Origin of the sequence: Rhizobium sp. AAP43 (assembly GCF_001296045.1) — a bacterium.
In the GTDB taxonomy this organism is placed as follows: Bacteria; Pseudomonadota; Alphaproteobacteria; order Rhizobiales; family Rhizobiaceae; genus Allorhizobium.
This window is the reverse complement of the sequence record NZ_LJHS01000012.1, coordinates 1-228,280: the sequence shown is the minus strand read 5'-3', so window position 1 is coordinate 228,280 and position 228,280 is coordinate 1. Positions and strand designations below refer to the sequence as shown.

The 228,280-nt window shown below is 60.5% G+C and carries 210 protein-coding genes, 1 tRNA gene and 1 pseudogene (1 of these 212 cut by a window edge); 113 read left to right on the top strand and 99 right to left on the bottom strand.

Annotation, left to right across the window (positions count from 1 at the left end; all coding sequences use genetic code 11):
* From IP76_RS09650 to IP76_RS09610, 9 genes are all read right to left on the bottom strand, one after another.
* On the bottom strand, positions 1-206 hold the 5' portion of the coding sequence (locus IP76_RS09650) for a DUF1045 domain-containing protein (RefSeq protein ID WP_054157993.1). The gene continues 493 nt to the left of window position 1, outside the view; the window shows 206 of its 699 coding nt (coding positions 1-206); it begins with the start codon at positions 204-206; its stop codon lies off the left edge, out of view.
* A 49-nt stretch (positions 207-255) separates the two neighbouring features.
* Positions 256-1,782 (bottom strand): phosphonate ABC transporter, permease protein PhnE, encoded by a 1,527-nt coding sequence (gene phnE, locus IP76_RS09645; RefSeq protein WP_054157992.1) that lies wholly within the window; start codon positions 1,780-1,782, stop codon positions 256-258.
* An 8-nt stretch (positions 1,783-1,790) separates the two neighbouring features.
* The gene (gene phnE, locus IP76_RS09640) at positions 1,791-2,753 is read right to left on the bottom strand and encodes a phosphonate ABC transporter, permease protein PhnE (RefSeq protein WP_054157991.1); all 963 of its coding nucleotides are present in this window, start codon (positions 2,751-2,753) and stop codon (positions 1,791-1,793) included.
* An 84-nt stretch (positions 2,754-2,837) separates the two neighbouring features.
* The gene (phnD, locus tag IP76_RS09635; RefSeq protein WP_054157990.1) at positions 2,838-3,743 is read right to left on the bottom strand and encodes a phosphonate ABC transporter substrate-binding protein; all 906 of its coding nucleotides are present in this window, start codon (positions 3,741-3,743) and stop codon (positions 2,838-2,840) included.
* Between the two features lie 81 nt (positions 3,744-3,824).
* Complete coding sequence (gene phnC / locus IP76_RS09630; protein ID WP_054157989.1) at positions 3,825-4,682, bottom strand: phosphonate ABC transporter ATP-binding protein; 858 nt, start codon at positions 4,680-4,682, stop codon at positions 3,825-3,827.
* A 123-nt stretch (positions 4,683-4,805) separates the two neighbouring features.
* Positions 4,806-5,420 carry a DapH/DapD/GlmU-related protein gene (locus tag IP76_RS09625; protein ID WP_054157988.1) on the bottom strand — a complete coding sequence of 205 codons (615 nt, stop codon included), beginning with the start codon at positions 5,418-5,420 and terminating at the stop codon, positions 4,806-4,808.
* Positions 5,417-6,124: a phosphonate C-P lyase system protein PhnL gene (phnL, locus tag IP76_RS09620; protein ID WP_054157987.1), complete on the bottom strand. Its 708-nt coding sequence runs from the start codon at positions 6,122-6,124 to the stop codon at positions 5,417-5,419. The genes IP76_RS09625 and phnL overlap by 4 nt, the downstream gene beginning before the upstream one ends.
* 24 nt (positions 6,125-6,148) lie before the next feature.
* Positions 6,149-6,925, bottom strand: a complete 777-nt coding sequence (gene phnK, locus IP76_RS09615) for a phosphonate C-P lyase system protein PhnK (protein WP_054157986.1) — start codon at positions 6,923-6,925, stop codon at positions 6,149-6,151.
* Entirely contained in the window at positions 6,922-7,803 is an 882-nt protein-coding gene (locus IP76_RS09610; protein ID WP_054157985.1) for an alpha-D-ribose 1-methylphosphonate 5-phosphate C-P-lyase PhnJ, read from the bottom strand. The genes phnK and IP76_RS09610 overlap by 4 nt, the downstream gene beginning before the upstream one ends.
* Before the next feature lie 43 nt (positions 7,804-7,846).
* Here IP76_RS09610 and IP76_RS09605 point away from each other — a divergent pair, with 43 nt between their 5' ends.
* Entirely contained in the window at positions 7,847-8,071 is a 225-nt protein-coding gene (locus tag IP76_RS09605; protein WP_156318530.1) for a hypothetical protein, read from the top strand.
* A 4-nt stretch (positions 8,072-8,075) separates the two neighbouring features.
* Here IP76_RS09605 and IP76_RS09600 read toward each other — a convergent pair whose 3' ends face one another.
* The 3 genes from IP76_RS09600 to phnG are packed head-to-tail and all read right to left on the bottom strand — an operon-like array spanning position 8,076 to position 10,264.
* Positions 8,076-9,182 (bottom strand): carbon-phosphorus lyase complex subunit PhnI, encoded by a 1,107-nt coding sequence (locus IP76_RS09600; RefSeq protein ID WP_054157983.1) that lies wholly within the window; start codon positions 9,180-9,182, stop codon positions 8,076-8,078.
* Positions 9,183-9,185: 3 nt separating this feature from the next.
* Positions 9,186-9,794, bottom strand: a complete 609-nt coding sequence (phnH, locus tag IP76_RS09595) for a phosphonate C-P lyase system protein PhnH (RefSeq protein ID WP_054157982.1) — start codon at positions 9,792-9,794, stop codon at positions 9,186-9,188.
* Positions 9,794-10,264, bottom strand: coding sequence for a phosphonate C-P lyase system protein PhnG (gene phnG / locus IP76_RS09590; RefSeq protein WP_054157981.1), 471 nt, complete (start codon positions 10,262-10,264; stop codon positions 9,794-9,796). Before phnG ends, phnH begins: the two co-directional genes overlap by 1 nt.
* 109 nt (positions 10,265-10,373) lie before the next feature.
* Here phnG and phnF point away from each other — a divergent pair, with 109 nt between their 5' ends.
* The gene (gene phnF, locus IP76_RS09585; RefSeq protein WP_054157980.1) at positions 10,374-11,096 is read left to right on the top strand and encodes a phosphonate metabolism transcriptional regulator PhnF; all 723 of its coding nucleotides are present in this window, start codon (positions 10,374-10,376) and stop codon (positions 11,094-11,096) included.
* Between the two features lie 17 nt (positions 11,097-11,113).
* On the opposite strand, the gene IP76_RS09580 is transcribed toward phnF, so the two are convergent.
* Positions 11,114-15,361: a hypothetical protein gene (locus IP76_RS09580; protein WP_054157979.1), complete on the bottom strand. Its 4,248-nt coding sequence runs from the start codon at positions 15,359-15,361 to the stop codon at positions 11,114-11,116.
* A 332-nt stretch (positions 15,362-15,693) separates the two neighbouring features.
* Here IP76_RS09580 and IP76_RS09575 point away from each other — a divergent pair, with 332 nt between their 5' ends.
* Complete coding sequence (locus IP76_RS09575) at positions 15,694-18,393, top strand: cation-transporting P-type ATPase (protein ID WP_054157978.1); 2,700 nt, start codon at positions 15,694-15,696, stop codon at positions 18,391-18,393.
* Here the strand turns inward: IP76_RS09575 and IP76_RS09570 are convergent.
* Positions 18,377-19,105 carry a GntR family transcriptional regulator gene (locus IP76_RS09570; protein WP_082352478.1) on the bottom strand — a complete coding sequence of 243 codons (729 nt, stop codon included), beginning with the start codon at positions 19,103-19,105 and terminating at the stop codon, positions 18,377-18,379. The two genes, IP76_RS09575 and IP76_RS09570, sit on opposite strands and share 17 nt — an antisense overlap.
* Positions 19,106-19,276: 171 nt before the next feature.
* Here IP76_RS09570 and IP76_RS09565 point away from each other — a divergent pair, with 171 nt between their 5' ends.
* Positions 19,277-19,963, top strand: coding sequence for a type 1 glutamine amidotransferase (locus IP76_RS09565; RefSeq protein WP_054157977.1), 687 nt, complete (start codon positions 19,277-19,279; stop codon positions 19,961-19,963).
* Between the two features lie 6 nt (positions 19,964-19,969).
* Here the strand turns inward: IP76_RS09565 and IP76_RS09560 are convergent, their stop codons facing one another.
* On the bottom strand, positions 19,970-20,875 hold the full coding sequence (locus tag IP76_RS09560; RefSeq protein WP_054157976.1) for a LysR family transcriptional regulator: 906 nt from the start codon (positions 20,873-20,875) through the stop codon (positions 19,970-19,972).
* Positions 20,876-20,998: 123 nt separating this feature from the next.
* Between IP76_RS09560 and IP76_RS09555 the strand changes: the two genes are divergently transcribed.
* The 3 genes from IP76_RS09555 (at position 20,999) to IP76_RS09545 (ending at position 23,915) form a co-directional block, all read left to right on the top strand.
* Positions 20,999-21,931, top strand: coding sequence for a ring-cleaving dioxygenase (locus tag IP76_RS09555; RefSeq protein WP_054157975.1), 933 nt, complete (start codon positions 20,999-21,001; stop codon positions 21,929-21,931).
* 76 nt (positions 21,932-22,007) lie between these two features.
* The gene (locus tag IP76_RS09550) at positions 22,008-22,613 is read left to right on the top strand and encodes an alpha/beta hydrolase (RefSeq protein WP_054157974.1); all 606 of its coding nucleotides are present in this window, start codon (positions 22,008-22,010) and stop codon (positions 22,611-22,613) included.
* A 156-nt stretch (positions 22,614-22,769) separates the two neighbouring features.
* Entirely contained in the window at positions 22,770-23,915 is a 1,146-nt protein-coding gene (locus tag IP76_RS09545; RefSeq protein ID WP_054157973.1) for a hypothetical protein, read from the top strand.
* A gap of 25 nt (positions 23,916-23,940) precedes the next feature.
* On the opposite strand, the gene IP76_RS09540 is transcribed toward IP76_RS09545, so the two are convergent.
* The 11 genes from IP76_RS09540 to IP76_RS09490 form a co-directional block, all read right to left on the bottom strand.
* Positions 23,941-24,678 (bottom strand): SDR family oxidoreductase, encoded by a 738-nt coding sequence (locus IP76_RS09540; RefSeq protein WP_054157972.1) that lies wholly within the window; start codon positions 24,676-24,678, stop codon positions 23,941-23,943.
* The gene (locus IP76_RS09535; RefSeq protein ID WP_054157971.1) at positions 24,675-25,997 is read right to left on the bottom strand and encodes an FAD-binding oxidoreductase; all 1,323 of its coding nucleotides are present in this window, start codon (positions 25,995-25,997) and stop codon (positions 24,675-24,677) included. Before IP76_RS09535 ends, IP76_RS09540 begins: the two co-directional genes overlap by 4 nt.
* Entirely contained in the window at positions 25,994-26,416 is a 423-nt protein-coding gene (locus tag IP76_RS09530; protein ID WP_054157970.1) for a GtrA family protein, read from the bottom strand. The genes IP76_RS09535 and IP76_RS09530 overlap by 4 nt, the downstream gene beginning before the upstream one ends.
* Positions 26,413-27,861 (bottom strand): UbiA family prenyltransferase, encoded by a 1,449-nt coding sequence (locus IP76_RS09525; RefSeq protein WP_245281429.1) that lies wholly within the window; start codon positions 27,859-27,861, stop codon positions 26,413-26,415. The genes IP76_RS09530 and IP76_RS09525 overlap by 4 nt, the downstream gene beginning before the upstream one ends.
* A 144-nt stretch (positions 27,862-28,005) precedes the next feature.
* On the bottom strand, positions 28,006-29,025 hold the full coding sequence (locus IP76_RS09520) for a zinc-binding alcohol dehydrogenase family protein (RefSeq protein WP_054157968.1): 1,020 nt from the start codon (positions 29,023-29,025) through the stop codon (positions 28,006-28,008).
* 60 nt (positions 29,026-29,085) lie between these two features.
* Positions 29,086-30,057, bottom strand: coding sequence for an ABC transporter permease (locus IP76_RS09515; RefSeq protein ID WP_054157967.1), 972 nt, complete (start codon positions 30,055-30,057; stop codon positions 29,086-29,088).
* Positions 30,058-30,120: 63 nt separating this feature from the next.
* On the bottom strand, positions 30,121-31,674 hold the full coding sequence (locus IP76_RS09510) for a sugar ABC transporter ATP-binding protein (RefSeq protein ID WP_054157966.1): 1,554 nt from the start codon (positions 31,672-31,674) through the stop codon (positions 30,121-30,123).
* A 107-nt stretch (positions 31,675-31,781) separates the two neighbouring features.
* Complete coding sequence (locus IP76_RS09505) at positions 31,782-32,768, bottom strand: ABC transporter substrate-binding protein (protein ID WP_054157965.1); 987 nt, start codon at positions 32,766-32,768, stop codon at positions 31,782-31,784.
* A 192-nt stretch (positions 32,769-32,960) separates the two neighbouring features.
* Positions 32,961-33,407: an RbsD/FucU family protein gene (locus tag IP76_RS09500; RefSeq protein WP_054157964.1), complete on the bottom strand. Its 447-nt coding sequence runs from the start codon at positions 33,405-33,407 to the stop codon at positions 32,961-32,963.
* Between the two features lie 9 nt (positions 33,408-33,416).
* Positions 33,417-34,436, bottom strand: coding sequence for an aldo/keto reductase (locus IP76_RS09495; protein WP_054157963.1), 1,020 nt, complete (start codon positions 34,434-34,436; stop codon positions 33,417-33,419).
* Between the two features lie 28 nt (positions 34,437-34,464).
* Positions 34,465-35,970, bottom strand: a complete 1,506-nt coding sequence (locus IP76_RS09490; protein WP_054157962.1) for a UxaA family hydrolase — start codon at positions 35,968-35,970, stop codon at positions 34,465-34,467.
* A 251-nt stretch (positions 35,971-36,221) separates the two neighbouring features.
* Here IP76_RS09490 and IP76_RS09485 point away from each other — a divergent pair, with 251 nt between their 5' ends.
* Both IP76_RS09485 and IP76_RS09480 read left to right on the top strand, forming a co-directional pair.
* Positions 36,222-37,109, top strand: a complete 888-nt coding sequence (locus IP76_RS09485) for a GntR family transcriptional regulator (protein ID WP_054157961.1) — start codon at positions 36,222-36,224, stop codon at positions 37,107-37,109.
* 3 nt (positions 37,110-37,112) lie between these two features.
* A complete protein-coding gene (locus IP76_RS09480) occupies positions 37,113-38,201 on the top strand; it encodes a D-mannonate oxidoreductase (protein WP_054157960.1) in 1,089 nt (362 codons plus the stop codon).
* Between the two features lie 18 nt (positions 38,202-38,219).
* Here the strand turns inward: IP76_RS09480 and IP76_RS09475 are convergent, their stop codons facing one another.
* The gene (locus tag IP76_RS09475) at positions 38,220-39,143 is read right to left on the bottom strand and encodes a helix-turn-helix domain-containing protein (protein WP_082352477.1); all 924 of its coding nucleotides are present in this window, start codon (positions 39,141-39,143) and stop codon (positions 38,220-38,222) included.
* A 152-nt stretch (positions 39,144-39,295) separates the two neighbouring features.
* Here IP76_RS09475 and IP76_RS09470 point away from each other — a divergent pair, with 152 nt between their 5' ends.
* The 9 genes from IP76_RS09470 (at position 39,296) to IP76_RS09430 (ending at position 50,771) form a co-directional block, all read left to right on the top strand.
* A complete protein-coding gene (locus IP76_RS09470; RefSeq protein ID WP_054157959.1) occupies positions 39,296-40,528 on the top strand; it encodes an ABC transporter substrate-binding protein in 1,233 nt (410 codons plus the stop codon).
* Between the two features lie 88 nt (positions 40,529-40,616).
* Positions 40,617-41,525, top strand: coding sequence for a carbohydrate ABC transporter permease (locus tag IP76_RS09465; RefSeq protein WP_054157958.1), 909 nt, complete (start codon positions 40,617-40,619; stop codon positions 41,523-41,525).
* Positions 41,525-42,376: a carbohydrate ABC transporter permease gene (locus IP76_RS09460; RefSeq protein WP_054157957.1), complete on the top strand. Its 852-nt coding sequence runs from the start codon at positions 41,525-41,527 to the stop codon at positions 42,374-42,376. Before IP76_RS09465 ends, IP76_RS09460 begins: the two co-directional genes overlap by 1 nt.
* Positions 42,373-44,478: an alpha-galactosidase gene (locus IP76_RS09455; RefSeq protein ID WP_054157956.1), complete on the top strand. Its 2,106-nt coding sequence runs from the start codon at positions 42,373-42,375 to the stop codon at positions 44,476-44,478. The genes IP76_RS09460 and IP76_RS09455 overlap by 4 nt, the downstream gene beginning before the upstream one ends.
* Complete coding sequence (locus tag IP76_RS09450) at positions 44,471-45,562, top strand: ABC transporter ATP-binding protein (protein WP_054157955.1); 1,092 nt, start codon at positions 44,471-44,473, stop codon at positions 45,560-45,562. The genes IP76_RS09455 and IP76_RS09450 overlap by 8 nt, the downstream gene beginning before the upstream one ends.
* Complete coding sequence (locus IP76_RS09445) at positions 45,562-47,493, top strand: beta-galactosidase (protein ID WP_054157954.1); 1,932 nt, start codon at positions 45,562-45,564, stop codon at positions 47,491-47,493. The genes IP76_RS09450 and IP76_RS09445 overlap by 1 nt, the downstream gene beginning before the upstream one ends.
* A gap of 151 nt (positions 47,494-47,644) precedes the next feature.
* On the top strand, positions 47,645-48,451 hold the full coding sequence (locus IP76_RS09440) for an alkaline phosphatase family protein (protein ID WP_054158088.1): 807 nt from the start codon (positions 47,645-47,647) through the stop codon (positions 48,449-48,451).
* A 68-nt stretch (positions 48,452-48,519) separates the two neighbouring features.
* The gene (locus tag IP76_RS09435; RefSeq protein WP_082352476.1) at positions 48,520-49,236 is read left to right on the top strand and encodes an SDR family oxidoreductase; all 717 of its coding nucleotides are present in this window, start codon (positions 48,520-48,522) and stop codon (positions 49,234-49,236) included.
* On the top strand, positions 49,230-50,771 hold the full coding sequence (locus tag IP76_RS09430; protein ID WP_054157953.1) for a cryptochrome/photolyase family protein: 1,542 nt from the start codon (positions 49,230-49,232) through the stop codon (positions 50,769-50,771). The genes IP76_RS09435 and IP76_RS09430 overlap by 7 nt, the downstream gene beginning before the upstream one ends.
* Positions 50,772-50,785: 14 nt before the next feature.
* On the opposite strand, the gene IP76_RS09425 is transcribed toward IP76_RS09430, so the two are convergent.
* Entirely contained in the window at positions 50,786-52,531 is a 1,746-nt protein-coding gene (locus IP76_RS09425) for a glucan ABC transporter ATP-binding protein/ permease (RefSeq protein ID WP_054157952.1), read from the bottom strand.
* Positions 52,532-52,799: 268 nt separating this feature from the next.
* Here IP76_RS09425 and IP76_RS09420 point away from each other — a divergent pair, with 268 nt between their 5' ends.
* Entirely contained in the window at positions 52,800-53,537 is a 738-nt protein-coding gene (locus tag IP76_RS09420; RefSeq protein WP_054157951.1) for a LuxR family transcriptional regulator, read from the top strand.
* A 117-nt stretch (positions 53,538-53,654) separates the two neighbouring features.
* Positions 53,655-57,116, top strand: a complete 3,462-nt coding sequence (pyc, locus tag IP76_RS09415) for a pyruvate carboxylase (RefSeq protein WP_054158086.1) — start codon at positions 53,655-53,657, stop codon at positions 57,114-57,116.
* A gap of 74 nt (positions 57,117-57,190) precedes the next feature.
* On the opposite strand, the gene IP76_RS09410 is transcribed toward pyc, so the two are convergent.
* On the bottom strand, positions 57,191-65,683 hold the full coding sequence (locus IP76_RS09410) for a glucoamylase family protein (RefSeq protein ID WP_054157950.1): 8,493 nt from the start codon (positions 65,681-65,683) through the stop codon (positions 57,191-57,193).
* Positions 65,684-65,937: 254 nt separating this feature from the next.
* Positions 65,938-66,615, bottom strand: coding sequence for a TetR family transcriptional regulator C-terminal domain-containing protein (locus tag IP76_RS09405; RefSeq protein WP_054158085.1), 678 nt, complete (start codon positions 66,613-66,615; stop codon positions 65,938-65,940).
* A 146-nt stretch (positions 66,616-66,761) separates the two neighbouring features.
* On the opposite strand from IP76_RS09405, the gene IP76_RS09400 reads away from it, so the two are divergent.
* Entirely contained in the window at positions 66,762-67,925 is a 1,164-nt protein-coding gene (locus IP76_RS09400; protein WP_197278325.1) for a M20 aminoacylase family protein, read from the top strand.
* A gap of 43 nt (positions 67,926-67,968) precedes the next feature.
* On the opposite strand, the gene IP76_RS09395 is transcribed toward IP76_RS09400, so the two are convergent.
* The gene (locus IP76_RS09395; RefSeq protein ID WP_054157949.1) at positions 67,969-68,832 is read right to left on the bottom strand and encodes a DMT family transporter; all 864 of its coding nucleotides are present in this window, start codon (positions 68,830-68,832) and stop codon (positions 67,969-67,971) included.
* A gap of 203 nt (positions 68,833-69,035) precedes the next feature.
* Between IP76_RS09395 and IP76_RS09390 the strand changes: the two genes are divergently transcribed.
* The 3 genes from IP76_RS09390 to IP76_RS09380 all read left to right on the top strand — a co-directional run bounded on the left by IP76_RS09390 (position 69,036) and on the right by IP76_RS09380 (position 72,370).
* Positions 69,036-70,232, top strand: a complete 1,197-nt coding sequence (locus tag IP76_RS09390; protein WP_054157948.1) for an MFS transporter — start codon at positions 69,036-69,038, stop codon at positions 70,230-70,232.
* 130 nt (positions 70,233-70,362) lie between these two features.
* Positions 70,363-71,628: a flavodoxin-dependent (E)-4-hydroxy-3-methylbut-2-enyl-diphosphate synthase gene (gene ispG / locus IP76_RS09385; protein WP_054158083.1), complete on the top strand. Its 1,266-nt coding sequence runs from the start codon at positions 70,363-70,365 to the stop codon at positions 71,626-71,628.
* Between the two features lie 76 nt (positions 71,629-71,704).
* Complete coding sequence (locus IP76_RS09380; RefSeq protein WP_054157947.1) at positions 71,705-72,370, top strand: OmpA family protein; 666 nt, start codon at positions 71,705-71,707, stop codon at positions 72,368-72,370.
* A gap of 55 nt (positions 72,371-72,425) precedes the next feature.
* On the opposite strand, the gene IP76_RS09375 is transcribed toward IP76_RS09380, so the two are convergent.
* The 3 genes from IP76_RS09375 to IP76_RS09365 all read right to left on the bottom strand — a co-directional run bounded on the left by IP76_RS09375 (position 72,426) and on the right by IP76_RS09365 (position 74,640).
* Positions 72,426-72,605 carry a hypothetical protein gene (locus IP76_RS09375; RefSeq protein ID WP_054157946.1) on the bottom strand — a complete coding sequence of 60 codons (180 nt, stop codon included), beginning with the start codon at positions 72,603-72,605 and terminating at the stop codon, positions 72,426-72,428.
* A 63-nt stretch (positions 72,606-72,668) separates the two neighbouring features.
* Entirely contained in the window at positions 72,669-73,724 is a 1,056-nt protein-coding gene (hisC, locus tag IP76_RS09370) for a histidinol-phosphate transaminase (RefSeq protein ID WP_054157945.1), read from the bottom strand.
* A 1-nt stretch (position 73,725) separates the two neighbouring features.
* Entirely contained in the window at positions 73,726-74,640 is a 915-nt protein-coding gene (locus IP76_RS09365) for a polyprenyl synthetase family protein (RefSeq protein ID WP_054157944.1), read from the bottom strand.
* Between the two features lie 122 nt (positions 74,641-74,762).
* Here IP76_RS09365 and mtgA point away from each other — a divergent pair, with 122 nt between their 5' ends.
* From mtgA to IP76_RS09345, 4 genes are all read left to right on the top strand, one after another.
* A complete protein-coding gene (gene mtgA, locus IP76_RS09360) occupies positions 74,763-75,521 on the top strand; it encodes a monofunctional biosynthetic peptidoglycan transglycosylase (protein ID WP_082352475.1) in 759 nt (252 codons plus the stop codon).
* Between the two features lie 71 nt (positions 75,522-75,592).
* Positions 75,593-76,240 (top strand): glutathione S-transferase family protein, encoded by a 648-nt coding sequence (locus IP76_RS09355; RefSeq protein ID WP_054157943.1) that lies wholly within the window; start codon positions 75,593-75,595, stop codon positions 76,238-76,240.
* A 156-nt stretch (positions 76,241-76,396) separates the two neighbouring features.
* Positions 76,397-76,582, top strand: coding sequence for a 50S ribosomal protein L32 (gene rpmF / locus IP76_RS09350; RefSeq protein ID WP_054157942.1), 186 nt, complete (start codon positions 76,397-76,399; stop codon positions 76,580-76,582).
* 130 nt (positions 76,583-76,712) lie between these two features.
* The gene (locus tag IP76_RS09345; protein WP_054157941.1) at positions 76,713-77,108 is read left to right on the top strand and encodes a hypothetical protein; all 396 of its coding nucleotides are present in this window, start codon (positions 76,713-76,715) and stop codon (positions 77,106-77,108) included.
* A 56-nt stretch (positions 77,109-77,164) separates the two neighbouring features.
* Here IP76_RS09345 and phaR read toward each other — a convergent pair whose 3' ends face one another.
* Entirely contained in the window at positions 77,165-77,743 is a 579-nt protein-coding gene (phaR, locus tag IP76_RS09340; RefSeq protein ID WP_054157940.1) for a polyhydroxyalkanoate synthesis repressor PhaR, read from the bottom strand.
* Positions 77,744-77,969: 226 nt separating this feature from the next.
* Here phaR and IP76_RS09335 point away from each other — a divergent pair, with 226 nt between their 5' ends.
* A complete protein-coding gene (locus tag IP76_RS09335; protein WP_054158081.1) occupies positions 77,970-79,151 on the top strand; it encodes an acetyl-CoA C-acetyltransferase in 1,182 nt (393 codons plus the stop codon).
* 151 nt (positions 79,152-79,302) lie between these two features.
* Positions 79,303-80,028, top strand: a complete 726-nt coding sequence (locus IP76_RS09330; protein ID WP_054157939.1) for a beta-ketoacyl-ACP reductase — start codon at positions 79,303-79,305, stop codon at positions 80,026-80,028.
* Positions 80,029-80,307: 279 nt separating this feature from the next.
* On the opposite strand, the gene IP76_RS09325 is transcribed toward IP76_RS09330, so the two are convergent.
* The 3 genes from IP76_RS09325 to IP76_RS09320 are packed head-to-tail and all read right to left on the bottom strand — an operon-like array spanning position 80,308 to position 81,755.
* A complete protein-coding gene (locus tag IP76_RS09325) occupies positions 80,308-80,562 on the bottom strand; it encodes a glycine zipper domain-containing protein (RefSeq protein ID WP_054157938.1) in 255 nt (84 codons plus the stop codon).
* A gap of 25 nt (positions 80,563-80,587) precedes the next feature.
* Positions 80,588-80,740, bottom strand: coding sequence for a DUF3309 family protein (locus IP76_RS22780; protein WP_082352474.1), 153 nt, complete (start codon positions 80,738-80,740; stop codon positions 80,588-80,590).
* Entirely contained in the window at positions 80,673-81,755 is a 1,083-nt protein-coding gene (locus tag IP76_RS09320) for an alpha/beta fold hydrolase (protein ID WP_054157937.1), read from the bottom strand. The genes IP76_RS22780 and IP76_RS09320 overlap by 68 nt, the downstream gene beginning before the upstream one ends.
* Positions 81,756-82,087: 332 nt before the next feature.
* On the opposite strand from IP76_RS09320, the gene IP76_RS09315 reads away from it, so the two are divergent.
* The 4 genes from IP76_RS09315 to IP76_RS09295 all read left to right on the top strand — a co-directional run bounded on the left by IP76_RS09315 (position 82,088) and on the right by IP76_RS09295 (position 87,041).
* Positions 82,088-85,132 (top strand): helicase-related protein, encoded by a 3,045-nt coding sequence (locus tag IP76_RS09315; protein ID WP_054157936.1) that lies wholly within the window; start codon positions 82,088-82,090, stop codon positions 85,130-85,132.
* 2 nt (positions 85,133-85,134) lie between these two features.
* Complete coding sequence (locus IP76_RS09310) at positions 85,135-85,545, top strand: RNA-binding S4 domain-containing protein (RefSeq protein WP_054157935.1); 411 nt, start codon at positions 85,135-85,137, stop codon at positions 85,543-85,545.
* A 195-nt stretch (positions 85,546-85,740) separates the two neighbouring features.
* Positions 85,741-86,079, top strand: coding sequence for a ferredoxin FdxA (gene fdxA / locus IP76_RS09300; RefSeq protein WP_054157933.1), 339 nt, complete (start codon positions 85,741-85,743; stop codon positions 86,077-86,079).
* Between the two features lie 386 nt (positions 86,080-86,465).
* Positions 86,466-87,041: a CarD family transcriptional regulator gene (locus IP76_RS09295; RefSeq protein ID WP_054157932.1), complete on the top strand. Its 576-nt coding sequence runs from the start codon at positions 86,466-86,468 to the stop codon at positions 87,039-87,041.
* A 186-nt stretch (positions 87,042-87,227) separates the two neighbouring features.
* Here the strand turns inward: IP76_RS09295 and IP76_RS09290 are convergent, their stop codons facing one another.
* From IP76_RS09290 to IP76_RS09280, 3 genes are all read right to left on the bottom strand, one after another.
* Entirely contained in the window at positions 87,228-87,956 is a 729-nt protein-coding gene (locus IP76_RS09290; RefSeq protein WP_054157931.1) for a Bax inhibitor-1/YccA family protein, read from the bottom strand.
* A gap of 150 nt (positions 87,957-88,106) precedes the next feature.
* A complete protein-coding gene (locus IP76_RS09285) occupies positions 88,107-90,653 on the bottom strand; it encodes an ABC transporter permease (protein WP_054157930.1) in 2,547 nt (848 codons plus the stop codon).
* Entirely contained in the window at positions 90,650-91,363 is a 714-nt protein-coding gene (locus IP76_RS09280; RefSeq protein ID WP_054157929.1) for an ABC transporter ATP-binding protein, read from the bottom strand. The genes IP76_RS09285 and IP76_RS09280 overlap by 4 nt, the downstream gene beginning before the upstream one ends.
* An 86-nt stretch (positions 91,364-91,449) precedes the next feature.
* Here IP76_RS09280 and IP76_RS09275 point away from each other — a divergent pair, with 86 nt between their 5' ends.
* Both IP76_RS09275 and thpR read left to right on the top strand, forming a co-directional pair.
* The gene (locus IP76_RS09275; protein WP_054157928.1) at positions 91,450-92,097 is read left to right on the top strand and encodes an arylesterase; all 648 of its coding nucleotides are present in this window, start codon (positions 91,450-91,452) and stop codon (positions 92,095-92,097) included.
* A 66-nt stretch (positions 92,098-92,163) separates the two neighbouring features.
* Positions 92,164-92,757 carry an RNA 2',3'-cyclic phosphodiesterase gene (thpR, locus tag IP76_RS09270; RefSeq protein WP_054157927.1) on the top strand — a complete coding sequence of 198 codons (594 nt, stop codon included), beginning with the start codon at positions 92,164-92,166 and terminating at the stop codon, positions 92,755-92,757.
* On the opposite strand, the gene IP76_RS22775 is transcribed toward thpR, so the two are convergent.
* A complete protein-coding gene (locus IP76_RS22775; RefSeq protein WP_082352473.1) occupies positions 92,691-93,164 on the bottom strand; it encodes a low molecular weight protein-tyrosine-phosphatase in 474 nt (157 codons plus the stop codon). The two genes, thpR and IP76_RS22775, sit on opposite strands and share 67 nt — an antisense overlap.
* 29 nt (positions 93,165-93,193) lie before the next feature.
* Here IP76_RS22775 and IP76_RS09265 point away from each other — a divergent pair, with 29 nt between their 5' ends.
* The 4 genes from IP76_RS09265 to rlmN all read left to right on the top strand — a co-directional run bounded on the left by IP76_RS09265 (position 93,194) and on the right by rlmN (position 96,178).
* Entirely contained in the window at positions 93,194-93,502 is a 309-nt protein-coding gene (locus tag IP76_RS09265) for a 4a-hydroxytetrahydrobiopterin dehydratase (protein WP_054158080.1), read from the top strand.
* Positions 93,503-93,557: 55 nt separating this feature from the next.
* Positions 93,558-93,959 carry a YkvA family protein gene (locus IP76_RS09260; RefSeq protein ID WP_054158079.1) on the top strand — a complete coding sequence of 134 codons (402 nt, stop codon included), beginning with the start codon at positions 93,558-93,560 and terminating at the stop codon, positions 93,957-93,959.
* A 248-nt stretch (positions 93,960-94,207) separates the two neighbouring features.
* Positions 94,208-94,711, top strand: coding sequence for an invasion associated locus B family protein (locus IP76_RS09255; RefSeq protein ID WP_054158078.1), 504 nt, complete (start codon positions 94,208-94,210; stop codon positions 94,709-94,711).
* Between the two features lie 228 nt (positions 94,712-94,939).
* Positions 94,940-96,178, top strand: a complete 1,239-nt coding sequence (rlmN, locus tag IP76_RS09250) for a 23S rRNA (adenine(2503)-C(2))-methyltransferase RlmN (RefSeq protein WP_054157926.1) — start codon at positions 94,940-94,942, stop codon at positions 96,176-96,178.
* Positions 96,179-96,210: 32 nt separating this feature from the next.
* On the opposite strand, the gene IP76_RS09245 is transcribed toward rlmN, so the two are convergent.
* Positions 96,211-96,852: a LysE family translocator gene (locus IP76_RS09245; RefSeq protein ID WP_054157925.1), complete on the bottom strand. Its 642-nt coding sequence runs from the start codon at positions 96,850-96,852 to the stop codon at positions 96,211-96,213.
* A 74-nt stretch (positions 96,853-96,926) separates the two neighbouring features.
* Complete coding sequence (locus IP76_RS09240; RefSeq protein ID WP_054158077.1) at positions 96,927-97,790, bottom strand: SDR family NAD(P)-dependent oxidoreductase; 864 nt, start codon at positions 97,788-97,790, stop codon at positions 96,927-96,929.
* Between the two features lie 251 nt (positions 97,791-98,041).
* Between IP76_RS09240 and IP76_RS09235 the strand changes: the two genes are divergently transcribed.
* Positions 98,042-99,262: an argininosuccinate synthase gene (locus tag IP76_RS09235; RefSeq protein ID WP_054157924.1), complete on the top strand. Its 1,221-nt coding sequence runs from the start codon at positions 98,042-98,044 to the stop codon at positions 99,260-99,262.
* A gap of 59 nt (positions 99,263-99,321) precedes the next feature.
* Here the strand turns inward: IP76_RS09235 and IP76_RS09230 are convergent, their stop codons facing one another.
* Together IP76_RS09230 and IP76_RS09225 are read right to left on the bottom strand one after the other, a co-directional pair.
* The gene (locus IP76_RS09230; protein ID WP_054157923.1) at positions 99,322-100,497 is read right to left on the bottom strand and encodes a multidrug effflux MFS transporter; all 1,176 of its coding nucleotides are present in this window, start codon (positions 100,495-100,497) and stop codon (positions 99,322-99,324) included.
* A 135-nt stretch (positions 100,498-100,632) separates the two neighbouring features.
* Entirely contained in the window at positions 100,633-101,082 is a 450-nt protein-coding gene (locus tag IP76_RS09225; RefSeq protein ID WP_245281428.1) for a hypothetical protein, read from the bottom strand.
* Positions 101,083-101,253: 171 nt separating this feature from the next.
* Here IP76_RS09225 and IP76_RS09220 point away from each other — a divergent pair, with 171 nt between their 5' ends.
* From IP76_RS09220 to IP76_RS09210, 3 genes are all read left to right on the top strand, one after another.
* Positions 101,254-103,317 carry a M3 family metallopeptidase gene (locus tag IP76_RS09220; protein ID WP_054157921.1) on the top strand — a complete coding sequence of 688 codons (2,064 nt, stop codon included), beginning with the start codon at positions 101,254-101,256 and terminating at the stop codon, positions 103,315-103,317.
* Between the two features lie 159 nt (positions 103,318-103,476).
* Complete coding sequence (gene typA / locus IP76_RS09215; protein WP_054157920.1) at positions 103,477-105,297, top strand: translational GTPase TypA; 1,821 nt, start codon at positions 103,477-103,479, stop codon at positions 105,295-105,297.
* A 187-nt stretch (positions 105,298-105,484) separates the two neighbouring features.
* Complete coding sequence (locus tag IP76_RS09210; RefSeq protein ID WP_054157919.1) at positions 105,485-105,991, top strand: GNAT family N-acetyltransferase; 507 nt, start codon at positions 105,485-105,487, stop codon at positions 105,989-105,991.
* A gap of 16 nt (positions 105,992-106,007) precedes the next feature.
* On the opposite strand, the gene IP76_RS09205 is transcribed toward IP76_RS09210, so the two are convergent.
* Complete coding sequence (locus IP76_RS09205) at positions 106,008-106,637, bottom strand: hypothetical protein (protein WP_054157918.1); 630 nt, start codon at positions 106,635-106,637, stop codon at positions 106,008-106,010.
* A 126-nt stretch (positions 106,638-106,763) separates the two neighbouring features.
* Between IP76_RS09205 and ppa the strand changes: the two genes are divergently transcribed.
* Positions 106,764-107,297 (top strand): inorganic diphosphatase, encoded by a 534-nt coding sequence (gene ppa / locus IP76_RS09200; RefSeq protein ID WP_054157917.1) that lies wholly within the window; start codon positions 106,764-106,766, stop codon positions 107,295-107,297.
* Between the two features lie 3 nt (positions 107,298-107,300).
* On the opposite strand, the gene IP76_RS09195 is transcribed toward ppa, so the two are convergent.
* Positions 107,301-107,615, bottom strand: coding sequence for a DUF167 domain-containing protein (locus IP76_RS09195; RefSeq protein ID WP_054157916.1), 315 nt, complete (start codon positions 107,613-107,615; stop codon positions 107,301-107,303).
* 26 nt (positions 107,616-107,641) lie between these two features.
* On the bottom strand, positions 107,642-107,923 hold the full coding sequence (locus tag IP76_RS09190) for a YggT family protein (protein ID WP_054157915.1): 282 nt from the start codon (positions 107,921-107,923) through the stop codon (positions 107,642-107,644).
* 127 nt (positions 107,924-108,050) lie between these two features.
* On the opposite strand from IP76_RS09190, the gene IP76_RS09185 reads away from it, so the two are divergent.
* The gene (locus IP76_RS09185; RefSeq protein WP_054157914.1) at positions 108,051-109,298 is read left to right on the top strand and encodes an MFS transporter; all 1,248 of its coding nucleotides are present in this window, start codon (positions 108,051-108,053) and stop codon (positions 109,296-109,298) included.
* Here IP76_RS09185 and IP76_RS09180 read toward each other — a convergent pair.
* The 6 genes from IP76_RS09180 to hemC all read right to left on the bottom strand — a co-directional run bounded on the left by IP76_RS09180 (position 109,283) and on the right by hemC (position 115,186).
* Positions 109,283-110,011 (bottom strand): glutamine amidotransferase, encoded by a 729-nt coding sequence (locus IP76_RS09180; protein WP_054157913.1) that lies wholly within the window; start codon positions 110,009-110,011, stop codon positions 109,283-109,285. The two genes, IP76_RS09185 and IP76_RS09180, sit on opposite strands and share 16 nt — an antisense overlap.
* Positions 110,001-110,480 carry a TerB family tellurite resistance protein gene (locus IP76_RS09175; RefSeq protein ID WP_054157912.1) on the bottom strand — a complete coding sequence of 160 codons (480 nt, stop codon included), beginning with the start codon at positions 110,478-110,480 and terminating at the stop codon, positions 110,001-110,003. The genes IP76_RS09180 and IP76_RS09175 overlap by 11 nt, the downstream gene beginning before the upstream one ends.
* Positions 110,481-110,489: 9 nt before the next feature.
* Positions 110,490-112,127 carry a heme biosynthesis protein HemY gene (locus tag IP76_RS09170; RefSeq protein WP_054157911.1) on the bottom strand — a complete coding sequence of 546 codons (1,638 nt, stop codon included), beginning with the start codon at positions 112,125-112,127 and terminating at the stop codon, positions 110,490-110,492.
* Positions 112,128-112,131: 4 nt separating this feature from the next.
* Positions 112,132-113,445, bottom strand: a complete 1,314-nt coding sequence (locus IP76_RS09165; protein ID WP_054157910.1) for a COG4223 family protein — start codon at positions 113,443-113,445, stop codon at positions 112,132-112,134.
* Between the two features lie 73 nt (positions 113,446-113,518).
* A complete protein-coding gene (locus IP76_RS09160) occupies positions 113,519-114,253 on the bottom strand; it encodes a uroporphyrinogen-III synthase (RefSeq protein ID WP_054157909.1) in 735 nt (244 codons plus the stop codon).
* 3 nt (positions 114,254-114,256) lie between these two features.
* Positions 114,257-115,186, bottom strand: coding sequence for a hydroxymethylbilane synthase (hemC, locus tag IP76_RS09155; RefSeq protein ID WP_054157908.1), 930 nt, complete (start codon positions 115,184-115,186; stop codon positions 114,257-114,259).
* 73 nt (positions 115,187-115,259) lie between these two features.
* Here hemC and tsaD point away from each other — a divergent pair, with 73 nt between their 5' ends.
* Genes tsaD through IP76_RS09130 form a run of 5 tightly spaced genes read left to right on the top strand, consistent with a single transcriptional unit; the run spans position 115,260 to position 118,755 of the window.
* On the top strand, positions 115,260-116,354 hold the full coding sequence (gene tsaD, locus IP76_RS09150) for a tRNA (adenosine(37)-N6)-threonylcarbamoyltransferase complex transferase subunit TsaD (protein ID WP_054157907.1): 1,095 nt from the start codon (positions 115,260-115,262) through the stop codon (positions 116,352-116,354).
* Positions 116,351-117,340 carry an NAD(P)H-dependent glycerol-3-phosphate dehydrogenase gene (locus IP76_RS09145; protein ID WP_054157906.1) on the top strand — a complete coding sequence of 330 codons (990 nt, stop codon included), beginning with the start codon at positions 116,351-116,353 and terminating at the stop codon, positions 117,338-117,340. The genes tsaD and IP76_RS09145 overlap by 4 nt, the downstream gene beginning before the upstream one ends.
* A gap of 20 nt (positions 117,341-117,360) precedes the next feature.
* Complete coding sequence (locus IP76_RS09140; RefSeq protein ID WP_054157905.1) at positions 117,361-117,654, top strand: YciI-like protein; 294 nt, start codon at positions 117,361-117,363, stop codon at positions 117,652-117,654.
* Positions 117,655-117,659: 5 nt separating this feature from the next.
* On the top strand, positions 117,660-118,091 hold the full coding sequence (locus tag IP76_RS09135; protein ID WP_054157904.1) for an EVE domain-containing protein: 432 nt from the start codon (positions 117,660-117,662) through the stop codon (positions 118,089-118,091).
* A gap of 4 nt (positions 118,092-118,095) precedes the next feature.
* Positions 118,096-118,755 (top strand): methyltransferase, encoded by a 660-nt coding sequence (locus tag IP76_RS09130; RefSeq protein WP_054157903.1) that lies wholly within the window; start codon positions 118,096-118,098, stop codon positions 118,753-118,755.
* On the opposite strand, the gene IP76_RS09125 is transcribed toward IP76_RS09130, so the two are convergent.
* Complete coding sequence (locus tag IP76_RS09125; RefSeq protein WP_054157902.1) at positions 118,736-119,101, bottom strand: hypothetical protein; 366 nt, start codon at positions 119,099-119,101, stop codon at positions 118,736-118,738. The two genes, IP76_RS09130 and IP76_RS09125, sit on opposite strands and share 20 nt — an antisense overlap.
* A gap of 285 nt (positions 119,102-119,386) precedes the next feature.
* Here IP76_RS09125 and sdhC point away from each other — a divergent pair, with 285 nt between their 5' ends.
* The 17 genes from sdhC (at position 119,387) to IP76_RS09040 (ending at position 136,730) form a co-directional block, all read left to right on the top strand.
* Positions 119,387-119,782, top strand: a complete 396-nt coding sequence (gene sdhC / locus IP76_RS09120; protein ID WP_054157901.1) for a succinate dehydrogenase, cytochrome b556 subunit — start codon at positions 119,387-119,389, stop codon at positions 119,780-119,782.
* 11 nt (positions 119,783-119,793) lie between these two features.
* On the top strand, positions 119,794-120,174 hold the full coding sequence (gene sdhD, locus IP76_RS09115; RefSeq protein WP_054157900.1) for a succinate dehydrogenase, hydrophobic membrane anchor protein: 381 nt from the start codon (positions 119,794-119,796) through the stop codon (positions 120,172-120,174).
* 6 nt (positions 120,175-120,180) lie between these two features.
* A complete protein-coding gene (gene sdhA / locus IP76_RS09110) occupies positions 120,181-122,025 on the top strand; it encodes a succinate dehydrogenase flavoprotein subunit (protein WP_054157899.1) in 1,845 nt (614 codons plus the stop codon).
* Between the two features lie 17 nt (positions 122,026-122,042).
* On the top strand, positions 122,043-122,822 hold the full coding sequence (locus IP76_RS09105) for a succinate dehydrogenase iron-sulfur subunit (RefSeq protein ID WP_054157898.1): 780 nt from the start codon (positions 122,043-122,045) through the stop codon (positions 122,820-122,822).
* A 182-nt stretch (positions 122,823-123,004) separates the two neighbouring features.
* Positions 123,005-123,523, top strand: a complete 519-nt coding sequence (locus IP76_RS09100; RefSeq protein WP_054157897.1) for a protease inhibitor Inh/omp19 family protein — start codon at positions 123,005-123,007, stop codon at positions 123,521-123,523.
* A gap of 55 nt (positions 123,524-123,578) precedes the next feature.
* On the top strand, positions 123,579-124,757 hold the full coding sequence (gene zapE / locus IP76_RS09095; RefSeq protein WP_054157896.1) for a cell division protein ZapE: 1,179 nt from the start codon (positions 123,579-123,581) through the stop codon (positions 124,755-124,757).
* A 162-nt stretch (positions 124,758-124,919) separates the two neighbouring features.
* Positions 124,920-125,882, top strand: a complete 963-nt coding sequence (gene mdh / locus IP76_RS09090) for a malate dehydrogenase (RefSeq protein WP_054157895.1) — start codon at positions 124,920-124,922, stop codon at positions 125,880-125,882.
* 31 nt (positions 125,883-125,913) lie between these two features.
* A complete protein-coding gene (gene sucC, locus IP76_RS09085) occupies positions 125,914-127,107 on the top strand; it encodes an ADP-forming succinate--CoA ligase subunit beta (protein WP_054157894.1) in 1,194 nt (397 codons plus the stop codon).
* Between the two features lie 17 nt (positions 127,108-127,124).
* Entirely contained in the window at positions 127,125-128,027 is a 903-nt protein-coding gene (sucD, locus tag IP76_RS09080) for a succinate--CoA ligase subunit alpha (RefSeq protein WP_006724463.1), read from the top strand.
* A gap of 163 nt (positions 128,028-128,190) precedes the next feature.
* Positions 128,191-131,187 carry a 2-oxoglutarate dehydrogenase E1 component gene (locus tag IP76_RS09075; protein WP_054157893.1) on the top strand — a complete coding sequence of 999 codons (2,997 nt, stop codon included), beginning with the start codon at positions 128,191-128,193 and terminating at the stop codon, positions 131,185-131,187.
* A 58-nt stretch (positions 131,188-131,245) separates the two neighbouring features.
* On the top strand, positions 131,246-132,481 hold the full coding sequence (odhB, locus tag IP76_RS09070) for a 2-oxoglutarate dehydrogenase complex dihydrolipoyllysine-residue succinyltransferase (RefSeq protein WP_054157892.1): 1,236 nt from the start codon (positions 131,246-131,248) through the stop codon (positions 132,479-132,481).
* A 12-nt stretch (positions 132,482-132,493) separates the two neighbouring features.
* Positions 132,494-132,907 (top strand): MAPEG family protein, encoded by a 414-nt coding sequence (locus IP76_RS09065; protein WP_054157891.1) that lies wholly within the window; start codon positions 132,494-132,496, stop codon positions 132,905-132,907.
* 8 nt (positions 132,908-132,915) lie between these two features.
* Positions 132,916-133,410 (top strand): hypothetical protein, encoded by a 495-nt coding sequence (locus tag IP76_RS09060; RefSeq protein ID WP_054157890.1) that lies wholly within the window; start codon positions 132,916-132,918, stop codon positions 133,408-133,410.
* Positions 133,407-134,156: an SDR family oxidoreductase gene (locus IP76_RS09055; RefSeq protein WP_054158076.1), complete on the top strand. Its 750-nt coding sequence runs from the start codon at positions 133,407-133,409 to the stop codon at positions 134,154-134,156. Before IP76_RS09060 ends, IP76_RS09055 begins: the two co-directional genes overlap by 4 nt.
* A 25-nt stretch (positions 134,157-134,181) precedes the next feature.
* Positions 134,182-135,588 (top strand): dihydrolipoyl dehydrogenase, encoded by a 1,407-nt coding sequence (lpdA, locus tag IP76_RS09050; protein ID WP_054157889.1) that lies wholly within the window; start codon positions 134,182-134,184, stop codon positions 135,586-135,588.
* Positions 135,589-135,717: 129 nt separating this feature from the next.
* Positions 135,718-136,218, top strand: a complete 501-nt coding sequence (locus tag IP76_RS09045; RefSeq protein ID WP_054157888.1) for a cytochrome b — start codon at positions 135,718-135,720, stop codon at positions 136,216-136,218.
* A 41-nt stretch (positions 136,219-136,259) separates the two neighbouring features.
* Positions 136,260-136,730: a DUF2867 domain-containing protein gene (locus IP76_RS09040; RefSeq protein WP_054157887.1), complete on the top strand. Its 471-nt coding sequence runs from the start codon at positions 136,260-136,262 to the stop codon at positions 136,728-136,730.
* A 28-nt stretch (positions 136,731-136,758) separates the two neighbouring features.
* Here the strand turns inward: IP76_RS09040 and IP76_RS09035 are convergent, their stop codons facing one another.
* The 3 genes from IP76_RS09035 to IP76_RS09025 all read right to left on the bottom strand — a co-directional run bounded on the left by IP76_RS09035 (position 136,759) and on the right by IP76_RS09025 (position 139,948).
* Positions 136,759-137,745 carry a TraB/GumN family protein gene (locus IP76_RS09035; protein ID WP_156318528.1) on the bottom strand — a complete coding sequence of 329 codons (987 nt, stop codon included), beginning with the start codon at positions 137,743-137,745 and terminating at the stop codon, positions 136,759-136,761.
* A gap of 92 nt (positions 137,746-137,837) precedes the next feature.
* Positions 137,838-138,929: a TraB/GumN family protein gene (locus tag IP76_RS09030; RefSeq protein WP_054157885.1), complete on the bottom strand. Its 1,092-nt coding sequence runs from the start codon at positions 138,927-138,929 to the stop codon at positions 137,838-137,840.
* Positions 138,930-139,021: 92 nt separating this feature from the next.
* Positions 139,022-139,948 (bottom strand): tyrosine recombinase XerC, encoded by a 927-nt coding sequence (locus IP76_RS09025; RefSeq protein WP_054157884.1) that lies wholly within the window; start codon positions 139,946-139,948, stop codon positions 139,022-139,024.
* 146 nt (positions 139,949-140,094) lie between these two features.
* On the opposite strand from IP76_RS09025, the gene IP76_RS09020 reads away from it, so the two are divergent.
* The 8 genes from IP76_RS09020 to IP76_RS08985 all read left to right on the top strand — a co-directional run bounded on the left by IP76_RS09020 (position 140,095) and on the right by IP76_RS08985 (position 148,981).
* The gene (locus IP76_RS09020) at positions 140,095-140,988 is read left to right on the top strand and encodes a GNAT family N-acetyltransferase (RefSeq protein ID WP_156318527.1); all 894 of its coding nucleotides are present in this window, start codon (positions 140,095-140,097) and stop codon (positions 140,986-140,988) included.
* 63 nt (positions 140,989-141,051) lie between these two features.
* Complete coding sequence (locus IP76_RS09015; protein ID WP_054157883.1) at positions 141,052-143,265, top strand: primosomal protein N'; 2,214 nt, start codon at positions 141,052-141,054, stop codon at positions 143,263-143,265.
* A 99-nt stretch (positions 143,266-143,364) separates the two neighbouring features.
* Entirely contained in the window at positions 143,365-143,748 is a 384-nt protein-coding gene (locus IP76_RS09010; RefSeq protein ID WP_054157882.1) for a hypothetical protein, read from the top strand.
* Between the two features lie 263 nt (positions 143,749-144,011).
* Positions 144,012-144,578, top strand: a complete 567-nt coding sequence (locus IP76_RS09005) for a F0F1 ATP synthase subunit delta (RefSeq protein WP_054157881.1) — start codon at positions 144,012-144,014, stop codon at positions 144,576-144,578.
* Entirely contained in the window at positions 144,578-146,107 is a 1,530-nt protein-coding gene (gene atpA / locus IP76_RS09000) for a F0F1 ATP synthase subunit alpha (RefSeq protein ID WP_054157880.1), read from the top strand. Before IP76_RS09005 ends, atpA begins: the two co-directional genes overlap by 1 nt.
* Before the next feature lie 29 nt (positions 146,108-146,136).
* Positions 146,137-147,015 carry a F0F1 ATP synthase subunit gamma gene (locus IP76_RS08995; RefSeq protein ID WP_054157879.1) on the top strand — a complete coding sequence of 293 codons (879 nt, stop codon included), beginning with the start codon at positions 146,137-146,139 and terminating at the stop codon, positions 147,013-147,015.
* Positions 147,016-147,039: 24 nt separating this feature from the next.
* Positions 147,040-148,503 (top strand): F0F1 ATP synthase subunit beta, encoded by a 1,464-nt coding sequence (gene atpD, locus IP76_RS08990; RefSeq protein ID WP_054157878.1) that lies wholly within the window; start codon positions 147,040-147,042, stop codon positions 148,501-148,503.
* A 70-nt stretch (positions 148,504-148,573) separates the two neighbouring features.
* Positions 148,574-148,981 (top strand): F0F1 ATP synthase subunit epsilon, encoded by a 408-nt coding sequence (locus IP76_RS08985; protein WP_054157877.1) that lies wholly within the window; start codon positions 148,574-148,576, stop codon positions 148,979-148,981.
* Positions 148,982-149,047: 66 nt separating this feature from the next.
* Here the strand turns inward: IP76_RS08985 and IP76_RS08980 are convergent, their stop codons facing one another.
* From IP76_RS08980 to IP76_RS08965, 4 genes are all read right to left on the bottom strand, one after another.
* Positions 149,048-150,667, bottom strand: a complete 1,620-nt coding sequence (locus IP76_RS08980) for a GMC family oxidoreductase (protein WP_054157876.1) — start codon at positions 150,665-150,667, stop codon at positions 149,048-149,050.
* A gap of 12 nt (positions 150,668-150,679) precedes the next feature.
* A complete protein-coding gene (locus IP76_RS08975; protein WP_054157875.1) occupies positions 150,680-151,897 on the bottom strand; it encodes a mandelate racemase/muconate lactonizing enzyme family protein in 1,218 nt (405 codons plus the stop codon).
* A 27-nt stretch (positions 151,898-151,924) separates the two neighbouring features.
* On the bottom strand, positions 151,925-153,349 hold the full coding sequence (gene aldA, locus IP76_RS08970) for an aldehyde dehydrogenase (protein ID WP_054157874.1): 1,425 nt from the start codon (positions 153,347-153,349) through the stop codon (positions 151,925-151,927).
* Positions 153,350-153,449: 100 nt separating this feature from the next.
* Positions 153,450-154,373, bottom strand: a complete 924-nt coding sequence (locus tag IP76_RS08965) for a LysR substrate-binding domain-containing protein (protein ID WP_054157873.1) — start codon at positions 154,371-154,373, stop codon at positions 153,450-153,452.
* A 167-nt stretch (positions 154,374-154,540) separates the two neighbouring features.
* On the opposite strand from IP76_RS08965, the gene IP76_RS08960 reads away from it, so the two are divergent.
* From IP76_RS08960 to IP76_RS08925, 8 genes are all read left to right on the top strand, one after another.
* Positions 154,541-155,473, top strand: a complete 933-nt coding sequence (locus IP76_RS08960; protein ID WP_054157872.1) for an L-lactate dehydrogenase — start codon at positions 154,541-154,543, stop codon at positions 155,471-155,473.
* Between the two features lie 48 nt (positions 155,474-155,521).
* Positions 155,522-155,881, top strand: a complete 360-nt coding sequence (locus IP76_RS08955) for a helix-turn-helix transcriptional regulator (RefSeq protein ID WP_054158074.1) — start codon at positions 155,522-155,524, stop codon at positions 155,879-155,881.
* A gap of 54 nt (positions 155,882-155,935) precedes the next feature.
* Complete coding sequence (locus tag IP76_RS08950) at positions 155,936-156,871, top strand: LysR family transcriptional regulator (protein WP_054157871.1); 936 nt, start codon at positions 155,936-155,938, stop codon at positions 156,869-156,871.
* A 135-nt stretch (positions 156,872-157,006) separates the two neighbouring features.
* Positions 157,007-157,486, top strand: coding sequence for a formate dehydrogenase subunit gamma (locus tag IP76_RS08945; protein ID WP_054157870.1), 480 nt, complete (start codon positions 157,007-157,009; stop codon positions 157,484-157,486).
* The gene (locus IP76_RS08940) at positions 157,483-159,039 is read left to right on the top strand and encodes an NADH-quinone oxidoreductase subunit NuoF (RefSeq protein WP_054157869.1); all 1,557 of its coding nucleotides are present in this window, start codon (positions 157,483-157,485) and stop codon (positions 159,037-159,039) included. The genes IP76_RS08945 and IP76_RS08940 overlap by 4 nt, the downstream gene beginning before the upstream one ends.
* Positions 159,040-159,190: 151 nt before the next feature.
* Positions 159,191-162,073, top strand: coding sequence for a formate dehydrogenase subunit alpha (gene fdhF, locus IP76_RS08935; protein ID WP_054157868.1), 2,883 nt, complete (start codon positions 159,191-159,193; stop codon positions 162,071-162,073).
* Positions 162,074-162,122: 49 nt separating this feature from the next.
* The gene (gene fdhD / locus IP76_RS08930) at positions 162,123-162,914 is read left to right on the top strand and encodes a formate dehydrogenase accessory sulfurtransferase FdhD (protein WP_054157867.1); all 792 of its coding nucleotides are present in this window, start codon (positions 162,123-162,125) and stop codon (positions 162,912-162,914) included.
* Positions 162,904-163,242 (top strand): formate dehydrogenase subunit delta, encoded by a 339-nt coding sequence (locus IP76_RS08925; protein ID WP_054157866.1) that lies wholly within the window; start codon positions 162,904-162,906, stop codon positions 163,240-163,242. Before fdhD ends, IP76_RS08925 begins: the two co-directional genes overlap by 11 nt.
* A 42-nt stretch (positions 163,243-163,284) precedes the next feature.
* On the opposite strand, the gene IP76_RS08920 is transcribed toward IP76_RS08925, so the two are convergent.
* The 4 genes from IP76_RS08920 to rocF all read right to left on the bottom strand — a co-directional run bounded on the left by IP76_RS08920 (position 163,285) and on the right by rocF (position 167,689).
* Positions 163,285-164,130 (bottom strand): asparaginase domain-containing protein, encoded by an 846-nt coding sequence (locus IP76_RS08920; protein ID WP_054157865.1) that lies wholly within the window; start codon positions 164,128-164,130, stop codon positions 163,285-163,287.
* Between the two features lie 136 nt (positions 164,131-164,266).
* Positions 164,267-164,743, bottom strand: a complete 477-nt coding sequence (locus IP76_RS08915) for a chemotaxis protein CheW (RefSeq protein WP_054157864.1) — start codon at positions 164,741-164,743, stop codon at positions 164,267-164,269.
* Between the two features lie 47 nt (positions 164,744-164,790).
* Complete coding sequence (locus tag IP76_RS08910) at positions 164,791-166,521, bottom strand: PAS domain-containing methyl-accepting chemotaxis protein (RefSeq protein WP_054157863.1); 1,731 nt, start codon at positions 166,519-166,521, stop codon at positions 164,791-164,793.
* A gap of 235 nt (positions 166,522-166,756) precedes the next feature.
* Positions 166,757-167,689 carry an arginase gene (rocF, locus tag IP76_RS08905; RefSeq protein WP_054158073.1) on the bottom strand — a complete coding sequence of 311 codons (933 nt, stop codon included), beginning with the start codon at positions 167,687-167,689 and terminating at the stop codon, positions 166,757-166,759.
* Between the two features lie 124 nt (positions 167,690-167,813).
* Here rocF and IP76_RS08900 point away from each other — a divergent pair, with 124 nt between their 5' ends.
* A complete protein-coding gene (locus tag IP76_RS08900; RefSeq protein WP_054157862.1) occupies positions 167,814-168,239 on the top strand; it encodes an Lrp/AsnC family transcriptional regulator in 426 nt (141 codons plus the stop codon).
* Positions 168,240-168,242: 3 nt separating this feature from the next.
* Here IP76_RS08900 and IP76_RS08895 read toward each other — a convergent pair whose 3' ends face one another.
* From IP76_RS08895 to IP76_RS08885, 3 genes are all read right to left on the bottom strand, one after another.
* Positions 168,243-172,415 carry a translocation/assembly module TamB domain-containing protein gene (locus IP76_RS08895; protein ID WP_054157861.1) on the bottom strand — a complete coding sequence of 1,391 codons (4,173 nt, stop codon included), beginning with the start codon at positions 172,413-172,415 and terminating at the stop codon, positions 168,243-168,245.
* Positions 172,416-172,441: 26 nt separating this feature from the next.
* Positions 172,442-174,301, bottom strand: coding sequence for an autotransporter assembly complex family protein (locus IP76_RS08890; RefSeq protein WP_245281427.1), 1,860 nt, complete (start codon positions 174,299-174,301; stop codon positions 172,442-172,444).
* A gap of 214 nt (positions 174,302-174,515) precedes the next feature.
* A complete protein-coding gene (locus IP76_RS08885; protein ID WP_054157859.1) occupies positions 174,516-174,779 on the bottom strand; it encodes a glycine zipper domain-containing protein in 264 nt (87 codons plus the stop codon).
* 318 nt (positions 174,780-175,097) lie between these two features.
* On the opposite strand from IP76_RS08885, the gene IP76_RS08880 reads away from it, so the two are divergent.
* From IP76_RS08880 to hemA, 4 genes are all read left to right on the top strand, one after another.
* Positions 175,098-175,586, top strand: a complete 489-nt coding sequence (locus tag IP76_RS08880) for a (2Fe-2S)-binding protein (protein WP_054149870.1) — start codon at positions 175,098-175,100, stop codon at positions 175,584-175,586.
* A gap of 113 nt (positions 175,587-175,699) precedes the next feature.
* Positions 175,700-178,066: a xanthine dehydrogenase family protein molybdopterin-binding subunit gene (locus tag IP76_RS08875; RefSeq protein ID WP_054157858.1), complete on the top strand. Its 2,367-nt coding sequence runs from the start codon at positions 175,700-175,702 to the stop codon at positions 178,064-178,066.
* A 14-nt stretch (positions 178,067-178,080) separates the two neighbouring features.
* Complete coding sequence (locus tag IP76_RS08870) at positions 178,081-178,881, top strand: xanthine dehydrogenase family protein subunit M (protein ID WP_054157857.1); 801 nt, start codon at positions 178,081-178,083, stop codon at positions 178,879-178,881.
* A gap of 225 nt (positions 178,882-179,106) precedes the next feature.
* Positions 179,107-180,321 (top strand): 5-aminolevulinate synthase, encoded by a 1,215-nt coding sequence (gene hemA, locus IP76_RS08865; RefSeq protein WP_054157856.1) that lies wholly within the window; start codon positions 179,107-179,109, stop codon positions 180,319-180,321.
* 84 nt (positions 180,322-180,405) lie between these two features.
* Here the strand turns inward: hemA and dxr are convergent, their stop codons facing one another.
* Positions 180,406-181,590: a 1-deoxy-D-xylulose-5-phosphate reductoisomerase gene (gene dxr, locus IP76_RS08860; RefSeq protein ID WP_054157855.1), complete on the bottom strand. Its 1,185-nt coding sequence runs from the start codon at positions 181,588-181,590 to the stop codon at positions 180,406-180,408.
* Positions 181,591-181,694: 104 nt separating this feature from the next.
* Here dxr and IP76_RS08855 point away from each other — a divergent pair, with 104 nt between their 5' ends.
* Together IP76_RS08855 and IP76_RS08850 are read left to right on the top strand one after the other, a co-directional pair.
* A complete protein-coding gene (locus tag IP76_RS08855) occupies positions 181,695-183,548 on the top strand; it encodes a heavy metal translocating P-type ATPase (RefSeq protein ID WP_054157854.1) in 1,854 nt (617 codons plus the stop codon).
* Positions 183,549-183,722: 174 nt separating this feature from the next.
* Complete coding sequence (locus IP76_RS08850) at positions 183,723-184,223, top strand: ferritin-like domain-containing protein (RefSeq protein WP_054157853.1); 501 nt, start codon at positions 183,723-183,725, stop codon at positions 184,221-184,223.
* Positions 184,224-184,294: 71 nt separating this feature from the next.
* Here the strand turns inward: IP76_RS08850 and IP76_RS08845 are convergent, their stop codons facing one another.
* The gene (locus tag IP76_RS08845; protein WP_245281426.1) at positions 184,295-185,371 is read right to left on the bottom strand and encodes a DNA topoisomerase IB; all 1,077 of its coding nucleotides are present in this window, start codon (positions 185,369-185,371) and stop codon (positions 184,295-184,297) included.
* Positions 185,364-185,891, bottom strand: a complete 528-nt coding sequence (locus IP76_RS08840) for a sigma-70 family RNA polymerase sigma factor (RefSeq protein WP_054157852.1) — start codon at positions 185,889-185,891, stop codon at positions 185,364-185,366. Before IP76_RS08840 ends, IP76_RS08845 begins: the two co-directional genes overlap by 8 nt.
* A gap of 384 nt (positions 185,892-186,275) precedes the next feature.
* Here IP76_RS08840 and IP76_RS08835 point away from each other — a divergent pair, with 384 nt between their 5' ends.
* On the top strand, positions 186,276-186,680 hold the full coding sequence (locus IP76_RS08835) for a hypothetical protein (RefSeq protein ID WP_197278324.1): 405 nt from the start codon (positions 186,276-186,278) through the stop codon (positions 186,678-186,680).
* A gap of 69 nt (positions 186,681-186,749) precedes the next feature.
* Entirely contained in the window at positions 186,750-186,935 is a 186-nt protein-coding gene (locus tag IP76_RS08830; protein WP_054157851.1) for a hypothetical protein, read from the top strand.
* Between the two features lie 74 nt (positions 186,936-187,009).
* On the opposite strand, the gene IP76_RS08825 is transcribed toward IP76_RS08830, so the two are convergent.
* The 3 genes from IP76_RS08825 to IP76_RS08815 all read right to left on the bottom strand — a co-directional run bounded on the left by IP76_RS08825 (position 187,010) and on the right by IP76_RS08815 (position 188,748).
* Complete coding sequence (locus IP76_RS08825) at positions 187,010-187,237, bottom strand: hypothetical protein (RefSeq protein ID WP_054157850.1); 228 nt, start codon at positions 187,235-187,237, stop codon at positions 187,010-187,012.
* A gap of 203 nt (positions 187,238-187,440) precedes the next feature.
* Positions 187,441-187,517 (bottom strand) — tRNA-Arg (locus tag IP76_RS08820).
* Between the two features lie 70 nt (positions 187,518-187,587).
* Positions 187,588-188,748 (bottom strand): M20 aminoacylase family protein, encoded by a 1,161-nt coding sequence (locus IP76_RS08815; protein ID WP_054158071.1) that lies wholly within the window; start codon positions 188,746-188,748, stop codon positions 187,588-187,590.
* A 209-nt stretch (positions 188,749-188,957) separates the two neighbouring features.
* Between IP76_RS08815 and IP76_RS08810 the strand changes: the two genes are divergently transcribed.
* Both IP76_RS08810 and IP76_RS08805 read left to right on the top strand, forming a co-directional pair.
* Positions 188,958-190,013, top strand: a complete 1,056-nt coding sequence (locus IP76_RS08810) for a D-alanyl-D-alanine carboxypeptidase family protein (protein WP_245281433.1) — start codon at positions 188,958-188,960, stop codon at positions 190,011-190,013.
* Between the two features lie 8 nt (positions 190,014-190,021).
* Positions 190,022-191,179, top strand: a complete 1,158-nt coding sequence (locus tag IP76_RS08805) for a GTP-binding protein (protein ID WP_054157848.1) — start codon at positions 190,022-190,024, stop codon at positions 191,177-191,179.
* A gap of 18 nt (positions 191,180-191,197) precedes the next feature.
* Here IP76_RS08805 and IP76_RS08800 read toward each other — a convergent pair whose 3' ends face one another.
* The 5 genes from IP76_RS08800 to IP76_RS23285 all read right to left on the bottom strand — a co-directional run bounded on the left by IP76_RS08800 (position 191,198) and on the right by IP76_RS23285 (position 194,999).
* The gene (locus IP76_RS08800) at positions 191,198-191,428 is read right to left on the bottom strand and encodes a sulfurtransferase TusA family protein (RefSeq protein ID WP_054157847.1); all 231 of its coding nucleotides are present in this window, start codon (positions 191,426-191,428) and stop codon (positions 191,198-191,200) included.
* On the bottom strand, positions 191,425-192,708 hold the full coding sequence (locus IP76_RS08795) for a murein L,D-transpeptidase family protein (protein ID WP_054157846.1): 1,284 nt from the start codon (positions 192,706-192,708) through the stop codon (positions 191,425-191,427). Before IP76_RS08795 ends, IP76_RS08800 begins: the two co-directional genes overlap by 4 nt.
* A gap of 167 nt (positions 192,709-192,875) precedes the next feature.
* Complete coding sequence (locus tag IP76_RS08790; protein WP_054157845.1) at positions 192,876-193,829, bottom strand: acetyl-CoA carboxylase carboxyltransferase subunit alpha; 954 nt, start codon at positions 193,827-193,829, stop codon at positions 192,876-192,878.
* Between the two features lie 63 nt (positions 193,830-193,892).
* Entirely contained in the window at positions 193,893-194,834 is a 942-nt protein-coding gene (gene xerD / locus IP76_RS08785; protein WP_082352469.1) for a site-specific tyrosine recombinase XerD, read from the bottom strand.
* 15 nt (positions 194,835-194,849) lie between these two features.
* Positions 194,850-194,999: a hypothetical protein gene (locus IP76_RS23285; protein WP_197278323.1), complete on the bottom strand. Its 150-nt coding sequence runs from the start codon at positions 194,997-194,999 to the stop codon at positions 194,850-194,852.
* Between the two features lie 147 nt (positions 195,000-195,146).
* Here IP76_RS23285 and IP76_RS08780 point away from each other — a divergent pair, with 147 nt between their 5' ends.
* From IP76_RS08780 to IP76_RS08770, 3 genes and pseudogenes are all read left to right on the top strand, one after another.
* Positions 195,147-195,737, top strand: a complete 591-nt coding sequence (locus IP76_RS08780; protein WP_054157844.1) for a shikimate kinase — start codon at positions 195,147-195,149, stop codon at positions 195,735-195,737.
* On the top strand, positions 195,734-196,861 hold the full coding sequence (aroB, locus tag IP76_RS08775) for a 3-dehydroquinate synthase (RefSeq protein ID WP_054157843.1): 1,128 nt from the start codon (positions 195,734-195,736) through the stop codon (positions 196,859-196,861). The genes IP76_RS08780 and aroB overlap by 4 nt, the downstream gene beginning before the upstream one ends.
* An 8-nt stretch (positions 196,862-196,869) precedes the next feature.
* Positions 196,870-197,736: pseudogene (locus IP76_RS08770) on the top strand (transporter associated domain-containing protein); the annotation flags it as partial.
* Positions 197,737-197,768: 32 nt separating this feature from the next.
* Here the strand turns inward: IP76_RS08770 and IP76_RS08765 are convergent.
* A complete protein-coding gene (locus tag IP76_RS08765) occupies positions 197,769-198,050 on the bottom strand; it encodes a BolA family transcriptional regulator (RefSeq protein ID WP_054157841.1) in 282 nt (93 codons plus the stop codon).
* Between the two features lie 101 nt (positions 198,051-198,151).
* Between IP76_RS08765 and IP76_RS08760 the strand changes: the two genes are divergently transcribed.
* The 4 genes from IP76_RS08760 to IP76_RS08745 are packed head-to-tail and all read left to right on the top strand — an operon-like array spanning position 198,152 to position 202,757.
* Complete coding sequence (locus tag IP76_RS08760; RefSeq protein ID WP_054157840.1) at positions 198,152-198,778, top strand: J domain-containing protein; 627 nt, start codon at positions 198,152-198,154, stop codon at positions 198,776-198,778.
* A 58-nt stretch (positions 198,779-198,836) separates the two neighbouring features.
* Positions 198,837-199,829 carry a cobaltochelatase subunit CobS gene (gene cobS, locus IP76_RS08755; RefSeq protein ID WP_054157839.1) on the top strand — a complete coding sequence of 331 codons (993 nt, stop codon included), beginning with the start codon at positions 198,837-198,839 and terminating at the stop codon, positions 199,827-199,829.
* Between the two features lie 11 nt (positions 199,830-199,840).
* The gene (gene cobT, locus IP76_RS08750; protein WP_054157838.1) at positions 199,841-201,733 is read left to right on the top strand and encodes a cobaltochelatase subunit CobT; all 1,893 of its coding nucleotides are present in this window, start codon (positions 199,841-199,843) and stop codon (positions 201,731-201,733) included.
* Entirely contained in the window at positions 201,708-202,757 is a 1,050-nt protein-coding gene (locus tag IP76_RS08745; RefSeq protein WP_082352468.1) for an esterase-like activity of phytase family protein, read from the top strand. Before cobT ends, IP76_RS08745 begins: the two co-directional genes overlap by 26 nt.
* A gap of 77 nt (positions 202,758-202,834) precedes the next feature.
* Here the strand turns inward: IP76_RS08745 and IP76_RS08740 are convergent, their stop codons facing one another.
* Both IP76_RS08740 and rpmB read right to left on the bottom strand, forming a co-directional pair.
* Positions 202,835-203,473, bottom strand: coding sequence for a VUT family protein (locus IP76_RS08740; protein WP_054157837.1), 639 nt, complete (start codon positions 203,471-203,473; stop codon positions 202,835-202,837).
* A 148-nt stretch (positions 203,474-203,621) separates the two neighbouring features.
* Positions 203,622-203,912: a 50S ribosomal protein L28 gene (gene rpmB, locus IP76_RS08735; RefSeq protein WP_054157836.1), complete on the bottom strand. Its 291-nt coding sequence runs from the start codon at positions 203,910-203,912 to the stop codon at positions 203,622-203,624.
* A gap of 245 nt (positions 203,913-204,157) precedes the next feature.
* Here rpmB and IP76_RS08730 point away from each other — a divergent pair, with 245 nt between their 5' ends.
* From IP76_RS08730 to IP76_RS08720, 3 genes are read left to right on the top strand one after another with little or no spacing between them, the layout of a single operon-like run.
* Positions 204,158-204,940 carry a DUF3108 domain-containing protein gene (locus tag IP76_RS08730; protein ID WP_054158068.1) on the top strand — a complete coding sequence of 261 codons (783 nt, stop codon included), beginning with the start codon at positions 204,158-204,160 and terminating at the stop codon, positions 204,938-204,940.
* Positions 204,941-204,977: 37 nt separating this feature from the next.
* Positions 204,978-205,856 (top strand): DMT family transporter, encoded by an 879-nt coding sequence (locus IP76_RS08725; protein WP_054157835.1) that lies wholly within the window; start codon positions 204,978-204,980, stop codon positions 205,854-205,856.
* Between the two features lie 10 nt (positions 205,857-205,866).
* Positions 205,867-206,505: a lysoplasmalogenase gene (locus tag IP76_RS08720; RefSeq protein ID WP_054157834.1), complete on the top strand. Its 639-nt coding sequence runs from the start codon at positions 205,867-205,869 to the stop codon at positions 206,503-206,505.
* Here the strand turns inward: IP76_RS08720 and IP76_RS08715 are convergent.
* Both IP76_RS08715 and gloB read right to left on the bottom strand, forming a co-directional pair.
* On the bottom strand, positions 206,499-206,921 hold the full coding sequence (locus tag IP76_RS08715; protein ID WP_054157833.1) for a cupin domain-containing protein: 423 nt from the start codon (positions 206,919-206,921) through the stop codon (positions 206,499-206,501). The two genes, IP76_RS08720 and IP76_RS08715, sit on opposite strands and share 7 nt — an antisense overlap.
* Entirely contained in the window at positions 206,921-207,691 is a 771-nt protein-coding gene (gloB, locus tag IP76_RS08710; RefSeq protein ID WP_054157832.1) for a hydroxyacylglutathione hydrolase, read from the bottom strand. The genes IP76_RS08715 and gloB overlap by 1 nt, the downstream gene beginning before the upstream one ends.
* Positions 207,692-207,780: 89 nt before the next feature.
* Between gloB and IP76_RS08705 the strand changes: the two genes are divergently transcribed.
* The 3 genes from IP76_RS08705 to IP76_RS08695 all read left to right on the top strand — a co-directional run bounded on the left by IP76_RS08705 (position 207,781) and on the right by IP76_RS08695 (position 210,693).
* Positions 207,781-208,533: a class I SAM-dependent methyltransferase gene (locus IP76_RS08705; protein WP_054157831.1), complete on the top strand. Its 753-nt coding sequence runs from the start codon at positions 207,781-207,783 to the stop codon at positions 208,531-208,533.
* 133 nt (positions 208,534-208,666) lie between these two features.
* Positions 208,667-209,770, top strand: a complete 1,104-nt coding sequence (gene hisC / locus IP76_RS08700) for a histidinol-phosphate transaminase (protein WP_054157830.1) — start codon at positions 208,667-208,669, stop codon at positions 209,768-209,770.
* A complete protein-coding gene (locus tag IP76_RS08695) occupies positions 209,770-210,693 on the top strand; it encodes a prephenate/arogenate dehydrogenase family protein (protein WP_054157829.1) in 924 nt (307 codons plus the stop codon). Before hisC (IP76_RS08700) ends, IP76_RS08695 begins: the two co-directional genes overlap by 1 nt.
* A gap of 32 nt (positions 210,694-210,725) precedes the next feature.
* Here the strand turns inward: IP76_RS08695 and IP76_RS08690 are convergent, their stop codons facing one another.
* Positions 210,726-211,739, bottom strand: a complete 1,014-nt coding sequence (locus IP76_RS08690; protein ID WP_054157828.1) for a DUF2125 domain-containing protein — start codon at positions 211,737-211,739, stop codon at positions 210,726-210,728.
* Positions 211,740-211,775: 36 nt separating this feature from the next.
* Here IP76_RS08690 and IP76_RS08685 point away from each other — a divergent pair, with 36 nt between their 5' ends.
* A complete protein-coding gene (locus tag IP76_RS08685) occupies positions 211,776-212,327 on the top strand; it encodes a gamma-glutamylcyclotransferase (RefSeq protein ID WP_054157827.1) in 552 nt (183 codons plus the stop codon).
* Positions 212,328-212,355: 28 nt separating this feature from the next.
* Here the strand turns inward: IP76_RS08685 and IP76_RS08680 are convergent, their stop codons facing one another.
* From IP76_RS08680 to ftsE, 4 genes are all read right to left on the bottom strand, one after another.
* Positions 212,356-213,138, bottom strand: coding sequence for a 1-acyl-sn-glycerol-3-phosphate acyltransferase (locus IP76_RS08680; protein WP_054157826.1), 783 nt, complete (start codon positions 213,136-213,138; stop codon positions 212,356-212,358).
* Between the two features lie 78 nt (positions 213,139-213,216).
* The gene (locus IP76_RS08675) at positions 213,217-213,942 is read right to left on the bottom strand and encodes a YdcF family protein (protein ID WP_054157825.1); all 726 of its coding nucleotides are present in this window, start codon (positions 213,940-213,942) and stop codon (positions 213,217-213,219) included.
* Positions 213,943-214,017: 75 nt separating this feature from the next.
* On the bottom strand, positions 214,018-215,016 hold the full coding sequence (locus IP76_RS08670) for an ABC transporter permease (RefSeq protein WP_054157824.1): 999 nt from the start codon (positions 215,014-215,016) through the stop codon (positions 214,018-214,020).
* Positions 215,009-215,668 carry a cell division ATP-binding protein FtsE gene (ftsE, locus tag IP76_RS08665; RefSeq protein WP_054157823.1) on the bottom strand — a complete coding sequence of 220 codons (660 nt, stop codon included), beginning with the start codon at positions 215,666-215,668 and terminating at the stop codon, positions 215,009-215,011. The genes IP76_RS08670 and ftsE overlap by 8 nt, the downstream gene beginning before the upstream one ends.
* 203 nt (positions 215,669-215,871) lie before the next feature.
* Between ftsE and IP76_RS08660 the strand changes: the two genes are divergently transcribed.
* The 3 genes from IP76_RS08660 (at position 215,872) to IP76_RS08650 (ending at position 217,682) form a co-directional block, all read left to right on the top strand.
* Positions 215,872-216,552 carry a hypothetical protein gene (locus IP76_RS08660; protein WP_054157822.1) on the top strand — a complete coding sequence of 227 codons (681 nt, stop codon included), beginning with the start codon at positions 215,872-215,874 and terminating at the stop codon, positions 216,550-216,552.
* A 75-nt stretch (positions 216,553-216,627) separates the two neighbouring features.
* Positions 216,628-217,170, top strand: a complete 543-nt coding sequence (gene hpt, locus IP76_RS08655; protein WP_054157821.1) for a hypoxanthine phosphoribosyltransferase — start codon at positions 216,628-216,630, stop codon at positions 217,168-217,170.
* A gap of 152 nt (positions 217,171-217,322) precedes the next feature.
* On the top strand, positions 217,323-217,682 hold the full coding sequence (locus IP76_RS08650) for a response regulator (protein WP_054157820.1): 360 nt from the start codon (positions 217,323-217,325) through the stop codon (positions 217,680-217,682).
* Between the two features lie 175 nt (positions 217,683-217,857).
* On the opposite strand, the gene IP76_RS08645 is transcribed toward IP76_RS08650, so the two are convergent.
* The 4 genes from IP76_RS08645 to argH all read right to left on the bottom strand — a co-directional run bounded on the left by IP76_RS08645 (position 217,858) and on the right by argH (position 223,629).
* A complete protein-coding gene (locus tag IP76_RS08645) occupies positions 217,858-220,524 on the bottom strand; it encodes a TIGR02302 family protein (RefSeq protein ID WP_054157819.1) in 2,667 nt (888 codons plus the stop codon).
* Positions 220,525-220,658: 134 nt separating this feature from the next.
* A complete protein-coding gene (lysA, locus tag IP76_RS08640) occupies positions 220,659-221,927 on the bottom strand; it encodes a diaminopimelate decarboxylase (protein ID WP_054157818.1) in 1,269 nt (422 codons plus the stop codon).
* Positions 221,928-221,940: 13 nt separating this feature from the next.
* Complete coding sequence (locus IP76_RS08635; protein WP_054157817.1) at positions 221,941-222,129, bottom strand: lipoprotein; 189 nt, start codon at positions 222,127-222,129, stop codon at positions 221,941-221,943.
* 96 nt (positions 222,130-222,225) lie between these two features.
* The gene (gene argH / locus IP76_RS08630; protein WP_054157816.1) at positions 222,226-223,629 is read right to left on the bottom strand and encodes an argininosuccinate lyase; all 1,404 of its coding nucleotides are present in this window, start codon (positions 223,627-223,629) and stop codon (positions 222,226-222,228) included.
* Between the two features lie 24 nt (positions 223,630-223,653).
* Here argH and IP76_RS08625 point away from each other — a divergent pair, with 24 nt between their 5' ends.
* On the top strand, positions 223,654-224,316 hold the full coding sequence (locus IP76_RS08625; RefSeq protein WP_054158067.1) for a TlpA disulfide reductase family protein: 663 nt from the start codon (positions 223,654-223,656) through the stop codon (positions 224,314-224,316).
* A 68-nt stretch (positions 224,317-224,384) separates the two neighbouring features.
* Here the strand turns inward: IP76_RS08625 and IP76_RS08620 are convergent, their stop codons facing one another.
* From IP76_RS08620 to IP76_RS08605, 4 genes are all read right to left on the bottom strand, one after another.
* Positions 224,385-225,266: a 3-hydroxybutyryl-CoA dehydrogenase gene (locus tag IP76_RS08620; RefSeq protein ID WP_054157815.1), complete on the bottom strand. Its 882-nt coding sequence runs from the start codon at positions 225,264-225,266 to the stop codon at positions 224,385-224,387.
* Between the two features lie 127 nt (positions 225,267-225,393).
* The gene (locus tag IP76_RS08615; protein WP_054157814.1) at positions 225,394-226,323 is read right to left on the bottom strand and encodes an electron transfer flavoprotein subunit alpha/FixB family protein; all 930 of its coding nucleotides are present in this window, start codon (positions 226,321-226,323) and stop codon (positions 225,394-225,396) included.
* Positions 226,324-226,348: 25 nt separating this feature from the next.
* Positions 226,349-227,098, bottom strand: coding sequence for an electron transfer flavoprotein subunit beta/FixA family protein (locus IP76_RS08610; RefSeq protein WP_054157813.1), 750 nt, complete (start codon positions 227,096-227,098; stop codon positions 226,349-226,351).
* A gap of 182 nt (positions 227,099-227,280) precedes the next feature.
* Complete coding sequence (locus tag IP76_RS08605; RefSeq protein ID WP_082352467.1) at positions 227,281-228,114, bottom strand: rhomboid family intramembrane serine protease; 834 nt, start codon at positions 228,112-228,114, stop codon at positions 227,281-227,283.
* Positions 228,115-228,280 lie beyond the last annotated feature (166 nt).

Genomic DNA, 228,280 nt, shown 5'->3' with positions numbered 1-228,280 from the left:
TTGAGATGAAAAGGGGCCTTCAGGGTCGCATGAAAACCATACCGGCGCGGATCTGCGGTCAGTTCGGCGAGTTGCGGTCGCTCGAAGCCAGAGGCGAGCGTCTGTGGGAGCGCCTCACCGGAAAAGGCGTCGCGGCCAAGCCATTCCGCTGCAGCACAGGTCAGCGGATGGTCTTCGGACGGAGTGAAATAGATCGCGTAACGCAAGGTATTGCTTTCAGAGGGTGTGAACGGGTGGTGTCGCCGCCCGTTAGAATCAGTGCCTGTTCTTGCCGATCAGACGCGAGCGCAAGCTATTGGATATGGCGTCGAAAATGAACACCACGAGAAGAATGAGAAGGACCATGTAAGCAACGTTTTCCCAGTCGGAATTGGTGCGCATGGCTTCCCAGAGTTTCAGGCCGATGCCGCCGGCGCCGACGGCGCCGATGATCGTTGCCGAGCGGGTGTTGCTTTCCCAGAAATAGAGCGCCTGTGAGGCAAAGACCGGCATGACCTGCGGCATTACGCCGTAGCGCTGCACGGCGGCCGGCGGCGCACCGACCGATTTCACGCCCTCGCGCTGCTTGTCGTCGATGTTCTCCAGCGCCTCGGAATAAAGTTTCCCCAGCGTCCCGGTGTCGGTGAAGAAGATAGCCGAGATACCGGCAAGCGGTCCGGGGCCGAAGGCACGGGTGAAGAACAGGGCCCAGATCAGCATGTCGACCGAGCGCAGGAAGTCGAAGAAGCGCTTGGTAACCTGGTTTACCGGGCGGTTTTGCATGATGTTGCGCGCGGCGATGAAGGAGAGCGGAAATGCGACGAGCATGGCGAGCAGCGTGCCGACAAAGGCCATGACAATGGTCTGCAGCAACTTGGTCCAGACATCGAGATGCTGCCAGGACGCGTTGTAAAGAATGTTGTTCCAGGCGAGCGCAAGGTTGCTCATCTTCGGATCAATCCGGTCCGCAGACGTCACTTTCTGCCAGACTTCGCCGACCGAGAGATCGAAGAAGGGAGAATCGGTGTCGAAGACGAAATTCTCCCAGCCAAAGAAGCGCTTGCGGATGCGCACGCGTTCCGATGACACGTCGATCCATCCCGCCGTTCCGAAATAGGCGATGACGCGGCCACCCGGATTGCGCTGTTCGACCCAATCGGGGCTCGCGCCATCGATCGTGACTGTGTCTGCCTGAGGGGCAAGCGTGAGGGTGACGGTTTCTGTGCCGCGGATGAGGTTGACGGTGTTGTTGCCAATCTCGACACGTGCGCTTCCACCGAGCGTCACATCCGCTTCGGCGATTACTTCTTCCGTCACAGGCTGTGTCGACGGCATTTGCTCAGCCACGGCGGACGGAGCGGTCTGCTGTGCCGGGGATGGCATGAAGCTGAAGGCAGAACTCGGCTTGGGTGGGGCCGAAAGCGCGTCCGTCGGCTGTGCTGCGGCTGCGGGCGCAGCGCTTCGTGTGATGGTCTGGCGCTTTGTCTCGATCCAGTCGGGCTTGGGATTGGGGCCGATCGGGTCGAAACGGGGATAGGTGATCGTCAGGGCACCGTCACGATCGATGTGGAATTCGGGACGGATTTCATAAGAGACCCAGTCCGCCAGATAGTTGCCGGCGATGCCCCAATTCGCCTGAGAGAGCGTCTTGCCGATGGCAAAGAACCACCAGCAGAAGAGAAAGTAGAGCGCGAGGATACCGATCGTGATCGGGGCCCTGTATCTCTGCCACAAGGAACGCTCCAGGACATGCGGATAGCGTTCGGCGAGACGGTTCAGCTCGGCAGTGTTCATCATGGACATCCTGGATCTCATGTTACCGACTGGAAGGCCTGCTCGCCGACGAGCTTGCGGCGGAGGGATGCGGAAAGCTGGTCGATGGCGATGACAGTCGTCAGCAGGAGAAGGATGATCGCCAGCGTCTTGGCTTCATGCCCCTGGCCGATGGACAGGCGGAGCAACTCGCCGATGCCACCGCCGCCAACCGCGCCGATGATCGTCGAGGCACGAACGTTGATTTCGAAACGCAGCAGAGCGTAGCTGAGGAAATTCGGCATGACCTGCGGTGTGATGCCGAACCAGACGCGTTCGAACCAGTTGGCACCGACGGCGCGCAGGCCTTCGTCCGGTCGCATGTCGGCATTCTCGATCACCTCGAAGAAGAGCTTGCCAAGCGCGCCGACCGTATGAACCGTGACGGCGATGATGGCGGGGATTGGTCCGAGTGACAGGATGGCGAGGAAGAAGCCGGCAATAACGACTTCCGGAAAGGCGCGGAGGATTTCCATGTAGCGGCGAATCGGCCAGCGGATCCAGGCGGCCGGCATCATGTTCTTTGCGGCGAGGAAGGAGAGCGCAAAACCGATGATCGTTGCGACGACGGTGGACAGCAGCGCGATGTTGATCGTTTCGGCCATCTTGTGGAAATATTCCGGAATGTAGAGGCTCTCGGTGATGTAGAGCCGGCCCTCCGGATAGTTGAATTTCATGCTGCCATCGGCATGGGGCGAAGCGAGATCGAACAGCGCGCGCCAGATCTCCCAGCCGTCTTGTGGCACCAGATCGCCAATAAAATCGAAGAAATATGGCAGGCGGTCAAAGAACTTGCCGGAATTGGTTTCGTTGGCGAACCAGAGCGAGCCGGAGATGGCAAAGAACAGGATGAGCAGGCTGAGCCCGGTATACATCCGCCGCTTGGCCGCCAGTTCCTGCCAGTGGCGCTCGACGGTGGCGCCGCTTTCGCTCAAGGGTGGCTGTGTCGCCGTCATGGCCATTGCCGCTCGTCCTTCTGACCCTTTGTCATCAAAGCAAGGCCGCCGGTCGGGAACCGACCGACGGCCTTGTTTTCGAGGCTGCTATCAGCCGCCGATTGTTGCCTTGCGGGCGTCGATGATCGGCTTGTAGAAGTCGACGTTGACTTCGGTGAAGCCCTTGAAGTCACCGCCCTGGATGGCCGAGAAGCAGGCGGCATCCGTCTTTGGCAGGTCCAGCATGAACTGCTTGAACTTGGTCTTCATGTCGTCGTTCATCGACGTGCGGATAACGATCGGGCCGTTCGGGATCAGCGGCGACTTCCACAGTTCGACGAGGTCTTCCATGTTGAGGATGCCCTTGTCGACCATCTTTCTCAGGTTGCCGGAGGTGTAACCGTCCTTGAATTCACCAACGCCGGAGCCGAAGGTCGTGCCGGCATCGAAAGTGCCCTTCAGCACTTCGAGGACGAGGTTTTCGTGGCCGCCGCCGAAGCCGGTTTCGGCAACGAATTCCTTCACCGGGCCGCCAATGGCTTCCGGCAGGGTCACAGTCGGGATCAGGTAGCCAGAGGTCGAGTCCGGGTCTGCGAAGCCGAGCTTCTTGCCCTTGATGTCTTCGACCTTGGTCATGCCGCTGTCTTTGCGGGCAACCATGATCGAGTAGTAGCCCATCGAGCCATCGGTCTGGACGGTGGTGAGGATTGGTTCGACGGCATCTGCCTTGGCGAGATAGATCTTGGCAAAGCCCGAGGCGCCAAGTTCTGCATAGTCGAGCGTACCGCCCAGCAGGCCCTGGATAACACCGTCATAGTCGGCGGCCGGGAACAGCGAAACCTTCTCAACGCCGAGAACGGCCGGAAGCTTGTCGGTCATGCACTGGTAGTTGCGCAGGCGGTCGGCTTCGTTTTCGCCGCCGAGGATGCCGATGCGGAATTCCTTGAGGTCTTCGGCCTGGGCGCTGACGGCGAGAGCGGCGAATGTCGCCGTGGCAAGCAGGATCTTCTTCAACATGGCTCGGGTCTCCCGTTCGAAAGGGTTGGGTTTCAGCTGTCTTGAATGGCGCCCTTGTCGCAGGGCAGGCGATCTTCGTGGTCAGGCCTCGGCAGTTGCCAGAGAACGCAGGCCAGGGGATGGGATCGAGCGCACGTCATTGTCCTGACGCGCGATGGTGATGCTGGTCGAGGTCATCGTCTCGTCAATTCCGGCGCCATGCTGGTCTGCGCCGTAGATCTCTTGCACCGCATCGGCGGTCAGCTCGTCCGGGGTGCCGTCGAAAACGACGCGGCCGCGCGCCATGCCGACGATGCGTTCGCAATAGTTGCGGGCTGTGTCGAGCGTGTGCAGATTTGTGATAACGGTGATGCCTTCGCGCTCATTGATGTCGCGCAGCGCATCCATGACGATCTTGGCGTTGAGGGGGTCAAGCGAGGCGATCGGCTCGTCAGCCAGTACCATCTTCGGCGACTGCATGAGCGCCCGGGCAATCGCCACACGCTGCTGCTGACCACCCGAGAGGGTGCCGGCCGGCTGAAGTGCCGTCTGCTCGATGCCAAGGCGCTCCAGGGCCGCGATCGCCATGAGGCGCTCCTCGCGTGTGAACATGCCGAGCAGGCTCATGGCGGTCGAGCGATGGTTCAGGCGGCCGAGCAGGACATTGGTCAGGACATCCAGACGCGGCACGAGATTGAACTGCTGGAAAATCATCGCGCAATCGCGCTGCCAGTTGCGCAGGGCTGACCCCCGTAGCGAAGATACTTCCAGATCGCCGAAGCGGATGCTGCCCGCGGTCGGATCGACCAGGCGGTTGATCATACGCAGAAGCGTCGACTTGCCGGCGCCCGAACGCCCGATGACGCCAACCATCTGTCCGGTTGGGATGTCCAGCGTCACCTTGTCGACAGCCGTGTTGCTACCGAACTGTCGGGTGATGTTGGTCAACTGGAACTGCATGATGTGTCCTTCGCCGTCGTTGATCGCGGTGTTGCGTATCCACTAATGGTCCAGCGTGAAGCGCGAATGTCAGTTTTGCGTCAGTTTTGCAAAGATGCGGGAAGCCCTGAAAACACTGGGTTTTCAGTTGTATTTTGACAGAAATGCATCAGCGTCGAGGTGGCGAAAATCCTCAAGTGCAGCGAACAAGCGGTCGTGCTCCCAATCCCACCAGGCGAGCTTTTGCATGCCCTCTGCAATGTCGGCGGGAAAGCGCTCGCGGATGAGCTTTGCCGGGACGCCGCCGACGATGGTATAGGCGCCCACATCGCGTGAGACGACGGCGCCTGCGCCAATCACCGCACCATCGCCAATTGTCACGCCTGGCAGGATCGTGGCGCCATGGCCGATCCAGACATCGTGACCGATTGTGACGCGGTTTTCGCGCCGCCAGGCGAAGAAATCATGGTCGTTTTCCGCGCCATCGAAGTAGTCTGCCGCGCGATAGGTGAAGTGATGCAACGTTGGACGCCAAGTCGGATGATTGGTGGCGTTGATGCGTACGGCAGCTGCAATATTGGCGAACTTGCCGATCGTCGCGCACCAGACAGCGCCATCCTGCATGATGTAGGAATAGTCGCCCATTTCCACCTCTTCGAGGCGGCAGCGCTCGGCCACCTCCGTATAGCGGCCGAGCGTCGCATTCACCACGCGAGCGCTTTCATGGATCATCGGTTCGAGGCCAAGTTTCTTGCTCATGCCGCAGTCTTTCGTGGCGAGAACTGCATGACATCGATAATGCGATCGGCAACAGCCTCCCGCACTTCCTCGTCGTGAAAGATGCCAAGTAGGGCCACGCCTTCTTCCTTCTTGGCGCGGATCATCGACACGACCACCGCACGATTGGCCGCATCGAGTGATGCCGTCGGTTCGTCCAGCAGGAGCACGGCGTGATCGGTGATGAAGCCACGGGCGATGTTGACGCGCTGTTGCTCACCCCCGGAGAAGGTGGAGGGAGGCAGTTGCCAGAGATCGCGTGGGAGATTTAGCCGGCTAAGCAAGTCTGCTGCTCGTTCGCGCGCTTCCTCGGTGGCTGTGCCACGGGCGATCAGCGGCTCAGCGACGACATCGAGGGCGGAGACACGTGGCACTGTGCGCAGGAACTGGCTGACATAGCCCAGAGTGGCGCGGCGGACTTCCAGCACGGTGCGTGGGTCGGCGGTCGCGATATCAACGATCCGGTCCTGGTGGGTGACGAGGATCTGGCCGACATCGACGGCATAATTGCCATAGAGCATCTTGAGGATCGAGCTCTTGCCGACGCCGGAGGGACCGCCGAGGACGACGCATTCGCCCGATACGACCGAGAAGGAGACATCAGAGACGACGGGGAGAACGAGGCCGCCGCGCAGATGCATGGTGAAGCTCTTGCAAACCTCTGAGACGACGAGGGGAGTGGGCATGGTTTTTTCCTTTCGCGACGCCGGTCAGACTTGCAGGATCGAGGAGACGAGCAGTTGCGTATAGGGCTCGCGCGGATCGTCCAGGACGCGGTCGGTCAGCCCGTGTTCGATGACATGGCCGTCCTTCATCACCATCATGCGATGTGACAGCAGGCGTGCGACGGCGAGGTCATGGGTAACGACGATGGCCGAGAGGCCGAGATCGTTGACAACGCCGCGGACGAGATCGAGGAGACGCGCCTGGACCGAAACGTCGAGGCCGCCGGTCGGCTCATCCATGAAGACGAGGCGGGGACCGGTGACGAGATTGCGGGCGATCTGCAGGCGCTGGCGCATGCCGCCGGAAAAGGCGCGCGGCTGATCGTCGATGCGGTCGGTCGAGATCTCGACACGCTCCAGCCATTCCGTGGCCGTCTGGCGGATGCGGCCATAGTGCCGGTCGCCGACTGCCATCAGGCGCTCGCCGACATTGGCACCGGCTGAGACCGTCATACGCAATCCGTCGGCCGGGTTCTGGTGGACGAAGCCCCAGTCGGTGCGCATGAGGAAGCGGCGTTCGGCTTCGTTCATATGATAGAGTTCACGGTACTGGCCGTCGCGCATGTGGTAGTCGACGCTGCCCGTCGTCGGCATCAGCCGGGTCGAGAGGCAGTTCAGAAGTGTCGTCTTGCCCGAGCCGCTTTCGCCGACAATGGCGAGCACTTCGCCCGGCCAGAGATCGAAGGAGACATTCGAGCATCCGATCCGGCTGCCGTAGAATTTCGAGAGGTTGCGGACCTTGAGAAGGGGCTGGTCGCTCATTCTGCGGCCTCCTTTTTCTGGGCGAGCATTTCGCCGACATGGCCTTCGGCCTGGCGTGTCTCGCAGTGATCGGTGTCGGAGCAGACGAACATCCGGCCCCCCTTGTCGTCGAGCACGACCTCGTCGAGGTAGACATTGTGGGCGCCGCAGAGCGCGCAGGGCTTGTCGAAGCTCTGGATCTCGAAGGGGTGGTCCTCGAAGTCGAGGCTCACGACCTCGGTGTAGGGAGGAACGGCATAGATGCGTTTTTCGCGGCCTGCGCCGAAGAGCTGGAGCGCTTCCGACATGTGCATTTTCGGATTGTCGAATTTCGGCGTCGGCGAGGGGTCCATCACGTAGCGACCTTCGACCTTGACCGGATAGGCATAGGTCGTGGCGATGCGGCCGTGCTTGGCGATATCCTCGTAAAGCTTCACATGCATGAGGCCGTATTCTTCCAGCGCATGCATCTTGCGGGTCTCGGTTTCGCGCGGCTCAAGGAAACGCAGGGGTTCAGGGATCGGGACCTGGTAGACCAGAACCTGTCCTTCCCTCAGTTTTTCCTCCGGGATGCGGTGGCGCGTCTGGATGATCGTCGCTTCGCTGGTCTTGGTGGTGACGGCAACATTGGCGACCTTCTGGAAAAAGGCGCGGATGGAGACGGCATTCGTCGTGTCGTCGGCGCCCTGGTCGATGACCTTTAGCGTGTCGGCGCGGCCGATGATCGAGGCCGTGACCTGCACGCCGCCTGTGCCCCAGCCATAGGGCATCGGCATTTCTCTGCTGGCGAAGGGGACCTGATAGCCGGGTATGGCGATCGCTTTCAGGATCGCGCGGCGGATCATGCGCTTGGTCTGTTCGTCCAGATAGGCAAAATTATATGTGGCGAGTTCCTGCATGGCGGCTTACCCTTTGCCTGGCTTACAAGCGTGGAGGCGTGACATGGACCCGAGCGAACCGGCTGTCTTGATGGTGGCGGCGGTGGCGGTGTTCGCTATCGTCGGGCTTGTGCTGTCGGAGTTGTCAGTGAGACGCACCCAGTCGACGCGAATGCGGGACCGAAGCGGCGATGGAGCGACGACCTTCAGCGACGATAACAGCGGTGGCGATGACGGGGATTGCGATGGCGGTGGAGATGGCGGAGATTGTGATAGCGGGGGAGACTGACGCATCATTCTGCGGCCTCCTGCATCTCGTTCGGCTCCAGCCGTGATGAATCGTGCTTCGCCCGCATGCGGCGGACGAGATCGAGTTCGGCCTGGAAGTCGACGTAATGCGGCAGCTTCAGGTGCTCGACGAAGCCGGTCGCCTGGACGTTGTCGCAATGGGAAATCACGAATTCCTCGTCCTGGGCGGGGGCGACGACATCCTCGCCGAATTCCTGGGTTCTGAGCGCCCGATCGACCAGCGACATGGACATGGCCTTGCGCTCGCCCTGGCCGAAGACCAGGCCGTAGCCGCGGGTGAATTGTGGGGGCGCCTTGGCCGAGCCCTTGAACTGGTTGACCATCTGGCATTCGGTGACGCGGATCTCGCCGAGCGAGACACAGAAGCCGAGCTCCGGGACATCGAATTCGACTTCGACCAGACCCATGCGGATTTCGCCGACAAAGGGATGGGTGCGGCCATAGCCGCGCTGGGTCGAATAGCCGAGCGCGAGCAGGAAGCCCTCGTCGCCCCGGGCGAGTGCCTGCAGGCGCAGATCGCGTGGCATGGGAAATTCCATCGGTTCGCGGGTCAGGTCGCCGGCAATGTGATCCTGCGGCATGTCGCCATCCGGCTCGATCAGGCCTTCGCCATCGAGAATGTCGGAGACCCGCATTACCGGTTCTGGCGCCTCGATCCGCATTTCCGCGGGCTCGATGGCATTGTCCTCGAGAAGCGAGGGGTCGAGCAGGCGATGGGTATAGTCGAAGGTGGGGCCGAGCAGCTGTCCGCCGGGCAGGTCCTTGTAGGTGGCGGAAACGCGGCGTTCGACCCGCATTCTGCCTGTGTCGATCGGAAGTGATGTGCCGAAGCGCGGCAGTGTGGTGCGGTAGGCACGGAGAAGGAAAATTGCTTCGATCATATCGCCGCGCGCCTGCTTGAGGGCAAGTGCTGCGAGCGCGCAGTCGTAAAGCGAGGCTTCCGCCATGACGCGGTCAACGGCGAGGCCGAACTGCGCCACGATCTGGTCGATGGTGACGGAGGGCAGGGACCGGTCGCCACGACGACGATCGGCGAGCAATCGGTGGGCATTCGCAATGGCCTTTTCGCCACCCTTGACGGCAACATACATGGCTCAGGCCTCCATCTGCGTGATCTTGGTTGTGCGCGGCAGGGCGAGGAATTGTCGTCCGCTGGTCAGGACCACGTCGACACCGCGCGGGAAGAGCGCTCTGTTGTCCGTCCATTGGCGCAGGAATGTCTCGGGCAGACCTTTCGGCGCGATGGTGGCCGTTTCACGAATGCCCGGGCCAGTCAGCTGCAATTTCGGCCCGGCTTCCAGCGAGGGCAGTTCGATTACCAGAGTGGCGGAACGGTCCGGATATTCCTGGGAGCCGAGGGCGAAATGCGAGAGCGGTGGCACCATGGCGCCAGCATCGACAAATGCGAATTTTGCCTCGTTCTTTTCCGCTGCCAGCGGTGCCACGGTATGGAAGCCGATCCATGCAGGAAGCGCCGAGCGCAACAGGGCAGGCGTCAGCCAGATCGATGTGTCATGGTCGCAGAGCGTCAGCAGGATTGCGCCAGCGGCTATGCCGAGCGGCGGCGGTGGCTGGATGACCTCAGTCACCGTGCCCAACGTTCCTGGACGGGCGAGTGCGTCCATCAGGCTGCGAAAGACCGATTGCGCATCATGGACTGCGTCGGCAAAACCACCGACCAGGCTTTCTGAAGCTGTCTGCATCAGTCTTCTCCTCTGACCATCGTGAAGAAATCGACCTTGGTGGCCGCGGTTTCCCTGCGGGACTGCTCTGCTTCTGCGGCAATACGGGCTTCGATGTCGCCGAGCAGGCCTTCTTCGAGGATGCGACTGTGCGCGTCGTTCTGCACCAAGGCATCGCAGACGGCAGCGAGCATGGCTGCGCGGCGATCTGTGCCGAGCCGGTAGCCATGGCCGACTGTGCCATCGGCCAGCCGAATGCTCGCACGCGTCATCGTTGCCTCACCCAGGTTGAAGGGTGATCCCCCGCCACCGATCCGCCCGCGAACCATCACGAGACCGGTCTCCGGGCCGCGGATCGAGCTATAGCTCGGTGGGGGATCGAGTTTGGCTGTGGCGTCTTCGAGTTCACTCCGCGTGGCACGTGCGAGGAGATCAACCACCCGCTTTCGAGATGCTGCCGAATTTATTTGCGTATCGCGTGCTGGGTTCATTGTCGGGCCTCTAAATGTCTAGTAATATAGACAACCATACAAGTTACTTTAGAAGTATCCGTTCGCGGTGACAATCGTGTGACACGGGTATGAGACAAGGCAGGGGAAAATGATCGAGAGACAGAGGGGCGTCGCGCTCTGGCGGCAGATTTCCGACCGGATTCGCGCCAATATCGCTGCTGGGCTCTATGATGGCTCGGGTATGGTGCCGGCCGAGACCGCGCTTGCAGAGGAATTTTCGGTCAATCGCCATACGGTCCGCGCGGCGCTGGCGGCCCTTGCGCAGGAGGGTGTCGTGCGCTCCGTACAGGGGCGTGGCACGATGATCGAGCGGCGCAACAAGTTCGACTTCCCGATTGGCAGGCGCACCCGTTTCACCGAAGGCATCGGCGATCAGGCACGCGATCTGCAGGGAGTTCTGCTGGCATCGGCGGTTGAGCCGGCAACTGCCGAGATTGCCGGGCGGTTGAAGCTTGTGGCGGGTACGGAGGTGCTGCGGCTGGATGGCGTTCGCCGCGCGGATGGCCGTGCCGTTTCGCGTTCAACCATGTGGTTTCCAGCGGCTCGATTTGCTGGCATCGATCAATCCTTCGCCGCCTCGGGGTCGATCACCCTGGCGCTCGCGGCCTCAGGCGTGACGGACTACGTCCGTGACGTGACCGAGATCTCTGCCGTGCATGCCGAACCGGACGACGTGGCTCAGCTTGAACTGACGCCTGGCGCGATCGTGCTGGTGACGCGGGCGGTGAACACCGATCCCGCCGGTCTGCCGATCCAGTATGCGGTCACCCGTTTTCCGGCGGATCGCGTTCAATTCACGATCCGCAGCTGAACCTTTGGCTGTTTCCGTCAGGCTGACTGGAGCGCTGCGAGAACGGCTGCGATCTGGTCTGGGTTCATCACCTGGCCCTGTGTGGCGGTGAAGGACTGCAACTGTGCCTGGCTTAGGTTCGAGATCTGCGCCACCGTCAGTCCGGGAATCGCATAGGGATTGATCGCGGCAACCTCCTGGCTGGTGAAGGTGCGCAGCTTTGCCGGCCCAAGCGCGGTGATCTGGGTTGCGTTCAGTCCGGCGACCTGACTTGTCGTCAAGGCCTCGATCTGGCTCTCCGACATGGCGCCGAGCTGGTCGACGGTCAGGCCGTTGACGGCCGTCGGGCTCATCGCCGCAATCTGGCTGGTTGTCATGTTGACGATCTTGTCTGCGCCGAGCGTCGCAAGCTGGATCGAATTCATCGAACCGATCTGTGTCGTGGTCAGCGCCTGGACTTGAACAGGGGTCAAGGCACGGAGCTGGTAATAGGTAAGGTTTGCGACCTGACCAGTTGTCAGCGCGGCAATCTGCTCGGGTTGCAGGGTGCTTACTGTGGTCGGCGAGAGGCCGCTGATGGCCGTCGAGGAGATGGACGCCATGTCCGTTGCCGACAAGGTTTCCAGTGCGGCGGGGGTGATCGCGCCAATCTGCGTGGCAGACATGGCTCCGATCTGAGCCGTCGTCAAGGCATCGAACTGACTTGGCGTGATGGTCGCGATCTGCGCCGTGCTCAATCCGGGGATAGCCTTGGCACTGATGGCGGCGACCTGGGTGGTCGACAGGGCCGCTATGCTGCCTGTCGGCAGGCCGGCGATCTGGGTCGCAGAGAGGGCGCCGATCTGGGCGACGGTTAGGACCGAAACCTGATCCGCACTCAAGGCATTGAGTTGGTCGAAGGTGAGGCCTGCCATCTGCGCGGTTGTGAGGGCGCCGATCTGCTCATGGGTGAAGCCGGCGATCGTGGAAGGCTGGAGGCCCGCAATGCCTGCTGCGCTCAGCCCGGCCAGATCTGTCTTCGAGAAGGTTGCAAGCTGCTGGCTTGAGAGCGCGCCAACCTGGGTCGCCGTCAGTGCGGCGATTTGGGTCGACGAGAGCGCGTCGATCTGTGACGGCGACATCGCGGCAATCTGGCTTGCCGTGAGACCGGGCAGTGCCTTGGTGGAGATCGCGCCAATCTGATCTGGCGATAGAGCGGCAACCGCCGTTTCGTCGAGCGCTCCGATTTGCGTCGTGGTCATGGCTGCGATCTGCGTGGTCGACAGGAGTGCCACCTGTTGTGGCGTCAGGCTTCCGATCTGTTGTGTGGTCAAGCCTGCGATCTGGGTTGCTGTCAGGCCGGTGATCTGATCGGAGGAGAGTGCTGCAAGCTGCGTGTTTGTGAGGCCGCTGATGCCAGTCGCGCTGATCGCTGCGATATCGGCAGAGGAGAACAGGCTCAGCTGGTCAAGGGTCAGCGCGCCAACCTGCGTCGGGGTCAGGCCGGCAATCTGTGTGGATGTCAACGTATCGATCTGGGTTGGCGACAAGGCGGCGACCTGTGTCGTGGTGAGCCCTGCAATGCCCTTGGCACTCAGGGCTGCCGTCTGGCTACTCGACAGGGCGGCGAGGTTGGCGAGCGGCAGGGCTGCAACCTGCGTTGGGCCGAAAGCGGCCATCTGCGTGGCTGAGAAGGCTTCCATTTGCGACGGGCTGAGTGCCGCAATCTGGCTTGTCTTCAGTGCGCCGATCTGGCTGGCCGTGAGGGCTCCCAGCTGTTCAAGGCTGAGTGCCGCAATCGTTTCGTCAGTAAGAGATGGAATTGCGGTGACGCTGAGTGCAGCGATTTCCGCTGGCAGGAAGGTGGCCATGTCGGATGGCTTCAGGATGGCGACTTGCCCCGCAGTCAGGCCCGTAGCCTGGGTCGCCGTCAATGCCTCGACCTGTTCGGGTGACAGGGCGGCAATCTGTTCGGTTGAGAGTGCCGCGACAGCCTTTGCATTCAGCGAGGCGATCTGCTCGGTCGACAGGGCCGCGATGTTTGCCGTCGTCAGAGATGGCATCTGTGCCGCCGTGAGGCTTCGCACTTGTGTCGTGCTCAGCACGGATAGCTGTGCGGGCGTGAGAGCTGCGACCTGCGTTGCGGTCAAGGCGGCGATCTGGGCCGCAGTCATGGCGCCGATCTGGTCCGGATGGAGGCCGGCCAGCTTCTCTGGCGTGAGCGCAGTCAGAGCGCTGACGCTGATCGCAGCGATATCAGTTGTCGAGAATGTCGCGAGCTCGTCCGCTCCTAGCGCGGCAAGCTGCGCGGCGGTCATTTTGCCAACTTGCGATGAGGTCAGAGCCTCTGCCTGATTGCTGTCGAGGGCCGCGACCTGGGCTGCGGTCAGTCCCGACACCGAGGTCGACGCCAAGCCGGCGATCTGTTCCGGCGACATGGCTGCAACGCTTGCAACGGTCATGCTCGACATCTGGACTGCGCTGAAGGCGCCGACTTGCGCGACGGACATAGCCTCGACCTGGCCAGGCGTCAGTGCCGCTATCTGCGTGGTGGTCAGGCCGCGCAACTGCACGGGCGTGAGTGCTGCAATCTGTTCAGGCGCCAAGCCTGCGATGCTGTCTGCGGAGAGGCCCGCGATCGCCTTGGTGCTGATCGCGGCGATCTTTGCTGGTGTCAGTCGTTCAAGTGCTTCCGGTGCGAGGACGGCGACTTGTGACGCGCTGAGGGCACCGATCTGCGAGGTGGATAGCGCGTCGACCTGATCTGGAGCCAGCAGGGCAATCTGAGCGGTTGTCAATCCGCTGATGGCGCGCGGGGATAATGCCGCAATCTGGTCTGTGGACAGTGCGCTGAAGGCGGCAGGCGTGAGAACGGCGACCTGGCCGGGGGACAGTGCCGCCACTTGCGCCGTTGACAGAACTTCGATCTGAGCTGGGCTGAGTGCGCCGACCTGCGCTGCTTTTAGAGTTGTAATCTGCTTCGTCGTCAGGGCTGCGACCTGTTCAAGGGTCAGTGCACCCATCTGATCCGTCGACAGGCCGGTTGCGCCAGCCGGCGAGAGGGCCGCTATCTGGCTCGGCGAAAAAGCTGATAGCTGTGTTGTCGATAGGGCTGTCACCTGGCGTGCGGTCAAGGCTGCCACCTGAGCCGTTGTCATCGCCTTCAGCTGGTCTTCACCAAGTGCTGCGACCTGGGGCAGGGTGAGCCCGGCGACTGCCTTCGGATTGAGAGCCGCGATCTGTTCGGCCGAAAGATTGGCCACGACATCGACCGAGAGCGACGCCACTTGCGGGCCGGACAGTCCACGCAATTGTGCGGCAGAAAAGACGGCGACTTGTTCGTCGGAGAGAGCGGCGATCTGATTGGGGCGGAGAGCTGCAATCTGCGCTGCCGTGAGGGCTGTTGTCTGTTCAGGGCTCAGGGCTGCAATTTGGTCAACGGTCAGTCCGGGCGCCGCCTTCGCACTGATTGCTGCGATCTTGGCGGGATCGAGAGCCTCCAGTTGATCGGTGGTAAAGGCACTGACCTGCCTAGAATTCAGGGCTGTGATCTGGGCCGCGGTCATCGCGCTGGTCTTGGCTGCTGAAAGGCTGCCAATCTGCTCGGTCGACAGGCCGGTGATCGCTCGCGTGCTGATCGCGGAAAACTGGCTCGCGGTAAATGACCCGAGCTGCACCGTCGACAGGGCGCTGATCTGTGATGCGGTCAAGGCGCCGATCTGGGCGGTGGTCAGCCCCGCAATCTGCTCTGGTGTCAGGGCGCCGATCTGATCGGCTTTCAGTGCGGCAATCTGGGCCGGCTTCATCGCGCCGACCTGCTCGGGCGTAAGCGTGGCCAGGTTTGCGGGCGTGAGGCCTCGCAAGGCAGCTGTGCTGATTGCGGCAATATCGGTTGGCGAGAAGGTTGCGAGGTCTTCGGCGCTCAGGGCCGCAATCTGTGATGCGCTCATGCGCGCGATCTGCTGGGGCGTCAGGGCTTCGGTTTGCTCGGTACTGAAGCCGCCGATCTGGGCGGCCGTCAAGGCGCCCACCTGCGTTGCGGCGAGGCCCGAGACATTGTCCGCGGAGATTGCGGCGATCTGGTCAAGCGTCAGCCCGGTGATCGCACGCGTCGAAATCGCATTGAGCTGACTCGTGTTGAGGCTGGATACTGCCTGATTTTGCAGAGCAGCAACCTGCGTCGCGGATAGCGCGCCGACCTGGGCAGTCGACAGACCGGCAACATCTTCCTGTGACCAGGACGCGATGGTCGTCGTGGGAAGCGCCTTGATCTGGGCGGGACTCAGGGTGGAAATGATCGACGTCATGGACGGCTTCGCTCCGGCTGCTGTCAAATGGCTCGTTTCGCCCCGGCGCCTGACCCGACCTGCCCGAGAGCAGATGTGAGTTATTCGACGCGCAGACGGACGAATTGCGCTCTACCGGGATGGGCTTTCAGCGAATCAACCCGGCAGAGCGTTTCCACCCTTGCCCGCCATGCTTGCCCGAGACTGTGCTTTCCACTTCCCGGGGTGGGGTGAGGTCGATGCAATGAACGGTTGGGTCTTGTCTTGAATCAATTACAATCGGTGGCCCGGCAGTCAGGATGTGAATGAGAGCGGCGGCGTGTCTGTCAGCGATCACAGTGAAGGCGAACCCCATGGCTGCACCAGATCATACGAGTGCCTTTCACGCCCTGCCTCTCAATGAGGTTCTCGACCGGTTCAACGTCGGTTCTGCCGGTTTATCATCGGAGGAAGCCCGGCATCGCCTGCAGACGTTTGGTTCGAACCGTCTGCCTGAAGCTGCGCGGCGGGGTCCGGTGCTGCGTTTTCTCGCTCAGTTCCACAATGTCCTGATCTATGTGCTCATCGCTGCCGGGTTCGTAACCGGTTTCCTCGATCATTGGGTGGATACCGGCGTTATTTTTGCTGTGGTGATCGGCAATGCCGTGGTGGGCTTTATCCAGGAAGGACGCGCGGAAAAAGCCATGGACGGAATCCGCTCGATGCTTGCACCCCGTTCGGCCGTGTTGCGAGATGGGCGACGTCAGAGTGTCGACTCTGCGGCACTGGTCCCGGGCGATGTCGTGCTCCTCGAGGCGGGCGATCGTGTGCCGGCGGATCTGCGGGTGATGGAGGCGCGGGGCGTCAAGGTCGAGGAAGCCGTGTTGACCGGGGAATCGATCGCCGTCGAAAAGATGACCGAGCCCACAGAGTTGGATGTGCCGCTCGGTGATCGATCTTCGATGATGTTCAGCGGCACGCTGGTTGCTGCCGGTGCCGGACGAGGGCTGGTCGTGGCGACTGGTCGCGATAGCGAGATCGGCAAGATCAGCCGAATGCTGTCCGATGTCGAGGTCCTGACCACGCCACTGCTCAGCCAGATGGATGCATTTGGGCGCTGGCTCACTGTGTTTATTCTGCTCCTGGTGGGCGTTCTGCTGATCTATGGCTCCATTGTTGGCCACATGGTTTTCGACGAGCTCTTCATGACGGTTGTCGGTCTTTCGGTCGCTGCCATTCCGGAAGGATTGCCGGCGGTCATGACCATCACCCTTGCTGTTGGAGTCCAGGCGATGGCGCGACGCAACGCCATTGTCCGGCACCTGCCGGCCATCGAGACGCTGGGTTCCGTTTCGGTGATCTGCACCGACAAGACGGGTACGCTGACGCGTAACGAGATGATCGTGGCGACCCTTGTTGCGACCGAGCACGACTATGCGGTGGACGGTGCCGGCTATGCGCCCGAGGGGGCCGTCCGCTGGCGGGATGCCGATGCCGATCGTGCGCAGCATGCCGTGCTGACCGAATTCGCGCGTGCGGCCGCGTTGTGCAACGATGCCGTTCTAGTCGAATCCGACAACGCATGGCATGTGGAAGGCGACCCGATGGAGGGCGCGCTTGTGGCTCTTGCCGGCAAGATCACCGGCGGTGGGCCTGAACCTTTCGCGGGTGACTGGCATCGGCTCGATGCCATCCCCTTCGATGCAGGCCATCGCTACATGGCGGTACTGCACGAGGATCAGGACGGACGGCGTGTCATCCATGTCAAGGGCGCGCCCGAAGAGGTGCTGGCGCTCTGTGCTCATCAGCGGATTGCGGGCGGCGGCATCGCTTTGATCGACATGGCGCGTTGGAGCATGCAAATAGATGCGCTGGCAGCAAATGGCGAGCGTGTGATTGCCATCGCTCTGCGCGATGTTCGCCGCAATCACAAAGGGCTCAACCATCACGATCTGAGCGGCCACCTGACGCTGATCGGGTTGATCGGTCTGATCGATCCGCCACGGGCAGAAGCCATTGAGGCCGTGGCAGAATGCCATGCGGCGGGAATTCGGGTGAAAATGATCACCGGCGATCATGCTGCGACAGCCCGTGCGATCGCCTCCATGATTGGTCTCAGGAACAGTGATCGCGTGCTGACCGGCAAGGACATCGAGCGGCTGGATGATGCCCAATTGGAGGCAGCTGCCGCTGAAGTCGATATCTTCGCCCGGACGTCACCTGCGCACAAACTGAGGCTCGTCAAAGCGATGCAGGCGCGGGGTCTCACCGTTGCCATGACGGGAGACGGGGTCAATGATGCCCCGGCGCTCAAACGTGCCGATGCCGGGATCGCCATGGGCATGAAGGGTAGCGAGGCGGCGAAAGAGGCAGCGGATCTTGTGCTGGCGGACGACAATTTTGCCTCCATTGTTGCGGCCGTGCGTGAGGGGCGGACCGTCTACGACAACATCAAGAAGGTGATCAGTTGGACGCTTCCGACCAATGCCGGTGAAGCGCTTACCATCGTTATCGCTCTGTTTGCCGGGCTGGCCTTGCCGATCACGGCGGTGCAGATCCTGTGGATCAATCTCGTCACCACCATCACGCTCGGTTTTGCGCTCGCTTTCGAACCGACCGAGGCGGCGGCCATGCAACGTCCGCCAAGGCGCCGTGAAGCGCCTCTGCTTGATGGCGGCTTGCTGTGGAACATCGTACTCGTATCACTGCTCTTCGCATGCGCCATCTTCGGAGTTTATTTTCTGGCGCTCGACAAAGGGCATGATGCGGCGCTGGCGCGCACCATGGCGATGAACATGCTTGTCGTGTTGGAGATTTTCCATCTCTTCTACATCCGAAATTTCTATACGACTTCGCTGAACTGGAAAGCGGTTCGGGGTACGCCCGCTGTCTGGGCATGCGTGGCATCCGTCACGCTGGCGCAGCTGGCGGTAACGTATATCCCGGTGCTCCAGAATTGGTTCGGGACCAAGCCGGTGCCCTTAGTTGATGGGGTGATCATCATCGGTGTCGGCGTTGTCTTCTTTGCCTTGGTAGAAGCAGAGAAGCAGATCCGACTTACGTTGCGTCGATGATGTCTGGGCTCGGACGTTGTCCGGCAGGCCAGTCGGTATTCGTCTCGACTGGTCCGCGTGCCCTCAGAAATTCATAGAGATGGCCAAGCCCATCCCGAATGTCGGCTTCAATCGCAGCGGTCAGCGCGGCGGCACTTCCCACTTTGATCGCGGCGAGGGCTTCAGCGTGGCGATCGATCCGATAGCTCTCGGAGAGATTGGATGTTGCAAGACGCATGAAGGGTCCGAGGCGTAACCAGACGGTTTCCAGAAGCGCAAGGATCACGGCATTGTTGCCTGCTTCGTAAATGGCCCGGTGGAAGGCGAAGTTGCGTTCTGTCGCGCGGGGAATGTCGTTCCTTATGTGGGCGCTGTCTATCTCCTGGTCGATCTCTTCGAGCAGGTCCAGCCGTTCAGCATCTATGCCAGAAAGGGCGCGTTCAGCCGCAAGCGTTTCCAGCGCGACCCTTGCGGCGATGATTTCGTCGAATTTGACGGAGGTCATGCGCGGCACGCGAACCCGGCGATTGTCGAGATATTCCAGCGCGCCATCTGCGACCAGACGGTGCAGAGCCTCGCGAACCGGCATGGCGCCGACGCCCAGATCAGCGGCCACACCATGGATGGTAATCGCGCGCCCAGGTTCGACGTCACCACACATTATGCTTGCCCTCAAGGTGCGGTAGACCCGCTGTTTGATGGTTTCGTCGGGCTTGCGTGTATGCGGCGGCATCAAGGCCCCTCCCGTGATCGTCCGTGGTCACGATAGAAGACAGTGGGCCGGGAGGCACAGGAAATTTTTCCGACGGCCGCGCGTCCTACTTGATTTTTAACGGTGTCGGCATTTGCTATAGCTTAAACAGATCGCTTGCGGCGGCAAGCGAATACCGAACAGGATATTGTGATGAGCACCAAGACCATCGGCATTCTCGTGACCGGGCATTCGCCTGCGGAGCTGACCGGGGAGTACGGCAACTATGCCGATATGTTCATGCGGCTGCTCGGCAAGTTCGATTTCGAGTTCAAGACCTATTTCGTTGTCGACGGCGTCTTTCCTGAAAGCCCGAAAGAGGTCGACGGCTGGTTGCTGACCGGCTCGAAATTTGGTGTCTATGAAGATCACGAATGGATCCGAAAGCTCGAAGACTTCATTCGTCGCGTTCATGCAGAAGGCGTGCCGATGGTCGGCATCTGTTTCGGTCACCAGGTCATGGCCAAGGCGCTCGGCGGCCATGTTGAAAAATTCAAGGGCGGCTGGTCCGCCGGCCCTGTCACATATCGCCGATCGGATACGGGCGAGGAACAGGTGTTGCTCGCTTGGCATCAGGATCAGGTCATCCAGGTTCCGGAAGGGGCCGAGGTCATCGGTAAGACCGATCAGTGCGAGAATGCAGTCATCCGCTACGGCGATTGGGGGCTGTCCTATCAGCCGCATCCCGAGTTCTCTCCCGCTTTTTTCGAAGGCCTGGCTTCGGCCCGGCGCTCGGCCATTCCGGAAAGTCTGTACGAAGAGGTGAAATCGGTCGAGGCCTCGATTTCGACGGACCGCGTTGCCGATGAAATTGGCAGTTTCCTGGCCCGCGACCGTTGAGCAAACTCAGAGGGTTGCATCCCAGCTGTCGCGGATAAAGGCTTCGAAGAAGTCCGAGAAGGTTGCGACGCGAAGGGGCAGGTGCTCATAGGGCGGATAGAAGAGTGTCAGCCAGATTTCCGGTGCGCTCCATTCAGGCAGAACCTCCACCAGTCGTCCGGCGAGGAGATCATCCGCGACGATGAACTGCGGCAAGAGTGCAATCCCTTCACCGGCGACGGCCAGTCTCGCCAGGAAATCACCATTGTTGATCGAGAACCGACCCCGCGCCTGAACGCTGCGGGTCTGGCCGTTGCGGCTTAGCTCCCACAGTTCTGTCTGGGAGTGATCATGATAGCTCAGGCATTCAAGCCCGACGAGATCCTCCGGCACCTCCGGCTGCCCGTGTTGCGCGATGAAGGACGGCGCGGCAACGAGCCGCCGCGGCACTGGACGGATCTTGCGCCAGATGGTCGACTTGTCGGAAGGCGGGCCGGAAATGCGGATGGCGAGGTCGTAGTCTTCTTCGACGATATCAACGAAACGGTCCGAGAGCTCGATCGCGACGCTGGTTTTCGGATGGATGATGGCAAACTGGCTAAGCACGGTCGGCAAGACCGTCATTCCAAGCGACATGGGTGCAGAGACCCTGAGCGAACCCGTCGTCACCTTTTGCAGGTCGCGCGTCTCCTCTGTCGCCCGGGCGAGGCCCTCCACCAAAGGACGCACCCTCGCTGCATAGGCCGCACCCGCGGATGTTAGTGAAACCTTGCGGGTGGTTCTGAGCAGCAGTTGCACACCCAGCCTGTCCTCGAGCGCCGAGATGGTTCGGGTTACCGAAGCGGGCGTGTTCGACAGAAGTCTCGCGGCCGAGGTGAAGCTGCGCTGGTCAGCGACCGCCAGGAAGGTTCGGATCGATTCCAGCTCGCCCATTCGATTATTGCTCCAGATGCAACAGTATCCGACGAATTATAGGCATTCTAAACCGATAATGCATCCCTCATATTCTGGTCATCACAACGAACCGGCATTGCTGGCCGGGAAAGGATCAGTGCCATGCTTACTCAGATCAAAGGCCTGCATCACGTCACCTCCATGGCTGCGGATGCCGTCGAGAATAATCGGTTTTTCACCGGGACCCTTGGCTTGCGCCGGGTCAAGAAGACGGTGAATTTTGATGCGCCCGATGTCTATCATCTCTACTATGGCGACGAGCGCGGGAACGCAGGCTCCGTAATGACCTATTTCCCCTTCCCGAACATCGGCAAGGGCGCCCGCGGCGCCGGTGAAGTTGCCGAGACGGTCTTCTCCATTCCGAAGGGCACGCTGAAGTTCTGGCAGGAACGACTTGGCGCGGAAGGCGTCAAGGAGCTGGCTGATTACTCACTCTTCGGCGAAGAGCGCTTGCGTTTTGCGGGGCCTGACGGCGATACTTTTGCGCTCGCCGAAGTTGATGGCGACCAGCGAGCCCCCTTCGACGGCGGTCCGGTGGCTGCTTCCGAAGGCATTCACGGCTTCCGCGGTGTCACGATGCGCCTTCGTGACAAAGGGGCGACCGGCGAACTGCTGCAGTTCATGGGCTATCAACCTGTTGACCGCCATGGTGACTTCGTCCGTTATGCCGTGCCCGGCGGCAATGGTGCCGATTACATCGACCTTGAGGTTCTGCCGGGTGCGAAGGGCGCCCAGCAAGGAGCTGGATCGGTGCACCATGTTGCATTTGCTGTCGATGATCGTGCAGCCCAGCTCGAGGTTCGCAAGGCCTTGCTCGACACCGGCTACCAGGTCACGCCCGTAATCGACCGAGATTACTTCTTCGCCATCTACTTCCGCACGCCGGGCGGTGTGCTGTTCGAAATTGCGACGAACGAACCCGGTTTCGACCGCGACGAAGATACGGCCCATCTGGGCGAAGCTTTGAAGCTGCCGACCCGATACGAACCGTATCGTTCGCAGATCGAAGCGCAGCTCGTTCCGATTGGCAACTGACGCAATCTCCGTTTGTGATGTGCCGGGGCCAACTTCGTCCCCGGCATGCGCCTGATGTAATCCGAAGGAGAAGTCCATGTCTGTCGATAGCTATATCCATCACTACGAACCGCCGAAAGGGCAGGCCCCGCTCGTCTTCACCTTCCACGGAACCGGCGGCGACGAGCACCAGTTCCCGGGTCTGATCAGTCGTATCCTGCCGGATGCAGGGATTGTTTCACCCCGTGGCGATGTTTCCGAACATGGCGCTAACCGGTTCTTTCGTCGGACCGGCGAGGGCGTCTATGACATGGACGACCTTGCCCTCCGGACGTCGCGGATGGTGGCTTTCGTCCGCGCACAGAAGGAACGTCATCCGGGCCATCCTTTCTATGCGCTCGGTTACTCCAATGGTGCCAATATTCTGGCTTCGGTGCTTTTCGAGGCTCCGGATCTATTTGAGCGCGCCGTCTTAATGCATCCGCTCATTCCGTTCGAGCCGAAGCCGCAACCGGCTCTCGGTGCGATCGGGATCCTGATCACGGCTGGACAACGTGACTCGATTTGCCCGCTGCCGCTTACCAATGCGCTTGCCGGCTACTTCGAACGCAACGGAGCCGATATGCGGACATTCCTGCATGCGGGCGGACATGAAATCTCGCAGGGCGAGGTGGATGCCGTGGCCGAATATCTGAAGAGCTGACACGCCTGAATACACACGCGAATACAATACGTTCACGTTGAAGTCTGCCTGTAGTTCAATTCTTGCTAATTAACCAAGAAGCGACTGGGAGCCTGTTCAAGGTGAACGCAATTGCGTATCTCCGCCCCACAAAGGGACGATGAAAAGGAAACGCGTGTGCTGGTTCTTCGATGGATCGAAAGACTGATCTTCAGTCTGCCGTTGCCGGCTTTCCTCCTGGCGGTTTTCGGCGTCATGCTTTTCAAGGTTGGGGTCTGGTACATGCCGGGCCTTGGGCTTTCCCAGCAGATTGCAGCCAATCCTTTCGTCAATCCGCTGACCGACCCCAATGCTCACTATATCTACTGGAGCTGGCTACCCCCATTCCTCGCCTGGGTGCTCGGCATTCATGGTGAAGCGGCCTATCTCCTCTACCACTTCGCTTTTTCGCTGGCCTTTGTCGGGTTGTTCACGCTGCTGGCGGTCAAACGGCTGCCGGATGAACTGGCACGCATGGCGCTTCTCTTCTTCGTCTTCCTGCCGGTCGCCGGGACGTCGTTCTTCTGGGTGAGCGTCGATTCGTTCACACTGTTCTTCATGCTGCTCGCCTTTGCTTTTCCGCAATCAATGCTGATTTCGGGTCTTGCGGGCGTTGCACTTGGCATGACCCATTTCGAGCAGGGGTTCTTCGGGGTCGGCGCGGTTTTCTTCGCCACGCTGCTGGGTCGCTGGTTCGGACCTGTGCATGATCGCCGGCTCACGGTGATTGGTTCCGTGCTGGCAGGCGTGATTGCAGGCAAGGTGATCCTGTTTGCGATCTTCCACTACAACGATGTGCAGGTGAATTCCGGCCGTTTCTACTGGCTTTTGATGAACTACCATCACCACCTGCGGCAGTTCTTTTTCAGCTTTCAGCATGCGCTGTGGTCGATCCTGGCAGTCGGCTGGCTGGTGGCGTTGCGCTTTGCCGATCAGGGTCGAAAGACGATCCCGTTCTTCGTGACCATCGCCCTGATGCTGTTCCTGCTTTTGACTGTGGGTGACCAGACACGGGTGATGTGCATCGTGCTCTTCCCGCTGGTTTACGTGTTCTGGCTCTCGAATGCGCAGGTGCTGGCGCGTTTCGACCGCACAGAGGTGGCGGGGCTCACCCTATTGTGGATCCTGATTCCGTGGATCTGGGTATGGGCCGGCGTCGCCCAGCCTTCGCTCCTGTCTTACGATCTCGCGATGGTGATAGACAAAGTCGTCGGCGGTTTCGATATCCCGGCGGATTTCTCGCTCTGGCCCTTCAATTTCCGCATGCCAGGACAGGGCTTCTGAGGCCCAGCCTGCTGTCTTTCCTGCCTCAGAGGTTCAGCCGCTTGAAGATGCGCTCTGGGATGTTGCGGATCACCAGCATGACCAGCTGCCAGATCGGACGGACATAGATCACGTCCTTGCGCTTCAGGACGGCCTTTTCGATGGCTTCAGCCACTTCGGAAGGTTCGGCCGTCAGCTTGGCGGGCAGGTCCATGCCCGCCGTCATCTGCGTTGCAACGAAGCCTGGCAGTACGGTCACGACATGCACGCCTGTCTTGGCCAGCCGGTTTCGCAGGCCTGACAGAAATGCGGTAAAACCGGCCTTGGCGGATCCATAGACATAGTTCTTGGCACGCCCCCGTTCGCCAGCCACCGAGCTGACGCCCACGATTGTGCCATGGCCACGGGCAAGGAAGCGATTGGCGAAGATCGAAAGAATGCTGGCCGGGCCTTCGTAGTTCGAACGCATCACGGTGATGGCAGCGGGCACATCCTGCTCATTGTCGATCTGCTCGCCCATCAACCCGACCACGCAGACCACCGTGCCGGGGAGAACGGGCAGTGCGTCGATGAAGCCAGCATGGGTTTCAACGGCCAGAGCATCGAAATCGTGAAGGGTCACAGCGACACGGTAGCGCAGTTCCAGGTCCGTTTTGTCGGCGGCAAGGCTCTCGGTTCCGCGGGCAGCGAGCTGGATCGAATGACCGCTGGCGGCGAAGCGGTGGGCAATGGCGCGGCCGATGTCGGAACGCGCACCGAGGATCAGGACGGGGGCTTTGGTCATAGGTCGAGACGTTCTGCTTGTGCTGAGAGGAAATGAGTGCGCAGGCCGTTTTCCTTGCGCATGGCGGTAAAGTCACGCACCCGCGGATCGGCCTGTCGCAGCGTTCGGCCGGTCAGCCGGGCATCCTTGGCGAGATAGAAGCGTCCGCCATGGGCAATGCTTATCTGGTCGAGTTCGTCCATCAGGGCGAAGTTGGCTTCTGTCACCGGAAAATCGAGGGCGAGCGTGTAGCCTGCCATCGGAAAGGAGAAGCGGCTGTCCTGCTCGCCGAACCGCTTCAGCACGGCGAGGAAGGAGCCGGAACCGGACGCTGCGATCCTGGAGAGAAGCTCGCGCAGACCTTTGTCGGCATTGTCGAGTGGCAGGACGTTCTGGAACTGCAGAAAACCCTTGCGACCATAGATTCGGTTCCAACCGAGAATGGCATCGAGCGGATAGAAATAGCTGTCCCAGTCGACCAGGCTTTCCTTCGGCTTGCGTCGACCATTGGCGTAATAGAGCGCGTTGAAGGTTCGCACCGACCAGGTGTTGAGGAGACCGGGAGGGGCATCCAGCGGAATGGTCAGTTTCCGCTTCTTCTTCGTGGCGAAGATGTCGGCGCGTTGTGCTCCAGAAAGATCGGTCTCGGTTGCATGTTCGCCGAGCATGACGAGTGAGCGTCCGAGAGTATCTCCCTCGGACAGGCAGTCGATCCAGGCGACGGAATAGGTGGCCGAGGCATTGTCCTCGAACAGCCGGATGGCATCAGTGACATTGGCTGCGACAAGGGTCTGCTGGCGGATCCAGCCGGTCTTGACGGGGCGAAGGCGGAAGGCGACGGTCAGGATCACGCCGGTCAGGCCCATGCCGCCGATCGTCCACGCGAAGAGATCCGGGTTCTCCTCGCGTGAGCAGCGGCTGATCGCGCCATCGGGCCCCATCAGATCGAACCAGTCGACAAAATTGCCGAAGCTTCCCTCCAGATGGTGGTTCTTGCCGTGGATATCTGAGGCGACCATACCGCCGATGGTCACGAACTTCGTGCCCGGGGTCACGGCTGGAAACCATCCGCAGGGCAGGAAGGCGGCGATGATTTCCTCAAGCGTTACACCGGCCTCGGCAATGACCTGGCCATTTTCGGCGTTGAACGCAATCAGGCGATTGAACGCCCGCATGTCGATGGTCTTGCCGCGTGCCACCGCACTGTCACCATAGGCCCGGCCATTTCCTCGGGCGATCATGCGACCCCGAAGAACATCCATTCGCAGACTTTCTGCGGAACGCGGTTTTGTCACCTCGGTATCGATGACGGGATAGCGACCCCAGCCGGACAGCTTCATCCGGTGAGCCCTTCCAGAGGGCGATTGAAGACGAAACGGCGGTCGAGATTGTATTTGACGATATAGCCGATCGCCAATCCAATCACGGCTCCGATTTCACGCATCATTTCGGTGCCCCAGATGAGCCAGAAACTCGTTTCCATGCCCCAGAAGATTGCCGTGGTGACGATGCCCATCGCGGTGTAGAGCGAAAACTTCCGGCCATGTTCGGAAATGCCGCTCGAAGTGTCGGCGAAGATCCAGCGCTTGTCGAGCAGGTATTTCACCACAAGCCCTGCAAGGGTTCCGATGAAGACGGCGGCAGCAAAGAATAGGGCGCCTTCTCCTGCCTGAAGGACAAGTCGTTGGGCGCCGAGATTGACGATGGTGGCTATGACGGCAAAGACCGCATAGCGGATGACGAGGCTGGTCAAGGTCACAGCACAGCTCCAGCCAGACCGAAGACTGCGACCATGCCGATGCAGCAGAGACTGATTTTATCCTTGGCGGCATAGACCACCGGATCGTCATGCATGCTGCCGCGATGTGTCATCATCACCATGCGCGTGATCCAGTAGAGCAAGATGCAGCATATGGCCCAGAGCGCTTCCGGCCGCGAATAGAGCGCTGAAACTGCCGGTGAATTCACGTAGAGTGCCATAACGAGCACGGAGACGTAGCCTGATGACAAGGCGATCATCGAGATGATCGGCAGATCGTCGACATAGTAGCCGCGACCTGACGCCTTGGCTTCGCCGCGCTCCAGACCGTCGACGAGTTCGGCCTGGCGTTTTACGGCAGCAAGTGAGAAGAAGAAGAAGATCGAGAAGGCGAGAAGCCAGACGGAGAGGGGGATGCCGGTCGCTGCACCTCCTGCGACAATCCGAACCGTATAAAGCCCCGCCAACACGCAGATGTCGATGATCAGGCGGCGCTTGAGATGCAGCGAATAGGCGGTTGTCATGATGAAATAGGCCGTCATGACGCCGAGAAACGGTAGGCCGATCACACCCGCAGTCAGAGTTCCGAGGGCGAGCAGGCCGATGGCCATCCAGGTGCCATGGGCAATCGGTATGCTGCCTGAGGCAAAAGGCCTGTTCCTTTTCCGGGGATGAGCCCGGTCGGCGGAGAGGTCCAGCAGGTCGTTGACGATATAGACGCTGGAGGCAACGAGGCTGAAGGCGATAAAGGCGAGCAGGCTCTTAGCGAATGTCAGCAGGTCAAGCTGGTGCGCGGCAAACATCGGCAGGAAGACCAGAAGGTTCTTCAGCCACTGGTGCGGCCGGAGCGCCTTGAGATAGGGCCGGATCGACGGAAGAATGGACGACATGTGTTCGATGTCAACGCCGAGCGCGTCTGCCTTGGTGCGGACCCTTGAACTGGCGTTGACCGTGATGGCCTTGCGCGCACCCTGCCAGACGGGCAGGTCAGCATGGGTGTCGCCCATGTAAACATAGCCAGCCGCGCCGTAACGGGCGGCAAGAAACTGGGCCTTCGCATCGCTCTTCAGATTGGCAAGGCCATCGGATCCGTGAACCTCGTCGAAGAGGTCGAGATGGGCCGCGATCGCATCGGCGAAACCCTGGTCGCTGGCGGTGACCAGGGCTGTGCGGCCGCCTTGGGCGCGCCAGGCGGATACGCGCTCGATGACGGCCGTATCATATGGCAGGCTCTCGATATCGATCTCGGCGGCTTCTGCCAGATGCCGCTTGAGCGCGGCCTTCCCGCGCTTCAGGGCGGCGGTGGCGAGGAAGGGGCTTTTCCAGTCACGGCCAAGTGCCGACCAGAAGCTCTCGAAGAGTAGGTCTGATCGCAGGAGCGTCCCGTCCAGATCAACGACCAGGATCGGGATTTCCTCGAAAAACTCGCTATGCATCGCAGACATCGACATCCTCGGCTCACCGTCAACAGCATGGCCGTTACACGGTTTTCCCCGGCAGCCATGCTTGAATATTAGCGCAGCTGCAAAAGATCGGGGCGCGTTTCTGAGAACGAGGTTAATCCAGAGGCGTTAAGGCTCGGTCAAAAATCAGCCTGATGTTTTGACTAGAGCCTTGATCAGACCTGCTTTTTCCCGTGCCCAGCGGGGTAGGTCCTGGGCCAGGTTATCGAGCGTCGTGTGGTGGGTAATCAGGGCTTCGATTGGGACCTTGCCTGCCTCGATCGATGCACGCACATGGTCGAAGTCGACCCGGGTGGCGTTGCGGCTGCCGATCAGCATCATTTCCCGCTTGTGAAACTCCGGATCGGAAAAGGTGATGTCTTCTTTCACCACGCTGACCAGAACAAGCGCGCCGCCATGGGCGACGAAGCGGAATGCCTTTTCCATCGAGGGCTTGTAGCCGGTGGCGTCGAAGACCGTGTCGAACCCGTCGCCCGAGCTTGCCTCGGTGACGGCCGTCTCGACATGCTCGTCTGCAAGGATGCCCTTGTCGAAACCGAGGCGGGTCGCTGCCATCTGCAGGCGCTCTGCGCTGGTGTCGAGGAGCGTGACATCGTGGCCGGCAAGTCGGGCAAAGATCGCAGTCCCCAGCCCGATCGGGCCGGCACCAATGACGAGTGTGCGGGAGTGATGCGAGGCCATCGATCGGCGGACTGCATGGGCACCAATGGCGAGAAACTCAACGGTAGCAGCAGCCTCAGCCGAAAGGTCACCTGCGGGATAGAGGTTGCTGGCCGGCACGACGATTTCTTCGCACATCGCCCCATCCGTATGCACACCGAGAACCTTGATCGCTGTGCAGCAATTCGGCTTGTCCTGCCGGCAGGCAACACATGTGCCGCAGGCGAGGTAGGGGTTGACGATAACCCTGGTGCCGGCGGTGAGGTCGACCCCATCGCCCGTTTCCATCACCGTTGCCGAGATCTCGTGGCCCATTACCCGCGGATATTCGAGGAAAGGGTGCTTGCCTTCAAAGATGTGATAGTCCGTGCCGCAGATGCCGACGTGGCTAACAGCGAGCCGGGCATGGCCGGCGCGCGGCGCGTTGGGCGCAGGTCGATCAACGATTTCGAGACGGCCTGGTTCCAGGCAGAGCGCGGCTTTCATAGGGCATGGTCCTGATGGATGTGGGCGGCGAGGTGGCGGGGCACCCCCCGCCTGCCGGTGTCAGCGGCTGCTTCTGCGGCGCAATTGATCGAAATAGACGATCACGATGATCAGTGCGCCGGTGATGATGCGCTGCCAGAAGGAATTGACGTTCAGGAGGTTGGCACCATTGTTGATGGTTGCCAGGATGAAGGCCCCGAGCAATGGCCCTTGCACCGATCCAACGGCGCCGAACAGGCTGGTGCCACCGATGACCGACGAGGCGATTGCCTGCAGTTCCCAGCCTTCGGCCTGAGTTGCGTTGCCGATGCCGATGCGCGAGGCAAGCAGGATCCCGACAAAGGCCGCACAGGTCGAGGACAGGATATAGGCGGTGTAGATCGTCCGGGTGACGTTGACGCCCGAGAGGCGCGCTGCCTCGCTGTTCGAACCCACCGCAAAGAGATAGCGGCCCCAACGGCTCAAATGCAGGAACACATAAGCCGGGATCGCCACCACGATGACCATCCAGAAGAGACTGGGTATACCGAGAAAATCGGCGCGGGCGAAGTTGGTGAAGGCATCGTTGGAGATTGAGATTGTCGAGCCATTGGTGATCAGCAGGCCGATGCCGCGCAGGGAGGTGAGCGTCGCCAGCGTAATGATGAAGGGTGGCAGTCCCATGCGAACGATGCCAAAGGCGTGGAACATGCCGATCGCGACCCCAATCAGCAAGGTCAGGATGATCGCCAGCCATACCGGGACGCCGGCCGTGATCAGCCAGGCGACGATGACGCTGGCAAAACCAACGACCGCGCCGACCGAAAGATCGATGCCAGCGGTAATGATGACGAAGGTCTGCCCAACCGCAAGGATGGCGGTCATTGCGCCCTGGCGCAGCAGGTTGCTGATGTTGTTGGGTGTCCAGAAGCTGTTGGTTGAGAAACCGAGCAGCAGCCAAAGGAACAGCAAGAGGCCGAGCAGCGTCAGGCTGAAGAGAATGTTCATTCCTCTCTTCGGTGCCGCTTTTGTCTCCGTGGTGTCCAGGCTCATGGTCGTCCTCCCTATGGCTTCTTGTCTTTGGTCTTGTCTATTGCTGTGACTTTGGTGGATGGCTCAGACGCCGATGGCTTCCGTCAGAACGTCTTCGTGTGATGCGGTGCGATAGTCGTGGCTGGCCACCAGTCGGCCCTGGCGGAAGACATGCAGCCGGTCTGAGAGTTCATAGACCTCGGGAAGGTAGGAGGAGATCAGGATGATGCCGGCTCCCTGCTTCAGGAGTTCCGCGAAAAGCCGGTAAATCTCCGCCTTTGTTCCGACATCGACGCCGACCGTGGGTTCGTCGAAGATAAAGAGGCGTGCGCCGTGGCTCAGCCACTTGCCGATAACGATTTTCTGTTGGTTGCCACCAGACATGGCGGATGCAAGGACCGAACGGGTTGGCGTCTTGATTTTCAGGTCGTTGATCTGTTTGTCGGCATTGGCCCGCTCCTGGCGGCTGCTGATCGTCAGGCCCCTGCTCAGTCTGTCGAAGACCGGCAGATTGATATTGAGGCCGATCGGCAGGTTGAGGCACAGGCCCTGGTCGCGGCGGCTTTCCGGCGCCAGCGCAATCCCCAGATCCATGGCCTTGCGTTCATTCGGGATCATCACCTTGGCTCCGTCCCAGTAGATGTCGCCGGCACTCAGTTTCTGTCGTCCATAAAGGCCGAGTGCAAATTCGCTGCGGCCGGCGCCGATGAGGCCGTAGAGCCCGACAATTTCGCCGGATCGAACGGAAAGCGACACGTCTTGAAATCCGGGGCCCGACAAGCCGCGCGCCTCGAGAATCACATCGCCGATCGGCAGTTTTTCCTTGTGGTAGATTTGCTCGATCGAGCGGTTAATCATCAGCGAGATCAGTTCTGCGTCATTCGTCTCGCTGATCAATCGGGTGCCGACATGGGTGCCGTCACGCAGGACCGAAACGCGGTCGGCAAGTTCGAAGACCTCTTCCATGCGGTGACTGATGTAGACGATGGTGACGCCTTCCGACTGAAGCCGGCGGATAAGCCGGAATAGCTGGGCGGATTCCTGGCGCGTGAGATAGGCGGTCGGCTCGTCGAAGATGATGAAGCGGACGCCGCGCATGGCTGCGCGCGCGGTGGCAACCAGCTGCTGCTGGCCGATGGTGAGATTGGCGAGCGTTTCGCCGGCTGGCAGATTGAAGCCGAGATCGTTGAGTACGTTCTGGGCTGCTGCCGTCATCGCGCCTTTGCGCATGATGCCGCCGGACGACATCTCGTCGCCTAGAAACATGTTGGCGGCGACGGAGAGATGCGGGCAGAGCACGACTTCCTGATGCACGGCATTGATGCCGCGATGGATGGCCTCGTTCGGATCGGATAGCGGCACCGCCTTGCCGCACCAGCGGATCTCGCCGGAGGTGCGCGGAATAACGCCTGTCAGCAGTTTGATGAGGGTCGATTTACCAGCGCCGTTTTCACCGACAATGGCGTGGATCTCGCCCGCCAGAAACGCGATGGTCGCCGGCTTCAGCGCTTCGACAGCGCCGTATTTCTTCTGCAGGCCGATGAGTTCGAGAATGGGGGCGCCTGGCTCGACGTGATCTGCTTCCCGCAGGGCGGGCTCGGCATCGTGTCGGTGGCTCAGGTCTTTCAGTCCGGTCATCATCGTCCTCCCAGGCAATCAGCCGTATGAAAACGACGAGTCCTCCTCGACCCGTCGTTCTCTTCGTCATCCGGCGCGCGACGCTGGCCGCGCGCCGGTGTCTGCGATCAGTTGACCTTCGGGTTCAGAAGGGCGTCGATCTTCGGCTCTGCCATGTTGGCCTTGGTCACCAGATTGGCACCGGTGTCGACGAAGGTTTCAACCTTTTCACCCTTGGAGACGGCAAGGGCTGTCTTCACGCCGTCATAGCCCATGCGATAGGGATCCTGAACAACGAGGCCGGCCAGCACGCCTTCTTTCAGGAAGCCGACCGTCTTTTCATCCGAATCGAAGCCGATGACCTTGATCTTGTCGCCGAGCTTGTTTTCAGCAATCGCCTGGCCAACGCCCTGTGCCATGATGAGGTTGGAGGCGAAGACACCAACAAGGTTCGGGTTGGCCGTGATCAGGTCGGTCATCATGTTCAGGCCGGTGGTTGCCTGGCCATCCGCATACTTGTCGGCGACAACAGTCAGGCCCGGATACTTGGCCTTGATCTGCTCCATGAAGCCTTCATGGCGCTGATCGAGCGAGCCTACACCCGGCAGGCTGGTGATGATGGCGATCTCGCCCTCTTCCTTGCCGGTTGCTTCCTTGATGGCAGCGGCGAGGCCGTCAGCGGCAATGCGGCCGCCCTGGACGTTGTCGGTGGTCAAGAAGGAGGTGAAGGCCTTGGAATCAGCGCTGGAGTCGATGCCGATGATCGGAACGGACTTTGCTGCTTCATCGATCGGCTTGCCGAGGGCCTTGAATTCGGTCGGCGAGATGACGACTGCGGCCGGCTTGCCGGCAACGGCGTTTTCAAGAATGCTGATCTGGCCATTGATGTCGGATTCCGACTGTGCGCCCAGTTCTGGAACGCTAACGCCGAGATCCTTGCCTGCGGCGCGGGCGCCGGCGAGCACGATCTGCCAGTAGAAAGATGTGGTGTCCTTGACGATGATCGGGATGGTGACGTCCTGCGCGAAGGACGCGGCCGGCATTGCCGATACCATCATTGCTGCCCCGGCGACCCCGATCAGGGCGCGGCGCGTCATGCTCTTCATAATAGACATGTGGTTCTCCTCTCGATTTGCGTCCTGTTCCTCCAGTGAGATCTTCCCGCAGAACGCGACCGAGACGATCTTTTATCGATAAAAAACATTTTACCGAGGCACGCTACTCCAGCATTCTGGAGAATGCAAGCGAGCAAAGGGCGATACTCCCGAACCGCATTTGCCCATCAAATCCAGGCGTCCTCAGCCTGTTCAGACGCGGTGAACGTCTTCCGGATAGACGACGCCTTTCTTCAGGATCACATTTCCATAAATGCGAAGCTCTGTCGTGGCGACGATATAGGCGGCCTCGCGCGTGCGCTCGTAGAAGGCGAAACGTTCGAGGCTTTCAAGGGTAAAATCGCCGGCGAGCCTTGTAATCATCGCCTGGAATTCGGCGCAGATTTCGGGGACCGCATGTGGGTCGCCGACGACCTCCATGCGCCAGGCGACGTCCTCGACGAATTGGTCGAGCGGCATGTGCGCGAGGATTGCTTCCAGGATCTCGACGGCACCGACGCCATCGGCGCGAACAACCGGCGGCCCCATGCTACTTGCCGGGAAATTTCCATCGACAATGGCGATCTCATCGCCATGACCCATCGTGGCGATGGCATGCAGCAAATCGGGACCGAGTAGGGGATGGATGCCCTTCAGCATGCTGTGCTCCTATTCACGGACCGGGGCATCGCCGAGTGGCGGGGCGACCAGAGTGTGGGGTTCGAAGGCCTTGAAGGCGGAGGCTGGCAGGTCTTCCTTGGTCAGCGCCATGTTGCGATCAAGGCTTTCCGGCTTTGCCGTGCCGATGATGACGGAAGCCACGGCCGGATGGTGAAGCGGGAACTGCAGTGCGTACTGGGCAAGCGGCCTGCCCGATCCTTTTGCGATGGTCTCCATAGCACGAACCTTGCTCAGGATCTCGTCCGTTGCAGGCGTATAGTCAAAATGGGCGCCGGGGACCGGGCCAGTTGCGAGGATGCCGGAATTGAAGACGCCGCCGGCTGTGATCGAGGTGCCGCGCTTCTCGCAGAGCGGCAGCAGTTCTTCCACGGCAGACCGATCGAGCAGCGAATAGCGGCCGGCCATCAGGATGACGTCGATATCTATGTCGGCCATCATCTCGAGGCAGGCCGGCACTTCATTGACACCAAGACCGAAGGCCTTGATCGCGCCGGAAGACTTGAGTTCATCGAGGGCCTTGTAGCCGCCGTCGCGCAACTGCTTCACATAGCGATCATTGACTTCCCGGCCATGGGTATAGACCCCGATGTCGTGGACGTAGAGGATGTCAATGCGGTTGAGGCCGAGCCGTGCGTAGCTGAAATCGACCGAGCGCATGATTCCGTCATAGCTGTAGTCATAGACCAGCTTGAAAGGCAGAGGGTCGACGAAGCCCACATTGGGGATCTGGTCCTTGGGGACGGGGGCAAGGAGCCGGCCCACCTTGGTCGACAGGACATAGCTGTCCTCTGGCTTGTCGCGCAGGAAGTCGCCGACATAACGCTCTGCCTGGCCGAAGCCGTAATGCGGGGCGGTATCGAAGTAGCGGATGCCGTGATCCCAGGCGGCCTGGAGCGTTGCCATGCCGGCCTCGCGCGGGCAGGGGCGGTAAAGACCGCCGAGCGGAGCCGTGCCGAAACTGTATTCGGTGACTTCCAGCGAGGTTTTGCCGATGCGTCTCGTCTTCATGCGTCTGTTCCGGATCTCTGTTTGGTGTTCAGAGCGTGGCACCGAGGTGCCACGGCACGAATTCATTGTCGCCATAGCCGAAGAGCTCGCTCTTGGTCTTCTGGCCGGACGCGGTCTCGATGATTAGGTCGAAGATCTCGCGACCGAGGCCGGACACGGAAGCGTCACCGGTGGCGATGACGCCGCAGTCGATATCCATGTCCTCTTCCATCGAACGATAGAGAGCTGTGTTGCTGGTCAGCTTGATCGAGGGTACGGGTCGTGAGCCGAAGCAGCTGCCACGCCCTGTTGTAAAGGCGATGACATTGGCGCCGCCAGCAACCTGGCCGGTGGCGGATACCGGGTCGTAGCCGGGCGTATCCATGAAGACGAGCCCATGTTCGGTGACACGTTCGGCGTAATTGTAGACGGCCGTCAGCGGCGAGCGTCCCCCCTTGGCAACGGCACCCAGCGACTTCTCTAGAATCGTGGTGAGGCCGCCCTTCTTGTTGCCGGGCGAGGGATTGTTGTCGAGCGAGGCGCCATGCTGGGCGACATAGGCCTCCCACCACGAGATCAGACCGTCGAGCTTGACGGCGACGTCTTCGTTGACGGCGCGGCTTCGCAGCAGATGTTCGGCGCCGTAGATCTCTGAGGTTTCCGAGAGGATCGCCGTGCCGCCCGCACCAGCCAGGATGTCGACCGCGACGCCAAGCGCCGGGTTGGCCGTGATCCCGGAGAGACCATCGGAGCCGCCGCACTGCAGGCCAACGATGATCTCGCTGACGGAGATTGGTTCACGGCGCATCGTGCCGACTTCGGCTGCGATCTCTTTCAGGATCGAAAGGGCGTTTTCAACGGCGCGACGCGAGCCGCCTGCATCTTGGATGTTAAAGTGGCGCTTCGAAGCACCAGCGCCGCTCTGTCCGTACAGGGTGAGCTGGTTGACCTCGCAGCCGAGGCCGACCATCAGCACGCCACCGAAGTTTACGTGACGGGTGTAGCCGGCAATCGTCCGGTGCAGCGTGCGCATGCCATCGCCGGTCGAGCTCATGCCGCAACCCTGATCGTGCACGATTGGCACGAAGCCATCGATGCCTTCGTAGTGCGGCAGGATGGTGCGGTTTGCTGCGTCGGCAATCGCGCGACAGACAGTGGTGGAACAGTTCACGCTGGCGATGATGCCGATATAATTACGCGTCGCAGCGCGGCCATCTGCCCGGCGATAGCCCAAGAAGGTCCGCCCCTTGTCAGCTTCCGTTGCCGCTTCCGGTTGGGCAAGGCCGCTAACGGACAGGCGGTCCTCGTCAAAAGCGAGATTGTGCGAGTGGACATGCTCGCCCGCTGCTATGTCGATGGTGGCTCGGCCGATGGCTTGCGCATATTTGACAACCGGTTCGCCCTTACGGATCGCCCGCACGGCAACCTTGTGGCCAGCGTCGATCCGGGATGTTGCAGTACTGCCGCCCGGGAGGATGTGTCCGGCTTCGATCGCCACCGTGGTTACAGCGACATTGTCTTCCTGCGCTAGCAGGATGCATGCTGGTTTCGTCACCCGATGCTTCTCCCTCGCGTCCGGCGGCACCGGATCCTGTGTTTTGTCTTTTATCGGCAATAGACAGTTTGTCGTCAATGGGTATTATATCGATAAAGAACAAATTGGCGCGGCGCCGCGGATGGGCGGTAAATCGGGCCAGAGGGAGAGGGCAACGGCCCAAACGGTGGTTTTCAATTCGAGCGAAGGCGGATAGAGCCAGAGGGTCCAAGACCCCGAGGGCGCGATAGAATCTCAATCCAGGCAGATCCATGGCCAAGCAGAATACCGTCTTCAAGGACGCCTATAACCGCACGCTGAAGCGTATTGCCGAGACGGACACCCTTCCCTCCGAGCCTGAGCTTGGCAGTTTGCTGGGGGTAAGCCGCACCACCGTGCGAGCCGTTCTGACCCGACTTGGCGAAGTCGGTCTCGTGGCCTGGGACAAACGGTCTAAAACTGTGCTCCGACGTCCGCAAGCCGAGGATTACTTTCCCGAGGAAGAAACGGATTCGCTTTCCGACATCATCGAGCGCAGCTTCATGCGGCGCATCCTGGCCGGCGGTGCTCAGCCGGGCATGCAGATCAACGAGCTGGAACTGGCGCGTGAAATCGGCATCGGCACCACGAGCGTGCGGGAATTCCTCATCCGCTTCAGCCGGTTCGGGCTGATCGAAAAGCGGCCGAACAGTCATTGGGTGCTGAAGGGTTTCACGCGGGAATTCGCGCTGGAACTGACGGAAGTGCGCGAGATGTTCGAGCTTCGCTCGGCGGCAAGCTTCGTCAACCTGCCTGAAGACCATCCCGCCTGGGTGGAACTTCGGCTGGTCGAGGCGCAGCATCACGAATTGCTTGCCGACATCGACCATCGTTTCACCGAGTTTTCCGAACTCGACGAACGCTTTCACCTGCTGGTCCAGCGGGCGTCAAGCAATCGCTTCATCATCGACTTCTACGACATCATCACGATCGTCTTTCACTACCACTACCAGTGGAACAAGACGAATGCGCGGGCGCGGAACCAGCGGGCTCTGGAAGAGCATCTCGACTATATCAGCGCGCTTTTTTCGCGAGATGCGGCAGCGATCGAGAAGGCCTGCCGTCGGCATCTGAAGTCGGCGCGGGAAACCTTGTTGCAATCGATCCAAGAGGCTGTTTGACGGATGAAGACCCCGATTTTGCAATTCGGAACAAGCCGCTTCCTGCAGGCTCATGTCGATCTTTTCGTCAGCGAGGCGCTTCAGGATCGGGCTGCGATCGGCCCGATCACCATCGTCCAGACCAGCGGTGATGTCGGACGGGCAGGGAGGATTGCCGCCCTTGCTGCGCCAGAGGGGTTTCCCGTGCGCATTCGCGGGATCGAATCGGGTGAGCAGATCGACCGCGAACTGCGTGTTCAGAGCGTTCGACGCGCGCTCTCCACAGTATCAGACTGGACCGAAATCGAGCGGGTTTTCGTCGAGGAGGCGGAGATCATCGTCTCCAACACCGGTGACAGGGGATATCAGGTTGGTGAAGGAGAGCGATTGGGAGGTGTGCCCGCATCCTTTCCCATGAAGCTTCTCTCCCTTCTTCTCTCCCGATATCGGGCTGGCGGTCACCCTCTGACGGTGTTGCCCTGCGAACTCGTGTCGCGCAACGGGGCAGTGCTGAAGTCGATCATCGTGGCGCTCGCTGGCGAGCATGTTTTCGATCGGGGTTTTCAGGATTGGCTGGATAGCGGTGTGCGCTGGGGCAATACGCTGGTTGACCGGATCGTCTCTGATGCGCTGGAACCCGCTGGTGCTGTGGCAGAACCCTATGCGCTCTGGGCCATCGAGCAGCAGCCGGGTCTCGTCATTCCGTGCCGGCATCCCGCCGTATTGATGGTCCCAGATCTCGCCCCGTACGAGAAACTGAAGCTCCACATTCTCAATCTCGGGCATACGGTTCTGGCGGATCGTTGGCTGAAGGACCGGCGGCGTCCGGACGAAACGGTCCGGGAAATGTTGGTCGATCCGGATGTCGCCGAGGACCTGGCCCGTATTTATGGAGGCGAGGTGATCCCCGGTTTTGCCAGCCATGGTCTCGAAAGTGCCGCGAGGCATTTCGTGGCAACCACGCTCGACCGTTTCCGCAATCCTTATCTCGATCACCGATTGAGCGACATTGCCGGCAATCATCCGGAAAAGATCGAAAGGCGCATCATCGGTTTCATCGACTGGTGCCCCGGCATCGCGATGCCGGAACTCATGCGAGCTGCTGGTCGGTAAAGCAGCCGGTTGGGCCGGTCAGGCCGGCGGGATGCCTTTGGCGCGCATCCGGCGCCTGAACGCTGTCGGCTTTTCGAGGAAGCGTGCGGCAAACGCCTCGTAGAACCGCGACACGGAACCAAAGCCGCTTTCGAACGCCACATCGGTGATCGACAGATCCGTCGATATCAGCAGTGATTGTGCGGTATCGAGGCGATGTCGGACGATTGCCTGGTTGATCGTATGGCCTACGGCGCGCTTGAAGATGGCCATGGCATAGTTTGGATGCAGGCCCGCGTCGTTTCCGACATCGTCTGCTGAAATCGGTTCCAGGGCATGTTCTGCGATGAAGCGCAGCATGCGCTCGACATGCTCCACGCGTTCGCTGTCACTGGCGCTGAAGCGTGCAATGGCGGAGCCCTCCTCGCGCAGATCACACCACCCCTCGCGCTCGATACGCAGCACGCGGGCGGTCAGTTCATTGCGGACAATCTCGGTGAGGTTCCCGTCGCCGGCCAGCAACTCCTCTCGCCAGCGCATGAAGATGTCGCGGTCATAAGAACGGATCTCCAGAGCTTCGATCATCGCGCCGCGAAAGACCGCATCGCGGAACCGACTGAGATTGGCAAGCCCGAGAAAGACCGACATCGGCACGTAAAGGCAGACGAAGCGTGTGCCTTCGCGCCGGTCGATCACCTGATGCGGGATCATGCCCCAGAACAGGCAGAGCCGGCCCTCGTCGACAGTCAGCTCCCGACCATCAAACCAGTAAGTCATGTTGCCGGACAGAACGAAATTCAGCTCGATCTGGCTATGCATATGGGGGCCGGCCATGCGCTGTACCACGAGATTTTCGCCTGCGCAGAAGCGGTGATCGCCGAAGACCACCAGCGGGTGGCGCGGGTCGTGGTCCGGATGTACCGGCACGGATTCGTCCTCGATCAGAGGCTTTAGGTGTTCCACAGCTTAGGATCCCGGAATACTTCACTCAAAAGTCGGTAGATTATTACGGCTTCGCAGTCGATGATCAAGGAGAGCTGAGTTCGATTACGGTGCTGATATGCTGATCGATGGCTCCGCATTGCATGACGTGAGGCGGTCATAGGGAGGAAAACATGACCTTTTTCAAAAACCTGAGCGGTTTGGCTCTGGGTGCTGCACTTCTGTCTTCCACCGCATTCGCCGGTGAGATCATCCTGAATTCCGACCACTCCGACCCTGCGCCGAAAAAGGCGATGGAAGAGCTGATCGCTGATTTCCAGAAGGCCAATCCCGATATCACGGTGAAGTGGAACAACTTCGACCACGAGGGTTACAAATCCGCGATCCGCAACTTCCTGACGGCTGATGCTCCTGATGTCGCCGCTTGGTATGCGGGCAATCGTATGGAGCCCTTCGTCAAGGCCGGCCTGTTCGAGGACGTGACCGATGTTTGGGAAGCCAATGGTCTGAATGACCAGCTGAAGTCCGCTGCCCCCTCGATGACAATCGATGGCAAAAAGTGGGGTGTTCCCTACACCTACTACCAGTGGGGGATCTACTATCGCAAAGACATCTTCGCCGAGCAGGGCATCACCCCGCCGAAGACCTGGGCCGAATTCCTGGCCGCTTGCGAAAAGCTGAAGTCCGCTGGCGTTACTCCCATCACCATCGGTACCAAGGCTCTCTGGCCGACAGGCGGCTGGTTCGATTATCTCGACCTGCGTGTCAACGGCTATGAGTTCCACATGGAGCTGACCTCGGGCAAGGTTCCCTATACGGATCCGCGCGTGAAGGCCGTATTCGAGAAGTGGGGCGAGCTGGTCAAGGCCGGTTACTTCAACGAAAACCACGCCGCGATCGACTGGCAGGATGCCATTCCGCAAATGGTTCAGGGCAAGGCTGCCATGTACCTCATGGGTAACTTCGCCGTTGCAACGATGAAGGACGGCGGCCTTAAGGAAGAGCAGATCGGCTTCCTGCAGTTCCCGGAAATCACGCCTGGTATTCCGATGGCCGAGGAAGCTCCGACCGACACGTTCCACATTCCGTCGGGTGCCAAGAACAAGGAAGATGCGAAGAAATTCCTCGCCTATCTGACTTCGCCGGAAGCCCAGACCAAGATGAACGCAACGCTTGGCCAGCTGCCGGTGAACAACAAGGCTGAAAAGCCTGCGGACCCGTTCCTTGAAGCTGGATTCACAATGCTGGCCAACGCGCATGCACTGGCACAGTTCTACGACCGCGACGCCAATGCCGAAATGGCGAAGGCCGGTATGGAAGGCTTCCAGGAATTCATGGTCAAGCCAGACAATCTCGACCGTATCCTTGAGCGTCTCGAGAAGATCCGCGCCCGCGTCTACAAATAAGGACCCCGGTCCTCCCAGCGCCGGATGCCGTCGACTTCAGTGTCTTCGGCATCCGGCTGCCGTTTCCATGTCAATCTGAGGTGCCGCCGTGAGCAACACCGTCCCTTCCTCTTCCGGCTTCTGGAAGCGAAACCAGCAGACGCTCGCGCCCTGGCTGTTTCTTGCGCCGGGCATGCTGATGTTTGTCATTTATGTGCTGGTGCCGATCTTCCAGTCCATATGGATCAGTTTCCATGACTGGGATGGCCTGGGCCCAATGACGTGGATCGGGATTGGCAATTATGTCGAGCTCATCGACGATGACACCTTCTACACATCCCTGCAGAACAACCTCATCTGGCTGGTGCTCTATCTCCTGTCAATTCCGGCGGGTCTGGCTGTGGCGCTGTTCCTGAACCAGACTGTTCCCGGCATCCGTCTTTACAAGTCGCTGTTCTTCTTCCCCTTCGTGATCAGCCAGGTCGTTGTCGGCCTGATGTTCACCTGGTTCTATGCTCCGGATTTCGGCTTGTTCTCCAAGCTGACTGAACTGCTGTTTGGCGAGCAGATCGCGGTTCTCGCCGACGAACGCTATGTCACCTACGGCATCATCGTCGCGGGCCTCTGGCCGCAGACGGCCTATTGCATGATCCTCTACCTGACGGGTCTCAACAACATTAATCCGGAGCAGGTCGAGGCTGCCCGCATGGACGGCGCCAAGGGCCTGAAGCTCCTGTGGTATGTGATCCTGCCGCAACTCGCGCCCGCAACATTCCTTGCCATGGTTGTAACGGTTATCGGCTCGCTGCGCTCCTTCGATCTGGTCTCGATCATGACGGCCGGTGGTCCCTATGGGTCGAGCTCGGTGCTTTCCTACTTCATGTATGAGCAGGCGCTTTCCGAATACGGTTTCCGCATGGGTTATGGCGCGTCGATCGCAGTCGTGCTCTTCCTGATCATGATGGTCTTTATTTCGCTCTTCATCGTTCGCATGCTTTCCCAGGAAAGGAACGCCTGATGTTCCCGACCCCGATCCAGAAGGCCTCGCCTTTTGCTCAGACGGCCTACAAGGTTCTCTTGCCGATTGCCCTTGTTCTCTGGCTCCTGCCTTTGATCGGCGTGGCGATCACCTCGGTGCGCCCCGCAGGTGACCTTGCGGCCGGCAATTACTTCGGCATCCCTTCGGGCTTTGCCGGCTTTGAGAATTACAAGGCGGTCTTCGTCAATTCGCCGATCGGCTATTATATTCTCAACTCGTTCAAGGTAACGATCCCGACTGTCATCGGTGCGGTGGCTCTGTCCTGCCTGACCGGATTTGCGCTCGCCGTCTACAAGTTCAAGGGCAATCTTTTCCTGTTCTTCTTCTTCGTTGCCGGCAACTTCATCCCGTTCCAGATCCTGATGGTGCCGGTTCGCGACATGACGCTCAAGGCCGGTCTTTACGATACGACGATGGGTCTCGTGCTCTTCCACGTGGCCTTCCAGACCGGTTTCTGCACGCTGTTCATGCGGAATTTCATCAAGGGTTTGCCCTTCGCGCTGATCGAGTCCGCGCGGGTCGAAGGTGTCTCCGAGTGGCGGATCTTCCGCTACATCGTGCTGCCCTTGATGCGGCCTGCCATTGCAGCGCTGTCTGTCCTCGTCTTCACCTTCGTCTGGAACGACTACTTCTGGGCAACTGTCCTGGTGCAGGGACAGCATGCCATGCCGGTGACCGCAGGCCTCTATTCGCTGAATGGCCAATGGGTCGCCGCCTGGCACCTCGTATCCGCCGGCTCGATCGTCGCGGCCCTGCCGCCGGTCGCGATGTTCTTCCTGATGCAGCGTCATTTCATCGCTGGCCTCACACTCGGAGCGACCAAGGGATGAGTGAAATCGTCATTATCGATTCAGGCCAGATGGCCCTTAGCCTCCGCTTGCCTAAACTTGGCATGCCGGAAATCCTGTCCTTTGGGCGCGAGCCGGCAGAGGCCGATCCCCTGTTCGAGATCGAGCGTTCCAGCCGGGTGAACGGCATGGATATCGCTGTTCCCTCAAGCGTTCTCCTGCCGACGGGCGGAATGGGCTTCTTTGGCTGGCCGGCGATATCAGGTCATCGGGGGGGACGTGATTTCGTCGCGCAGTTTGGTGGCTGGACTGTCCTTCGCGAGGGCAACCATACTGTCCTCAAGGGTACTGATGCCGTTGCGAAATTGGGCCTTGCCATCAAGCTCACCGCGCATGACGCCGGTCTGATCTCGATGGCGACGGAGTTGAGCAATCTGGGTGATGTGGATTACCAACTTGATCGCTGCATGGCCGCGACCTTCCTCGCACCCGCCGGCGACGTCCAGGTGATGAGCTTTACCGGGATGTGGGGGCGCGAGTTCCAGACACGGCGGGAACTGCTTGGCAATGGCACCTGGGTGCAGGAGAGCCGGCGTGGCCGGACCTCGCATGATCGCTTCCCGATGCTGTTCATCGAGAGCGAGGCGCAGATTTTCGGGGTGACACTTGGCTGGAGCGGCAATCATCAGTTGGTGATCGACCGTACCGATGATGGCCAGCGCCTGGTGCATCTCGGAGAACTCTTCGAGCCCGGTGAGATCGTCCTGAAGCCCGGCGAAAGCTACAAGAGCCCCGTTGCCTATGCGGGTGCCGACAGCCAAGACTTCCATGCCTTTGTCCGTGACGAGCTGACCCATTGGCCGGGTGGCAAGATGAGCCCGCGCCCTGTGACGCTGAACACCTGGGAAGGCAATTACTTCGATCACCAGATGGATTCGCTGAAGGCCCAGGCGACAGCGGCCGCTGAGCTTGGCATCGAGCGCTTCGTGCTCGATGATGGCTGGTTCGGCAAGCGCGACAACGACACCACGAGCCTTGGCGACTGGGATATCGATCCGCGCAAATATCCGGATGGGCTGAAGCCGCTCGTCGACCATGTCACCGGGCTCGGCATGCAGTTCGGCATCTGGTTCGAGCCAGAAATGGTGAACCCGGTTTCTGAGCTCTACAAGGCGCATCCGGACTGGGCTCTCACCATCGAGGGGCGTCCGATCCTCGAATCCCGCACGCAGTTGGTACTGGACCTGACGCGGGCGGAAGTATCCGACTATCTGTTTGCCAAGATTGATGCGGTTCTGGCCAACCACGCCGTGTCCTATGTGAAATGGGATATGAACCGGGATCTCACCCATGCAGGTGGTCGCGATGGCAAGGCCAAGATTGCGGCCCAGACCCGTGCCGTCTATGCGCTCATGGACCGCGTTCGCGCAGCCCACCCTGACGTTGAGATCGAAAGCTGCGCTTCCGGTGGCGGACGCATCGATTACGGTGCGCTTGCCCGGACACACCGTGTGTGGACCTCGGATTGCACCGATGCGCTGGAGCGGCTCGAAATCCAGCGCGGCGCCTCCGTCTTTGTGCCGCCGGAAATCCTGGGCAGCCATATCTCGGCCTCACCGAACCACCAGACAGGTCGCCGCCATACACTCGCCTTCCGGGCGCTGGTGGCGCTTGCCTATCATCTCGGTGTTGAGCTCAATCCGCTGGAACTGACGGATGAGGAGCGCTCCGAGCTCAAGGTCTATATCGAGACCTACAAGCGACTGCGCGAACTCTTCCATGCTCCGGATGCTGCGTTCCGGCTGGAGCCGATCGACGGACGCTATGTCTGGGGCGCTGCAAGCGACGAAAAGATTGTCGTGATCGTAGCCCAGGGGCCGCAAATGGTTGGCGAGCAGCCAGCACCGTTGAAGCTGCCTGAGAGCGTCACCCGGTTCGGTGGCACCTGGTCGATTGCGTCGGTCCTTCCGGCCGAGCCTGAATTCATCCGTATATCCGAGGGGCAGAAGAGGCTGCTTTCAGGCGAGGTCTCGTTCTCGCTTGAAGCTGCCGGCCTTTCCGGGCTGCCTTTGCCGATGCTGAAACCGGAAAGCGCCCTTCTCCTCGAACTGACACCTTTCAAGGGAGGCAAGACCCATGGCTGATGTAAGCCTGCGTGGCGTCAAGAAACAATTCGGCGCGCTCAGCGTCATCAAGGGTGTGGATCTCGACGTCAAGGATGGCGAGTTCTGTGTCTTCGTCGGACCTTCCGGCTGCGGTAAGTCCACACTGCTGCGCATGATCGCAGGCCTTGAGGAGATCACTTCGGGTGCTTTGTCGATCGGTGGCCAGGACATGACCAGCATCGGCCCCTCCGAGCGCGGCGTCGCCATGGTCTTCCAGTCCTATGCACTCTATCCGCATATGACGGTTGAAGAGAATATCGGCTTCGGTCTCAAGATGACCGGGCATCCCAAGGCGCTGGTGGCCGAGCGTACGGCGTCCGCCGCAAAGATGCTGCAGCTTGAGCCGCTTTTGCGACGCAAACCCGGCCAGCTTTCCGGTGGGCAGCGTCAGCGCGTGGCGATTGGTCGTGCGATCGTGCGCAATCCGGAAGTCTTCCTGTTCGATGAGCCGCTGTCGAACCTTGATGCGGCATTGCGTGTGCAGATGCGCACCGAGCTTTCCAAGCTGCATCAGGACCTCAAGGCGACGATGATCTACGTCACGCATGATCAGGTCGAGGCCATGACCATGGCGGACAAGATCGTGGTTCTTTCCGCCGGTCAGATCGAGCAGGTCGGATCGCCGCTCGAACTCTATCATCGCCCGAACAATCTCTTCGTCGCCGGCTTTATTGGCTCGCCGAAGATGAACGTCCTCAAGGTTCAGGTCACGTCTGCCGATGGAGCTGCGGTCGTTCGCCTGCCCGGTGCTGACCTGTCGATCCCGACGCATGGCGTGGCTTTGCAGCCCGGTGAGATGACCTTCGGCCTTCGCCCAGAGCACATCGATGCAACTGGCCAAGGCGATGTGGTCATCGAGGCGACCGTCAAGCTCGCCGAGTATCTTGGCTCGGAGACCCTGTTCTTCGTTACGCTTGCCGATGGCTCCGAGCTTGCCGTCAAGGCTGATGGCCTCGCCAGCGAAAAGCCCGGCCAGACTATTCGCCTCGGCATTAATGCCAAAGCCTGCCATCTCTTCGACACGAACGGCAAGGCCGTCATCAATGGGGATCTGACACGATAATGCTGGGCGTCTGCTACTATCCGGAACACTGGGACGAAAGCCGGTGGCAAACCGATGCGCGCAGGATGCGCGAACTCGGCATTTCCTTTGTTCGCATCGGCGAGTTCGCCTGGTCGCGGCTTGAGCCCTCGCGGGGCGAATTCACCTTTGGGTGGCTCGACAGAGCGATTGATGTGCTGCACGAAGCGGGTCTCAAGGTCGTGCTGGGCACTCCGACCGCCACCCCGCCGAAATGGCTGATGGATGAGTGCCCCGATATCGTGCCTTATGACGAGCAAGGCCGCCCGCGCGGCTTCGGTTCGCGCCGTCATTACACCTTCTCCTCTGAAACCTGGTGGCGCGAGAGCGCGCGGATCGTTGAGGTGGTCGCAGAGCGTTACGGCAAGCATCCCGGTATTGTCGGTTGGCAGACGGACAACGAATATGGTTGCCACGATACGACGCTCTCCTGGGGGCCGGAGGATCTGAAGAGCTTCAAGCGCTGGCTGCGGCTGCGCTATCAGTCGACGGACCAGCTCAACGAAGCCTGGGGCTCGGTGTTCTGGTCGATGGAGATGAACAGCTTCGATGACGTCGTGCTTCCGAACCTAACGGTGACCGAACCCAATCCGGCAACGCGGCTCGACTTCTGGCGCTTCCATTCGGATCAGGTCGCCGCGTATGACAAGATGCAGTGCGAGATCATCCGCAAGCATTCGCCGGATCGCTGGATCACGCACAACTTCATGGGCTTCGTCTCCGATTTCGATCACTTCAAGGTGGCCGACAATCTTGATCTGGCCTCTTGGGACAGCTATCCGATCGGCTTTGTCGAGAAGTTCCCCTTCACCGAGGAAGAGCGCAATCGTTGGGCCGAAACGTCGCATCCGGATATCGCGCCCTATCACCATGATCTCTACCGGGCCGTCGGCAAGGGGCGTTTCTGGGTCATGGAGCAGCAGCCGGGTCCGGTGAACTGGGCGCCGTGGAACCCCGTGCCGAAGCCCGGCATGGTGCGGCTCTGGACGTGGGAGGCCCTGGCGCATGGGGCTGACGTCGTCAGTTATTTCCGTTGGCGCCAGGCACCGTTTGCGCAGGAACAGATGCATGCGGGCCTGAACCTGCCCGGCCTCGACGAATGGTCGCCGGGTGGCCGGGAAGCCATGCAGGTCTCGGACGAGCTGGCAGCCCTGGGATCGCTTCCCGAGACCAGCCAGGCGCCGGTGGCGCTGGTCTTCGATTATCAGAGCTACTGGTCGACGATGATCCAGCCGCAGGGCAAGGACTTTCGCTACGAGGAGCTGTGCTTCCGTTGGTACGAGGCGCTGCGTCATCTCGGCCTGAACGTTGATTTCGTCCGTCCCGGAGGCTCGCTTGAGGGGTATCCGCTGGTCGTCGTGCCCTGCATGACGGAAGTCAGCGAAGCGGCGCGGGCCGAACTCGAGAAGGCCAAGGGTGTCGTCGTCATCGGCGCACGTACCGGCTCGCGCGACCGCAACTTCCGTATCCCGGAAAATCTGCCGCCGGGTCCGCTTGGTGGTTTGACCGGCAATCGCGTCGTCCAGGTCTCCTCCATGCGTCCGGGTCTTAGCGAACAGGTTACCGGCACTGTATCGGGTTCTGCCATCCGCTGGCGCGAATATGTCGAGACATCCGCCTCGGTTCTCGCGACTTTCGAGAACGGCGATCCGGCACTTACCGAGAAGGACAATGTGCTCTACCTCGCCTGCTGGGCCGATAGCGGACTTCTGGCCGACGTGCTTGAACTGGCAACGCAGAAAGCTGGCGTTGCGACGCTACGAGTGCCGGATAGTATCCGCATTCGCCGTCGCGGTGACATGGTCTTTGCCTTCAATTATGGCACGACCGATTGGGCCTTGCCCGAAGGTGTAACGCCAGTTCTCGGCGGCGCAAACATCGCGCCGCAAGAGGTCGCTGCCTGGCGGGCCTGAACATGAATTTCACCTGGTCGGCCTCGTGCCGGCCCGGTGTTTTTGCAACGCTGATCCGCTGAAGCTGGCGACATATCCGGTTTGGTCGCAATCCACTGAAGAGCCCCAGCCATCGCTTGCCTTTCGAAATGTCCGTGGCATGGTGCGCGCCATGACCAAAGTGATCCTCATCGTTCTCGACGGGCTGCGCTTCGACGTCGCCCGAACCTGCCTCGGCTACATGGAGGGGCTGGTGGCCGCCGGTCGGGCAGAGGTCCGCAAGCTCAGCTGTGAACTGCCCGCCATGTCGCGGCCGCTTTACGAAACTCTCCTAACGGGAAGGCCACCGGTGGAGCATGGCATTGTCAGCAATGGCGTCGTGCGTCGGTCGATGGGTGACAATCTGTTCGCCCGTTGCCGGGCGGCCGGCAAGGTCACGGCTGCGGCCGCTTATCACTGGGTGTCGGAGCTTTATGTGTCTGCACCCTTCGACCGCCACCGGGATCGGATCCTGCTGGATGGTTCAGGTGACATTTCCCACGGCCTTTTCTACTGGGACGACCACTATCCCGACAGCCATCTGTTTGCCGACGCCGAGTGGCTGATACGGGCCAAGGCGCCGGACTTCCTGCTTCTCCATCCGATGAATGTTGACGATGCCGGACACAAGCACGGCGGCGATAGCATCGGATATCGAAACGCTGCACGGCTGCAGGGCGATCTTCTGGCAAGGTATGTGCCTGGCTGGCGGGAGGCAGGCTACACTGTGATCGTCACGGCCGATCATGGGATGGGGGATGATGGCAATCATGCCGGCCCGACACCGCAGGAGATCGAAGTGCCATTTTACGCACTCGGTTTTCAGCTGGGGTCGGAGAGCGTGTTGTCGCAGACGCAGATTGCTGGGCTCATCTGCCAACTGATGGGAGTAGATCGTGGCGCGATGCCAGCCTATTCGGGGTTGGTTCAGCGGATCTGACGTCGTCGCTCCTGATCCGGTCGGGCTGTCCTCCGTAGTGGATAAGGACAGACCTTAAGGAGCGACCGATGACAGATTTTGCGGGCATGACTTCCTTGAACACGGGCTACCGCGCCCTTGTGCTCGGCGCGAGTGGGGGCATTGGCAGCGCCTTCGTTTCGGCACTGAGAGCAGATCCGCGCTGCGGCGCTGTCATAGAGCTTTCGAGAAGCCGAGATGGATTCGACATCACGAACGAAGAAAGCGTTGCCGCCGCTGCCGCCCGTCTTGCAGAAACGGCTTTGAAGTTTGACCTCGTGCTTTGTGCCACGGGCGCGCTGATCATCGAGGGCAATGGTCCCGAAAAATCCATCAAGGCCATTCAGGGCGATGTGATGGCCGCGCAATTCGTTCTCAACGCCATCGGCCCGGCACTTGCTTTGAAATACTTTGCCCCGCTGCTTTCAAATGAGGGAAAGAGCGTCTTTGCAACGCTCTCTGCGCGGGTCGGCTCGATTGGCGACAACAAACTGGGCGGTTGGATTTCCTATCGCTCCGCCAAGGCTGCCCTTAATCAGATTACGCATACATCTGCGATCGAGATCGCTCGCCTGCGGCCGCAGAGCGTGGTTGTGGCGCTTCATCCCGGTTCGGTGGATACAGGCTTTTCAGGCGGCGTCTCAAAGGGGCATGACCGCATTCAGCCAGATGAGAGCGTCGCAATGATGCTCTCTGTGCTGGATGGTTTGGAGCCTGCACAGACTGGTGGGTTCTTTGCCTATGACGGCCAGTCGATCGAATGGTGAAGGCGGCAAGACTGCATCTCGTGCTCGGTGATCAGCTAAGCCATTCGCTGGCGACGCTTCGGGACGCCGATCGTGACAGTTCGATCATTCTGATGGCCGAGGTCTGGAGCGAGGCGACCTATGTTCGGCATCACAAGAAGAAGATTGCTTTCCTGTTTTCGGCCATGCGGCACTTTGCCGAGGAGCTGCGGGCAAAGGGTTTCAATGTTCGCTATGTCGCTCTGGACGATCCCGACAATAGCCAGAGCCTGAAAGGCGAGGTGGTACGAGCGCTCGGAGCTGTCCGGGCGTCGTCCGTCGTCGTCACCGAATGCGGCGAGTGGCGTCTCGCCGAGGAGATGGCCAGCTGGGCGGATATGCTCGGCATCCCGGTCGAGATCCGAGAGGACGATCGCTTCCTTTGCTCGGTGCAGCAGTTCCGCGACTGGCGAAAGGGCCGCAAGCAACTCCGCATGGAGTATTTCTATCGCGACATGCGCCGCCAGCATCGCGTTTTGCTGGAGGCGGGCGATGAGCCGGTCGGCGGGAAATGGAATTACGATGCAGAGAACCGCAAGCCGCCGTCTGCGGGGCTGAAAGGTCCAAAGCGGGTCAGTCATCCCAAGGACGCGATTACAAGATCCGTTCTGGCACTCGTCGAGGAACGCTTCGCTGACCATATGGGCTCGCTCGACAGTTTCCACTTCGCGGTGAATGCCGTCGAGGCCGAGAAGGAGCTTCAGCAATTCGTCGACGAGATTCTGCCGCGTTTCGGCGACTATCAAGACGCTATGGTGAAGGGCGAACCCTATCTCTACCATTCGCTGATCTCGGCCTATATCAACGCCGGGCTGCTTTTGCCGATGGATGTGATCCGGCGAGCGGAAGTGGCGTGGTATGAGGGCCGTGCGCCGCTCAATGCCGTTGAAGGGTTTATCCGGCAGGTTCTTGGCTGGCGTGAATATGTGCGCGGCATCTACTGGACCGAAATGCCAGACTATGCAGAGCGCAACCACCTTGATGCCTCGCGTCGCCTGCCGCCTATGTACTGGACGGGCAAGACCAAGATGACCTGCATGGCGGCGGCCGTGGGCGATACGATCGAGCACGCATATTCTCATCATATTCAACGGCTGATGGTGACCGGCAATTTTGCAATGCTGGCGGGGATTGATCCATCCGAGGTCTGCGAGTGGTATCTCGCTGTCTATGCGGACGCTTATGATTGGGTGGAGTTGCCGAATACGCTGGGCATGGCGCTTTATGGTGACGGCGGTGTGATGGCGAGTAAACCCTATGCGGCCAGCGGCAAATACATCGACCGAATGAGCAATTTCTGCGCGGGCTGCCACTATGATCCAAAGCTGACCACGGGGCCGAAGGCGTGTCCGTTCAACGCGCTGTACTGGGATTTTCTCAGTCGAAACGAGGAAAAGCTATCGCGCAATCCCCGTCTCGCCAACATGTATGCCACCTGGCGGCGTATGGACCCCTTCAAGCAGCAGACAATTCGCAAACATGCATCGCAGGTGCTGGAAGCGCTCGACACGTTGTGATGGGAGAGCCCGGTTCAGATGGCCGGGCTCGGTTCATCCTTCAACAATCCGCTTGTGCGGAGCAGCGAGGTGAAGCGTCCGCCCAAAGCGCTCAGCTGATCGTAGTTGCCCATTTCAATCACTTCGCCATGGTCCAGGAAGACCACCAGATCCGCCTCGCGAATGGTGGACAGGCGGTGGGCAATGATGAAGGTGGTGCGATTCTTGCGCAGCCTGTCGATCGCCTCCTTCACGCGCGCTTCCGTTTCAACGTCGAGGGCACTGGTCGCTTCATCCAGAACGAGGATCGGCGCATTCTTTAGGATCGCGCGGGCAATCGCGATGCGCTGACGTTCGCCGCCCGAGAGACGGTTGCCGCGCTCACCGACAGGGGTATCGTATCCGATCATGCGGCTTTCAATGAAGTCGGTCGCGGCGGCGGCTTCCGCTGCCTGAAGAATTTCTTCCTCACTTGCACCTTCACGACCAAGGCGGATGTTTTCCCTGATCGAGCGATTGAGCAGGCCTGCGTCCTGGAAGACGGTTGCGATCGCGTGACGCAGCGATTTGCGCGTAACCTTTGCGATGTCGTGACCGTCGACCAGGATCGCACCCGATTGTGGGTCATAGACGCGCTGCAGCAGATTGATCAGCGTGGTCTTCCCTGCGCCCGTTGGACCAACGATAGCGACGGTTTGACCGGCTTTTGCGGTGAAGCTCACATCGCGGACGCCTTGGGTCGTCGAAGGGAAGTCGAAAGAGACATTCCTGAATTCGACGTCGCCCCGAACGTTTTCGAGTTCCTGCGCGCCGGCCCTTTCCTCTCGTTCCTGAACGGCATCTTCAAGGCGGTAGAAGTCCTCTAGCTTGGAGCGTGCCTCGAAGATCTGATTGACGAAGGTGATCACCTGATCGAGCCTTCCGATCAACAGGCCGGCAAAGCCAATGAAGGCGATGATGTCGCCAACCTTCAGTTCGCCGCGCTGCACCAGCAGGGTGCCGATGATCAGGATGACCAGCATGGAGAGCGTGGAAGCGATGCGGTTCAGCGCGCCGGCAAGAGCCCACCAGTCGAGAACAGGGTATTGGGCGGAGAGAAGCTGGCTCGCATAAGTTTTGAGCGCTTTGGTTTCCGCTTCTATGCGGTTGTAGCTGTGCAGGACCGAAACATTGCTGATCGAGTCGCTGACATGCGAAAAGACGGTGTGGTAGTGCCCCTCGACGGAGGCTTGGCCTTCCTTCGTCTTTGTCGTCACGGTCTTGCCGATGATGATGTAGAGGACCGCGAGAGCGATCAGCACGGAGCTCAACCGAACATCCATCGAAAAGGCCGTCGGAACCAGTAGCGTCAAAGCCACGGCGGTCGCCAGATGGGTACGCATGAACTCGAGCCAAAGGCCGAACAGGGTTTCGCCGGCACGCAGCAATGTATGCAGCGCATTCGACGTGCCCCGTTGGTGGTGCCAGCTGAGCGGCATTGAGATGATCTTGGCGAATGATTCGGTCAGGAGATCTGCGCGGCGGCCATGAGCGAGGCGATCCGCTTGCCGCGCCACGAGCACATAAGCCACCGTATTGAAAACGCCGAAGCAGCCCCAGGCGATCAGGATCATGGTCGGATCCTGCTTCTCGGAGATCGCATCTATGATGCGGCCAAACAGAATGGGTTCGACAATGGTGATTACCGCCAGCACCACGTTTGCGGCAACGACCAGCGATACGCGCAGTTTGTAGCTTGCGAGATATTTCAGTGCCTTGAAATAGACCTGCAACAGGGTCAAGCGGTATTCCCTCCGGGATCGATTGATGCCGCCAAAAAATGTGCAGCCATGTTGAAGCGGTCAAGGATGCCTAATGCTTCGCATGGGGTGTTGCAAGGCGCTGCACCTGCTCGCCAACGATTGCCACCATGCTAGATCCTGGGATTTTCATTAAGCTTCCCATAACGCTATTTGACGATATTTGTTCATATTGGTCTGATGAGAAGTGAAAAGCCCCGCTCGTGGCTTTTTAAAGGATTTTCAGTCCTAGAAATTTGAGGGGGTTTGCGTGAACATCAACCACTTGCTGCATTTCTTGGTCGTTGCGGACGAATGCCGATCGGCCAGCGAACTGCTGCTTGAGCTGGAGAAGCTCGTGCGCGCTTACGGGTTCGACTACTACGGTGTGGTCCGACAGCCCAAGCCCAATGAAAATCCGATGGACCTCGTGCTTGCCGGCCGCTGGCCTGACGGCTGGCCGCAGCTCTACATCGCCAAGAAGTATGTTCTGATCGATCCGACGATCAGGCACCTTAGTCAGGCTCAGATGGGTTTCAGGTGGCGCGACGCGCTGGTCGCCTTCCGCAGTGACCCGCACCGAAAGCGCATGGAGCGCATGCTTGCCGACAGCCTGCGCTTCGGTCTCGTCGATGGATATATATTCCCTGTCCATGGGCGCACCGGACTGATGGGTAACTTGACGATCGGTGGCAAGGTCGTTGACTTGTCGCCGAGCGAGATGAGCCTGTTTGATGCGGTCGCCAAGAAGGCTTACTGGCGCCTGCTGGAATTCAAGCATCCAGATCTGCTGGAAGCGGCCCAGAAAGTTGAGGCACGCATGACCCGTCGTGAGATGGAGGTGCTGAATTATTTGGCCGATGGTCTAACATCGAACGAGATCAGCAAGATCCTGAAGATCTCGAACCATACGGTTGACTGGTACATGAACGGTATTCAGGACAAGTTGAACGCCAAGAACCGACAGCATGTCGTCGCTCTGTCGTTCCGGCTCGGACTGGTGACCTAAGCTGACAGGGAATCTTCTGCGATCCCAGTCTGGTAAATTGAACTTCCCAAAACAACGCGCTATGACTTTTCTTCGCAGGTGCACAATGCCCTGGCATATCGTTTTGGGGAGATCGAATTGCCAATATCCAAGATCCTTGTCGCCAATCGTTCGGAAATCGCAATCCGCGTCTTTCGCGCAGCCAATGAGCTGGGCCTGAAAACGGTTGCCATCTGGGCCGAGGAAGACAAGCTCGCGCTGCATCGGTTCAAGGCGGACGAGAGCTATCAGGTCGGGCGGGGCCCGCATCTTTCGCGCGATCTTGGGCCCATCGAAAGCTATCTGTCGATCGAGGAGATCATCCGCGTCGCCAAGCTTTCCGGCGCCGACGCCATCCATCCCGGATATGGTCTCCTCTCGGAGAGCCCGGAATTTGTTGACGCCTGCAACGATGCAGGACTGATTTTCATCGGTCCCAAGAGTGACACGATGCGTCAGCTGGGCAACAAGGTCGCCGCGCGAAATCTGGCGATCAGCGTCGGTGTCCCGGTGGTTCCTGCGACCAATCCTCTGCCCGATGACGAGGCCGAGATCCATCGTCTTGCCGCCGAAATCGGCTATCCCGTCATGCTCAAGGCGTCATGGGGCGGCGGCGGACGCGGCATGCGCGCCATTCGCGATCCCAAGGATCTGATCCGGGAAGTCATCGAGGGCAAGCGCGAGGCAAAGGCCGCTTTCGGCAAGGACGAAGTCTATCTGGAAAAGCTGGTGGAGCGGGCTCGTCACGTCGAGAGCCAGGTGCTGGGCGATACGCATGGGAATGTCGTGCACCTATTCGAGCGTGATTGCTCGATCCAGCGCCGCAACCAAAAGGTCGTCGAGCGCGCACCCGCTCCATATCTCAGTGACGCGCAGCGCCAGGAACTGGCTGATTATTCGCTGCGGATCGCCAAGGCGACGAATTACATCGGCGCCGGCACCGTCGAATATCTGATGGATGCGGATACCGGCAAATTCTACTTCATCGAAGTCAATCCGCGCATCCAGGTCGAGCATACGGTCACCGAAGTTGTCACCGGCATCGATATCGTCAAGGCGCAGATCCACATTCTGGATGGCTACGCGATCGGCACGCCCGAATCGGGTGTTCCGCAGCAGGCGGACATCCGACTGAATGGTCATGCCTTGCAATGCCGTATCACGACAGAGGATCCGGAACAGAACTTCATCCCGGACTACGGCCGCATCACCGCCTATCGTTCGGCGGCCGGCTTCGGCATCCGGCTCGATGGCGGTACGGCCTATTCGGGCGCGATCATCACACGCTATTACGACCCGTTGCTTGTGAAGGTCACTGCGTCTGGAAGCACGCCGCAGGAAGCGATCAGCCGCATGGATCGTGCGTTGCGTGAATTCCGTATCCGCGGTGTTGCAACGAACCTTACCTTCCTCGAGGCGATCATCGGTCATCCGATGTTCCGTGATAACACCTACACAACCCGCTTCATCGACACGACGCCGGAACTGTTCCAACAGGTCAAGCGCCAGGATCGCGCGACGAAGCTCCTGACTTATCTGGCGGATGTGACCGTCAACGGCCATCCGGAGGTCAAGGGCCGCCCGAAGCCTCCGGTCGATGCCGCTGAGCCGGTCGTGCCCTTTATCGATGCCGATGTTAAGCCCGGCACGAAACAGCTGCTGGAAGAGCTGGGGCCGAAGAAGTTTGGCGAATGGATGCGCAACGAGACGCGGATCCTGATGACCGACACGACCATGCGCGACGGTCACCAGTCGCTGCTTGCAACCCGCATGCGGACGCATGACATCGCGAAAATTGCCGATACCTATGCGCGGGCGCTGCCCAACCTGTTGTCGCTCGAGTGCTGGGGCGGCGCGACCTTTGACGTTTCCATGCGCTTCCTGACTGAAGATCCATGGGAGCGGTTGGCGCTGGTGCGCGAGGGCGCCCCGAATTTGCTTCTGCAGATGCTGCTGCGCGGTGCAAACGGTGTTGGCTACAAGAACTATCCCGACAATGTCGTGAAGTACTTCGTCCGCCAGGCGGCCAAGGGCGGGATCGATCTCTTCCGGGTCTTCGACTGCCTGAACTGGGTCGATAACATGCGCGTATCGATGGATGCGATCATCGAAGAGAACAAGCTCTGCGAGGCGACGATCTGCTACACGGGTGACCTGCTGAACTCGGCGCGTCCCAAGTACGACCTCAAGTACTACACGTCGCTGGCCGTTGACCTCGAAAAGGCCGGCGCCCACATCATCGCTGTCAAGGACATGGCGGGTCTCCTGAAGCCGGCAGCAGCCAAGGTGCTTTTCAAGGCTCTGCGTGAGGCAACCAGCCTGCCGATCCATTTCCACACGCATGACACGTCCGGTATCGCTGCCGCTACTGTTCTTGCTGCGGTCGAAGCTGGCGTTGACGCTGTCGATGCGGCCATGGATGCGTTTTCCGGCAATACCTCGCAGCCCTGCCTCGGCTCCATCGTCGAGGCCCTGCGTGGCTCGGAACGCGACCCGGGCCTCGATCCGCATTGGATCCGCCGGATGTCCTTTTATTGGGAAGCGGTGCGCACCCAGTACGCCGCCTTCGAGAGTGACCTCAAGGGGCCTGCGTCGGAAGTCTACCTGCATGAAATGCCGGGCGGTCAGTTCACCAATCTCAAGGAGCAGGCGCGTTCCCTTGGGCTGGAAACCCGCTGGCACGAGGTTGCCCAGGCCTATGCCGACGCCAATCAGATGTTCGGCGATATCGTCAAGGTGACGCCGTCTTCGAAGGTCGTCGGCGACATGGCCTTGATGATGGTTAGCCAGGATCTTTCCGTGGCTGACGTCGAGAACCCGGCCAAGGATATTGCGTTCCCGGACTCGGTCGTCTCTATGTTGAAGGGTGATCTCGGGCAGCCCCCAGGTGGATGGCCGGAGGCGCTGCAGAAGAAGGCGCTGAAGGGTGAGCAACCCTACACGGCGGTGCCAGGCTCGTTGCTGCCTGCAGCTGATCTTGATGCAGAGCGCAAGGCGATTGAAGAAAAGCTCGGCCGCGACGTCTCCGATTTCGAGTTCGCCTCGTATCTGATGTATCCGAAAGTGTTCACGGATTATGCGCTGGCAGCGGATACCTACGGTCCTGTGTCAGTCATCCCGACACCGCAATATTTCTATGGTCTTCCCGCCGGCGAGGAACTCTTCCTCGACCTTGAAAAGGGCAAGACACTGGTCATCGTCAATCAGGCGATTGGCCACACGGACGAGAAGGGCATGGTCACCGTGTTCTTCGAGCTGAACGGCCAGCCGCGCCGCATCAAGGTGCCGGATCGTGCACATGGCGCTGCCGGCAGCGCGGTGCGCCGTAAGGCGGAGTTGGGCAATACGGCGCATCTCGGCGCGCCTATGCCCGGCGTCATTTCCACAGTTGCCGTTGCAGTGGGCCAGACGGTCAAGACGGGTGATGTGCTGCTTTCGATCGAAGCGATGAAAATGGAAACCGCATTGCATGCAGACCGCGACGGCACGATTGCCGAAGTTCTGGTGCGTGTCGGCGACCAGATTGATGCCAAGGATCTGCTGGTTGCCTATTCGGCCTGATTGTTGATCGGAGCCTCATAAAAAGCCCCGCCGGTCAGTCGACCGGCGGGGCTTTTTTTGTTCTTAAATGCTGATCACTCAGCGGGTGCCGGCTTGCGGGGCCTTGGCTTCTTCTTCACAGGGGGGGCCGAGGATGTCACCTGCGGCGCACCGTTAACCGCCACTTCGATACCCTTGCTGCTGCGGTTTGCCGTGATCGACACCTGACGATAGACCGAGGACAGTTTTGCGGTAAAGCCCTGCCAATGATCCGGCAGCGTAGGGTTCACGACGATCTCGCCATTCTTGCTCGTGATGCCGAGAATGCCTTCAACGGCGAAGCGATAGAGCCAACCGGCCGATCCTGTGTACCAGGTCCAGCCGCCGCGCCCCATATATGCGTCCCCACCATAGACATCGGCGGCAACAACATAAGGCTCGACGCGATAGCGCTCTGTCGATGCAGGATCGCTGGCGTGGTTGATTGGGTTGAGGAGGGTGAACACATGCCATGCATCCGAACCCCGGCCGGCCTTCAGCAGGGCGAGCCCAAGCCAGATCGCGGCGTGGGTATACTGCCCGCCATTTTCGCGCACGCCCGGAGGATAAGCGCCGATGTAGCCCGGGTCGACTTCCGGCTTGTCGAACGGCGGCGTAAACAGCCGAACGATGCCGTTTTCGATGTCGACGAGTTCCTTCATCGCTTCATCGAGTGCGGATTTAACGTGATCTTCCTGGCCGAGGCCGGAGAGCACGCTCCAGGACTGCGCAATCGAATCGATCTTGCAATGGACAGAATCTTTCGAGCCCAGTGCTGAACCATCGTCGAAATAGCCGCGCTTATAGTGCTCTCCATCCCAGCCGGCTGTCTCAAGAGCGAGTTTCAGCTTTTCGAGATGGTCCGTCCAGCGCTCGACCCGCTGCTTGTCCTTACGCTTCTGAGCGATCGGAATGAAGCTTTCCAGTGTTGAACCGAGGAGCCAGCCGAGCCAGACGCTTTCACCACGTCCGGCGCTGCCGACCCGGTTCATGCCGTCATTCCAGTCGCCGCCCAGGATCAGTGGCAGGTTGTGGCTACCCGTCCGGCTGACGGCCAGATCAAGCGCCAATGCGGCATGCTCGTAAAGGCTTGCGCTCTGTTCCGACGGGGTCGGCTGGTAGAAGCTGTCATGTTGCCCGGGCTCAAGCTTCGGCCCCTCAATGAAGAGAATCTGTTCATCGAGGAGAGATTCGTCCCCTGTTGCCGCGACATAGGCATGAACCGCATGGGCAAGCCATACCACGTCGTCCGAGATCAGGGTTCGAACGCCGGCTCCTGTCTTCGGCAGCCACCAATGCTGGACATCCCCTTCCGGGAACTGGCGAGCTGCGGCGTTCAGGATCTGCTTGCGCGCCAGTTGCGGTTCGCTGGCGAGGAATGCCAACGTGTCCTGAAGCTGGTCACGGAAGCCGAAGGCCCCGCTCGCCTGGTAGAAGCCGGCGCGTGCCGTGACACGGCAGGCCAGAGCCTGATAGGGCAGCCAATAGTTGACCAGATTGTCGAAAGCCTTGTCGCCGGTCTCGACGTGGAGTCGGCCCACAGCTTCTGTCCAATGGCGACGCGTGGCCGCCAGGATGTCAGCAAATGGACGACGCCGCGTCGTTTCGATCAGCGCTTTCGCTTCCTCTGCGGTTTCAGTCTCTCCCAGCACGAAGACGAGTTCCGTTGAGCCGTTCGCTGCGAGTTCGATATCGAAAGCCATCGCCGCGCAAGGATCGCCGTCATTGTCGACCGAACCGGTCATTGTATCGGCGACAATGATCGCTTGAGGCTGCTGGATCGTTCCGTGACGTCCGAGGAACTCCCGCCTAGTGGCGGTGTAACCGGAAGGTATACCCGGCCCCGCGAAGAAGGCGGTACGTCCCGGATAGTTGAGATCATGCGGATTGGTCGCCAGCAAGGCTCCTGTTTCCTCGTCGAAGCTCGACAGGACGAAGGGCGCTGTTCGGGTAGGATTGTTGCCCAGGACCCATTCGCAGTAACCAGCAATGCGCAGACGCTTCTTTTGGCCGCTCTTGTTGGCGATCTTCAGACGCGACAGCTTCAGAGGCTGCTCGTTATCCACTGTCTGGGTCAGTTCGATGTCGAGATCATCGTGACGGCTAGACAGCACGGAGTAGCCGAGCCCATGACGTGTCTCGAACTGTACCTGGGGATCGAGGTTGAGAGCCGAAACAGCGGCATAGTTTCGACCGCTCTCGCTGTCGGTGATGTAGAATGCCTCGCCCGGTCGGTCGATGACAGGGTCATTTGTCCACTGTGTCAACTGATGGTCGCGGGAGTTCTGGCTCCAGGTAAAGCCAGCACCTTCGGCCGAGACGTGGAAGCCGAAGCGCTCATTGGCGATCACGTTGATCCAGGGCTGTGGTGTGGTCGCAGATCCCGACAAGCGGATTACGTATTCGCTTCCATCCTTGGTAAAGCCGCCGATTCCGTTCCAGAAATCCAGATCGTCACCGGAAACGGATGTAGTTGCCGCCGCAGGCGCGGGGAGGGCGGGCAGAGGCCCATCCCAGTCCAGTTTTGCTTCGGAAGCGCGCGGCGTGGCGAATAGGGAGACAGCGCGGTTTACCTGATCGCTGACCTTGCCGTTGCGCGTATGCAGGACGACACGAGCAGCCGCGATCAGGGATGCAACGGTGTCCTCTCCAACGAGATCGTTGCGGACGATGAAGATGTGCTGGCTGCCCGGGGGTAGACGGTGGCGCAGATTGTCCGCCATCTGATCGAGGGCATGCTGCATTTCCTGTGCGTAGGAGGTTGCACGTTCGTTGACGATGGCAAGATCGGCCACGACGCCGCGGCGGCGCAAGTATTCGATCGCGCTCATGGCTTCCCGTGCAATGTCGAGGTCCATGTCGTCGTTGATGCGCAGGGCGAAGATCGGATTGTCGCCGGAGATTGCCATCGGCCAGAGCGCCGACTGTGACCGCAGGCCGTTGCGCACCGTATCCGGATCGGCACGCAGATGCGGATCTGGATAGGTCAGGTAGCGGCCGAGATGCTGGAAGGCTGCCGCCTGTTGCGAAGTGATGCCGATGTGCCGCAATTCGACCTGTGCACGGGTCCAGGCGTGCACGAGTTCGTGGCTGAACGAATCCGGATGGCGGTAACGTTCAATCGCCTGATCGATTTCCTGGCGGTTCGGTGCGGCCATCGTCCAGAAGATCAGCGAGATCTTCTTGCCGGCGGGCACGCGCACGACGCGGCGCAGGCTGAGGATCGGATCAAGGGTAAAGCCCTCACTGCCAGACAGCGTGGCGCCTGGATCGAAGGCTGCTGCCTCGCCGAGGGTCCGTCCACGGCCGAGGAATCGACGGCGGTCGGTTTCGAACTCGGTCGGTCGACCCTGGCCGGCGCTATCGACAACCAGATGAGCGACGCAGATGTCGGGATCGCTCGGGCTGCGCTTGTTGCGCTCCGCCCGGATCACATCCCGGCGTCGACCAAACTCGGTCTTGACGAACATGCGTGAGAACAGGGGATGCGCACTGTCGGCGTCGTCATATCCGAGAACCGGCTCGAGGTAGGAGGTCACTTCGATGAAGCGGTCCTCGGTACCGGTGTTGAGGATCGTCAGGCGACGGCCTTCAGCATCGTGTTCGGTGGCGACAATGCATTCGACCGAGGTCGAGATATCGCCAACTGTCTTGAAGAATTCGGCCTTGTCGTCACCGAAAATTGCCTTCGACTTTTCGTCCTCGGCGCGGCGCGGTGTGGCCGTCGCAGACCACCAACGATTGTCCGCCATGTCGCGCAGAAACAGGAAGGTGCCCCAGCGATCTTCGGTCGGGTCGGGCTTCCAGCGGGATACCGACTGGCCGTTCCAACGCGAGAAGCCTGAACCGGTCGCGGTCAGCATGACCGAGTAATGGCCGTTCGAGAGGAAGACGGCTTCGCGGTCCTTGCGGGCCGGATCCTCAACGGTGCGGATTTCCGCCCGAAGCAGGTTCGCCTGGTTCTTGGCCGGGGTTTGCGGCTCGTACTTGGCGTTCATCACCGGGATTTCGCGGGGTGATTTTTCCTGCAGCAGGAGTTCTGCCGCTTCAATGACCGGATCGGCGTGGAAGAGGTCACGCAGGCGTCCGTTGAAGGCCACGTTGGCGATGGCTGCGATCGACATGCCATGGTGGTGGGCATAATAATTGAAGACCACCGCGCATTTCTGCCCGTCCTGCAGTCGGGTCGGCGTAAAGTCGACGGCATCGTGGAAACCATAGGCTCCGAGCGCACCCAGTTCGCGCAGGCGCTCAAGGTTTTCAAGCGATTCCTCTGGATAGTACTGGCTGGCCAGGATCGACGCATAAGGTGCGATGACGGCGTTCTGGCCCAGGCCGCGCTTGAGGCCGAGCGTCGGAACGCCAAAGTTGGTGTACTGGTAGTTCATCTCGTGGTCGCGCGCATTGAAGGCGGCTTCCGAGATGCCCCACGGAATATTCAGACGGCGACCGTGGTTCATCTGTTCGATGACGACCAGATTGTTGGTCTGGTTGAGGATGCCACCCTGCTGCTCTTGCATGACAAGCGGCGGCATCAGGTATTCGAACATTGAGCCTGACCAGGAGATCAGGGCAGGGCGGGCGCCGATTGGCACGACCTGGCGGCCGAGGCGATACCAGTGTTCGGTCGGAAGGTCGCCCTTGGCGATCGCGAACAGGCTGGTGAGTCGGCATTCCGAAGCCAGAAGGTCGTAGCAGGCTTCGTCGAGTTCGCGACCGTCCACCCGGTAGCCGATGGACAGCAGGCGTCGTTCGGGACGGAAGAGGAAGCTGAAGTCCATCTGGAAGGCGATGGCTCGTGCGCGTTCGGACAGTTGCGCCAGTCGCTGACGCAAGGGATCGATGTTCGAGAGGTCGAAAGCGGTGTCGGCGATGTGCGCTTCGCAGACGGAAACCAGGGCTTCCGTCCAGCGGACGACTTCGGCGCTGCCTTTCGAGCGAACCTCATGGTCGAAATTGGCCGCGAGCTTTTGCATGTCGCGTGCCAGAACGGCCAGATTGATGATGCGGATCGAGGCGAATTCATGCTCACGCTTGACCGAGGCGAGCGCGTTATTGAAGCCTATGATGCGTTCTTCAAGGCGCCGGCGGAGTGGTCTCACCGTCTTGCGGTCGTCAGGAAGCTTTTTCAGTTCCTCAAACAGGATGCCGCCGACATCGCCGATACCGTCCAGATTGCCTTGCAGATGTGCGGAAGGGGCTTCGGCCCATTCGCGGCAGGCGGACGAGATGGCGATGAGGTGGCCGGCAAGGTTGCCGCTATCGACGGCGGATACGTAGCGCGGTCCGAGCGGCTTCAGGCTATCGGTGTGGTACCAGTTGTAGAGGTGCCCACGATACTTTTCCATGCGCTCGACCGTGGAGATCGTCTGTTCCAAACGCTCGATGGTCTGGTCGAAGCTCAGCCAGCCGAAATGCCGGGCGGAAACGACGGACAGCAGATAGACGCCGATATTGGTCGGGGAGGTGCGGTGGGCGACCACCGGTTCGGGATTTTCCTGGAAATTGTCCGGCGGCAGATAGTTGTCACCTGCGGTCGTGAAGGTTTCGAAGTAGCGCCATGTGCGGCGTGCAATCTTGCGCAGTTCCTGTGCGACATGGGCGGGGACTTCCAGCCTGTCTTCAGTTTCGGCCGACTGGCTCACATACCAGGCAACAAAGGGCGATGTTACCCACAGGAGCGCGAAGGGCACGCCGATGAGATAGCCGTAGCCGCCCGGCATGGCCGCAACAGCAAGCGACAGCACGGCGAGAACCGGCGCGTGGCGCATGTTCTGATAGTAGGATGTGATCGAGCCCTGGGCTGCGGACTGGATGCTGGCTGCCGTGCGCCATTCCAGCAGCAGCTTGCGGCTGACCAGCATGCGATAGAGCGAGCGGGCAATGGCATCGGCCATCATGCAGGCCTGATCCGCGATAAAGACGATCCGCAAGGCGACTTGTGCGTTGATCGAGCGGATCTCGGACCAGAGCGTGTTGAAATGGGCCGCATGCACGATATCGGACTGGCGGGGAACGAGACCGGACAGGAGCGAGATCGTTGGGGCGACAAAAAGGCTGAAGATCAGAAGCAGTTGCCAGATGCTTGCGACAACTGGGTCCATCGTTGCCCATCCGAGGACGGAGGCCGCAAACCAGGCGATGGGTGTCAGAGAGCGACGGAGGTTGTCCACCATCTTCCAGCGCGCGAGAGACGTCAGGCCGTGGCTCGGATCGCCGATATAGGGAAGCAGCTGCCAGTCGCCGCGCGCCCACCGATGTTGCCGTGATACCTCGACCTCGTAGCGGGTTGGAAAGTCTTCGACCAGTTCGACATCGGTGATAAGAGCGCAGCGGGCAAAGGAGCCTTCAAGAAGGTCGTGGCTGAGTACGGAGTTCTCGTCGATCCGGCCCTTGATTGCGCGCTCGAAGGCGTCGACGTCATAAAGGCCCTTGCCTGTGAAGCTGCCTTCGTCTGTGAGGTCTTGATAGACGTCCGAAACGGTGAAGACATAAGGGTCCAGGCCGCGGTTCATCGAAAAGATGCGCTGGAATACCGAGGCATCATTGCCCGTTGTAAGCGATGGCGTGACGCGGGGCTGCAGGATGCCGTAGCCGCTGATGACGCGGCCCGTCTTTTCATCATGCACCGGACGGTTGATTGGATGATGCATCTTGCCGACGAGCTTCGTCACTGCATCGCGCATCAAACGCGTATCGGCGTCCAGCGTCATGACGTAGCGAATGTCCTCGGGCACGGTGTTTGCACCCGGCATGTAGGAGGTGTCACGGTCGCCGCGCAGCAGGAGGTTCAGCTCGTGCAACTTGCCGCGCTTACGCTCCCAGCCCATCCAGCAGCCTTCAGCCGGATTGTGCAGACGGCGACGGTGAAGCAGATAGAAGCGCGTCCGGTTCTCGTCCCTGTAGCGCTCATTCAGGCTGGCGACTTCGCGCATGGCGTAGTCGAGGATTTCCAGGTCTGCGGGTGTTTCTTCCTTCTGGCTATCTTTCCAGTCGCTGAGAAGGGCAAAGTAGATCTCGCCGTGGGGATTGGTGAGGTAGTGGACCTCAAGGTTGCGCACAAGTTCGTCGACGTCGTCGCGCTTGGTGATCATGCAGGGCACGACCACCAGGGTCCGGGCGTCTTCTGGAATCCCGTTCTTGAATTCGTAACCCGTCAGACGGGACGGTTTCACGAAATAGGTTACCAACGTGTTGAACAGGCCGGTCGCGCCTTCGGAAACCGGAAGCGAAACGAGGAGGAGCAAGATGACGACGATGGGGGTCGCCAGGGCCGTCGCGGCGAGAAAGTGACCGATGAAAGCCAAAGCAGCGAGTGTCAGTAAGATGACCGGGATTGCGATGGCGAGCCAGTTCAGCTGCTTGATGCCATCTACCAGCTTGCGAGAGAGCGGAGGCTGGTAAGAAATTGCGTCCTCCAGCTCTTTCCGCCGGGTCCCGACAAAATAGATTCCGACATCGAGCAGCTGTGCGTCGCCACCGTGCTCTCTGGCCAGCTGGATCGCCTTTCGGGCAATCTCGATTTCAGACAGCGGCGAGCGCCGCGCGAGCTTCTCGATCGTGTTGCGGTATGCGTTGCGCGAGCCAAAATCCAGCTCGCGGAAATCCGTTTGCTCACCAAGAATTTCGTCGACGAGGCTGACCTCTTCGACCCAGACCGTCCAGTCCTTGTCGTCGATCTCACGCAGGCCGCGGACGATATTGCCCATCGTCACATTGCCGGAGGAAAGGCGATTGTGCTCAGCGTCCATTGCCTCCTGAGAGGTACGGCCTGCGGCTTCCAGCCGGTTCTCGACCCAGTCGACAGCGAAGCGTGTATCCTGTGATCCGTTGCGCAGGCGATAGAGGAACTGTGTGGCAAAGGTGTTGTCGTCGGCGAGCTGCTCGATCTGGCCGAGATAGACTGCTGCGGCGACAGGATCATTAAGGCGGATGATCGTATCGGCGGCTTCGTTGGCCTTGCGGCGCATCTGCCTTGACCGGTCCACTCGGATGGAGATGCGGCGGAGGTTTTCGATGAGCACGAAGCGCACGATGGATGGCAAAGCCCAGAGCTCGCCAATATCCAGCACGCGGTGTCGCTGGAAGCCCTCCACCAGGGCCGTCATGCTTTCCTGGGATACCGTTGAATGGGTATGGGCGACGTAAAGCCAGGCCAGTGCCATCGTGCGCGGTATTTCGCGGTCACCGATTTTCATCGTCGGAAGCTGTTTGTAGAACTTGCGCGGGAAGTCGCGACGGACTTCCTGGATCGCCTCTTCGATGACGTAGTGATTGTCGAGAAGCCACTCGGCCGCAGGCGTAATGGTTGCCCCTGCTTCGACATCAGCCGCTGTGGCGCGGTAGACCCTCAGGATCTCGCGCTCGTTCTCCTTGTGCCGGGCAAAGAAGTCGAACTCCATGAATGCCGGGAGCTCTCCTGCGCCGTTGAGGGCGAGCGACGCGGCGCTATCAGCGAGCTCCTCAATGGTAAAATATGCAGCGCGGATCGAATCGTTATGATCGATCTGCTTTGCTTCAAGGTCGCGCGAAGGAACGTGCAGCGTCATGGAAGGATTAAAACTCGGTTCAGGGGTTTGCGGGGTCAAGCAGGTTTATTTCCAGTGCCGATCATGGGCGGGTTCATCTGCTACAGTCTCAGAGGAGGCCAACAATCGGGAGAGAAGTAGGCGGTAATAGGACAGGGCCCGGCCGCGGACATGGTATTCGGCCATACACACACTCCAGACGCTATAAATTCGTCCTTTTATGACTCTTTTCAATCAACTGGCAACGGCTATCGCCAGCTTCTTCGCAGTCACGGTTACCCCGCATCAACAGAGCCACCCTCTGCGGTCTCGATCGTGTCGTCGGACCGGCGCAACGAAATGCCGCCAAGCAGCGCTTCGACGGCTGCCAGCGCGATCTCCGGCAGCTTGATTTCGTCAAAAAGGTCACCCGCCAGAGAGCCTTCCAGCCAAAGCCCGTCGATCAGTCCGTTGATGGCGATGGCAAGATGGCGACACTGCCGCGCATCGCCGGCGCGATTGTGTTCAGCCAGTACCGTTGCGACCAAGCCCTCAAGAATATCAAGCAGAATGAGATAATTATCACGATGGATACGGCCGAATTCATCGTTGGAACGCACCCGCCCGATAAAGGCTGCCCAGAGCGACAGAGCCCGAGGATCCGCGATCGGTGGGGTGAGGTTGGCAATGATGAAACGGCGCAATTGTTGGCAGGCATTGCCTTCAACCCCGGTCATCGCATCGACTGCCGTCCGGGTCATGTTCGCCAGCATTTCACGGTAGGCTTCCTGGACCATATGGTCCTTGCCGGTGAAATAGTGCCGGATCAGGCCGCCGGTCACGCCTGCCCTTGCCGCAATGTCACGGACGGTGGCGCCTTCCAGTCCATGTTCGAAAATGCTCTCCAGCGTCGCAGCCACCAGATCCTGGCGACGTTCGGCTTCTCCGGCACGCTGGAAGCTGCGGCGTGTCATGACGATCTCCAAGTCGAATTGAGCGACCGGTGCATGGATGCGAAGGAGATGCAGGTCAACTGATTTTATCCGGTTGAACCCATTGACCGCAAGTGCCACTGTCAAAGTTTGCAGAGCCGCCTGACAAAGTGCCGAAGAGGGTTTCCATGACGATCCACGCCGCCAACATGATGGATGAGGTCCGCGCCACGCGCCACCATCTGCATCAGTTCCCCGAGATCGGCCTTTCTGAATTCCAGACCTCCGACTATGTCGCAGAGAGGCTGGTAGCGCTCGGCTATGAGGTGACGCGGGGGCTGGCCAAAACCGGTGTGGTGGCCACCCTGCGGAATGGCGACAGTCAGCGCAGTGTCGGCATCCGTGCCGATTTCGATGCACTGCCGATCCAGGAGGAGACCGGCCTTCCATATGCCAGCAAGGTGCCGGGGATGATGCATGCCTGTGGCCATGACGGGCATACGGCGATGCTTCTCGGTGCTGCCAAGCTTCTGGCGGAGCGGCGGAACTTCGATGGTATCATCCACCTCATATTCCAACCTGCCGAGGAGAATTTCGGCGGCGCGCGTATCATGATCGAAGATGGGCTTTTGGATCAGTTCCCCTGCGATGCGGTTTTTGCGCTTCACAACGATCCCGATATTCCCTTCGGCACGTTTGCCGTGCGTGAGGGGCCGATCATGGCGGCTGTCGATGAATGCAAGATCACGGTGAATGGGCGCGGCGGGCATGGCGCCGAACCTCAGTCCACTGCCGATCCAATCGTCTGCGGTGCGTCGATCATCATGGCGCTGCAGACCATCGTCTCGCGCAACATCCATCCGCTCGACCCGACCGTGATAACTGTCGGCGGTTTTCATGCCGGCGCCGCGAGCAATGTTATTCCGGAGCGTGCTGAAATGGTTTTGTCGATCCGCTCTTTCGACAGTGCGGTGCGCGACCAGCTTGAGGCCCGGATCAGAGCTGTCGCTGAAGGGCAGGCTGCAAGCTACGGCATGGGCGTGACCATCGACTATGAACGTGGCTACGATCCCACCATCAATCACAAGATGGAGACCGATTTCGTCCGGGACCTGGCAAAAAGTTTTGCCGGTGCCGAGAAGGTCCTGGACATGGCGCGCCCAACCATGGGGAGCGAGGATTTCGGCTATATGCTGGCAAAGCGCCCGGGGAGTTACTTCTTCCTCGGAACCCAGCGGACGCCGAACGATCCACCGCTGCATCACCCGCGCTATGATTTCAACGACGACATCCTGCCGATCGGCACAAGTTTTTGGGTGGAACTCGCAGAGCGATACCTCGCCCGGACCTGAGTGTTTCGGGCGTCTCAGTCCTCATGTCATCAGAGGCATTTTGTCAGGCAATGGAGCGCCGGCGGCCTGCGATCAGGATGATCAGGCCGGCGGCTGCGATCAGTACGGCGCCTGCCCAGACATTCACGCCGGGAATGTCGCCCCATATCGCATAACCCAGTGCAAAGGCCCAGATCAGCGCCGTGTATTCGAGGGGGGCAACGATCGAGATCGGCGCGTGTCGCAGGCTTTCGAAGTAAGCGAGTTGGCCCAGTCCGCCAATGATACCGACCGAAAGCAGAAGGATAAGTGCGTTGCCTGTCGGTATGGTCCATGAGTGGATTGCCATGGGTGCGGTGAGACCCAAGAAAAACAGATTGGTCATCGCCATTTGCACAATGCTGGTCGTACTCTGGCTGGTGCTGCGCAGCAGGATTGTGGCAATTGCCCAGCAGACTGCGGCCAGAAGGGCCAGGTAGACTGGCCATCCCGTTGTCATTCCGGTTGGGTTGCTGGCGACAATGACGCCTGCAAAGCCTGTCAGTACCGCGATCCAACTCGTGAGTGGGACGCGCTCTCGCAAGATCGGAATCGACAGGAGAATGGCGACGATGGGGGCTGCGAAATAGAGCGTGGTGATGTCGGCGAGCGGCATGTATTTTGCTGAATTGAAATAGCAGAGCCAGGCCGCAAGCAGGAAGAGACTGCGGAGCATCATCGGCCGCAGAGCCGGGGACGTCCTCGTTTCATGGACGAGTGCCCGTCCACCCATGGCAAGACATCCCACCAGGATCACGAGGCTGCGGCAGAAGAGGATCTGCCAGACTGTGGCGGTTTCGACGAGCAACTTGACCATGCTGTCATGCACGGCGAAGAGAAAGTAAGCCAAGCTCGAGAGGAGTATGCCAGCACCGATCACAGTCTTCACGGGGTAGCTTTCTGAGAAGCACGCCTGGGTGGCGTGGAGGAGGTCGCTACCTCTTGCGTCAGTTGTCCCGTCTGTCAACCAGCGGGGTGCGATCCACCTCGTTGATTTTCTTTGAAACAAAACTTGACGATCGATAAATCGGGCGGGGATTGCGGACTAAATCGATTTAATCAACATTGCCGTTGCAGATTCGGGAGCGGAAAATGAATGAGCTAGCAGGTATGACGGCACCGGGAAACGCGGGGCCGGCACCACTCGTCACCAGAGAACGGGCGGCTGTCGCCATTCTGTTTTTTCTAAACGGCATGGTGATCGGTGCCTGGGCGCCCAAAATCCCGTTCTTTTCGTCTGCGCTTGGCCTCAATGAATTGATGCTCGGGGTCATGCTCTTTGTCTTTGGCGTCGGGTCTCTGGTCATGATGCCGGTTGCCGGCCTGCAGATCGCGCGTCTTGGCTCGCGGCGCGTGGTGGAGATTACGACACTCCTGTTCATCCCGACCATTGTTCTCGTCACGCTCGTCGATACGATCTGGATGGGCGTAATCGCGATCTTCCTGTTCGGGGGCCTAACGGGTGCAATGGACGTCGCGATGAATGCGAATGCCGTTGAGGTCGAGCGCAATATGCGCCGTTCGATCATGTCCTCCTGCCATGCCTTCTGGAGCCTTGGCGGGTTGTGTGGGGCGGCAACCGGCGGGCTGTTGATTGCGGCACTTGGCGTAATCGGTCATGTGCTTCTTCTCGCTGCTGTCTGCCTCGTGCTCTTCTTCGTTGCGCGGCCCATGATCCTGTCCGACGCGCCGCATCCGGGAGAGGTTTCGCAACGGGCGAAGATGCCGATGACCCTGCTGCCCTGGCTGATCGGCCTGGTCGCGCTTTTCTCCATGGTGCCGGAGGGAACTGTGCTTGACTGGAGCGCCCTCTATCTGCGCAACGAGTTGAATGCGAGCACGGAAATGTCGGGCTTCGCTTTCGCGGCCTTCTCCTTCACCATGGCGATCTGCCGCTTCGCCGGCGATTTCGTTCGAGACCGGTTCGGTGCCGTCAACACCCTGCGTTTCTGCGCGATCGCTGCAATTTGCGGCCTCGTACTGGCCGGGCAGGCTGGAAGCGTGCCGTTTGCCATGATTGGTTTTGCGCTTGCCGGTATCGGTATTTCCAACATGGTGCCGATCGCCTTTTCCGCTGGCGGCAATATTCCTGGACTTGCGCCGGGGGTCGGGCTCTCCGTTGTCACCACCATGGGTTATTCTGGCATCCTGTTTGCACCGTCGTTGATTGGTTTCGTTGCTGAGCATACGTCTCTGTCGACCATCTACACCGCGATTCCGGCGCTGCTGGTTGTTGTTTTGTTGCTGTCTCGACTGGCGCGGCATGCCGACCGGGTTGTCGAAGATTAAGCCAGGCAAGTTTTCCGTGTCGGATCACCGGAAGTTCAAGTCGCCGACAAGGGCTTGCCGGGGCTTCAGGTTGACAAGCCGGCATGTTTGATCCACCTCCATGGCCATCGAGGCTCGCAGAGAAACAGCCATGACCGCAGATTTTATCCCATCCCCCGATGTCTATGATCCGAAGCCGCGCCGTGCTTCGGTTGCCGTTGAAGTCGGGGGCGTCATCATCGGTGGCGGCGCCCCGGTCGTTGTCCAGTCGATGACCAATACCGACACCGCAGATATCGATGCGACCGTTGCCCAGGTCGCGGCCCTCTACAAATCCGGCTCGGAGATCGTGCGCATCACCGTCGACAGAGACGAGAGCGCAGCTGCCGTGCCGAAGATTCGAGAGCGGCTGCTCCGGCTCGGCATGGATGTGCCGCTGGTCGGCGATTTCCACTATATTGGCCACAAGCTTCTGGCGGACCATCCGGCCTGTGCCGAGGCCTTGGCCAAATACCGGATCAATCCGGGCAATGTCGGGTTCAAGGACAAGAAGGACAAGCAGTTTGCCGAGATCGTCGAGATGGCGATCCGCTACGACAAGCCTGTTCGGATTGGCGTAAACTGGGGTTCGCTCGATCAGGAACTCCTGACGCGGCTGATGGATCAGAATGCGGAAAACGGCTCGCCGCTCTCGGCGCGTCAGGTGACGCGTGAGGCGATCGTCCAGTCAGCACTTCTCTCGGCCGAGCTTGCAGAAGAAATTGGCCTTCCGCGCAACCGCATCATCCTGTCTGCCAAGGTCAGCCAGGTGCAGGACCTGATTGCCGTTTATTCGATGCTGGCGGATCGCTCGAACCACGCACTGCATCTCGGGCTGACCGAGGCCGGCATGGGGTCTAAAGGCATCGTCGCCTCGTCTGCGGCAATGGGCTATGTGTTGCAGCATGGTATCGGCGACACGATCCGCGTCTCGCTGACGCCGGAGCCGAATGGTGACCGGACCCGCGAAGTGCAGGTGGCGCAGGAGCTCTTGCAGGTCATGGGCTTCCGCCAGTTCGTGCCGGTGGTTGCGGCATGTCCCGGTTGCGGGCGCACGACATCCACGGTGTTTCAGGAGTTGGCGCAGAAGATCCAGGATGACCTGCGCAAGAATATGCCGACCTGGCGTGACAAGTATCCCGGTGTCGAGGGACTGAATGTTGCGGTGATGGGCTGCATCGTCAACGGGCCGGGTGAAAGCAAGCATGCCGACATCGGCATATCGCTGCCCGGAACCGGCGAGAACCCGGCTGCTCCGATCTTTATCGATGGGCAAAAGGCGATGACGCTTCGCGGACCGAACATTGCCAGCGACTTCGAGGCCTTGGTGGCCGACTACATCGAGAAGCGCTACGGCCGCAAATCGGCGGCGGAGTGAGGCTGTGCGGCAACTTTATGTTGCCGCATTTTCGCTGTTCTGGAATTATCAGCCTGTTCTTGGAGGGACATCCAGCATGATCAAGAAGATCGCAATCGTCGCGCTCTGCGCGACCTATCTCAGCGGCTGCACGACGACTGATCCCTATACCGGCCAGCAGAAAGTCTCGAACACTGCGGGTGGTGCGGCCATCGGTGCAGCTGTCGGCGCGCTCGGCGGTCTCGCCGTGGGCGGGTCTGCTGTCGGTCGTCGCAACGCAGCCCTTATCGGTGCGGGCGTTGGCGCACTCGCCGGCGGCGCGATCGGCAATTACATGGACCAGCAGGAATCCGAACTGCGGGCGCAGTTGCAGGGCACGGGTATTTCCGTGACCCGCGTTGGTGACCGGATCATTCTCAACATGCCGTCGAACATCACCTTTGCCACGGACCAGGATGCGGTGATGCCGCAGTTCTATCCGACGCTGAACTCGGTCGCCATCGTGCTGCGCAAGTTCGACAAGACCCTGATCGACGTCAACGGTCATACAGATTCGACCGGTAGCCTGGCCCATAACCAGGCACTCTCGGAGCGCCGTGCATTGTCCGTCGCCGGTTACCTGAATGGCCAGGGCATCGATCCGCGCCGTGTTTCGTCGCTGGGCTTCGGACCCAGCCAGCCGGTCGCCAGCAATGCGTCGGCAGATGGTCGCGCACAGAACCGTCGCGTTGAGATCCAGATCTCGCCGCTCACCACAGGCTGATCGTACTGCATGTCGATTTGCGAAAGGCGTCGCCGTGTGCGGCGCCTTTTTTGGTTCAGCGCAGAGTTAGAAGCTTGAGGCCTGCCGCAGAAGATGCCGCTTGCCATGACGAGGCCATGCCGTCGTCCTGGCCAAGGGAGTCAGACGCAATCGCCATGGTCGCCGGGCCAGGGCTAAGGACTGCGACGAGATAGGCGCTTGTCACCTGCGGCCAATGCTGGATGATGTCTTCCATGGTGTGTCGCTCCTCTCCGCCATTGCGCTCGGAAGACTAGGCAAATTCGCTGCCCGGCACACGTCAGATGATTTGATCGATCGCTGTCAAAAGCTGACGGCATTCCTCTTCCGTGCCGATGGTGATGCGGAGGAAATCAGCAATCCGTGGCTTGGTAAAATGGCGCACTAGAACTGCGCGCTCGCGCAGGGCCCTGGCCAGATCCCCGCCCGGATGAGCAGAATGCCGTGCAAAAACGAAGTTGGCCGACGACGGCAGAACCTCAAAGCCGCGTTCCGTCAATGCTGCCGTCAGCCTGTCGCGGTTGGCGACGATCCTGTCGCGAGTTTCGCAAAACCAGGCCTCGTCCTCAACGGCTGCCGTCGCGGCTGTTTGCGCCAGGGTGTCGAGCGGATAGGAATTGAAGCTGTCCTTCATCCGCTCCAGCGCCTCGATCAGCGAGCGCTGTCCAAGGGCGAAGCCAACGCGGAGGCCAGCCAGAGAACGGGACTTGGAGAAGGTCTGCACGACCAGCAGGTTCTCGTAACGTGAAATCAGCGAAGCGGCACTCTCCCCGCCGAAGTCGACATAGGCTTCATCAACGACGACGACCTGATCCGGATGGCCGGCAACCAAGGCCTCGATCGCGCTCAGCGGCAGCGCGATGCCTGTGGGGGCGTTCGGATTGGCAAGGATGATTGCACCACAGGGGCGATCATAGTCAGCGATCCGGATGCCCAGCTGCCCATCAAGCGGGACTTCTTCTACCGTGACGTTGAAGAGCCGGGCATAGGTCTTGTAGAAGCTGTAGGTGATGTCGGGGTAAAGTAGCGGAAGGTCGTGCTTCAGGAGTCCGGCAAAGACAAAGGCCAGCACCTCGTCGGAACCGTTGCCGACGAAGACCTGATCGAGGGCGAGGTCGAAACGGTCGGCGATAGACTGCCTGAGAATGGTCGACGAAGGGTCCGGATAGAGCCGCAGCCGATCGTCGGCCGCAGCCGCAATGGCTTCGATGACACGCGGCGACGGTCCATAGGGGTTCTCGTTGGTGTTCAGCTTGACGAGGCCGGCAATCTTCGGCTGCTCGCCGGCGACATACGGGTCCAGATCGTGGACGGCGGACGACCAGAAGCGGCTCATGTCAATTTTTCCTCGTAGCGATGAAGCGTGCGGTGTCGGTCAGAGGCCTTGCAGCCTCGCCGTAAGGGGCAAGGACCTGATTGGCCTCTGTAACCAGTCGGTCGAGTTCTGTGCGGGCCCAGTCCGTGCCTTTGAGGGCCACAAGTGTGCCTTTGCCCTTGCCGGCGTCCTTGCCTGTCGCCTTGCCCATAGTCGCTGCATCGGCGGTGACGTCCAAAAGGTCGTCGGCCAGCTGGAAGGCCCGGCCGATGATCTCGCCGAATTGGCGCAGACGCTTACGGTCCTCGGTTGGGCGCTGTGAAATGATGGCGCCGGCTTCGCAGGCGAAACGGATCAGAGCGCCGGTTTTCATCGCCTGCAACTGGACTACGCCGGCTTCATCTGGGGCTTCTGTTTCGGCCGCGAGATCGAGTGCCTGTCCGCCCGCCATACCGCCGACCCCGGCAGCACGCGAAAGCTCAAGCACAAGCGCCACCTTGGCGGCGTCAGGAAGATCCGTCTCCGGTGCGGCAAGGATGTCGAAGGCATAGGTCAGGAGGCCGTCGCCAGCGAGGATTGCTGTCGCGTAGTCATAGGCGATATGGACCGTCGGCTTGCCGCGCCGCAAGTCGTCGTCGTCCATGGCGGGCAAGTCGTCATGCACAAGCGAGTAGCTGTGTATGCATTCGAGAGCGCAGCCGACTTGCAGGGCGGCATCCGCGGGACCGTCAAAAAGACGCGTTGCTTCCATGACGAGGAAAGGACGCAGCCGTTTGCCGCCATTCAGGGCGCCGTAGTGCATGGCTTCAATCAGGCGAGCGGGGCGGGCGATCTCTGCCGGGCGGAGCATGCCGTCCAGCAGGCGTGCGAGACGAGCCTCGACGTCCGCGGCGAAAGTTCGGAGCTTGTGTTCGAAAGCGCTTGCTGCCTGATCCATGGCGGCTATTTGGCATGCCGCCCGGTGTCAGGCAACGGGAATTTAAGTGGGTGGAGGCGGGATAGCAGCGACATGGACTGGTCATCCCCTCTGGAGCCAGATATGAGAAGGCGTCATCGATCATGGGCTTGAGATCATTGCCGAACGACGTCGAGATTGTGGAAGAGGAACGACTGGAGCAGCCGCCGGAAGCAAGGCGCAGTTTCCGGGCGACGTGGCTGCGCAAGGGGCTGCTGGTCTTGGCGATCCTGGTCTTTTTGCCCTATCTGCTAATCCTGCTCTATCGGCTGGAGTTCGTGCGCCCCGTCTCGACCCTGATGCTGGCCGATCTCGTGACGTTTCAGGGGTATGATCGGCGCTGGGTCGACATTGACGATATCTCCCCCAATCTGGTTCGGGCTGTGATGATGTCCGAGGACGGGCAGTTCTGCAATCATGGTGGCGTTGATTGGGGGCAGTTGCAGTCGGTCATCGATGATGCCATGGCGGGTGAGGCGACACGCGGTGCCAGCACAATCCCCATGCAGACGGCCAAGAACCTCTTTCTGTGGAATGGTCGCTCCTTTGTACGCAAAGCGCTCGAACTGCCGCTCGCGATTGCCGCTGATTTTATCTGGCCGAAGCGACGGATGATGGAGATCTATCTCAATGTCGCTGAATGGGGACCGGGCATTTATGGTGCCGAGGCGGCGGCGCGGCACCATTTCAAGACCTCTGCCGCGAAGCTGAGCCGCCAACAGGCGGCCCTTTTGGCCGTCTCTCTCCCCAATCCGATCAATCGGGTGGCCAGCAAGCCTGGATCCGGCCTCAAGCGGCTGGCCAATGTTGTTGACCGGCGGGCTCGGCAATCGGGTGAATACATCACCTGTCTCTATGATTGAGATCAACAAGTCTCGTTGGTCGTTTACCCCTGCGGCTCCTATGATCAGCAAGATCTGAATTGGAGGCGTCCATGGCCGAACTGATCCTGTATATCGCCAACAAGAACTATTCCTCTTGGTCGTTGCGGCCCTGGATGGCAATGACCGCAGCAGGGGTTCCGTTTCGCGAGGAGCTCATTCCCTTTGGTCCGGGCGGCACGACGCCTCGTTTTCGTGAGCTCTCGCCGACCGGTCGCGTTCCGGTTCTGCATCATGGCGCTGTTCGGGTTTGGGAATCGCTGGCGATCATCGAATACGTTGCAGAGCTCTTTCCCGATGCCGGCCTGTGGCCGAGCGAACCTGCCCTTCGCAGCATGGCGCGATCGGTTTCAATGGAAATGCTGTCGGGATTCCGGGCGCTGAGGGGCGCCTGTCCGATGAATATCCGTCGTCCGGTCAAGGCTATCGCGCTGCCGGACGGTGTAGCAGGTGACGTAAAACGGATCGAGGACATCTGGCGCGACCTGCGCCAGATCTCCGGTGGTCCCTTCCTCTTTGGTGACTTCAGTGCAGCCGACGCCATGTTCGCGCCCGTGGTCAATCGCTTTTCCGCCTATGACCTTGCCAGCGATCCCGAGACGCTTGCCTACATGGCGACGATGCGTGCTCACCCCGCCTGGCAGGCTTGGGAGACGGCCGCGCTGGCAGAAAGCTGGATCGTCCCTGAAGATGAGGCGTGACCTGTCGGCTCTCTGGGGCGAAAAAATCAATCCGGGGACTGGTCAAACCCCTAGTGGGCATGTATAAGCCCGCCAAAATCAGAGTTTGCGACAGGTTCTGTCCGGCTTCTAAGAGGCCGCTAATCCTGGTTTGCACCGTCACGTGGAGTAACGAAAATGGCTGTACCGAAGAGAAAAACAAGCCCGTCCAAGCGCGGTATGCGCCGCTCTGCAGACGCCTTGAAGGTTCCGACCTATGTTGAAGACAAGAATTCCGGCGAACTGCGCCGTCCGCACCATATCGATCTGAAGACCGGTATGTATCGCGGTCGCCAGGTGCTGACCCCGAAGGAAAGCGCATAATTCAGGCGCATTTTCTTGTTGTATAAGGCCGGCTATATGCCGGCCTTTTGCTTTTTTAACGCAAGCATCGTTACAGTGTGCGGCAGAACGCCGCCGATCGGGTCGGCATCCACAAGCTGAAGGATTGCAGATGTTCGTTGCCGTGCCGCTGATGCTGATACCGTTTGTCTTCTATAACATCGTGATGTTCGGTCCGGGTGTCCAAGCTTTCGCTGGAAACCTTGCGGCTGTTCCGATGCTCTCCGGTGCCATATGGACCGTCACACTTGGCGATATGCTGGTGCTGACGGCACTTATCGTTCTGTTCGTGGAAGTGTTGAAGGCGACGATGAGCAGTCGTCATTCCCTTCTCAATCATATGCTGTCGATGCTGGTTTTCATTGCGTTCCTTGTCGAGTTCCTGCTCGTGCGGGACGCTGCAACGCAGCTGTTCTTCAGCCTGATGGTTATTGCTCTCATCGATGTGGTTGCCGGTTTCACGATTTCCAACAGAACGGCAACCCGCGATATTTCCATCGGTCTCTAATCTGCTTGCAGGAGCGCAAGCGGGGATTGCGGCGGACGCGATCCGCCGCAGATCTTTCAAAGATTGTCGAGTTTGTTCTGCAGGGAGCGCAGCTGCTCCTTCAGGTCGTCAATGTCCTTGGCCTCGGCCTTGCGGCTTTCCTTGGCCGGCTGTTGTCCGGCCACGAAGGGCGAAAACATCTGCATTGCCTGATGGAACATTTCGGTATTGCGCTTGACCTGCTCTTCCATCAGCTGGATCGGCATTTGCAGGTTCTTCGATAGCGGGTTATCGCCGAAAGCCCGGGTTACCTGCTCGCGCATCTGGCTTTGCTGTTCTGTAAAGGCTTTCATCGAATGTTCGAGAAAGCTTGGCACCACCATCTGCATCTGGTCGCCGTAATAGCCGATCAGCTGACGAAGGAAGGAAATCGGAAGCAAGGTATTCCCGGTCTTGGATTCCTGCTCGAAGATGATCTGGGTCAGAACGGAATGCGTGATGTCCTCGCCGGACTTCGCATCCTGTACAACGAAATCCTCGCCCTTCTTGACCATCTTGGCCAGGTCTTCCAACGTGACGTAGGTGCTGGTCCCGGTGTTGTAGAGGCGTCGATTGGCGTATTTCTTGATCGTGATTTCGCCATCGGCTTTGGCCATTGCGGTCTCCTAACCCGTCGTTTTTCGGTTATTTTTGCTCTTCCCAGCGACGAATGTAAGCGCAAATGAAGCCCGGTGACAATCTCTTTGTGCAATGCACGAAGAGCAATTGATGTTTGTCATGGCAGTGCAACCAAAGAAGGAAGCGCGGGCTTTTATCTCGTTTGACACCGGTGGAAGTCTTTGTCAGTTTCTTCTCAACCATAACGCATCGGAGGATACGTCCATGACCACCCCGTCCATCGTCATTGCCAGCGCCGCCAGAACGGCCGTCGGCTCTTTCAACGGTGCATTGTCGAGTGTTGCGGCGCATGATCTTGGTGCGATCGTGCTGAAGGGCGTGCTCGAACGCGCAGGTGTCGAGGCCGGCGAAGTGGACGAGGTGATCCTGGGCCAGATCCTGACGGCTGGCCAAGGCCAGAATCCTGCTCGACAGGCGGCGATCAAGGCCGGCATTCCGCAGGAGGCGACCGCCTGGGGGCTCAATCAGCTTTGCGGGTCCGGCCTGCGCGCTGTCGCCATCGGTATGCAACAAATTGCTACCGGTGATGCGAGGATCATCATCGCGGGCGGCCAGGAATCGATGTCGATGGCGCCACATTGCGCACATCTGCGCAATGGCACCAAGATGGGTGACCTGAAGCTGGTCGACACCATGATCAAAGATGGCCTGACCGATGCCTTTTACGGTTACCATATGGGCACGACCGCTGAAAATGTCGCCCGCCAATGGCAACTGAGCCGCGATGAGCAGGATGCCTTCGCCGTTGCCTCGCAGAACAAGGCCGAGGCAGCCCAGGTCGCGGGACGGTTCAAGGACGAGATCGTGTCGGTCACAGTGCCCGGTCGCAAAGGCGACGTGATTGTCGATCAAGACGAATACATTCGCATGGGCGCCACGCTCGAAAGCATGCAGAAGCTGAAGCCTGCCTTCGACAAGGAAGGCTCGGTAACCGCTGGTAACGCATCGGGCATCAATGATGGCGCCGCAGCTGCTCTCCTCATGACGGAAGCCGAAGCCTCGCGGCGCGGGATTGTCCCGCTCGCTCGCATCGCCTCGTGGGCAACGGCTGGCGTTGATCCGAAAATCATGGGCACCGGGCCGATCCCGGCCTCGCGCAAGGCGCTTGAAAAGGCCGGCTGGAAGATCGGCGACCTAGATCTCGTCGAAGCGAACGAAGCTTTTGCTGCCCAGGCCTGCGCAGTGAACAAGGATCTTGGTTGGGACACCTCGATCGTCAACGTTAATGGGGGCGCGATCGCGATCGGCCATCCGGTTGGTGCTTCGGGTGCCCGCATTCTCAACACGCTGCTGTTTGAGATGAAGCGCCGCGGCGCCAAGAAGGGACTTGCGACGCTCTGCATCGGTGGCGGCATGGGTGTTGCCATGTGCCTCGAGGCTTTCTGATACCGGGCCGGTGATGAAGCCAGCTTACCCTCAAACAATCATTTGCCCTCCTGGCGAATAGCCAGGAAGGGCGAGGCATGCCGGAGCGACGGGAAGCGGCTCGGCGTGACCCAGATGGGACAGGTTAAACAAACAAAAGGGGAGGACGGGCATGAGCAGAGTGGCTTTGGTAACCGGAGGAACGCGCGGTATTGGTGCCGCGATTTCGGTGGCGCTGAAGGCGGCGGGCTACAAGGTGGCCGCCAATTTCGCCGGGAATGAAGAAAAGGCGAAGGCCTTCGAGAGCGAAACCGGAATTCCGGTCTTCAAATGGGACGTGTCTAACTATCAGTCCTGCGTAGACGGTATTGCTGCTGTCGAGGCGGCTCTTGGCCCGGTCGAAGTGCTCGTCAACAATGCGGGGATCACCCGTGATGCGATGTTCCACAAGATGACGCCTGAGCAATGGGGGGAGGTGGTCAACACCAATCTCACAGGCCTGTTCAACATGACACATCCAATCTGGGGCGGCATGCGGGACCGGAACTTCGGGCGCGTCATCAATATCTCCTCGATCAACGGCCAGAAGGGTCAGATGGGGCAGGCGAACTATTCCGCTGCGAAAGCCGGCGATCTCGGTTTCACAAAGGCGCTGGCGCAGGAGGGGGCGGCCAAGGGAATCACCGTCAATGCTATCTGCCCAGGTTATATTGGAACTGAAATGGTCCGTGCGATCCCCGAAAAGGTACTGGCCGAGCGGATTATTCCGCAGATCCCTGTCGGTCGGCTTGGAGAGCCTGAAGAGATTGCGCGTTGCGTCGTTTTCCTTGCCTCCGACGATGCGGGCTTTATCACTGGTTCAACGATCTCCGCCAATGGTGGGCAGTTCTTTGTTTGATCTGGACAGATCGAAAACCGATAGAGACATCGGTTTTCGATCGTCAGGCTCAAGCGTTAACACGAGTAGATATCAGTCCTGCCTCAGGCGTTAATTTCCACAGTGATCTGTGGTTAGCCGATTCCAAAATCACAATATCTAGCGGTGAACGAAACCTGAATATCCCTATGTCTGCGATTCGGGCCGGCTTCGTTCCGGCTTTGATCGAAGTGTTAATGCACGCATGAAAAAGGCTGCCGATCAATGAGATCGGCAGCCTTTTTTGAGTGTGTTATACGCTTAGCGGCAGCGTGCTTCGTAGGTGCGGCCGTAACGATCGCGATAGACGCAGTAGCCACGGCGTTCCTGCGAGTTGCCGATCAGAGCGCCAGCGACACCACCCACTGCTGCGCCAACGGCTGCGCCGCGGACATTGCCGGTGGCCACGCCACCAATGATGGCGCCACCTGCGGCACCGACGGATGCACCGCGTTCCGTGGCAGTGCAGGCTGCGAGAGGGGCAATCAGGGCTACTGCCAGAAAGATCTTTTTCATGGTCCTAAACCTTATGAGAGTGACGTTAGATTCGACCCATCAACATCAGGATGATGAGGATGAGCAGTACGAGCCCCAGGCCCCCTGACGGACCGTAGCCCCAGCTGCGGCTATGACCCCAGCTCGGAAGTGCCCCGATCAGCAACAGAATCAAAATTACGATGAGAATTGTAGACATTTATGGCCCTCTCCTTCGACTTGGTGAAACTCACCTCGTGTGCTGGATCAACGCGAGCCCTGTTTTTTTGTTCCATCGCGTCAAACGGTTGCTTGGCAAGCGCTGACAAACCCAGCCGCGCCCATACCGATGCCGTGCTGAGATGTGTTTCACGTATCGCTGGCTTGGATCTGATCTCCAGGGATCGCACGAATGTCTCAATGATACGCTCCGTCTGGCGCTGGTGCTCGACCATCGGCAGGTGACCGCAATTGCTGAGGATGACTGTTTGCGTCTGCGGCAGCAGCTTTGAGACGCGCAACTGATGTGCGGGCGGGACGATAGCGTCATTGGCGCCAACTATGTTCAAGACCGGTGCCGGAATCGTCGTCAGTCCGTGCAGCAGCGTCGTGGATGACATGAAACGGATGCAAGCCGCGATGTCTTCCGGCCGCGCTCGCAGCAGATCTTTGCGGACACCTTCCATCGCGGCAACCGCCCGCTCATCTTGCCATGGGCATGCACGATCAAAAACGCATTCCAATGAACCCCAACGAAATTGTTCCTGGGTTGAAATCCAGCGCAGGAAAAACTGTCGAAACAGGAAGGGGCCGACTTTCGGAATGCGGAGAAGCTTTGCTGGCAGACGCTCCTGCCCCTCAAAGCGTCCGCATGCAAACGCGCCCATCAGGATGACGGCGTGGACGAGGTCGGGATGATGCATGGCGATGAGCAAGGAAACGAAACCGCCCGTCGAATGGCCGATCAGGGTGACCGAACGGCCATCAAAATCCCGCCTGATCGCCTCCGCGTAAGCGTCGGCAACGGCCTTCGCGTCGAAGTGAATACCCGGCGCTGGAAGTTGCCATGGATGATGACCCGGTAGAGGGTAAGCGGCGGCACGTCCTTGTCGGGCAACCTCTGGCGCGTAGGTTGCCCAAAAGGATGGCGCCATGACCATCCCATGAATGAACACGAAGTCCTTCCCGCCGGCTTGGGCGGAGATCCATTCGGGTTGGGGAGGCGACAGTTTCATGAGGCAATCCTTTCCGCCCGGAACGTCCGGTAGGAAGGCGAGGTTCCATCGCGCGCAATCTGTCGTTTATTCCCGTACTCTCTTTCGAAAGAGGGAACTCGGGAACAAAGCACGAATCCGGCCGAGTCATCGATTCGTCTCCGTTTCGTTCGCCCGCTGTTCCTTGCCGGTCATGTCGCATTGTGTGTGCAGGCGCTCGATGTTTTTGGTCGAAGGCGGCCAAAATAACCTTGCCTTTGCCGAACTTCATGGCCATGTGTCTCGACACTGGTGCCGGATCCTCGACGAGGTGGATGGCCCGACGAGCGGAGCGTTCATTGAACAGCCATCCCATGATCTTGAGTGGTCGCAGCGTTACTGCAGTGCTGGGGCCGACGAATACGGGCAAGACACACTTCGCCATCGATCGCATGGTTGCGCATGGTTCGGGCATGATCGGTCTGCCCCTTAGGTTGCTCGCGCGCGAAGTTTACACGCGGGTGGTCGAACGCGTTGGTGTCAAGAATGTCGCCCTGATTACGGGCGAGGAGAAAATCACCCCTCCCAATGCGCGCTTTTCGGTCTGCACGGTAGAGGCCTTGCCACGCGAGACCAAAGTGGCCTTTGTCGCGATCGACGAGATCCAGCTTGCCGGCGATCTTGAGCGTGGCCACATCTTTACCGACCGGCTCCTGCATCTGCGCGGACGCGAGGAGACATTGCTGCTGGGTTCGGCGACCATGAAGCCGATCCTGCTTCAGCTCCTGCCCGGCATAACCGTTGTCGAACGGCCGCGCCTGTCGCAACTCTTTTATGCCGGACAAAAGAAGATCACCCGCCTGCCGCAGCGGACGGCAATCGTCGCCTTCTCTGCCGACGAGGTCTATGCGATCGCGGAACTCATCCGGCGCCAACGGGGTGGTGCTGCAGTTGTGCTTGGGGCGCTCAGCCCGCGCACCCGCAATGCGCAGGTTGGTCTCTACCAGGAGGGCGATGTCGACTACCTGGTTGCGACGGATGCAATCGGTATGGGCCTCAATCTCGATGTCGATCACGTTGCCTTTGCTCAGGATCGAAAATTTGACGGTTATCAGTTCCGCAATCTCAATCCTGGGGAACTTGGACAGATCGCGGGTCGCGCCGGTCGGCATGTCAAGGATGGTACCTTTGGGGTGACCGGTCGTGTTGATCCCCTGGATGATGAACTCGTGGAGCGGCTCGAAACGCATCAGTTCGATCCGGTCAAGGTCTTGCAATGGCGCACGGAGCGGTTCGATTTTTCCTCCGTCGCGGCCCTGCAGCGGAGCCTGGATGCGACGCCGCGTGTCGAGGGGCTGACGCGGGCGCTGCCGGCGACGGACCAGCAGTCGCTCGAATATCTATCGCGCTATCCGGAGGTGTCCGATATCACCGACCGGCCGGAGCGCGTCGAAAAATTGTGGGAGGCCTGTGCCTTGCCCGACTATCGGCGTATTACACCGGCACAGCATGCTGATCTGATTCAGAGCCTCTACTTCGATCTTGTTCGACGAGGGACGGTGAATGAGGATTTCCTGGCCGAGCAGGTTCGCAGAGCGGATCGCACGGATGGAGAGATTGACACTTTGTCGGCGCGTATTGCGCAGATAAGAACTTGGACATACGTGTCGAATCGGCCCGGTTGGCTTGCCGATCCGACACACTGGCAAGAAAAGACGCGGGAAATCGAGGACCGATTATCCGATGCGTTACATGAACGGTTGACGAAACGCTTTGTTGACCGCAGGACATCTGTGCTCATGAAGCGCTTGAGAGAGAATGCGATGTTGGAAGCTGAAATCAGTGTGAACGGTGACGTCTTCGTAGAAGGCCATGCCATGGGGCAACTCTCCGGGTTCCGGTTCACGCCGATCTCCGGTGGCGAGGGGCCGGACGCGAAGGCCGTGCAGACTGCTGCACACAAGGCGCTGGCGCTGGAGTTCGAAGCGCGGGCTGCCCGTCTGCATGCTTCAGGCAACGGTGATTTTGCCATTGGTTCTGACGGTGTCGTCCGTTGGCTCGGCGATCCCATCGCGCGTCTGATCGGGACCGATCATGTTCTTCATCCGCGGGTCCTCCTTCTTGCTGACGAGCAGCTTACCGGCAATGCCCGTGATCACGTGGCTGCCCGTGTCGAGCGCTTTGTCAATCATCACATCTCGACCGTGCTGAAGCCGCTCGACGATCTGTCCCGCGCGGAGGATCTTCAGGGTCTTGCCAAGGGTCTCGCTTTCCAGCTCGTCGAGAACCTTGGTGTGCTTTTCCGCCGCGACGTTGCCGACGATGTGAAGTCGCTTGACCAGGACGGTCGCGCCTCGATGCGCCGCTATGGCGTTCGCTTCGGTGCCTATCACATCTTCATGCCGGCACTGCTGAAGCCGGCGCCAGCCGAGATGATCACGCTGCTCTGGGCTTTGAAAAATGACGGCTTGGACAAGCCGGGCTACGGCGATCTCATTCCGGTTCTGGCGGCAGGGCGGACCTCCGTTGTCACCGATGCAAACTTTGAGCGCACATTCTACAAGCTGGCTGGCTTCCGCTTCCTCGGCAAGCGGGCCGTGCGTATCGACATTCTCGAGCGCCTGGCCGATCTGATCCGGCCTTTGTTGCAGTGGAAACCGGGTTCTGGCTCGCGTCCGGACGGCGCCTATGACGGCCGCCGCTTCACCGCGACGACGGCAATGTTGTCCATTCTCGGTGCGACGCCAGATGATATGGAAGAGATCTTGAAGGGTCTCGGTTATCGTGCAGACAGCGTTTCTCCTGAAGAAGCAGCTGCCCACCTGTCGGCCCAGGGTGGCGTTGCTGCCGCTGCCGTTCAGGCAGAACCTGCGGAGGCTGCCGGTGATGATAGCGCCGATGATGCCGATCCGTCGAGCGACGAGCCTCAGGCCGAAGCGTCGGCCGCGCCGGTTGAAGCTACGGCTGAGGCCGCAATGGATGCCGGGTCTGTTGCTTCCGGGGCTTCGGCTGCGGAAACCGCGGAACCGAAGCCTGTGCTGCTGTGGCGCCCCGGCGGTCGCGGCGATACCCAGCGCAGCAGTGGACGTCCGACGGGCGATCGCCGGCCGCAGGGGCAGGGCCGTCGCAACGAAGGCGGGGATGCGCGCGTTGAAGGACAGCGTGACGAGCGCCGTCGTGATGGTGGACGCAATGAGAAGCCGGACGGTGGCCGTGGCAAATTCGCCGGCAAGGGCGATCGCCAGGACCGCGGCAATGGCGGTGATCGCAAGGATCGTGGACCCCGTCCGGATCGTGATAGCGGTCGGCCGCAGGGTGGCCAGCGCTTTGAAGCCAAGCCGCCGCGCAAGGAGAAGCCGATCGATCCGGATTCGCCTTTCGCCAAGCTGGCCGCTCTGAAGGATCAATTGAAGAAGTAGCCATGGACGACGATCAGCCAAAATCCGGTTCGCGCCAGCGCATCGACAAATGGCTGTTCTTCGCCCGTGTGGCAAAATCACGCAGCCTCGCGCAAGAGCGCGTGGCGTCGGGGCATGTGCGCGTCAACGGCAAGCCGGTGCGCCAGCCCAGTCACCAGCTCAAGGCGGGTGATAGACTGGATATCTCAATGCCTGAGCGCGAGCTCATCCTGGTCGTGAAGCTGCCGGGAGAACGGCGCGGGCCCTATGAGGAGGCCCGACTGCTCTACGAAGACCTGACTCCACCACCGGTGAGAAAGGAATTCTCGCCCTTCGAGCAGGGTGTTCGTCCGGCGGGTGCTGGTCGACCGACCAAAAAGGAGCGCCGGGCGCTCGAAGAGCTGCGCGCTCCCTTCGATGGCGATGTCGACTAGAAATTTTGCCCACCTGCCGGAAAAATGAGAATTGTTATCCTTGCCTTGGCCAGAATAACGCAGTAGCTCACATCGCTATCCAACAAGAACGGTTCAAACCTATTCGATCGTTTCTGTTGCGCGGTCCACAGGTGCCCCTCGGGTGTGTCGATGGCCCCGCGTCGGTTGTTTGAGAACGTCATTCTGGAGTGCCGCATGACCTATATCGTCACTGACAATTGCATTCGCTGCAAATATACCGACTGCGTCGAGGTGTGCCCCGTCGATTGCTTCTATGAGGGCGAAAACTTCCTCGTCATCCATCCGGACGAATGCATTGACTGCGGCGTCTGCGAACCTGAATGTCCCGCAGAGGCGATCAAGCCCGACACAGAGCCGGGTCTCGACAAGTGGCTCAAGATCAATGCGGACTACGCGAAGATATGGCCGAATATCACGGTCAAGAAGGACCCGATGCCAGAAGCCAAGGAAATGGACGGCGTCGACGGCAAGTTCGAACAGTATTTCTCGGAAAAACCGGGCTCGGGCGATTAAGGTTCATCGCAGTCCGGGTCCCCCCAATCAAGCGATTCGTGCTCATTTTTCCGTCACACGGCCTCCTTCCGGTGCCATCTGTGCCCGCTTTGTGACGCGATGCAGTAAAATATTGATTTCCGCATCTTTTTGTGATAGGGTCCAGAAACTGTTCCACTTTGCGGCATAGTTGTGCCCAGAACCATCACGAAAGCAACTTCACCTTTGCCTCGAATTACGTGAGATCGGGCGACACTCCGTGTCGCTTTATCATCGCGGCAAACGTGATGTTCAGCTGTGTCGCACTGGAGCAGGATGTGTCGACGTATTCGAGACATCTCATCCGGGCCTGACCGACCCGGCGGCCGGCACCCACGCCGGAGCAAAACAGGGAGTGTTTGATTAGAATGACGACCCAGCAGCAGAAGAAGAATTCCTCGGCACGCCACGGCTTCAAGACCGGCGAGTCGATCGTATACCCCGCTCATGGCGTGGGTACCATCACCGCCATCGATGAGCAAGAAGTCGCCGGCATGAAGCTCGAGCTTTTTGTGATCGATTTCGAAAAAGACAAGATGCGTCTTAAGGTTCCGGTCGCAAAGGCTGTGAGCATCGGTATGCGCAAGCTGTCCGAAACCGATTTCGTAGACCGCGCCCTGAAGGTCGTGCAGGGCAAGGCGCGCGTCAAGCGCACCATGTGGTCGCGTCGCGCCCAGGAATATGATCAGAAGATCAATTCCGGCGATCTGATTTCGATCGCCGAGGTCGTTCGCGATCTCTACCGTGCGGAAAACCAGCCAGAACAGTCTTACTCTGAGCGCCAGCTTTACGAAGCAGCGCTTGATCGCATGGCTCGTGAAATCGCCGCTGTGAACAAGATGTCTGAAACCGAAGCTGTTCGCCTCGTCGAGGTAAACCTCGCCAAGGGTCCGAAGCGCGGCAAGACCATCGACGAAGACGACTCCCAGGAAGAAGCTGCATAAGCTTGATCCAATACAGGTCATCCAAAAAACCTCCGGTGAAAGCCGGAGGTTTTTTTGTGCCTGATTGCCGGTGATGCGGGCCCGAAGTGCTGATCCGATAGAGTTTACGGACTTCCCCCTTTAAGAGGGAAGGGCAAAAAAGAACCCCGCCGAAGCGGGGTTCGATATGCCACAAAGCGTGTCCGGTTAGTCCCGGTTTCCGAGGAAGCGCAGGAGGAACAGGAAGAGGTTGATGAAGTCGAGATAGAGACGCAGCGCGCCCATGATGGCCTTGCGGCCAGCAGTCTCAGCTCCATCGGCCTCGTAGTAGGCTTCCTTGATCGACTGCGTATCCCAGGCGGTAAGGCCAGCAAAGATCAGAACGCCGGCTGCTGAAATCGCGAAATCCAGTGCGGACGACGCGAGGAACAGATTGACGAGCGAAGCAATGATCAAGCCAAACAGGCCCATCACCATGAACGAGCCCATTGCGGACAGGCTACGCTTGGTCGTGTAACCATAGAGAGACAGCGCTCCAAAGGAGGCTGCCGTCACGAAGAAGGTCTGCACGATGCTGGCGCCCGTGTAGACGAGGAAGATCGACGACAGCGACAGTCCCATCAGGGCTGCATAGATCCAGAACGTGGTCTGGGCGGCCGCGACGCTCATCTTTTCGATGCGGAAGCTCAGGAAAAAGACCATGGCAAGCGGCGCCAGCATGACCACCCAGCGCAGCGGCGATCCATAAATCGCCTGAGCGAAGGCAGGGCTCGATACGGCCATCTGGAATGTAGCGAAAGCCGCGACGCCAGTGATGGCGAGGCCGAGTGCCATCAGGTTGTACACCTTGAGCATATAGGCGCGCAGACCTTCGTCGATCATCGTGGCCGACTGGGCGTTCCCCGTCCGGCTTTGATAGTTGCGAAGTTCAGACATGAGTTCCTCTTTCAAAGCTTCGATGTTGTACGGCGGAGCAAAACTCCTGCGCCGCTGCGAAGCCCAGCATGCGTATCTCCAATATGAGATGTCCCCCGCCTGTCGGCAAGGCCCTTCACCTTAAAACGGCGTAATGCTTGTCGGGCGCGTTCAGAGCTCCCTGAGAACCGGGGCCGCCTTCTGTCCGAGAATGCGCCATGTCCCTGCGAGACCAATGCCGATCGTCACGACGAGCGCAATCACGATCGTCGAGACTGCAACGTCTGGCAAGAATGCGGATGGGAGTTTCATGATCCGGGTCAGGACAAACCAGGCAATGCCACCGCCGGATGCCAGCGCGAAGACGGCTGTGGCAGTGCCAAGCAGCATGTATTCGTAGGTGAAGGCACGGATCAGCATGGCCCGGGTAGCCCCGAGGGTCTTGAGAATGACGGCGTCATGGGTGCGGGCTCTGTTTCCGGCCGCCAGTGCGCCGGAGAGGACCAGCACGGAGGCGATCAGCGCGATAGCTGCGGCCGCGCGGATCGCGGTGGCAAGCTGGCCGACCAGCTTGTCGACGACCTCGATCGCATCCTTCACCCGGACTGTTGTGATCGTCGGGAATTGCTGGGTGACTGAGCCCAGGATCGTGGCTTCATCGCCGGCCGTCGCGTCTCCGTCGATCAACGTCGCGAGCCAGGCATGGGGCGCGCCTGCAAACGTGTTCGGCGAGAAGATCATGACGAAATTCATCGACAGACTTTCCCACTGCACCTTGCGGAAGTTTGCGAGCCTTGCCGTGATGTTGCGACCGAGCACGTTGACGGTGATGGTGTCGCCAATCTTCAGGCCGAGTTCGCGCCCTTCCTCCTCGGAAAAAGAGACCAGCGGTTCACCTGCATAGTCTGTGGGCCACCATTCTCCCTCTGCCAGCGAACTGTTTTCGGGAAGGTTGCGAGCATAGGTCAATCCTCGGTCACCGCGCAGCACCCAGCGACCTTCCGGCGGCACGTCGACCTTCGCGACGTCGATGCCGTTTAACTCAAGCACCCGTCCCCGCAGCATTGGGACTTCAATCAGCTTGCCTTTGGGTGCAAGACCTTCGACCACTTGCCGGAAGCGCTCGACTTCACTGCCCTGGATGTCGACGAAGAAGAAGTTGGGTGCCCTTTCGGGCAGGTTGCCGGTAAGTTCCCGGCGCAGATTACCGTCGATCAGAGCAAGCGCCACGAGCAGGCTGAGTCCAAGGCCAAGCGAAAGGGTCACCGCAGGTGTCAGGGCGCCCGGGCGGTGGATATTGCCAACCGCCAGGCGCAGGGCAGCCGAGTTGATGCGCGGGCTGCGCTTGGCGGCAAGTGCGATCAGATAGGCGACCAAGCGTAACAGCACAAAGCCGGCTGCCATAGCTGCCAAGAAGATCGTCGCGATGCGTTGCTGTTCCGAGGTAAAGATGGCCAGCGCCGCCATGGCGCCGAGGGCCACTACCATGGTGACGATATAGGGCCATGGTGCGAGGCCGCTTTCCTCGAAGCCTTGCTCGCGAAACAGCGCTGTCGCGGGCACGCGACGCGCATGGCCAAGCGGCAGGATGGCAAAAGCAAAGGTCACCAGAAGCCCAAAGATACCGGCGAGCGAGAGCGCACGGGGATACAGGGTGAATTCGGTTGAGATGGGCAGTACGCCCCGAAGGTAGCTCGCCGTAATCATGGGTGCGATGGCGCCAAGCACAAGGCCGAGAGCTATGCCGAGCGTGGCGACAAGTGTGATCTGAATGAGGTAGACCATCACGACCACGGAGGCCGGAGCGCCGACGCATTTCAGCGTTGCGATCACCGTCCGCTTGGAATCGAGGAAGGCACGGACCGCATTGGCCACGCCGACGCCGCCAACGATCAATGCGGTCAAACCAACCAAGGTCAGGAACTGGGAGAAACGTTCGACATTTTCGGCAAGGGCAGGTGCTGCACGGTCGCTGGCCCGGATTGACCAGCCTGCGGCCGGGAAGTCGCGCTCCGCCTCAGTCCGGATGGCAGCTGCGCTCTGGTCGGGGTTCTCGAACCGGATCTTGTAGGCATGTTCCACCAGGCTGCCGGTTGCGATGAGGCCGCTTGCGCGCAAAGCGTCACGGCTGGTCAGGAAGCGGGGGGCAAAGCCGAAGCCGTCCGAGATGGCATCCGGTTCGTTGGCGATTGTGCCGGTAATGCGGAAGCGGGCGTTGCCGACCAGCAGGTCGTCGCCGACCTTGATGTTCATGCGCTCCAGCAGAAGGGGTGCCACGAGGGCGCCGTAGACATCCCCCTCGGGCGCGAGCAACTCATTCAGAGGGAGGTCGGGCTCTGCGGTGAGACGACCATAGAGAGGATAGGCCTGGTCGACAGCCTTGATTTCGACCAGCGATTGGTCCGAACCATCGGCGAGACGTGCCATGGATCTGAGATTGGTCGACACCGAGACATCACCGAAGCGCTCCAGAAAGGCGCGTTCCTCCGCAGTCGTTTCGCGATTGTCCAATTCGAAGCGCATATCCCCCGCAAGCAGCGTCCTGCCTTCGGACGAGATCGCGTTCGTAATTGCACCGGATACGGAATTGACCGCCGCAATTGCGCCTGTTCCAAGCGCGATACAGGCGAGAAAGATGTAGAAGCCCTTGAGACCACCACGCAGTTCGCGGAGCGCAATTCGAAGGGCGACGGACAAGCGGGTCAATGAGCCCGTCATGCTGGCACCGGGGCGCGATGAAAGGATTCGGACAGGCTGTCGCCGGCAATCGTGCCGGAAGCGACGCGGATCTGCCTTGAGCAACGGGCTGCCAGAGACGGATCATGGGTGACGAGCACGAGCGTCATGCCGCGTTCCTTCTGCTTGGCGAACAGCAGGTCAGCAATCTGTCGGCCCGTATCCATATCGAGATTGCCTGTCGGTTCATCGGCAATGAGGACGGCCGGGGAGGGAGCGAGCGCGCGCGCAATCGCCACGCGCTGTTGCTCCCCGCCGGAAAGTTGACCGGGATAGTGGCTCAGTCGTTCGCCAAGGCCGACGGCCTCAAGCTCTGCGCGGGCAATGTCGAAGGCATTGCGCACATTGGCAAGCTCCAGCGGAACGGCGACATTCTCAAGCGCTGTCATGTTGGCGATCAGGTGAAAGGATTGAAAGACGATGCCGATGTTCTTGCCGCGAAAATCCGCCAGCCGATCTTCGCTCAATGTGTGAAGCGGCGTTCCGCGCAGGTTGATCTCGCCGCTGTCCAATCGTTCCAGGCCGGCAAGCACCATCAGCAGCGTCGACTTGCCCGAGCCGGACGGCCCGACAATGCCCACGGCTTCGCCCTCCGCGATCGAAAGATCGATGTTTTTCAAAACATGCACAGAGGCGGCGGCATTGCCCAGAGTGAGATCGGCGCTTTTCAGTTCGATGATGGTGTTTCTCACACGCGGGCATCCTATATCACTGGAAACAAGGGTCGCCGCCTGTCCAGACTGAAGGGGCGACACTGATGCAATCTAGGAAAGGCACCATGAGTTTTAAAGCAGCGCTGCTTCATTTCGCCGTGATCCTGACGGGCATTCTTACCGGCGCAACCGGTGTTTCAGCCCAAAACCTTCAACTTGTCGGATTCGGCGATAGCCTGATGGCCGGTTATCAGCTGCCTCAGGAAGATGCGCTGCCCGCGCAGTTGCAGCGAAAACTTGCCGAGAAAGGGCATGAGCTTTCCATTACCAATGCAGGGGTCTCGGGAGATACGACGTCAGGCGGCTTGTCGCGCGTCGACTGGTCGGTTCCTGATGGGACGGATGGTGTTATCCTCGAGCTCGGCGCCAACGACGCCCTGCGTGGCGTCCCACCCGATCAGACGGAACGTAACCTCGAGCAGATCATCAGACAGCTGAAGGCGCGCGGCATCCCGGTCTTTCTCGTCGGCATGATGGCGCCACCCAATATGGGCGATGATTACGGCCAGAAATTCAACGCAATCTATCCCCGCCTTGCCGAAAAGCATCAGTTGCCGCTCTATCCCTTTATCATGGAGGGCGTGATCACCGAACGTTCCCTGCTGCTGGAGGATGGCATGCATCCGAACACAAAAGGTCTCGACCTGATTTCCACGCGGATGCTGCCTCTCGTCGAGACTTGGGTGAAGACGATTGAGGGTAACCAGAATTAGGCTCTTGCGCGTCCGGGCCTTGCGTGATTCGCTGTGAGCATCTGCAAAAGATTCGAGGAACTCTCCATGCCGAGATTGTTCACTGCCCTCGAAATTCCGCGCAATGCGGCGATGAGCCTTTCATTGTTGCGCGGCGGCCTTCCCGGCGGTCGCTGGATCGATGTTGAGAACTACCACATCACCCTACGGTTTATCGGCGATGTGGATGGTCGGACCGCAGACGAGATCGTCGATCGGCTCGATCGTATCGACAGACCTGAATTCTCTCTCTCGTTGAATGGTGTCGGGTCGTTTGGATCGAAAAAACCGCATTCAATCTGGGCCGGCGTTTCTCCGGCACCCGAGATGTTTGCCCTGCAGGCCGAAATCGAACGCATCTGCCAGCGGATCGGTCTGCCGCCGGATCCACGCCGATTCTCGCCCCATGTGACGCTTGCACGGTTGAAGGCCTCACGGGTTGAGGACGTCGTGCACTACATGGCCGGTCGCGGCGATTTCAGCACTGTTCCGTTCACGGTTTCCCGCTTCGTGCTCCTATCCTCGAAAGAGTCGGTTGGAGGTGGGCCCTATCTCACCGAAGAAGTGTTCCCGCTTCACGAGGCGGTATCGCGCCCCGTGCTTTCCACCAGTGCCTCACACCCGGCAAAGAGCATGGTGTAGACGCTCCGGAACCCGTCGGCCGCGCCATAGTACGGGTCTGGTACATCTTCTTGAGTGCCATGGCAGGCTTGGCTGAAGAGCTCCACTCTGGCTATGCTGTCTTTGGGCGCCAATTCCGTGAGCCGCGCAAGATTGCTGCTGTCCATGGCAAGGATTAACTCATAGCGTCGAAAGTCGTCGAGGCTCAACTGCCGGGCGCGTTGGTGCGATATGTCGATACCGTGTTGTCTGGCAACGTGGATTGACCGAGGATCCGGCGGGTCGCCGGCATGCCAGCCGCCGAGGCCCGCAGATCCAATGCTCTCGTCGTCATGGGCTGCGCCGCAGAGATGGCGGTAGATTCCTTCGGCAAGGGGAGAGCGGCAGATATTGCCAAGGCAGACGAACAGGACGGATGGCTTGGGCATGGATCATTCCGGAAATTCAGGAGACTAAGATGCGATACGAGAAACTCGATCCGGCGGCAATCGCCGCGCGCCTTGCAGGAATGGAAGGATGGGCCATCTGCCGCGACGGAGCCGCTCTGGAAAAGCACTTCATCTTTCGGGATTTTCGTCGGGCCTTTGCCTTCATGGCCGAATCCGCACTCGCGGCTGAGCACCTTGATCACCATCCGGAGTGGTTTAACGTCTATCGCAAAGTCGACGTGACACTGACGACTCATGACGCTGGCGGGATTACCGAGTTGGATTTCAAGCTTGCCGTGATGATGGACCGGGCGGCCGGCGGCAATTCCGGCCATTGAATTTCTCCCCGTGTCTTCACATATGGTTGATCTGCAGCAACAAGGATCGACGGTCATGGATGACGTGAAAATCGGTGAAATCCTGCTTCCTGGCGACGAGGCGACCCAGGAAAAGCAGGAGCAGAAAGTGCGTGACCGCTTCTGGCCGACCTTCCGCAAGGCGGCTCGGCGCATCCCGTTTTCGCGTGATGTGGTGGCTGCCTACTATTGTGCCGTTGACCGTGAAACGCCCTTGCGCGTGCGCGGTACGCTGCTTGCAGCGCTTGCCTATTTTGTCATGCCGATTGATGTTGTTCCGGACGTTCTGGCCGTTGTCGGCTTCACCGATGATATCGCGGTGCTGACGACTGCGCTTGCCATGATCAACAAGCACATCAAGGAGCGCCATTACGATGCTGCCGATGATGTCCTTGCGGATGTCCCGGAGGGTGAGGGTCCGACTGCATCACGCACATGATCGGTCAAAGCGGGAAAACGGGCGCAAGCCCAATTCTCGCCTAATTCTTTCCTTCTACATCGCGCAACGGCTGCAAGGCCGATGTGTGGATCTTGCCGAACGGGATGACCGTGGCTCGGGATTGCGACATCAAATTGGATCCCGTTCACGGTTTGGTAAGGTAAATTAAGTCAAACTGAACGCAGTTTTTGGCGATGCGCGTCCAACCATCGGGTCGGGCGCTGGATGGAAACAACCGGCAGGAAGACATGTTCGTAAGAAGTAGCGTAACCGCACTGGCACTCATCCTGGCGAGCAGCGGGCTCGCAAATGCTCAATCGCCGACGCGGATCGAGCAGTTCAAGGCCTGGGGCGCCTACTCCTACAAGTCCAACGGCGGCACCGTTTGCTACGTGCTGTCCGTTCCGACGACAAAGGAGCCGGCCAGCGTCAATCACGGCGATATCTTCTTCGTCGTCTCGCAGCGCCCCGGTCAGAACATTTCATATGAGCCACAGGCCATGATGGGATATCCGATGAAGGGTGATTCCAAGGTCAATGTGACGATCGACGACAAGAATTTCGTGATGTTCGTCAAGGACAGTTCGGCTTGGGTTGAGAATGCTGCGGAAGAGCCCGCGCTCGTCGCTGCCATGAAGAATGGCTCCTCGATGACGGTGAAGGCTGTTTCGTCGCGCGGCACCGCCACCAATTACAGCTATTCGCTGTCCGGCATTTCGGCTGCCCTGCAGAAGATTCAGAACTGCAAGTAAGCTCTTTGCACAGCGATTGATGATCGGGGCCGGCATTGCCGGCCCCGTTTCCGTTTGGTCGCCGGCTTGCCGAAGTCGCCCGGGGTGACGAAACGGAAAAAAGCTGCTATTGGCCGCTGAAACTCGGACGCGTGGCCTGTCCAGCGTCCTCAAACCCGTATCCATGCAGTGCCAGAGTTGAGCCGCTCCTGCCGAGCAGGGTTCGAGATATGGCCAAGAGGTCTGAACATGACTGTCACCGTGACGCTTCCTGAACGCACGCAGACGATCGTCGCTCCCCGTGCTTCCGCTGGTGGCGAGAAGCCGAGCTTGATTGGCCTTAACCGAGACGATCTCGGCGCGGCTCTGCGTGACAAGGGTGTGCCGGAAAAGCAGATCAAGATGCGTGTCGCGCAAATCTGGAACTGGCTCTACGTGCGGGGTGTTTCCGACTTCGACCACATGGCGAATGTCTCAAAGGACATGCGCGAAATGCTGAAGACGCATTTTACCATCGCGCGCCCCGAGATCGTCGAGGAACAGGTGTCCAACGACGGCACCCGCAAGTGGCTGCTGCGGTTTCCGCCGCGCGGTGCCGGTCGTCCGGTCGAGGTCGAAAGCGTCTACATCCCCGAAGAAGGCCGCGGCACACTCTGCATTTCGAGCCAGGTCGGCTGCACGCTCACCTGTTCATTCTGTCATACCGGCACCCAGAAGCTGGTTCGCAATCTGACGGCGGAAGAGATCCTGTCGCAGCTCCTCTTGGCTCGTGACCGTCTTGGAGACTTCCCGGATCGTGATACGCCTGTTGGTGCCATGGTGCCGTCCAGCGATCGAAAGATTACCAATATTGTCATGATGGGGATGGGTGAACCTCTCTATAATTTCGAAGAGGTGAAGACCGCTTTGCTGATTGCGTCGGATGGTGAGGGTCTTTCGCTGTCCAGACGCCGCATCACGCTGTCGACCTCGGGTGTCGTTCCCGAGATTTATCGCACCGGCGAAGAGATTGGCGTCATGCTGGCGATCTCGCTGCATGCCGTGCGTGACGAGTTGCGTGACATGCTGGTGCCGATCAACAAGAAGTATCCGCTGAAGGAGTTGATCGAAGCCTGTCGGAACTATCCGGGCGTGTCCAATGCCCGCCGCATCACCTTTGAATATGTGATGCTGAAGGACGTCAATGACAGTCTGGAAGATGCCAAGGGTCTGATCCAGCTGTTGAAGGGGGTTCCGGCGAAGATCAATCTGATCCCGTTCAATCCCTGGCCTGGCACCAACTATCAGTGTTCCGACTGGGCGCAGATCGAGAAATTCGCCGATTTCATCAATTCGGCCGGTTTCGCGTCTCCGATCCGCACGCCGCGCGGGCGTGATATCTTGGCTGCCTGTGGCCAGCTGAAGTCGGAATCCGAGCGCATGCGCAAGACCGAGCGTCTGGCGTTTGAGGCGATGATGATCGCTAATCACGGCGAAGACGACGATTGAGTTTCGGCGGGACGGCAGTCCCGCCTTCCACCCTACTTGGCCTGGGTCATGAAGATCTTCATCGCGAAGATCGAGAAGACGCCGGCAAAGGTGTAATCGATGCCGCGCAGAACCTTGCGGTTCGCCTGCAACCAGCTCGACATGAAATCCGCCCCATAGACGATGCCGACGCCGATCGGCAGCGACAGAATGATCGACCACAGGCCGAGGAAGATCAGCTTGCCTGTCACATTCGGGTCCGTGGCGGTGACGAACTGCGGCAGGAAGGTCATGAAGAAGATGATGACCTTGGGATTGAGGAGATTGACCCAGAGCCCGTTCAGAAAAGCGCCCTTCTTCGAGACGACCGCGTCTCCCTCCGCTTTGATCACGAAGTTCGAGCCGTGCCGGACTGCCTGCAGGGCGAGCCAAAGCAGATAGGCGGCACCACCCGTTTTCAGAAGCAGGAAGGCTGTCGGCGACGCCACGATCAAGGCAGAGATACCGAAGGCAACAAGCATGGTGTGGATCGCGATGCCAAAACTCGTGCCCGCGAGTGTCATCAGACCGATCGCTCGGCCATCGCGCAGGGAGCGGCTGATCCAGAGTGTCATGTCGGGCCCTGGCGTAATGGCCAGGAGCAGGAGTGCCAAGCTGAAGGCGAGAAAGACGGGAAGGCTGGGGATGAAATCCATTGAGGTCACCGCATGACGAAACACCCGCCATTTGCGGGTGCGTCATCCTTAGCGGCCTTCAGAGACCTTGCCAATCAGCCTTGGGGATTTGACAGGTATGTCTTGAAGGCGTTGGCATAGTCCGGATGCCAGCGCGACAGTGGAGGGCGGTTTTCGATGATGTCTCCGGCGGCCCAGGCGATCCGTTTTTCGTCCAGGGCGCGGTTCACATCGTTGTCCGGGCAGAGGATGTAGAAGTCTCCTTTGACGAGGCTTTCCAGCATGAAATCAACCGTCTCCTCCGGCGTCCACGCGCCCGATGGTTTCTCGGTCCTGCCATTTGCCGTCAGGCCGGTAAAGACGAAACCGGGGATCAGCAGGTGTGCGGTCACGTTGCAGTCCGGCGTGTTGCGCAGTTCGTGTTGAAGAGCCTCTGTGAAGGCCTTCACGCCTGCCTTGGCGACGTTGTAGGCGGGATCGCCGGGTGGTGTCGTGATGCCCTGTTTGGAGCCCGTATTGATGATGAGCGCGGGATCCCTGTGCGCGATCATGCCAGGACCGAAGGTCCGGGTTCCATAGATGACGCCCATCAGGTTCACGCCAAAGACATTATCCCAATTGGCTTGCGGCCCGAACAAGGCACTGCCCGGCTGGATGCCGGCATTGTTCATCAGGACATGCACCCGGCCAAACCGCTGAATCACCGCGCGCTCCAGCGCTTCCAGTTCGTCAGGTTTGGAAACGTCAGCTGCGATCGCGACTGCATCCGCTTCACCGGCGGGTGCAAGCTCGGTCACTTCGGCCAGTGCTGTTGCAAGCCGTTCACCCTCGATGTCAACCAGAACGACTGAAAGGCCCATGCGGGCGAAGGTCTTCGCAGAAGCGAGTCCGATGCCGGATGCGGCTCCGGTGACAACAGCCACATGTCCTTTTGCGAGGGCGGGATGTGTGTTCATCATGATGAACTCCTTTAAGGTCTGCGGTTCGTCGGTGGTCGGGATATGGTTACCTCCTTCTTCATCGTCAACAAGACGTCCGGGATCACGGACAGCAAATGCCCGGATGCTGGCTGCGCTGGTCACCGCCAGCCGTCAGCGATGGTCTATTCCATTCGTCGCCCTTGCACCTCGGTGGAATCTCGCTAAAAGTGCCGCCATTCTTGATCCAGACGGGGTCTGAGCCCCGTCCCCTCCAGACGGAACGCATCGATATGGCACTCCCAAAAGACGTGAAGAAAGTCGTCCTCGCCTATTCCGGCGGCCTCGACACTTCGATCATCCTGAAATGGCTCCAGACCGAACTCAATGCGGAAGTGGTGACCTTCACTGCCGATCTCGGCCAGGGTGAAGAGCTTGAGCCAGCCCGCAAGAAGGCCGAGATGCTCGGCATCAAGGAAATCTTCATTGAGGACGTGCGCGAGGAATTCGTCCGCGATTTCGTCTTCCCGATGTTCCGCGCCAACGCCGTCTATGAAGGCGTCTATCTGCTCGGCACGTCGATTGCCCGTCCGCTGATCTCCAAGCACTTGATCGACATCGCCAGGAAGACTGGTGCCGACGCGATCGCCCATGGCGCAACGGGTAAAGGCAATGACCAGGTCCGCTTCGAGCTTTCGGCCTATGCACTCAACCCCGATATCAAGATCATCGCGCCCTGGCGTGACTGGGCGTTCAAGAGCCGTACGGATCTCCTGAATTTCGCTGAGGAGCACCAGATCCCGGTCGCCAAGGACAAGAAGGGCGAAGCGCCGTTTTCGGTTGACGCGAACCTTCTGCACTCCTCCTCCGAGGGCAAGGTTCTCGAAGATCCGGCCCAGGAAGCGCCTGAATACGTGCACATGCGCACGATTTCGCCGGAAGCCGCTCCGGATAAGGCCACCATCATCAAGGTCGGCTTCGAAAAGGGTGATGCCGTCTCGATCAATGGCGTTCGCATGAGCCCGGCTACGCTGCTGGCCGAACTCAACACCTATGGCCGCGACAACGGCATTGGCCGTCTCGACCTCGTTGAAAACCGCTTCGTCGGCATGAAGTCGCGCGGCGTCTACGAGACCCCCGGCGGCACGATCCTTCTCTCGGCGCACCGCGCCATCGAATCCATCACACTCGACCGTGGTGCGGCGCACCTCAAGGACGAGATCATGCCGCGCTATGCGGAGCTGATCTATTACGGCTTCTGGTTCTCCCCGGAACGCGAGATGCTGCAGGCGTTGATCGACAAGAGCCAGGAGCATGTCGAAGGCGAAGTGACGCTGAAGCTCTACAAGGGCAATGTCATGGTTATCGGCCGTGAGTCGTCCAAGTCGCTCTATTCCGACCAGCTGGTCACCTTCGAAGACGACCAGGGCGCCTACGACCAGAAGGATGCGGCCGGCTTCATCAAGCTCAATGCCCTGCGGTTGCGGACGCTTGCTAAGCGTAATCTGCGCTGATCCGGTCGCAGTTGTCGGCCATTGGAAAAACCCGCCTTCGATCCCGAAGGCGGGTTTTTTCATACCCGTTTCACAAGTCTGCCGAGCAAAAGGAAGCCAATTACGGCACTGAGTTCCATTGCCGGGATAATGGTGCCGAAGGCTGTAAGAGGATTGCCGATTGCCGCGGCGGCCGCGCCAGCGACAAAGCCTGCCGTCATTTGCAGGAAGCCCGTCATCGCCGATGCGGAGCCGGCAATATGTGGGAAGGGCGCCATGCCGACGGTGATCACCTGCGGGGTCAGAAAGGCGAGCCCGAATGTGCAGACCGCGACCGGCCCCATGATCGACAGGAAGACGGGTGCAACAAAAGCGACCGAGGCCGCCATGATCACCGCACCAACGCCGCAGAGAGAAATCCCGATGACGGATGCTTGCTGTCCTGAAATCCTGCGTGAAGCCGCCTTCAGTGTCAGCGAGCCGGTCAGATAGGCCCCGGACTGCATCAGCATGCCGATCCCGAACTGGACCGGGGTCAGCTTGACTTCATTGATCAGCACGAAAGGCAGCATGGTCGATTGCGCATAGAGTGCGCCAACAGTGCCGCTGAGGACCAGGGAGGCGCAGAGGAATATGGGATTGCGCAGGACCTCTGCGTAATTCGTCGCGAGCCTTGCCGGGCGCAGATTGCCGAGGTCGGGCGTCGTCGTCTCCTTCAGCAGAAAGACGACGCAAGCGGCGGTGAGACTGCCGAAAGCGACCAAGAGAAGAAAGACAGCGTTCCAGCCAAAGGCCGCAAGAGTCAGGCCACCAAGTGTTGGTCCCATGGCCGGTCCAATCGCGAGAAAGATCCCGATCGTGTTGAGAATGCGGGCTGCTTCAGAGCCTGTGTAGAGATCGCGGACGATCGCCCGGCCGACCACCACGCCGACCGAGGCGCCGACACCCTGTATCAGGCGTGCAACGAGGATAAGTTCTACCGAGCCTGCCACCGTCGCCAGCAGCGAGCCTGCGATATAGATCGCCAGAAACATCAAAGTCGCCGGCTTGCGTCCCAAAGCGTCGGCCATGGGCCCCGCAACCAGCTGGGCCAATGCAAAGCCGGCGAAATAGAGCGAGAGGCTCAGTTTGATGGCGGCTTCCGTCGTACCGAATGCCAGCACCAGTTCCGGCATAGCCGGTGTGTAAATGGCCATGGAAATAGGGCCGAGGGTCGTCAGAAGCGCGCCGAGGAAGGTCGTGCGGCGTTCGCTCATTCGCAATGAGATCATGGGAAACCGTTTCACGTCATGGAACAGGCGGCTCCGTGTCCGGTGCCGCCTGTTCGAGACTTAGTGCGAATGTGAAACAAGGGCGAGCGCGAAATTCGCCAAAGTCGAGATCTTCAGATCTCAGCTGGTGCGGCTGAAGAAGTCGAGCACCTTGGTGTAGGAGTCCGCCATGTCCATGTCGCCAATCATTTCCGCCAGCGATTGCTGAGTCCGGAAGTACTCAGCATAGTCAAAGTTTGTGTCGTCGGTGAGGTTCGAAAGATCGGTGACATTGCCGTTGCGGTCGACTGCCTGCAGAGGCAGTTCTGTCGCCAGCTCGCGATAGGTCTGCTCGTCAATTTCGTCGCGCTGGTAACTCTCGGCTGCAATTTCCCGAAGTCGCCTCGGGGTCATGCTGGCGAAGACGGAGAGCGCGTCTTCAAAGATCTTGTCGCTGTCGGAGATGTCCTTCAGCGGCTCGAAGGTGGCTTTGCGTGCATCTGCGGTAGGCTGGGTATCCGTCACCTTGAGCGACGTTTTGCCGACCGGATAAACCGGGAAGATTTCCATGGTTTGAACCATCCTCGTCATGGGATGATCCGATCTACCTTCACATTCGAAAATTCGTCAATCGGCATAGGTTAATTGAGTGTTAATTTGTTTGTTTGTACACCGATTTTTGCGAGCTTGCCTTCGGTGCGCGCCGATAGCATATCCATTGACGATATTCGCTCGACCGCGAAACACGGCACAGGAGGTTTCATGACCGATACGACCGCATTCAATCCGGCAGTCTTCGAATGGACTGGTCCGCATGGTCTTCCTCGCTTCGAACGGGTCTCGGACGATGATTTCGCGCCGGCCTTCGACGTCGCGCTGAAGGAGCATGAAGCAGAAATCGACGCGATTGCTCATCAGGCCGATGCGCCGACCTTTGCCAATACGATTGTCGCGCTTGAAGTGGCGGGTGACAGCCTGTCGCGGGTCTCCGCCCTTTTCTGGAGCCGGGCCGGGGCGCATACCAACGCCCAAATCCAGGGACTGGAGCGCAATATTGCACCGAAAATGTCCCGTCATTATTCCAGGATCAGCATGAACGCAGCGCTGTTCCAGCGTGTTGACGCGCTATGGAGCCGCCGCGACGAACTCGGGCTTGCTGTCGAGGAAATGCGGGTGCTGGAGCGTCATTGGAAGGGGTTCGTCCGCTCGGGCGCCAAGCTACCAAAGCCGCAGCAGGAGCGTTTGGCCGAGATCAACGAAAGGCTGGCAAGCCTTGGGGCAAACTTCGGTCAAAACGTGCTGGCCGACGAGACGTCCTGGATCCTGCCGCTCTCCGGTGAGGATGATCTAGCCGGCATTCCTCTTTTTCTGCGCGAGGCGATGGCGTCGGCCGCTGCCGCCCATGGCGGTGGCCATGGTCATGTCGTCACCTTGTCGCGTTCGATCATCGAGCCTTTTCTCACCTTCTCCGAACGGCGCGACCTGCGTGAGGAGGCCTTCAAGGCCTGGACGTCGCGCGGCCTTAACGGCGGCGAGACCGACAACCAGGCGATCGTCAAGGAAACGCTGGCACTTCGCGCAGAAAAGGCGCAGCTTCTCGGCTACCCGAGTTTTGCGGCCTACAAGCTCGATGATTCCATGGCGAAGACGCCAGAAACCGTGAACGGGCTTCTGATGCAGGTTTGGCAGAAGGCCGTCCGCCAGGCAGAGCTCGAGGAGCGGGAGCTTGCCGGTCTGATCGCCGAGGATGGACGAAATCATGAGGTCGCCCCCTGGGACTGGCGGCATTATGCGGAGAAGCTTCGCGCACGGAAGTTCGATTTTTCGGAAGCAGAGCTCAAGCCCTATCTCCAGCTTGAAAAGATCATTGAAGCCTGTTTCGATGTTGCCAACCGCATCTTTGGCATTCGCGCGGTACCGCTTGAGAATGTCGTCGGCTACCATCCCGACGTCCGGTTTTTCGAGATCCGCGATCGTGACGACAAGCTCGTTGCGCTCTTCCTCGGAGACTATTTCGCCCGGCCGTCGAAGCGGTCCGGTGCCTGGATGAGTGCCTTCCAGTCGCAACATCGTCTGCCGTTGAAGAATGGTCAGCAAGGCGAAATCCCGATCATCTACAATGTCTGCAACTTCGCCAAACCGGAGCCGGGGCGTCCTGCGCTGCTCTCGCTTGACGATGCGCGCACGCTGTTCCACGAATTCGGCCATGCCGCCCATGGCATGCTGTCGAATGTCACTTATCCCTCCGTTGCCGGGACGGGCGTATCGCGTGACTTCGTCGAGCTCCCCTCGCAGCTCTACGAGCATTGGCTGACGGTTCCCGCCATTCTGAAGGCCTATGCAGTGCACTACGAGACCGGAGAATCGATGCCGCAAGCGCTGCTCGACAAGGTTTTGGCCGCGCGGACCTTCAATGCCGGCTTCAACACGGTCGAGTTCACCTCCTCGGCACTTGTCGACATGGCCTTCCACACCCGCGGAGCCGTTGAAGATCCTATGGCCGTGCAGGCTGAGGTGCTTTCGGACATCGGGATGCCGTCTTCGATCGTCATGCGCCACGCAACCCCACATTTCCAGCATGTGTTTTCCGGAGACGGATATTCGGCCGGCTACTATTCCTACATGTGGTCCGAGGTCCTGGATGCCGACGCTTTCGCCGCTTTCGAGGAGGCCGGCGATCCGTTTGATCCGGAAACCGCGAAAAAGCTCAAGGAAAACATCTATTCGGTCGGCGGCTCCGTCGATCCGGAAGAGGCTTACAAGGCCTTCCGCGGCAAGATGCCGAGCCCGGATGCCATGTTGAAGAAGAAGGGTCTCGCGGCTTAATCGAGGCTCCCAAAGAGGTCTGGCCTGCGCCGGCGGTAACCATCGCCGGCGCCTTGGGGCGTTTACCCCTTTCGCACACGCAAAAAACAAGGTATGAGCGCGCCAAAGTAAATCGGCGCCTTCTCCCATGTTGCGCCCTAGCTATCAGAGATCACAATCATGAAAATGCGCAACATCGCGATCATCGCGCACGTCGACCATGGAAAAACGACCCTCGTCGACGAGCTCCTGAAGCAGTCCGGCTCGTTCCGCGAGAACCAGCGCACCGCTGAGCGCATGATGGACTCGAACGACCTCGAAAAGGAGCGTGGCATCACGATCCTGGCCAAGGCGACCTCCATTGAGTGGAAGGGTCACCGCATCAACATCGTTGACACCCCCGGCCACGCCGACTTCGGCGGCGAAGTCGAGCGTATCCTCTCGATGGTGGACGGCGCGATCGTTCTGGTCGACAGCTCGGAGGGCCCGATGCCGCAGACCAAGTTCGTTGTCGGCAAGGCGCTGAAGGTTGGTCTTCGCCCGATCGTTGCGATCAACAAGATCGACCGTCCGGACGGCCGCCATGAAGAAGTCATCAACGAAGTCTTCGACCTCTTCGCCAATCTCGACGCAACCGACGAGCAGCTCGACTTCCCGATCCTCTACGGTTCGGGTCGCGATGGCTGGATGAACGTCAATCCTGAAGGCCCGAAGGATGCTGGCCTTGCGCCGCTCCTCGATCTCGTGCTTGAGCATGTTCCGGAGCCGAATGTCGAAGAAGGCCCGTTCCGCATGATTGGTACGCTTCTCGAAGCCAACCCTTTCCTCGGCCGTATCATCACCGGTCGTATCGCTTCTGGCTCGATCAAGCCGAACCAGGCTGTCAAGGTTCTCGCCCAGGACGGCAAGACGGTCGAAACCGGTCGTATCTCGAAGATCCTCGCTTTCCGCGGCATCGAGCGTCAGCCGATCGAAGAAGCGCATGCTGGCGACATCGTCGCCATCGCCGGCCTGTCCAAGGGCACGGTTGCCGATACATTCTGCGACCCTTCGGTCACCGAAGCGATGACCGCGCAGCCGATCGACCCGCCGACGGTCACCATGTCCTTCCTCGTTAACGACAGCCCGCTTGCCGGCACCGAAGGCGACAAGGTCACGAGCCGCGTCATCCGCGACCGCCTGTTCAAGGAAGCTGAAGGCAACGTTGCTCTGAAGATCGAAGAATCTGATGGCAAGGACTCGTTCTTCGTCTCCGGCCGTGGCGAATTGCAGCTGGCCGTTCTGATCGAAACCATGCGTCGCGAAGGTTTTGAGCTTGCCGTCTCGCGTCCGCGCGTCGTCATGCACAAGGATGAGAACGGCACCACCATGGAGCCGATCGAAGAAGTCGTCATCGACGTTGATGAAGAGCATTCCGGCGTCGTGGTTCAGAAGATGTCCGAGCGCAAGGCCGAAATGGTCGAGCTTCGCCCTTCCGGCGGCAGCCGCGTTCGTCTGCGCTTCTACGCACCGACCCGTGGCCTGATCGGCTACCAGTCGGAACTTCTGACTGACACGCGCGGCACGGCGATCATGAACCGCCTGTTCCACGACTATCAGCCTTACAAGGGTGCGATCACCGGTCGCGTCAACGGCGTTCTCCTGTCCAACCAGTCGGGTGAAGCTGTTGCCTACGCGATGTTCAACCTGGAAGACCGCGGCCCGATGATCATCGAGCCAGGTGAAAAGGTTTATGCCGGCATGATCATCGGCATCCACACGCGCGACAACGACCTCGAAGTCAACGTTCTCAAGGGCAAGCAGCTGACCAACATCCGTTCGGCCGGCAAGGACGAAGCCGTCAAGCTGACCCCACCGATCCGTATGACGCTCGACCGCGCTCTCTCCTGGATTCAGGACGACGAGCTCATGGAAGTCACGCCGAAGTCGATCCGCCTGCGCAAGATGTTCCTTGATGCGAACGATCGCAAGCGCATGGAAAAGTCCAAGGCTGCCATCTGAGGCTCTTCCCTCTGATGTGATTTGACAGTCAAACCCCGGTCCCTGTGGCCGGGGTTTTTGTCTGTGCATGGGTCTGTCCCGCGCTTGCGACATCTCTTAAAAAAGCGTTAAGTTCTTCACTCGTGTCCTATGAAGGACGTTGAGCCGAGCCGTGCCAGCTTTGGTCGACTGAGGGTGAGAGTGCGTTATGAAGACGTTGTCGATCGACATGCGCGTGGCAGATGCGACTGATGCCGCCGAGATTGCAGAGGCGCATCGGTCAGCCTGGCAGCACGCCTATTCCGGCATCATTCCCCACCGAGCACTGACACGCATGATCGAGCGTCGCGGCGAGGCCTGGTGGCGTAAGGCAACCCGCGGACCGGCCACAATTCTTGTGGTCGAGGTGGCCGGGAAAATTGCTGGTTATGCGTCTCTCGGTCTCAACCGGGCGCGGGCCTTGCCACAAGAGGGCGAAATTTACGAGCTCTACCTGCGGCCGGAGTATCAGGGCATTGGGCTGGGACACCAACTCTTTCGCGAGGCGCGCCGGTTGCTGAAGTCTCTAGGCTGCAATGGCATGGTCGTATGGTGTCTCGAAGACAGCGAAATCGCCGCCAATTTTTTTCGCTCCAATGGCGGTATTGATGCAGTCGAGGGTGTCGAAGACTTTGACGACGTGCATCTGAAAAAGCTTGGCTTTATCTGGGCCTAAGGGGTGACCGACCTGCTTATTCGACGACATAACCCTCAGGCCAGCTGAAGGTACGCTCGCTGATCAGGTCGCCTTTGCTGCCCACCCATTCCGGCTCCTCCATGCCGCATGCGAATTTTGCCGCGCTTTCATCGGCCGTCTGACGCGCGAGGTCGTTGGCATTGGGGTTCGCCTTTGCATCGATCAGAGCGACGAAGCAGGACCCTCCGTCATTTTCGCGTGCCACTTTGGATACCACCAGAATTTCACCGCGTGTTGCCGTGCTCGATCCGCCGTCCGGTCCCGGATTATCGATGAACCACCGCAGGATCGCAGCAACTGGCTGGTCATTGTCACCCAGCCGCCATTCGATTTTGGTGTTCACGTGATTGAAGGCGGAAAAGCTCTCGAAGGCCCCGTCAACAAGCGCGCGATCTACGATACCGAACTGGACGCTCTGACGCAGGTCGCCTTCCTTGAAATAGACGGGCAGGTCCTTGTAGCCCTTGCAGCGCAGGGAGACGCCCATCGGATCCTCGGCCAGGGTCTCGCATGCATCTAGGTTCAGATCGGTGTAGACGCTGTCCGCAGCGTAGGTGGTTTTGGCGCCGGACATGAAGCCAAGCAGTGCTGCTGTCGTGGCGATTAGAATGACTGTCTTGTTCATCTCATATCCTCAACATAAATCCTACGGCAGTGATCCGTCTCCCAGCTTCGTCCAAAGCCGTGTTGCAATGCCCCCTAATTCGCATTAGGTAGCCTTGGAATTCAACACTCTACGGGGTCCATAACTATGCGTATCGATGCAATTGCCATTGGCAAGAACCCGCCGGAAGACATCAACGTTATCGTTGAGGTGCCGGTCGGTGGCCAACCGATCAAGTATGAAATGGACAAGGATGCCGGGACCTTGGTGGTCGATCGCTTCCTCTACACCCCGATGACCTATCCGGGCAACTATGGTTTCGTGCCGCACACGCTGTGCCTTGATGGCGATCCGCTCGACGTCTTGATCTGCAACACCCGTCCGCTGGTACCGGGTTGCGTGATCAATGTGCGCCCGATTGGCGTGATGATGATGGAAGACGATGGCGGCATGGACGAAAAGATCCTGGCCGTTCCGGTGCCGAAGCTGACCCGCCGCTACGACAAGATCGCCAATTACACGGATCTTCCGGAAATCACGCTGAAGCAGATTCAGCACTTCTTCGAGCACTATAAGGATCTGGAGCCCGGCAAGTGGGTGAAGATCGGCGGCTGGAAGGATGTTGATTTTGCCAAGCAGATCATCCTCGAGTCGATCGAGCGTGCGAAGAACGAAAAGTAAGTCTCAGGGCGAGATCAGCTCATACAGACGGTTTGACAAATCCTCCGGGTCGCCAGCGATCCGGAGGATTTTTTGTCTGGCGGTGTCGCCGGACACGAGTTCGATTGACGATCTCGGCACTTTCAACGTCTTAGAGATCAGGGCAATCAAAGCCTTGTTTGCTTTGCCCTTCTCGGGCACGGCCGTGACGCGCACTTTGAGGTGCGCGTGACCGTCGGCTGTTGTTTCCATGCTGTCGATACAGTCGCGCCCGCCATTCGGTGTCAACCGTATGGCGAGCAGCAGATGGTTGTCGAAAATGCGGTAGGGACGGGTCACGTCACCAGTGAAAATCTAGAGACGGTCTAAAGGCGCATCAGGAGGTTTTGGAGGAAGAACACGACCAGCAGCGCGACGATGGGAGAAATATCGATTCCCCCGAGATTGGGCATAAATCGACGTATGGGGCGAAGCACCGGTTCCGTAACCTGATAGAAAAATTCGCCAAGGCTCGCGACAAATCTATTGCTCGCGTTCACAACGTTGAATGCGAACAGCCAGGAGAAGATCGCGCTCGCTATCAGGATCCACTTGAAGATCTCGAGCGCATAAAAGATCGTTACAAGCAAAGCATCGAACACGGGCATTCACGTCTCCATTTCTTGGTTGACAGACATGTAGACATTGGCGACTTAACGGACAAGTGGAAGGGGACCACGCATTCCGAATCATGTTTAACGCTGGGGCCTTTTCCCGGCAGCCAAGGTATTTCCGATGCTTTCCTCCTCTGCCGACGATCGTTTTGCGGCGTTCCGGCATTCCTCCTATTTCCGCTTCTTCTTTGCCCGCTTCCTAGGCGCCTTCGCCACCCAGATCCTTAGCGTCTCGGTCGGCTGGCAGATGTATGACAAGACAGGTAGCGCCTTTTATCTCGGCCTGATTGGTCTCGTGCAATTCCTGCCGTCGCTGATGCTGATCCTCGTGACAGGCTCGGTGGCCGACCGCTACAATCGTCGGGCCATCGTTTCTGCCTGCATGGTGCTGAGCGCGCTGTGCGCCGCCGCCATGCTTGGTCTGACGATTGCCGATGCCTTTGAGCCAACCATCGTCTTTGCCATCCTGGTGGTCTTCGGTATCGAAAGGGCCTTCGCAGCGCCGGCCGTCCAGTCTCTTGGCCCGAATCTCGTTCCGGCGAAGGATCTGTCCAACGCGGTCGCGTGGAACTCTTCGTCCTGGCAGACGGCCTCGATTGTCGGCCCGGTGGCCGGAGGCCTTCTCTATGGTGCAAGCCCGGTGCTTGCCTATTCCATTTCGCTTGCCTTCTTCACGGCTGCAGCGCTCCTCGTCTTTCTGATCCCTCGGCCACCGCAGCGCAAGTCTGAGAAGGCGGTGTCGATGGATACACTGCTCGCGGGTTTTCGCTTTATCTTCGGTGAAAAGGTCGTGCTCGGTGCGATCTCGCTCGATCTCTTCGCTGTCTTGCTTGGTGGCGCCGTTGCGCTGATGCCGGTCTTTGCCCGGGATATCCTGACGCTGGGTCCATGGGGTCTCGGACTGCTGCGCGCCGCTCCCGGGATCGGTGCGATCATTGTCGCCATCGCATTGGCCAGTTTCCCGATTCGCCATAATGCCGGTATCTTCATGTTCATCGGTGTTGCGCTGTTTGGCGTTGGCACGGTGATGTTCGGTCTGTCCGAAACGGCCTGGATCTCGATTGCGGCTCTGATGCTGATGGGAGCGGCCGACATGGCGTCGGTCTATGTACGCGAGACGCTGATTGCACTCTGGACGCCGGATGAAGTGCGTGGTCGGGTGAATGCGGTCAACATGGTCTTTGTCGGCGCATCAAACGAGCTCGGTGAGTTCCGGGCAGGCACGATGGCGCATTTCATCGGGCCCGTGCCGGCGGTGGTGATTGGCGGTCTTGGCACACTTGCCGTTGCCGGTGCCTGGGCCTTCGGTTTCCCGCAATTGCGCAAGATCGATAGTCTTGATGCGCCGGAGCCTCAGGACGCCCGCTGAGGCGCTTCGAATACAAGATCAAGGAAATCCCATAGCCAGGCTCTCAAGGGTGCGTCGAAGATCATGCGCCCTTCGAGATGCTCGCGTCCCTGCTGTGCGTTCGGCAGCACGAAGCGATGTGCACCATGCACGACCCAGCGATGCATCATCGCGCGGGTCAGTTCGGCATGGAATTGCAAGGCCCAGGCGTTGGCGCCATAGCGGAAGGCCTGGTTCGGATAGATATCCCCGCTCGCCAAAAGCTTGGCGCCGTGCGGCAGGGAAAAGCCTTCGCGGTGAAAGTGGTAGACCATGCGCGGCCAGTGCATGAGCAGGCGGCCATGTTCGGTTGGATGGATGGGATACCAGCCAATTTCTGTTCTCTGGTCGCGGTCAGCTTCGACCTTGCCGCCAAGATGACGGACCAGCATCTGAGCACCGAGGCAGATGCCTAAAAATGGCTTGTCCTCCTTCAGCGGAATATCGAGCCAATCGATCTCCCGCTTGACGAAATCGTCGGGATCATTGGCGCTCATCGGCCCACCAAAGACCACGGCACCGGCATGGTCCTTCAGGCTCACGGGCAGGCTCTGTCCGAGTACCGGTCTGCGGACATCGAGCGGATAACCCTTCTCAGAGAGCATCTGGCCGATGCGCCCGGCGCTTGAGCTTTCCTGATGCAGCACAATGAGAATCGGCTGCTTCGTCGTCCGGTTTCTGGTGTCAGCCGACATCGTCAGTAACCCCAAGACCCGCGCGCCGTTCGGCGTCCTGGCGCTGGAGGATACGATCGCGTGGAGAGACGGCGAGGAGATCTGAGATCCGCCAGATGGCATGGTCTTCCATCTCGCTTCGTGCGCCATCGGCATAGACGATATCCCACAAGATGCCGACCAGATTTTGTCTTTGTTCGTCATCAAGCTGACGTTTGAGATCGACAGTGAAGCGGTAGTAGTCGACCGCTTCACTTTCTGCCGTCTGCGCTGCCAGCATCAGGGCGTCGAGCTTGTCACCCTCCACCTCGTAGTTTTCCTCGAGGATCTCACGGAGTTTGCGGCGTTCGTCCTCATGAACGAGGCCATCGGCTTCCATCACCTGAAAACAGAGGGCCGCGACTGTGATGCGCGGATCGTCCGGCGCGATGGCAGACGTTTGCCGGTTCTCGGTCAGGCCTTGGAAGAAGGATTGCAGGCGCTCGAACATGGGTATCCGTCAGAAAAGCTTGAGGCGGGTCTTGGGCTCGGTGTCCGATCGCGCGGGATCCTTCACGCCCGGATCATCCGGCGGGCGGCCGAAGAACGGTTCGATTATGGTCTCTGTTTTCGTTGCCTCCGGCGCAGTAGTGGGTTTGGGCGCAGGAGGCGCCACGGTCACCGGTTTTGTTTCAGGGTGCTTCGGCTGCTCGATGACAATGGGCGCTGGCGTCTCAGATGTGAAAGCCTCGGCGTCTTTCATCTGCTCCGGTTCGGCCACCGCCACTTTAGCCACAGGAGGTAGGGCGGCGAGCGCCTTTTCACCGTCGGACGGGCTGCCGTCCTCCACCGGTCCCTCCAACTGGTTGACCGGCATTTTCCAGGTGAAGGCGTCGAGGCGGCCGGTGACCGGCGACATCGGCAGCCAGCGTTCGGAGACGTAACCATCCGCAACCCAGGATTCATCGCGGGGTGCCTTGAGGGCCTGACCCATCCAATGGCGAATGCGCCCTTGATCACCAGTTTCGGCTTCCTCGATATCGGCGAGCAGGAGATAAACGCGTTCGCGTGAGGCCATGCGCGCTGCTGCCTCGGCCTTGGCGCGCGCCCTGCCGAATTCACCTGCATCCAATGCAGCCTCGGCGACGGCCAACAGCGAGTAGTAGTTGTTGGGCTTCAGGGCTTCGAGCTTGTCTGCCTTCTTCAAACGGTCGACGGCGCTGTCACCGCTTCGGAGCCGCAGATAGGCCTGAGCCACTTCGGGGTGCGGCTCCTGCCGCCAGACCTGCTCCAGAACATTGGCGGCCTTCCTCAGATTGTCCTCCCGCTGGTAAGCCTTGGCGGCCACGATTGCGGCAGGCACCAGGTCCTTGGCCAACTTCAAGGCCTTCAACGCGCTGTCGCGCGCGCCAGTCGGCTCGGCCTCCAGCTGGTCCTCGGCCTTCGCAGTCAAGAGGACTGCCTTCAGGCGATCGGCTTCGTGACGGTCCAGCACATTGGCAATGCGCTGCTGATCGAGCAGGCGCACGGCATCATCCCAGTGACCAGCGCGGCAGCGATATTCGAGTGTCGCCTTGGCAGCCCAGGGCAGGTAAGGAGCGTGCTCTGCAGCTGTTTCGGCATATTGGCGTGCGGCTTCATGGGCGCCGAGTCGTGTTGCTTCGACAAAGAGGCCGCGAAGGCCAAGTTCCCGGGTTTCCGGGTCGTCTGCCATTCTTTGGAAAAGCTGGCGTGCCTCATCATATCGGCCTTCAATCAGCGCGGCCTGGGCGTCGAGTACCATGATCAACGGTTCCTGATCGGCGCGGATGAGACCACGAGCACGGGCGCTCATCCGGCGGGCGAGCACGGCATTGCCAGCGCCGGCCGCGATCAGTCCTGTGGACAGCGCCTGGTAGCCACGGTCTCGCTTGCGAGCCCGAAAGAAGCGGCGCATCGAATGCGGCGAGGTCCAGATGGTTCGCAGGAGCCACCAGAGAAGCATCACGGCCATGATCACGGCGACCAGTGCCGTCACGGCCACGATCAGGTCGGTCTGGTAGCGTTGCCCCTGCCATTCCAGCCAGATATCGCCGGGCCGATCCGCCACCCAGGAGAAACCATAGCCGATACCGAGGATCAGGGCGAAGAAGAACAGTACCTTAAGCGTCGTCCGCATCCGATCAACCCTCGTTTCCGGCAACAGTCCGGGCGAGAGCCTCGCTGACGACCTGTTCCGCCTTGATGCGTCTATCGAGCTTTTCGGCGAAGTCCTGCGAAGCGGCCTTTGCCACCTCCGGCAGTGCCTGCCATTCGAGATGCGCACCCTTCAGGTCGCCATTTTCCAGCTTGTCCTCGATGCGTGCGACGATGGCGTCCGGGGTGTCACCCTCGACATTGCCGATCGGGCGCACCTTGACGAGCGATCGGGCGCTCGACAGCAGCCGATCGCTCCAGCCTTCGCCCTCTGCCGGAGCGTTGACTGCGGCAAGGATGTTGTCTGCCACGTCAGGGAATTCGCGGGCGAGATCTGCGCGAGACGAAAGGCCTGCGGTTGCCGTGGCAGAGAGTGCCGTCACTGCCGGGTCGTCCGGAGAGACGCTTTTCAGCGCATCCAGCTCCGACAGGAAGGGGCCGCCGCGATCGATTGCGGTCTTCAAGCCGGCAAGGGCTATGGCGCGGGCCATCTCGACATCGTTGCGCGGCTCGTCCAGTCGGCGTTCTGCGTCAGCAAGGCGCGTGCTGCTGTCAGTCAGGGCCTGGCGATTGGTATCGACCTCGCCCTTGAGTGCGGCAATCGCCTGGTTGGCAGCGCCCAATTGTGCGCGCAGCTCGTTAAGTGCTGCGGTGTCGACTGCGGCTGTTTGTTGATTGGTGCCCGAAGCGACGGCGGTTTCCAGCGCCGACAAACGTTCGGCAAGGGCGGGATCGGCTGCCGCTGCCGCAGGCGTCGCTGCAAGTCTTGCCACTTCCGACTTCAGCGCCTCCAGATCCTCTGCCGATGCGTACGACTGTACCGGCGTGCCTGTGTCGGGTCCAGCAGACGGCAGAACACCGGCATATTGCATGCTGCCGGCCAGGGCCAATGCGACAAGGCCGCCGAGAATGCCGGATGCGATTAGCGTCGAGGTGGCCGGAGCGGGCCGCACGGGTGCCGCAGAAGGTTGGGCCTCGGCGTAGTGCCCCCGGTTTACATCACCGGTCTCAGACGCAGGTGGTTCCGATCTGGCGTCCATAGCGGCGTCGCTTGATGCAGCTTGCTCGGCCTCGTTGGAGGTCGCTGTGGATTCTTCAACGGGAGCGATGTCCGAGGTCACGCTGCCAGTTTCTGCAGCGGTCACATCTGCGCTTCCCGGGGAGACGATCTCGTCTCCGGCTGCGACACTTGCCGACGCCGACTCACCCGCCGTGGCAATCGATGAGTCTTCGGCCTTCAGGTCGATGATGACAGGTTCATCCGTGGATTTCGATCGACGCGGGGGCTTTCCGGACACCATGGCAACCTCATTCTTTCCTGGACACAGACAAACGTAGTCAGTCACTCCTAGGAAGGAAAGGGTGAAGATCCATTTAGCGTTCCATGCTCGTCAACAGATCAATGAGCAAATCTTCGCGTGGCTCTTCCGGCCATGTGGCGCGTGGCCCATAGGGCTCGGGCAAAAGCGATGCGATCTTGGCGCTGAGGCAAATGAAGCGTGCCTGTGACCAGTCGACTGACGATCGCGTGATCTCTGCGACCTTCAGAAATCTGCGGACGGTTTCGGACGAATAGAGGAGGACTACGTCGGGCGGCTGAGCGGCCAGCGCTGCAATGGCTTCGCGATCTGGTTCGATCGAGATCATGCGGTAACATTGCCGGATTGTGAGTGGCCGCCCGGCGGACTGAAGGGTCTCTTCCAGGTCGGGCGTTCGCGGGTCTCCCGCCAAGTAGGTGATCAAGGCTCCCGGGTCGGAGGGGACCTCAGACAGCAATCGTTGTGCCAGCGCTTTACCGTCTCCCTCGCCTGTGATCACGCGCGCAAACCCCAGCCGGCGGGCTGCCTCAGCGGTGGCCTGGCCGACGGCATAGAGGGGTATGGAGAGATAGTCACGGCGGATCTCTGGGGGCAGTCTGGCCAGTGCCCGCAACGCCTCGGCACTGGTCACGACGAGGGCCACCGTCGATGGAGAAAGAGGGTGCGACAGTCCCTCCAGATCGTGCTCGGCCGTCATCAGTGGCAGAAGCACCGGGGCGTGTCCCCGGCGCTCAAGTTCGGCGGCGGTTCTGTCCGCCGCCGGCTGCGGGCGCGTCACGACAACGCGCATCCTTCAGCTCCAGCTGTCGAAGAAGTCGCTGCCGGCCTTGGCGCGGATGGTCTCGCCGGCGGATGCGCCGAGGGCCGAGGCTCCGGCCGTCTGACCCTCGACTGAGACTTCATGCCAGCGGCTGCCATCCGGCGTCAGGATCATGCCCGAGAAGCGGATCGCCGTCCCTTCAACCGTTGCATAACCTGCAATCGGTGTGCGGCAGGAGCCGTCGAGTGCGCCAAGGAACGCGCGCTCACAGGTTACCGCATCGAAGGTGGGGCGGTGGTTGATCGCTTCGAGCAGGTCGTAAACGCGGCTGTCGCCGATACGGCTTTCAATGCAGATCGCACCCTGTGCAGGGGCCGGTGGGAATTCGGTCGGATCGAGGAGCTGTGTGGGCACGTCGGACTTGCCCAGTCGCTTCAGGCCGGCAAAGGCGAGAAGCGTCGCATCGACCTCGCCGTCTGCCAGCTTGCGCAGTCGCGTATCGACAAGGCCACGGAAGGTAATGACATTGACGTCCGGGCGCAGTCTGCGAATGAGGGCCTGGCGTCGAAGAGACGAGGAGCCGACCGTCGCTGCAATCGGGAGTTCCGCCAGTGTCGGCGCTGTTCGTCCGACAACGGCATCTCGCACGTCTTCGCGCGGCAGGAATGCGGAAAGGAACAGGCCATCCGGAAGCTTCGTCGGCATGTCCTTCGAGGAATGCACGGCAAAATCCAGTTCGCCCGAGACGAGTTGGTCTTCCAGTTCCTGGGTGAAGAGGCCCTTGCCGCCGATCTCCGACAGCGCCCGATCGGTGATACGGTCACCCTTCGTCGACAAGACAACGATCTCAAACATGTCTTCTGGCAGGTCATGCGCGATCATCAGCCGGGCGCGGGTCTCGGCGGCCTGAGCGAGGGCGAGGGGGCTGCCCCGCGTGCCGATGCGGAAAGGTTTTGTTTGCATCCGAACTTGTCCGTTGTTACCGACGGATTTCGTAGACCGGTTTTCCGGTCATCGCAATCAATGAACGGATTCCATGACAGCCAAACTGCGGATTCTGGGTATCGAAACCAGCTGTGACGAGACGGCGGCCGCCGTGGTGACGCGGCTTGCCGACGGCTCGGGTGTGACAGAGGCGGATGTTGTGCTGAGCCAGCTCGATGAGCACAGCGCCTATGGCGGTGTCGTTCCCGAGATTGCCGCCCGTGCGCATGTGGACGCTCTAGACACCCTGATTGAAGAAGCGCTGCAGCGCGCGGGGATCACGCTTGCCGAGGTCGACGCGATTGCTGCCACATCGGGTCCGGGACTGATCGGCGGGTTGTTGGTTGGTCTGATGACCGGGAAGGCTATCGCTCGGGCGACCGGAAAGCCTCTTTTTGCCATCAATCATCTGGAAGGCCATGCGCTGACAGCGCGACTGACTGATGGTGTCGCGTTCCCCTATCTGGTGTTGCTAGTCTCCGGTGGCCATACCCAGCTTGTTCTGGTCAAGGGCGTTGGTGATTACGAGCGCTGGGGCACAACGATCGATGATGCGCTGGGCGAGGCCTTCGACAAGACGGCGAAGCTGCTTGGGCTTCCCTATCCGGGTGGGCCGGCAGTTGAACGGGCTGCCGCCATCGGCAATCCCAAGCGTTTTGTGTTTCCCCGACCACTGGTTGGCGAAGCCCGGCTCGATTTCTCGTTTTCGGGCTTGAAGACGGCTGTGCGGCAAGCGGCCGAGAGCATTGCGCCCGTGACCGAGCAGGATATTGCCGACATTTGCGCCTCCTTCCAGCATGCGATCTCGCGGACCTTGAAGGATCGTATTGGTCGCGGCCTGCGGCGCTTTCGCGAGACCTATCCGGAGATTGCGGAGCCTGCCCTGATCGTCGCAGGCGGTGTGGCTGCCAATAAGCAGGTGCGCAGCACGCTTGATGAACTCTGCTCGGCGCATCGCTTCCGCTTCGTTGCGCCGCCGCATCATCTGTGCACCGACAATGCCGTGATGATCGCGTGGGCTGGGCTTGAGCGCATGGCGCTGGGACTGCCTGCGGACGAGCTGACGGTTGCGCCGCGTTCGCGCTGGCCGCTCGATTCGGAGGCCAAGGCCTTGCTTGCTTATGGCAAACGGGGCGCCAAGGCATGAGTAAAGTCCAGAGAATTGCGGTCATCGGCGCTGGCGCCTTCGGCACGGCGCTCGCGGCCGTCATCGCCCAGACGGGCAAGGCACAGGCGCTTCTGATCGGCAGGGACCCTTCCGTGATGGCTGACATCGCCGCGAGCCAGGCCCATGAATCGGCGCTGCCGGGAATCCGTCTGCCAGAAGGACTTTCGTTTTCGGCGCGGGCGCAGGATGTCGCCACTGCCGATATCGTTCTCTTCGCGATGCCGTCTCAGGCTCAGGTTTCTGCTGCCGAGACTTATGGTCCCCATCTCCAGTCGGGTGTTCCTGTCGTCATCTGCGCCAAGGGCATTGAAAAGCAGAGTTCCCGGCTTTTAACCGATGTGCTCGAAGCCTCGTTGCCGGATCACCCGGTGGCGATGCTCTCGGGTCCGGGTTTCGCTGCCGACATCGCTAAAGGACTGCCCACAGCCATGGCGATTGCGGCGCAAGATCTCGCCATGGCCGAGCATCTGGCAAAGGCAATCTCAGGTCAGACTTTTCGTCTCTATGCTTCAGATGACCGGATCGGAGTGCAGCTCGGCGGAGCGCTCAAGAATGTGCTGGCCATTGCCTGCGGCATTGTGGAAGGCATGGGTCTCGGGGATTCGGCGCGGGCTGCTCTGATTGCCCGCGGCCTTGCAGAAATGTCCCGGCTGGTCGACGCTATGGGCGGGCGAGGGGATACCGTCCGAGGTCTTTCCGGTCTCGGCGATCTCGTGCTGACGGCGACAAGCCACCAGTCGCGCAATCTCCGTTTCGGGGTTGCTCTGGGACGAGGGGATGCCGTGTCGGCACAAGGTGGGGCCCTCGTCGAAGGTGCCTTCGCGGCGGCTGTTGCCGCCCGCCTGGCCGAAGGGCTCCAGATCGAAATGCCGATCACGCAGGCGGTTGCCGCGATTATCGAGGGGCGACTGGACATTCCGACCGCGATTGCCCAACTCATGTCACGCCCGATCACCACCGAATAGAATTCTTCAAGGAGACGATCATGCTGTTTGCCGTCATCTGCGCCGACAAGCCCGGACACCTCAACCTGCGCATGGAAACGCGACCGCCGCATGTCGAGTGGCTGAACGGGCTCAATGCCGAGGGCAAGCTGAAGATCGCAGGGCCGTTTCTCGATGCGGACGGAAAGCCTTGTGGCTCGATGCTGCTCATTGCTGCCGACGATCTGGACGGTGCAAAGGCGCTTGCGGCCCAGGATCCCTATGCCCAGGTCGGCCTTTTCGAGACTGTCGAGATCAAGCCCTATAACTGGGTCTTCAATAATCCGGAGGCTTAAGCGCAATGGCATTCTGGCTCTACAAATCCGAGCCCTTCAAATGGTCGTGGGAGATGCAGAAGGCCAAGGGGGACGTTGGCGAGGAATGGACTGGCGTTCGCAATTATCTCGCGCGCAACAACATGCGGGCGATGAAAATCGGCGACAAGGGGTTCTTCTATCACTCCAACGAAGGTCTCGAGGTCGTCGGTATCGTCGAGGTTTGCGCCTTGTCGCATCCCGATTCGACTGCCGAGGGTGATGCCCGTTGGGACTGCGTCGACATTCGCGCCGTCTGCGACATGCCGAAGCCCGTCAGCTTGAAGGCGGTGAAGGCCAATCCCAAGCTTGCCGAGATGGCGCTCGTCACGTCCATGCGCCTTTCGGTGCAGCCAGTGACGGACGAGGAATATTTCGAAGTCTGCCGCATGGGCGGACTCGACAACCCTCCCGTTTGATCGCGTGAAAACGGATCCGGAACGCTTCATCCTGGACAATACCAGCGTGCTGCCGCCGCCGCATGTGCCGGAGATCCGTTTGCATCTTGCCAGCGAGGTGCATGACCTATGGCAGAAGACGGAAGAGGATCTGGAAGCCATTGGCCTGCCGCCGCCTTTCTGGGCCTTCGCCTGGGCGGGCGGTCAGGGGCTTGCCCGTTACGTGATTGATCATCCGGAAATCGTTCGCGGAAAAAAGGTGCTGGATTTCGCCAGCGGTTCCGGCCTTGTGGCCATTGCTGCGGCGATGGCGGGTGCGGGTGAGGTACTGGCAGCCGACATCGATCCCTGGGCGCGCACGGCCGTCCGTTTGAATTGCATTTTGAACGACGTCTCGGTCGATTTCACCGATGATGACCTGATCGGCCAATCTGTCGATGTAGACGTGATCCTGGCTGGCGATGTCTTCTACGACAGCGATTTCGCGCGGGCATTGGTTGCGTGGTTCGAAACCGTTGCCAATAAGGGCTGCACGGTCCTGGTCGGCGATCCCGGTCGCAGCTATCGCCCGACGGAGCGTCTGGAGGCACTCGCCAGCTACGAGGTGCCGGTGACCCGAGTGCTTGAGGACAGTGAAGTGAAGAAGACGACCGTCTGGCGGTTCGTCAGTTCTTCAGCCGGATGACGCAGACACCCGCTTCCAGACTGCAGGCGTCATCCGTATTCTCGGCCGCGACTTCAATGATCCGCGCTTTTGGAGCGCGATAGGCGACAGCGGTTGGGCGTGAGCCGCGATCGACGGCGATGAAAACGCCGTTCCCCTTGATGCGAACGGCGGAGATGCTGCCGACAAAGGTGCCGATGCCGGGAACGACCGATGGGAGACCTCCGGTGCCGACAATTGATTGCTCTTGACGTGGCTGGTGACCGCGACCGGAATGTCGGTTCCCGTCCTTGGAAATGGCAGGAGATGCCATGGCAAGTATGGTGAGCGAGACGAGGGCAGCGACTTCAACGCGTGACAGGATCATCGGTCCTTCTCCGGCATGGTTAACAAATCGTTAACGCATAATGCCGAAGATGATCGCTAAAGTCATCCGCTGGCTTCGTTTTTTCGTATCAGCGGCATTGGTTTGAGGTGAGGCTAAAGTTCTATTCACGCAAATCGATTAAATTGAAATCGTCTAGCGAATGTGCTTGTCGTCCGGGGGGCAGAGGATTAAACGTCGCCCTGATGCAATGCACCTAAAATCACTGGGCGCATTGTGACCCCAATGTCCGAAATCCGGACCGCATCGAGACGCCGCGAGGTTTAGATGGCGAATGTGACGAAAAGCCGGCCCCTGTCGCCGCACCTGCAAATCTACAAGCCTATTCCGACCATGGTCATGTCGATCCTGCACCGCATTACCGGTGGGGCTCTCTACTTCGGCACAATCCTTGTTGCCTGGTGGCTCATCGCCGCCTCGACGGGGGCCGAATATTTTGAGTGGGTCAACTGGTTCATGGGCACGATCATCGGCCGCCTGATCCTGTTGGGTTACACCTGGGCGCTCATCCACCACATGCTCGGCGGCCTGCGCCACTTGATGTGGGATGTCGGCTATGGCTTCGACAAGCACTTCTCGACGAAGCTTGCCAAGGCCAACATCATCGCGTCCGTTGTCCTGACGATCGTCGTCTGGATCATCGCCTACATCATTCGCACCTGAGGCATCATTCCATGGATATGCGCACTCCGCTCGGCAAGGTCCGCGGTCTCGGCTCGGCCAAGGAAGGCACCGAGCATTTCTGGCGTCAGCGTCTGACCGCCGTATCGAACATTCCGCTGATGATCTTTTTTGTCGGTTTCCTCGTCATGTACAACGGCGCGCCTTATGCCGAAGTGGTGGGCGCATTGTCGCACCCCTTCGTCGCCGTTGTCATGGGGCTGGTCGTGGTCTCCGGCCTGATCCACATGAAGCTCGGTATGCAGGTCGTGATCGAGGACTATGTCCACGCCGAGATCCCGAAGCTGCTGCTCCTGATGCTCAACACTTTCTTCGCAATCCTGATGGGTGGCCTCTGTCTTTTCGCCATCTTGAAGATTGCATTCGTAGGGTAATTCAACATGGCAACCATTCATAACTTCGCCCAGACCGGCAAGGCCTACACCTATGTTGACCATTCCTACGACGTCGTCGTCGTTGGCGCCGGTGGCGCCGGGCTTCGCGCGACGCTCGGTATGGCCGAACAAGGCTTCAAGACGGCCTGCATCACCAAGGTATTCCCGACTCGTTCGCACACAGTCGCGGCTCAGGGCGGTATTGCGGCTTCGCTGAACAACATGACGCCCGATTGCTGGCAGTGGCACCTCTATGACACCGTCAAGGGGTCCGACTGGCTCGGCGACGTCGACGCCATGCAGTATCTCGCCATGGAAGCGCCGAAGGCGGTTTATGAGCTCGAGCATTACGGCGTTCCTTTCTCGCGTAACGAGGAAGGCAAGATCTACCAGCGCCCGTTCGGCGGTCACATGCAGAACTACGGCGAAGGCCCGCCGGTGCAGCGTACCTGCGCTGCCGCCGACCGTACCGGTCACGCCATCCTGCACACGCTCTACGGCCAGTCGCTGCGCAACAATGCGGAATTCTTCATCGAGTATTTCGCGCTCGACCTCATCATGTCGGAGGATGGCAGCCGCTGCACCGGGGTCGTCGCCTGGAACCTCGACGACGGCACCATCCATCGCTTCTCGGCGAAGATGGTGGTTCTGGCGACCGGCGGTTATGGTCGCGCTTACTTCTCGGCCACGTCCGCACACACCTGCACCGGTGACGGTGGCGGCATGGTTGCGCGTGCCGGCCTGCCGCTGCAGGACATGGAATTTGTCCAGTTCCACCCGACCGGCATCTATGGCGCTGGCTGCCTGATCACGGAAGGTGCACGCGGGGAAGGCGGCTACCTCGTCAACTCCGAAGGCGAGCGCTTCATGGAGCGCTATGCGCCGTCCGCCAAGGATCTTGCCTCGCGTGACGTTGTCTCGCGCTGCATGACGATGGAAATCCGTGAAGGCCGCGGCGTCGGCAAGAACAAGGACCACATCTTCCTGCATCTCGACCATCTTGACCCGGCCGTCCTGCACGAGCGCCTGCCCGGCATCTCCGAATCGGCGAAGATCTTCGCCGGTGTCGACGTAACCCGCGAGCCGATCCCGGTTCTGCCAACCGTTCATTACAATATGGGCGGCATTCCCACGAACTATTGGGGTGAAGTGCTGAACGCCGATTCGAACAATCCGGAACGGGTGATCCCGGGCCTGATGGCCGTCGGCGAAGCTGGCTGTGCCTCGGTTCATGGTGCAAACCGTCTTGGCTCGAATTCGCTGATCGACCTCGTGGTCTTCGGCCGTGCAGCCGCTATTCGCGCTGCCGAAGTCATTGACCGTACATCGCCAATTCCGGCGCTGAACATCGCCGCCTGCGACAAGATCATGGATCGCTTCGATAACACGCGCCACGCATCGGGCCAGACGCCGACGGCCGTTCTGCGCGACAAGATGCAGCGCGCCATGCAGGATGATGCAGCCGTGTTCCGCACCCAGGAATCGCTCGAAAGCGGTTGCCGCCGTCTGTCGGCCATCTGGAAGGAGCTGCCGGACATCAAAGTCACCGACCGCTCGATGATCTGGAACTCGGACCTCGTCGAAACGCTGGAACTGCATAACCTCATGGCTAACGCCATCACCACGGTGTATGGCGCCGAAGCACGCAAGGAAAGCCGCGGTTCGCATGCCCGCGAGGATTATGTCGATGGTCCATTCGCCGGACGCGACGACGTGAACTGGCGCAAGCATACGCTTGCCTGGGTGAACGAAGCTGGCGATGTGAAGCTCGACTACCGTCCGGTCCACACGGAACTCATTGCCGAAGGCATCGATCCCTACAAGATCGCGCCAAAGGCACGTGTTTATTGATTTGAGAGGTATTGGACATGGTTGAACTTGCTCTTCCCAAAAACTCTCAGATGACCGAAGGCAAGGTCTGGCCGAAGCCGGCCGGTGCCAAGAATGTTCGGGAATACCGAGTTTATCGCTGGAGCCCCGATGACGGGGAAAATCCGCGCATCGATACCTTCTACATCGATGTTGATGACTGCGGTCCCATGGTTCTTGATGGTCTCCTGTATATCAAGAACAATATCGATCCGACGCTGACGCTGCGCCGTTCCTGCCGTGAAGGCATTTGCGGTTCTTGCGCGATGAATATTGACGGCACCAATACGCTGGCCTGCACCAAGGGCATGGATGAGGTGAACGGCACGGTGAAGGTCTATCCTCTGCCGCATCTGCCCGTGGTCAAAGACCTCGTGCCGGACCTCAATAACTTCTATGCGCAGCATCGTTCGATCGAGCCCTGGCTTAAAACGGTCTCTCCTCCGCCTGCCAAGGAATGGAAGCAGAGCCATGAGGACCGTCAGAAGCTTGATGGTCTTTACGAGTGCATCCTGTGCGCCTGCTGCTCGACCTCCTGTCCGAGCTACTGGTGGAACGGCGACCGTTATCTCGGTCCGGCTGTTCTGCTGCAGGCCTATCGCTGGCTGATTGATTCCAGAGATGAAGCGACCGGTGAACGTCTCGACAATCTCGAGGATCCTTTCCGGCTTTATCGTTGCCACACGATCATGAACTGTGCGCAGGCCTGCCCGAAGGGTCTCAATCCGGCCAAGGCAATCGCCGAAATCAAGAAGATGATGGTCGAGCGCCGCGCTTGAGCCGTGTTTTCACTCTATCGAAGGCCGCGCGGAACCTCTCCGGGCGGCCTTTCTTCGTATCTGAAGGGCAGGAATGTCCTTCCCTCGCTATGGGGAACTTGATTAACCACATCGCGGTAACATATTTCTAACCGAGTTATACGGCATGTTGCGGCAAGTGTCGCGAGAGCGGGAGTATTAAGATGAAATTCAATCACGCTGTGACGGGGGTCGCGATCCTGCTGGCTCTCGCCGGTTGCCAGCGCACCAGCTATAGCAATATCAATTCTGCCAACAGTTCATTGCCGCCGCTGCAGGCGCAGCCGGTGCCGCAGGTTCAGTCCGGCCAGTTGCCTCCTCCGGGCGGCACTGCCTCACAATTCCCGACGGCGCCGACGAATACGGCTGCCGTCAATCCTTCCGTCGCGCCAGCCACAGCAATGGATGTCACGAAGGCTTCCATGGTTGGTAACTGGCGTGTCCAGGCCGCCGGCTCAAGCTGCGACATGTTCCTTACGCTCACCGATCTCGGAAGCGGTGCCCGCGGTGGTACCCGTGGCTGCACCGGCGAACTCAGCACCATGCGTTCCTGGGAGGTTTCCGGCCGCCAGGTCGTGTTCAAGGATCCCAATGGCAATGCGATTGGTAGCGTGTACAAGACCGCGGATGCTCGCTTCGACGGCAGCACCGGTTCCGGCCAGTCTCTCAGCCTGAGCCGCTGATCCTTCTGCAGATCTGCAGCGGCGCCAGGCGCCGCTGCCCCGGCGGAGCCTATCCATGGACCCTATTCCCGATTATGCGCTGAGCGTCGCAGAGCAGCTGCGCGCCTTGACGAAGGGTGGCGCTTTACAAGCTGATCCGGCCCAGATTGGTGTCGCGCAGAAACTCGATCGCATCCTGCTTGATCTCAAGGCCCGCAAACCCGCGGCCAAGAAAAGCGCACTTGGCTGGATATTCGCGCAGAAGCGAAAGCCCGATACGGCAGTCCGGGGGCTCTACGTTCATGGTAGCGTCGGGCGCGGCAAAACCATGTTGATGGACATGTTCTTCGAGATGGCGCCGATCGAAAACAAGCGAAGGGCGCATTTCCACGAATTCATGGCCGATGTGCATACGCGCATTCATGCACATCGTCAGAAGTTGAAGGCCGGCGAGACGAAGCAGGCCGATCCGGTGCCGCCTGTGGCCGCCGCCCTGCGCGAAGAGGCGCAGCTCCTGTGTTTCGACGAATTCACCGTCACGGATATCACTGATGCGATGATCCTCGCACGATTGTTCACCGAGCTTTTTGCCCGGGGCTGCATTCTCGTCGCAACGTCCAATGTCGAGCCTGACAATCTCTATCGGGATGGCCTCAATCGCGGCCTGTTTCTGCCGTTTGTCGATATCCTCAAGCGCCACGTGGAGGTGGCTTCGCTGGATTCACCGACCGATTACCGCATGGAAAAGATCGATAGCCTCCCAGTCTTCGTGTCTCCGCTTGGTGCGGAAACGCGCAAGCAGATGGATATAGCTTGGCGCCAGATCACCGACGGAGCCGTTGAGGCATCCATGCAGATCGCCATGAAAGGGCGTCACATCGATGTCCCGATTGCTGCGGGGCGATGCGCACGATTTTCTTTCCGTGAGCTTTGTGAGCGACCGCTCGGAGCTTCCGATTATCTGGCGATTGCTCAGCGTTTCGAGGTGGTGTTCGTCGAAGACATCCCCTTCCTCGGCCCGGACAATCGCAATGAGACGAAGCGGTTCATCATTCTCATCGATGCGCTTTATGATGCGGGCGTTCTTCTATTCGCCTCCGCTGTCCGCCCACCCGATCAACTCATGGTCGAGAAAAAAGGCACGGAAGGTTTCGAATTTGACCGTACAGTTTCGAGACTTTTTGAAATGCGCAGCGTCGAGTATCGAGACCAGCATCAGGGCAAGCGTCACGAAACCGTAAACATTCGGTCATAAAATTCTTACGTTTACGTAAGAATTTTGACTTCTAACCGATTGAAATTCCTAGCTCCAAAATAATCGTTTGCGATTTTGCCCCGCAAGCGCTATGCGATCTGTCCACAAGGGCCAGCTAACGCTCGTTTCAACCTTGTCGTTGATCCAAAAGGAAGTTCTTCGATGGCACGCAAAAAGATCGCTCTTATCGGTTCCGGAATGATTGGTGGTACGCTGGCGCATCTCGCCAGTCTGAAGGAACTGGGCGACATCGTCCTGTTCGACATTGCTGACGGCATCCCGCAGGGCAAGGGACTCGACATCGCCCAGTCTGGTCCGGTCGAAGGCTTCAATGCCAAGTTGTCTGGCGCCAGCGACTACGCCGCGATCGAAGGCGCCGATGTCTGCATCGTCACCGCCGGTGTTGCCCGCAAGCCTGGCATGAGCCGCGACGACCTGCTCGGTATCAACCTCAAGGTCATGGAGCAGGTTGGCGCCGGCATCAAGAAATATGCCCCGAACGCCTTCGTCATCTGCATCACCAATCCGCTCGACGCGATGGTCTGGGCGCTGCAGAAGTTCTCCGGCCTGCCAGCCAACAAGGTCGTCGGCATGGCCGGCGTTCTCGACTCGGCTCGCTTCCGCCACTTCCTCTCGGAAGAGTTCAAGGTTTCCGTCCAGGACGTCACCGCATTCGTTCTCGGCGGCCACGGCGACACCATGGTGCCGCTCGCGCGTTACTCGACCATCGGCGGCATTCCACTGACCGACCTCGTCAAGATGGGTTGGGTGACCAAGGAGCGCCTCGAAGAAATCATCCAGCGCACCCGTGACGGTGGCGCTGAGATCGTAGGTCTCCTGAAGACCGGCTCGGCCTACTACGCCCCGGCCGCCTCTGCCATCGAGATGGCGGAATCCTACCTCAAGGACAAGAAGCGCGTTCTGCCGGCTGCTGCTTACCTGACCGGTCAGTACGGCGTGAAGGATATGTATGTCGGCGTGCCGGTCGTGATTGGCGAAGGCGGCGTCGAGCGCGTCATCGAAATCGACCTCAACAAGGCCGAAGAAGAAGCCTTCCAGAAGTCTGTCGGCGCCGTTGCCGGCCTCTGCGAAGCCTGCATCAACATCGCGCCGGCTCTCAAGTAATTGCCATTTCGCCCAAAACAGGGACACGACAATGAACATTCATGAATATCAGGCCAAGGCTCTTCTGAAGAGCTTTGGTGCACCGGTCGCTGAAGGTGTGGCGATCTTCTCTGCGGAAGAAGCCGAAGCTGCCGCCAAGCAGCTGCCGGGCCCCCTCTATGTCGTCAAGAGCCAGATCCATGCTGGCGGCCGCGGCAAGGGCAAGTTCAAGGAACTGTCGCCGGAAGCCAAGGGCGGCGTCCGCCTCGCTTTCTCGATCGACGAAGCCAAGGCTCATGCCAAGGAAATGTTCGGCAACACGCTGGTGACCGCCCAGACGGGCGAAGCCGGCAAGCAGGTCAACCGTCTCTATATCGAAGACGGTGCCGACATTGCCCGCGAACTCTACTGCTCGCTGCTCGTTGATCGCTCGGTTGGCCAGGTAGCCTTCGTCGTCTCGACGGAAGGTGGCATGGACATCGAAGCCGTTGCGCATGACACGCCGGAAAAGATCCACACGATCGCGATCGACCCGCTGACGGGCGTCACCGACGCCGATGTCGCCAAGATCTCGGCTGCTCTGGAGCTGACCGGTGCTGCTGCCGAAGACGCGAAGTCGCTTTTCCCGATCCTCTACAAGGCCTTCGTCGAGAAGGACATGGCACTGCTCGAGGTCAACCCGCTGATCGTCATGAAGAATGATCATCTGCGCGTTCTCGACGCCAAGATGTCCTTCGACGGCAACGCGCTGTTCCGCCATGACGACGTCAAGGCGCTGCGCGACGAGACCGAAGAAGATGCCAAGGAAATCGAAGCCTCCAAGTGGGATCTCGCTTACGTGGCCCTCGACGGCAACATCGGCTGCATGGTCAATGGTGCCGGTCTCGCCATGGCGACGATGGACATCATCAAGCTTTACGGCAAGGAGCCGGCAAACTTCTGCGACGTCGGCGGTGGCGCTGGCAAGGAGAAGGTCGCGGCTGCCTTCAAGATCATCACGGCTGATCCGAAGGTCGAGGGCATCCTCGTCAACATCTTCGGCGGCATCATGAAGTGCGACGTCATCGCGGAAGGCGTGATCGCCGCCGTGAAGGAAGTCGGCCTGAAGGTTCCGCTCGTCGTGCGCCTCGAAGGCACCAATGTCGAACTTGGCAAGAAGCTCCTGAACGAATCCGGCCTCGCGATCACCGCAGCCGACGATCTGGACGACGCTGCCAAGAAGATCGTCGCGGCGATCAACGGCTAATCTGAGGAACCTATTCGATGTCCATTCTTGTAAACAAGAACACCAAGGTCCTCGTTCAGGGCCTGACCGGCAAGACCGGCACCTTCCACACCGAACAGGCGCTAGCTTACTACGGCACGCAGATGGTCGGCGGCATCCATCCGAAGAAGGGTGGCGAAAACTGGACCGGCTCCAAGGGTGAAACCCTGCCGATCTTCGCGACCGTTGCCGAAGCCAAGGAAAAGACCGGTGCAGACGCATCCGTGATCTATGTTCCGCCGGCCGGCGCTGCCGACGCCATCATCGAGGCGATCGACGCCGAGATCCCGTTCATCACCTGCATCACCGAGGGTATCCCGGTCATGGATATGGTGCGGGTCAAGGCCAAGCTCGACAAGTCCAAGTCGCGCCTTCTCGGCCCGAACTGCCCGGGTATCCTGACGCCGGAAGAATGCAAGATCGGCATCATGCCGGGCTCGATCTTCCGCAAGGGCTCGGTCGGCATTGTCTCGCGCTCGGGAACACTTACATACGAAGCTGTGTTCCAGACCTCGAACGAAGGCCTTGGCCAGACGACTGCCGTTGGTATCGGTGGCGACCCGGTCAAGGGCACCGAGTTCATCGACGTCCTCGAAATGTTCCTGGCCGATCCGGCCACGACCTCGATCATCATGATCGGCGAAATCGGCGGTTCGGCTGAAGAAGACGCAGCGCAGTTCCTCATCGACGAAGCCAAGAAGGGCCGCAAGAAGCCGATGGCCGGCTTCATCGCAGGCCGCACGGCTCCGAAGGGTCGCACCATGGGTCACGCCGGCGCTGTCGTTTCCGGTGGCAAGGGCGATGCGGAATCCAAGATCGAAGCCATGGAAGCGGCTGGCATCAAGGTTTCGCCTTCGCCGGCACGTCTGGGCAAGACCCTGGTCGAAGTCCTCAAGGGCTGAGACCTGACGAAAATCAAGCCAGGCGAAGGATTGGTCCGCCAAACCTTCGCCTGGACTTCGCATATCAAGAACGATTCGCTCGTCGAGCGAACGTTGAGCGGCAGGCCGGGCATCCGGCCATCAATTCTAGTCGGGAGGCGGGCGGACGCGCTCGCGTAACACAATGAGTAGGCAAGAGGCCAACGAGCAGTTCCTGATCACGTCATTCCTCGACGGACAGAACGCAGCCTATATCGAGCAACTCTACGCACGCTATCAGGAAGATCCCTCCTCGGTTTCTGACGAGTGGAAGGCCTTCTTCAAGGCGCTCGCGGACAATCCGACCGATGTCAAAAAGGCCGCCAGCGGTGCGTCCTGGCAGCGCAGCAACTGGCCGCTTGCCGAAAGCGGCGACCTGGTCTCTGCCCTCGACGGCAATTGGGGCAAGGTCGAAAAAGTCATCGAAAAGAAGGTTCAGGCCAAGGCCGAAGCTGCTGCTGCCACCACTGGCAAGCCGGTTTCGGAAACGGAAGTCCTGCAGGCAACGCGCGACAGCGTGCGTGCCATCATGATGATCCGCGCCTATCGTATGCGCGGCCACCTGCATGCCAATCTCGACCCGCTCGGCCTTGCAGCGCCCGTCGAGGACTACAACGAGTTGTCGCCGACGGCCTATGGCTTCACGGAGGCCGACTACGACCGCAAGATCTTCATCGATAACGTGCTGGGTCTGGAATATGCCACGATCCCGCAGATGCTAGACATCCTGAAGCGGACCTACTGTTCGACGCTCGGTGTCGAATTCATGCATATCTCCAATCCGGAAGAGAAATCTTGGATTCAGGAGCGCATCGAAGGCCCCGGCAAGGGCGTTGAATTTACGCCGAACGGCAAAAAGGCGATCCTGCAGAAGCTGGTCGAGGCGGAAGGCTTCGAGCAGTTCATCGACGTCAAGTACAAGGGCACCAAGCGCTTTGGTCTCGACGGTGGTGAATCGCTGATCCCGGCACTTGAGCAGATCATCAAGCGGGGCGGCCAGGAAGGCATGGAAGAGATCGTTCTCGGCATGGCCCATCGTGGCCGTCTGAATGTGCTCACCAATGTCATGGCCAAACCGCACCGCGCGGTCTTCCATGAGTTCAAGGGTGGTTCGTTCAAGCCGGATGAAGTCGAAGGTTCGGGCGACGTCAAGTATCACCTCGGTGCCTCGTCAGACCGCGAGTTTGACGGCAACAAGGTTCACCTGTCGCTGACGGCAAACCCGTCGCACCTGGAAATCGTCAACCCCGTCGTGATGGGCAAGGCCCGCGCAAAGCAGGACCAGCTCGCCAAGGTCTGGGATGGCGATGTCATTCCGTTGCAGGAACGCTCCAAGGTTCTGCCGCTTCTCATTCACGGTGATGCGGCCTTTGCCGGCCAGGGTGTCGTTGCAGAAATCCTCGGTCTGTCGGGTCTGCGCGGTCACCGCGTTGCCGGCACGATGCATGTCATCATCAACAACCAGATCGGCTTCACCACCAATCCGGCTTTCTCGCGTTCGTCGCCTTATCCGTCTGACGTCGCAAAGATGATCGAAGCGCCAATCTTCCACGTGAACGGTGACGATCCGGAGGCGGTTACCTATGCCGCCAAGATCGCGACCGAATACCGGATGAAGTTCCACAAGCCTGTCGTCATCGACATGTTCTGCTACCGCCGCTTCGGCCACAACGAAGGCGACGAGCCTGCGTTCACGCAGCCGAAGATGTACAAGGTCATCCGGGCTCACAAGACGGTGGCGCAGCTCTACGCCGAGCGTTTGATCTCCGAAGGCCTGATGAATGAGGGCGAATTCGAGCAGATGAAGGCCGACTGGCGCGCCAACCTCGAGTCGGAATTCGAAGCTGGCCAGAGCTACAAGCCGAACAAGGCTGATTGGCTGGATGGCCAGTGGTCGGGTCTGCGCTCGGCCGACAATGCCGATGAACAGCGTCGCGGCAAGACAGCTGTTCCGATGAAGTCGCTCAAGGATATCGGTCGCAAGCTGTCGACCATTCCGGAGACATTCAAGGCCCACCGCACGATTCAGCGTTTCATGGAAAACCGTGCGCAGATGGTCGAAACCGGTGAAGGCATCGACTGGGCGATGGCCGAGGCGCTTGCCTTTGGGTCTCTGGTTGTCGATGGCCACAAGATCCGTCTGTCCGGCCAGGATTGCGAACGCGGTACCTTCAGCCAGCGTCACTCGGTTCTCTACGATCAGGAAACCGAAGAGCGCTACATCCCGCTCGCCAATCTAGCACCGAACCAGGCCCGCTACGAAGTCATCAACTCGATGCTCTCGGAAGAAGCGGTTCTCGGTTTCGAGTACGGTTATTCGCTTGCCCGTCCAAACGCTCTGACCCTGTGGGAAGCCCAGTTCGGGGACTTCGCCAACGGTGCGCAGGTCGTGTTCGACCAGTTCATCTCGTCGGGTGAACGCAAGTGGCTGCGCATGTCCGGTCTCGTCTGCCTTCTGCCGCATGGCTATGAAGGTCAGGGACCGGAGCACTCTTCCGCCCGCCTCGAGCGCTGGCTGCAGATGTGCGCCGAAGACAACATGCAGGTCGCCAACGTCACGACGCCGGCAAACTACTTCCACATTCTGCGTCGACAGATGAAGCGCGACTTCCGCAAGCCGCTGATCATGATGACACCGAAGTCCCTGCTGCGTCACAAGCGGGCCACGTCCAGCCTTGCTGAGATGGCCGGTGAATCTTCGTTCCACCGTCTGTTGTGGGATGATGCCGAAGTCATCAAGGACGGCCCGATCAAGCTGCAGAAGGATGCCAAGATCCGTCGTGTCGTGATCTGCACCGGCAAGGTTTATTACGACCTGCTGGAAGAGCGCGAAAAGCGTGGGATTGATGATATCTACCTGCTGCGCATCGAACAGCTCTACCCGTTCCCGGCCAAGGCGCTGATCAACGAGCTCAGCCGTTTCCGCAATGCGGAGATGGTCTGGTGCCAGGAAGAGCCGAAGAACATGGGTGCCTGGTCGTTCATCGACCCGTATCTGGAGTGGGTGCTCGCTCATATCGATGCCAAGTATCAGCGGGTTCGCTACACCGGCCGTCCGGCTGCCGCCTCGCCGGCGACGGGCCTGATGTCGAAGCACCTCGCACAGCTCGAAGCCTTCCTCGAGGATGCACTGGGCGGTTGATCCGCCCACGTGCCACCCCCGCAGACCGAAACGTTCTCTGACCAACGGAATTGAGATCATGGCCACTGAAATCCGCGTACCCACGCTTGGCGAATCCGTCAGCGAAGCCACCATCGGCACCTGGTTCAAGAAGGTTGGCGACACCGTCAAGGCTGACGAACCGCTCGTCGAATTGGAAACCGACAAGGTCACGGTCGAAGTTCCGTCGCCCGTCTCCGGCGTGCTGACCGAGATTGTTGCGCAGAACGGCGAGACCGTCGGTCTCGGCGCACTGCTTGGCCAGATCGCCGAAGGCGCCGCTGGCTCTGTCGCTGCATCCGCGCCGGCTCCTGCTGCGGCACCTGCTGCTCCGGCTCCGGTTGCTGCTGCACCCGCCGCTGTCGCCTCTGCCCCGGCTGCTGCCATGCCGGCGGCTCCGGCTGCTGCAAAGCTTGCTGCTGACAACAACATCGCAACTGCCGATGTCGATGGTTCTGGCAAGCGTGGCCAGGTTCTGAAGGGTGACGTGCTCGCGGCCATCGCCAAGGGCACAGCATCGCCGGCTCCTGCCGCCGTTCCTGCAGCGCCGCGTGCTGCCTCGTCCGCAAGCGACGCGCCGCGTGAAGAGCGCGTGAAGATGACCCGCCTGCGCCAGACGATCGCCAAGCGCCTCAAGGACGCCCAGAACACGGCTGCCATGCTGACCACCTATAACGAGGTGGACATGAAGGCGGTCATGGACCTGCGCAACCGCTACAAGGACATCTTCGAGAAGAAGCACGGCGTGAAGCTAGGCTTCATGGGCTTCTTCACCAAGGCCGTCACGCATGCGCTGAAGGAACTGCCGGCCGTTAACGCCGAAATCGACGGCACCGACATCATCTACAAGAACTACTGCCATGTCGGCGTTGCTGTCGGCACGGACAAGGGCCTCGTGGTTCCGGTCGTGCGCGATGCCGACCAGATGTCGATCGCCGAAATCGAAAAGGAAATCGGTCGTCTTGGCAAGGCTGCCCGTGATGGTCAGCTGTCGATGGCAGACATGCAGGGCGGCACTTTCACCATCTCCAACGGCGGCGTCTACGGTTCGCTGATGTCCTCGCCGATCCTCAATGCTCCGCAGTCGGGTATCCTCGGCATGCACAAGATCCAGGAGCGTCCGGTTGTTGTCGGGGGCCAGATCGTCATCCGTCCGATGATGTATCTCGCCCTCTCCTACGATCACCGTATCGTTGACGGCAAGGAAGCGGTCACCTTCCTCGTTCGCGTCAAGGAAAGCCTGGAAGATCCAGAACGCCTGGTTCTTGATCTCTAAGGAGTATCCGCGATGGAACCGGTATCTGCTTCCGCCTCTCCGCTCGTCCTGCTCCTTGGCTGGAGCGTGGTTCTTTTGGTTGCGCATGTCCTCCTGCAGGGCATGCTCGCCACCAAGGAGTTGGGCACCAAGTGGAATGCCGGCCCCCGGGACGACAACAAGCAGCCGGCGGGTAAGCTCGCCGGTCGCGCTGCGCGCGCGTCTTCGAACTTTCGCGAGACCTATCCGGCCTTCGTGGCGCTTGCAGCGGGTCTCCTCTTCACCGGTGAGACCTCGGGTCTCGGCTTGATCGGTGCCGTTGTCTGGTTCGTCGGACGCATTGCTTACTACCCGCTTTACCTGGCGGGTATTCCCTATATCCGGTCGCTGGTGTGGACGGGTTCTATGGTCGGCCTCGGCCTGATGTTTCTCGCGCTGACATTTTGAGGTGAGGCATGGGCGCGCCACTGGGAGCATGCGTTCTTCTTGCCGCGCTTGCGCTTTCTCACGCGGCTTGGGCCGCTGATTGCCTGATTGAAAAAGCTACCTATCGCGAAGCCGAAACTGGGGTCGAACTGGTTTTTGCCGCGGCGAGCGGTGAAAACACGCCAGTGACGCATGGCTTCTCCACGACAGTCGGCAAATTCAAGCTCGACGGTTATGTCATGTACGATCCCGAGATTGAGCGACCCATCGGCATACTGATGAACAACTGCCCCGAAGGCGACGTGACAGGCGCGGATCTCGCTGCCTGCACCGTCTGGAAAGGCATTGTCTACGGCATCGACGAGGCGACGGGTCATGTCGATCTTCTCCCGTCGGAAGGCGCTGCAGCTCCCGATGCGCTTCTCCTGCCGGGCTTCGGCCCCGCCGTCTTGGCCTCGTCTGCAGGCAAGGCTCTCGAGACCGGCCCTTGGGATGTCTTCGAGTTCAAGGGATGCGCCTCATGACCAGCCGGCCTATTCTCCTTGTTACCGGCGGCAGCCGAGGCATCGGTGCTGCCGTCTGCCGAAAGGCCGCGGCGCAGGGTTATGACCTGCTGGTGAACTACCGCTCCGACAAAGCTGCTGCCGAGGCCGTTGCTTCCGATTGCCGAATGCTCGGTGTGAGGGCGGAGATCGTACAGGGCGATACCGCGGATGAAGGTGGGATCGCGGCGATCTTCTCCGCTGCTGATCTCCTTGGCCCCCTCTATGGTCTCGTAAACAATGCCGGCGTCGTCGATGTCACCGCACGGGTCGATGAATTCGACCGGGTGCGGCTCGACCGCATGTTTGCCGTCAATGTCATCGGCAAGATCCGCTGTGCCTCAGAAGCCGTGAAGCGCATGTCAACGAAGCATGGCGGGCAGGGTGGCGTGATCGTCAACATTTCCTCCATGGCTGCCGTGATCGGCAGTCCGGGCCAATATGTTGACTATGCCGCCGCCAAGGCTGCGGTCGATACCTTGACTGTCGGGCTTTCGCGTGAAGTCGCGACCGAGGGCATCCGGGTCAATGCTGTCAGGCCCGGTATCATCGACACCGAAATCCATGCCTCCGGCGGTCTTCCGAACCGTGCCCGCGATCTCGCTCCCATCGTCCCGATGCAGCGACCCGGCACGGCCGACGAAGTGGCCGACAGCGTTCTTTATCTCCTCTCGCCTCAGGCATCCTATGTGACGGGTGCCCTCTTGAATGTCAGCGGCGGTCGGTAACCGTCGAAAACGAAGGAAGCTCCTCATGTCTTATGATGTCATCGTTATCGGCTCCGGCCCCGGCGGCTATGTCTGCGCCATCAAGGCGGCCCAGCTCGGCCTGAAGGTTGCCGTCGTCGAGAAGCGCCAGACCTATGGCGGCACCTGCCTCAACATCGGCTGCATCCCGTCCAAGGCCCTGCTGCACGCGTCGGAAGTCTTCCACCATGCCTCGCATGGCATGTCCGATCTCGGCGTGGACGTCGGCACTCCGACCCTCAACCTCGAAAAGATGATGGCGCACAAGGATGCGACCGTGAAGTCGAATGTCGAGGGCGTTTCCTTCCTGTTCAAGAAGAACAAGATCGACGGCATCCAGGGCACTGGCAAGATTCTCGCCGCGGGCAAGGTCCAGGTGACCAACGATGCCGGTGAAGTCCAGGTCCTCGAAACCAAAAACATCGTCATCGCCACCGGCTCCGACGTTGCCGGCATTCCGGGCGTTCAGGTCGATATCGATGAGAAGATCATCGTGTCCTCGACCGGAGGTATCGCGCTCGACAAGGTGCCGGGCAAGATGGTTGTCGTCGGCGGTGGCGTGATCGGCCTCGAGCTCGGCTCGGTCTGGTCGCGCCTTGGCGCCAAGGTGACTGTCGTCGAATATCTCGACACGATCCTCGGCGGCATGGACGGCGAAGTCTCCAAGCAGTTCCAGCGCATCCTTGCCAAGCAGGGCATGGAGTTCAACCTCGGCGCCAAGGTCACCGGTGTCGAGAAGTCGGGCGAAGGCGCCAAGGTCACCTTCGAACCGGTCAAGGGTGGTGAAGCCCAGACGATTGACGCCGATGTCGTGCTCGTCGCCACCGGCCGCAAGCCCTACACCGCTGGTCTCGGCCTCGAAGAAGCCGGCGTTGCGCTCGACAATCGTGGCCGCGTCGAGATCGACGGCCACTACCGCACCAATGTTGCCGGCATCTATGCCATCGGCGACGTGGTCAAGGGCCCGATGCTCGCCCACAAGGCGGAAGACGAAGGCGTGGCACTCGCCGAAATCCTCGTTGGCCAGCATGGTCACGTCAATTACGAGGTCATTCCGGGCGTCGTCTACACCCAGCCGGAAGTGGCCTCCGTCGGCAAGACCGAGGAAGAGTTGAAGTCGGCCGGCGTCGCCTACAAGGTCGGCAAGTTCCCGTTCACGGCAAATGGCCGTGCCCGCGCCATGCTTGCCTCGGACGGCTTCGTCAAGGTTCTCGCCGACAAGGACACCGACCGCGTTCTCGGCGTGCACATCATCGGCCTCGGCGCCGGCGAGATGATCCACGAGGCCGCTGTGCTGATGGAGTTCGGCGGTTCGTCGGAAGATTTGGGCCGCACTTGCCACGCGCACCCGACCATGTCGGAGGCCGTGAAGGAAGCAGCTCTCGCTACCTTCTTCAAGCCGCTACACATGTAAGGTCTGCAGAACTGATATAAGCCAATTATTATATTTCAGTAAGATTGAAGGCTGTCGCTTGTACCCCAAGCGGCGGCCTTTATCATGTGTGGGCACTGCCTCTTTCCCGAAATGACAAAAGGCAAACCAATGTCCGTGATCGCCCCCACCTCCTACTCCCTTTTCCAGAAGGCCCTGCACTGGACGATGGCTCTTCTCATTCTCTTCAACCTGATCTTCTCCGACGCGATGGAGGAAGCGGTCGAAGCCTATGAGCGAGGCGAAGTGCCCTCGCCAGCTGATCTCTCCTCTGCGAACATCCATGCCTATGTCGGTATAGCGGTGCTCTGTCTTGGGCTGATCCGGCTCGCCGTGCGCCTGACCCGGGGAGCGCCTGCCGCGCCGGCCGAGGAGCCGCCGGTCCTGCGGCTTGCGTCGAAGATTGCGCATGGCACTTTCTACGCGCTGTTCATTCTGCTGCCGCTGAGCGGCATCGGTAAATACTACTTTGGCAACGAGATTGCCGGCGAGCTTCACGGCGGGCCTCTTAAGCTTCTGATGTGGGTGCTGATCGTGGTTCACATTGCCGCAGTGCTGGTGCATCAGTTCTACTGGAAGACCCCGGTCGCTCAGCGTATGACCAAAGGCTGACACAAGGCGCCCCTGTGGTCGCCAGTTTCCGGGGGCGTTGCATGTCAAAAGTATCGTTGGAACCCGTGGCAATGCCGCATCCTGCCCTTCCCTCGGCTAATTGGGCGGATCGCTATGCCGTCATCGCACTTGCTCCTGACGCTACTGCGCTCGATCTTGCGAGACAGATATTCGGGCGTTCTCCCCGTTGGGTGGGCTTGCTGCTGGCGCTGCGCAACCGGATTGTCGGGCTGTTCGGCTTGAAGTCCGCGGAACTCGGGATCGCGGACAGCCAGACGATTGGAGCTTTTCCCGTCGTCAGCGCCCGCGACGATCAGGTTGTGCTCGGCTTCGACGACGCCCATCTCAATTTTCGGATCGTGCTGGATGTCGCGGCTGCCGGTCCCCAGGCGCGGAAACTCGCCATCACAACGCTGGTTGAGCGGCACAATCTGTTCGGCAGACTTTATATTTTTGTGATCACCCCGTTCCACAAGCTGATCGTCCGCACCATGCTGGCGCGGATGCGTTGAGGCTGTCCTGCTTTTAAGCTCGCTTTAGTCAGCTTCCGACACGCGTGACGACAAAGCCTTGCTTGCGGATGAGTTCGATCAGGCCTTCGTCCCCCGGCAGGTGAAGCGCGCCGATGGCGATCATAACGCCACCCTCCTGGAGATAGCCGGCGGCTCTTTCCGCCATGCGGTGATTTCGAGCCGTGATCATCTTGTCAGCAAAGGCGCGTGCCGTCACCGGGTCCCAGCCCATGATCTCGTTGAGAATGATCATCATGCCGGTATCCTGCGCCTCATAGAGTTCGATCAGGGCGCCGGTCTGTTCTTCACCGGAATGGGGCGAGCTGAACTGCTGAATGAGACTTTCCAGCATCGGGCCGTCCGGCAATGAGGCGATAGAAGCGAACTGTTCCGCAGGCGTTTCGAGGCCAGCGACAAAGATACCCTCTTGCATTGCCGTGTTCACCAGCAAATGGTCGAGCACGATCTCGCCTTCGTTCAGCAGGCGCGTTTCGCAGCGGTCGCTCATCAGGTTGAAATAGATGACCCATGGCCGCATGCGGGCCAGCATTTTGACGCTCAGTCCGCGTGTGGCGAGTGCATCCTGAAGTGCGGGCCGGCGCGCCTCTGGAAGCACCTGATCAAGCGTGCCGGTCGCGAGCATGGTCAGATCCGGCCGCATCAGCAGTTGCTGTTGGATCAGCTGAGGCGTGCCAATTTCCTCCAGTTCCACGAGCAGGGTCTCGACCTGTGTCAGGGCCTCGTCGACGGCGGGGGTTATCTTGCTGACGCGCGGATCACGCAGATGCGCTGTGCCGAGGAGCCAGGAGGGGGCGAGCCCCTCCTTTTCGATCTTCCACAAAAGGCCGTGGTTGTTCTTGATCTCTGCGGAGCGCTGTTCCAGCTGGCGAAAGGCCTGCGGATCTGCAGCCTTGAGCTTTCCGATCATGCTCTGGGAGGGACAGGAGACCTCTGCGGCGGCAGGAAATGCAGCAAGGAGGCTGACCAAGGCCAGGGACAAGATAGGAATTCGCACGCTAGCCTCCGTTGGCAGACACCGGGATCGAACAGATCAGACAATTGAGCGGTGCTGTAACGAAAATTCGACGCGGCTGCGATGGACCGGTGTCACTCTACGCGAGACAGTCGGTATCCCTGTCGTCGCAGGAGTTCGACCAGGCCCTGTTCGCCCGGCAGATGGAGCGCTCCGACAGCGATAAAGGCATTGCCTTTTTCAAGGTGCTGGGTGCTGCCCTTGGCCATGACGAGGTTGCGATCGCTGATGATGCGGCTTTCGAAGGCGGCATAAGCACTTTCATCACCCTCTGTCGTGGACGGAGCGACGGTTTTCAGCAAGGGCATGGTCATGCCGATATCGCCGGAGAGGTAGAGTTCCGTCATGGTTTCCATGACGTCTTCCATCTTGTCGCCGAGCGTGATCGTCTCGACCAGAGCTTTGAAGTGGAAGTCGATGGGCAGGTCTGCCATGGCTTCCAGCTGCTCGACCAGTGTTTCAAGACCGGCGACGGGTTTTCCGGCTGCCACCGCGTCCTTGGCAATCTGCATGTCGAGGAAAGATGCACCGCCTGCCTTGCGGGACAATTCGCACGCGGGCAGGGCGACGAAGCTCGCAAGGATCCAGGGCTTCATCTTGGCGACCACGGCGAGCGACAGACCGCGCTGTTTCAGGCCCTCGTCGAGCTTGGTGAGTGATGCAGCGTCAAGATGGTCCTTGATACTGGTGCCATCTGTGAACATTGTCAGTTCCGGATGCATGAGGAGGGCAGAGCCAGCCTTGTTCTCATCCAGGATTTCATCCGATTCGATGACCACGACATTGGCGTCGGCCGCAGCAAGACGGGCACCCTCCGGCATCTTGAGGACACGGGGGTCCGTCACATGCATGGTGCCGAGCAGCCAGGAGGGCTTGACGCCGTCCTTTTCGATCTTCCAGAAAATACCCCTGCCGTTCGGGATCGCATCCGCCTCCGCCTGGATCTCTGCGAGCAGCGCGGGATTCTCTTTCGCCATGCTCTCCAGCAGGTTGTTGCCCTTGCAGGCTGCTGCATCGGTGGCTTTTGCGGTGGAGATGGATACCAGCGTGGCGAGGAGGACTGTCAGCATCAGGAGGGGCAGGGCGCCGACAATAAACTGCAGAACCTGTTCCATCGAAAGGCGCGGCCATCGGGTTCGCAGCGAGAGGATGCGTTGGGCGGTCATGACATCTCCTGTGTAAGTGTCAGGACGATAGTCCGAACTAGCCTCATGATTGATTAAGGCGTGTGGTTAATCCCGAAGCTGAGCATGCGCGCTTATCGGGCGCGAGGATGGGCTCGGTCGTAGATGTCGAGAAGGCGGGCGCTATCGACGCCGGTGTAGATCTGTGTGGTCGACAGGCTGGCATGGCCGAGCAGTTCCTGGATCGTCCTCAGATCGCCGCCGCTGCCGAGCAAATGGGTGGCGAAGGAATGACGCAAGGCATGCGGCGTTGCCGAATCCGGCAGGCCAAGGGCCGAGCGAAGGCGCTGCATTTCGCGCTGGATGATCGCCGGCTGCAATGGCCCACCGCGCGCTCCGCGAAACAGCGGCTTGCCGGCTTCCAGATGATAGGGGCAAAGCTTGCGATAGACCGCGACCGCCTCGCCAACGACTGGGAGAAGCGGCACGATGCGCATCTTTCCGCCCTTGCCGGTAACCCTGAGGCTTGTCGTCTTTTCCTGAAAGGCCTCAGGCGGCAACCCAAGTGCTTCTGAAATGCGCAGGCCGCAGCCATAGAGAAGAGTGAGCACGGCGGCATCGCGCGCCGCGATCCACGGCTCCTCGTTCATCTGCGTCGCGCGGTCGACGACGGTGACCGCCTGGCTGCCGCTCAGCGGCTTTGGCAGGGATTTCGGCTGTTTCGGTGAGCGAATCGCGCTGGCGCCGGCAGCATTCACCAATCCCTTGCGCTCCAGATAGCGGAGGAAGGAGCGCAGGCCGGCAAGATGGCGGCCGAGTGTGCGGGCACCGGCGCCGTCCTTGCGGCGATGGGCCAGAAAACCGCGCAGATCTGCTGGCCGAAGCGCCTGAATGTCCGATAGCGCCACGCTTCCGCCGACATGTCCGGACAGAAACTGCAGAAATTGGCGCGTATCCCGCTCGTAGGCTTCCAGCGTATTGCCGGCCAAGCGGCGTTCGTCTCCGAGGCTTTCGAGCCAGGATTTCCGTTCACCGAGAAGTTTTTCGTCTGCGGGGATCAATTTTGCGCCGTCTGCGTTGTCAGTGGTTGGAAATCCGACCCACGATGCCGTGGGAGGGTTACCGAAGCACTAACGACAGGGGCTGTCATGATCGGATCACACCGGGGTGTCAAAGAGGCTCGAACTCACTGGCGAGGATCCCGCTGATGCGCCGTCCCACCGTTTCCACCCTGGGCAGTTTCTCCGAAGCCGTCACGCTCGTTTCTCAAGGTCGACCTGGCCACATCGTCGATACGCTGATCGCCGAGCGCGGCCAGAAGATCGTCAAGCATCCGCTCTGGCCGGTGATGCGGCCTTTTGTCTACACGCTGCTGCGCTATGGCAAGGCGGTGGAATTCGCGGATGATGTGGCGCGCCTCAACGGGGCGCAGGTGTTCGATTATCTGAGTGCGGCTCTGGACCTCAAGATCGGGGTTCGCAATGCCGACCGTATTCCGCCCGAAGGCGGTTTCATTCTCGTCAGCAACCATCCGACGGGCATTGCCGACGGTGTCGCGATGTATGACCTGTTGAAGACGCGGCGCCCCGACATGACCTTCTTCGCGAACCGCGATGCGATCCGGGTCAATCCGCGACTGGCCGAAATCATCATCCCTGTGGAGTGGCGCGAGGAGCACAAGTCCAAGCTCAAGGCACGCGAGACACTTCAATTGACCAACCGCGCGATCGAGGAGCGCAAGGCCGCCATCCTGTTTCCATCCGGCCGCATCGCCTATTGGGACAACGGTCGGCTGAACGAGCGTCCGTGGAAGACTTCGGCGGTGTCGCTTGCCCGAAAATACGATCTGCCGATCCTGCCGGTGAACATGAAAGCTCGCAATTCGGGCCTATTCTACTGGTTTGCGAATTGGTCGACCGAACTCAGGGACATGACCGTTTTCCACGAGTTGCTGAACAAGAGGGGTCAGCAATTCGACTTCACGGTCGGTCCGCTGATCCCGGTCAGCGCATTGGACGGTGATGTGACGGAGGTGACCAGGGCACTGGAGGCCTATACCGTGCACCAACTGCCGCAGGAGCCTGACCGCGCTTTCGGCTGACGCTCTCCCTCATATCGCAATCGGATATTCCAATTCCGGTCCGGCGGGGGCAAGTTGCGCCCGATGACGGACGATTCGAAAAGCTTGTTCGGAGAACTCTTCGAGACACCGCGCCGAAAGGTCGTGCCGGTGCTGGTCCCCATGCCAGCGCCGACTGCCTATAGCTATGCCGTGCCGGAAGCGCTGGTGGTCGAACCGGGCGCAATCGTGCAGATCCCGCTGGGTCCAAGGCAGGTTGTTGGCGTGGTCTGGGATGGCGGCGAGGATAAGGCGGTCGATCCGAAGAAGCTGCGCGAAATCACCAAGGTCTTTGACTGCCCGCCGCTCGACAAGGATATGCGTGCCTTTCTCGACTGGATTGCAGCCTATACCCTGTCTCCGCCCGGTTATGTTGCGCGCATGGCGCTTCGGGCACCCGCTGCTTTTGATCCAGAGCCGATGATCGAGGGCTTGCGCTTCAGCGGCTATCAGCCTGAGCGTTTGACGCCGGCGCGCCAGAAAGTGCTCGAACTTGCCGGTGACGGATTGTCCTGGACGAAGAGCGGACTTGCCCATGCCTCAGGCGTGTCCGCGAGCGTGATCGACGGGCTCGCCAAACAGGGTGTGTTCGAGCAGGTCTTCCTGCCGCCGCCGCCGATCGTTGCGCCTCCCGATCCTGACTATGCGGTGCATCGTCTTGCCGGTCCGCAGAAGGAGGCAGCAGACGAAATCCTCGCCATGATCGGCAAGGGCGGTTTCTCCGTCGCCTTGATCGACGGGGTTACCGGCTCAGGAAAGACCGAGGTCTATTTCGAAGCGATTGCCGAGACGTTGAAGCAGGGCAAGCAGGTGCTGATCCTGCTGCCGGAAATTGCGCTGACGGCCAATTTCCTCGATCGGTTCCAGGATCGCTTCGGATCCAAGCCCGGCGAATGGCACTCTGATCTTGCCACGCGGACACGCGAGAAGGTCTGGCGGCAGGTGGCCACCGGAGAGGTCCGTGTGGTTGCCGGCGCGCGTTCGGCGCTCTTCCTGCCCTTCGAAAATCTTGGCCTCATCATCGTCGACGAAGAGCATGACCCCGCCTTCAAGCAGGAAGATCGCGTCTTCTATAATGCGCGCGACATGGCTGTTGTCCGCGCGCGGATTGCTGGCTTTCCCGTGGTGCTGGTCTCCGCCACGCCGTCGGTCGAAAGCCAGGTGAACTGCATTGCCGGACGTTATCAGCGCATCCATCTGCCCACCCGCTTTGCCGATGCAGCCATGCCGGATCTGCATCTGATCGATATGCGCCGACATCCGCCCGAGCGTGGCGGCTTCTTGTCTCCGATCTTGCTGCGGTCGGTTGGAAAGGCGGTTGAGCGGGGAGAGCAGGCGCTGCTCTTCCTCAATCGGCGCGGCTATGCACCGCTCACGCTCTGCCGGGTCTGCGGTCACCGTTTCCAATGCCCGCAATGTTCGAGCTGGCTGGTGGAGCATCGGTTCCGCGGGCAGATCCAGTGCCATCAATGCGGTTATCACGAACCGACGCCGAATGCCTGCCCCGAATGCGGGACGCTCGACCATCTGGTGGCCTGCGGGCCCGGTGTCGAGCGGATCGCGGAAGAGGTGGAGAAGCATTTTCCCGACGCCCGGACGCTGGTCTTGTCATCCGACCTTGGTGGCGTGAAGCGGCTGCGGTTGGAACTGGAAGCGATTGCCAATGGCGAGGCGGATATCGTCATCGGAACGCAGCTGGTGGCGAAGGGCCATAATTTCCCACTGATGACGCTGGTTGGGATCATCGATGCCGATATCGGCTTGTCGAATGGCGATCCGCGCGCCGCCGAACGAACCTTCCAGCTTCTATCGCAGGTGACTGGACGTGCCGGGCGCACGGGCCGCAAGAGCCTCGGCCTCATCCAGACCTTCCAGCCGCAACATCCGGTGATGCAGGCGCTGGTATCCGGTGATGCCTCGGCATTCTACGAGCGAGAGATTACGGAGAGAGAGCGTGCGCAGCTGCCGCCCTATGGCCGTCTCGTGTCGATCATTGTCTCTGCCGATACTCGGGCAGAAGCCGAGGGGCATGCCCGAGCCCTCCGCCAGGCAGCACCCCATGAGAGCGGGATCATGGTGCTTGGCCCGGCAGAGGCGCCGCTTGCACTGATCCGCGGTCGCCACCGCTTCCGGCTGCTGGTGCATGGAAGACGCAGCAGCGACATGCAGGGCTTTGTCCGCAGTATGCTGGACCGTGGGCCGAAGGAGCGGCGATCAATCCAGGTTCAAGTCGATGTGGATCCTCAGAGCTTCCTCTGAGTGCCGTGGACCGACGCGCAAGAATTTCACGGTCATCCCATACCGCCTCAGCCTTATATGTGGCATAAGCCCCGCGTTTTCGTCTTCTCAGGATCCACCATGGAATTCTACTTCCCCACCGAGCTGGGCGAGCAGCTGGCCTTCGTCGCAGCTGCCGCTGCTGCCGTAATCGGCTGCTTCATCATGTTTGCACCGGGTCTGACGCTGCGTCTGCTCGGCCTTGCGCCACGGGAGGGGCGGCCCGAGGGCTTTGGTGCCGTCCGCTCCACCGGCGGACTCGTCACCGGCTTTTCAGGAACAGCACTTCTCCTGGCGCAGCCCACGGTCTATCTCGCTTTCGGGGCTGCCGTGGCACTTGCGGCTTTTGCTCGCATCCTATCCATCATGTCGGATGGTGGGAGCACTTGGCGCAACCTTCTCCTCCTGGTTGCAGAGCTCGCACTTGCTGCCATGCCTCTCGCCTATGTCTTTGGTCTGACTTGAATTTGAGGAACGGCGCAGTCCCAGTCACTGCGCCGCCAATTTGACGCAGATTCGGACAAAAAACCCAACAAGGCCTTGCTCTCGGGGTGCAAACCGTTAATACGCGTGTTGCGAGTCTAGACCTCGTATGCTAGACGGACCGCGAAATTCGGAAAACGCAAGTCTTACGGGCTGGTGTTTTTGGGGAAAAACAAAACGATATCAGGACGTTGTGAGGCCCTATCTTGGGGCGCTTCGATCCTGGGTCAAAATCAGGGAATTTTTTGCCCGTGGCAGACGCATCCCAAGTGATTTCAGGCGTGGCAGAGCGTTACGCATCGTCGCTTTTCGAGCTTGCGCTCGAGGCCGGTGCCATTGACGCGGTCGCCGCCGATCTCAACCGGTTCCAGGCGATGATCGACGAGAGCGACGATCTGAAGCGTCTGGTCCAGTCGCCGGTCTTTACGGCCGAAGATCAGGTCAACGCCATCAGTGCGATCGGCGAAAAGGCCGGTCTGAGCGCGCTGGTGTTGAACTTCCTGAAGGTCGTCGCCAGCAATCGCCGCCTGTTTGCCGTATCTGGCATGGTGGCCGCCTATCGCCAGATCGCCGCCCGTCACAAGGGTGAGATCACGGCGGACGTTACCTCTGCTCACGCCCTTTCGGCTGAGCAGGAATCCGAACTGAAAGCGGCGCTGAAGGGCGTTACTGGCAAGGAAGTCTCGATCGTGGTCACGGTCGATGCGTCTCTGCTTGGCGGTCTGATCGTGAAGATCGGTTCCCGCCAGATCGACACGTCCCTTCGCACCAAACTTTCCACCCTTAAGCTTGCACTGAAAGAGGTTGGCTGATGGATATCCGCGCCGCGGAAATTTCCGCAATTCTGAAAGATCAAATCAAGAACTTCGGCAAAGAGGCGGAAGTCTCCGAAGTCGGCCAGGTGCTCTCCGTCGGTGACGGTATTGCCCGCGTTTACGGCCTCGACAACGTCCAGGCTGGCGAAATGGTCGAGTTCCCGGGCGGCGTTCGCGGTATGGCGCTCAACCTCGAAGCCGACAATGTCGGTGTGGTTATCTTCGGTGCCGACCGCGGCATCAAGGAAGGCGACATCGTCAAGCGGACCGGCGCCATTGTTGATGTTCCGGTTGGTCCGGAACTGCTCGGCCGCGTCGTTGACGCGCTTGGCAACCCGATCGACGGCAAGGGCCCGATCAACGCGACCCGCCGTTCGCGCGTCGACGTAAAGGCTCCTGGCATTATTCCGCGTAAGTCGGTTCATGAGCCGATGTCGACCGGCCTCAAGGCTATCGATGCCCTCATCCCGGTTGGTCGTGGCCAGCGCGAACTGGTCATCGGTGACCGTCAGACCGGCAAGACCGCGATCATTCTGGACACCTTCCTGAACCAGAAGCCGATCCACGACAACGGCCCTGATAACGACAAGCTGTTCTGCGTCTACGTCGCTGTTGGTCAGAAGCGTTCGACTGTTGCTCAGTTCGTGAAGATCCTCGAAGAGCGCGGCGCACTGCAGTACTCGATCGTTATCGCGGCAACCGCGTCCGATCCGGCTCCGATGCAGTATCTCGCACCGTTCGCTGGTTGCGCCATGGGCGAATACTTCCGTGACAACGGCCAGCACGCCCTGATCGCTTACGACGACCTGTCGAAGCAGGCTGTTGCTTACCGTCAGATGTCGCTTCTGCTGCGTCGTCCTCCGGGCCGCGAAGCTTATCCGGGCGACGTTTTCTACCTGCATTCGCGTCTGCTCGAGCGCGCCGCCAAGATGGGTGACGCTGCCGGTGCCGGCTCGCTGACCGCTCTGCCGGTTATCGAAACCCAGGGTAACGACGTGTCGGCCTTTATTCCGACCAACGTTATCTCGATCACCGACGGTCAGATCTTCCTTGAAACCGACCTGTTCTATCAGGGCATTCGTCCGGCCGTTAACGTCGGTCTGTCGGTTTCGCGCGTTGGTTCCGCCGCTCAGATCAAGGCGATGAAGCAGGTTGCCGGCTCGATCAAGGGTGAACTCGCCCAGTATCGCGAAATGGCTGCCTTCGCCCAGTTTGGTTCCGACCTTGATGCCGCCACCCAGCGCCTGCTGAACCGTGGTGCCCGTCTGACGGAACTCCTGAAGCAGGCCCAGTTCTCTCCGCTCAAGACGGAAGAACAGGTTGCGGTGATCTTCGCTGGCGTGAATGGCTACCTCGATAAGGTCGCCGTCAATCAGGTCGGCAAGTTCGAGCAGGGGCTGCTCTCCTACCTCCGTTCGGAAGGTAAGGCGATCCTTGACGCGATCCGCACCGACAAGGCGATCAGCGACGACACCAAGGGCAAGCTCAAGGCTGCTCTCGATAGCTTCGCGAAGAACTTCGCCTAATTCAGGCTCAAGCCAAGGACGGATAACGGATGCCTTCACTTAAGGATCTGAAAAACCGGATCGCCTCCGTCAAGGCGACGCAGAAGATCACCAAGGCGATGAAAATGGTCGCCGCGGCGAAACTGCGTCGTGCGCAGGAGGCGGCCGAGGCTGCTCGCCCGTACTCCCAGCGCATGGGCGCCGTCCTGGCCAACATCGCGCAAGCCGTGGGTTCGGACGACAGCGCACCGCGCTTGATGACCGGTACTGGCAAGGACGACGTGCATCTGCTCGTCGTCTGCACGGCCGAACGCGGTCTGTGCGGCGGTTTCAATTCGTCGATCGCCCGTTTCGCCCGTGACCATGCGCGCAAGCTCCTGGCCGAAGGCAAGACGGTCAAGATCTTCTGCGTTGGCAAGAAGGGTTACGACAGCCTGCGCCGCGAATTTGCCGGCATGATTGTCGAACGTACGGACCTGCGCGAAGTCAAGCGTATCGGTTTCACCAATGCAGATGCCATCGGCCGCAAGGTCATCGGTATGTTCGAGCGTGGCGAATTCGACGTTTGCACGCTGTTCTATTCCGAGTTCAAGTCGGTGATCAGCCAGATTCCGACCGCCCTGCAGATCATCCCGGCCGCTCCGGCCGATGCTGCTCCGCAGGCTGGTGCTTCTGCGCTTTACGAATACGAGCCGGACGCGTCGGCGATCCTCGAGGATCTGATCCCGCGCAACATCTCGGTTCAGATTTTCCGGGCCCTGCTCGAAAACGTTGCTGGTGAAATGGGCGCCAAGATGAGCGCCATGGACAATGCGACGCGCAATGCCGGTGAGATGATCAACAAGCTGACGCTTTCGTACAACCGCCAGCGTCAGGCACAGATCACCAAGGAACTCATTGAAATCATTTCGGGCGCGGAAGCGCTCTGAGGTTAAGGAAAGAGGGTAAGATACATGGCTAAGGCAGCTACCCCCAAGTCTAAGGCGGTGAAGTCCGCAGCTGGTGCTCTCGGCAAGGTCACGCAGGTCATCGGCGCCGTCGTCGACGTCGCATTCGAAGGCGAACTGCCCCCGATCCTGAACGCGCTGGAAACCGACAACGGCGGCAACCGCCTCGTTCTCGAAGTCGCGCAGCACCTCGGCGAGAACCAGGTCCGCACGATTGCCATGGACTCGACCGAAGGTCTCGTCCGCGGCCAGCCGGTCAGCGACACGGGCGCTCCGATCACCGTTCCGGTCGGTCCGGAAACGCTTGGCCGCATCATGAACGTCATCGGCGAGCCGGTTGACGAAGCCGGTCCGCTGGTCACCGAAGGCCGTCGCGCCATCCACCAGGAAGCGCCGTCCTACGTCGAGCAGTCGACGGAATCGCAGATCCTCGTCACCGGCATCAAGGTCGTCGACCTCCTGGCGCCTTACGCCAAGGGCGGCAAGATCGGCCTGTTCGGCGGTGCCGGCGTTGGCAAGACGGTTCTGATCATGGAACTGATCAACAACGTTGCGAAGGCACACGGCGGTTACTCCGTGTTTGCAGGCGTGGGTGAACGTACCCGCGAAGGCAACGACCTTTACCACGAAATGATCGAGTCCGGCGTTAACAAGCACGGCGGCGGCGAAGGCTCCAAGGCTGCGCTCGTATACGGCCAGATGAACGAACCGCCGGGCGCCCGCGCTCGCGTCGCTCTGACCGGTCTGACGATCGCTGAAGACTTCCGCGACAAGGGCCAGGACGTTCTGTTCTTCGTCGACAACATCTTCCGCTTTACCCAGGCAGGTTCGGAAGTGTCGGCTCTGCTCGGCCGTATCCCGTCGGCCGTTGGTTATCAGCCGACGCTCGCAACCGACATGGGTCAGATGCAGGAACGCATCACCACCACGACCAAGGGTTCGATCACCTCGGTTCAGGCCATTTACGTTCCCGCCGACGACTTGACCGACCCGGCTCCGGCCACCTCGTTCGCCCACTTGGATGCAACGACGGTTCTGTCGCGTTCGATCGCAGAAAAGGGTATCTACCCGGCTGTTGACCCGCTCGACTCGACCTCGCGCATGCTCGACCCGCTGGTCGTTGGCGAAGAACACTACGAAATCGCTCGTAAGGTTCAGACGACCCTGCAGCGCTACAAGTCGCTTCAGGATATCATCGCCATCCTCGGCATGGACGAACTGTCCGAAGAGGACAAGATGACCGTTGCCCGCGCCCGTAAGATCGAGCGCTTCCTCAGCCAGCCGTTCTTCGTTGCTGAAATCTTCACCGGTTCGCCGGGCAAGCTGGTTGCGCTCGAAGACACGATCAAGGGCTTCAAGGGCCTGGTCAACGGTGACTACGACCACCTGCCGGAAGCTGCCTTCTACATGGTTGGCTCGATCGAAGAAGCGATCGAAAAGGCCAAGCGCCTGGCAGCCGAAGCGGCTTAAGGCACAAGGGAACGCCGGCACGCGGGTTACTCGCGTGCCGCTCCATCCTTCATCAGAGAAGTGAACGACCATGGCCGACAATTTCAACTTTGAGCTCGTTTCGCCCGAGCGTCTTCTGCTCTCCGAGCTGGTGAGCGAAGTCGTCATTCCGGCAACGGAAGGCGAAATGACCGTCATGGCCAATCATGCGCCGACCATGACGACCATCAAGCCGGGCGTCGTGACTGTGAAGCTCGCTTCCGGTCAGGTCACGAAATACGTGGTCTTCGGTGGTTTTGCCGACGTTCTGCCGACCGGCTGCACGCTGCTCGCCGAATCGGCTGTTCCGCTTTCGGAAATCGCCCCGGATACGCTCACCAAGCGCATCGACGAGGCCCGCAAGGAACTCGAAGGCGTCGAGCAACACGAGCACCGTACCAAGCTCGAGCAGTATCTTGCTGAGCTGACCAACCTGAACGGCATTCTCGTCGCCGCCTGATTGGCAGAACTCGACGACACGATTTGAAGCCGGGCCCTTGGGTCCGGCTTTTTTCATGTGGTTCTGTCAGGCGGAGTGTGTGTCTTCGAGAATCATCGCCGCACCCTTTTCGGCGACCATCATCGTGGGCGCATTGATGTTGCCGGCGGTAATGTTGGGGAAGACGGAGGCGTCAACGATGCGTAACCCTGCCACGCCGTGCACCCTCAACCGCGCATCGACAACGCTCGAATGCGGATCAGTGCCCATCGCGCAGGTACCGCACAGGTGATAGATCGATCCGCTGTTCTGGCGAAAATAGTCGAGCAGCTTCTCATCCGTATCTGCAGCCTTGGAGGGGGACACCTCGTCCTCTACCCACCCGGCTAGTGCATGGGTGGCCGCGATCCGGCGCATGAGCCGGCTCCCCTGCAGAACTTCGTCTATATCACGCTCTGTCGAGAGATAGTTTGGACGGATCAATGGAGCGTCAGAGGCCTCGGGGGAGGCTATCGAGATTGCGCCTTTGCTGGTTGGGCGGCAGGCATTGAACGCGATGAGAAAACCCGGATAGGGCTCTGGCGTCAGGCCCGCGCGTGGATTGTCCGGGATACGATAGGACAGAGGGTTGAAGTAGACCTGGATATTCGCGCGCGCCTCATCTGGCGATCCCCGGAAGAAGCCGCCGGCCTGGTTGACGCTCATCGCGAAGGGGCCGCTGCGCTTCAACAGCCACATCAGGCCAAAGCGGGCCTGGCCGATGAGGCTGGCAAAATCGCCGTTCAACGTCGGCCGCTTTGAGCGGTAGTAGAAACTTCCGCAGAGGTGATCCTGCAGGTTCTGTCCGATGGCGGGCAGGTGTCTTTGCGGCGAGATCCCATGTTTCAGAAGCACCGATCCGTCACCGAAACCGGAGAGCTGCATCAGCTTTGGCGTGTCCACGGCACCAGCGGTCAGAATGACCTCTCGGCGCGCTGAGTAGGTCACCAAGCGACCATGCTGGATCACTTCCACACCTGACACCCGGCCATTGGCTTCGACCAGCAGACGGCGTGCATGGGCTTCCCGCTCAATGGAAAGGTTCGGCCGCTTCAGCGCGGGTCGCAGATATTCGGCGCTCGAGTGCGAGCGCTGGCCGCGCCGGGTGTTGACGTCGTAGACACCGGCACCTTCGAGCGCAGCGCCGTTGAAGTCTTCGTTCAGCGGCACCTGGAGCTCGTCACAGGCGGCCAGGAAGGCGTCGCTGACGGCATGGGTTGCCCCGCGCATCGGCGTCACATGGATGGGGCCCTCTGTGCCATGCCAGTGGCTTTCTCCCCGCGCATGGGTCTCCAGCTTGCGGAAGAAGGGCAGCACGTCATCGAAACCCCAGCCCGGGTTTCCGGCGTCGCGCCAGTCATCGAAGTCCTGGCGCGCGCCGCGCACAAAGACCATGGCATTGATCGAGCCGGAGCCGCCCTGCACCTTGCCGCGCGGGGCGTAGATCCGCCGTCCCCCGAGGTTCGGCTCGGGCTCGGTACGGTACATCCAGTTGACCTTGGGATTGTAGTAGCTCTTGGCGTAGCCGACGGGGATCTTGAACCAGAAGGATTTATCCTCGCCACCGGCCTCGATCAGAAGCACGGAATAGCGTCCGCTCTCGCTCAAGCGACTGGCCACGATGCAGCCTGCCGAGCCTGCACCGACCACAATGAAATCGAAGATCATGGGCGTTATCCCTCAGCCCTTGGCCGGCGCGAAGGCTTTAACGTCCATCGGTTCCGGGGCCATCTGGAGGTGCAGCCGTTCACCCGTATAGGGCGTATGGCACGCAATGACCTCGTGATTGAGCTCTATGCCGAGGCCGGGCTCGCGGGAGGGAATGAGGTAGCCGTCCTCGAAACCGAGTTTGGTCTTCAGCACCTCCGCATGGAAGCCGCCGAAATCCATGATGGCTTCGTGAATGAGGAAGTTGGGGCTTGCCGCGGAAAGCTGGATACTAGCAGCCGCTCCAACGGGTCCGTTGTAGAGATGGGGCGCGATCTGCGCATAGAAGGCTTCTGCCATGCCAGCGATCTTCTTCGCCTCCAGCAGTCCGCCAACACGGGCGACGTTCATCTGGAGAATGGAGGCTGCCCCCAGTTGAAGCACTCTCTGGAATTCATATTTCGTGGTCAGCCGTTCGCCGGTCGACACAGGGATTGAGGTCGCGCGCGCCACTTCCGCCATCGCCGCCTCCTGGCCAGGCGGCACCGGCTCCTCGAACCATAGCGGATCGTATTTCTCCAGCCGCTTGGCGAGCCGGATTGCAGAGGAGGGAACCATCTGGCCGTGGGTGCCGAAGAGGATGTCCGCACGGTTGCCGATCGCGTCACGGATCTTCTGACAAAACCCTTCGCAGCGGTCCATGACGGCGAGCGACAGCTGGTGGCCGGAATAGTTCGTGTAGGGGCCGGCCGGGTCGAACTTCAGTGCAGTAAAGCCCGCCTCGACCATTCGGATCGCCTCTTCGGCGGCCAGATCCGGATCGTTGTAGTCGTACTCTCCGGCTGCGTTCTTCGGATAGAGATAGGTGTAGGCGCGCAGCTTCTCATGCACCGTGCCGCCGAGGAGATCCGCAACGGGCCGACCCGCCGCCTTGCCGATGATGTCCCAGCAGGCGATCTCAAGGCCTGAAATAATGCCGACCATGGTCGGATCGGGCCTCTGGGTGAAGCCGCTCGAATAAGCAGCACGCCAGAAGCGTTCGATCTGGTGCGGATCATGACCCTCGAGATAACGGGTGAAAACATCTTCGACGAGGACGGCGATGCCGGACGGATGAAAGGCGGTCGAATAGATTTCGCCGACGCCCGTGATGCCGCAGGCCGTCTCCAGCTCGACGAAGATCCAGTACATGCCGCCAATATGCGGCGCAGGCGTTGCCACGACATGGGTCTTGAGCGAAGCGACTTTCATGGATACCCCCTTGGTGCCGCGATATGTTCAATGCTTGAGGATGACGAGGCGGGTCTGTGTGAATTCCAGCATGCCGTGCTTGCCATCATCGCCGCCGAGGCCGGAGCGCTTCCAGCCGGCGTGGTAGCCCTGGTAGGGATCTGCCGGGAAACGGTTGATGTAGAGCTCGCCCGCTTCGATCTCGTTCGCTGCCTTCATCACCTTGCGGTAGTTTTCCGAGAAGACGACGGAGGCGAGCCCGAATTGGTGGTCGCTGGCCATGGCAAGCGCATTGTCGAAATCGGTATACGGAATGACGGGGAGCACCGGCCCGAAGACTTCTTCCTGGACGATTTCCATGTCCTGCCTGCAGCCGGACAGAAGTGTCGGTGGATAGAAGAAGCCGTCACCATCCGGCAGATAGCCGCCTGCCTCCAATGTCGCACCATCGGCCACGGCGCGCTCCACCATGTGGTGGGCCTTCAGCCGTGCCTGTGCCGTCGCCAGCGGCCCCATGTGATCGGGATGCTCGGAGCGGTCGCCGAAATGACGGGTCTCGAAGGCGGCTTTGAGCTTTTCCAGCAACGTGCCGTGGATAGAGGCATGGACATAAAGCCGCTCAACGGAGGTGCAGACCTGGCCGCAATGGGCGGTCTTTGCCGCAAGGACACTGCGCGTCACGAGATCAAGATCGGCATCCGGTTCGACGATGACCGGCGTCTTGCCACCGAGTTCCAGCGAGGGCTTGGCGATGTTGGTCCGGCAAAAGCCAAGCACCGTCTGTCCGGCCGAAACGCTACCGGTCAGCGTGATCATGCCGATTTCGCTGCGGGTACACATCACTTCTGCCACATCATGGTTCATCGTCATGATGTTGACGAGGCCTGCGGGCAAACCGGCTTCGGCAACGCATTCGGCGAAGATGAAAGCCGAGGTTGGTGTAGTGTTGCTGGGGCGGACAACGACGGAATTGCCGGCAATCAATGCCGGGGCAATCTTGCGGACCAGCGTGTAGATCGGGAAGTTGAAAGGGATCAGGCAGGCAACGACACCGATTGCCGTTCGCTTGAGCATCAGTGTCTCGTCGGGCGTGTCGCTCTCGATCACTTCGCCTTCAATGCGCCGCGCCCACTCGGCGTGGTATCGCATGAGCTCAACACCGTAGATGGCCTCGCCGGTGGCGTCCGCAAGGCTCTTCCCGGATTCATTGGCCAGCGCCGTGCCGATCCTGCCAGCATTCTTCTCGAGAATGTCAGCCAGCCGGCGCAAGGCATTGCCGCGCTCAATCGCCGGCAGACGACCCCAGGGCTTTTGAGCGCGAGCGGCGGCCTGCGCGGCCCGGACAACATCTGCTTCTGTTGCGGCGGGTACGCTGGTGAAGATCACGCCAGTGGCGGGGTTCCTGACGTCGATCCGGGATCTGTCGGCGGGCTCCTGAAAGTCACCATCGATAAAATTGCGGCATTCGGTCATGAACGGCTCCAGGCTCGGACACAGTCCTGCAACTAGGACGCCGCTCTAGAGAAGTGGCAAGCGAGTAATTGTCGGGTTCAGCATTCCAAATTGGAATGGTTCAGGCCGTGGCGTGCGACTGAAGACGATCTTGTGGGTGTAGCTCTGAGTGTAGCCAGGTTCGCAAGGCGCTTACATGGGCAGAGACGGGACCATCCGGGCGCGTCACCAGCCAGTAGGACTCGTGGCCCTCGACTTCGACGTCCAGCACCTGAACGAGTTTTCCCTCGTGCATCAGGGATGCCACCATGAAGCGATCGGCCACCGCGAGCCCCAGTCCGTTGCAGGCGGCCTCGATCACGAGATCCAGGAGATCGAACTCCAACCCGCCGGCCGTGTCGGTTTCGCCCAGGCCTGCGGCATCCAGCCAGCGATGCCAGGTCAGGTAGCGCTGGTCGACGGATGCCAGCACATGCAGGAAGGTGAAGCAGGACAGGTCGATGGGCGTGTCCGACGGCACGGCCTCTAGCAAGGCGGGGGCGCAAACGGCGATGTGATGTTCGGTGAATAGCCGCTCAGAGCGCAAACCGGACCATTCGCCGTCACCGAAGCGAATGGCGCAATCGAGCATGCCGCGTTCGGCCAGCCTGTCCTCTGGCTCCGTGGTGATGCTGAGGTCAATATCGGGCAGAAAGGCGCGCAGTCTCGCCAATCTTGGCAGAAGCCACCGTTTGGCAAAGGTTGGTGGAACATTGATCCGCAGCCGCCGGAGGTTGCTTTTTTCGCGGATATTGCGCACCGTAAGCTCGACCTGATGGAAAGCTTGCTGCAGGGCGGCCAGCAATTCGGCGCCCGACGGCGTGAGTTCCAGGTGATGGTGCCGTCGAATGACCAGCTGCTCGCCCAATTGGTCCTCGAGATTGCGGACCTGACGGCTGACGGCACTCTGGGTCAGGTTCAGCAGTTCTCCTGCTCTGGTGAAGCTGCGTGTCTGGCCGACGACCTCAAACACTTTCATGGCGGATAGGGCCGGTAGCCGTCTCATTGAGCCTCGCAAGACTGGTATCAAGGTGGCGCATCAAAGCAGAAAGCAGGCTCTGGCGCACGGGAATTCCACCAATAATGCTCCCGAACCGAGGGTGGAAAAGCTTTGAACCTTATGCATCAGAGGTTACATAAGCGGGCTGGATGCTGCAACGCAGGAGGGAAGGAATGAAGGTCGGGATCGTCGGTGCCGGCATGGTCGGAAGTTCTGCCGGCTATGCTTTGGCCCTCATGGGACTGGCGAGCGAGATCGTGTTCGTTGATCAGAACGAAGCACTGGCCGTCGCACAGGCCGAAGATATCGCCCATGCGGTGCCCTTCATGTCCTCCACCGTTGTCAATGCGGGGAGCTATCGGGATCTCGACGGATGCTCGGTTGTCATCATTGCTGCGGGTGTCAGCCAGAAACCCGGCGAGACACGGCTTGCCCTGCTTGAACGCAATGCCGCCGTCTTCCGCGCCGTTCTTGGCCAGGTCCTGCCGGTTGCCCCTGATGCCATTCTCTTGATTGCATCAAATCCGGTCGACGTGATGACACAGATCACGGTGCGCATCTCCAATCTGCCGCCGCATCGCGTGATCGGGTCCGGCACCATTCTCGATACGGCCCGGTTCCGCAGTCTTGTCGGTCGCCATCTCGGTATCTCGCCGCAATCTGTTCATGCCTATGTGCTGGGCGAACATGGTGACAGCGAGGTCCTGGCCTGGTCGAGCGCGCGCGCAGGTTCCGTTCCACTTTCTTCCTTTGCCGCGCAGGTTGGTTCGCCTCTTACAGATGATGTTCGCGCCAACATTGATGATGGCGTGCGCAATGCGGCCTACAAGATTATCCGCGGCAAGGGTTCGACCTATTATGGCATCGGCGCAGGCCTCGCCCGCATCATCAAGGCCATTGCGCGGGATGAGCGTGATGTACTTTCGGTCTCGATCGTTACGCCTGAAGTGGCCGGGGTTAAGGAGGTTGCCTTATCCATCCCGCGGGTGATCGGTGCTGAGGGTGTGACTGCCGACCTGTTTCCTGATCTCGATGAAAGTGAATACACAGCACTGAACCGCAGCGCCTCCATCCTGAAGGAGCGGGCCGATGCCGTTGTCCTTTAAGCGTCGCGCTCGAGCGGCCGGTTCGAACCGAAAAGCGGACATTTGATCATGATCGCGGAAGAACTCACGGACGAGCAGTTGGACGGCATGCTGGTCAAGGCGCGGGAGGCGGCAGCGCTCCTGAAGGCGTTGTCGCATGAATCACGCCTCCTCATGCTCTGCATGCTTTGCCAGGGCGAACGGACCGTTGGAGAAATCGAGCAATTTCTCGGCATGCAACAGGCCGTGGTTTCACAGCAACTCGCGCGGCTCAGGATGGACCGGATCGTTCAGGCCCGGCGTGACGGGCGGCAGATCTATTACAGCATTGTCGACCCGCAACTCGCCGAGCTGCTGTCGGTGCTCTACAAGATGTATTGCGAGCCGACCGCAAAGCGGGATACGACCGGTCGCGGGACCAAGGCGTGAGCCAGGCCCCGTCGGCCGCGTGAAGGGCCGCATGAGGGGTCGGAAGATGCTGCCATGATCGACAAACTCGAGTTCTTCATCGCGCTTGCGCGCCAGCAGCATTTTGGCCGGGCGGCCGAGGAGTGCGGCATCACACAGCCGACCTTGTCGGCGGCGCTCCGCCAGCTCGAGGAGCAGCTCGGTGTGATCCTTGTGGTGCGTGGGTCACGTTTTGTCGGGCTGACACCGGAAGGCCAGCGGGTTCTCGAATGGGCGCGCCGCATCGTCGGCGATACGCGCACAATGCGCGAGGAAATGCGGGCGGCACGGCGGGGCCTTGCAGGCCATATCCGGCTTGCGGCGATCCCGACCGCCCTTGCCATGGTTCCCAAGCTTACGGAACCTTTCCAGACGCGCCACCCGAATGTGACATTCTCCGTCGTTTCGCGCACATCGCTGCAGGTCCTGAGCCAGCTTGAAAATCTCGAAATCGACGCGGGCATCACCTACCTCGACAACGAACCCCTTGGGCGCGTGACGACGGTGCCGCTCTATTCCGAGCGTTACCACCTGATCACGGCGGCGGGCACGCCGCTGGCCGACAGGGCCTCTGTGACATGGCTAGAGGTTGCGAGCCTTCGGCTTTGTCTATTGACCGCCGACATGCAAAATCGCCGTATCATCAACAAACACATGGCCGAAGCGGGTGTCGAAGTGGCACCGACGCTCGAATCCAATTCGATGATCGTCTTGTTCTCGCATATCCGCACGGGCAAATGGGCATCGATCATGCCTCGTAACGTCGCGGATTCCTTTGGCTTTCCAGAGCAAATCCGCATGATCCCGATTGCCGAGCCGGAGGCCTCGCATCTCGTCGGCCTTGTTGCCACCCATCGTGAGCCGCATACGCCGCTTGTTTCTGCTTTGCTGCATGAAGCGCGTATGCTGGTCTCTGCCGATGCGTTTGATAGAAATCTTCTATCGACCCACGAGACCGCGCTATTGACCTGACGAGCTTGGAGTGGCCATCCTGCGCTGACGGCAATTCCGCGCGATCTTTCCGCGGACGATCAATACTGGTCCACAGCGGCAAGTCATGCGGATGATGCGATGCCTTGCCCTGTGTCGGCTTGGGAGGACTGGCTCATGGATATCCGTGCGGTCGTTTCTGATGAAACGACGCGTCTCTCTGCAATCATCGATGCCTGTCTTGGGCTCGAAGGCCCCATGTTGCCTATTCTTCACCAGATTCAGCACGAGTTTGGCTTCATTCCAGAACCGGCGAAACAGCTGATCGCTGATGCGCTCAATCTGTCACGGGCGGAAGTGCATGGGGTCATTACCTTCTACCACGACTTCCGTGACAAGCCTGGGGGCCGCCATGTCCTGAAACTCTGTCGGGCCGAGGCTTGCCAGTCGATGGGTGGCGAGCCTCTTGCAGCAAAGATCCAAGCCCTGCTCGGGGTTGACTGGCACGGCACAACGCCAGACGGGGCCTTGACGTTGGAGCCGGTCTATTGCCTCGGCCTTTGTGCGCAGGCACCCGCCGCCATGCTCGACGGCGAGGTGCACGCCCGGCTCGATGAAGACGCGCTCGCTGACATTCTTGCAGAGGTGCGCCGATGACCGTCACCATCTTCGTTCCCCGAGACGCTGCAGCGCTGGCTGTCGGTGCCGACAAGGTTGCCGCCGCCATCACGCGTGAGGCAAGCGCGCGCGATCTCGATGTCCGGATCGTACGCAACGGGTCGCGCGGCATGTTGTGGCTGGAAGTGCTGGTCGAAGTGCGCACCGAGCATGGCCGTATCGCTTATGGCCCGGTCCGGCCGTCAGATGTCGCCTCGCTCTTCGATGCCGGTTTCCTGTCCGGCGGCGAGCATCCGCTCGGTCATGGGCTTACCGCGGAAATCCCCTTCCTCAAGGGACAGACGCGGCTTACCTTCGCCCGCTGTGGCGTCACCGATCCGCTCTCGCTCGATGACTACCGCCATTATCAGGGCCTGAAGGGTCTCGCGAATGCCATCGCCATGGCACCGGTCGAGATCGTCAAACAGGTCACCGACAGTGGCTTGCGCGGTCGTGGCGGTGCGGGCTTCCCGACTGGCATCAAGTGGAAGACGGTTGCGGAGGCGTCCGCCGACCAGAAATACATCGTCTGCAATGCCGACGAGGGCGACAGCGGCACCTTTGCCGACCGGATGATCATGGAAGGCGATCCCTTCGTCCTGATCGAAGGCATGGCGATTGCCGGCATCGCGACCGGCGCCACCAAGGGCTATGTCTATACGCGCTCTGAATATCCGCACGCGATTGCTATGATGGAAGAGGCGATCCAGATCGCCCGCCGCGAGGGCATCCTCGGTTCGTCGGTGATGGGGTCTGCTTATGCCTTCGACATGGAAGTGCGCATGGGCGCCGGTGCCTATGTCTGCGGCGAGGAAACCTCGCTTCTGAACAGCCTGGAAGGCAAGCGCGGTGTGGTGCGCGCCAAGCCGCCGCTTCCGGCCTTGCAAGGTCTGTTCGGCAAGCCGACGGTGGTCAACAACGTCATGTCGCTTGCCTCGATCCCCGTGATCATGGATCGCGGCGCGCAATTCTACCGCGATTTCGGCGTTGGCCGTTCGCATGGCACGATCCCGATCCAGCTTGCCGGTAACCTCAGGCACGGCGGATTGTACGAAACGGCCTTTGGTCTGCCGCTCGGCCAACTGATCAATGAGATCGGCGGGGGAACGATTTCAGGCCGCCCGGTCAAGGCCGTGCAGGTCGGCGGGCCGCTCGGCGCCTATTTTCCGCCGTCGTTGTTCGACACGATCTTCGACTACGAGGCCTTCACCGCTGCCGGTGGTCTCATCGGTCATGCCGGTGTGGTGGTCTTTGACGACAGCGTCGACATGCTGAAACAGGCGCGTTTCGCCATGGAGTTCTGCGCGGTCGAAAGCTGTGGCAAGTGCACGCCTTGCCGTATCGGCTCGACCCGTGGTGTGGAGACGGTCGACAAGATCGCTCAAGGCATCGAGCCGGAGAAGAACAAGGTGCTGCTGGAAGATCTCTGCAACACGATGAAGTTCGGTTCGCTCTGTGCGCTCGGTGGTTTTACGCCGTATCCGGTCATGAGCGCGATGACGCATTTTCCGGAAGATTTCACGCCAGTTCCGGTCAGGGAGGCAGCTGAATGATTGACGGTTGTCTTTCGTCATCCTCGGGCTTGTCCCGAGAATCTACCGAGCTTCCCACGTGGGCAAGGTTTCCGGTTGAACCGACTCCCAAAATTCAGACGCAGCAGATCCTCGGGACAGGTCCCAGGATGACGGCGGAAAGGTAAGCGCCATGCCCCTCGTTCCTGAAATCGACTACGGCACGCCCGCCTCGCGCTCCGATAAAATGGTGACATTGACCATCGATGGTCGCGAGATCACCGTGCCCGAGGGCACGTCAATCATGCGCGCCTCGATGGAGGCCGGCATTCAGGTGCCGAAGCTCTGCGCGACCGACATGGTCGATGCCTTCGGTTCCTGCCGTCTCTGTCTGATCGAGGTCGAGGGCCGCAACGGCACGCCCGCCTCCTGCACCACGCCGGTCGCTCCCGGCATCGTCGTGCATACCCAGACGGAACGCCTGAAGGCGATCCGAAAGGGTGTGATGGAGCTCTATATCTCCGACCACCCGCTCGACTGTCTGACCTGTGCGGCCAATGGCGACTGCGAATTGCAGGATATGGCAGGTGCTGTCGGTCTGCGCGATGTGCGCTATGGCTATGAGGGCGAAAACCACGTCAAGGCGCGCTCTACGGATGGCGGTATTAATGCCCAGTGGATGCCGAAGGACGAGAGCAACCCCTATTTCACCTATGATCCGTCGAAATGCATCGTCTGTTCGCGCTGCGTGCGCGCCTGCGAAGAGGTGCAGGGCACATTTGCGCTCACCATCGAAGGCCGTGGCTTTGACAGCCGCGTGTCACCCGGCGCACATGAGGCCTTCATGTCGTCGGAATGCGTGTCCTGCGGTGCCTGCGTGCAGGCCTGCCCGACAGCGACGCTGACGGAAAAGTCTGTCATCGCCGTTGGCCAGCCGGAGCATTCGGCCGTCACCACCTGCGCTTATTGCGGCGTCGGATGCTCGTTCAAGGCGGAAATGCGGGGCGAGGAGCTCGTGCGCATGGTGCCGTGGAAGGACGGCAAGGCCAATCGTGGTCATTCCTGCGTCAAGGGCCGCTTCGCCTATGGCTATGCCAGCCATAAGGACCGTATTCTCAACCCGATGGTGCGCGAGAAGATCACCGATCCCTGGCGGGAAGTGACCTGGGAGGAGGCCTTTGCCCATGTGGCTTCCGAGTTCAAGCGGCTTCAATATCAGTATGGCCGGGAATCGATTGGCGGCATCACCTCGTCACGTTGCACCAATGAAGAGACCTATCTCGTCCAGAAGCTGATCCGCGCCGGCTTCGGCAACAACAATGTCGATACCTGCGCCCGCGTCTGCCACTCGCCGACCGGTTACGGTCTCGGCCAGGCCTTCGGCACCTCCGCTGGCACACAGGATTTCGACAGTGTCGAACATTCGGACGTGGTGATGGTGATCGGTGCCAATCCGACGGATGGCCATCCGGTCTTTGGATCGCGTCTGAAGAAGCGGCTGCGCAAGGGTGCAAAGCTGATCGTCATCGATCCGCGCCGTACCGATATCGTGCGCAGCCCGCATATCGAAGCTGCCTTCCATCTGCCGCTGAAGCCCGGCACCAATGTCGCCGTGATGACGGCGCTTGCCCATGTCATCGTAACGGAAGGCCTGTTTGACGAGCGCTTCATTCGCGAGCGCTGCGACTGGTCCGAATTCGAGGATTGGGCGGCCTTCGTTGCCGAACCGCAGCACGCGCCGGAAGCGATCGAGGCCTATACAGGCGTTCCGGCTGATGAATTGCGCGGTGCAGCCCGTCTCTTCGCTACCGGTGGCAATGGCGCGATCTATTACGGGCTGGGTGTCACCGAGCACAGCCAGGGCTCGACCACTGTCATGGCGATCGCAAACCTTGCCATGGTGACCGGCAATATCGGTCGTCCGGGCGTCGGCGTGAACCCGCTGCGTGGCCAGAACAATGTCCAGGGTTCCTGCGACATGGGTTCCTTCCCGCATGAGTTGCCGGGTTATCGCCATGTCTCCGACGATGCGACCCGCGAGACCTTCGAAAAGCTCTGGGGCGTCACGCTCAACAATGAGCCGGGCCTGCGCATTCCCAACATGCTCGACGCTGCCGTCGAGGGCTCGTTCAAGGGCATCTATATCCAGGGTGAGGACATCCTTCAGTCCGATCCGGATACCAAGCACGTGTCTGCCGGTCTCGCTGCGATGGAATGCGTCGTGGTGCACGACCTCTTCCTCAATGAGACGGCGAACTACGCCCATGTTTTCCTGCCGGGCTCGACTTTCCTTGAGAAGGACGGCACCTTCACCAATGCCGAGCGCCGCATCAATCGTGTCCGCAAGGTCATGACGCCGAAGAATGGCTATGCCGACTGGGAAGTAACGCAAAAGCTTGCCCAGGCCATGGGTCTCGGCTGGGCCTATACCCATCCCTCGCAGATCATGGCGGAGATCGCTGCAACCACGCCAAGCTTTGCCGGCGTTTCCTACGACTATCTCGAAAAAATGGGCTCGGTTCAGTGGCCTTGCAACGAAGAGTTCCCGGTCGGCTCGCCAATCATGCATGTCGATGGTTTCGTGCGTGGCCGGGGCAAGTTCATCCGCACCGAATATGTGCCAACCGATGAACGAACCGGTCCCCGCTTCCCGCTGCTTCTGACAACCGGCCGCATCCTTTCTCAATATAATGTCGGTGCGCAGACGCGCCGCACGGAGAATGTTCTCTGGCACGAAGAAGACCGGCTGGAGATCCATCCGCACGATGCCGAACAGCGTGGTGTCAAGGAAGGCGATTGGGTCAAGCTTGCCAGCCGCTCAGGCGATACGACGCTGCGTGCGCTGATCACCGATCGCGTGGCCCCGGGCGTGGTCTATACGACCTTCCATCATCCCGGCACGCAGGCGAATGTCATCACCACGGACTTCTCTGACTGGGCGACCAATTGCCCGGAATACAAGGTGACGGCCGTGCAGATTTCGCCGTCGAACGGGCCGACCGAGTGGCAAGAGGAGTATGACGATCTCAGCCGTCGCTCCCGCCGCATTGCCGGCAAGCTCGAAGCGGCGGAGTAACCGCGAGGTGTCCGGCAGTGTCCGACCTACGGCGATCAGAGTGCCGGAGATGGCGTTCCGGCACGCCATGCTGTCGTCGGGTGAGCGGATCGTTGCCGAGGAGGTTCCGATTGCCTTCTCCTATTCCGGCTCGACACATGCGGTGATGATGGGGACACCCGCTGATCTCGAGGATTTCGCCGTTGGCTTCTCACTTTCGGAGGGGATTATTACCTCGGCGACAGAGGTGATCGCAGTCGATGCCGTGCCGGCCGGCGACGGTATTGATGTGCAGGTCACCCTTCACGACCAGAGGGCTGATGCGCTCATCGCACGCCGGCGACGCATGGCGGGGCCTGTTGGCTGCGGTCTCTGCGGGATCGAATCGATAGAGCAGGCTGTCCGTCCGGTGGCGAAGATTAACGATGATGGGTTCCAGCTACGTCCATCGCAGATTGCCGAAGCCGTGTCACTGCTGTCGGATGCGCAGCACCTCAACCGTGAAACCCGCGCAGTGCATGGTGCTGGTTTTTACATTCCAGGCCAGGGGATCGTCGCGGTGCGCGAGGACGTCGGTCGGCACAATGCGCTCGACAAGCTGGTAGGGGCTGTTCTTCTCGGTGGCTGGCAGCCGTCGAAAGGTGCCGTCGTCGTCACAAGCCGTCTGTCGGTGGAGATGGTCCAGAAGGCAGCTATTGCCGGCAGTGCCGTCCTGATCGCTATCTCCGCGCCAACGGCACTGGCCATCCGCACGGCCGAAGAAACGGGTGTGACGCTTGTCGGCATTGCCCGCGGCCAAGATTTCGAAATTTTTACACGGCCAGGCCGTATCATCGCCGAAGGAAATGCTCATGTCGCTTAGCCATACCGATGAAAAACTGGTGCGGATGGCCAACCAGATCGCGACTTTCTTTCTGTCCCAACCGGAGGAGGTGCGTGTGCCGGGCGTGGCGACGCATATCAACAAATTCTGGGAGCCGCGCATGCGGCGTCGCTTCTTTGAACTGGTTGATCAGGACGCGGTTGGTTTCCTGCCTCTCGTGCTGGCTTCAGCCACCGAGATCAAGCGCCCCGGCGAACCTGATGACGGCGCAGTCGGTGTGGGTCGCGATGCGGCCGTGGGGGCTCCCGGTGGTCATGGGGCGATCGCGGGAGAATCGCTATCGGAGCCCAGTATTCCTGAACGGTGAGCACTGCTCGCACCCGCACCCGCTCGAGCCCGTGTCAGGCCCTCAATTGAGCCAGAGCCGGATCAAAGCGGCTTCCGGAGTTTCCTTGCCGCCATTGTCGATACCGGTCGCCCAAAGACCGGCGCCTGCGGCATAGCTGCCAGGGCTCACGCCGCCGGCCTCGCATTGGCTGACCCCGCGCAACCGCTTACCGGCCGAAACGGCCTTGGCGAGGACCCGCAAGAGTTCAGGATCTGCCATCGCAGTGCCCGAACCGAAGAGCCGCAGCACGGCCCCGTCGAGTGCTGACAGGGCTGCGTCCACCATGCCGGCCGGAATGCCGGGCGACAGGGTGAGGATGGCAAGCCTGCGGCTTTCGAAGCGCCGCCGTGCCGGAGGCGATGGCGTGTCTTGCGGCTGTGCCCGGAATGCATCGGCCTGATGGCTGTCATGCTTCACCAGCCCTTCCGCCGGCATCAGCTTGCCGGCAAAGGCGAGCAAGACACCGGGTGTGTTGTCTCGGGCAGCTGCGATGGCGAGGTCGAGATTGCCTTCGGCATCCCCTCCTTGGCCAAGCGGCAGCATCGAGCCACAGAGGATCACGCGCCGGCCTTCGCCAGCCAGCGCCTGCGAAAGGGCAGCCCCGGTAAAGGCCATGGTGTCGGTGCCGTGGGTGACAATGACCGGCAGGCCCGGATGGGCGCGGATCGTATCCAGCATCTCATTCCAGTGGTCGGGCCCGACATCGGCACTGTCCAGCAAGGGTTTGAACACATGGCGACGAAGGTCGACGCTTGCCGTCAGACGTGCAGCGACTGCGCCTTCCAGAAGACCGGAGACCGGCGCCAGTCCATCGGCGGTTGGGCCCATGCCGATCGTGCCACCGGTGTGAATGAGGAGAAGTTGCATGTCGGACCTCCAGAGCTGCCATGTTCTGGTAGGCCAGAGCCGCCCTTCGATCAACGGTCTGATCTCAGCATCATCACGTCAAAAAGGCAGCGGGGGTCACCCACTGCCTTTCAATTCTGCCAGAGATGGCCGGCTATCAGGCCGCCAGGTCTTCCAGGTCGCTGCCCTTGAACATCTTGGCGAGGTTCAGGAAGCAGATCATGCCGTTCTCATTGGCGATGATGCCTTCAGAGAAGGTCTTGTCGAAGGAGGCGGAGACTTCCGGAACCGGCTGGACCTGGCTCGACGGGATGGTCAGGATGTCGGATACGCGGTCAACCAGCATGCCGATAACCATATTGTGGACTTCGGCCACGACGATCGCAGAACGCTCGTTGGCAACCGTGCTCTTCATGCCGAGCTTGTAAGCGAGGTCGATGATCGGAATGACCGAGCCGCGCAGGTTCATCACGCCGATGACGTCGGCTGGTGCATGCGGGATCGGGGTGGACGGCGCCCAGCCGCGGATTTCGCGGATCGTCGTGGTCTTCACGCAGAATTCCTGATCATGAAGACGGAATGCAATGATCTCGAGAGTATCGCCGCCGAAGCTGGTGGAGTTGATGGTGGCCATAGTAGTCTTCCCAACCTTCTTTATATCTGAGCGAGGATTGCGCCTTTTCAGGCGCGAGCACCGTTCGCCGCAAGTTTCCGCCCCGGCACTGCAGCGAGGGCTGCATCTTGACGTGTGGACCCAAGCTTACGGGAAGTTAGTTGCTCAATTCTAAACTGTCCGACGAGTTTCCTCAGGGCAGACGCCTGTTGTGCGAGGATATCGCTCGCAGCGGTGCTCTGTTCGACCATGGTCGCATTCTGTTGCGTGTTCTGGTCCATGTCGTTCACCGCTTTGCCCACGGCTGCGAGGGCTGTCGCCTGTTCGCGGGACGAGTCGGCGATGGCGGCGACATTGCCGTTGATCTCCTGCACCTCGGTGACGATCTGTTCGAGCGCACGTCCTGTCTCGCCGACCAGTTCGACACCGTTTCTGACGTGATCCGACGAGGCGTTGATCAGGGACTTGATCTCCTTTGCAGCCTTGGCGGACCGTTGCGCCAGTTCGCGAACCTCCTGGGCCACCACGGCAAAGCCCTTGCCGGCTTCGCCCGCGCGGGCTGCCTCAACGCCTGCATTGAGGGCCAGAAGGTTGGTCTGGAAGGCGATGTCATCGATCACGCCGATGATGTTCGAGATCTCGCGGGAGGAGTTTTCAATCTGGTCCATGGCGCCGATGGCTCTGCGGACCACGTCGCCCGACTTCTCGGCTCCTTCCTTGGTGCGTGCGACAAGCTGACCAGCTTCCATCGCGCGCCTTGAGCTGTCGCTGACCGTGCGCGTGATCTGTTGCAGGGCGGATGCCGTCTCTTCCACGGATGTCGCCTGGGTTTCTGTCCGCCTGGCAAGATCGGCGCAGGATTTGCGGATTTCTTCCGAACCGGATGCGATGCCTTCGGTGTTGCCGTTGACGTCCTGCATCGCCGCGCGAAGCCGGTCGAGCGCGTTGTTGAAGTCCTGACGCAAGCGATCAAAGGCGGGAATGAAGGGCTGCTCAATGGCAGATGTCAGGTCACCGTTCGAGAGGGCTCCGAGACCTTCGGCAATCGCATCCACGGCCTTCACGCGGCCGGTGATATCGGTGGCGTACTTGACGACTTTGACGACCTTGCCGCAGGCGTCGAAGATCGGGTTGTAGGACGCCTGGATCCAGACTTCCCGGCCGCCCTTGCCGATGCGCTTGAATTCCTCGGAGACAAACTGCCCGGCAGCCAGTGTCTTCCAGAATGCAGCGTATTCCGCCCTTTGGGCATAGGCCGGTTCGCAGAACATCGAATGATGCTTGCCCACGATTTCGACGAGCTTGTAGCCCAATGTTGCCAGGAAGTTCTCGTTCGCCGTAATGATCTGACCGGCGGGCGTGAACTCGATGACTGCCTGGACGCGACTGATCGCTTCAAGCTTACCCGCATCCTCGGCAGACTTTTGCTTGGCGGCCGTGATGTCGGAAGCGAACTTGACGATCTTCTGGAGCTTGCCACCCCGGAAGACAGGATTGTACGAGGCCTGGATCCAGATCTCAGTCCCGTCCTTGCGCAGGCGGCGGTATTCGCCGCTATCGAATTCTCCGCGGTTCAGCCTGACCCAGAAGTCGCGGTAGGCTTGTGTACTGGCATGGGCCGGATCGCAAAAGATCCGATGATGCTTGCCACGGATATCAGCGAGCGAATAACCCAGGGCCTTGCAGAAATTCTCGTTCGCGTTGAGGATCGTGCCATCTGGTGAAAATTCGATGATCGCCTGAGAGCGGCTAAGAGCATCGAGAATAGCTTTCGAATCGAGTCCCGGAAGAATCGTCATTCCCACTGTAATGTCCTAGAATTTGCCGACATGGAGGGCGTCGGTTCATGCTGCGTACTAATGGGATGATCGTAAACAAACGGTATTAACGGAGCCTTCCATCCTCTGAATGGAAGCCTCACATAGCTTGGGCGTAATCTGTTCAATCTTGGCATATCTTCGACCTATGGGCATTTGCGCCTTGGTCGAATTGGCCAATATCAGGTTGTTCTGATAGGCCGTGCCGCCGCGCGCGTCAGGCTGCGCGCGTTGGCCGGTCGAGGATCCGCTTGCCAAAAAGGCTGGCGGCAAGGTCGACCATGACACGGGCGCTGCGGCCACGATCGTCGAGGAACGGGTTGAGTTCGACCAGGTCCAGGGAGGAGACCAGATCCGAGTCGTGCAGCAGTTCCATGATCAGATGGGCCTCGCGAAACGTCGCGCCACCTGGAACCGTGGTGCCCACGCCTGGTGCTACGTCCGGATCAAGGAAGTCGACATCCAGGCTGACATGGAGAAGCGCATTGGCTTGGCGAACATCCGCAAGGATGCGCTTGAGAATGGCGCCCATGCCCTCTTCGTCGATCGCCCGCATGTCGAAAACATTGACGGCGTTATCGCGGATCGCGCGGCGCTCGTCCTCATCAACGGAGCGTATGCCGACCTGATAGACATGACGCGGGTCCACCAGCGGTCGCGTTGGATCAAGGATCGGGGCAAATTCGGCTTGGCCGCAGAAATAGGCAACCGGCATCCCATGGATATTGCCCGAGGGGGACGTTTCCGGTGCGTTGAAATCGGCATGAGCATCAAGCCACAGGACGAAGAGCGGCCGCCCCTTTTCATGCGCGTGACGTGCCATGCCGGACACGCTGCCCATGGACAAGCTGTGATCGCCTCCGAGCAGAACCGGTACAGTGCCCCGGTGTGCGGCCGCATAGGTCTCCGCCTCGATTGCACGGGTAAAGGCACCGACGACCGGCAAATGCTTGGCGCCGTCCATCTCCGGCAGATCTGTGGCTGGCGAGGGACGCAGGTCCCCGCGGTCATCGACGTGGTAGCCCAGATCTGAAAGCGCTTGGGCGATGCCGGCGATCCTGAGTGCTGCCGGCCCCATGCCGCAGCCGCCACGGCCGGACCCTTCTTCCAGGGGCACGCCAATCAGGGTGATATCCGCCGCATCGCTCATCGTTTTCTCCAGGTTCGCCATTGGCGGTCATTCTCGTCAAAGGGCGCGCTGTCAAAAAGATGGAAGATCGCCATAAAGCACGATAGTCTGCGCAAATCGCAACTAGAGTGTGACGATTTGCGCAATGGATGATCTCGATCGCGATATTCTTGGTGCCTTGCGCCAGAACGCAAGACTGCCTGTCGCTTCGCTCGCAGCCATGACTGGCGCGTCTCGGGCGACAGTCTCTGCGCGCATAGACCGGCTGGTCGCCAATGGCACTATCGCGGCCTTTACCATCCTGACCGGTCGGGAGATCCAGTCGAGCGGCGTGCGCGCCATCGTAATGATTGAAGTGGTTGGCAAGTTTGCAGACAGGGTGGCGCAACAGCTGCGCGGTTTGCCCCAGGTGCGAGCGCTGCACAGCACCAATGGGCGCTGGGATTTCATCGCAGAACTCGAAGACAAGGATCTTGCGGGCTTCGACGAAACCCTCCGGCGCATTCGTCTGATTGAAGGCATCAATCTCACCGAATCCAGCATTCTCCTGAAGACCAGCAAAATCGGCTGATCGTCAGTATTCCTTCTCGTAGAAGATGCCGCCCCCGGCGCCGGTGCCTCCGGCTTCGCCCTTCAGCTTCACGCCCCGTCCAATATCGAGGTTGATGACGGCCTTTGCATCGCCGCTGCCGGTCTGTTCAAGTTCGAGATAGGTCCGGTCATTGAGGTATTTGCCGGCGCTGATCGTGGTCTGGCCGGTCTCGTCGGTGGAAATGTCGAGGTCGTCGATACCGAGCGTCGAGCGCAGGGCTTGGAACAGTGATGTTCCGCGGCCGCCCGCAAGCTGAGCTGCGGCGTCTGCCAGCTGCGCGATCTGCAGTGCTGAAAGGCGTGACATGGATTGTCCGAACAGAAGCTGTGCCAGCACTTCGTCCTGCGGTAGGGCAGGGGAGGAGGAGAAGCTGACCTGCGGATTGCTTGCCAGTCCCGTCAGTTTGATGGTCAGCGTGGTGCTGCCCGAGAGCGTTTGCGCCTCGAGATCAAGGATCGGCACGAGATCGCCGCCGAAGGTTATCGTGGCCCGTGTGATTTCGAGCCTGCGCGTCAGGATCTGCATCCGCCCCCGGCGAAGCTCGAAGGCGCCGGAAACATTCGGTGCCGAGGCGGTGCCTGTGAGGGCAATGGTGCCGCCCAGTTCGGCGTCGATGCCGCGTCCCCGCACGAAGGTTTGCGACGGAGAGGATATTGTCAGGTCGAGCCGGATCGGAGCGCTTGCGGTGCGTCCTTCGGCCGGGCGGTCATCGCGCTGCTGGCGCAGGATCTGCGGCGGCGCGTGGCGGTGGACGATGTCCAGCTCGCGCAGGCTGGCCGGGCGGCTTTCCGAAAGGGTTACGGACGTGCGCGCCAGATTGACCGTTCCGCCGAGCGTCGGGCCTGCGAGCAGGGGGCCGGATAAGATCAGGCGCGCATCCGCCGTGCTCGTGACCGTGTCACCGTCGACATAGACGGCCTTGTCGAGATTGATCGAGAGTTCGGCCGGGAGGCCTGCGCCGCGAATGTCGACATAGCCGGATGCGGACACGCGACCGCCGGTCGCAAAGTTTCCGGTCAGGTTGCCGATTTCTGCGCGATTGCCGGTGAGGTTGATCGTGGTCGAGATGTCTTCGATCGCGAGATTGCGCCGCACGTCGACGATCCGCGTGCCACTTGTCGTGATGGTGCCGGTGATGCTGGGCTGGGCGGCATTGCCGCCAATGGTCAGGTTCACATTGGCATTGCCGTCGGCGACGAGCCCCTGGGCGGCCAGCTGCGTGTTGAGGGCAGAAAGCGGCACCGCCCCCTGAACCCTGAGGTCGAGAGCGGTATTGTTTGCAAGGTTGACAGCGCCCGTCACGCCGAGGCCGATGCCGCCACCACTGATCCGGCTTTCGAGTGTCAGCCGGTTGTTCTCGAAGCGACCATTGGCGGTAATGCCGAAGGCGGCCAGCCCCGCAGAGCGGGTCTGGGCGATAGAGGCGCCCTGCATGTCCAGCCGATAGTCGGCAACGGGGGCAGATGCCTGGCCGCGTACGTCAATACGGCCATTGATCGTTCCTTCAGGCGCAACCGAAGGTGCAAATGGCGCAGCAACAGAGGCCGGGACGTTGGTGATGTCGACCTTGAGGTCGAGGGTGGTGCCGACGCGACCGTTCAGGGTGACGCGCCCAGACCCAATCGCGATCACCGTCTGCTCAATCGCTACGCCACCATCGGCGAGATTAATGGTTGCCGGAGAGGATAGTGTGAGCGGCAAGCCGCGTGGTGTTGCCGTCAGGCTTTCGATGGAGATGCCCAGACCTGCGGCGCCCTGTTGCAGGCTGCCGCGCAGTTCTGCAGGAGCCCCGTCATACAGCGCTTCGAGGCTGAAGACGGTCCGTGCGCCGGCCCGCTCCAGCTGAAGTCGTGCATTCTCGACGCGATTTGCCCCTTGCGAAGCGCTCTTGGCGGTGACCGATCCGTTGATGCTGAAGGTCTGCAGATTGTCAATGGTCAAATCGACCACAGGTTTTTCAACGCGGACGTCCTCGCGGGTCAGTGTCTCACCGGTGGCGTTGACCTTGCCGCTGATGATGCCGCCACTGTTTGACAGGGTCACGGTCCCCCGGAGGTCACCACCGAGATCCTGTCCCGCCAGGGCTGCAAGCAGGCTGAGATCCGAAAAATCGAAATCCAGCTTCCCTTCGGGCTTAAATGTGGGGTCAAGCGAAAGCGCGCCGGTCAGGCGGTTCGGGCCAATATCGAGCGACAGATCCTCGACCTTGGTCACGCCGCCCGTGCTGACGAGCTGGGCGCTGGCATTGACCGGCTTGCCGTCCAGCTGGCCGGTAAGACTCAGACGCCCGCTCGGGGACTGAGGGTTGAGCATGCCGTTGATGCTGAGCCCGAGGTCGTCGATGCGGTAGCCCGCCGCAATTCCCTCCGGGATTACAACCTTGATGTCGGCGTCGATCGCATCAAGCGGACCGCCGGCGGATATGTCGAATTCGGCGGCGCCTTGTGTCTGGTCGATGAACAGCCCGACATCACTCAGCCGTCCGGTCAGATTGGTTGAAATCCCGCCTTCCTGGTCCAGCGCGAGCGAGCCCTGCGCCGTGCCGACGCTGGTCTCGAGGTTCAGTTCGCGCAGGCTAACAGCGGCAGGGGCTGCAAAATCGACGCGGGCCGTGGCTGAGATTGGGCCGGAAATCGGGGCGGGAATGCTCTGGAGCAGATCGGCCGGCAGCACATCGCTGTCCACCGTGACACCGACGCGTCCGGCGAAGGTTTGGGCCGTGGGGTCGAAGGTGCCGGACAGTGCGGCATCGATGCCATCGGAAGTGATGGTGAGGTTGGCGATTTCGATCGTTTCAGCGATCTCGGCCTCAAGGGATGCCGTGAGCGGCGCTTTCACCGAAGCTGCGATTTCAGGGTCGGAAATCTGTGCCCCTGCGACGGAAAGCTTGGCGTTCACAGGTCCTTGGCGGTTCAGCAGGTCAAACCGGCTACTTTCTGCGTTCACGATAATGTCGGAGAACCGGCCTTGCGGCAGGGTCAGTTCTGCCAGATCAAGTCCCGCCTTGATGTCTGCGGCGGCGGCATTTCCTTTCAGCGTCAGATCGAGCTTGCGCAGCTGGAGTTTGGCCGTCAGGTCGCCGGCGTTTGTCGCCAGAGAGACCGGGTCGCCATTGGCGCTCGCAGCAACGGTGAGGTCATTGTCGCCCTGAGGATCATAGCGGCCCTTCGCCGCTAGGGTGATGGCTGCACTGGCGAGGCGTCCTTCATCGATTGTGAGCGCCCCATCGGGTGACAATGCAGCCTTGAGATCGATCGCCGTTTCACCGGCAAAGACGTCCCGCAGTTCCGGCGGCATGAGGTCGGCGAACTGTCCGCCGCCCTTTGCGGTGATTTGTCGTGTCCCCGCTGCATCAAGCTGGTGCGTTGTTTCAACTGCGATGGTTTCCCGGCTGGCAAGTGCTGCCGTGATACTCCCGGCCCAATTGTCGAGCGGCCCTTCGCCGTCGACACGCAGCGACAGTGGTGGGCGGCCTGGCACCTGCAGCAGGGTGCCGACAATGCCGTCGCCGGGCTCCTGATAGTCGAGCCGTATGCGCAGACGGTTTTCGTTCGGGGCATAGAGTATATCGGCGATGGCGTTGTTGCCGACATCGTCCAGTCGCGTTGCCGTCAACCGGCTGGCAATCGTGTCGCCGGCGATGTCCAGCGAACCTTGAGCCGAGAGTTGCAGCTCGCGTTGCACCAGAGCTTGGCCGAGATGGATCGTGGGCAGATCGAGATTGCGGACAGCGATCTCGACGGGCAGGGAAAAGGGCTCGTCCGATGCCGGTTTCGGTTCGGCCGAGACTGTTGGCGGTCGCGTCACGGTAATCTTGTCTGCCCGGATCGTTTCCGCGCTGAAGCGCCGGAGCAACAGGTCCTGCGGCGACCAGTCGAGGGTCAGTCCGTCAATGGTGGCATAGATGCCGCCTGCGTCGGAGACGGTGATTTGTCCGACAGAGAATGGGCTGCTCAAGAGGGGGGCTGGGTCGATAATGGCGATCAGGCGATTGTCGGCGGAGACGAGTGCCGCGATCCGATCGGCAACAAACTGGCTGCCCGACCTTGAGAAGCCACCGACAAGCACGATCAGAATGATCAGCGCAAGACCCGCCGCAACAAGGCCTCCGAGGAGACGGGCCGTCCAGGTCAAAATGCGCTTCAGCCAGATCATCGTCTGCTTATTCCCGTCTGTCGTGGTCAGAAACTCTGACCAATGCCGGCATAGATGCCATAACGGCTACCGCCCTCGTAAGGTTGCAGCGGCATGGCCACATCGAGCCGCAGCGGCCCGAATGGCGTCATATAGCGCAGGCCGATGCCCGCCCCCATGCGCAGGTCAGAAAAGTCCGGCACTGCGGAGTCTGAGGTGGTGCCGATATCGACGAAGGGCACAAGGCCGATCGTCTCGGTGACCGAGACCCGGGCCTCAAGATTGGCGGTCACGAAGGAGCGGCCGCCCGTGCCGTCGCCTGCATTTGTATAGGGCGTGATCTCCTGGAACGAATAACCTCTGACCGAGCCGCCACCGCCGACGAAGAAGCGCCGGGTTGCGGGGATCGCCGAGAGGTCGCCGCCGCCAATCAGGCTGCCAGCGGAAAGCCGCCCGGCAAGCACGACGCGATCCTCCTCGCCAAGTCCGAGATAGGCCGACATCGAACCCTCGAGCGAGGTGAAGGCCGTCTGGCCGAAGAAGTCGTAGCTCGGCGTTACGGTCGCTGTGCCGTAATAGCCCTCGGTGGGGTTAAGTTTGTTGTCGCGGGTGTCGCTGACATAGCCAACGGGAATGCCAAGTGTCAGATAGGTGTTGCCGTCACCGAAGGCGTCGTCAATGCTGTCATAGGCGAGCGAGACGCCGGCGTTGACTGTGTCTTTGTCGTTGATTTCATACGCAAGCCCGACCTTGCCGGTGATCGTTGCGGCATCGTAAAAATCGGTGGTAACGCTGCTCCCTTTCACGCTTGCTTCCAGCGTTGCCGAGGGGAAGAAGGCGCCGGGCTTGACGAACGTTATGCCCGCATTGTAGTCGAGTGCAGAGAGATCCGTCACGTCGCGATTTTCACCGAGACCGCGCACCGAGCCTTCGATGCGCAGGGACTCTGCCCCGCCAAACAGGTTGCGGTGGCCCCAATAGCCTTCAAAGCCTGCGCCATCCAGCGAGGAGTAGCTGGCACCCACGCCGAAATAGCGGTGCTTGCCTTCGGAGACCATGATGCCGATCGGCAGGCTTCCGTCATTCGAGAGATCGTCGGCCTCTTCAATCGTGACCGACGAAAAGACGCCGAGGGCGCGCAGGCGCTCTGCCGCCTTGCGCAGCTGCTGTGGGGAATAGGTCTCGCCAGGCTTCAGGCGCGAATAGCGCTCGATAAAGTCCGCCCTGACAGTTTTAGAGCCTTTCACCGTCACGGTTCCAAGCGGTGCGACGGGGCCGGCCTCGACGGAAATCGTCACGTCCACGGTGCGTGTCTTGTGATCGGCCACGACTTCGCGTCGGCTGACTTCGGTCAGCGGTCGGCCTTCAGCCTTCAGGGCCTCGGCCATTTGCTCAGTTGCGCGCAGGATCTTCAGCGAGCCCGCGCTGTCTCCTGCTGTCAGATCATAGTCTGCGGGGTTGAGCTTTGCTGCGTCTCCGTCAAGCGTCACGCGGCCCAATGTGAACGGCTCGCCGGGCGTGACGCTGATTGTAACCGGGACGGGGCGCGAACGGTCAAAGGTCGGGTTGGGCGGCAGGGCGTCGATATCGCGTCCATCAATGGTTACGCGCACGACACCGCCATAAAGTGAATTTTCGTAAAGCGTGGCGATGAGACGATCCCGATCGTCGCGGGCCTTGATCACCAGGCCGAGGTCGCCGGATACCGGCTTATCTTCGCCAGCCAGGAGCAAAGAGGTATTCTCGAGCGACTTTTCGAGCTTCCTGTCGCTCGCACCCGTTTCAAGCGTGATGGTGTAGTCGAGCGGGTCGATGATGTCGCGATCCGGTTCGTCACCGCCGAACAACTTGATGCCGAAAATCTCGAAGGCTTCTGCCTGGCCGACAAAGAGCGGGCCCAGAGCCATTGGGAAGACCATCGCCGCGGCAAGGGCGTATCGCAACGCTTTACTGTCTTTCCGCAAGGTCAATCCACTCGGTCTTCGCATATCGCTTCATCGCGACGCTTCGGCACTCCTCAGGCCGAGGACAACTTAGGCGCAAATGCGCCGGAAGGGATACCCCTTTTTTAACCGAGGGCTTAAAAAGGGCGGGGAGTGTTGTTTCCCCGCCCTTTGATCATCAGTAGCCGCGCGGGCAGGCGTCGATGTAGCGGCGGCCATAGCGGTCGCGGTAGTAGCACTGTCCGGGCTGTTCCGACACATTGCCGATCACTGCGCCTGCAACGCCACCGATGGCCGCGCCGACGGCTGCACCGCGGACGTTGCCCGTGGCAAGGCCGCCGATGATGGCGCCGGAAGCCGCGCCGATGCCGGCACCCTTTTCGGTCTGCGTGCATCCTGCGACCGACAGGCCGACAAGCATAAGCACAAGAGCTTTTTTCATCCGATTTCTCTCCTAGATCCATGCGCCCGGCTGTGCCGGCTTTCTTAACGTTTGCCACCCCGCCCAAGGGCATGCCGCGCGGCGGTCGGCTGGGGCCAAGCATAGCCTTACCCGCCCGAATGTCCATGGTCGCGGCTCACACCTTAGAAGAGTGGCGCCTTTTCATGAGTGATCGAAGATGAACCCAGGATTTACAGGCGCTCTCATGCTGCGGCGCGGCACATAAAATTTTCGTTTCGCGCCTTTTGGACGGTTGCACATGTCACGGAAAACTCCCACTCTGCCGCAGTGTCCGGGAGAGACACGAGGAGGAACAACATGGCTAAAGTGACACTGACGGTGAATGGCCGGACAGTGAGCGGAGAGTGCGAGGATCGCACCCTGCTCGTGCATTTCATTCGCGAAAAACTTGGTCTGACAGGAACGCATGTGGGCTGCGATACCACCCAGTGCGGAACCTGTGTCGTTCATATGGACGGGAAATCGATCAAGAGCTGTTCGATCCTGGCCGTCCAGGCCTCGGGATCGTCCATCACGACAATCGAGGGCCTCTCTTCCGGCGGTGAGTTGCATCCGGTGCAGGCGGCCTTCAAGGAACATCACGGCCTCCAATGTGGCTTCTGCACGCCCGGTATGGTCATGACGGCGCTCGACATGATCTGTCGTCATAACGGTGCGCTGGATGAAGCCACCGTCCGCCACGAGCTCGAAGGCAATATCTGTCGCTGCACGGGCTACCACAACATCGTCAAGGCCGTGCTTTCGGCCAATGAAGCGATGACCGCCGGCCGCCAGGCCGCCGAGTGAGGATCTCGGCAGTTCCGGTCGCTGCGCCCGAGAGCCTGCGATGGCCTCTCCGCTGCCGACTGAACTGCCTCTGTCCAACTGCCTGAATTCCTGTTTCTCTGGAGGAGAAGACAATGGGTGTTGAAGGAATTGGCGCGCGTGTGGCGCGCAAGGAAGACAAGCGTTTTCTGACCGGCAAGGGCCGGTATACCGACGATATGGTCGTCCCCGGCATGAAATATGCCTATTTCGTCCGTTCGCCCTATGCGCATGCCAAGATCAAATCGATCGATGTGTCCTCGGCCAAGACCATGCCCGGCGTCATCGACGTGCTCGACGGCAAGCAGCTTCTGGCCGATGCCATCGGCAATCTGATCTGCGGCTGGATGGTCCATTCCAAGGATGGGACGCCGATGAAGATGGGTGCCTGGCGCCCACTCGCCCATGAGACCGTCCGTTATGTTGGCGATGCAGTGGCGATCGTTATTGCCGACAGCATCGGCGAGGCGCGCGATGCGTCCGAAGCGGTCGTCGTCGACTATGAAGAACTGCCTGTTGTCACCGGTGCCGTGGACGCTCTCAAACCAGGCGCGCCCCAGCTTCATCCGGAAGCCCCCGGCAATCTGATCTTCGACTGGGAAATCGGCGACAGCGCGCTGGCTGATGCGGCGATCGCGCGTGCTGCCCATGTCACCGAGATCGAGATCCTCAACAATCGCCTTTCGCCAAACCCGATGGAGCCGCGCGCAACGCTTGGCATCTACGACACGGCGGAGGATCACTACACCTGCTACACCACATCGCAGAACCCGCATGTGGCGCGGCTCGTAATGAGCGCCTTCTATAATGTCGCGCCGGAAAATAAGTTGCGGGTGATTGCGCCAGATGTTGGCGGTGGCTTCGGCTCGAAGATCTACATCTATCCGGAAGAAATCGTCTGTCTCTGGGCGTCGAAAAAAACAGGCGTGCCGGTCAAATGGACCTCGGACCGCACCGAGGCGTTCCTCACCGATGCCCATGGCCGTGACCATGTGTCGAAGGTGAAGATGGCCTTTGACGAGAACAACAACATCATCGGCCTGAAGGTCGACACCATCGCCAATCTCGGCGCCTATATGTCGCTCTTCTCCTCCTCGGTCCCGACCTATCTCTACGCCACGCTGCTGTCGGGCCAGTATGCGATCCCGGCGATCCACGCCAATGTGCGGACCGTCTACACCAACACCGTGCCGGTCGATGCCTATCGCGGCGCCGGGCGTCCCGAGGCGACCTATCTGCTGGAGCGCACCGTCGAGACGGCGGCCCGTGAGCTCGGCGTGTCGCCGGCAGATCTGCGCCGGCAAAACTTCGTGCGCACCTTCCCGTACCAGACGCCTGTCATCATGTGCTACGACGCCGGGGATTACGACGCCTCGCTGAATGCCGCCATGGGCGCTGCCGACTGGAATGGTTTCCCTGCTCGCAAGGCGGAAGCGGCACGGCGCGGCAAGCTGCGCGGTATCGGCATGAGCTGCTACATCGAGGCCTGCGGCATCGCGCCGTCGGCTGCGGTCGGTTCGCTTGGGGCCGGTGTTGGCTTGTGGGAATCGGCTGAAGTCCGCGTGAACGCGGTCGGCACGGTCGAAGTGCTCACTGGCTCGCACAGCCATGGACAAGGTCATGAAACCACCTTTGCTCAGCTCGTTTCGGAACGTTTTGGCCTCCCGATCGACAATGTCTCCATCGTGCATGGCGATACCGATAAGGTGCAGATGGGCATGGGAACCTATGGCTCGCGATCCGGTGCCGTCGGCATGTCCGCCATCGTCAAGGCGCTGGACAAGGTCGAGTTGAAGGCGAAGAGGATTGCGGCCCATCTGATGGAAGCCGACGAGAGCGACATCGTCATCGAGAATGGCGAACTCAAGGTCGCCGGGACCGACAAGGCGTTGCCGTGGTTCCAGGTGGCGCTCGCGGCTTACACGGCTCACAACCTCCCGTCCGGCATGGAGCCGGGGCTGAAAGAGGGTGCCTTCTACGATCCCTCAAACTTCACTTTCCCGGCTGGCTGCTACATCGCGGAAGTCGAAGTCGATCCGGATACCGGCAAGACCGAGATCGTGCAGTTTGTTGCGGCAGACGACTTCGGCAACATCATCAATCCGATGATCGTCGAGGGCCAGGTGCATGGCGGGATTGCACAAGGGATCGGCCAGGCACTGCTTGAGGGCGTGCATTACGACCCGGCCACCGGCCAGCTTCTGACGGCAAGCTACATGGACTACGCCATGCCGCGCGCCGATGACCTGCCGTCCTTCAATGTCTCGCACCAGAACACGCCGTGCCCGGGCAATCCGCTCGGCATCAAGGGCTGCGGCGAGGCCGGCGCCATCGGCTCTCCGCCAGCGCTGATCAATGCGATCACCGATGCGATCGGCAACAACAACCTCAACATGCCGGCGACGCCGCTTGCTGTCTGGAGCGCGCTCCAGGCCAATGCGACCCGCCAGGCCGCCGAATAAGGAAGGAGAGAACCATGCAGCTCTATTCCACCAGCTACCATCGCGCCTCTTCCATCGAGGATGCGGGGAAACTTCTTTCCGGTGCGGCGGACGGCAAGTTCATCGCCGGCGGCCAGACGCTCATTGCGGCATTGAAGCAGCGTCTCGCCCAGCCGTCCGATCTCGTTGACCTGCGCCATATCGAAGCGCTGAAAGGCATCACGGTGAATGGCCGTCAGGTGACGATCGGGGCAGGGGTGACCCATGCGGAGGTGGCGTCTTCGTCGGCCATCCGTGCGGTTTGTCCAGCGATCGCAAACCTTGCCGCGATGATCGGCGATCCGCATGTGCGCCATATGGGCACGATCGGCGGATCCATTGCCAATGACGATCCGGCTGCGGACTATCCGTCGGCCGTGCTCGGACTTGGGGCCACGGTGATAACCAACAGGCGAGAAATCGCGGCGGATGATTTTTTCGTGGGCTTGTTCGAAACCGCTCTCGGGGAAGACGAAATCATCACCGCAGTTCGCTTCGATGCGCCGGAGAGGGCGGGTTATGCCAAATTTGCCAATCCGGCCTCGCGTTATGCCATGACAGGTGTGTTTGTGTCGAAAGGGTCTTCGGGCGTACGCGTCGCTGTCACCGGTGCCGGGTCATCAGGCGTTTTTCGGCATGCGGGGCTTGAGGCTGCACTTGGCGGTAACTGGTCTGCCGATGCAGTCTCCGGTGTCGAGATTGATTCGTCGAACCTGATGTCGGACATGCATTGCACCGCTGAATATCGGGCCAATCTCATTCGCGTCATGGCAAAAAGGGCCGTGCAGGCTGCCTGAATATCGCCCGCGCCTCGCCTGTCTTCGGCAAAGGACGGCCCCGGCCGTCCTTTTTTCCTGAGATTGACGCAGATCAAGTTTGATATCGTGCAATCCGTTAGTATCTATATGTGAGAATTCTAAAATTCGCGCCAATTGTCGCAGTTTAGAATGAATGTACAAAAGCGGGGTTGACCCCGAAGCCGCAGACACCCAAAAGGGTGGAAAAAGACTGGAGTTGCAGGCATGGATTTCGAGGCCTTTTTCAAGGATCAGCTGGCGGGGCTTCACGAGGAAGGCCGTTACCGCGTCTTTGCCGACCTTGAACGCCAGCGTGGCAACTTCCCGCGCGCTACCCGCTACACCGAGAACGGCACCCAGGACGTCACCGTCTGGTGTTCGAACGATTATCTCGGCATGGGCCAGAACCAGATTGTCATCGATGCGATGAAGCAGGCGATTGATGACTGTGGCGCGGGTGCGGGAGGCACCCGGAATATTTCTGGCACCAACCACTACCACGTTCTTCTCGAGCGCGAGCTTGCTGACCTGCATGGCAAGGAATCGGCGCTGATCTTCACCTCGGGTTATGTCTCGAACTGGGCGGCGCTTGGCACACTCGGCGCCAAGATCCCGGGGCTCATCATCTTCTCGGATGCGCTGAACCACGCATCGATGATTGAAGGCATTCGTCACGCGAAATGCGAGCGGGTGATCTGGAAGCACAACGATGTGAAGGATCTCGAAGCCAAGCTGGCCGCTGCCGATCCGCGTGCGCCGAAGATGATCGCCTTCGAGAGCGTCTATTCGATGGATGGCGACATCGCGCCGATCAAGGAAATCTGTGATCTCGCCGATAAATATGGTGCGATGACCTATCTCGACGAAGTGCATGCCGTGGGCATGTATGGCGCTCATGGCGGCGGCATTGCAGAACGCGAAGGCCTGATGGATCGGTTGACGATCATCGAAGGCACGCTCGGCAAGGCCTTCGGCGTGATGGGCGGTTACATCGCTGCCTCGACTGCGCTTTGCGACTTCGTTCGCTCTTTTGCCTCGGGCTTCATCTTCACGACGGCGCTACCGCCGGCGCTGGCTGCCGGTGCCGTTGCATCGATCCGCCATCTCAAGACCAGCCAGATCGAGCGCTTCGCCCATCAGGAGCGCGTTCGTCGACTGCGTCACATGCTGGATGCCGCCGGCATTCCGCATCTGCCGAACCCCAGCCATATCGTGCCGGTCATTGTCGGTGACGCTGCCAAGTGCAAGTGGATCTCCGACCTGCTGCTCGACAACTGTTCCATCTATGTGCAGCCGATCAATTACCCAACGGTGCCGAAAAAGACCGAACGGCTGCGCATCACCCCGACACCGCTGCATTCCGATGCCGACCTCGAGCATCTGGTCGGCTCGCTGCACCAGCTGTGGTCGCGTTGCGCGCTGGCTCGCGCGGTGGCCTGACGGGGCTCAGAGAGGATATGATTTTCAGCGGGCCGTGGAAACACGGCCTGTTTTGCGTTTGACGATTTCAGGTATCAACCCGATTTACGGCTTGTGCCGCGCAATCACGTCCGCCGCCTTCAGCCGCGCCTCGCGGTCGATCGCAAATACATCGTCGATCGTCGTGGGAGCCGCAATCTCGGTCATCGCGTCCATCACGGCTTCCACCACCTCTGCCATGTCGAGGAAGCGGATGCGCTCCTCGACGAACGCCCCGAAGGCAGTTTCTTCGGCAGCATTCAGGATTGCGCCCTGTGCGCCACCGCGTTGAAGCGCTGTGCGCGCAAGCCGGATGGCGGGGAAGCGGCTTTCGTCCGGCGCTTCGAAATCGAGCCGCGCGAGCTTGGCGAAATCAAGCCGGTCGACGTTCAGTGCGCAGCGCTTCGGATAGGTCAGGGCGTAGCCGATCGCCGTGCGCATGTCGGGTACGCCGAGCTGGGCGATGACAGAGCCGTCCGCATAACCGACCATCGAATGCACGATGGATTGCGGGTGTACGATGACCTCGATCTGGTCTGCCTCAAGGTCGAAGAGATACTTGGCCTCGATCATCTCCAGCGCCTTGTTGAACATCGAGGCGCTGCCGACGGATATCTTCAGGCCCATCGACCAGTTCGGGTGCGTTCGGGCCGTCTGCAGCGTCACGTTTTCCATCTGCGCCCTCGTATAGGTGCGGAAGGGGCCACCCGAGGCCGTCAGGACAACGCGCTCCAGGGCGTGGCGTTGATCATTGTCGAGACACTGGAAGATCGCCGAATGTTCGCTGTCGACCGGGATCAGCCGGCCGCCCCCCTGGCGCACAGCGTCGACGAAGAGCGCGCCGCCGGTGACCAGGCATTCCTTGTTGGCGAGTGCGATGTCGGCCCCCCGGGCGGCGGCGCGCAGCGTGGGGCTAAGGCCTGCCGTGCCGACGATCGCCGCCATGACCCAATCGGCCTCCAGGTCGGCCGCTTCCATCAACCCGGAGACGCCCGCTGCAGCATCTGTTCCCGTGCCCGCCAGCAGATCCTTTAGCGCCATATACTGGCTTTCGTCGGCAGTGACGGCGAGCTTCGCACCAGAACGCCTTGCCTGTTCGGCCAGGAGCTCGAGATTGCCATTGCCAGTCAGAGCCATGACCTCGAAGCGTTCGCGGCCACCGAGTTGCTCGATGACATCCAGCGTGCTGACGCCGATCGATCCGGTCGAGCCGAAAACGGAAAGGCGACGGGGCCGGTCTTGGTCGATCATGCTGCTAATGTCCGGTTGCTTGAGGCTCTGAAGGCTCTACAAGGGAAAGAAGGGAGCAGCAAGAGATCGCATTGCTCCTGCGTACAAACCGAGGGCGAGCGGCCATGACGATGCTGGAAGCGAAGCAACGCATTCGTGAGGCGGGTCCCTCGCTCCTCGCAGGTTTTGCCATTCTCTGCCTGATAACCGGTGGCATCTTTCATCTTTCGGGCGAAACCGCTTCGGGCGGCTTGATCTGGTCTCTGGGGGCCGGGGCCGTGTTTGTCGTTCTGATCGTCGATATCGGTCGAGCGCTGCTTGGCGGCCGTTTTGGGGTCGACATCCTTGCGGCCTTGTCGATCGGTGTGGCAATCACGCTCGATGAAATCCTCGCTGCGGCGATTGTCGCCGTCATGTATGCCGGTGGCCAGTTGCTCGAAAGTCATGCCGAGGGGCGGGCGCGGCGCAACATGGCGGCCTTGCTCGGACGGATCTCGCGGACGGCGATGCGCTACAGCAATGACCATCTCGAAACCGTTGCCATCGAGGCGCTGTGTCCACGCGACCGAATCCTGATGCGCCGGGGCGAAGTGGTTCCCGTCGACGGTCGCTTGCTGAGTGATGCTGCGGTCCTCGACCTGGCGGCGCTTACCGGCGAGGCGATGCCGCAACGCTTCGCGAAAGGACAGGACGTTCCCTCCGGTGCCACGGTTGTCGGCGATGCCTTCGACCTCCTGGTCTTGCGCGAATCGGCCGCCAGCACCTATGCCGGCATCGTTCGCCTGGTCGAGCAGGCACAGACGAGCCGTGCGCCTATGGCGCGGCTGGCGGATCGTTACGCCGTCCTGTTCCTGATCGTCACGCTTGTTCTCGCAGGCGGTGCGTTTTGGTGGAGCGGCGACGCAACTCGGGCACTCGCCGTGCTGGTTGTTGCAACACCTTGCCCACTGATCCTGGCGGTTCCAGTCGCTGTAATCGCCGGCATGTCGCGGGCCGCGGCCCATGGCGTGCTGATCAAGACCGGTGCCGCTCTTGAGATGCTTGCCTCCGTCACGACAGTCGTTCTCGACAAGACCGGCACTGTCACGGCGGCCCGGCCAGAGGTCCAATCCGTCGCGGCCTGTCCGGGGTTTGAGCCGGATGCAGTTTTGAGGCTTGCAGCATCCCTTGATCAGGCCTCCAGCCACGTTGCGGCGGAAGCGCTGGTCCGGGCGGCACTCGACCGAAAGCTAGAGCTCCTCTTGCCGCGCGACGTGGTCGAGTTTGCCGGCGAGGGACTTTCGGGCACGGTCGGGGAGCAGGTCGTCACCATCGGTGGGAGAGGGTTCGTCAAATCCAAACTTTTGCCGGGCGAGGACTTCTCAGTCGAAGGCATCGCGCCCGATACGGCCATGGTTGCGGTTGGCATTAACGGCCGGGCGGCAGGGCTCGTGCTTCTGTCCGATCCGCTTCGCGAAGACGCGCCGGCGATGATCGATGCCTTCCGCAAGGCTGGTATAAAGCGGATTCTCATGGCATCCGGCGACAAGGCGAGCGTGGCACAGCGGGCGGCGGCACAGCTCAATCTGGATGGGGTGGAAGGCGATCTGTCGCCGCAGGGCAAGGTGGCAATGATCGCGCGCGAGCAGCATTCCGCCAAGGTCATGATGGTGGGCGACGGCGTCAATGACGCTCCTGCCCTCGCCACCGCTGATGTCGGGATTGCGGTAGCGGTGCGCGGCTCGGCAGCGTCGTCGGAAGCCGCCGATGTGGTGCTGCTGGCCGACAACCTTACCAAACTCTCTGTCGCCATAGGGGTTGCTTCGCGCGCACGCCGCATCGCCCGGCAGAGCGCTACCGCGGGGCTTGCCCTTTCTGCTGTCGCCATGGTGGCGGCCGCCGTTGGCTATCTTTCACCCGTTCAGGGCGCATTGCTGCAGGAAGTGATCGATGTTGCTGTGGTCGTCAATGCGCTACGGGCGCTGAAGGACGCGGCGTGAATTCTGGCCCGATCATCTTCAACCCCTTGGCTTGATGAGAGGTTTTCTCTGCGGTCTCGCCACCGGATGGCAAGGCGGCCAAAGAGTCTCAATCCACTGCCTTTAGGTGCCGGAACAAATACCCCGGCGGTCGGTTGTCCCTTTGTCGTTCCGACAACCGAGGAGAAAACCCAAATGGCAACGAAGACACTGGAAGAGCTCTTTCACGAGACGCTCAAGGATATCTACTACGCAGAACGCAAGATCCTGAAAGCTCTGCCGAAGATGGCGCGTGGCGCACAGGACGAAAAGCTGAAGGCGGCTTTCCTGCAGCATCAGGAGGAGACGGAAGGTCAGATCGAACGCCTGCAACAGGTGTTTGAACTCATCGGCAAACGACCACGCGCCAAGACTTGTGCCGCTATTGAAGGCATTCTTGAGGAAGGCGAAGAGATCCTTGAAGAATTCAAGGGATCGCCTGCGCTCGACGCTGGTCTGCTGGCAGCAGCCCAGGCTGTCGAACACTACGAGATCAGCCGTTATGGCACGCTGCGGACCTGGGCTGAACAACTCGGCTACAAGGATGCCGTGAAGCTGCTCGATGCGACGCTGGCAGAAGAATCGAAGACGGATGAGGCGCTGACCAAGCTGGCGCTCAAGGCCGTGAACGTGGCTGCGCAGAAGAAGGCGGCCTGACACGCTAAGCCCGCCTATCGGGAGAGAGGGGTCGGCTTTGCCGGCCCCTTCTTTTGCGTGGACTCAAGTGCTTATGGAGCGAACACATTCGGGGGCATTTCGAGAAGCGTCATGAGGCGTTTTTCATCGGCGCGTAACAGGCCGGGGCCACCATTGTTATCCCGTATCGTTTGGAAGACCGTGTCCAGATCTGTTTGCCTGTCTGCCAGTTGCAGGATGCGCGGATGCACATAGCTGGATCGGCAAATGGCTGGTGTGTTGTGAAGCCTGTCCGACGCGATCTGGCACATGGCCTTGATGCTTGGGCGGTCGCCAGCCTGTAATTGTCGCCAGGCCTCGCCGAAAGCCGCGACACTGCCACCCCAGGTGCGGAAGGTCTTGGCCGACAGTCGGCCGCCGGAGACCTCGCACAGATAGGCGTTGAGCCGGCCGGAATCGATCCGGTGCAGTTCTCCTTCGTGGTCGCGCCAGGAAAAGAGATCGCGGCCAGGCAAGTCGGCGATATCTTCGAGAATTTTCTGCAGCCGTGGATGGCGCAGTTTGCGTCTAACTCGCTTGCCGCCCTTTGCCACGAAACTGAGCCTCACCCCGTCCGGCTCGAAGGTCACATGGCGCTTCTGCAGCGTCGTTGCGCCATAGGTGTTGTTTTCCTGCGCATAGGTTCTGTTGCCGACTCGCATATGCGTCACGTCGAGCAGGCTGATCAGGGCTGAAAGGAGAAAGTACGCTTCTTCCGTTCGATACTCCAGGTCGCGGGCGACCCGTCTCCGAATTGCCGGCAAGGCCAGGCCAAAGCTGATGAGATCGTCGAACTTCCGCTGGTTGCGCCAGGCGGCCCAATCGGCATGATAGCGATATTGTTTGCGACCCCGTGCGTCGAACCCGGTCGCCTGCAGATGGCTCTGGGGATCGAGGCTTATCCAGACGCGCTCATAAGCGGGAGGCAGCGCAAGCTTGCGAATGCGTGCGAGCACGGCCTCATCGACAATGCGCGTACCATCGGGGAGATGATGAGAAAATCCCTTGCCGCGTCGAATGCGGGCGATACCGGCAGCTGCATCAGTGCCATAGACGAGGCCGATCTCGACCAGTTCGCTGGCGTCGGAGAACTCCAGCGGATTCGACGCTCGTGAGTCCCTCTCAGCCAATGGGGTTCTCATTGCCGAACTCACCCAATTCGCGGCGCAGCTGCTGGCGTGCGCGGCTCAGGCGGCTTTTCACCGTCCCCACCGCACAGCCGCAGATCGCAGCGGCGTCCTCGTAGCGTTCACCGAGCATGACGATCAGCACCAGCATCTCGCGGTGATGGGCTGGCAGCCTGTCGAGCGCCCGCCGCACGTCATCCGTCTGCACGGTCCATTCCTGCACTGGTTCCGTTGTCAGGCTTTCGGATATGGCATCCGGAATGCCGATTGTCTCACGGCTCCTCTTCTTGAAGCGCGTGCAGAACGTATTGCGCATGATGGTGAACAACCAGGATTTCAAACGCGTGCCCGGCTCGAACTTGTCCAGATTTGCAAGGGCTTTGGCCAAGGTCTCCTGGACAAGATCGTCGGCTTCCTCCGGGCTGGGGCAGAAGGTTCGGGCAAAAGCGCGCAGGGCCGGAATGAGTTCGACGACTTCGGACTGCGTGGCAAGCTCGGCTTTATGAGTAGACAAGTGCGCCATCCTCTCAATCAGCGGCCTTGAACATGGAAGCCGCCTGGAACGCCCATGAGCCGCAAACGCCGAGCGATCTCCATGGTTCCGCAAAATGACAAAGGTTAAAATATCGGAGCGGGGTCATTCATGCATTCCACACGAACTGCAGCGTAGGCAGTCTTGGCCAGCAAGGTTCGATTGACCGTCAGGTCGCATCGAGACAGGCTCTCGCCTTCTGCTCCTGTCCTTTGTCTGGCTCTTGTCACGCATGTCTTCGGTTACTCCTTCTCCCTCTGCCGCAACGTCTCGCTCCGCGTGTGGTTCCGCCGCAATTGCTCTTTTCGCGTGGGAACATCCGGGCCGTGGCGCGTGTTAGCGTTTCGCTTCCACCAGATGAAAAGGACCCTTCTTATGCCGCATCTCCAAAACACGGATGGCCAAGGCCACCTCCTGGTAGGGGAACACCTGTCGCCGGTCAGCTATCACGTGTCAGTCACGCGGTCGGATGAAGGCTACTCCGTTCGGGTTACGACCGAGGCACCGCGCGACTGGTTGATCAAGCAGGGTTTTCAAGGGACGGCGACGCTGGTGCTGTCAGGTGGCGGCAGGGTGCAGCTATCGCATGACGGACCGGTTGATGTCGGCCAGAGCCTGACCCTGCTCCTGGAGGGGGACCCGCTGGGTTTCGGCGATCAGCGTGCGCTCGCTGCGCATTTTCCCGAAGTGAACATCGAACAGATCGAAGGTACTTCTGATGAAGACACACGCGATCACGTGACAAGCAATCGGGTTGTCGATCCGCAGCAGCTCAACTGACGTATAGCCAAGGGAAACAGCGTTATGTTCAGGAGGCCTTGAGCGGCCCTTCGCTGATCGGAGAATCGAATGACTGACGAACCCAAATACGGACGACCCGGCCGCCGCGACCGGAGCGGCGGGATTGTTCGGGACAAGCTTGATGAATTGAGGGAGGCGGTTGAAAGAGAGCCGTACCCCGCGCGGCTCATGGAACAGGCGCAAGCCCTGCAAACCGCGCTTGATGCAAAGCGCAAGGATCCTGCCCTCCGGTAGCACATGAGGTGTGCGTGGGAGCCTTCGGTTTCCATGGGCTTGATCGCGCAAAAGGCCAAGCTACCGCGAATGCGTCAGGTGAAGCTTCCGTCAGCGGGATCGTAGCGCTTTCCATTAGCCAAGAGGGCAAGCTCAACAAGGTCATCCTCATTGGTCACACCACTTGTCACCAGATAGTTTACCAGTGCCGCAGCATTGGCCTTCTGGCCCTGAGCCATGGACATGGGTGCGTCTTCGCTCAATCTGGAAACGGCACGCTCTACGAGATGACTATTTGTCGCGCCGGGATTCTTGAATGCCATGGCATTTCCTCCCGTTACAGGACGACATCGTTGCCGGAGCAAGGAGGCCGTGTGGACTATGGTGGAGTTGATAGGCTTTTGTTCCCTGATGCAACCCCAGATTCGCGAGGGTGCTTTCTATGCTCGTGTTATGACGAGAACGTGTAGGGCGCTGGCATCCATCGAGCGCTGAATGGGGGTGCGGAATGTTTGAATTGTTTCGATGGTGATTCCGACGCGATTCGAACGCGTGACCCTCAGATTAGGAATCTGATGCTCTATCCTGCTGAGCTACGGAACCACTGCTTTCTCCATACAAAAGCGGAGCGGGCAAGCCAAGCACTTTCCTTGGCGTGCCCATGTGAATGGTTTCAAGGCGCGAGGCGCTGTTCGGCGAGCCTCACCCAGTAGGAGATGCCGGTCGCGATGATCTCGTCGTTGAAGTCATAGGCCGGATTGTGCAGGCCAGCGCTGTCACCATTGCCAACCAGGATATAAGCGCCAGGGCGTGACTGCAGCATGAAGGAGAAATCCTCGCCCGCCATGCTGGGATCGACCTCCGTATCGACATTGTCAGGGCCCACGACATCCATTGCCGCACGCGCTGCATGTTCCGTCTCGCGGGGATGGTTGACCGTTACGGGGCAGGCTCGGTCATAGACGAACGTTGCTTCTGCACCGTTAGCTGTCGCAATGCCCATTGCGATTTCGCCAATGCGGCGTTCGGCAAGACTGCGCACTTCCTCGTCTAGGGAGCGCACGGTGCCAGACAGGGTGGCTTCCTCCGGGATGATGTTATGCGTCGTTCCGGCATGGAACTGCGTCACCGAGACCACCACCGAGCGAACGGGATTGGCGTTGCGCGAGGCAATTGTCTGCAGATTGCTGACGATCTGCGCGCCGATGACGATCGGATCGAAGGTGTTGTGCGGTTCTGCCGCATGGCCGCCGCGGCCATGCAACGTGATCTGGAACTTGTCGGGAGCGGCCATGATGCCGCCTTTGCGGATGGCAAAATGTCCGGCCTTCATGCCCGGCATGTTGTGCATGCCATAGACTTCCTCAATCGCGCAGCGTTCCATCAGGCCGTCACGGACCATAGCGAGCGCGCCGGCGCCGCCTTCCTCTGCCGGCTGGAAAATCACGGCAACGCGTCCAGTAAAATTGCGGGTTTCGCTCAAGTGCTTCGCCGCACCGAGCAACATGGCGGTATGGCCATCATGGCCGCAGGCATGCATCCGGCCTGATGTCTTCGAGGCCCAGGGCTTGCCGGTGATCTCTTCCAGCGGCAAGGCGTCCATGTCGGCCCTGAGGCCAATCGTGCGGCCTGGAGCCTTGCCGTTGATGATGCCGACGACGCCGGTGCGTCCCAGCCCGGTGATGATTTCGTCCACGCCGAATTCCTTCAGCTTTTCCTCGACGAAGGCTGCGGTGTTTTCGACATCGTATAGGAGTTCGGGGTGGGCGTGCAGGTGGCGGCGCCACTCGGTCGCTTCGGCCTGGAGTTCGCAGGCGCGGTTCAGAACTGGCATTGTATCGGGTCCCGGTCGGTCATTGCGGATCACAGAATTGTCGGCGGCAATTCGATGCCTTTCAATTGACGTAATCGAACGGCTTTGCCATTGCTTCGTTATTAGGGCATTGCCGCGCCGATTGCGAGACACCAGCCAGACAAAGGACAGAGGTCGTGTTCACGAAGCCTTCCCGCATGTTTTCTGCAACCCGAGCCTTCGGCCGCATCATGGTCGTCGCATCGATGGCTGCCGTCGCCATGCCGAGCCTGGCGGCTGCCAATCCGATGATGGTCGTCGATGTCCAGTCCGGTCGCGTCATCGCGCATCAGGAAGCCTTCCGGAAATGGTATCCCGCATCGCTGACCAAGCTGATGACGGCCTATACGACTTTCCGGGCGATGCGCGCCGGCCAGCTCTCCCCCGACAGCGTCGTTGTCATGAGCAAGCATGCCGCCGACCAGCCGGCCAGCAAGATGTATTTCAAGCCGGGATCGAAGCTCACGCTCGACAGCGCCTTGAAGCTCCTCATCGTGAAGTCGGCCAATGACGTGGCCGTCGCGATCGGTGAAACCGTCAGCGGCAGCGAGGCGGCTTTCGTTCAGCGCATGAATGCGGAAGCGGCACGGCTCGGCATGACCTCCAGCCGGTTCGTCAATCCGAACGGCCTGCCGGGCAAGGGGCAGTATACAACCGCTCGTGACCTTGCGATCCTGGCCACCTCAATCCGCCGCGAGTTTCCGGAATATGCAGGCTATTTCGCCCTTGAGGGGGTGACGACCGGCAAGAAGGATTATCCGAACTTCAATCTTCTCGTTGGGCGGTTCGATGGCGCCGATGGCATGAAGACCGGCTATATCTGCGCCTCCGGCTTCAATCAGGTGTCCTCGGCCAGCCGCAACGGCCGCACCGTGATTTCGGTTGTGCTCGGCGCCGACAGCCTTGGTGGTCGCGCCGATCTTTCCGCCGATCTGCTCCAGCAGGGTCTGACTGCAACCAAAGCAGGCGCCACCTTGGCCAGCCTGAAGCCGTATGGCGAAGGGATCGATCAGGTCACCGACATCAGCGCCCAGATCTGCAATCCGCAGGCCCGGCAGGTGCGGAGCGAAGGTCGCGACGAAGCCGGCCGCATGAAGCTGCTGTCGCCCTATATCCATGAAATGGGTCGTGCTCCCGTGATGAGCTTTGCCGGCCTCATCCCCGGTGGAGACCCTGTGGATGCCGCCAAGGGTGCCATCGGGGAAATCGCCAATGTGCCGATCCCCAGACCCCGTCCCACCTTCTGAGATCCGTCATGACCTTACCCCGCATTCCTGTTTCGATCCTCACCGGCTTCCTCGGGGCCGGCAAGTCGACGCTGCTGAACCGCCTGCTCAAGGATCCGGCAATGCGGGATGCAGCGGTCATCATCAACGAATTTGGCGAGGTCGGGATCGATCATTTGCTGGTCGAAACCTCGAACGATGCCGTCGTCGAACTCTCCGATGGCTGCCTGTGCTGCACGGTGCGCGGCGAACTGGTCGACACGCTGGCTGAACTTGTGGACGGCATGCAGACCGGCCGTATCAAGCCATTGTCCCGTGTCGTGATCGAAACCACCGGACTCGCCGATCCAGCACCCGTCATGCAGTCGGTCATGGGGCACCCGGCAATCGCCCAGTCCTTCGATCTCGATGGCGTCGTGACGGTGGTCGATGCCGTCAACGTGCTTGCGACGCTCGACGCCCATGCCGAAGCCTATCGGCAGGTGGCCGTCGCCGATCGTCTGATCCTGACCAAGAAGACGCTCGCATCTGCCGAGGAGATTGCCCGGGTCGAGCGTCGGCTGCGCGAGATCAATCCGCGTGCGCCGATCACCGATGGTGACCTCGAAGCGGCCGCCCGTGCCGAAATCCTGGTCAACGGGCTCTACGATCCCGCAACCAAGATCGCTGATGTTGATCGCTGGCTGCGCGACGAGGTCGCTCACGATCACCATCACCATCACCATCACCATGACGACCATGATCATGAACCTGGGCACGGGCATGCGCACCACGGCCATCATCACCACCACCACGACGTCAACCGGCATGGCGCATCGATCCGCTCCTATTCGATCGTGCATGACACGCCGATCGACCCTATGGCGATCAACATGTTCGTTGACCTGCTGCGCTCCACGCATGGGGAGAAGCTGCTCAGGATGAAGGCGATCGTGGCGCTGACCGACCGGCCGGAAAAGCCGCTCGTGCTGCATGGCGTGCAGTCGATCTTCCATCCACCCGTCCGCCTGCCGGCCTGGCCGGAGGGTTCGGACCGCAAGACGCGACTGGTCCTCATCACCAAGGATCTGTCGGAAACCTATGTCCGGGAGTTGTTCGACGCCTTTACGGGCAAGGTTTCCATCGACCGGCCGGATCGTCAGGCAATGACCGACAATCCGCTGGCCGTGCCGGGTTTCAAGTTCTGAAGAGAGTGCAGCCCTGGCTCATCCGCCCTTGCGAATGAGGAAACGGTGGCCACCCTCGTGCTTCTCCTGCGCGAGGAGTGCGTGACCGTCTTCCTGGCAGAAATGCGGGATGTCGATGCCGGCCAGTGGATCGCTGGTCTCGATGGCCAGTTCGGCACCCGCCGGCATGTCGGCGAGCCGTCTTCGGGTCTTCAGGACGGGGAGGGGGCATTTCAGCCCCTTCAGGTCATAGACCGTTCCGTCGGTCATTCCGATGACCAGAGCTTCCACAAGGGCTTCTTCTTGGCCGGTTCTGCAGCTGCCGCCGTAACGGGTGGAACCAGCGGGTTGGGCTGCGGGATCGGAATTCCGGCCGCCGGCTGACCTTCAGCAGCTGTCTGCGGCGCAGCCGTCGTCGTTGCCTGGGCGGTTGATGCTGCGGCCGTCGTCGCGGTCGCGGTCGTCGCCGCGGGCTGGTTGCTTTGCGCTGCCGCCATCTGGTTGACGGCGGCCGTGCCGGTGATCGGCGTCTGGTTCGCGACCTCAGCTTCTTCCGCCCGCATGAAACGGCCGGCCTTCAGCGCAGAGCCTGTCGGGGCAAATGCAAGGTCATGGGCGCGCGACTTCCGGAGATCGGCCACGAGGGCCTTGCGTTCGGCTTCCGTCGGATCGTACCAGATCTTGCCGTCGTACTTCTTCATCGCCTTGGCATAGGCTGCGTCATAAGCGGCATTGTAGCCGCTAAGGGCCGCCGTCAGGGCGGGAGGCGTGGTCGTAGCCGGGCAGGCGCCCTGCGGATTGAAACTCGCCCCATCGGCTGTCAGCTGGTTGAACACGTAGTTCTTGTTGCAGACATTGACCTCGGGCGGGCGCTTGGTCACTTCGAAGTGATCATAACCCACCTTCAGCGTCTTCCAGAAATCATAGTGCTGGCTGTGGCGATGACGTGCCATGTTCTCGGCCGTCATGCGGAATGGAAACGCCTGCAGCTGGATTGCCTGCTGGCCTCCCTTGAAGGCGTCGCGGGCAAAGGCATAGATTTCGAGGATCTGCGCGTCGGTCATCGAGTAGCAACCCGAGGACGAGCAGGCGCCATGGATCATCAGATTGGTGCCATTGCGGCCATTGGCGCGGTCGAACTGGTTCGGGAAGCCCGTATTGATGGCGAGGAAATACTTCGAATTCGGGTTCAGATGGTAGGGCGTCAGGGGATAGAAGCCCTCGGGCGCCTGTCGGTCGCCTTCCTTGATCTTGGGGCCAAGCCGACCGGACCAGGCGCAGATATCGTATTCCACGACCTTGTCGAAGCGGTTGTTGGTCTTGGCCTTCCAGACTTCCAGAATGCCTTCTTCCTTGAAGATGCGCAGCATGATCGGGGCATTGCGATCCATGCCCTTCTTCTGGATTTCAGCCACAAGGCGGGCCGGCAGCGGCTGCTCCACCTTGTTGGCAACCTTCGGGGACTCGTAGACAGCGCTTTCCAGCGTGTCATTGCAGCCTGCAAGGGCGGCAGCAAAAATCAGAACCAGGGCCGTCGATTTCAAGCGCATTCGCGAACGCTCTTTCCGGTAACGTGAACAGGTGGCTCGAACAGAGCCGATCCCCGTCAGTCTAAGACCGCTTTCTTCACAAATTATAAACCAACGGCTGTCGCGCGGGCCAAACGTCTTATGCCGTCATTTCACCGAAAGATAAAGTGACGGCACAAGTCGGCGGATCACAAGTCCCGGCCGATGGCGAGGAATTTCTCGCGTCGTGCCGTGCGCAGCTTGTCGCCCGGCAGGGGGGTCAGCTCGGCGAGTGCGGAGGCGATCACCTTCCCAGTCGCGTCGATCACCTGTTCGGGCGCACGATGGGCGCCGCCAACCGGCTCGGGAATGATGGCATCAATAATGCCAAGACCCTTCAGATCTTCCGCCGTGATCTTCATATTGGTCGCCGCTTCCTTGGCGCGCGTCGAGTCACGCCAGAGGATGGAGGCTGCACCTTCCGGGGAGATGACCGAATAGATCGCATGCTCCAGCATGTAGACGCGGTTGCCTGTGGCAATTGCGATCGCACCGCCAGAGCCGCCTTCGCCGATGACGACCGAGACCATCGGCACTTTGAGCCCGAGGCACATCTCGGTCGAGCGGGCGATGGCTTCCGCCTGGCCACGTTCTTCCGCGCCGACGCCCGGATAGGCACCAGCCGTGTCGATCAGCGTGATCACCGGCAGGCCAAAACGATCCGCCATTTCCATGACGCGGATTGCCTTGCGATAGCCTTCGGGACGCGGGCTGCCGAAATTGTGCTTGATGCGCGACTTGGTGTCGTTGCCCTTTTCCTGGCCAATGACGGCGACCGGCATGCCGTTGAAGCGGGCGAGGCCAGCCTGGATGGCGGCGTCCTCGGCAAACTTACGGTCACCAGCCAGCGGGGTGAAATCGGTGAAGAGCCGTGCGGCATAGTCGACGAAGTGCGGACGCTGCGGATGGCGCGCGACCTGGGTCTTCTGCCAGGCGTTCAGCCTGGAATAGATCTCCACCGTCGCCTCATCGACCCGGCTTTCCAGCCGCGTGATCTCTTCCGAGGTGTCGATGCTCTGATCCTCTTCGGCCAGCTTCTTCAGTTCCCGGATCTTGGCTTCCAGGTCGGAGATTGGCTTTTCGAAGTCGAGATAGTTGTGCATGAACTCAGTTCCGATCGGTTGATCCTTGGTCTTCCCGGCTGTCGGGAACCGGCTTTGCCGGTCCTAATCAAGGTTTTTGGCCTGTTTTGCAAGAGGGTGATGCGTTTGGACCAGTTGCTGGAGGCGCTCGTCCAGAACATGCGTGTAGATTTGCGTGGTGGAAATGTCGCTGTGCCCGAGCAGTTCCTGTACGGCGCGCAGGTCTGCGCCATTGCCCAGTAGATGGCTGGCAAAGGCATGGCGCAGCACATGCGGCGAAACCGCCGAGGCCGGAAGGCCGGCACGGATGGCGAGATCCTTCAGTTCGCGCGCAAACACTTGGCGGGCGACATGGCCCTCCTTGCTCTTGGCTGGAAACAGAAACGGGCTGTCCGCCTGGGCGGGGTCAGCGGCGCGTGCGGCGCCCCACCGGGCCAGCGCCTCGATTGCCGTGCGTGACAGGGGGACCAGGCGCTCTTTGTTGCCCTTGCCGCGAACGACGAGGAAGCGCCCTTCCTGGCTCAGAACCTTCACCGGCAGGGCGACCAGTTCGCTTACCCGCATCCCGGTTGCGTAGAGGAGTTCCACCATCGCCAGTCGCCGGATGCGCGCGGGCTGGTCATCGCCTTCCTGCTGGGTCTCGGCCTCGCAAAGCGAGAGCATTGCGTCGACATCTTCGACGGAAAGAACCTTCGGCAGCGATCGCGCCTTCTTCGGTGCGTCGAGGATCGACGTCGGATCGTCGGTTCTCAAGCCTTCGGCGTAGAGAAACTTGTAGAATTGCCGCATGGCGGAAAGGCGTCTTGCCTGTGAGGTCGGCATGAAACCACGATGCGAGAGATCCTTGAGGTAGGCAGTCAAATCCTCGCGGCTCGCCTGTCCCACTGTCTGGCCCCGGCCGGAGAGGAAGGAGGCGAGATCGTCAAGGTCGCGTTCGTACGAGACAAGCGTGTTCGCGGCTGCTCCGCGCTCGGCGCTGAGCATTTCGAGAAAGGCTTCGACGCGGGCATGGCTCAGGTCGGACACTGGTCTCTTCGAGCCTCATTCCACCGGGTTCACACGTTCGGACGGTATGCGGACCGTGACGTCGCGTTCCCTCGGCTCGACAAAGGTCGCGACAGACCACATCGCCGCATAGACGAGCCCGACCAGCGTGGCGCATATGAACAGGAAGCGTATCAGGGTTGGCATCGGCGATCCTTAGGCCTTGGGTCTTCCTACATGGGGAGGCGCTGGGTCAAGATGCAAGGGGTGCAGTTCTCTGCTTGATTTGTGGCTATGGCTTGACGCTCGCTCCCTATTTGTCAATACCGTGAAGAAACAGTTTCGAACAGGCCGATGACCGATACGATCCTCAACCTTGCTCCCAGTCTGGGTGAGCGCGCCCGAGCGGCGCTCGGACGTCGCAATCTCGTCCTCGTCGGATTGATGGGGGCGGGCAAGTCTGCGATTGGGCGCCTCGTGGCCCAGCAAATGGCGTTGCCCTTCATCGACACGGACGCAGAGATCGAGCGCGTGTCACGCATGTCGATCAGCGAACTCTTCGCAGCCTATGGCGAAGAGGAATTCCGCGCGCTTGAGACGCGGGTCATCAAGCGTCTCCTGCGCACGGGGCCGCGTGTCGTGTCCACCGGCGGCGGGGCCTTCATCAACGAGCGCACGCGGGCTCAGGTCGAGCGCGGTGGTGTGTCGGTGTGGCTGAAGGCCGATCTCGACGTGTTGTGGGAGCGGGTCAACAAGCGCGATCATAGACCGCTTTTGAAGACCGAGAACCCCAAGCAGACCCTGAAGGATCTGATGGATCGGCGCTATCCGATCTATGAACTGGCGGATATTACCGTGCAATCGCGCGACGTGCGCAAGGACGTGATTGCCGAGGAAGTGCTTTCGGCAATCCTCAACCGAAGCGGCAAGGACAAGAACCAATGAGCAAGGACGAGACGACGGAACGCCTGGTGCATGTGGCGCTGGGCGAGCGCGCTTATGACATCCTGATCGGGCCCGGCCTGATGCGTCGCGCCGGTGGCGAGATCTCCACCCGGATCAAGGGACGCCGGGCAGCGATCGTCACCGACGAGAATGTCGCGCCGCTCTATCTCGACGCGCTGATGGACAGCCTCCAGACCGATGGCATCGAGGCCGTCTCAGTGGCGCTGCCTGCGGGTGAAAAGACCAAGAGCTTCGACTACCTGACCAAGGTCTGCGACGTGCTGCTCGAGGCGCGCATCGAGCGCAATGATACGGTCATCGCGCTCGGTGGCGGTGTCATCGGTGATCTCACCGGTTTTGCCGCCGGCATCGTGCGGCGTGGCGTACGCTTCGTCCAGATCCCGACCTCGCTCCTGTCTCAGGTCGACAGTTCCGTCGGTGGCAAAACCGGCATCAATGCCCGTCAGGGCAAAAACCTCGTCGGCATCTTCAATCAGCCCGATCTTGTGCTGGCCGATACTGACGTGCTCGACACACTTTCGGAGCGCGAGTTCCGTGCCGGCTATGCGGAAGTGGCGAAATACGGCCTGATCGACAAACCCGACTTCTTCGAATGGCTGGAGAAAAACTGGCGTGACGTCTTTGCCGGCGGTGCGGCCCGCATCGAGGCGATCGCGGTCTCCTGCCAGGCCAAGGCCGATGTCGTCGTTGCCGATGAACGTGAGAATGGCCGTCGTGCGCTTCTCAACCTCGGTCACACCTTTGGCCATGCGCTGGAAGCCGCCACGCAATACGACAGCAGCCGCCTTGTGCATGGCGAGGGCGTTTCGATCGGTATGGTGCTGGCGCATCGCTTCTCGGCCCGGATGAACCTGGCGAGCCCGGATTTGGCCGATCGTGTCGAGGCCCATTTGTCCGAGGTCGGCCTGCCGACACGCATGGACCAGATCCCGGGTGAGCTGCCTCCCACTGAGGTTCTGATGGATGCGATCGCTCAGGACAAGAAGGTCAAGGGTGGCCAGCTCACCTTCATTCTCACCCATGGCCTCGGCCAATCCTTCGTGGCCGATGACGTGCCGGCATCCGAAGTCCTGCGCTTCCTTGATGAGCAGAGGTCCGCATGAATCCAGGTGTCGGCGTGATGACCCGGTTTGCCAATGCCCTGGTGCGTTCGCTCCTGAGGCTGACCGGCACGCGGCTTACGGCCGAGACGCTGGCGTTCAGCAGCCAGGAGCAGCTGTCGGCAGCGCTCGGAGCCTCTGCGCGAGACAGTCATCCGTCGGATAGGGTTTACAAGGACCGACTTTCGAACCTTTTCGATCTGGAAGAGCTTGAAGTCTCCGACGTGCTGATTCACCGCACGGCAATGCGCGCTGTGAATGCCGATGATCCGCCCGAAGTCGTGGTCCGCACGATCCTCGAGAGCCCCTATACCCGTATGCCGGTCTGGCGTGGGGCCACCGACAATATCATCGGTGTGGTTCACGCAAGGGATCTGATCCGGGCGCTGGCTGAACCCGACGTCGAGCCCGTTCACATCGATATCGTCAAGATTGCCCACAAGCCCTGGTTCGTGCCCGACACCACCAACCTGAAAGACCAGCTCAACGCCTTTCTGCGTCGGCGGTCGCATTTTGCCGTTGTCGTCGACGAATATGGCGAAGTGCAGGGTGTGGTGACGCTGGAGGATATTCTTGAGGAAATCGTCGGCGATATTTCCGACGAGCACGATCTGGAAATCCAGGGTGTGCGTCAGGACAGCGACGGCTCGATCGTGGTCGATGGTGGGGTGCCGATCCGCGATCTCAACCGCGCCCTGGACTGGCAATTGCCCGATGAGGAAGCGACGACCATTGCCGGTCTCGTCATTCACGAATCGAAGACCATTCCCGAAGAGCGTCAGGCCTTCACCTTCTACGGCAAGCGCTTCATCGTGCTGAGGCGGGAAAAGAACCGGATCACCAGGCTGCGCATCCGCCCGATCGAACAGCAGAGCTGACGGCGGCTTGGCTGCCGTTATTCGTTGCCACCTTACCAGCGGGTGGGTTCGCCAGGGGCCGCAGGTTCAATGGCCAGCGCGTGCAGGCCGGCATCGAGCTCCGGCTTCAGCAGGTCGGTCACGGCGCGGTGGCGCGCAAGGCGGCTCATGCCGGCAAACGTGTTTGCAACGATCCGGACGCGCATATGGGTCTCGCCGGTGCCGGTGATGTCAGGCTGATGGCCCGCATGCTGATGGCTCTCGTCGATCACGACCAGTCGTTCCGGCTGGAAGGCGTCCTTCAGCGTCGCTTCGATGCGGTTTCTGACCGACATGTGGCCTCCTGGGCGGTGCTTCGCAAAAAGCCCCACAAAGCGCGCAACATTCCGGTTTGTCAATTCTTGTCGGGGCTGTCTCGTCGCCCCATAATTAGCGCATGAAACTCGACTCGAAATATTTTGATGGCATCCGCACCAAGCGAAAGCGCACGGCGGAACCGGAGCCATCCAATCCGACATGTCAATGGGACGGCTGTGAGCGACCAGGCGCGCATCGCGCCCCCGTGGGCAGGCATGCCGAAGGCCAGTTCTTCCTGTTCTGCTTCGAGCATGTGAAGGATTACAACAAGGGCTATAACTACTTTTCCGGCCTGTCAGACACCGAGATCGCCCGCTACCAGAAGGAAGCGATCACCGGTCATCGTCCGACCTGGACAGTGGGCGTCAACAAGGCGGCGAAGTCTAGCCCGCTGCACTCGACAGCGCGATCCGGCTCGGCCGCGTCCCAGGCGCGGATGAAGGATCCATTCGGCTTCGTCGAGCAGGGCCGTGCCGGCGCCTCGCGCTACAAGGCGGCCGACCGGAAACTGAAGACGCTGGAAGCAAAAGCGCTCGATACGCTGGGGTTGACCGTGAGTTCCAATGCCACGGACATTAAGACGCGCTACAAGGAGCTTGTAAAAAAACACCATCCGGATGCAAATGGCGGAGACAGGGCCTCCGAAGAGCGTTTTCGCGCTGTTATCGAAGCCTACAAATTGTTAAAGCAGGCCGGTTTCTGTTAATCCGAACACACTGCAGCGACGCATGCGGCCGGACGGTATCGCCTGGCGGGGAGACACGATGAGCAAAATTGATCTAGATATTACCAACCTGCCCGATACCACCGTTTCGGTTCGTGAGGTCTTCGGCATCGACTCGGATATCCGGGTGCCGGCCTATTCCAAGGGCGATGCCTATGTGCCCGACCTCGATCCCGACTATCTTTTTGACCGCGAGACGACCCTCGCCATCCTCGCCGGTTTCGCCCATAACCGCCGCGTCATGGTGTCCGGCTTCCACGGCACGGGTAAGTCGACGCATATCGAACAGGTTGCGGCCCGGCTGAACTGGCCCTGCGTGCGCGTCAACCTCGACAGCCATGTCAGCCGTATCGATCTCGTCGGCAAGGACGCCATCGTCCTCAAGGACGGCAAGCAGATCACCGAATTCAAGGACGGCATCCTGCCCTGGGCCTACCAGCACAATGTCGCGCTCGTCTTCGACGAATACGATGCCGGCCGCCCGGACGTCATGTTCGTCATCCAGCGCGTTCTGGAAAGCGCCGGCCGCCTGACCCTGCTCGATCAGAGCCGTGTCATTCGTCCGCACCCCGCTTTCCGCATTTTCGCGACGGCCAACACGGTTGGTCTCGGCGATACGACCGGCCTCTATCATGGCACGCAGCAGATCAACCAGGCGCAGATGGACCGCTGGTCGATCGTGACGACGCTCAACTACCTGCCGCATGACAAGGAAGTCGACATCGTCTGCGCCAAGGTCAAGAGCTTTGGTGCAACGGCCGAAGGTCGTGACACGGTGTCCCGCATGGTTCGCCTGGCGGACCTGACGCGTGCAGCCTTCGTCAACGGCGACCTGTCGACCGTGATGAGCCCGCGTACCGTCATCACCTGGGCCGAAAACGCCGAAATCTTCGGCGATGTCGCCTTTGCCTTCCGCGTTACCTTCCTCAACAAGTGTGACGAGCTGGAGCGGACGCTGGTGGCCGAACAGTATCAGCGTGCGTTCGGTATCGAGCTCAAGGAAAGTGCCGCCAATATCGTACTCGGCGCATAAGGACTGATGGCATGGCAGGGCGGGGCGACAATTCGAAGGCCAAGGCCAACGGCGTGATCGATACGGAGCCCTTGCGCCGTGCGATCACCGGCTGCGTGCGCTCGATTGCGGGCGATCCGCAGGTGGAGGTCGCCTTCGCCAACGAGCGTCCGGGGCTTGCCGGCGAACGTGTCCGCCTGCCTGAAATCTCGAAGCGCCCGACCGCGCATGAACTCGCCGTGACCCGCGGTCTCGGCGATTCCATGGCGCTTCGGATCGCCTGCCATGACCAGAAGGTCCATGCAGCGCTTGCGCCGCAAGGGGCAGACGCCCGCGCGATCTTCGATGCGGTCGAGCAGGCGCGTGTGGAATCGCTCGGCTCGCTGCGCATGCCGGGGGTTGCCTCCAATATCCAGTCGATGAACACCGAGAAATACGCGAAAGCGAATTTCTCGACGATCAGCCGCCAGGAAGATGCGCCGTTGGGTGAAGCGGTTGCCATGCTGGTGCGTGAGAAGCTGACTGGCCAGAAAGCACCGGAAACCGCCGGCAAGGTGCTCGACCTCTGGCGGCCCTTCATCGAGGGCAAGGCCGGTGCCGATCTTGAGAACCTGTCGACCGTAATCGAAGACCAGCAGGCCTTCTCACGTGTCATCCGCCACATGCTCTCTGCCATGGATATGGCCGAGGACATGGGCGACGACGAGCAGGAGGGCGAGGAGGACGACCAGTCCACCGACGAAGAACAGCCGCGCAGCGGCGAGCAGGATCAGGAAAACTCCGAGGACGAGGCAGGCCAGGATTCGGCCCCCGCGGAGGAGAGCGAAGCATCGCAGGAACAGCTCGACGACGGCGAGATGGATGGTGCCGAGATCTCCGAAGAAGAGATGTCGGACGAGGGCGACGACGACAGCGAGACGCCCGGCGAGATGCGCCGTCCGGCCACGCCCTTCGACGATTTCAACGAGAAGGTCGACTACAAGATCTTCACCCAGGATTTCGACGAGGAAATTACCGCCGAAGAACTTTGCGACGAAGCCGAGCTCGACCGGCTGCGTGCCTTCCTCGACAAGCAGCTCGCCCATCTTCAGGGCGCCGTTGGCCGCCTTGCCAACCGGTTGCAGCGCCGCCTGATGGCGCAGCAGAACCGGTCCTGGGACTTCGACCTTGAAGAGGGCTATCTCGATCCGGCGCGGCTGACGCGTCTGGTGATCGATCCGATGCAGCCGCTTTCCTTCAAGAAGGAGAAGGACACCAAGTTCCGCGACACGGTCGTCACGCTGGTCATCGACAATTCCGGCTCGATGCGCGGTCGCCCGATCACCGTTGCCGCCTCCTGCGCAGATATCCTCGCCCGCACGCTCGAACGCTGCGGCGTCAAGGTCGAGATCCTCGGCTTCACCACTAAGGCGTGGAAGGGCGGCCAGAGCCGCGAAATGTGGTTGGCTGGCGGCAAGGCCCCTCTGCCGGGCCGCCTGAACGATCTGCGCCATATCGTCTACAAGTCGGCGGATGCGCCCTGGCGCCGGTCGCGCCGCAATCTCGGCCTGATGATGCGCGAAGGCCTGCTCAAGGAAAACATCGACGGCGAAGCGCTGATGTGGGCGCATAACCGCCTGATTGGTCGGCGTGAGCAGCGCAAGATCCTGATGATGATCTCGGACGGTGCGCCGGTCGACGATTCGACGCTGTCGGTCAATCCGGGCAACTATCTGGAGCGGCACCTGCGCGCTGTCATCGAGCAGATCGAGACGAAGTCGCCGGTCGAACTTCTCGCCATCGGTATCGGCCATGATGTCACCCGCTATTATCGCCGCGCCGTGACCATTGTTGACGCCGACGAACTGGCGGGCGCAATGACCGAACAGCTCGCATCGCTGTTCGAGGATCAGGCATCGAGTGGCCGGGCGCGCCGGCGTGCCTGAGCGGGCAGCGTCCGGACGCCGAGCGTCGATCGCGCTTTGTCTGTCGCTGTCTGCATCCGTCTTCCTTGCAGGCTGCAATCCGGCCAAGATCCCGGCTGGAGAAGTGCTTCCCATTGCGGTCGAAACCCAGGTCATTGACGCTTTGGGTGGCGCGCCAGTCTTCGCAGATGGCCTGAGTTTCATCGGCGGCCTCGAATTGTCTTCGCCGGAGCCGCTTTTCGGTGCCTTCTCCTCGATCCGCTTTCTCGATGAGGATCGCTTTCTCGGCGTTTTCGACACGGGTTACTGGATCACGGGCCGGATCGTCCGCAATGGCGATCAGCACCTGTCAGGCGTGACTGAGGTCTCGTTGGCGCCGCTTCTTGACCCCGATGGTGCAGAGAGTGGCAGCAAGTTCCAAGTGGATGCGGAGAGCCTTGCCATCGAAGGCGGTAGCCGCGCCCATGTCGGCTTTGAACAGCGCCACCGCGTTATCACCTATCAGCCAATTTCCGATCTCGGCCAGGCCCTGCCATCCGCGCCCCTGCCGCTTCCTTTCGACGCCCGCCGTCTGCGTGGCAATGGCGGCATCGAGGCTCTGATCGTGGCACCTCCAGCTGGGCCTCTGGCAGGCGCGCTGGTGGCGATCTCGGAGAAGACTGTGGATGAGGAGGGCAACCTCATCGCGGGCATTCTCGGTGGCCCTCTGGCCGGTGAGTTTCGTGTCCGGCCGCGTGACGGTTTCGAGGTGACCGATGGCGCCTTCTTGGCCGATGGCGACCTGCTGCTTCTGGAGCGCCGGTTCTCGATCGCATCAGGTGTTGCCATGCGGCTCAGACGCATCGAAGGCGATACGCTTCGCCCTCAGGCCGTCGTCGATGGCGACATCCTCTTCGAGGCCGACAACCGGTCGCAGATCGACAATATGGAAGGCATGGACGTGCTCCGCGCGGCCGATGGCTCTATGCGCCTGATCGTCGTGTCCGACGACAACCACTCCATCCTCCAGCGGACGCTGATGCTCGAGTTCAAGCTCGATCGCTGATGTCGTGCGGATAAACCGCGAATGCAAAAAAGGCAGCGCGGTTTCCCGTGCTGCCTTTTTTGGTGAAGGCAAGTGCTTCAGACGGCGCGTTCTGCCGCGGGCATAGGGCGCACCACGGTCATCAGCGCGCCATAGGGCACGAGCATGACAATGCCGATCAGCATCTTCACGCTAAAGTCGGCCACCGCCCAGGAGATCCAGCGCGGCGCTTCCATGGCCAGCACACCGAAGAGCGGTGCCGTGCCGATGGCGAAGTCGTCATTGACGCCGAGAAAACCGAAGAGCGGCGCAAAGGACATCGAGAAGAAGATCACTGTGTCGAGCGCCGAGCCAATGAGCGAACCCATCAGTGGCGCCTTCCACCAGCTTTCGCGGCGCAGCTTGTTGAACACCGAAATGTCCAGCAGTTGGCCAACGAGGAAGGCCGAGCCGGAGGCCGCCGCAATGCGCGGGGAGGCGAGCAGGATCGACAGGAGAACGCCGGCGATAAAGCCGACAAACACCACGCGACGTGCGAGTTTGGGGCCAAACTGGCGGTTGGTCAGGTCGGTGATCAGGAAGGCGATCGGATAGGTGAAAGCGCCGAAGGTCAGCAGGTCGGCGAGATTGATGCCTGCGAGCGTGATGTGGAGCGGATACTGCACAAGAAAGTTGGAGGCGACCACGACGGTCGTCATCAGCAGGCTGTAGATCAGAAGAGAGCGCATGATAGGCATTTTTTTATCCTGGGTGATGCCACCAGTTGGAGGGACGATACTGTGAGGCGGACGGGACTGTCAGGTATTTTCGCCTGGTCCTGACAAACGAAAGGGCTTGACCGGGTGACCGGTCAAGCCGCAAACGTTCAGCGCTGATGCCGGCTTATTAAGCGGCTTCTGCGGTCTTCTTGGCGATCTGGCGACGCAGCAGGCGAGCGCGCATGCTGAGTTCGGTTTCAGATGCCTTGAGCAGGAATGCATCGAGGCCACCGCGATGCTCGACCGAGCGCAGGGCTGCAGCCGAAACGCGCAGACGGAAACGCTGGTTCAGAGCATCCGAGATCAGCGTGACGTCGCAAAGGTTCGGGAGGAACCGACGCTTGGTCTTGTTGTTCGCGTGGCTCACATTGTTGCCCGACTGGACGCCCTTGCCGGTCAATTCGCAACTGCGGGACATGGTACACCTATTGTTTTTCTAGGCTATCGCATCGCCACCGGGCAAATGCCGGTGAGGCAATCCAACAGCGGCTGATTGGAAAGTTGCGGTTCTATAGTCAGTGGGAACCGGCGCGTCAAGCCAAAGCTTGGATTTTCCGGCCGTCGCGGCCGCGTTCGGTTATTTTCTTGCCACAGTCCATGCAGAGGATGCAAGCCGATGACACCGACACGCGTGTCCTTGCCAACCGTGCCGGGAGAAACGCCATGAAGAATTCTGCAGCTGTCATACGTCTGGCTCTCGGTCTTGCGCTTTTCGGCGTTTCACCACCCATGGGCCTTGCGGCCGACGCCCGCTACGAGAGTGCCTACAGCGTTACACTCGGGATCCTGCCGATTGCCCAGCTGACCTTTCGCACGACAGTCGACGGCGACCGCTATCGCATCGACGGCCGCTTCCGTGCGACCGGGCTTGCCGAAGTGGTGCGCGAGGTTTCGGCCGAAAGCCGGATCACCGGACGGCTGGTCGGGGCAGGTCTGTCGCCCGAACGCTATACGCTGGATTATCGCAGCGGGCGCAAGAAGAGCCTCTACGATGTCAGCTTTGCCAATGGCAATGTCGTCGATGTGAAGGTCGAACCCAAGCCCCGGCCGCGATCGGCCAGATGGGTGCCAGTGACTGCAGCCGATCTGAAGTCGGTGATGGACCCCATCGGCGCGCTCCTCATTCCCGGCAATGTCGATGTTTGCAGTCAACGGCTGCCTGTTTTCGATGGGGAAAGCCGGATGGACCTGGTGCTGGGGCCGAAGCGAACCGAAACGTTCTCGGCCGGCAAGGTCAAGGGGGAGGCGATCGTCTGCTCCGTACGCTATGAGCCGCGATCCGGCTATCGCAAGGGACGCAAGGATATCGAATACCTGAAGTCGGTCGAGGGGATGGAGATCTGGTTTGCCAAGACGGCGACGCTGAAGCTATATGCTCCAGTCTATGCGAAAATCCCGACACGCTACGGCACGGTGCATGTTTCGGCAGACACGTTCGACGGCTGATTTTTCGCGGGCGCCAGACCCCGCTATAGGGGTTTGAATGAAGACCAGAGCAACCTTGATCGGCTTCACGGCCATCCTCATGTGGTCCATTCTCGCCTTGATGACGGCCGCCTCTGGCACCATGCCGCCCTTCCAGCTCTCGGCGATTGCCTTTGCCATCGGTAGCCTGCCGGGGATCGCGCTGTTTATCGCCCGCCCGGAGCGGTTGCAGGCGTTGCGCCAGCCGGCCAAGGTCTGGATCACCGGCGTTGCGGGATTGTTCGGCTATCATTTCCTCTACTTCACGGCGTTGCGCAATGCGCCGGCCGTGGAGGCCGGGTTGATCGCCTATCTGTGGCCGCTGTTCATTGTCGTCGGTTCGGCTCTTCTGCCGGGTGAGAAGTTGCGCTGGTATCATGTTGCCGGCGCGCTGACCGGCCTTGCGGGAACCGCGCTGATCATCGCCGACAAGGGGGTCGCCTTCGATCCGGCCTTCACGCTCGGTTATCTCGCTGCCTTCCTCTGCGCTTTTACCTGGGCTGGATATTCGCTGATCAGCCGGCGTTTCGAGGCTGTGTCTACCGATGTCGTCACCGGTTTCTGCCTCGCCACGTCGATCCTGTCGCTTCTCTGCCATCTGGGGCTGGAGACCACAGTCTGGCCGCAGGATGTCTCGCAATGGGTTGCCGTGATCGGTCTTGGTCTTTTGCCGGTCGGCCTCGCCTTCTATACCTGGGATTATGGCGTCAAGAATGGTGATATCCAGATTCTCGGGGCCTCGAGCTATGCAGCGCCGCTTCTGTCGACGCTCAATCTGATCATTTTTGGGTTTGGTGAGTTTAGGGCCACTATTGGTCTGGCATGCGTGCTGATCACCGGTGGTGCGGTGCTGGCGGCGCGGGATATGCTGTTTTCGAGGAAAAAAGCCCCGAACTGACCAGGATGCCATGGCCGAGCTCGCAACCGGGATACTCATTCTCTCGGTCGCGCTGGGACTGAGCTATCACCTGATCCTTCCCCGGCGGAAGACGCTCGTCCGTGCGGTGTGGAAGGTCACACCTATCCTGCTTCTGGCGCTCTACACAGCTCTCGTCGATGGACATCCGCTGCTGGTCGGGGCCTTGCTCTTGAGCGCGCTCGGCGACGCCTTCCTCGCCTTTGATGGGGATCGCGCCTTTATCCGAGGGGTGGTTGCCTTTCTTCTCAGCCATGCGGCCTATATCGCGCTTCTCGTAATCCTGGGCGAGCCCGGCAGAGTGGCGCCGTGGTCCATTGTGGCGGCGCTTGTCGTTGCGGCGGGAACGATCGCCGTCCTCCTGCGCATCCGCCGGCCTGCCGGACGCATGGCCTGGCCGATCAGTCTCTATGTCGTGGTCTTCATGGTCCTTCTGGCATTGACGCTACGACTTCCAGATCAGTTGGTCTTCGTCGGGGCGAGCCTGTTCATCCTCTCGGACGTTGTCTTGACGATCCGGAAATACTGGACGGGGCCCGGCCATGTGCTGGACGGCTATGCCGCCCATCTGGTCTGGGCGACCTATTATCTCGCCCAGCTGATCCTTACGCTGTCGCTTGCCGTCTATTGACCGGGGGCCCAGCCGGGCGGGGCCATTTCAAAGACGGAGAAATCAAAGCCTGGTGCCACCGTGCAGCCGACAAGGGTAAAGGCCCCAAGGCTTTCGGCCGCCTGCCAGACATTGGCCTCGACGATGGCTTGCGGGCGTTCCCCGGCCAGGACGTCCGGACCCAGTGTCACGGTCCTTTGTGTCCGGCCATCGTCCGACAGGTGCAGCGCGAGCGGCGCGCCTGCGTAGTAATGCCAGACCTCGCCCGCATCCTTCACCCTGTGCCAATGCGAGCGCTCGCCTGCCTCAAGCAGGTAGTAGATTGCGGTGGCATGACCACGCGGCCCGCCATGGGCGTCGCGCCATGTCTCGACATACCAGCCACCCTCGGGATGCCTTTGCATGCCAAGTGCCCCGATGATCGCTTCAGCCTGCATCAGAAATTATCCTTGCGCCGGCGGATTTCGGCAAAGACCTCGTCATTGGTCGCACCTTCCATGCCAAGCCCTTTGCGGATCTCCGGATCGGCGGCGCGCAGGAAGGGATTGGTTTCCTTTTCAAGGCCAATCGTCGTCGGAATGGTATAGGTGCCGCGGGCGCGTTGCATCTCGATCAGTTCGGCGCGTGCCTTCAACCGTTCATTGGTTGGATCGATGGTAAGTGCAAAGCGGGCATTGGAGAGTGTGTATTCGTGGCCGAAATAGACCACGGTCTCGTCGGGCAGTTCCGCGAGTTTCTGCAGCGAATGCCACATGTCCATGGCGGACCGCTCGAAAAGCCGGCCGCAGCCGAGCGCAAACAGCGTATCGGCGGAAAACAGCACGCCGTCCTCCGGGAAATAATAGCAGATGTGACCGGCGGTATGGCCTGGCGTTTCGATCACGCGTACGGGCCGATTGCAGAACACGAATTCGTCGCCGTCACCGACAGTGCGGTCAATGCCGGGGATCGCGGCCGCCTCGTTGCGCGGGCCGATGATCTCGCAGCCGAAGGCCTCCTTGAGGGCAAGGTTGGCCTCGACATGATCGCCATGGTGATGGGTCGTGAGCACATGGGTGATTGTCCATCCCCGCCGCTCTGCAGCACTGACGATCGCATCGAAATCCGGCGCGTCGATAGAAGCTGTCTCGCCGGTTTCGCGGCAATGTACGAGCGCGCCGAAGTTGTCACTTCGGCAGATGAAGGTTTCGATCTGCAAAGATTTCATTGTCGATCCGTTTTTTCTGTCCCACCTCGTTGCGCTAATGTAGCTGTTCGCGCCTTGAACTCCAATGAGGTGCTGCTAACAATAAGTTCATGCATGTCGATATCGTCGATCTGAGGCAATTCTATTACACGATGCTCGGGCGCGTGGCTGAGCAGTCGATTGCTATGGCGCTTTCGTCTGTCTGGGCGCGTCTGCCGCAAGAGCGTCTTGTCGGACTCGGTTACTGCACGCCGTTCCTCGATCGCTTTCGTGCCGATACCGAGCGCACCATGGCCTTCATGCCGGCGGGCCAGGGGGCGGTGAACTGGCCGGTTGGAGAGCCTTCGGCCACAGCGCTGGTTTTCGAAGAGGAGTTGCCGCTGCCGGACAGCTCTGTCGATCGTGTGCTGATGGTCCATTCCCTGGAATTTGCGGAAAACCCGCGGGAATCGCTGAAGGAGATCTGGCGGGTGCTGGCGCCTGGCGGACGGCTGGTGATCGTGGTGCCCAATCGTCGGGGTGTCTGGGCCCGCATGGAGCACACGCCCTTCGGGTCGGGCCGACCCTATTCGCGCGGCCAGCTGACGGCGCTTTTGCGCGAGACGAATTTTACCCCCGGGGCCTCCGCCGAGGCGCTGTTCTTTCCCCCATCAAAGATCCGGGCGATCCTTCGCCTGCGGCGCGGTTTCGAGCGCATGGGGCGCTTGCTCTGGCCGGCATTCTCCGGCGCCATCGTCGTCGAGGCGCAGAAGCGGCTCTACCAGGGTCTGCCCGTGGCTGTCCGCGCCTCGCGGCGCGTCTTTGCGCCGGTGCTCGCGCCGCAGGGCGTGCCGACAACGCGGACCCTGCCGCCCAAGGCCTGAAACGGGTGATGTCAGCCGTCATCAGCACAGGCTGCGGCACTCGTCCGCCTCGACAAATCCGCTGTTCGGCTTTATTGCGACAGGCGTGTGAAGGGCAGGCATCCTCCCGCCCGGTGAGCCGGAAAGCAGTCTCATGAACGCCTTGACGAAGCCGACGCCCCGTCCCGGGGTCCTGGATATTGCAGCCTATGTTCCGGGCAAGGAGCATGCAGCCGGGGTGGCGCGTGTCTTCAAGCTGTCGTCGAACGAAACGCCGCTTGGCCCAAGCCCCAACGCAATTGAGGCCTTCCGCACCGCTGCCGAGCGGCTTGAGGTCTATCCAGACGGCCAGGCTCGCGCGCTTCGCACAGCGATTGCCGAGGTGCATGGTCTCAACGCCGATAACATCCTGTGCGGCAATGGCTCGGATGAACTGCTCGGTCTGTTGGCGCATGTGTATCTCGGCCCCGGCGATGAAGGCATCATCACCGCGCATGGTTTCCTCGTCTATCGCATCCAGATCCTGGCGGCCGGCGCCACGCCCGTGACCGTCGAAGAGCGCGATCAGCGCGTCGATGTCGACGCGATCCTGGCGGCTGTCACCGAAAAGACGAAGATCGTCTTCCTCGCCAATCCCGGCAATCCGACCGGTACCTATGTGCCCTATGCCGAAATCAAGCGGTTGCAGGCGGCGCTTCCGGCGCATGTCATTCTGGTGCTCGACGCGGCCTATGCCGATTATGTCCGGCGCAATGATTATGAGGCGGGCATCGAACTTGTCTCCGCCAATCGCAATGTCGTCATGACCCGCACCTTCTCCAAGGTCTATGGGCTTGCTGCCTTGCGCATCGGCTGGGTCTATGGACCGGCCGAAATCATTGATGCGCTTGATCGGGTGCGCGGGCCGTTCAACCTCAATACACCGGCCATTGCCGCCGGGGCCGCTGCCATCCGCGACCAGGCGCATACGGCACGGGCCGTCGAGCACAATCAGGTCTGGCTTGCCAAGGTGAGCGAGGCGCTTGCCGGCATCGGCCTTGCGGTAACGCCGTCGGTGGCAAACTTCGTGCTCATCCATTTCCCCGATGTCGACGGATACAGGGCCACCGATGCCGATGATTTCCTGACCGCTCGCGGCTTCATTCTCCGCGCCGTCAAGTCCTACGGCTTTCCCAATGCGCTGCGCATGACGATTGGCAGCGAAGAGGCCAATCTCGGCGTCATCGCCGCCCTTACCGAATTTATGGGTCCCCGCTAATGTCTGAAATCCTGTTCGACCGCATCGCCCTGATCGGTATCGGCCTGATCGGTTCCTCGATTGCCCGCGATATCAAGAAGCTGTCTCTGGCGAAGGATGTGGTCATCTCCACCCGCAGCGCAGAGACATTGAAGCGGGCTGAGGAACTCGGGCTTGGCACGGCCTACACGCTCTCGGCAGCCGAAGCGGTGAAGGATGCCGATCTCGTCATCGTCTCGGTGCCGGTCGGCGCATCCGAGGCGGTGGCGCGCGATATTGCGCCCCATCTGAAGCCCGGGGCAATCGTCACCGATGTCGGATCGACCAAGGCCTCGGTGATTGCGCAGATGGCGCCGCATATGCCGGACGGCGTGCATTTCATTCCCGGCCACCCGCTGGCAGGCACGGAAAAGTCCGGCCCGGATGCTGGCTTCACCGGTCTCTTCAAGGGGCGCTGGTGCATCTTCACGCCGCTGCCGGGCACGGACCGGGCAGCCCTTGAGCGTCTGAGCAACTTCTGGAAGGCGCTGGGCTCGATGATCGACGAGATGGACCCGCAGCACCATGACAAGGTGCTCGCGATCGTCTCGCATCTGCCGCATATCATCGCCTATAACATTGTCGGTACGGCCGACGACCTGGAGACAGTCACTGAATCGGAAGTGATCAAGTATTCGGCCTCCGGTTTCCGCGACTTCACGCGCCTTGCGGCCTCCGACCCAACCATGTGGCGGGACGTCTGCCTGCACAACAAGGATGCCATCCTCGAAATGCTGGCGCGGTTTTCGGAAGATCTCGCCTATCTGCAGCGTGCGATCCGCTGGGGCGAGGGCGATAAGCTGTTCGAACTCTTTTCACGCACCCGCACCATCCGACGCTCCATCGTTCAGGCCGGTCAGGACGTCGATTCGCCCGATTTCGGTCGCCACGCCCTCGACAAGTGAAAGACGCGGCGGGAAAACGCCTTTGATCCCGCTCAGAGCGGCGGGATCTTGCCAAGCGGAATGAAGCCGAGCGTGATATTGCCGTTGCGAATGTTGATGTCCGCCGAGCCGTCATCGCGGCCGAGGGACAGGGCCTTGACCACTTGGGCAGCGCTGTCAACGGTCTCGCGCATTTCGGGATAGGCCTTGCCAAGCGCTCCGCGCCAGCCGTCGATTTCCTCAATCTCGATCCGCAGAGTGGCCGAGAGCAATCCGTCCTCGCCGATCTCGAAGGGGCCGCTGAGCGTGACGACGCGCGCCTCACCAATGTCCACGACCATGCGACGGACTTCACCCCGCGTGCCGCGCAGTTTCTGATCGCGCGCGACGCGCGGATCAAGAAGGCCACCCTTCTCGGCGAAGGTAGTGTCGAGGCTCGCCGACAGCGGCGGCAGGTCTACCGGCTTGCCATTGATCGCAATCGTGACGTCACGCACCAGCGTCGCATAGTCGAGATTGCCCTCCGCCTGCCGGACATGTTGCTCGGCGCTGACGGCCTTGACCCCCACTGTCTGTGCCGTGGCGGTCGAAGTGACCGTCGTGTCCAGCCCTTCGATGACCAACGAACTGCGCGCCAGGCCGGAAAAGCCGGCGCGGAAGCTCGATTGCATGTTGGACCAGTTCGTCGTCGTGTTGAATCCATAGGCCGAGCGGACTTCGGCCGGCCCGTCCATCTCCCAGACCACCTGGCCCGGATTGTAGATCTGGGCTGCGGCGCGTACGGCGCCGAAGGAGGCGGCAATGCCCTGGTCACGGTCATCGATCGACAGGCGGTCGCAGTTCAGCCTGAACCGAAAGGGGTAGCCGCCGATCTTGGCATCTTCGCAATTGGCCTCGATGCCGGAGGGATTGCCGCCGGCAAAGAAGGTGACGATGCGTGTGCGCAGAAATTCTGCGGCAAAATACCAGCCGACACTATAGACAGCGATGAAGACGAGGATAAAAACGCCGAGCCAAAACACCTTGAGGCTGGTTCGACTTTGTGGCGCTGTCGATGGCATTGGCATGAATTTTCCTTGCTGCAATCGGATCGGTTTCCTGCAATGGATTGCGATATGGACGAATTTTGGGTCTTTGGCTACGGTTCGCTAATGTGGAATCCGGGCTTTCCGTACGAGGAACGCGCGACGGCGCGGGTTGTTGGCTACCGACGCTCACTGTGTGTGCGCTCATACGTGCATCGTGGCACAGAGGAGCGGCCTGGGCTTGTTCTCGGGCTGGATCGCGGTGGGTCCTGCAAGGGTGTCGCCTTCCGCGTCGCGCTCTCTGATCGCGCTCATACGATCGACTATCTGCGCGAGCGGGAACTCGTGACCAGCGTCTATCTCGAGCGCACTGTGCCCGCCCGGCTGGCTGATGGCCGGCACGTCTCTGCCCTGACTTACGTCATCGACCGCGCTCATCGCCAATATGCGGGCTCGGTCTCAATAGAGGAGGCTGCCTCCGTGGTCAGGGATGCGGTCGGCCGATCAGGGCCCAATCCGGTCTATGTCGCCAATACGCTTTCCCATCTGCGTGAACTTGGCATTCGCGACCATTGGCTCGAAAGCGTGGCGGCCGCGATGTCCTCCGAGCCTGCGTCAGATAACAAGTGATCGGATGCGCGGAAAACGGTGCCGGGCTTTAGCGCGCACCGAGCTCCTTCAGCCGGATCTCGGCCGTCGGCGGTAAGGGCAGATGCGGGTTGTCGCGCACCGTTTCGATGAGCAATGCATCGCTTGCGGCTTCGAGGTCCGTCGTCAGCTTGTCGAAAAAGACGTCGGGGTCGAGACCCGGCTGGATCGCCGGCAGGATCTGCACCTTGAAGTGGCCCGGATAGCGCTGTGACTTGCGACGCGGCCAGAACAGGCCGGGGTGCATGGCAACCGGCACGACTGGCACGCCGAGATCGCGGTAGAGGCGGGCAATCCCGTATTTGTATTCGGGAGCGGCACCCGGTGGGCGACGCGTGCCTTCCGGATAGATGATCAACTGGCGGCCACTCGCCATTTCCTGCTTGGTGCGCTCGATCACCTGGGCCATCACCCGGCCTTTGGCGCCGCGATTGACCGGGATCATTCGCTGCTTGGCCACATACCAGCCGAAGATCGGGATCCACATCAGCTCGCGCTTCAGAATGTAGACGGGATCGTCGAGATAGGGCAGCAGCGCAAACGTGTCCCAGAAGGACTGATGTTTGGGCGCGAGGATGTAACCGCCCTCCGGAATATTCTCCAGCCCCTCAACCGTGAATGTCGTGCCAACGATCTTTTCCATCAGCCAGCAGGAGGAAGTCGCCCAGTCCTTCGGAACGAAGAAGGCCTTCTTGCGCGGCAAGAGGAAGTAGATCGGCGACAGGAAGATCATCCTGAGGATCATGTTGGCATAGAAGGCGGTGTTGAAGAGGATGGAACGCAGGGTGATCATCAATGGGCTCTCGTGAACGGCGCTTCCGTCCTTAGAGCAAAAGCACCGGCAGCAAAAGCCGCCTTGCGCGGCCTGGCTTCAAGGTTGCTGACCAGTTTCGGGCATTTCTCTGTCCGAGCGCAGACCGGGTCCGCGGTTCCATCCGATGCTTTGCCGTAGGTAGGCGACGACCGTCTTGCCGTATTCGATGAGCATCGTTCGCATAGCATCCGGCTCACTATACCAGGCGCGTGTCTTCAGGTCAGAATTGACGACGGGATAGCCGATGAAATCCGTCACCGGATCGCTGCGTTTCAACTCCATCAGGCTGCGCGCCAGATGGTAGTTGCTGGTGACCACGAGAACCGAGCGATAGCCCTTGTCGCGGATCCACAAGGCGGTCTCGTTGGCATTGCCGATCGTGTCGATCGCGGCATAGCCGATATCGACGCAGCATTCGAAGAGGTCAGGCGAGGTTCGGGTCGAGCGGCGAATCTGGCCGGGCGTCGTCTGTGGGTTCACGCCTGATATCAGCAGCCGTTCACCGGAGCCTTTGCGCAACAGCTCGATCGCCTGTTCGATCCGCTGGTAGCCGCCGGTCAGGACGACGATGGCATCCGCCTTCACGGTTTCGGGCGGCCGCATGTTGGTGACCGAATCAGCAAAGACGAGAAAGCCGGCGACCAACGCTGCCAAAGTCAGCAGAAGCACCATGCCGCCATAGCGCAAGACACGGCGAATCAAGCCTTTGCGCGCGAACGGGCTCCAGCCCGCCGGCTTTGGCGGGTCGGTGCTTGACGGGGTGTCAGAGGTCAGCCGGTCCATTCTCATCGTCCGTGAATAGCGTGGATTTCCCACGCGGAACAGGCGGCTTTATGGCAGGTCAACACTTAGCGTCGATCAGTCGTCGAGCAGGCCGTCCGTCCGGCTCGGATCGGAACGGATCAGGTCGATCTCGTCAATGGTGCGCATGACCGTCAGCCGCGCCGTCGCCGTTGTCAAAAGAGCTATAAAGAACATCGTCGCGAAAATGCCGAGATAGCCGCCCCAGCCGATGGTAAACGTCCCAAACAGGGCGGTCGCCTGGTCGCTCTGGGGCGTTGCCAGCGAGCGGCTCTGCCAGAAGCTTGCCAGGGCAAAGAGGACGGCGGCCAGCATGCCGCCGGCAAAGGCGCCCTTGAGGCTGATCTTGAAGAAATGCCGTTGGAATTCCTGGGCGACGAAACTGGCCTCGGCGCCAACGAAATGCAGCACTTCGATGATGTGGCGATTGCCGGAGAGCGCGCCTCGCGTCGCAAAGACCACGGTCAGCACCATGGCGACGAAAACGAGAACCAGAACGCCGGAGCCGATGAGCACGGTGGTTCGTGCCATCTGCACAAGACGGTCGACCCAGGTACGGTGATCGTCGAGAAAGGCTTGCGGCACTTCTTCGGCCAGGAGCGCACGCATCGCCTGGAAATCTGGTGGATTGCTCTCGTCTATGGTGATCACCACCAGTCGTGGCACGGGCAGTTCGGAGAGGTCGAGGCCGGTGCCGAGCCAGGGTTCGAGCAGGCGTGCGGTCGCGGCATCATCCATGATCTGGCCGTCGCGTGTGCCGACAAAGGTCAGCGCCAGATCCCGTGCGCGGGTGAGGGCCTTGTCCATGTCGAGCCCGTCTTCGGGCTTGATCTGGATGGTAATCTCGCGGGCGATCTGGCTTTGCCAGCCGGCAGCCGTGGCGCGCACCATGGAGACGGCGCCGAGCGTCAGGCAGGCGAGGAAGGCCATGATGGCAATCACCACCATCAGCGCATTGCCCTGAATGTTGGAGGGCGGCAGGATTGGTCCCGTCGGGCGGACCGTCATCTCGACCCGGCGGGCCGGCTGCTGTTCGGGGCGCTTGCGGTCACTCATAAATGTCGAGCCGCCCATCGGTCAAAATCATGCGGCGGGCATCGACCTGATCCATCAGGGCGAGGTCATGGGTCGCGATGACAACGGCGGTGCCAAGCCGGTTAAGTTCGAGAAACAGGCTCAGGAGCCGGCGCGCCATCGGCGGATCGACATTGCCCGTCGGTTCGTCGGCGAGCAGGATTTCCGGCCGGTCGATCAGGGCGCGGGCAATCGCCACGCGCTGCTTCTCGCCACCGGACAGAACGGGCGGCAGCACATTGATGCGCTCGCCGAGCCCCACCCACTTCAAGAGCTCAATGACATCCTGCTTGTAGGTGCCTTCTTCCTTGCCCCGGACCCGGAGCGGCAAGGCCACATTCTCGTAGGTCGTCAGGTGGTCGAGCAGACGGAAGTCCTGGAAAACAATGCCGACGCGCCGGCGCAGCATGGGTAGCTCGCTGCGGGGAATGCGGGTGATGTCGCGCTCGAAGCTTTTGATCAGCCCGCGTGTCGGCTGCAGCGACATGAAGAGCAGTTTCAGAAGGGTCGTCTTGCCGGCACCGGACGGACCGGTCAGGAACTGGAACGACCGCCTCGGAATGTCGAATGTCAGGTCGCGGAGGATCTCCGGTCCCATCCCATATCGCAGGCCGACATTTTCGAAGTGGATCAACGGCTGGGCCCAGTCTTGAGGGTTCGAGGTCTCGAGCGCGTCATGGGCGTTTCTTTGCGCCCGGTCAACGGTCGGCGGAGCAGTGGCCCCATGGCCGGCTTTTCCGAAGCATTAACCATTTGAATTTACGTCTGGTGAGGATTCGTTTCAACCGCCCAGTTTCGGGATCACCGGAATTCGGCCGTGCGAAAGATCGGGACCAGATGAGCGTCTTCCGCCAATACCAGCAGACCCGCCCGCAGAAAGGGGTCCCGGAGCTTGATCTCCTGCCGCCGGATCGTGCCCGCAGGCGAATCGAGCGCACGCTGCATCAACCTTCAAACCGCGATGTGGTGGATGCCGATTTCGTCGTGATCCGCGATCCTCCGCACGCAAGGGGCCCTGGCGGTTCAAACGCCAATCCTGTTGCGCAAGCCAAAGATCATGCCATCGGCCGTCTGATGTCAGTCGTCGTGGAACGGTTCGAACAGCGATTGCAGACACTGTCCGAGCGCGGTTTTGCAACGCTGGTAGCGAGCTGTTTCGTGCTGGTCTTTCTCTTCGCGGCCGTTCAGGCCCTGCGGTTTGCCGAGCATCCGGAAATTGCCGCACGCCCGTTGGATTTCACCCATGTCAACCTGACACCGCAGGACCGGAACGGGATGCGGGTTCTTCTGGTCAATGCAATCGTCCAGAACCGGTCGAGCCGCAGTCTGACTGTGCCGCTGGTGCGCGCCGATCTTCTCGTTGACGGGCAGATCGTGGCCAGCACCTATATCGAGCCTGCAAGTGCGGTACTGGAAGCCGGCCGGAGCCGTGGGCTTTCCGCCCGTGTCCAGCATCCCGGTGGAAAAACGCCGCAACTGCGCCTTTCCTTTGAAGAGTCGGGTGCCTCTCGCTCCTGACTGTGCTAAGGGCCAGCCTTTCCGGCACCGGGCAAAAGGCCCAGGGTCCGCCGGCCGATCATCAAGGAGTGTCCCATGCCCGTCGTTCGCGGAAAGAATATCGATCCCCTCTTTACCGCTGAACAGATCAGGGCGCGCAATCTTGAGCTGGCCCAGGATATCCTGGCTGGCCCCTGCGATGATCTTCTCGTCATCTCCATCCTCAAGGGGTCCTTCATCTTCGCCGCCGACCTGATCCGGGCGCTGCATGATGTCGGTCTTGCCCCGGAAGTCGAGTTCATCACCCTGTCCAGCTATGGCACAGGCACGGTGTCGCAGGGCGTCCGCGTGATCAAGGACATCGACAGCGATGTAAAGGGTCGCAACGTGCTCCTGATCGACGACATTCTGGAGTCCGGCCGCACGCTTCTGTTTGCCCGTGAGCTGATGCTGGAACGCGGTGCGTCGAATGTCACCATTGCCGTGCTGCTCGACAAGAAAAACAAGCGAAAAGAAGATTTTGAGGCTGACTATGTCGGCTTCGACTGCCCCGATTATTTTGTCGTCGGCTACGGCATGGACGTTGCTTATGCCTTCCGCGAACTGCCCTTTGTCGGCGTGGTCACGGGTGACGCGTAAGCGCTCGTTCCGTGCCTCGATGGCACAGTCGGCGCTGAGCATTCGTTAACCATGGACCAGAACTGAGGCTCCCGCGTTTACCACTCGCAAAGGAAACTCTGGTGATTTGACCCCGTAAACGTCACCGGAATGCGGGAGCAAAGTTTTAGACCATGGCGCGGATCCTGATCACCGAAGACGAAGATTCCCTACGCTCCTTCGTGGCGCGTGCGCTGCGACTGGATGGGCATGTGACCCGCGAGGCCTGCGATGGAGCCGAGGGGCTCGAGATGCTTGCAGAGGGCGAGTATGACCTGCTTCTCTCCGATATCCGCATGCCGGTCATGGACGGTATCGAACTCGCCCACCGCGCCCATTCCGAGTTTCCCGGCATGAAAATTCTGCTGATGACCGGCTATGCCGAACAGCGCGAACGCGCTGATGACCTCGCCTCGAAGATTGTCGATGTCGTTTCGAAGCCCTTTGCCCTGCCGGATATACGCAAGGCCGTCGCCATGGCGCTGGCAAGCTGAAGGCTGCGCGCGTTCTCCTTCCGATTCCCCCGCTTTGAGACACCTGATCCCGCCTGCCGCATCGTGGCAGGTGGTTTTGCCTTGTGTGCTTGATTGAACCAAGGTTGGCGCAGCAAGCGATGCTGGCCCTGCGCTGGGGCGCTGCGGTTCAGATCGTTGACAGCATGATCGGCTGTCACTGAATATCGAGCAGACGCTCCAGATAGCGGCGTTCGATCTCGGGGCTGGAATTCTGTCCCAGCTTCTCGCGGATTGCTTCGAGGATTTCGCGGGCCCGCTGCACGTCGATCTCGTCGGGCACTTTCACCTGCTCGCCGAAATCAGGACCGTTGGTGGCGCGTGGGCGTCCGAGCGGGTCGCGGCCGTTCTGGTTGCCAAGGCCGGCCTGGCCTTCGCCCTGCTGCCCTTGTTGGCCCTGCATGGCCTGCATCATCTGGTTCATCATGTCGCGTGCGCCCTGGCGCAGGGCTTCCAGGGCTCGGCCCTGGCCTTCGACTGCGCGGTCGCCCTGGCCGTCGCCCAGCGCTTCGCCGGCGCCTTGCATTTCTTTCTGCGCCTGGCCAAAGCCTTCGCCCGGCTGCATGCCGAGACCCTTCAGCCCCTCCTGCAATTCGCCAAGCTTCTTGCCCAGGCCCTCCTGCTGCTCGCGGAGCTGGCGCAAGGCTTCGCGCAACTGTTCTTCCGTCATGCCGTCGAGGTTCTGCTGGCCTTGCTGACCTTGCTGGCCCTGTTGGTTCTGCTCGCCCTGCTGCCCCTCCTGGCCCTCCTGCTGCTGGCCTTCTGCGCCTTCTTCCCCTTCCATCGGGTCGCCGCGCTGCATGCGGTCCTGCAGCGCCTGATCGAGCCGGAAGGTCTCGTCCATCAGCTTCTGCTGCTGCTGCATGATCTCGCCGAGCTTGTCGATCTGCTGGCGGGCCTCGCTGTTTTCCTGCTGCTGGCCCTGTTGGGGCCTGCCAGCCTGAAGATTGTTCATCATCCGCTGCAATTCGGAAAGCAGCTGGCGCGCCTGGTCGCGATTGCCGGAGCGGGCGAGGTTTTCCAGCTGGTCGAGCATGTTGTTCAGGTCCTGCTGGCGCAGGGTGTTCTGGGCACTTTGCTGCTGTTCGCCGCGCTGGTTCTGCATGCGCTCGGCCATGGCGGAGAGAAACTCCTGCATGGCCTCCCGCAGTTCCGCCATCAGCTTCTGGATTTCCTCGTCGCTTGCACCGTTTTCCAGCGCCTCGTCCAGCGCCTGCTGTGCGTCGCGCAGGCGGCGTTCGGCCAGCGAGAGGTCGCCGTCCTCGATGCCGAGCGCGATTTCCCAGAGATAATCTGCCGTGTCCTTCAGCTGCTCCTCACCGCGTGCCATGCCCATGCGGGCGCGGGCGCTTTCAATCGCGATGAAGTTGCCGAGATCCGGGATGGTCTCATCGGCGCGAAGAACCAGCGCCTCGTTGAGCGCGATGGCATAGGCCATGTCGCGGGTGTCGAGGGAAAAGACCTGCCGCTGTTCGGCGACGGAGCCCGCCAGCGGTTCGGAGAAGTTGCGCGCCGGCAGGACCATCTCCACGGGTTCGCTGCGGCCGGTCTGGCCGGCGCCGTCGGTGGCGACGAGCGTGATGCGCACCCGCTTGCCGGACATCGGGTGTTCGGTGATGTTCCGGCTTGCGACGCCCTTGGTCTCGCGGGCATTGTGGCGGGGGAGGTCAAGTTTGTAGTCTGGCGGTGCATAGAGCGGTGTCGCCCCCGGCTTCGCCTCGATCGGCTCGATTTCGGCCCGGGCCTCGCGCAGGCCGTAGTCGTCCTTGGCGAGAAAGGCGATTTCGAGCGCGCCATTGGTGGCGCGGCGTGGCTCGCCGTCGAAGCTGATCTCGGGCGTCTTGTCGGCAAGAACCCCGATCGTCCAGCGTCGACCGGCAACGCTGAGTTCGCCACTCTCGGCCAGTTGCAGTTCATGCGTACGGCTGAGTGTCGCGGCGGCTGCCGGGGCTGCTGCAGGCGTTGCGGGCGGCGTCGGCACACCGTCAACCATGCTTGCCGGGCGTGCCGGTTCTTCACGCAGCGCCACTTCCGTTGCGGGTTTATCGCCTTCCGGCTTGAACAGGACGGGCTCATCCGTGGCGCCGCCGCTGATCCTGACCGTCATCTTCGAATTCTGCGGCACGGTCACACCCGCGTCCTGTGTGCCGAGGCCGGAGAGGAAGACCGGCGGCTGGCCGGTATAGCCCGGCGGCGTAATCCAGGCGTCGATCCGCAGTGCAGGCAATTCTGCTTCCGTCACCGGGCTGCGGAAGGCATCGGCAATCGATCCAGCGCCGTTTGAGCCGGAATAGGCGAGCGCCGTTGCAAAAAGCAGGGCCGGTATGGCCCGGATGGCATAGCGGTCGAAGCGGGCGATGTCGGGCTGCGGCAGGCCGGCATCAAGAGCTGCGATGCGCTCGGCCATGCGGCGCTGATGCTCCTGCCAAAGGGCCTTGGCAAAGGGTGTCTCTGCGGACAGGCTGTCGTCTTGAACGGCGACAGGTTGGTGGGCGAGGCCATTGCGCTCCTCAAGCAGCCGGTCAGCCTCGCGGATCGTCGGCAGGCGGAGCTTCAGGAACGGCAGGAAGGAGGCGACGAAGGCGAAGATCAGCCCGAAGACGAGGGCCAGCCGCGCAACGCCCGGCAATTCGCGGTAGACGCCGAACCAGGCGAGCGAAACGAAGATGGCGGCAATGCCGGCCACGGGCAGGAAAAGCGGCAGAACGCGTTCGGCAAAGAGCACGGCGCGTGCCAGAACACGCTTCAGGCCAACCTTGCGCTTCAGCGCGGGGTCATGCTCGAAAGCGCCTCTCTTGTGGCCGGGCGGGCGGCTGTCTGTCATCCGTCAGGTCTCCGAAAGCGCGTGCCGTCATCGGCGGCGTGTTGCTTTCGAAGATAGCAGCCTTTGTGGCGAAGACGAGGGCGGTTGCAAGGGTTGAGCCCTTTTTCCCGGCCCATCGCCGAATTGTGAACGTGTCAGTCCAGCCAGTCAGGCACGGAATCAAGCGCGATCATGTCCTCGTAGCTCGGACGCTGCCGAATCACATGGAACTCGCTGCCCTTGACCAGAACCTCCGGCACCAGCCGCCGGGTGTTGTAGGTGCCGGCCTGCACTGCGCCATAAGCTCCAGCCGAACCCACGGCAAAGAGATCGCCCGGCTTTGGCATGGCCATTTCGCGGTCAAGCGCCAGATAGTCGCCGGTCTCGCAGACGGGTCCGACAACATCGGCCTTGATGCGCGGCGCGCTGGCCGCCGAAATCACCACGGGCCGGATCTCGTGATAGGCTTCGTAGAGCGTCGGGCGGATCAGATCGTTCATCGCGCCGTCAACGATGACGAAAGTCTTGTCGCCGCCGTCCTTCACATAGATCACCTCGGTCACCAGGATGCCGGCATTGCCGACAATCAGGCGGCCGGGCTCTGTCACGATGCGGCAGTTGAGGCTCGACAGCTGGTCCTTGACGATCCTTGCATAGGCATCCGGTTCCGGCGGCGGGTTGTTGTCGTCCTTGTAGGGAATGCCAAGGCCGCCACCGACATCGACGTGGTCGATCTGATGGCCATCGCTTCGCAGCGTCTCGACGAGTTCACGCAGCAGGCGGAAAGCGTCCTCGAAGGGTTGCAGCTCGGTGATCTGGCTGCCGATATGCATGTCGATACCGGAAACCTGAATGCCTGGCAGTTCAGCGGCGCGCTGATAGACGGCGCGGGCCCGCTCATAGGAAATGCCGAACTTGTTTTCCTTCTTGCCGGTCGAGATCTTGGCATGCGTCTTGGCGTCGACGTCAGGATTGATGCGGAAGGAGACATGCGCCTTTTTGCCGGCCTTGACGGCCCGCTGGTTGAGCACTTCCAATTCCGGCTCGCTCTCGACGTTGAAGCAGTAGATGCCAGCTTCGAGGCCTAAATCCATCTCGCTCGGCGTCTTGCCGACGCCGGAGAACATGATCCGGTTGGCCGGAATGCCAGCGGCCAGCGCACGGCGCAATTCGCCTTCCGAAACCACGTCGACGCCAGCGCCCAGGCGACCGAGTGTCTTCAGCACGGCCTGGTTGGAATTGGCTTTCATCGCATAGCAGACCAGCGCATCGACGCCGTCGAAGGCTTTTGCAAACACCTTGTAGTGCCGCTCCAGCGTCGCCGTCGAGTAGCAGTAGAAGGGCGTACCAACGGTACGCGCGATCTCGGGGATGGCCACGTCTTCGGCGTAGAGCACGCCGTCGCGATATTCGAAGTGGTTCACGGGTAAAGCCCTGTCAGAGAAGCGGATCGAGGAGGAAGGGCGATTCGGGCGCCTTCTGCGTTTCAGTGCCGCGCAGGTTCTGTTTTTCAACGGGCGTGCTCGGCCGGTCGAGGTCGCCCTTGCGGCCGCAGGCGGAGAGCGCAAGCGAAGCCGCCAGCAGAAGGGAGAGCGTCAGCGTCGAGCGATTGAGCGAATTCACCATGACCTGTCCATCGATTTGTTAATTCCTAACCGCTCTAGCGAAAAAAGGGGCGCTTGTGCACCCCTGATCTCGTTATCGATCTGCGCGTTGGCGTGATCAGTTGCGCGCGCGCCACCACGCGATCTGCTTGCGCACTTCGTCGGGCGCCGTTCCGCCGAAGCTCTTGCGGCTGGCGACAGAGGCTTCGACGGTCAGAACGTTGAAAACATCAGCCGTTATGGCGGCATTGATGCCCTGTAGCTCTTCGAGCGAAAGTTCTGCGAGATCGCAGCCCTTCTTCTCCGCCAGCGCCACGGCATGACCCGTTGCGTGATGGGCATCACGGAAGGGAAGGCCAGCTTCGCGGACCAGCCAGTCGGCCAGATCCGTTGCGGTCGAGTAACCCGAGCCCGCCGCCGCCTTCATCTTGTCGGTGCGGATGGTCATGTCGGTCACCATGCCGGTCATGGCGGCAATTGCCAGTTCCAGGCTTTCGGCGGCGTCGAAGACCTGTTCCTTGTCTTCCTGCATGTCCTTGGAATAGGCGAGCGGCAGGCCCTTCATGACGGTCAGAAGTGCAATCAGCGAGCCGTTGATGCGGCCGGTCTTGGCGCGCACCAGTTCAGCGGCATCCGGGTTCTTCTTCTGCGGCATGATCGAGGAGCCGGTCGAAAAGGCGTCCGAGAGGCGGATGAAACCGAATTGCGGCGTCGACCAGATGACGATCTCCTCGGCCAGCCGCGACAGATGCACGGCGGCAATCGAGGCAATCGAGAGGAATTCCAGCGCGAAGTCGCGGTCGGAGACGGTGTCGATCGAGTTGCGGGTCGGCTCGCGGAAGCCGAGCGCCTTGGCCGTCATGTGACGGTCGATCGGGTAGCCGGTGCCGGCCAGCGCCGCTGCCCCGATCGGGCTTTCGTCGAGGTGTTCGATGGCATGGCGCACGCGCTGGCGGTCCCGGCCGAACATCTCGACATAGGCCATGCAGTGGTGACCGAAGGTCACCGGCTGGGCCGTCTGGAGATGGGTAAAGCCGGGCATCACGGTGTCGGCATGTTCTTCCGCGCGGTTCAGGAAGGCGCCGATCAGGCCGGTCAGAGCGGCTTCCGTCTTCTGCAGCTCTTCCTTCACCCAGAGGCGGAAGTCGAGCGCCACCTGGTCGTTGCGCGAGCGGGCGGTGTGCAGGCGCCCCGCAGCCGGACCGATCAGATCGGCAAGGCGCGCCTCGATGTTCATATGGATGTCTTCGAGCTTGCGCGAAAACACAAACTGGCCGGCCTCGATCTCTGACAGGATCGTGTCCAGGCCGTGAAGGATCTTGTCTTTATCTTCGCCCGAGATAATGCCTTGGTGCGCCAGCATGGTCGCATGCGCCTTTGAGCCGCGGATATCCTGGGCGTAAAGCTTCTTGTCGAAACCGATGGAGGCATTTATCTCCTCCATGATCGCCGATGGCCCGGAAGCAAAGCGACCGCCCCACATCTGGTTGGAGGATTTGGTGTCCTTGATGTCCTCGGCCATGGAATGCCCGTCCTGGAGAATGACATGACAGAAAAAAAACCGACTGGCCTCTTCTCTACCAAGCTGGTTGCGATCGCTGCGGTCGCCGGCATCGTCGTCGGCGCGGCTGCGGTATACGTGAGAGAGACCATGTCTGGCAATGCCGTGGAAACCGCGGATGCGGCCCAATGCGCCGGAACGGTCGAGAAGGCGGAGGCGCTGAAGCCTTATTTCAGCGGTGATGTGGCGGCGATGGTGCCGGTCTCCGAGCCGAGGCTGGTCGAAGGCCTGACCTTCCAGGACCAGTCAGGCGCGCAGATGACCATGGCGAACTTCACCAACAAGACGGTGCTCCTCAACCTCTGGGCTACCTGGTGCGTGCCCTGCCGTGAGGAAATGCCGGCGCTCAACAATCTGCAGAAGGCTGTCGGCAACGAGCGCTTCCAGGTCCTGGCGATCAACATCGACACGGGCGATGTCGAGAAGCCGCAGACCTTCCTCGCGGAGACTGGCGTCGATGCGCTCGGCCTTTACCGGGATGCCTCGATGGGCGTGTTCAACACGCTGAAGAGGCAGGGCCTCGCCTTCGGCCTGCCGGTCACTCTCCTGGTCGACGGCAAAGGCTGCCTGCTTGGCAATATGAATGGTCCGGCGGCCTGGGACGGTGCTGATGCCAAGGCGCTGATCGCTGCTGCCGACGGCGCCTGATCGGGCGAAAGCTCGCCTCTCACTCCGCCAAAATAATCCCGAATGCCTTGATCGGCAAACAGTGCGTCTCAACGCGTCGGAACGGGCACGTCGCCGCGATAGTCGTAGAAGCCGCGGCCAGACTTGCGGCCAAGCCAGCCGGCTTCGACATATTTGACCAGAAGCGGGCAGGGGCGGTATTTCGAATCCGCCAGGCCATCATGCAGGACCTGCATGATCGAAAGACACGTATCGAGACCAATGAAGTCGGCGAGCTGCAGCGGACCCATCGGATGGTTGGCGCCAAGCTTCATCGCCGTGTCGATCGCCTCCACGGAGCCTACGCCTTCATAGAGCGTATAGATCGCTTCGTTGATCATCGGCAGCAGGATGCGGTTGACGATGAAGGCCGGAAAGTCTTCGGCCACCGTGATGGTCTTGTCGAGCGAAGCGACGAATTCCTTGGCGGTGGCGAATGTGGTCTCTTCTGTCGCGATGCCGCGGACCAGTTCCACCAGCTTCATCACCGGCACCGGGTTCATGAAGTGGATACCCATGAAGCGTTCCGGCCGGTCGGTGGCCGAGGCAAGGCGGGTGATGGACAAAGACGAGGTGTTGGTGGCAATCAGCGCCTCGGGCTTCAGCACCGGGCAGAGCGTGGCGAAAATCTTGCGCTTGACCGTCTCGTCCTCGGTTGCAGCCTCGATCACGAGGTCGGCCGAAGCGAGATCGTTGATGTCGGACGAGCCGGAAATCAGGGCGAGGGCGGCCTTGCGCTCCTCGTCGGAGAGCTTGCCGTTGGTCACCTGGCGGGCCAGATTGCCGTTGATCGTGGCAAGACCGGCCTCGATCCTGTCCTTGGAGAGGTCGTAGATCGTGACCTTGTAGCCGGCGATGGCGGAGACCTGTGCGATGCCGCAGCCCATCTGGCCGGCGCCCACGATACCTACATTGCTGATCTTGTCCGTCATCGTCTCGCTCCTCACCCGCGCTTCGGCGTCACCTCAAGAAAACGCCGGATCCGCAAGCGCGGACCCGGCTGATTTGATAGACTCGTGGACGGGTTTTGACCAGTCCTTTCGCAGCTGCGAAGAAGGCTCAGAGTGCCTTTTCGAGCTCCGGCAGGGCTTCGAAGATATCTGCGACGAGACCGTAGTCGGCAACCTGGAAGATCGGCGCTTCCTCGTCCTTGTTGATCGCGACGATAACCTTGGAGTCCTTCATGCCGGCGAGATGCTGGATGGCGCCGGAGATGCCGCAGGCGATGTAGAGCTGCGGGGCGACGACCTTGCCGGTCTGGCCGACCTGCCAGTCGTTCGGGGCGTAGCCTGCATCCACCGCTGCACGGCTTGCGCCAACGGCGGCACCCAGCTTGTCGGCGACGGGCAGGATCACTCCCTGGAACTTCTCCGAGGAGCCAAGCGCGCGACCACCGGAGATGATGATCTTCGCCGACGCCAGTTCCGGACGGTCCGAGGAGGACAGCGCATCGGATACATGGCTGGAAACGCCCGGATTGGCAGCAGCCGCGATGGTCTCGACGGCAGCCGAGCCACCTTCGCCGGCAGCGGCAAAGGAGGCGGTCCGGACCGTGATCACCTTTTTGGCATCGGTCGACTGCACCGTCTGGATGGCGTTGCCGGCATAGATCGGACGCTTGAAGGTGTCGGCCGAGACGACTTCGATGATTTCCGAGACCTGGGCCACGTCGAGGAGCGCTGCAACGCGCGGGGCGACGTTCTTGCCGACGGAGGTCGCGGCCGCAATGATCGTGTCATAGCTGCCGGCGAGCGAGACAATCAGAGCAGCCAGCGGTTCGGCCAGATTGTTGCCGAGCGATGCGTCGTCAGCCAGCAGGACCTTGGAGACGCCTGCAAGCTTGGCAGCGGCATCGGCTGCAGCCTTGGCGCCGGAGCCGGCGACCAGCACTGTCACATCGCCACCGATCTTGGTGGCGGCGGTCAGGGCCTTGGCGGTCTGTTCGGAGACGGTCGCGTTGTCGTGTTCTGCGAGAAGAAGAATAGCCATTTTTATGTTCTCCTGTCCGTTCCGCTTACAATACGCCGGCTTCGTTCTTGAGCTTGTCAACCAGTTCGGCGACGCTCTTCACCTTGATGCCCGCCTTGCGGCCACCCGGCTCCTCGGTCTTCAGCACCTTGAGCCGCGGGGTAACGTCGACGCCGAAGTCGGCCGGAGCCTTCTTGTCGAGCGGCTTCTTCTTCGCCTTCATGATGTTCGGCAGCGAGGCGTAGCGCGGCTCGTTGAGGCGCAGGTCGGTGGTCACGATCGCGGGCAGCTTGACGTCGATGGTCTGCAGGCCGCCATCGACTTCGCGGGTCACGGTTGCCTTGTCGGCGCCGAGTTCGAGCTTGGAGGCGAAGGTTGCCTGGCCCCAGCCGAGGAGCGCTGCCAGCATCTGGCCGGTCTGGTTCGAATCGTCGTCGATCGCCTGCTTGCCGACGATGACAAGGCCGGGCGCTTCGGCTTCGACAACACCCTTCAAGAGCTTGGCAACAGCCAGCGGCTCGACCGTCTCATCGGTCTCGATCAGGATGCCGCGATCGGCACCCATGGCGAGCGCGGTGCGAATGGTTTCTTCTGCCTTGGCTGGGCCAATCGAGACCACGACGATCTCCTCGGCCTTGCCGGCCTCCTTCAGCCGCAGCGCCTCTTCGACGGAGATTTCGTCGAAGGGATTCATCGACATCTTCACGTTGGCAAGCTCGACACCGGAGCCATCCGGCTTGACGCGGATCTTGACGTTGTAATCCACAACCCGCTTGACTGGGACGAGTATCTTCATGGGTTCCTTCCTTCAAAGCTTCCGCCGGAAAATGCGCTCAGATGCGGTCCGCCGTTTGTCGATTGGCGACATCGATACGCATTTTTTGCACAAACACAACGTCCGGCAGCGAATGCCGGCGCAGGGTTTCGGTGATAATTGACGTTGACGTTCACGTCAACATATCGCGTTGTGGTCTGCGATCACCGCCCCCAATGGGGCGACTTGCCAGCCGGTGGCGTCCCTGAGGTCTCGCGGCCGGCGGTCATCGTGCTGCCACCGCGTGGCGCCCAGGGACCGGTCGCCATCGTCTCGGTCGGTGCGCGGATCGTCTCCACGGCCTTCGGCGTCACGATCGCGCGGTCGAAGAGCGGCACGCCCGGACGTCGCAAAACGAGCACCAGAAGGATGCCGGCCAGAATGCCGCCGACATGGGCACCCCAGGAAACATTGCTGTCGCCATCGATCAGCAGCATGACGAATTGCTGCCCGACCCAGAGGATGAGCGGCACAAAAGCCGGCAACGGCAGCGGAAAGCGCATCAGCACCAGCACCCAGACGCGCACCTTGGGATGCAGCATCAGATAGGCCGAAACCACGCCGGCAACCGCGCCCGAGGCGCCGATCAACGGGGCCTGGCTTGCCGGCATGACAAGCCCGTGCATCAGCGCTCCGGCGGCCGCGCAGGCGAGATAGAAGAAGAGGAATTTGAAATGCCCCATGGCATCCTCGACATTGTCACCGAAGACCCAAAGGAAGAGCATGTTCGAGCCGAGATGCAGCCAGCTGCCATGCAGGAAGGCATAGGTGATGTAGGTCGCGCCGTCCGGCACCAGAACGAGCGACGGATCGAGTTCGGCAAAGTCGAAGACGACGGCCGGAATGAAGCCGATCCCGTAGACGCCGAGTTCGTAGGCGGCGTCGGGCAGCAGTGTGGATACCGCATAAGTGATCACATTGGCGGCGATCAGCCCGAGCGTGACATATTGCCGCTTGATGTGTTTCAGCGCGTTTCGATCATGCAGGGGAATGAACATCGCGTCTCGTTCAACTGGCGGTGCGGGGGGCGGCTTGGCGGCAATGCTAGCGCAGCGCTGCCGCTTTCGATAGCGGAAATGCTCCGGTGGCCGAAGGGCAGGACGGTGCAGCCCCCTCTCCCCTTGCGGGAGAGGTTGCAAAATCGAAGGCTTAGCCCGATCAGGG

Coding starts and splice junctions, on each gene's coding strand:
- IP76_RS09440 (WP_054158088.1), top strand. CDS start 47,645: ATGACCAAAGTGATCCTCATCGTTCTCGACGGGCTGCGCTTCGACGTC.
- phnE (WP_054157991.1), bottom strand. CDS start 2,753: ATGGCCATGACGGCGACACAGCCACCCTTGAGCGAAAGCGGCGCCACC.
- IP76_RS09460 (WP_054157957.1), top strand. CDS start 41,525: ATGTTCCCGACCCCGATCCAGAAGGCCTCGCCTTTTGCTCAGACGGCC.
- IP76_RS08685 (WP_054157827.1), top strand. CDS start 211,776: ATGGATTGCGATATGGACGAATTTTGGGTCTTTGGCTACGGTTCGCTA.
- phnF (WP_054157980.1), top strand. CDS start 10,374: ATGATCGAGAGACAGAGGGGCGTCGCGCTCTGGCGGCAGATTTCCGAC.
- atpA (WP_054157880.1), top strand. CDS start 144,578: ATGGATATCCGCGCCGCGGAAATTTCCGCAATTCTGAAAGATCAAATC.
- odhB (WP_054157892.1), top strand. CDS start 131,246: ATGGCCACTGAAATCCGCGTACCCACGCTTGGCGAATCCGTCAGCGAA.
- IP76_RS09185 (WP_054157914.1), top strand. CDS start 108,051: ATGCTTTCCTCCTCTGCCGACGATCGTTTTGCGGCGTTCCGGCATTCC.
- IP76_RS08795 (WP_054157846.1), bottom strand. CDS start 192,708: ATGCGCTTGAAATCGACGGCCCTGGTTCTGATTTTTGCTGCCGCCCTT.
- IP76_RS08910 (WP_054157863.1), bottom strand. CDS start 166,521: ATGACGATTCTTCCGGGACTCGATTCGAAAGCTATTCTCGATGCTCTT.
- hisC (WP_054157945.1), bottom strand. CDS start 73,724: ATGAGCCGCTTCTGGTCGTCCGCCGTCCACGATCTGGACCCGTATGTC.
- IP76_RS08940 (WP_054157869.1), top strand. CDS start 157,483: ATGACCGTCACCATCTTCGTTCCCCGAGACGCTGCAGCGCTGGCTGTC.
- IP76_RS09205 (WP_054157918.1), bottom strand. CDS start 106,637: ATGAACAAGACAGTCATTCTAATCGCCACGACAGCAGCACTGCTTGGC.
- IP76_RS08875 (WP_054157858.1), top strand. CDS start 175,700: ATGGGTGTTGAAGGAATTGGCGCGCGTGTGGCGCGCAAGGAAGACAAG.
- IP76_RS09400 (WP_197278325.1), top strand. CDS start 66,762: ATGACGATCCACGCCGCCAACATGATGGATGAGGTCCGCGCCACGCGC.
- IP76_RS22775 (WP_082352473.1), bottom strand. CDS start 93,164: ATGCCCAAGCCATCCGTCCTGTTCGTCTGCCTTGGCAATATCTGCCGC.
- IP76_RS09235 (WP_054157924.1), top strand. CDS start 98,042: ATGGCACTCCCAAAAGACGTGAAGAAAGTCGTCCTCGCCTATTCCGGC.
- IP76_RS08945 (WP_054157870.1), top strand. CDS start 157,007: ATGGATATCCGTGCGGTCGTTTCTGATGAAACGACGCGTCTCTCTGCA.
- IP76_RS09355 (WP_054157943.1), top strand. CDS start 75,593: ATGGCCGAACTGATCCTGTATATCGCCAACAAGAACTATTCCTCTTGG.
- aldA (WP_054157874.1), bottom strand. CDS start 153,349: ATGACCGAATGCCGCAATTTTATCGATGGTGACTTTCAGGAGCCCGCC.
- IP76_RS08705 (WP_054157831.1), top strand. CDS start 207,781: ATGCATGTCGATATCGTCGATCTGAGGCAATTCTATTACACGATGCTC.
- IP76_RS09560 (WP_054157976.1), bottom strand. CDS start 20,875: ATGGGCGAGCTGGAATCGATCCGAACCTTCCTGGCGGTCGCTGACCAG.
- phnE (WP_054157992.1), bottom strand. CDS start 1,782: ATGTCCATGATGAACACTGCCGAGCTGAACCGTCTCGCCGAACGCTAT.
- IP76_RS08605 (WP_082352467.1), bottom strand. CDS start 228,114: ATGTTCATTCCCCTGCATGATCGAAACGCGCTGAAACACATCAAGCGG.
- IP76_RS09450 (WP_054157955.1), top strand. CDS start 44,471: ATGGCTGATGTAAGCCTGCGTGGCGTCAAGAAACAATTCGGCGCGCTC.
- IP76_RS08765 (WP_054157841.1), bottom strand. CDS start 198,050: ATGTCGGTCAGAAACCGCATCGAAGCGACGCTGAAGGACGCCTTCCAG.
- dxr (WP_054157855.1), bottom strand. CDS start 181,590: ATGATCGACCAAGACCGGCCCCGTCGCCTTTCCGTTTTCGGCTCGACC.
- IP76_RS08830 (WP_054157851.1), top strand. CDS start 186,750: ATGACTGACGAACCCAAATACGGACGACCCGGCCGCCGCGACCGGAGC.
- IP76_RS08715 (WP_054157833.1), bottom strand. CDS start 206,921: ATGCAGGCTGAAGCGATCATCGGGGCACTTGGCATGCAAAGGCATCCC.
- IP76_RS09040 (WP_054157887.1), top strand. CDS start 136,260: ATGTCAAAAGTATCGTTGGAACCCGTGGCAATGCCGCATCCTGCCCTT.
- IP76_RS08680 (WP_054157826.1), bottom strand. CDS start 213,138: ATGATCACCCTGCGTTCCATCCTCTTCAACACCGCCTTCTATGCCAAC.
- IP76_RS09060 (WP_054157890.1), top strand. CDS start 132,916: ATGGGCGCGCCACTGGGAGCATGCGTTCTTCTTGCCGCGCTTGCGCTT.
- IP76_RS08740 (WP_054157837.1), bottom strand. CDS start 203,473: ATGCCTATCATGCGCTCTCTTCTGATCTACAGCCTGCTGATGACGACC.
- IP76_RS08975 (WP_054157875.1), bottom strand. CDS start 151,897: ATGAAAGTCGCTTCGCTCAAGACCCATGTCGTGGCAACGCCTGCGCCG.
- IP76_RS09160 (WP_054157909.1), bottom strand. CDS start 114,253: ATGCGCGTTGTCGTGACGCGCCCGCAGCCGGCGGCGGACAGAACCGCC.
- IP76_RS08780 (WP_054157844.1), top strand. CDS start 195,147: ATGACCGATACGATCCTCAACCTTGCTCCCAGTCTGGGTGAGCGCGCC.
- IP76_RS08695 (WP_054157829.1), top strand. CDS start 209,770: ATGTCTGAAATCCTGTTCGACCGCATCGCCCTGATCGGTATCGGCCTG.
- rlmN (WP_054157926.1), top strand. CDS start 94,940: ATGACTGTCACCGTGACGCTTCCTGAACGCACGCAGACGATCGTCGCT.
- IP76_RS08835 (WP_197278324.1), top strand. CDS start 186,276: ATGCCGCATCTCCAAAACACGGATGGCCAAGGCCACCTCCTGGTAGGG.
- IP76_RS09390 (WP_054157948.1), top strand. CDS start 69,036: ATGAATGAGCTAGCAGGTATGACGGCACCGGGAAACGCGGGGCCGGCA.
- IP76_RS08915 (WP_054157864.1), bottom strand. CDS start 164,743: ATGGCCACCATCAACTCCACCAGCTTCGGCGGCGATACTCTCGAGATC.
- IP76_RS09495 (WP_054157963.1), bottom strand. CDS start 34,436: ATGAAGACGAGACGCATCGGCAAAACCTCGCTGGAAGTCACCGAATAC.
- IP76_RS09445 (WP_054157954.1), top strand. CDS start 45,562: ATGCTGGGCGTCTGCTACTATCCGGAACACTGGGACGAAAGCCGGTGG.
- IP76_RS09335 (WP_054158081.1), top strand. CDS start 77,970: ATGACCACCCCGTCCATCGTCATTGCCAGCGCCGCCAGAACGGCCGTC.
- IP76_RS08955 (WP_054158074.1), top strand. CDS start 155,522: ATGATCGCGGAAGAACTCACGGACGAGCAGTTGGACGGCATGCTGGTC.
- IP76_RS08645 (WP_054157819.1), bottom strand. CDS start 220,524: ATGACAGACAGCCGCCCGCCCGGCCACAAGAGAGGCGCTTTCGAGCAT.
- IP76_RS08790 (WP_054157845.1), bottom strand. CDS start 193,829: ATGCACAACTATCTCGACTTCGAAAAGCCAATCTCCGACCTGGAAGCC.
- sdhD (WP_054157900.1), top strand. CDS start 119,794: ATGGATATGCGCACTCCGCTCGGCAAGGTCCGCGGTCTCGGCTCGGCC.
- IP76_RS09105 (WP_054157898.1), top strand. CDS start 122,043: ATGGTTGAACTTGCTCTTCCCAAAAACTCTCAGATGACCGAAGGCAAG.
- rpmF (WP_054157942.1), top strand. CDS start 76,397: ATGGCTGTACCGAAGAGAAAAACAAGCCCGTCCAAGCGCGGTATGCGC.
- IP76_RS08675 (WP_054157825.1), bottom strand. CDS start 213,942: ATGGACCGGCTGACCTCTGACACCCCGTCAAGCACCGACCCGCCAAAG.
- IP76_RS09190 (WP_054157915.1), bottom strand. CDS start 107,923: ATGCCCGTGTTCGATGCTTTGCTTGTAACGATCTTTTATGCGCTCGAG.
- IP76_RS09435 (WP_082352476.1), top strand. CDS start 48,520: ATGACAGATTTTGCGGGCATGACTTCCTTGAACACGGGCTACCGCGCC.
- IP76_RS09145 (WP_054157906.1), top strand. CDS start 116,351: ATGAGTAAAGTCCAGAGAATTGCGGTCATCGGCGCTGGCGCCTTCGGC.
- zapE (WP_054157896.1), top strand. CDS start 123,579: ATGGACCCTATTCCCGATTATGCGCTGAGCGTCGCAGAGCAGCTGCGC.
- IP76_RS08625 (WP_054158067.1), top strand. CDS start 223,654: ATGACAGAAAAAAAACCGACTGGCCTCTTCTCTACCAAGCTGGTTGCG.
- IP76_RS09045 (WP_054157888.1), top strand. CDS start 135,718: ATGTCCGTGATCGCCCCCACCTCCTACTCCCTTTTCCAGAAGGCCCTG.
- IP76_RS09580 (WP_054157979.1), bottom strand. CDS start 15,361: ATGACGTCGATCATTTCCACCCTGAGTCCCGCCCAGATCAAGGCGCTT.
- fdhD (WP_054157867.1), top strand. CDS start 162,123: ATGGCGTTCCGGCACGCCATGCTGTCGTCGGGTGAGCGGATCGTTGCC.
- IP76_RS09020 (WP_156318527.1), top strand. CDS start 140,095: ATGCGCCGTCCCACCGTTTCCACCCTGGGCAGTTTCTCCGAAGCCGTC.
- IP76_RS09430 (WP_054157953.1), top strand. CDS start 49,230: ATGGTGAAGGCGGCAAGACTGCATCTCGTGCTCGGTGATCAGCTAAGC.
- cobS (WP_054157839.1), top strand. CDS start 198,837: ATGAGCAAAATTGATCTAGATATTACCAACCTGCCCGATACCACCGTT.
- IP76_RS08670 (WP_054157824.1), bottom strand. CDS start 215,016: ATGAGTGACCGCAAGCGCCCCGAACAGCAGCCGGCCCGCCGGGTCGAG.
- IP76_RS09540 (WP_054157972.1), bottom strand. CDS start 24,678: ATGACCAAAGCCCCCGTCCTGATCCTCGGTGCGCGTTCCGACATCGGC.
- IP76_RS09345 (WP_054157941.1), top strand. CDS start 76,713: ATGTTCGTTGCCGTGCCGCTGATGCTGATACCGTTTGTCTTCTATAAC.
- hpt (WP_054157821.1), top strand. CDS start 216,628: ATGCCCGTCGTTCGCGGAAAGAATATCGATCCCCTCTTTACCGCTGAA.
- IP76_RS09565 (WP_054157977.1), top strand. CDS start 19,277: ATGAGCACCAAGACCATCGGCATTCTCGTGACCGGGCATTCGCCTGCG.
- rpmB (WP_054157836.1), bottom strand. CDS start 203,912: ATGTCCCGCAGTTGCGAATTGACCGGCAAGGGCGTCCAGTCGGGCAAC.
- IP76_RS09265 (WP_054158080.1), top strand. CDS start 93,194: ATGCGATACGAGAAACTCGATCCGGCGGCAATCGCCGCGCGCCTTGCA.
- IP76_RS08805 (WP_054157848.1), top strand. CDS start 190,022: ATGACCTTACCCCGCATTCCTGTTTCGATCCTCACCGGCTTCCTCGGG.
- IP76_RS09245 (WP_054157925.1), bottom strand. CDS start 96,852: ATGGATTTCATCCCCAGCCTTCCCGTCTTTCTCGCCTTCAGCTTGGCA.
- IP76_RS09210 (WP_054157919.1), top strand. CDS start 105,485: ATGAAGACGTTGTCGATCGACATGCGCGTGGCAGATGCGACTGATGCC.
- IP76_RS08900 (WP_054157862.1), top strand. CDS start 167,814: ATGGATGATCTCGATCGCGATATTCTTGGTGCCTTGCGCCAGAACGCA.
- IP76_RS08815 (WP_054158071.1), bottom strand. CDS start 188,748: ATGCCAGTTCTGAACCGCGCCTGCGAACTCCAGGCCGAAGCGACCGAG.
- IP76_RS09550 (WP_054157974.1), top strand. CDS start 22,008: ATGTCTGTCGATAGCTATATCCATCACTACGAACCGCCGAAAGGGCAG.
- rocF (WP_054158073.1), bottom strand. CDS start 167,689: ATGAGCGATGCGGCGGATATCACCCTGATTGGCGTGCCCCTGGAAGAA.
- IP76_RS09525 (WP_245281429.1), bottom strand. CDS start 27,861: ATGTCTGCGATGCATAGCGAGTTTTTCGAGGAAATCCCGATCCTGGTC.
- IP76_RS09055 (WP_054158076.1), top strand. CDS start 133,407: ATGACCAGCCGGCCTATTCTCCTTGTTACCGGCGGCAGCCGAGGCATC.
- IP76_RS08880 (WP_054149870.1), top strand. CDS start 175,098: ATGGCTAAAGTGACACTGACGGTGAATGGCCGGACAGTGAGCGGAGAG.
- IP76_RS09220 (WP_054157921.1), top strand. CDS start 101,254: ATGACCGATACGACCGCATTCAATCCGGCAGTCTTCGAATGGACTGGT.
- lpdA (WP_054157889.1), top strand. CDS start 134,182: ATGTCTTATGATGTCATCGTTATCGGCTCCGGCCCCGGCGGCTATGTC.
- cobT (WP_054157838.1), top strand. CDS start 199,841: ATGGCAGGGCGGGGCGACAATTCGAAGGCCAAGGCCAACGGCGTGATC.
- phaR (WP_054157940.1), bottom strand. CDS start 77,743: ATGGCCAAAGCCGATGGCGAAATCACGATCAAGAAATACGCCAATCGA.
- IP76_RS09310 (WP_054157935.1), top strand. CDS start 85,135: ATGGACGACGATCAGCCAAAATCCGGTTCGCGCCAGCGCATCGACAAA.
- fdhF (WP_054157868.1), top strand. CDS start 159,191: ATGCCCCTCGTTCCTGAAATCGACTACGGCACGCCCGCCTCGCGCTCC.
- aroB (WP_054157843.1), top strand. CDS start 195,734: ATGAGCAAGGACGAGACGACGGAACGCCTGGTGCATGTGGCGCTGGGC.
- IP76_RS08870 (WP_054157857.1), top strand. CDS start 178,081: ATGCAGCTCTATTCCACCAGCTACCATCGCGCCTCTTCCATCGAGGAT.
- IP76_RS09605 (WP_156318530.1), top strand. CDS start 7,847: ATGGACCCGAGCGAACCGGCTGTCTTGATGGTGGCGGCGGTGGCGGTG.
- IP76_RS09010 (WP_054157882.1), top strand. CDS start 143,365: ATGGAATTCTACTTCCCCACCGAGCTGGGCGAGCAGCTGGCCTTCGTC.
- IP76_RS08690 (WP_054157828.1), bottom strand. CDS start 211,739: ATGCCAATGCCATCGACAGCGCCACAAAGTCGAACCAGCCTCAAGGTG.
- IP76_RS08850 (WP_054157853.1), top strand. CDS start 183,723: ATGGCAACGAAGACACTGGAAGAGCTCTTTCACGAGACGCTCAAGGAT.
- fdxA (WP_054157933.1), top strand. CDS start 85,741: ATGACCTATATCGTCACTGACAATTGCATTCGCTGCAAATATACCGAC.
- IP76_RS09015 (WP_054157883.1), top strand. CDS start 141,052: ATGACGGACGATTCGAAAAGCTTGTTCGGAGAACTCTTCGAGACACCG.
- IP76_RS08620 (WP_054157815.1), bottom strand. CDS start 225,266: ATGACGGACAAGATCAGCAATGTAGGTATCGTGGGCGCCGGCCAGATG.
- IP76_RS09515 (WP_054157967.1), bottom strand. CDS start 30,057: ATGAGCCTGGACACCACGGAGACAAAAGCGGCACCGAAGAGAGGAATG.
- phnC (WP_054157989.1), bottom strand. CDS start 4,682: ATGCAGTTCCAGTTGACCAACATCACCCGACAGTTCGGTAGCAACACG.
- IP76_RS09180 (WP_054157913.1), bottom strand. CDS start 110,011: ATGTCGGCTGACACCAGAAACCGGACGACGAAGCAGCCGATTCTCATT.
- IP76_RS08965 (WP_054157873.1), bottom strand. CDS start 154,373: ATGAGACGGCTACCGGCCCTATCCGCCATGAAAGTGTTTGAGGTCGTC.
- IP76_RS09030 (WP_054157885.1), bottom strand. CDS start 138,929: ATGACCGCCCAACGCATCCTCTCGCTGCGAACCCGATGGCCGCGCCTT.
- IP76_RS09485 (WP_054157961.1), top strand. CDS start 36,222: ATGGCCAAGCAGAATACCGTCTTCAAGGACGCCTATAACCGCACGCTG.
- IP76_RS09455 (WP_054157956.1), top strand. CDS start 42,373: ATGAGTGAAATCGTCATTATCGATTCAGGCCAGATGGCCCTTAGCCTC.
- IP76_RS09275 (WP_054157928.1), top strand. CDS start 91,450: ATGAGTTTTAAAGCAGCGCTGCTTCATTTCGCCGTGATCCTGACGGGC.
- typA (WP_054157920.1), top strand. CDS start 103,477: ATGAAAATGCGCAACATCGCGATCATCGCGCACGTCGACCATGGAAAA.
- atpD (WP_054157878.1), top strand. CDS start 147,040: ATGGCTAAGGCAGCTACCCCCAAGTCTAAGGCGGTGAAGTCCGCAGCT.
- IP76_RS09380 (WP_054157947.1), top strand. CDS start 71,705: ATGATCAAGAAGATCGCAATCGTCGCGCTCTGCGCGACCTATCTCAGC.
- IP76_RS08920 (WP_054157865.1), bottom strand. CDS start 164,130: ATGCAACTTCTCCTCATTCACACCGGTGGCACGATCGGCATGGGCCCA.
- sdhA (WP_054157899.1), top strand. CDS start 120,181: ATGGCAACCATTCATAACTTCGCCCAGACCGGCAAGGCCTACACCTAT.
- IP76_RS08800 (WP_054157847.1), bottom strand. CDS start 191,428: ATGACCGACGGAACGGTCTATGACCTGAAGGGGCTGAAATGCCCCCTC.
- IP76_RS09260 (WP_054158079.1), top strand. CDS start 93,558: ATGGATGACGTGAAAATCGGTGAAATCCTGCTTCCTGGCGACGAGGCG.
- sucC (WP_054157894.1), top strand. CDS start 125,914: ATGAACATTCATGAATATCAGGCCAAGGCTCTTCTGAAGAGCTTTGGT.
- IP76_RS23285 (WP_197278323.1), bottom strand. CDS start 194,999: ATGCCAACCCTGATACGCTTCCTGTTCATATGCGCCACGCTGGTCGGG.
- IP76_RS09315 (WP_054157936.1), top strand. CDS start 82,088: ATGATCTTGAGTGGTCGCAGCGTTACTGCAGTGCTGGGGCCGACGAAT.
- IP76_RS09505 (WP_054157965.1), bottom strand. CDS start 32,768: ATGTCTATTATGAAGAGCATGACGCGCCGCGCCCTGATCGGGGTCGCC.
- IP76_RS09480 (WP_054157960.1), top strand. CDS start 37,113: ATGAAGACCCCGATTTTGCAATTCGGAACAAGCCGCTTCCTGCAGGCT.
- IP76_RS09225 (WP_245281428.1), bottom strand. CDS start 101,082: ATGACGAGGATGGTTCAAACCATGGAAATCTTCCCGGTTTATCCGGTC.
- IP76_RS09295 (WP_054157932.1), top strand. CDS start 86,466: ATGACGACCCAGCAGCAGAAGAAGAATTCCTCGGCACGCCACGGCTTC.
- IP76_RS08825 (WP_054157850.1), bottom strand. CDS start 187,237: ATGGCATTCAAGAATCCCGGCGCGACAAATAGTCATCTCGTAGAGCGT.
- IP76_RS08985 (WP_054157877.1), top strand. CDS start 148,574: ATGGCCGACAATTTCAACTTTGAGCTCGTTTCGCCCGAGCGTCTTCTG.
- IP76_RS09065 (WP_054157891.1), top strand. CDS start 132,494: ATGGAACCGGTATCTGCTTCCGCCTCTCCGCTCGTCCTGCTCCTTGGC.
- IP76_RS22780 (WP_082352474.1), bottom strand. CDS start 80,740: ATGTCTACAATTCTCATCGTAATTTTGATTCTGTTGCTGATCGGGGCA.
- IP76_RS08885 (WP_054157859.1), bottom strand. CDS start 174,779: ATGAAAAAAGCTCTTGTGCTTATGCTTGTCGGCCTGTCGGTCGCAGGA.
- IP76_RS08950 (WP_054157871.1), top strand. CDS start 155,936: ATGATCGACAAACTCGAGTTCTTCATCGCGCTTGCGCGCCAGCAGCAT.
- phnD (WP_054157990.1), bottom strand. CDS start 3,743: ATGTTGAAGAAGATCCTGCTTGCCACGGCGACATTCGCCGCTCTCGCC.
- IP76_RS09625 (WP_054157988.1), bottom strand. CDS start 5,420: ATGAGCAAGAAACTTGGCCTCGAACCGATGATCCATGAAAGCGCTCGC.
- IP76_RS09365 (WP_054157944.1), bottom strand. CDS start 74,640: ATGGATCAGGCAGCAAGCGCTTTCGAACACAAGCTCCGAACTTTCGCC.
- IP76_RS09405 (WP_054158085.1), bottom strand. CDS start 66,615: ATGACACGCCGCAGCTTCCAGCGTGCCGGAGAAGCCGAACGTCGCCAG.
- ppa (WP_054157917.1), top strand. CDS start 106,764: ATGCGTATCGATGCAATTGCCATTGGCAAGAACCCGCCGGAAGACATC.
- IP76_RS08610 (WP_054157813.1), bottom strand. CDS start 227,098: ATGAAGATACTCGTCCCAGTCAAGCGGGTTGTGGATTACAACGTCAAG.
- hisC (WP_054157830.1), top strand. CDS start 208,667: ATGAACGCCTTGACGAAGCCGACGCCCCGTCCCGGGGTCCTGGATATT.
- IP76_RS09175 (WP_054157912.1), bottom strand. CDS start 110,480: ATGTTCGAGCGCCTGCAATCCTTCTTCCAAGGCCTGACCGAGAACCGG.
- phnL (WP_054157987.1), bottom strand. CDS start 6,124: ATGCCCACTCCCCTCGTCGTCTCAGAGGTTTGCAAGAGCTTCACCATG.
- mdh (WP_054157895.1), top strand. CDS start 124,920: ATGGCACGCAAAAAGATCGCTCTTATCGGTTCCGGAATGATTGGTGGT.
- IP76_RS09230 (WP_054157923.1), bottom strand. CDS start 100,497: ATGAGCGAACGCCGCACGACCTTCCTCGGCGCGCTTCTGACGACCCTC.
- IP76_RS09520 (WP_054157968.1), bottom strand. CDS start 29,025: ATGAAAGCCGCGCTCTGCCTGGAACCAGGCCGTCTCGAAATCGTTGAT.
- argH (WP_054157816.1), bottom strand. CDS start 223,629: ATGGCCGAGGACATCAAGGACACCAAATCCTCCAACCAGATGTGGGGC.
- IP76_RS09600 (WP_054157983.1), bottom strand. CDS start 9,182: ATGTATGTTGCCGTCAAGGGTGGCGAAAAGGCCATTGCGAATGCCCAC.
- IP76_RS09535 (WP_054157971.1), bottom strand. CDS start 25,997: ATGAAGCTGTCCGGCTGGGGTCGCTATCCCGTCATCGATACCGAGGTG.
- IP76_RS09320 (WP_054157937.1), bottom strand. CDS start 81,755: ATGAAACTGTCGCCTCCCCAACCCGAATGGATCTCCGCCCAAGCCGGC.
- IP76_RS09170 (WP_054157911.1), bottom strand. CDS start 112,127: ATGCGGACGACGCTTAAGGTACTGTTCTTCTTCGCCCTGATCCTCGGT.
- sucD (WP_006724463.1), top strand. CDS start 127,125: ATGTCCATTCTTGTAAACAAGAACACCAAGGTCCTCGTTCAGGGCCTG.
- gloB (WP_054157832.1), bottom strand. CDS start 207,691: ATGAAATCTTTGCAGATCGAAACCTTCATCTGCCGAAGTGACAACTTC.
- IP76_RS08895 (WP_054157861.1), bottom strand. CDS start 172,415: ATGATCTGGCTGAAGCGCATTTTGACCTGGACGGCCCGTCTCCTCGGA.
- IP76_RS09125 (WP_054157902.1), bottom strand. CDS start 119,101: ATGATCCTGTCACGCGTTGAAGTCGCTGCCCTCGTCTCGCTCACCATA.
- hemA (WP_054157856.1), top strand. CDS start 179,107: ATGGATTTCGAGGCCTTTTTCAAGGATCAGCTGGCGGGGCTTCACGAG.
- hemC (WP_054157908.1), bottom strand. CDS start 115,186: ATGCAAACAAAACCTTTCCGCATCGGCACGCGGGGCAGCCCCCTCGCC.
- IP76_RS09375 (WP_054157946.1), bottom strand. CDS start 72,605: ATGGAAGACATCATCCAGCATTGGCCGCAGGTGACAAGCGCCTATCTC.
- IP76_RS09500 (WP_054157964.1), bottom strand. CDS start 33,407: ATGCTGAAGGGCATCCATCCCCTACTCGGTCCCGATTTGCTGCATGCC.
- IP76_RS09140 (WP_054157905.1), top strand. CDS start 117,361: ATGCTGTTTGCCGTCATCTGCGCCGACAAGCCCGGACACCTCAACCTG.
- IP76_RS09510 (WP_054157966.1), bottom strand. CDS start 31,674: ATGACCGGACTGAAAGACCTGAGCCACCGACACGATGCCGAGCCCGCC.
- phnH (WP_054157982.1), bottom strand. CDS start 9,794: ATGCAGACAGCTTCAGAAAGCCTGGTCGGTGGTTTTGCCGACGCAGTC.
- IP76_RS08980 (WP_054157876.1), bottom strand. CDS start 150,667: ATGATCTTCGATTTCATTGTGGTCGGTGCAGGCTCGGCAGGCTGCATC.
- phnK (WP_054157986.1), bottom strand. CDS start 6,925: ATGAGCGACCAGCCCCTTCTCAAGGTCCGCAACCTCTCGAAATTCTAC.
- IP76_RS09575 (WP_054157978.1), top strand. CDS start 15,694: ATGGCTGCACCAGATCATACGAGTGCCTTTCACGCCCTGCCTCTCAAT.
- IP76_RS08730 (WP_054158068.1), top strand. CDS start 204,158: ATGAAGAATTCTGCAGCTGTCATACGTCTGGCTCTCGGTCTTGCGCTT.
- IP76_RS09075 (WP_054157893.1), top strand. CDS start 128,191: ATGAGTAGGCAAGAGGCCAACGAGCAGTTCCTGATCACGTCATTCCTC.
- IP76_RS09135 (WP_054157904.1), top strand. CDS start 117,660: ATGGCATTCTGGCTCTACAAATCCGAGCCCTTCAAATGGTCGTGGGAG.
- thpR (WP_054157927.1), top strand. CDS start 92,164: ATGCCGAGATTGTTCACTGCCCTCGAAATTCCGCGCAATGCGGCGATG.
- IP76_RS09325 (WP_054157938.1), bottom strand. CDS start 80,562: ATGAAAAAGATCTTTCTGGCAGTAGCCCTGATTGCCCCTCTCGCAGCC.
- IP76_RS09240 (WP_054158077.1), bottom strand. CDS start 97,790: ATGATGAACACACATCCCGCCCTCGCAAAAGGACATGTGGCTGTTGTC.
- IP76_RS08890 (WP_245281427.1), bottom strand. CDS start 174,301: ATGGCTCTGGGCCCGCTCTTTGTCGGCCAGGCAGAAGCCTTCGAGATT.
- IP76_RS08720 (WP_054157834.1), top strand. CDS start 205,867: ATGGCCGAGCTCGCAACCGGGATACTCATTCTCTCGGTCGCGCTGGGA.
- sdhC (WP_054157901.1), top strand. CDS start 119,387: ATGGCGAATGTGACGAAAAGCCGGCCCCTGTCGCCGCACCTGCAAATC.
- IP76_RS09410 (WP_054157950.1), bottom strand. CDS start 65,683: ATGACGCTGCACGTTCCTTCGCGCGACCTTGAAGCAAAGCAGATCGAT.
- IP76_RS09555 (WP_054157975.1), top strand. CDS start 20,999: ATGCTTACTCAGATCAAAGGCCTGCATCACGTCACCTCCATGGCTGCG.
- IP76_RS09470 (WP_054157959.1), top strand. CDS start 39,296: ATGACCTTTTTCAAAAACCTGAGCGGTTTGGCTCTGGGTGCTGCACTT.
- ispG (WP_054158083.1), top strand. CDS start 70,363: ATGACCGCAGATTTTATCCCATCCCCCGATGTCTATGATCCGAAGCCG.
- IP76_RS09285 (WP_054157930.1), bottom strand. CDS start 90,653: ATGACGGGCTCATTGACCCGCTTGTCCGTCGCCCTTCGAATTGCGCTC.
- tsaD (WP_054157907.1), top strand. CDS start 115,260: ATGACAGCCAAACTGCGGATTCTGGGTATCGAAACCAGCTGTGACGAG.
- mtgA (WP_082352475.1), top strand. CDS start 74,763: ATGGGCTTGAGATCATTGCCGAACGACGTCGAGATTGTGGAAGAGGAA.
- IP76_RS09165 (WP_054157910.1), bottom strand. CDS start 113,445: ATGGTGTCCGGAAAGCCCCCGCGTCGATCGAAATCCACGGATGAACCT.
- phnG (WP_054157981.1), bottom strand. CDS start 10,264: ATGAACCCAGCACGCGATACGCAAATAAATTCGGCAGCATCTCGAAAG.
- IP76_RS08810 (WP_245281433.1), top strand. CDS start 188,958: ATGGTCGTCGCATCGATGGCTGCCGTCGCCATGCCGAGCCTGGCGGCT.
- IP76_RS08960 (WP_054157872.1), top strand. CDS start 154,541: ATGAAGGTCGGGATCGTCGGTGCCGGCATGGTCGGAAGTTCTGCCGGC.
- IP76_RS09570 (WP_082352478.1), bottom strand. CDS start 19,105: ATGCCGCCGCATACACGCAAGCCCGACGAAACCATCAAACAGCGGGTC.
- IP76_RS09290 (WP_054157931.1), bottom strand. CDS start 87,956: ATGTCTGAACTTCGCAACTATCAAAGCCGGACGGGGAACGCCCAGTCG.
- IP76_RS08925 (WP_054157866.1), top strand. CDS start 162,904: ATGTCGCTTAGCCATACCGATGAAAAACTGGTGCGGATGGCCAACCAG.
- IP76_RS08615 (WP_054157814.1), bottom strand. CDS start 226,323: ATGGCTATTCTTCTTCTCGCAGAACACGACAACGCGACCGTCTCCGAA.
- IP76_RS08635 (WP_054157817.1), bottom strand. CDS start 222,129: ATGGTGAATTCGCTCAATCGCTCGACGCTGACGCTCTCCCTTCTGCTG.
- IP76_RS08855 (WP_054157854.1), top strand. CDS start 181,695: ATGACGATGCTGGAAGCGAAGCAACGCATTCGTGAGGCGGGTCCCTCG.
- IP76_RS08840 (WP_054157852.1), bottom strand. CDS start 185,891: ATGGCGCACTTGTCTACTCATAAAGCCGAGCTTGCCACGCAGTCCGAA.
- IP76_RS09100 (WP_054157897.1), top strand. CDS start 123,005: ATGAAATTCAATCACGCTGTGACGGGGGTCGCGATCCTGCTGGCTCTC.
- IP76_RS09255 (WP_054158078.1), top strand. CDS start 94,208: ATGTTCGTAAGAAGTAGCGTAACCGCACTGGCACTCATCCTGGCGAGC.
- IP76_RS08760 (WP_054157840.1), top strand. CDS start 198,152: ATGAAACTCGACTCGAAATATTTTGATGGCATCCGCACCAAGCGAAAG.
- IP76_RS08995 (WP_054157879.1), top strand. CDS start 146,137: ATGCCTTCACTTAAGGATCTGAAAAACCGGATCGCCTCCGTCAAGGCG.
- IP76_RS09610 (WP_054157985.1), bottom strand. CDS start 7,803: ATGCAGGAACTCGCCACATATAATTTTGCCTATCTGGACGAACAGACC.
- IP76_RS08660 (WP_054157822.1), top strand. CDS start 215,872: ATGAGCGTCTTCCGCCAATACCAGCAGACCCGCCCGCAGAAAGGGGTC.
- IP76_RS09330 (WP_054157939.1), top strand. CDS start 79,303: ATGAGCAGAGTGGCTTTGGTAACCGGAGGAACGCGCGGTATTGGTGCC.
- IP76_RS08725 (WP_054157835.1), top strand. CDS start 204,978: ATGAAGACCAGAGCAACCTTGATCGGCTTCACGGCCATCCTCATGTGG.
- IP76_RS08650 (WP_054157820.1), top strand. CDS start 217,323: ATGGCGCGGATCCTGATCACCGAAGACGAAGATTCCCTACGCTCCTTC.